This is a genomic window from uncultured Algibacter sp. (assembly GCF_947495925.1).
Classification (GTDB): domain Bacteria; phylum Bacteroidota; class Bacteroidia; order Flavobacteriales; family Flavobacteriaceae; genus Algibacter_E.
Genome location: NZ_CANMAU010000001.1, coordinates 1 through 230,686 on the forward strand (window position 1 = coordinate 1; position 230,686 = coordinate 230,686).

At 33.7% G+C, this 230,686-nt stretch carries 194 protein-coding genes and 1 tRNA gene (1 of these 195 cut by a window edge); 59 read left to right on the forward strand and 136 right to left on the reverse strand.

Annotation, left to right across the window (positions count from 1 at the left end; genetic code table 11):
- Positions 1-753: 753 nt before the first annotated feature.
- The 5 genes from Q0857_RS00005 to Q0857_RS00025 form a co-directional block, all read right to left on the reverse strand.
- Entirely contained in the window at positions 754-2,727 is a 1,974-nt protein-coding gene (locus tag Q0857_RS00005) for a putative porin (RefSeq protein ID WP_298530345.1), read from the reverse strand.
- Between the two features lie 98 nt (positions 2,728-2,825).
- Positions 2,826-4,214 (reverse strand): DUF4302 domain-containing protein, encoded by a 1,389-nt coding sequence (locus Q0857_RS00010; RefSeq protein WP_298530348.1) that lies wholly within the window; start codon positions 4,212-4,214, stop codon positions 2,826-2,828.
- 6 nt (positions 4,215-4,220) lie between these two features.
- Entirely contained in the window at positions 4,221-5,075 is an 855-nt protein-coding gene (locus Q0857_RS00015; RefSeq protein ID WP_298530351.1) for a putative zinc-binding metallopeptidase, read from the reverse strand.
- A gap of 25 nt (positions 5,076-5,100) precedes the next feature.
- Positions 5,101-6,600, reverse strand: coding sequence for a RagB/SusD family nutrient uptake outer membrane protein (locus tag Q0857_RS00020; RefSeq protein WP_298530354.1), 1,500 nt, complete (start codon positions 6,598-6,600; stop codon positions 5,101-5,103).
- A 10-nt stretch (positions 6,601-6,610) separates the two neighbouring features.
- Positions 6,611-9,976, reverse strand: a complete 3,366-nt coding sequence (locus tag Q0857_RS00025) for a SusC/RagA family TonB-linked outer membrane protein (RefSeq protein WP_298530356.1) — start codon at positions 9,974-9,976, stop codon at positions 6,611-6,613.
- Between the two features lie 496 nt (positions 9,977-10,472).
- Here Q0857_RS00025 and Q0857_RS00030 point away from each other — a divergent pair, with 496 nt between their 5' ends.
- The 8 genes from Q0857_RS00030 to Q0857_RS00065 all read left to right on the forward strand — a co-directional run bounded on the left by Q0857_RS00030 (position 10,473) and on the right by Q0857_RS00065 (position 21,519).
- Positions 10,473-11,072 carry a ribonuclease HII gene (locus tag Q0857_RS00030; RefSeq protein ID WP_298530358.1) on the forward strand — a complete coding sequence of 200 codons (600 nt, stop codon included), beginning with the start codon at positions 10,473-10,475 and terminating at the stop codon, positions 11,070-11,072.
- A 52-nt stretch (positions 11,073-11,124) separates the two neighbouring features.
- Positions 11,125-13,560 (forward strand): ribonuclease HII, encoded by a 2,436-nt coding sequence (locus Q0857_RS00035; RefSeq protein ID WP_298530362.1) that lies wholly within the window; start codon positions 11,125-11,127, stop codon positions 13,558-13,560.
- 115 nt (positions 13,561-13,675) lie between these two features.
- The gene (locus Q0857_RS00040) at positions 13,676-15,226 is read left to right on the forward strand and encodes an OmpA family protein (protein ID WP_298530364.1); all 1,551 of its coding nucleotides are present in this window, start codon (positions 13,676-13,678) and stop codon (positions 15,224-15,226) included.
- Between the two features lie 4 nt (positions 15,227-15,230).
- A complete protein-coding gene (locus tag Q0857_RS00045; protein ID WP_298530366.1) occupies positions 15,231-15,908 on the forward strand; it encodes a hypothetical protein in 678 nt (225 codons plus the stop codon).
- A gap of 116 nt (positions 15,909-16,024) precedes the next feature.
- On the forward strand, positions 16,025-17,074 hold the full coding sequence (locus Q0857_RS00050; protein ID WP_298530368.1) for a nucleoid-associated protein: 1,050 nt from the start codon (positions 16,025-16,027) through the stop codon (positions 17,072-17,074).
- Positions 17,075-17,454: 380 nt separating this feature from the next.
- A complete protein-coding gene (locus Q0857_RS00055) occupies positions 17,455-19,095 on the forward strand; it encodes a DUF1800 family protein (protein WP_298530371.1) in 1,641 nt (546 codons plus the stop codon).
- A 3-nt stretch (positions 19,096-19,098) separates the two neighbouring features.
- Positions 19,099-20,727, forward strand: a complete 1,629-nt coding sequence (locus Q0857_RS00060) for a DUF1501 domain-containing protein (protein ID WP_298530374.1) — start codon at positions 19,099-19,101, stop codon at positions 20,725-20,727.
- A gap of 36 nt (positions 20,728-20,763) precedes the next feature.
- Entirely contained in the window at positions 20,764-21,519 is a 756-nt protein-coding gene (locus Q0857_RS00065; RefSeq protein ID WP_298530377.1) for a DUF5050 domain-containing protein, read from the forward strand.
- Between the two features lie 10 nt (positions 21,520-21,529).
- On the opposite strand, the gene argS is transcribed toward Q0857_RS00065, so the two are convergent.
- Positions 21,530-23,308, reverse strand: a complete 1,779-nt coding sequence (argS, locus tag Q0857_RS00070) for an arginine--tRNA ligase (protein WP_298530379.1) — start codon at positions 23,306-23,308, stop codon at positions 21,530-21,532.
- Positions 23,309-23,728: 420 nt separating this feature from the next.
- Between argS and Q0857_RS00075 the strand changes: the two genes are divergently transcribed.
- Complete coding sequence (locus tag Q0857_RS00075; RefSeq protein ID WP_298530382.1) at positions 23,729-25,807, forward strand: tetratricopeptide repeat-containing sensor histidine kinase; 2,079 nt, start codon at positions 23,729-23,731, stop codon at positions 25,805-25,807.
- A gap of 18 nt (positions 25,808-25,825) precedes the next feature.
- Here Q0857_RS00075 and ctlX read toward each other — a convergent pair whose 3' ends face one another.
- The 37 genes from ctlX to rpsL form a co-directional block, all read right to left on the reverse strand.
- Positions 25,826-26,761 (reverse strand): citrulline utilization hydrolase CtlX, encoded by a 936-nt coding sequence (gene ctlX, locus Q0857_RS00080; protein WP_298530384.1) that lies wholly within the window; start codon positions 26,759-26,761, stop codon positions 25,826-25,828.
- A gap of 10 nt (positions 26,762-26,771) precedes the next feature.
- Positions 26,772-27,686, reverse strand: coding sequence for a dimethylarginine dimethylaminohydrolase family protein (locus Q0857_RS00085; RefSeq protein WP_298530386.1), 915 nt, complete (start codon positions 27,684-27,686; stop codon positions 26,772-26,774).
- Positions 27,687-27,826: 140 nt separating this feature from the next.
- Positions 27,827-29,113 carry a citrate synthase gene (locus Q0857_RS00090; protein ID WP_298530389.1) on the reverse strand — a complete coding sequence of 429 codons (1,287 nt, stop codon included), beginning with the start codon at positions 29,111-29,113 and terminating at the stop codon, positions 27,827-27,829.
- 177 nt (positions 29,114-29,290) lie between these two features.
- Positions 29,291-30,583 (reverse strand): phosphopyruvate hydratase, encoded by a 1,293-nt coding sequence (gene eno / locus Q0857_RS00095; protein ID WP_298530392.1) that lies wholly within the window; start codon positions 30,581-30,583, stop codon positions 29,291-29,293.
- A 156-nt stretch (positions 30,584-30,739) separates the two neighbouring features.
- Positions 30,740-31,843 carry a glutamine-hydrolyzing carbamoyl-phosphate synthase small subunit gene (gene carA, locus Q0857_RS00100; RefSeq protein ID WP_298530395.1) on the reverse strand — a complete coding sequence of 368 codons (1,104 nt, stop codon included), beginning with the start codon at positions 31,841-31,843 and terminating at the stop codon, positions 30,740-30,742.
- An 84-nt stretch (positions 31,844-31,927) separates the two neighbouring features.
- Positions 31,928-32,401 (reverse strand): 50S ribosomal protein L17, encoded by a 474-nt coding sequence (rplQ, locus tag Q0857_RS00105; RefSeq protein ID WP_298530398.1) that lies wholly within the window; start codon positions 32,399-32,401, stop codon positions 31,928-31,930.
- Positions 32,402-32,460: 59 nt separating this feature from the next.
- Positions 32,461-33,453 carry a DNA-directed RNA polymerase subunit alpha gene (locus Q0857_RS00110; RefSeq protein WP_298530400.1) on the reverse strand — a complete coding sequence of 331 codons (993 nt, stop codon included), beginning with the start codon at positions 33,451-33,453 and terminating at the stop codon, positions 32,461-32,463.
- Positions 33,454-33,548: 95 nt separating this feature from the next.
- On the reverse strand, positions 33,549-34,154 hold the full coding sequence (rpsD, locus tag Q0857_RS00115; RefSeq protein ID WP_298530402.1) for a 30S ribosomal protein S4: 606 nt from the start codon (positions 34,152-34,154) through the stop codon (positions 33,549-33,551).
- Between the two features lie 188 nt (positions 34,155-34,342).
- Complete coding sequence (rpsK, locus tag Q0857_RS00120) at positions 34,343-34,726, reverse strand: 30S ribosomal protein S11 (protein ID WP_136480151.1); 384 nt, start codon at positions 34,724-34,726, stop codon at positions 34,343-34,345.
- A gap of 107 nt (positions 34,727-34,833) precedes the next feature.
- Complete coding sequence (rpsM, locus tag Q0857_RS00125; protein WP_298530407.1) at positions 34,834-35,202, reverse strand: 30S ribosomal protein S13; 369 nt, start codon at positions 35,200-35,202, stop codon at positions 34,834-34,836.
- 2 nt (positions 35,203-35,204) lie between these two features.
- Complete coding sequence (gene ykgO / locus Q0857_RS00130) at positions 35,205-35,321, reverse strand: type B 50S ribosomal protein L36 (protein ID WP_013305171.1); 117 nt, start codon at positions 35,319-35,321, stop codon at positions 35,205-35,207.
- A 4-nt stretch (positions 35,322-35,325) separates the two neighbouring features.
- Positions 35,326-35,541, reverse strand: coding sequence for a translation initiation factor IF-1 (gene infA, locus Q0857_RS00135; RefSeq protein ID WP_028289261.1), 216 nt, complete (start codon positions 35,539-35,541; stop codon positions 35,326-35,328).
- 10 nt (positions 35,542-35,551) lie between these two features.
- Positions 35,552-36,907, reverse strand: coding sequence for a preprotein translocase subunit SecY (gene secY, locus Q0857_RS00140; RefSeq protein ID WP_298530424.1), 1,356 nt, complete (start codon positions 36,905-36,907; stop codon positions 35,552-35,554).
- A 14-nt stretch (positions 36,908-36,921) separates the two neighbouring features.
- A complete protein-coding gene (rplO, locus tag Q0857_RS00145) occupies positions 36,922-37,374 on the reverse strand; it encodes a 50S ribosomal protein L15 (RefSeq protein ID WP_298530427.1) in 453 nt (150 codons plus the stop codon).
- Positions 37,375-37,390: 16 nt separating this feature from the next.
- On the reverse strand, positions 37,391-37,570 hold the full coding sequence (gene rpmD, locus Q0857_RS00150) for a 50S ribosomal protein L30 (protein WP_019386285.1): 180 nt from the start codon (positions 37,568-37,570) through the stop codon (positions 37,391-37,393).
- An 11-nt stretch (positions 37,571-37,581) separates the two neighbouring features.
- Complete coding sequence (gene rpsE / locus Q0857_RS00155) at positions 37,582-38,106, reverse strand: 30S ribosomal protein S5 (protein WP_092847729.1); 525 nt, start codon at positions 38,104-38,106, stop codon at positions 37,582-37,584.
- A gap of 6 nt (positions 38,107-38,112) precedes the next feature.
- Positions 38,113-38,469: a 50S ribosomal protein L18 gene (rplR, locus tag Q0857_RS00160; RefSeq protein WP_298530431.1), complete on the reverse strand. Its 357-nt coding sequence runs from the start codon at positions 38,467-38,469 to the stop codon at positions 38,113-38,115.
- A 10-nt stretch (positions 38,470-38,479) separates the two neighbouring features.
- The gene (gene rplF / locus Q0857_RS00165) at positions 38,480-39,022 is read right to left on the reverse strand and encodes a 50S ribosomal protein L6 (RefSeq protein ID WP_298530434.1); all 543 of its coding nucleotides are present in this window, start codon (positions 39,020-39,022) and stop codon (positions 38,480-38,482) included.
- A gap of 18 nt (positions 39,023-39,040) precedes the next feature.
- Entirely contained in the window at positions 39,041-39,439 is a 399-nt protein-coding gene (rpsH, locus tag Q0857_RS00170) for a 30S ribosomal protein S8 (RefSeq protein ID WP_298530437.1), read from the reverse strand.
- A 68-nt stretch (positions 39,440-39,507) separates the two neighbouring features.
- Positions 39,508-39,777 carry a 30S ribosomal protein S14 gene (gene rpsN / locus Q0857_RS00175; protein WP_298530440.1) on the reverse strand — a complete coding sequence of 90 codons (270 nt, stop codon included), beginning with the start codon at positions 39,775-39,777 and terminating at the stop codon, positions 39,508-39,510.
- A 3-nt stretch (positions 39,778-39,780) separates the two neighbouring features.
- Complete coding sequence (rplE, locus tag Q0857_RS00180; RefSeq protein ID WP_298530442.1) at positions 39,781-40,332, reverse strand: 50S ribosomal protein L5; 552 nt, start codon at positions 40,330-40,332, stop codon at positions 39,781-39,783.
- Between the two features lie 2 nt (positions 40,333-40,334).
- Positions 40,335-40,646 carry a 50S ribosomal protein L24 gene (gene rplX, locus Q0857_RS00185; RefSeq protein ID WP_298530445.1) on the reverse strand — a complete coding sequence of 104 codons (312 nt, stop codon included), beginning with the start codon at positions 40,644-40,646 and terminating at the stop codon, positions 40,335-40,337.
- 15 nt (positions 40,647-40,661) lie between these two features.
- Complete coding sequence (rplN, locus tag Q0857_RS00190; protein WP_298530448.1) at positions 40,662-41,030, reverse strand: 50S ribosomal protein L14; 369 nt, start codon at positions 41,028-41,030, stop codon at positions 40,662-40,664.
- Between the two features lie 2 nt (positions 41,031-41,032).
- The gene (gene rpsQ, locus Q0857_RS00195) at positions 41,033-41,290 is read right to left on the reverse strand and encodes a 30S ribosomal protein S17 (protein WP_019386276.1); all 258 of its coding nucleotides are present in this window, start codon (positions 41,288-41,290) and stop codon (positions 41,033-41,035) included.
- A gap of 12 nt (positions 41,291-41,302) precedes the next feature.
- The gene (gene rpmC / locus Q0857_RS00200; RefSeq protein ID WP_298532135.1) at positions 41,303-41,494 is read right to left on the reverse strand and encodes a 50S ribosomal protein L29; all 192 of its coding nucleotides are present in this window, start codon (positions 41,492-41,494) and stop codon (positions 41,303-41,305) included.
- Positions 41,495-41,506: 12 nt separating this feature from the next.
- Positions 41,507-41,926 carry a 50S ribosomal protein L16 gene (gene rplP / locus Q0857_RS00205; protein WP_298530451.1) on the reverse strand — a complete coding sequence of 140 codons (420 nt, stop codon included), beginning with the start codon at positions 41,924-41,926 and terminating at the stop codon, positions 41,507-41,509.
- A 21-nt stretch (positions 41,927-41,947) separates the two neighbouring features.
- Positions 41,948-42,667: a 30S ribosomal protein S3 gene (rpsC, locus tag Q0857_RS00210; protein ID WP_092847748.1), complete on the reverse strand. Its 720-nt coding sequence runs from the start codon at positions 42,665-42,667 to the stop codon at positions 41,948-41,950.
- A 7-nt stretch (positions 42,668-42,674) separates the two neighbouring features.
- The gene (gene rplV / locus Q0857_RS00215; RefSeq protein ID WP_298530454.1) at positions 42,675-43,085 is read right to left on the reverse strand and encodes a 50S ribosomal protein L22; all 411 of its coding nucleotides are present in this window, start codon (positions 43,083-43,085) and stop codon (positions 42,675-42,677) included.
- A gap of 6 nt (positions 43,086-43,091) precedes the next feature.
- Positions 43,092-43,370, reverse strand: a complete 279-nt coding sequence (gene rpsS / locus Q0857_RS00220) for a 30S ribosomal protein S19 (protein WP_139001944.1) — start codon at positions 43,368-43,370, stop codon at positions 43,092-43,094.
- 3 nt (positions 43,371-43,373) lie between these two features.
- Positions 43,374-44,201, reverse strand: coding sequence for a 50S ribosomal protein L2 (gene rplB / locus Q0857_RS00225; RefSeq protein WP_298530461.1), 828 nt, complete (start codon positions 44,199-44,201; stop codon positions 43,374-43,376).
- Positions 44,202-44,211: 10 nt separating this feature from the next.
- Positions 44,212-44,502 carry a 50S ribosomal protein L23 gene (gene rplW, locus Q0857_RS00230; protein WP_019386269.1) on the reverse strand — a complete coding sequence of 97 codons (291 nt, stop codon included), beginning with the start codon at positions 44,500-44,502 and terminating at the stop codon, positions 44,212-44,214.
- Between the two features lie 7 nt (positions 44,503-44,509).
- Positions 44,510-45,139, reverse strand: coding sequence for a 50S ribosomal protein L4 (gene rplD, locus Q0857_RS00235; protein ID WP_298530464.1), 630 nt, complete (start codon positions 45,137-45,139; stop codon positions 44,510-44,512).
- Positions 45,139-45,756, reverse strand: coding sequence for a 50S ribosomal protein L3 (rplC, locus tag Q0857_RS00240; protein ID WP_298530467.1), 618 nt, complete (start codon positions 45,754-45,756; stop codon positions 45,139-45,141). The genes rplD and rplC overlap by 1 nt, the downstream gene beginning before the upstream one ends.
- Positions 45,757-45,898: 142 nt before the next feature.
- Positions 45,899-46,204, reverse strand: coding sequence for a 30S ribosomal protein S10 (gene rpsJ / locus Q0857_RS00245; protein ID WP_007650482.1), 306 nt, complete (start codon positions 46,202-46,204; stop codon positions 45,899-45,901).
- Positions 46,205-46,215: 11 nt separating this feature from the next.
- The gene (gene fusA, locus Q0857_RS00250; protein ID WP_298530471.1) at positions 46,216-48,342 is read right to left on the reverse strand and encodes an elongation factor G; all 2,127 of its coding nucleotides are present in this window, start codon (positions 48,340-48,342) and stop codon (positions 46,216-46,218) included.
- Between the two features lie 6 nt (positions 48,343-48,348).
- On the reverse strand, positions 48,349-48,825 hold the full coding sequence (rpsG, locus tag Q0857_RS00255; RefSeq protein ID WP_298530474.1) for a 30S ribosomal protein S7: 477 nt from the start codon (positions 48,823-48,825) through the stop codon (positions 48,349-48,351).
- 21 nt (positions 48,826-48,846) lie between these two features.
- Positions 48,847-49,221, reverse strand: a complete 375-nt coding sequence (gene rpsL, locus Q0857_RS00260; RefSeq protein WP_019386263.1) for a 30S ribosomal protein S12 — start codon at positions 49,219-49,221, stop codon at positions 48,847-48,849.
- Positions 49,222-49,465: 244 nt separating this feature from the next.
- Between rpsL and Q0857_RS00265 the strand changes: the two genes are divergently transcribed.
- The 4 genes from Q0857_RS00265 to rlmB all read left to right on the forward strand — a co-directional run bounded on the left by Q0857_RS00265 (position 49,466) and on the right by rlmB (position 56,756).
- The gene (locus Q0857_RS00265) at positions 49,466-51,094 is read left to right on the forward strand and encodes a hypothetical protein (protein ID WP_298530477.1); all 1,629 of its coding nucleotides are present in this window, start codon (positions 49,466-49,468) and stop codon (positions 51,092-51,094) included.
- 117 nt (positions 51,095-51,211) lie between these two features.
- On the forward strand, positions 51,212-54,289 hold the full coding sequence (locus Q0857_RS00270) for a SusC/RagA family TonB-linked outer membrane protein (RefSeq protein ID WP_298530480.1): 3,078 nt from the start codon (positions 51,212-51,214) through the stop codon (positions 54,287-54,289).
- 11 nt (positions 54,290-54,300) lie between these two features.
- Positions 54,301-55,866: a RagB/SusD family nutrient uptake outer membrane protein gene (locus tag Q0857_RS00275; protein ID WP_298530483.1), complete on the forward strand. Its 1,566-nt coding sequence runs from the start codon at positions 54,301-54,303 to the stop codon at positions 55,864-55,866.
- 155 nt (positions 55,867-56,021) lie between these two features.
- Complete coding sequence (gene rlmB / locus Q0857_RS00280) at positions 56,022-56,756, forward strand: 23S rRNA (guanosine(2251)-2'-O)-methyltransferase RlmB (protein ID WP_298530486.1); 735 nt, start codon at positions 56,022-56,024, stop codon at positions 56,754-56,756.
- Here the strand turns inward: rlmB and Q0857_RS00285 are convergent.
- On the reverse strand, positions 56,753-57,475 hold the full coding sequence (locus tag Q0857_RS00285; protein WP_298530489.1) for a rhomboid family intramembrane serine protease: 723 nt from the start codon (positions 57,473-57,475) through the stop codon (positions 56,753-56,755). The genes rlmB and Q0857_RS00285 overlap by 4 nt on opposite strands.
- A gap of 192 nt (positions 57,476-57,667) precedes the next feature.
- Here Q0857_RS00285 and Q0857_RS00290 point away from each other — a divergent pair, with 192 nt between their 5' ends.
- Positions 57,668-58,951, forward strand: a complete 1,284-nt coding sequence (locus Q0857_RS00290; RefSeq protein WP_298530491.1) for a replication-associated recombination protein A — start codon at positions 57,668-57,670, stop codon at positions 58,949-58,951.
- Positions 58,952-59,047: 96 nt separating this feature from the next.
- Here Q0857_RS00290 and Q0857_RS00295 read toward each other — a convergent pair whose 3' ends face one another.
- The 6 genes from Q0857_RS00295 to radC are packed head-to-tail and all read right to left on the reverse strand — an operon-like array spanning position 59,048 to position 64,615.
- Positions 59,048-59,941 (reverse strand): hypothetical protein, encoded by an 894-nt coding sequence (locus Q0857_RS00295; protein ID WP_298530494.1) that lies wholly within the window; start codon positions 59,939-59,941, stop codon positions 59,048-59,050.
- Positions 59,931-61,349: a DUF5723 family protein gene (locus tag Q0857_RS00300; protein ID WP_298530496.1), complete on the reverse strand. Its 1,419-nt coding sequence runs from the start codon at positions 61,347-61,349 to the stop codon at positions 59,931-59,933. The genes Q0857_RS00295 and Q0857_RS00300 overlap by 11 nt, the downstream gene beginning before the upstream one ends.
- On the reverse strand, positions 61,346-61,909 hold the full coding sequence (locus tag Q0857_RS00305) for a hypothetical protein (protein WP_298530498.1): 564 nt from the start codon (positions 61,907-61,909) through the stop codon (positions 61,346-61,348). Before Q0857_RS00305 ends, Q0857_RS00300 begins: the two co-directional genes overlap by 4 nt.
- A gap of 27 nt (positions 61,910-61,936) precedes the next feature.
- Positions 61,937-62,626, reverse strand: coding sequence for a YjjG family noncanonical pyrimidine nucleotidase (locus Q0857_RS00310; RefSeq protein ID WP_298530501.1), 690 nt, complete (start codon positions 62,624-62,626; stop codon positions 61,937-61,939).
- Complete coding sequence (locus Q0857_RS00315) at positions 62,616-63,917, reverse strand: polysaccharide deacetylase family protein (protein WP_298530503.1); 1,302 nt, start codon at positions 63,915-63,917, stop codon at positions 62,616-62,618. The genes Q0857_RS00310 and Q0857_RS00315 overlap by 11 nt, the downstream gene beginning before the upstream one ends.
- Positions 63,917-64,615: a DNA repair protein RadC gene (gene radC / locus Q0857_RS00320; protein WP_298530506.1), complete on the reverse strand. Its 699-nt coding sequence runs from the start codon at positions 64,613-64,615 to the stop codon at positions 63,917-63,919. Before radC ends, Q0857_RS00315 begins: the two co-directional genes overlap by 1 nt.
- Positions 64,616-64,660: 45 nt before the next feature.
- On the opposite strand from radC, the gene Q0857_RS00325 reads away from it, so the two are divergent.
- The gene (locus Q0857_RS00325; protein ID WP_298530509.1) at positions 64,661-65,254 is read left to right on the forward strand and encodes an FMN-binding negative transcriptional regulator; all 594 of its coding nucleotides are present in this window, start codon (positions 64,661-64,663) and stop codon (positions 65,252-65,254) included.
- A 34-nt stretch (positions 65,255-65,288) separates the two neighbouring features.
- Positions 65,289-67,724, forward strand: coding sequence for a mechanosensitive ion channel domain-containing protein (locus Q0857_RS00330; RefSeq protein ID WP_298530511.1), 2,436 nt, complete (start codon positions 65,289-65,291; stop codon positions 67,722-67,724).
- On the opposite strand, the gene murC is transcribed toward Q0857_RS00330, so the two are convergent.
- Together murC and Q0857_RS00340 are read right to left on the reverse strand one after the other, a co-directional pair.
- Entirely contained in the window at positions 67,721-69,076 is a 1,356-nt protein-coding gene (gene murC / locus Q0857_RS00335) for a Mur ligase family protein (RefSeq protein ID WP_298530513.1), read from the reverse strand. The genes Q0857_RS00330 and murC overlap by 4 nt on opposite strands.
- A 262-nt stretch (positions 69,077-69,338) precedes the next feature.
- Positions 69,339-70,289, reverse strand: a complete 951-nt coding sequence (locus Q0857_RS00340) for a tetratricopeptide repeat protein (RefSeq protein ID WP_298530515.1) — start codon at positions 70,287-70,289, stop codon at positions 69,339-69,341.
- Positions 70,290-70,525: 236 nt separating this feature from the next.
- On the opposite strand from Q0857_RS00340, the gene Q0857_RS00345 reads away from it, so the two are divergent.
- The 3 genes from Q0857_RS00345 to Q0857_RS00355 all read left to right on the forward strand — a co-directional run bounded on the left by Q0857_RS00345 (position 70,526) and on the right by Q0857_RS00355 (position 78,562).
- Positions 70,526-76,597, forward strand: coding sequence for an alpha-2-macroglobulin (locus tag Q0857_RS00345; RefSeq protein WP_298530518.1), 6,072 nt, complete (start codon positions 70,526-70,528; stop codon positions 76,595-76,597).
- Between the two features lie 64 nt (positions 76,598-76,661).
- Entirely contained in the window at positions 76,662-77,177 is a 516-nt protein-coding gene (locus tag Q0857_RS00350) for a hypothetical protein (RefSeq protein ID WP_298530521.1), read from the forward strand.
- Between the two features lie 2 nt (positions 77,178-77,179).
- A complete protein-coding gene (locus Q0857_RS00355; protein ID WP_298530525.1) occupies positions 77,180-78,562 on the forward strand; it encodes a M64 family metallopeptidase in 1,383 nt (460 codons plus the stop codon).
- On the opposite strand, the gene Q0857_RS00360 is transcribed toward Q0857_RS00355, so the two are convergent.
- The 4 genes from Q0857_RS00360 to Q0857_RS00375 form a co-directional block, all read right to left on the reverse strand.
- Positions 78,563-79,276: an SDR family oxidoreductase gene (locus Q0857_RS00360; RefSeq protein ID WP_298530528.1), complete on the reverse strand. Its 714-nt coding sequence runs from the start codon at positions 79,274-79,276 to the stop codon at positions 78,563-78,565.
- A 76-nt stretch (positions 79,277-79,352) separates the two neighbouring features.
- Positions 79,353-79,877: a DUF4136 domain-containing protein gene (locus Q0857_RS00365; protein ID WP_298530531.1), complete on the reverse strand. Its 525-nt coding sequence runs from the start codon at positions 79,875-79,877 to the stop codon at positions 79,353-79,355.
- Positions 79,878-80,005: 128 nt separating this feature from the next.
- On the reverse strand, positions 80,006-81,004 hold the full coding sequence (gene obgE, locus Q0857_RS00370) for a GTPase ObgE (protein WP_298530534.1): 999 nt from the start codon (positions 81,002-81,004) through the stop codon (positions 80,006-80,008).
- Positions 81,005-81,086: 82 nt separating this feature from the next.
- On the reverse strand, positions 81,087-82,196 hold the full coding sequence (locus tag Q0857_RS00375; protein WP_298530537.1) for an adenylate kinase: 1,110 nt from the start codon (positions 82,194-82,196) through the stop codon (positions 81,087-81,089).
- 139 nt (positions 82,197-82,335) lie between these two features.
- Between Q0857_RS00375 and Q0857_RS00380 the strand changes: the two genes are divergently transcribed.
- From Q0857_RS00380 to Q0857_RS00390, 3 genes are all read left to right on the forward strand, one after another.
- Positions 82,336-83,490 (forward strand): 5-(carboxyamino)imidazole ribonucleotide synthase, encoded by a 1,155-nt coding sequence (locus Q0857_RS00380; protein WP_298530539.1) that lies wholly within the window; start codon positions 82,336-82,338, stop codon positions 83,488-83,490.
- 2 nt (positions 83,491-83,492) lie between these two features.
- Positions 83,493-83,972: a 5-(carboxyamino)imidazole ribonucleotide mutase gene (purE, locus tag Q0857_RS00385; RefSeq protein ID WP_298530541.1), complete on the forward strand. Its 480-nt coding sequence runs from the start codon at positions 83,493-83,495 to the stop codon at positions 83,970-83,972.
- A gap of 151 nt (positions 83,973-84,123) precedes the next feature.
- Positions 84,124-86,160: a M3 family metallopeptidase gene (locus Q0857_RS00390; RefSeq protein WP_298530544.1), complete on the forward strand. Its 2,037-nt coding sequence runs from the start codon at positions 84,124-84,126 to the stop codon at positions 86,158-86,160.
- 8 nt (positions 86,161-86,168) lie between these two features.
- Here the strand turns inward: Q0857_RS00390 and Q0857_RS00395 are convergent, their stop codons facing one another.
- The gene (locus tag Q0857_RS00395; protein ID WP_298530546.1) at positions 86,169-87,098 is read right to left on the reverse strand and encodes an aldo/keto reductase; all 930 of its coding nucleotides are present in this window, start codon (positions 87,096-87,098) and stop codon (positions 86,169-86,171) included.
- 377 nt (positions 87,099-87,475) lie between these two features.
- Between Q0857_RS00395 and Q0857_RS00400 the strand changes: the two genes are divergently transcribed.
- Entirely contained in the window at positions 87,476-88,027 is a 552-nt protein-coding gene (locus Q0857_RS00400) for a sigma-70 family RNA polymerase sigma factor (protein WP_298530549.1), read from the forward strand.
- 242 nt (positions 88,028-88,269) lie between these two features.
- Here the strand turns inward: Q0857_RS00400 and Q0857_RS00405 are convergent, their stop codons facing one another.
- Positions 88,270-89,088, reverse strand: a complete 819-nt coding sequence (locus tag Q0857_RS00405; protein ID WP_298530552.1) for a hypothetical protein — start codon at positions 89,086-89,088, stop codon at positions 88,270-88,272.
- Between the two features lie 197 nt (positions 89,089-89,285).
- On the opposite strand from Q0857_RS00405, the gene gcvP reads away from it, so the two are divergent.
- The 4 genes from gcvP (at position 89,286) to Q0857_RS00425 (ending at position 94,699) form a co-directional block, all read left to right on the forward strand.
- Complete coding sequence (gcvP, locus tag Q0857_RS00410; protein WP_298530554.1) at positions 89,286-92,135, forward strand: aminomethyl-transferring glycine dehydrogenase; 2,850 nt, start codon at positions 89,286-89,288, stop codon at positions 92,133-92,135.
- A gap of 103 nt (positions 92,136-92,238) precedes the next feature.
- Positions 92,239-93,297 carry a 3-oxoacyl-ACP synthase III family protein gene (locus Q0857_RS00415; RefSeq protein ID WP_298530556.1) on the forward strand — a complete coding sequence of 353 codons (1,059 nt, stop codon included), beginning with the start codon at positions 92,239-92,241 and terminating at the stop codon, positions 93,295-93,297.
- Positions 93,298-93,300: 3 nt separating this feature from the next.
- On the forward strand, positions 93,301-93,822 hold the full coding sequence (locus Q0857_RS00420; protein ID WP_298530559.1) for a methyltransferase: 522 nt from the start codon (positions 93,301-93,303) through the stop codon (positions 93,820-93,822).
- Between the two features lie 25 nt (positions 93,823-93,847).
- Positions 93,848-94,699 carry a glycosyltransferase family 2 protein gene (locus tag Q0857_RS00425; RefSeq protein ID WP_298530562.1) on the forward strand — a complete coding sequence of 284 codons (852 nt, stop codon included), beginning with the start codon at positions 93,848-93,850 and terminating at the stop codon, positions 94,697-94,699.
- An 18-nt stretch (positions 94,700-94,717) separates the two neighbouring features.
- On the opposite strand, the gene Q0857_RS00430 is transcribed toward Q0857_RS00425, so the two are convergent.
- Together Q0857_RS00430 and pafA are read right to left on the reverse strand one after the other, a co-directional pair.
- Positions 94,718-95,533 carry a DNA/RNA non-specific endonuclease gene (locus tag Q0857_RS00430; RefSeq protein WP_298530565.1) on the reverse strand — a complete coding sequence of 272 codons (816 nt, stop codon included), beginning with the start codon at positions 95,531-95,533 and terminating at the stop codon, positions 94,718-94,720.
- A 1-nt stretch (position 95,534) separates the two neighbouring features.
- Positions 95,535-97,178 (reverse strand): alkaline phosphatase PafA, encoded by a 1,644-nt coding sequence (gene pafA, locus Q0857_RS00435; protein WP_298530568.1) that lies wholly within the window; start codon positions 97,176-97,178, stop codon positions 95,535-95,537.
- Between the two features lie 112 nt (positions 97,179-97,290).
- Between pafA and Q0857_RS00440 the strand changes: the two genes are divergently transcribed.
- The gene (locus tag Q0857_RS00440; protein ID WP_298530571.1) at positions 97,291-98,028 is read left to right on the forward strand and encodes an ABC transporter permease; all 738 of its coding nucleotides are present in this window, start codon (positions 97,291-97,293) and stop codon (positions 98,026-98,028) included.
- On the forward strand, positions 98,028-98,795 hold the full coding sequence (locus Q0857_RS00445) for an ABC transporter ATP-binding protein (RefSeq protein WP_298530574.1): 768 nt from the start codon (positions 98,028-98,030) through the stop codon (positions 98,793-98,795). Before Q0857_RS00440 ends, Q0857_RS00445 begins: the two co-directional genes overlap by 1 nt.
- 90 nt (positions 98,796-98,885) lie before the next feature.
- Here the strand turns inward: Q0857_RS00445 and Q0857_RS00450 are convergent, their stop codons facing one another.
- The 17 genes from Q0857_RS00450 to porU all read right to left on the reverse strand — a co-directional run bounded on the left by Q0857_RS00450 (position 98,886) and on the right by porU (position 123,484).
- The gene (locus Q0857_RS00450; RefSeq protein WP_298530577.1) at positions 98,886-100,175 is read right to left on the reverse strand and encodes an NTP/NDP exchange transporter; all 1,290 of its coding nucleotides are present in this window, start codon (positions 100,173-100,175) and stop codon (positions 98,886-98,888) included.
- A gap of 97 nt (positions 100,176-100,272) precedes the next feature.
- Entirely contained in the window at positions 100,273-101,091 is an 819-nt protein-coding gene (locus Q0857_RS00455; RefSeq protein WP_298530580.1) for an SDR family oxidoreductase, read from the reverse strand.
- 123 nt (positions 101,092-101,214) lie between these two features.
- The gene (locus Q0857_RS00460; protein ID WP_298530582.1) at positions 101,215-103,638 is read right to left on the reverse strand and encodes a glycoside hydrolase family 88 protein; all 2,424 of its coding nucleotides are present in this window, start codon (positions 103,636-103,638) and stop codon (positions 101,215-101,217) included.
- A gap of 86 nt (positions 103,639-103,724) precedes the next feature.
- Positions 103,725-104,432, reverse strand: a complete 708-nt coding sequence (locus Q0857_RS00465) for an SDR family oxidoreductase (RefSeq protein ID WP_298530585.1) — start codon at positions 104,430-104,432, stop codon at positions 103,725-103,727.
- Positions 104,433-104,444: 12 nt separating this feature from the next.
- Entirely contained in the window at positions 104,445-105,920 is a 1,476-nt protein-coding gene (locus Q0857_RS00470; protein WP_298530587.1) for a DUF389 domain-containing protein, read from the reverse strand.
- Between the two features lie 6 nt (positions 105,921-105,926).
- Positions 105,927-107,006 carry a mannose-1-phosphate guanylyltransferase gene (locus Q0857_RS00475; RefSeq protein ID WP_298530590.1) on the reverse strand — a complete coding sequence of 360 codons (1,080 nt, stop codon included), beginning with the start codon at positions 107,004-107,006 and terminating at the stop codon, positions 105,927-105,929.
- A 10-nt stretch (positions 107,007-107,016) separates the two neighbouring features.
- On the reverse strand, positions 107,017-107,610 hold the full coding sequence (locus tag Q0857_RS00480; RefSeq protein ID WP_298530593.1) for a SprT-like domain-containing protein: 594 nt from the start codon (positions 107,608-107,610) through the stop codon (positions 107,017-107,019).
- Between the two features lie 344 nt (positions 107,611-107,954).
- Positions 107,955-110,213, reverse strand: coding sequence for a DUF6851 domain-containing protein (locus Q0857_RS00485; RefSeq protein WP_298530596.1), 2,259 nt, complete (start codon positions 110,211-110,213; stop codon positions 107,955-107,957).
- A 137-nt stretch (positions 110,214-110,350) separates the two neighbouring features.
- Entirely contained in the window at positions 110,351-110,992 is a 642-nt protein-coding gene (locus Q0857_RS00490) for an HAD family phosphatase (protein WP_298530600.1), read from the reverse strand.
- A 3-nt stretch (positions 110,993-110,995) separates the two neighbouring features.
- Positions 110,996-113,023 (reverse strand): T9SS type B sorting domain-containing protein, encoded by a 2,028-nt coding sequence (locus Q0857_RS00495; protein ID WP_298530602.1) that lies wholly within the window; start codon positions 113,021-113,023, stop codon positions 110,996-110,998.
- A 138-nt stretch (positions 113,024-113,161) separates the two neighbouring features.
- Positions 113,162-113,845 carry an SDR family oxidoreductase gene (locus Q0857_RS00500; RefSeq protein ID WP_298530605.1) on the reverse strand — a complete coding sequence of 228 codons (684 nt, stop codon included), beginning with the start codon at positions 113,843-113,845 and terminating at the stop codon, positions 113,162-113,164.
- On the reverse strand, positions 113,838-114,782 hold the full coding sequence (locus tag Q0857_RS00505) for a M28 family peptidase (protein ID WP_298530608.1): 945 nt from the start codon (positions 114,780-114,782) through the stop codon (positions 113,838-113,840). The genes Q0857_RS00500 and Q0857_RS00505 overlap by 8 nt, the downstream gene beginning before the upstream one ends.
- A 154-nt stretch (positions 114,783-114,936) precedes the next feature.
- The gene (locus tag Q0857_RS00510; RefSeq protein WP_298530611.1) at positions 114,937-116,553 is read right to left on the reverse strand and encodes a pyruvate dehydrogenase complex dihydrolipoamide acetyltransferase; all 1,617 of its coding nucleotides are present in this window, start codon (positions 116,551-116,553) and stop codon (positions 114,937-114,939) included.
- 3 nt (positions 116,554-116,556) lie between these two features.
- Positions 116,557-117,555, reverse strand: a complete 999-nt coding sequence (gene pdhA / locus Q0857_RS00515; protein WP_298530614.1) for a pyruvate dehydrogenase (acetyl-transferring) E1 component subunit alpha — start codon at positions 117,553-117,555, stop codon at positions 116,557-116,559.
- 183 nt (positions 117,556-117,738) lie between these two features.
- On the reverse strand, positions 117,739-118,221 hold the full coding sequence (gene cdd, locus Q0857_RS00520; protein WP_298530617.1) for a cytidine deaminase: 483 nt from the start codon (positions 118,219-118,221) through the stop codon (positions 117,739-117,741).
- A 92-nt stretch (positions 118,222-118,313) separates the two neighbouring features.
- The gene (gene porV / locus Q0857_RS00525) at positions 118,314-119,564 is read right to left on the reverse strand and encodes a type IX secretion system outer membrane channel protein PorV (protein ID WP_298530619.1); all 1,251 of its coding nucleotides are present in this window, start codon (positions 119,562-119,564) and stop codon (positions 118,314-118,316) included.
- A gap of 35 nt (positions 119,565-119,599) precedes the next feature.
- On the reverse strand, positions 119,600-123,484 hold the full coding sequence (porU, locus tag Q0857_RS00530; protein WP_298530622.1) for a type IX secretion system sortase PorU: 3,885 nt from the start codon (positions 123,482-123,484) through the stop codon (positions 119,600-119,602).
- Between the two features lie 262 nt (positions 123,485-123,746).
- Here porU and gldJ point away from each other — a divergent pair, with 262 nt between their 5' ends.
- Together gldJ and murF are read left to right on the forward strand one after the other, a co-directional pair.
- Positions 123,747-125,417 carry a gliding motility lipoprotein GldJ gene (gene gldJ, locus Q0857_RS00535; protein WP_298530625.1) on the forward strand — a complete coding sequence of 557 codons (1,671 nt, stop codon included), beginning with the start codon at positions 123,747-123,749 and terminating at the stop codon, positions 125,415-125,417.
- A gap of 77 nt (positions 125,418-125,494) precedes the next feature.
- Positions 125,495-126,775 (forward strand): UDP-N-acetylmuramoyl-tripeptide--D-alanyl-D-alanine ligase, encoded by a 1,281-nt coding sequence (murF, locus tag Q0857_RS00540; RefSeq protein WP_298530628.1) that lies wholly within the window; start codon positions 125,495-125,497, stop codon positions 126,773-126,775.
- Between the two features lie 184 nt (positions 126,776-126,959).
- On the opposite strand, the gene Q0857_RS00545 is transcribed toward murF, so the two are convergent.
- The 9 genes from Q0857_RS00545 to Q0857_RS00585 all read right to left on the reverse strand — a co-directional run bounded on the left by Q0857_RS00545 (position 126,960) and on the right by Q0857_RS00585 (position 135,171).
- A complete protein-coding gene (locus tag Q0857_RS00545; RefSeq protein ID WP_298530631.1) occupies positions 126,960-127,730 on the reverse strand; it encodes a LuxR C-terminal-related transcriptional regulator in 771 nt (256 codons plus the stop codon).
- A gap of 111 nt (positions 127,731-127,841) precedes the next feature.
- Positions 127,842-127,916, reverse strand: a tRNA-Val gene (locus tag Q0857_RS00550).
- A 63-nt stretch (positions 127,917-127,979) separates the two neighbouring features.
- Positions 127,980-129,197 (reverse strand): folylpolyglutamate synthase/dihydrofolate synthase family protein, encoded by a 1,218-nt coding sequence (locus tag Q0857_RS00555; RefSeq protein WP_298530634.1) that lies wholly within the window; start codon positions 129,195-129,197, stop codon positions 127,980-127,982.
- Positions 129,198-129,200: 3 nt separating this feature from the next.
- Positions 129,201-130,049, reverse strand: coding sequence for an energy transducer TonB (locus Q0857_RS00560; RefSeq protein WP_298530637.1), 849 nt, complete (start codon positions 130,047-130,049; stop codon positions 129,201-129,203).
- 3 nt (positions 130,050-130,052) lie between these two features.
- Positions 130,053-130,445 (reverse strand): biopolymer transporter ExbD, encoded by a 393-nt coding sequence (locus Q0857_RS00565; protein ID WP_298530640.1) that lies wholly within the window; start codon positions 130,443-130,445, stop codon positions 130,053-130,055.
- Position 130,446: 1 nt separating this feature from the next.
- The gene (locus Q0857_RS00570; RefSeq protein ID WP_298530643.1) at positions 130,447-131,148 is read right to left on the reverse strand and encodes a MotA/TolQ/ExbB proton channel family protein; all 702 of its coding nucleotides are present in this window, start codon (positions 131,146-131,148) and stop codon (positions 130,447-130,449) included.
- A 104-nt stretch (positions 131,149-131,252) separates the two neighbouring features.
- Positions 131,253-132,644: a sodium:proton antiporter NhaD gene (gene nhaD / locus Q0857_RS00575; RefSeq protein ID WP_298530646.1), complete on the reverse strand. Its 1,392-nt coding sequence runs from the start codon at positions 132,642-132,644 to the stop codon at positions 131,253-131,255.
- A gap of 86 nt (positions 132,645-132,730) precedes the next feature.
- On the reverse strand, positions 132,731-133,957 hold the full coding sequence (locus Q0857_RS00580) for a Glu/Leu/Phe/Val dehydrogenase dimerization domain-containing protein (RefSeq protein WP_298530648.1): 1,227 nt from the start codon (positions 133,955-133,957) through the stop codon (positions 132,731-132,733).
- A 149-nt stretch (positions 133,958-134,106) separates the two neighbouring features.
- Positions 134,107-135,171 (reverse strand): anhydro-N-acetylmuramic acid kinase, encoded by a 1,065-nt coding sequence (locus Q0857_RS00585; RefSeq protein ID WP_298530650.1) that lies wholly within the window; start codon positions 135,169-135,171, stop codon positions 134,107-134,109.
- Positions 135,172-135,266: 95 nt separating this feature from the next.
- On the opposite strand from Q0857_RS00585, the gene Q0857_RS00590 reads away from it, so the two are divergent.
- Positions 135,267-136,409, forward strand: a complete 1,143-nt coding sequence (locus tag Q0857_RS00590) for an acyl-CoA dehydrogenase (RefSeq protein WP_298530651.1) — start codon at positions 135,267-135,269, stop codon at positions 136,407-136,409.
- On the opposite strand, the gene Q0857_RS00595 is transcribed toward Q0857_RS00590, so the two are convergent.
- Positions 136,406-137,647 (reverse strand): sodium:proton antiporter, encoded by a 1,242-nt coding sequence (locus tag Q0857_RS00595; protein WP_298530653.1) that lies wholly within the window; start codon positions 137,645-137,647, stop codon positions 136,406-136,408. The genes Q0857_RS00590 and Q0857_RS00595 overlap by 4 nt on opposite strands.
- A gap of 119 nt (positions 137,648-137,766) precedes the next feature.
- On the opposite strand from Q0857_RS00595, the gene Q0857_RS00600 reads away from it, so the two are divergent.
- From Q0857_RS00600 to Q0857_RS00650, 11 genes are all read left to right on the forward strand, one after another.
- Positions 137,767-138,102 (forward strand): arsenosugar biosynthesis-associated peroxidase-like protein, encoded by a 336-nt coding sequence (locus Q0857_RS00600; RefSeq protein ID WP_298530656.1) that lies wholly within the window; start codon positions 137,767-137,769, stop codon positions 138,100-138,102.
- A gap of 141 nt (positions 138,103-138,243) precedes the next feature.
- On the forward strand, positions 138,244-139,299 hold the full coding sequence (gene arsS / locus Q0857_RS00605) for an arsenosugar biosynthesis radical SAM (seleno)protein ArsS (protein WP_298530659.1): 1,056 nt from the start codon (positions 138,244-138,246) through the stop codon (positions 139,297-139,299).
- A 9-nt stretch (positions 139,300-139,308) separates the two neighbouring features.
- Positions 139,309-139,803: a rhodanese-like domain-containing protein gene (locus Q0857_RS00610; RefSeq protein WP_298530661.1), complete on the forward strand. Its 495-nt coding sequence runs from the start codon at positions 139,309-139,311 to the stop codon at positions 139,801-139,803.
- Positions 139,796-140,425: a TIGR04282 family arsenosugar biosynthesis glycosyltransferase gene (locus tag Q0857_RS00615; RefSeq protein ID WP_298530665.1), complete on the forward strand. Its 630-nt coding sequence runs from the start codon at positions 139,796-139,798 to the stop codon at positions 140,423-140,425. Before Q0857_RS00610 ends, Q0857_RS00615 begins: the two co-directional genes overlap by 8 nt.
- A 90-nt stretch (positions 140,426-140,515) precedes the next feature.
- Positions 140,516-141,241 (forward strand): T9SS type A sorting domain-containing protein, encoded by a 726-nt coding sequence (locus Q0857_RS00620; protein ID WP_298530668.1) that lies wholly within the window; start codon positions 140,516-140,518, stop codon positions 141,239-141,241.
- A 70-nt stretch (positions 141,242-141,311) separates the two neighbouring features.
- Positions 141,312-142,124, forward strand: a complete 813-nt coding sequence (locus Q0857_RS00625; RefSeq protein WP_298530671.1) for a purine-nucleoside phosphorylase — start codon at positions 141,312-141,314, stop codon at positions 142,122-142,124.
- A gap of 82 nt (positions 142,125-142,206) precedes the next feature.
- Complete coding sequence (gene arsM / locus Q0857_RS00630) at positions 142,207-143,175, forward strand: arsenosugar biosynthesis arsenite methyltransferase ArsM (RefSeq protein ID WP_298530673.1); 969 nt, start codon at positions 142,207-142,209, stop codon at positions 143,173-143,175.
- A 46-nt stretch (positions 143,176-143,221) separates the two neighbouring features.
- Positions 143,222-144,106 (forward strand): sterol desaturase family protein, encoded by an 885-nt coding sequence (locus Q0857_RS00635; protein WP_298530675.1) that lies wholly within the window; start codon positions 143,222-143,224, stop codon positions 144,104-144,106.
- Positions 144,107-144,113: 7 nt separating this feature from the next.
- Positions 144,114-144,983, forward strand: a complete 870-nt coding sequence (locus Q0857_RS00640; protein ID WP_298530677.1) for a DUF547 domain-containing protein — start codon at positions 144,114-144,116, stop codon at positions 144,981-144,983.
- Between the two features lie 4 nt (positions 144,984-144,987).
- Positions 144,988-145,785 carry a glycosyltransferase family 2 protein gene (locus Q0857_RS00645; RefSeq protein WP_298530680.1) on the forward strand — a complete coding sequence of 266 codons (798 nt, stop codon included), beginning with the start codon at positions 144,988-144,990 and terminating at the stop codon, positions 145,783-145,785.
- A gap of 74 nt (positions 145,786-145,859) precedes the next feature.
- Positions 145,860-147,383, forward strand: a complete 1,524-nt coding sequence (locus Q0857_RS00650; protein ID WP_298530683.1) for a carboxypeptidase-like regulatory domain-containing protein — start codon at positions 145,860-145,862, stop codon at positions 147,381-147,383.
- A 5-nt stretch (positions 147,384-147,388) separates the two neighbouring features.
- On the opposite strand, the gene Q0857_RS00655 is transcribed toward Q0857_RS00650, so the two are convergent.
- The 7 genes from Q0857_RS00655 to Q0857_RS00685 all read right to left on the reverse strand — a co-directional run bounded on the left by Q0857_RS00655 (position 147,389) and on the right by Q0857_RS00685 (position 154,171).
- On the reverse strand, positions 147,389-148,120 hold the full coding sequence (locus tag Q0857_RS00655; RefSeq protein ID WP_298530686.1) for a metallophosphoesterase family protein: 732 nt from the start codon (positions 148,118-148,120) through the stop codon (positions 147,389-147,391).
- A gap of 68 nt (positions 148,121-148,188) precedes the next feature.
- The gene (locus Q0857_RS00660) at positions 148,189-149,451 is read right to left on the reverse strand and encodes an outer membrane protein assembly factor (protein ID WP_298530689.1); all 1,263 of its coding nucleotides are present in this window, start codon (positions 149,449-149,451) and stop codon (positions 148,189-148,191) included.
- Complete coding sequence (locus Q0857_RS00665; protein WP_298530692.1) at positions 149,448-150,176, reverse strand: hypothetical protein; 729 nt, start codon at positions 150,174-150,176, stop codon at positions 149,448-149,450. The genes Q0857_RS00660 and Q0857_RS00665 overlap by 4 nt, the downstream gene beginning before the upstream one ends.
- Entirely contained in the window at positions 150,173-151,171 is a 999-nt protein-coding gene (locus Q0857_RS00670; RefSeq protein WP_298530695.1) for a glycoside hydrolase, read from the reverse strand. The genes Q0857_RS00665 and Q0857_RS00670 overlap by 4 nt, the downstream gene beginning before the upstream one ends.
- Before the next feature lie 35 nt (positions 151,172-151,206).
- Positions 151,207-152,136, reverse strand: a complete 930-nt coding sequence (locus Q0857_RS00675; RefSeq protein ID WP_367278039.1) for a hypothetical protein — start codon at positions 152,134-152,136, stop codon at positions 151,207-151,209.
- 32 nt (positions 152,137-152,168) lie between these two features.
- Positions 152,169-152,882, reverse strand: coding sequence for a DUF547 domain-containing protein (locus Q0857_RS00680; protein ID WP_298530698.1), 714 nt, complete (start codon positions 152,880-152,882; stop codon positions 152,169-152,171).
- A 434-nt stretch (positions 152,883-153,316) separates the two neighbouring features.
- Positions 153,317-154,171 (reverse strand): hypothetical protein, encoded by an 855-nt coding sequence (locus Q0857_RS00685; protein WP_298530700.1) that lies wholly within the window; start codon positions 154,169-154,171, stop codon positions 153,317-153,319.
- A gap of 186 nt (positions 154,172-154,357) precedes the next feature.
- Here Q0857_RS00685 and Q0857_RS00690 point away from each other — a divergent pair, with 186 nt between their 5' ends.
- The 6 genes from Q0857_RS00690 to Q0857_RS00715 all read left to right on the forward strand — a co-directional run bounded on the left by Q0857_RS00690 (position 154,358) and on the right by Q0857_RS00715 (position 161,449).
- Positions 154,358-155,665, forward strand: coding sequence for an FAD/NAD(P)-binding oxidoreductase (locus tag Q0857_RS00690; RefSeq protein ID WP_298530702.1), 1,308 nt, complete (start codon positions 154,358-154,360; stop codon positions 155,663-155,665).
- A 2-nt stretch (positions 155,666-155,667) separates the two neighbouring features.
- A complete protein-coding gene (locus tag Q0857_RS00695; protein ID WP_298530705.1) occupies positions 155,668-157,257 on the forward strand; it encodes a 4Fe-4S dicluster domain-containing protein in 1,590 nt (529 codons plus the stop codon).
- 5 nt (positions 157,258-157,262) lie between these two features.
- A complete protein-coding gene (locus tag Q0857_RS00700; RefSeq protein WP_298530707.1) occupies positions 157,263-157,745 on the forward strand; it encodes a hypothetical protein in 483 nt (160 codons plus the stop codon).
- Positions 157,742-158,434 carry a glycosyltransferase family 2 protein gene (locus Q0857_RS00705; RefSeq protein ID WP_298530710.1) on the forward strand — a complete coding sequence of 231 codons (693 nt, stop codon included), beginning with the start codon at positions 157,742-157,744 and terminating at the stop codon, positions 158,432-158,434. The genes Q0857_RS00700 and Q0857_RS00705 overlap by 4 nt, the downstream gene beginning before the upstream one ends.
- Positions 158,431-159,921: a glycosyltransferase gene (locus tag Q0857_RS00710; protein ID WP_298530713.1), complete on the forward strand. Its 1,491-nt coding sequence runs from the start codon at positions 158,431-158,433 to the stop codon at positions 159,919-159,921. The genes Q0857_RS00705 and Q0857_RS00710 overlap by 4 nt, the downstream gene beginning before the upstream one ends.
- Before the next feature lie 133 nt (positions 159,922-160,054).
- On the forward strand, positions 160,055-161,449 hold the full coding sequence (locus Q0857_RS00715) for a mannosyltransferase (RefSeq protein WP_298530716.1): 1,395 nt from the start codon (positions 160,055-160,057) through the stop codon (positions 161,447-161,449).
- A 22-nt stretch (positions 161,450-161,471) separates the two neighbouring features.
- On the opposite strand, the gene Q0857_RS00720 is transcribed toward Q0857_RS00715, so the two are convergent.
- The 10 genes from Q0857_RS00720 to Q0857_RS00765 all read right to left on the reverse strand — a co-directional run bounded on the left by Q0857_RS00720 (position 161,472) and on the right by Q0857_RS00765 (position 169,824).
- Positions 161,472-161,837, reverse strand: a complete 366-nt coding sequence (locus tag Q0857_RS00720; RefSeq protein ID WP_298530719.1) for a hypothetical protein — start codon at positions 161,835-161,837, stop codon at positions 161,472-161,474.
- A gap of 211 nt (positions 161,838-162,048) precedes the next feature.
- Entirely contained in the window at positions 162,049-162,360 is a 312-nt protein-coding gene (locus Q0857_RS00725; RefSeq protein WP_298530721.1) for a hypothetical protein, read from the reverse strand.
- Positions 162,361-162,578: 218 nt separating this feature from the next.
- Entirely contained in the window at positions 162,579-163,421 is an 843-nt protein-coding gene (locus Q0857_RS00730) for a pseudouridine synthase (RefSeq protein WP_298530724.1), read from the reverse strand.
- 108 nt (positions 163,422-163,529) lie between these two features.
- A complete protein-coding gene (locus Q0857_RS00735; RefSeq protein ID WP_298530727.1) occupies positions 163,530-164,432 on the reverse strand; it encodes a geranylgeranylglycerol-phosphate geranylgeranyltransferase in 903 nt (300 codons plus the stop codon).
- Positions 164,433-164,484: 52 nt separating this feature from the next.
- Complete coding sequence (locus Q0857_RS00740; protein WP_298530730.1) at positions 164,485-165,414, reverse strand: mevalonate kinase; 930 nt, start codon at positions 165,412-165,414, stop codon at positions 164,485-164,487.
- A gap of 27 nt (positions 165,415-165,441) precedes the next feature.
- Positions 165,442-166,521, reverse strand: a complete 1,080-nt coding sequence (mvaD, locus tag Q0857_RS00745) for a diphosphomevalonate decarboxylase (protein WP_298530733.1) — start codon at positions 166,519-166,521, stop codon at positions 165,442-165,444.
- Positions 166,522-166,524: 3 nt separating this feature from the next.
- Positions 166,525-167,061, reverse strand: coding sequence for a DUF1697 domain-containing protein (locus tag Q0857_RS00750; RefSeq protein WP_298530736.1), 537 nt, complete (start codon positions 167,059-167,061; stop codon positions 166,525-166,527).
- Positions 167,062-168,273: an NAD(P)/FAD-dependent oxidoreductase gene (locus Q0857_RS00755; protein ID WP_298530739.1), complete on the reverse strand. Its 1,212-nt coding sequence runs from the start codon at positions 168,271-168,273 to the stop codon at positions 167,062-167,064. It abuts the gene before it with no gap.
- Positions 168,270-168,956 (reverse strand): glycerophosphodiester phosphodiesterase family protein, encoded by a 687-nt coding sequence (locus Q0857_RS00760; protein ID WP_298530742.1) that lies wholly within the window; start codon positions 168,954-168,956, stop codon positions 168,270-168,272. Before Q0857_RS00760 ends, Q0857_RS00755 begins: the two co-directional genes overlap by 4 nt.
- A 4-nt stretch (positions 168,957-168,960) precedes the next feature.
- On the reverse strand, positions 168,961-169,824 hold the full coding sequence (locus Q0857_RS00765; RefSeq protein WP_298530745.1) for an acyl-CoA thioesterase II: 864 nt from the start codon (positions 169,822-169,824) through the stop codon (positions 168,961-168,963).
- Positions 169,825-169,954: 130 nt separating this feature from the next.
- Here Q0857_RS00765 and Q0857_RS00770 point away from each other — a divergent pair, with 130 nt between their 5' ends.
- Positions 169,955-170,773, forward strand: coding sequence for an SdiA-regulated domain-containing protein (locus tag Q0857_RS00770; RefSeq protein WP_298530747.1), 819 nt, complete (start codon positions 169,955-169,957; stop codon positions 170,771-170,773).
- Between the two features lie 7 nt (positions 170,774-170,780).
- Here Q0857_RS00770 and Q0857_RS00775 read toward each other — a convergent pair whose 3' ends face one another.
- From Q0857_RS00775 to msrB, 17 genes are all read right to left on the reverse strand, one after another.
- The gene (locus Q0857_RS00775) at positions 170,781-171,542 is read right to left on the reverse strand and encodes a LytTR family DNA-binding domain-containing protein (protein ID WP_298530749.1); all 762 of its coding nucleotides are present in this window, start codon (positions 171,540-171,542) and stop codon (positions 170,781-170,783) included.
- A gap of 5 nt (positions 171,543-171,547) precedes the next feature.
- On the reverse strand, positions 171,548-172,594 hold the full coding sequence (locus tag Q0857_RS00780; RefSeq protein WP_298530751.1) for a sensor histidine kinase: 1,047 nt from the start codon (positions 172,592-172,594) through the stop codon (positions 171,548-171,550).
- A 123-nt stretch (positions 172,595-172,717) separates the two neighbouring features.
- The gene (locus tag Q0857_RS00785; protein WP_298530755.1) at positions 172,718-173,134 is read right to left on the reverse strand and encodes a hypothetical protein; all 417 of its coding nucleotides are present in this window, start codon (positions 173,132-173,134) and stop codon (positions 172,718-172,720) included.
- A 30-nt stretch (positions 173,135-173,164) separates the two neighbouring features.
- On the reverse strand, positions 173,165-173,302 hold the full coding sequence (locus Q0857_RS00790; RefSeq protein ID WP_298530758.1) for a hypothetical protein: 138 nt from the start codon (positions 173,300-173,302) through the stop codon (positions 173,165-173,167).
- 199 nt (positions 173,303-173,501) lie between these two features.
- Positions 173,502-173,921 (reverse strand): hypothetical protein, encoded by a 420-nt coding sequence (locus Q0857_RS00795; protein ID WP_298530761.1) that lies wholly within the window; start codon positions 173,919-173,921, stop codon positions 173,502-173,504.
- Between the two features lie 76 nt (positions 173,922-173,997).
- Positions 173,998-174,585 carry an ion channel gene (locus Q0857_RS00800; protein ID WP_298530763.1) on the reverse strand — a complete coding sequence of 196 codons (588 nt, stop codon included), beginning with the start codon at positions 174,583-174,585 and terminating at the stop codon, positions 173,998-174,000.
- A gap of 78 nt (positions 174,586-174,663) precedes the next feature.
- Positions 174,664-177,780, reverse strand: a complete 3,117-nt coding sequence (locus Q0857_RS00805; protein ID WP_298530764.1) for an efflux RND transporter permease subunit — start codon at positions 177,778-177,780, stop codon at positions 174,664-174,666.
- 5 nt (positions 177,781-177,785) lie between these two features.
- On the reverse strand, positions 177,786-178,880 hold the full coding sequence (locus tag Q0857_RS00810) for an efflux RND transporter periplasmic adaptor subunit (RefSeq protein WP_298530767.1): 1,095 nt from the start codon (positions 178,878-178,880) through the stop codon (positions 177,786-177,788).
- Positions 178,881-178,896: 16 nt separating this feature from the next.
- Entirely contained in the window at positions 178,897-181,161 is a 2,265-nt protein-coding gene (locus tag Q0857_RS00815) for a TolC family protein (RefSeq protein ID WP_298530770.1), read from the reverse strand.
- Positions 181,162-181,329: 168 nt separating this feature from the next.
- Positions 181,330-185,028: a metallophosphoesterase gene (locus Q0857_RS00820; protein ID WP_298530773.1), complete on the reverse strand. Its 3,699-nt coding sequence runs from the start codon at positions 185,026-185,028 to the stop codon at positions 181,330-181,332.
- Between the two features lie 95 nt (positions 185,029-185,123).
- Positions 185,124-186,344 carry a bifunctional alpha/beta hydrolase/OsmC family protein gene (locus Q0857_RS00825; protein ID WP_298530776.1) on the reverse strand — a complete coding sequence of 407 codons (1,221 nt, stop codon included), beginning with the start codon at positions 186,342-186,344 and terminating at the stop codon, positions 185,124-185,126.
- Positions 186,341-186,856: a peptide-methionine (S)-S-oxide reductase gene (locus Q0857_RS00830; RefSeq protein WP_298530778.1), complete on the reverse strand. Its 516-nt coding sequence runs from the start codon at positions 186,854-186,856 to the stop codon at positions 186,341-186,343. The genes Q0857_RS00825 and Q0857_RS00830 overlap by 4 nt, the downstream gene beginning before the upstream one ends.
- The gene (locus tag Q0857_RS00835) at positions 186,856-188,418 is read right to left on the reverse strand and encodes a YdiU family protein (RefSeq protein WP_298530780.1); all 1,563 of its coding nucleotides are present in this window, start codon (positions 188,416-188,418) and stop codon (positions 186,856-186,858) included. The genes Q0857_RS00830 and Q0857_RS00835 overlap by 1 nt, the downstream gene beginning before the upstream one ends.
- Positions 188,415-188,669 (reverse strand): glutaredoxin domain-containing protein, encoded by a 255-nt coding sequence (locus Q0857_RS00840; protein WP_298530783.1) that lies wholly within the window; start codon positions 188,667-188,669, stop codon positions 188,415-188,417. The genes Q0857_RS00835 and Q0857_RS00840 overlap by 4 nt, the downstream gene beginning before the upstream one ends.
- Complete coding sequence (locus Q0857_RS00845; RefSeq protein WP_298530786.1) at positions 188,666-189,187, reverse strand: peroxiredoxin; 522 nt, start codon at positions 189,185-189,187, stop codon at positions 188,666-188,668. Before Q0857_RS00845 ends, Q0857_RS00840 begins: the two co-directional genes overlap by 4 nt.
- Before the next feature lie 6 nt (positions 189,188-189,193).
- Positions 189,194-189,730 (reverse strand): peptide-methionine (S)-S-oxide reductase MsrA, encoded by a 537-nt coding sequence (msrA, locus tag Q0857_RS00850; RefSeq protein WP_298530788.1) that lies wholly within the window; start codon positions 189,728-189,730, stop codon positions 189,194-189,196.
- Positions 189,723-190,184 (reverse strand): peptide-methionine (R)-S-oxide reductase MsrB, encoded by a 462-nt coding sequence (msrB, locus tag Q0857_RS00855; protein WP_298530789.1) that lies wholly within the window; start codon positions 190,182-190,184, stop codon positions 189,723-189,725. Before msrB ends, msrA begins: the two co-directional genes overlap by 8 nt.
- A 206-nt stretch (positions 190,185-190,390) precedes the next feature.
- Between msrB and Q0857_RS00860 the strand changes: the two genes are divergently transcribed.
- Positions 190,391-191,590 (forward strand): Pycsar system effector family protein, encoded by a 1,200-nt coding sequence (locus Q0857_RS00860; RefSeq protein ID WP_298530790.1) that lies wholly within the window; start codon positions 190,391-190,393, stop codon positions 191,588-191,590.
- Between the two features lies 1 nt (position 191,591).
- Here the strand turns inward: Q0857_RS00860 and Q0857_RS00865 are convergent, their stop codons facing one another.
- The 10 genes from Q0857_RS00865 to Q0857_RS00910 form a co-directional block, all read right to left on the reverse strand.
- Positions 191,592-193,964, reverse strand: a complete 2,373-nt coding sequence (locus tag Q0857_RS00865; protein WP_298532140.1) for a GAF domain-containing protein — start codon at positions 193,962-193,964, stop codon at positions 191,592-191,594.
- Between the two features lie 188 nt (positions 193,965-194,152).
- Positions 194,153-195,805, reverse strand: coding sequence for an alpha-amylase family glycosyl hydrolase (locus tag Q0857_RS00870; RefSeq protein WP_298530791.1), 1,653 nt, complete (start codon positions 195,803-195,805; stop codon positions 194,153-194,155).
- 3 nt (positions 195,806-195,808) lie between these two features.
- Positions 195,809-197,686: an alpha-amylase family glycosyl hydrolase gene (locus tag Q0857_RS00875; RefSeq protein WP_298530792.1), complete on the reverse strand. Its 1,878-nt coding sequence runs from the start codon at positions 197,684-197,686 to the stop codon at positions 195,809-195,811.
- Between the two features lie 3 nt (positions 197,687-197,689).
- Positions 197,690-198,661, reverse strand: a complete 972-nt coding sequence (locus Q0857_RS00880) for an alpha/beta hydrolase-fold protein (protein WP_298530793.1) — start codon at positions 198,659-198,661, stop codon at positions 197,690-197,692.
- A 2-nt stretch (positions 198,662-198,663) separates the two neighbouring features.
- Positions 198,664-200,640 (reverse strand): glycoside hydrolase family 13 protein, encoded by a 1,977-nt coding sequence (locus Q0857_RS00885; protein ID WP_298530794.1) that lies wholly within the window; start codon positions 200,638-200,640, stop codon positions 198,664-198,666.
- Between the two features lie 10 nt (positions 200,641-200,650).
- Positions 200,651-202,768 (reverse strand): glycoside hydrolase family 97 protein, encoded by a 2,118-nt coding sequence (locus Q0857_RS00890; protein WP_298530795.1) that lies wholly within the window; start codon positions 202,766-202,768, stop codon positions 200,651-200,653.
- Between the two features lie 27 nt (positions 202,769-202,795).
- Complete coding sequence (locus Q0857_RS00895; protein WP_298530797.1) at positions 202,796-205,105, reverse strand: glycoside hydrolase family 65 protein; 2,310 nt, start codon at positions 205,103-205,105, stop codon at positions 202,796-202,798.
- On the reverse strand, positions 205,077-205,775 hold the full coding sequence (gene pgmB, locus Q0857_RS00900; protein ID WP_298530799.1) for a beta-phosphoglucomutase: 699 nt from the start codon (positions 205,773-205,775) through the stop codon (positions 205,077-205,079). Before pgmB ends, Q0857_RS00895 begins: the two co-directional genes overlap by 29 nt.
- A gap of 4 nt (positions 205,776-205,779) precedes the next feature.
- Positions 205,780-207,141, reverse strand: a complete 1,362-nt coding sequence (locus Q0857_RS00905; RefSeq protein ID WP_298530800.1) for an MFS transporter — start codon at positions 207,139-207,141, stop codon at positions 205,780-205,782.
- Positions 207,142-207,317: 176 nt separating this feature from the next.
- Positions 207,318-208,391, reverse strand: coding sequence for a LacI family DNA-binding transcriptional regulator (locus Q0857_RS00910; RefSeq protein ID WP_298530801.1), 1,074 nt, complete (start codon positions 208,389-208,391; stop codon positions 207,318-207,320).
- Positions 208,392-208,731: 340 nt separating this feature from the next.
- On the opposite strand from Q0857_RS00910, the gene Q0857_RS00915 reads away from it, so the two are divergent.
- The 6 genes from Q0857_RS00915 to Q0857_RS00940 all read left to right on the forward strand — a co-directional run bounded on the left by Q0857_RS00915 (position 208,732) and on the right by Q0857_RS00940 (position 220,353).
- A complete protein-coding gene (locus Q0857_RS00915) occupies positions 208,732-211,725 on the forward strand; it encodes a TonB-dependent receptor (RefSeq protein ID WP_298530803.1) in 2,994 nt (997 codons plus the stop codon).
- Positions 211,726-211,735: 10 nt separating this feature from the next.
- Complete coding sequence (locus tag Q0857_RS00920; protein WP_298530805.1) at positions 211,736-213,358, forward strand: RagB/SusD family nutrient uptake outer membrane protein; 1,623 nt, start codon at positions 211,736-211,738, stop codon at positions 213,356-213,358.
- Between the two features lie 13 nt (positions 213,359-213,371).
- Positions 213,372-214,499, forward strand: coding sequence for a SusE domain-containing protein (locus tag Q0857_RS00925; protein ID WP_298530807.1), 1,128 nt, complete (start codon positions 213,372-213,374; stop codon positions 214,497-214,499).
- Positions 214,500-214,519: 20 nt separating this feature from the next.
- Positions 214,520-216,205 (forward strand): SusE domain-containing protein, encoded by a 1,686-nt coding sequence (locus Q0857_RS00930; RefSeq protein WP_298530809.1) that lies wholly within the window; start codon positions 214,520-214,522, stop codon positions 216,203-216,205.
- Positions 216,206-216,295: 90 nt separating this feature from the next.
- Positions 216,296-219,640 (forward strand): alpha-amylase family glycosyl hydrolase, encoded by a 3,345-nt coding sequence (locus Q0857_RS00935; protein WP_298530811.1) that lies wholly within the window; start codon positions 216,296-216,298, stop codon positions 219,638-219,640.
- Positions 219,640-220,353 carry a hypothetical protein gene (locus Q0857_RS00940; protein WP_298530813.1) on the forward strand — a complete coding sequence of 238 codons (714 nt, stop codon included), beginning with the start codon at positions 219,640-219,642 and terminating at the stop codon, positions 220,351-220,353. Before Q0857_RS00935 ends, Q0857_RS00940 begins: the two co-directional genes overlap by 1 nt.
- 99 nt (positions 220,354-220,452) lie before the next feature.
- On the opposite strand, the gene fsa is transcribed toward Q0857_RS00940, so the two are convergent.
- Positions 220,453-221,109 (reverse strand): fructose-6-phosphate aldolase, encoded by a 657-nt coding sequence (gene fsa / locus Q0857_RS00945; protein ID WP_298530816.1) that lies wholly within the window; start codon positions 221,107-221,109, stop codon positions 220,453-220,455.
- Positions 221,110-221,112: 3 nt separating this feature from the next.
- Positions 221,113-223,161 (reverse strand): transketolase, encoded by a 2,049-nt coding sequence (locus tag Q0857_RS00950; RefSeq protein WP_298530819.1) that lies wholly within the window; start codon positions 223,159-223,161, stop codon positions 221,113-221,115.
- Between the two features lie 310 nt (positions 223,162-223,471).
- On the opposite strand from Q0857_RS00950, the gene Q0857_RS00955 reads away from it, so the two are divergent.
- The gene (locus Q0857_RS00955; protein WP_298530821.1) at positions 223,472-224,470 is read left to right on the forward strand and encodes a glycosyltransferase family protein; all 999 of its coding nucleotides are present in this window, start codon (positions 223,472-223,474) and stop codon (positions 224,468-224,470) included.
- Between the two features lie 3 nt (positions 224,471-224,473).
- Positions 224,474-225,832, forward strand: coding sequence for a GH1 family beta-glucosidase (locus tag Q0857_RS00960; RefSeq protein WP_298530823.1), 1,359 nt, complete (start codon positions 224,474-224,476; stop codon positions 225,830-225,832).
- A gap of 17 nt (positions 225,833-225,849) precedes the next feature.
- Here the strand turns inward: Q0857_RS00960 and Q0857_RS00965 are convergent, their stop codons facing one another.
- The 3 genes from Q0857_RS00965 to Q0857_RS00975 form a co-directional block, all read right to left on the reverse strand.
- Entirely contained in the window at positions 225,850-227,484 is a 1,635-nt protein-coding gene (locus tag Q0857_RS00965) for a hypothetical protein (protein WP_298530825.1), read from the reverse strand.
- A gap of 446 nt (positions 227,485-227,930) precedes the next feature.
- Complete coding sequence (locus Q0857_RS00970) at positions 227,931-229,652, reverse strand: hypothetical protein (protein ID WP_298530828.1); 1,722 nt, start codon at positions 229,650-229,652, stop codon at positions 227,931-227,933.
- Between the two features lie 4 nt (positions 229,653-229,656).
- Positions 229,657-230,686, reverse strand: partial view of a mandelate racemase/muconate lactonizing enzyme family protein gene (locus tag Q0857_RS00975; protein WP_298530831.1) — the 3' portion only. 134 nt of this gene lie beyond the right edge of the window; only the last 1,030 of its 1,164 coding nucleotides appear in the window; its start codon lies off the right edge, out of view — the gene reads right to left on this strand; its stop codon occupies positions 229,657-229,659.

Here is a 230,686-nt window from a genome sequence, read left to right on the forward strand (position 1 = left end):
TTTTTTTCTTTGTTTGCTTAACTTGTTTCCTTGCTAAGCGGGTGCAAATATAAAACCCTTTTTTTATTCCACAATAGCTTTTTGATATTTTTTTTAAAAGTTTTTTCTAACTCTTTTTAAATCTCAAAATCAACTTCCTTATGAACTTTTACCTCAAACAACTACTGCCGTTTTTAGCGGCTGCAAACATACAACCCTTTTTTATTCTCACAATGACTTTTTTGAAATTTTTTAAAGTTTTTTTAACCTTATTTTTACACCTCAAAACTACTTATGAACCTATCGCTTTCTAAACAACTATACTGCCGTTTTTAGCGGCTGCAAATATACCACCATTCCCTCATACTAAACAAACTTTTTTTAAGCTTTTTTTGCCTTTTTTTTACCAAAACTTTTAACTCCCTAATAAACCGTAGTTTATCAATCCACTTTTTTTAATATAACTAAACTTAATAATACACTCATAATCTTTTTTGATACTTTAATACGAACCTATACCTATTATATACCAAACTAAACACTGAAACTTATTATAGAAGACTATCCCTCATATAAAGCGATTGAATATTTAATACCTTAATAGAAATACATAATCCCCACTTCCCAACAAACGGCCAAACCATCTCATAATAACTTAATTCATAATCCATATACATTAAGTATAGTATATAAATAGAACGTAACGAGGCCCAGACAAGACTTATAATCAATAATCCTAAACCCTATTTGAACGCCTTTAGAATAATTAAAACATTACATGAAAAAATTCCACACTAAACCAAACCGTATTATAGAATCTCTGTAGGGGTTATAGGGTGCAGAATAATAATTATAACCCGTAAAGGGAGAATTGAAATGTTCAAATTTTAAATACAACCGTGCTGTTCGCAGCTTTGCATTAATAAAAAAATCTAATCGCGGGAAGTCGCCAAACTGTCTATCCCTCTGGACATAAAATTCTGCCAATATAGGATTATAGGCATTCATGTAATACTTGGTGAAATAATTAAGCGTTATTCCTGTTTGTAAAAACAAGGCTTTTTTAAACACATGCGAAGAGAAATACAATGTATTACGTGTATTGAATTCTGGCACATTTAAAATAGTATCTTGATCTTTTACATTTTGGTATTCAATAGTATTGTTTAATGCAAATTTGCCAAACTTAATTTCGTTTTGAAAACGAACCCTTAAATAATTAATAGTTTTACTGTTTTGAAATGGTGCTACTTGTCCTGTGTTCTCATCTTCCTTAAAATAAACATAATTATCAATAGTGGAATAATCAACTGTAACTTTTGCTATCTTTTTAGATTCAATTTCAAAAGCTATTTGTTGAGTCTCTTCATTATTAAACTTATTCTGCCAATTATAATGAATATAATTACTTTGATATAATAAGGTATTGAAATTAGGCGCTTTTGAACTATGATTTATAGAGCCTTTTGCAGAAATATCATCAGTGATTTTAAACATTGCGTCTCCCTTGATATAATTACCATCAAAATCTCCAGATACATTAAGCCCAACATCTCCATTAAGTTCAAAACCTTTATAGTATTTATGATATTTTGCTCCTGCTGCGAATATATTTCCTTTAAGCCTATTGATTATGGTCTCGCCCTCAAGAATTACTAGTTTATTATAACCATAGTTGTAATTGTTATTGCTAACGTTAACTTGTAAATCTCCAATAATATTATTACTATAATTTAACCGAAATTGATTGTATAGATCTGTAATCTCAGATCTATCAAGTAAATTACTCCCGTTAAAAGAATCTCCAAATAGATCCGTCTGAGCTGTAACTTGGCTATAAGAAAATTGTTTATCACTATACGAAATGGTATGACCTACACTTAAATCATTATTTACTAATGAATCATTAGGGTTTAAAACCGCATAACTATGATCTAAATGAAATCGTTTCCCTTCAAGCAGACTCTCAGCATCTTCGAAATTCACTTCCAACAGGGATCGTTCAATGAATTCTGGATCGCCGCTCTCAAAATTTTCTACACTAAAGTCATCAAGTCCACCGTTTTCCTGATTCAATAAATCCTGAATAGTAATATGTCCTTTAACATTATACCTTTTATTTTTAGTTTGGTAGTTTGATGTAAATCTAAAATTACCAGTACTTGTAAGTATGTGTTGATATTTACCCAAAGAACGCAACCCTTTATAAGCTACTGAAAAATTATACTGGGGAGACATATTAGCCGTAAAAAAAGCATCTAATAATTGACCTTGTTCAAATGCAGTTCTTGCGAATAGCTCTGTAAACGGAGTTGGAACACGGTAATATTTAATATCTTCAACTTCCATGTAATTGAAGTGCCTCGCTCTTGCACCAAATTCTGGCATTAATCTGGTATTTTCAAAGTTATACGTTAATGTGTTATAGGTTTGCCCAAGATTTGAAAATGGAATCAATCCAAAATTATCCTTTCTTAAATAATTATGCTTGTAATCTTTGTATACCGTTAATGAGGTATCCACATAAGTCGTATCATTCTCATGAGATATTATAAGATAATCCTGAATTTTAGGCACCTCATCTTCTTCCCCTTCAGGTTTATTAGAAGACATTCTTTTAACAGGAGCAAGCGAATCGTTTTGTATAGTATTTTCATTGGATTCTCCCTCATTTAGAGTTACTTTATCTTGAGCATTAACATTGCTTATAAAACAAACCAAAAGTAAAACACAAACAAATCTTCCCATAACTGTTATAAAACCCCGCAAAGGTAAACACAAAATATGATAACGTTATAATTTGAAAAAATTATTTACATCACTTTTATTTAACTCTAAAAGCTTTATTAATTTAACCACAAGCCATAGGTTCTTAAGTTTGATTGGCTCAAACTTGTAAAGGTTCCTGAGGAATTTGGGTAAGATACAATATCACTAGAAAAAGTACCTTCATCTGTATAATACATACCCTCAACACTAGCCCAGAATTGCACAAAAGGAGATAACTGCTGGAACAATTCAAAACCGAGTTGATTTGTAACTCCTTCAAAGGTCAAAAATAGTTTATTATCTTCTGTTACCGGTTTTAACAAGTATATGGCTCTTTCAAGATTAGGATTACTAGGATTAGAAAAAAATACATCTACGCGAACATCGCCAGATGGGTCAGGTACTGCAAAATAGGCCAGTCCAGAATAGACCCAATCTGAACGACCGTCGGTTTGAGTAACATTAAACTCCATAGTCTCAATAAGATTGTTAAAGCCTGGTGACGTAAGAGGATTCACCCCATCTTCAATAAAAGAAATGAAAATTTGACGCCCCACCTTTCCTATACCATTTACATCATCTTTAAAAAATGACGGTGTATTACTCAAGTAAACGGTTGCTGTAGTACCATTAACTGAAGACACATAACTAGATGAATTTTCGTCATACAAAAATTCTTCGTAAACCTCTCCTTCATATTCAAATGCTGGACTAACAACAAATCCAGTTTCATTAAAATTTAATCCAAAATTATACTCAACTACATTACCATCTGACAATGTAATTTGTGGGTTAGCATATAACCTCAAGGCATCGTAATTAAAGTCAAAATTAGAAGTACCTGTACTGTTTTGAACTGTAAGCAACTGAAATACGGAAGAATCAATAGTTGGTAAAATATTTTGCCTTTGAGCAAGAGAAGCTTCAGCCTCCATTATACTTTCTGCTTCAAAACTTGCAAAACCTGTTGGCGAAAGCTCTAAGAAACTGGAATTTTTATTCCGTACGTCTCTAAAAACTAGATTCCCATTTTCATTTCCATAATATTGAAACACTGAAGTTCCTTTAAAACCAGTTCCAATTAAGCCATCAGTTGAAGGATCGCTAACCTTTTGAATATGGTTTCTTGTAGTAAAAACTAATTCGGTAGTTGTGCCAAGCCTGACCTCAAATGAAGATGATTCTATTGCGGTTTCTAAATCAAAATCTGAAGTCATATCCACGGTACCATTCGTATTAAACTTCAAATAAAATGTAAACCCACCAAACTCATCATTTTTAGTAAAATAGACGCCTCTATAACCTTGCGCTTCTGATGTCAATAAACTTAACACTTCTGAATTTCCTTGAGCAATCCGTTCTGCTGGCGAATCCTCAAAAAGTACTTGATTGTCATCATTATTACATGAGAAAAAACATAGAATTAATAAACTAATTGCAAAATATTTTCTATACATACTTTTCATAAGTTCTTATTTTACCAGTTCTACCATTCCTTTATAAGCCAACTCCTGTAATTCATAGATATCAATCCCAAAATTTGTACTATAGTAATCTGCAACCATCGCTTCTTTTTGTCTAATAATTGCTTTAGATTCTGGATTAAGAATACTATTTACAATCGCATCAAAACCTGTTTTGGAGTTAGTAAGCATTTCAGAAACCATTTCCACAAAATCCTCACTACCTTGGCTCGAAGCATATGCCGTTATATAACCTAGTTCCCTAGCTTCTTCATCAGTTCTATTAAACCAATTTGCATTATAATTCTGAGGATTAATTTGATTATATATGGGATCATACGGAATATTTTGATTTAGAATATGTCCGTATTCATGTTGTACTGTTTTTAAAGGCTCCTTAATACTATTAATATCACTAAAGTCTAAATAATCAATATTAAATAAAGTAATTTTAGTGCCAGCCTCGGCTATACCCAAAGTGATTGTTGGCGTGTTCGGGTTAAAATTAAAACTACCCACAAATGTAAATTGTCTGGGTGCAATATTTTTAATAAAATCCACACCACCAACCTCGGTATACGGCTCTACCCATGCTTTCTGTAAAGCAATAGCAACTGGGCGAACACTAGATTGTAAAGGTGGATGTAAAAACCTATCTATATCAGTATCATTTATATCCCATTTATACAATACTTCAATATTATAAGGTTCTACAAAATTTGAACGCAACCAAACGTCTAATCTATTTAATATTGGAGTACTTGTATCAATTTGACTTTCTCCTACACTATCACCACTATTGCTACATGACATAAAGCTCAAGACACTAACAATAGCTAGTATAATTCTCATATATTTTTTCATAACTCTATTTTTTTTTAAAAACATATTACCTTGGGTTTTCTGCTATTCCAAAAGATTGAGCTGCCTCCGGAATTTGAATTACTCGTCTTAAATCGTCCTTAGGCAATTTATAACTATTACCGAAGATATCTCGATGGTTAATTTCAATATTATGCCGCTTAACATCGAACCACCTCAACCCTTCATTATAAAATACAGTTCTTTTTATATCGAGTACTGCAGCTACCAAAGGAAGTGATGGGCTCGGTATATTATAATAAGGAGTATATTCAGTACCTGTTAATCCTTGATAAAAGTTGTTAATTGTATTTATGGATAATAAATCTGTTAAGGAATTATAATTCGTAGTTTTAACCTGAAGTGATATATTAATATCGTCGGTAGCTTTTTGTAATTCTCCCTTCATTGCATAGGCTTCCGCCCTGTTCAACAAAACTTCATCTGTTGATAAAAGAACAAAGGTCACAAAAGGAATACCAATACCTACCGCTTGGTTGGTTACTTTAAAATATTCTTGATATTTGGGTGTAAGATTGTTTTCTCCTCCACCTCGTGTAAATATATTATAGGCCCAAGATTTTCCAGTAATGTTTGCGCTGAATATCGTATTCACTAAATTTTGACTCAATTGATATTGAGCTACACCCTCCATTCGATTATAAATAGAAGCACATGAAACCAATAACAAATTTGCAGATTCCAAAGTAGAATTTGTGTACAGGCCTACTTGTTGCTGAAATGTTAGTCCGCTTCCTGTTATATTTGCTATATTTCTCAATTCATTTATCTCATTCGAACTTCCCAAAACCTTATTGCTATGTTCTATTACTTTATCCCAGTTTGCCGTTACTAAATAGAAGCGTGATGCAAAAGCACTCGCCGCACGTTTGGTAAAATGAAATGTAGGAACAGAATAATCATCCTCAATGAGGTTTATTCCTTCTTCTAAATCTCTTTTTATATTTTCGTAAACATTAGCAATAGTTCCCCTAGAATAGTCCCCTAATAAAACCGTTTCTGGTTTAGTAATATATGTTATGCCCAGATCTGAGCCTGCAGTTGTCGGATTATATGGTTTACAAAATATAGTTACAAGCATAAAATGTGCATACGCTCTGCACAACAAAGCCTCTCCCTTTAAACTATTTAACTCATCTCCCCCGCCTAACTCTTCAATTGAGGCTAACGCCTGATTTGCCTGGGCTATGGCTTCATAAGCCTCATTCCAATAATTGGTAGGTGTATCTTCGTCAATATCATTAATATCCTCCCAAAAGTACATGAGTTGGTTTACTCTAAACTCACTAGTTTGACTAAATCCCTTATCTCCCGCATTATCAGACATTGGTTCTAAAAACGGAACATAAGCCGCTTCAGGGTAGGCTCCTACCAATAATTCTGCAATTTTTTCAGGACTATCAATTGTTGTTCTATTATCGGGTGTTTCGTCTAAAACCTCATCACAAGAGGATATTAACAAAAACAAAAACGCCACTTTTAGTATGTTATATTTGATGTTTTTCATTGTACTTTTTTTAGAACCCAACATAGAGTGAAAATGTAAATAATCTTGAAATTGGATACGCTACACCTCCAGATCTAAAAAACTCGGGGTCTTGACCTCCTAGTTTAGAATCTGAATAAATCAAAAATGGGTTCGTTGTTTGTAAAGTCATTCTAAAATTAGAAAGTCCTAACTTTTTAATTGTTTGTTGATCTAAAGAATATCCCAAAGTTATATTCTTCATTCTAACAAATCCTCCGTCGGCAACACGTTCGGTTGAATAATTATACGCATTATAAGCTCGCTCCAAATTATTCTCTCCAAAAGATTGAATTACACTTTGCGAAGCTATAACTGGCACATTAGTAATATTCTCATCTCCAGGAGCAATCCATCTATTTACAAACTCTCTCGGAAATACATCTAAATCTGTATACTCGGAGGCAAACGATGGTGTAAGCCTTATTTTATTTCCCGCTGAAAATGAAATAAAGAAACTAAAATCCCAATTTTTATATTTAAAGTTATTTGATAATCCACCTGTTAAATTAGGGTCTGTGCCCCCCTCATAAACTAAATAATCTAAAACATTATCAGTGTCTTGAAAATCTATCAAATCATAAGGATTTGCTGGATCATAGTCTGGAAGCTCTGTTAGAAACTTTGGTAAACCAAACTCATTTAAACCTTCAAACTTATATGAAAACAAGGATCCTTTAGGAAAACCAACAGCATTTCCTCTTCCTGTTCCTGTAATTAAATCAAAAACATTAGCTTCTTGCTTTAAAGAGGTAACCTCCTGTTTAAAATGTGAAATATTAAACCCTGTTCTCCAGCTAAATTTATCCGTGTCAATATTTACAGTATTAATTTGAAACTCGATACCCTTTGTAGACATTTCTGAATTGTTACCTAATTTAATAGACTGCCCACCAATTCCTGTGGTTCGTATAAGATCAATTAAATCCTTACCCTTTCGAGAATACAGATCGAGATTCATCATAATTCTATTATTAAAGAATCCCATATCTAGCCCTAAGTTCAATTCTAGGGTTTTTTCCCAAGTTAATTCCGTATTCTGCAAATCCTCAATTTCAATAAGATTCTCTCTATCAGCAGAAAAAAGCCTATCTGTTATTTGATTTCTAAATACTGGTAAATTATTCGTAGCATTATCAGCCAATAAAGCCACTAACCCATAACTGGGTCTAAATGCCATACTGGATACTATATTCGATTTTTTTATAAAATCTTCCTTATCAACATTCCATTTCCCGCCCAAGGTATACGTTGGCAACCATCTTGAATCTTTAGATTTTCCAGCTCTATTTGAGCCCTCATAATTTCCTGTAACATTTAAAACGTATTTCTTATTATAATCATAAGTTACATTAGCGAAAAAAGACATCTCACGTTGGCGAGTTTCAAAAGAAGAAAAGTAATCATTGCCTTCTAAAATAGCCTTTTTTAGAATATCAGGATCAGTAAATACAGTTCCACCTCTAGAAAATTGATATCCGTATCCTGTATTAGAACTTCTACTTCGATCGGTATATCTGTATTCTTGTCCACCATAAATTCTCAAACCATGTATATCATTGTAGGTTTTATTAAAATCTATAGTGTTCCTGAAGGTATAAGTAGTTAATGTATTCTTACTAGTTGTTAAAATCCCTCCAACTGGCAACACTACTCTGGGCCTTGAATTTGGCTGATCGGGATCACTAAACAAAAACGTATTTGAATCTTGAACAATCGTTGTTTCATCGGCTCTATATGCAGCCGCTACGTTAGAATTTTCAGTTTGCGATTGTTCACCATTTGAAGTTACAAATCTTGCAGATCCTAAAAAGTTATAAGTTAAATTATCATTAATCTGATATTCCGCCTGCCCTTGAAATTTAATATCAGACACATTCAATTCTAGTGAATTATTCTCAATTTCTTCTAAAATATTAAAAGGAGCCCAATTATATCTTGAGTATTCCAAGTTCCCATCATTGTCTCTTGGTCTTAACGCTCTACTCGTATTAAGTGCATAACTAAACGGGTTAATATCAAAATCTCTAGTAAACGAGCCGCCTACAACATCTTCTTGTCTACTATTTGAACCAGGAGCCAATTGATTTCTTAATGAACCAATAAGTTGGGTTGTAATTTTTAATTTATTATTTGATAAATAATAAGTGTTCCTTAAGTTCCCTGTAAGTCGTCTCACCCGATCTGCAATTGTCCATCCAGGATCTGAGTAATATCCTATAGATGCATATGAAGTTGAATTATTACTTCCACTTGAAAAACTTAAAGTATGCGTTTGTGTTGGTGTTGCCCTAAACAGGGTATTAAACCAATCTGTATTGGCTAATTCGTACTGTTGAAGAAATTTTGCTCTTGCCTCGGGTGTGTTTCGCAGCTGAAATTGCCCAGTATTTGAGTCAAAATTATCAATAGCCCGATACATAATATTATAAATCCCACCATATCTGCCCTGAAAAGAGGTCGGTAAATCTAAAAACCCTTTAGATTCCATTTCTCTATATATAGAAACCGTTTCTTGGGAATTCAAAAGATCATAATTATTATACCTAGGAACATCCCTTACTGCTACTTCCACAGAGTAATTAACCGTTGGCTTTTGGTTTTTCTTACCTGTTTTTGTGGTAATTACCACAACCCCATTTAAAGCTCTCGCACCGTACAAGGCTGAAGCTGATGCATCTCTCAAAATTTCAAAACTTTCTACATCAGAAGGATTTAAACCTGCTACAGCCGAACTTAAAAGTGTGTTAGGGTCTCCAGAAACCAAATCTGATACAGATAAATTCACTATTTCTTCTTGAATAACCCCATCAATAATCCAAATTGGTTTGGTATCTCCTAAAATAGACGACGCCCCTCTTATGGTGATTCTAGGAGCCGCCCCAAAAGTTCCTGTCACATTTTGCACACTCACACCAGCAGCACGACCTTCAAGAGCTCTAGAAATATCTGCTACTCCATCCAACTTAATGTCTTTAGCTTTAATCGTTTGAGAAGCACCGGTAAAAAGCTCTCTTTCTACATTTTGATACCCAGTAATTATTACTGCTTCCAAATCTTCCAGATCTTCTCTCATCGTCAGGTTAATAGTTGTTTCAATACCAACAACTACTATTTGAGTTTTCATACCAATGAAACTGACTTTTAATTCTTCTCCCTCGGTGGCGAAGATGGCATAAACTCCATCAAAATCTGAAACAACTCCCCTGTTTGTACCATCAATCACAACGGTAACCCCTTCTAGAGGCAATCCGTTTTCATCAGAAATAGTACCAGAAATTTGATTTTGTTGAGCATTGATCAGTATAGTTATTGACATGAAAAGATATGTCAACAACCAAGTCAATTTCAATTTCATAGATTTTTTTTTGAATTAATCAATTGTAAATTTCTTAATAATTTCTTTAAGAAACAAAGAGATCTAGGAAACAACTAAACATTCAGTGAATTTAATGGATATTCTAATAAACATATTCTTCTTTAAAGCACTCCCTCAAAAGTCATTCAAATAAATAAAGCCGGCTATAACAGCAGGCTTTATTTTAAATATTTATTCATTTATCCTAAAGAGGAATGAATATTTATTATGAGTTAGTCCTTACAAACTTGCAATTTTTTTCATGGAAAAACAAAAATCATAACCAAAAAAAGAAGTAAACACGAAATTTAGCCTGTTGGTGTTTTACGGAATTATCAAAAACAATATCTTTATTATGACAAAATCATTAAAAAAAGTTAACGAAATTGTCAATTTTCAAAAGTCAATTGAAAATATGATAAAATGTCTAGGATCTTTTTTAGGTACACATAATAATTCATAGATCATATTATTATTTTATCAATATTTTAGCCTTATGTTATTAAAAAATCATTCAAGCTTTATTTTAGAATGTGGCACAGACGAGGCTGGCAGAGGGTGTTTAGCAGGTCCAGTTACTGCGGCTGCGGTTATACTACCAAAGGATTTTAGCAATGGTATTTTAAATGACTCCAAACAAATAAGCGAAAAAAAGCGTTTTGCTTTAAAACCTGTTATTGAGCTACAGGCCGTAAGCTTTGGAGTTGCCCATATATTTCAGGAAGAGATTGATAATATTAATATTTTAAATGCGTCCATTTTGGCTATGCACAAATCTATAGATAAGCTAGAACCAGCACCTGAGTTTATAATTGTGGACGGGAATAAATTCAAATGTTACAATAGCATCCCACATAAAACCATTGTGAAAGGAGATAGTAAATATCTAAGTATTGCGGCAGCTTCTGTTTTAGCCAAAACCTATCGTGATTTATACATGAATAAAATTCATGAAGAATTTCCAATGTATAATTGGAAACAAAATAAAGGTTACCCAACCAAAGAGCACAGAGCCGCTATACGCACCTATGGTATTACCAAATATCATCGAAAATCGTTCCGATTACTCCCAGAACAATTAAAGTTAGAATTATAAACTTTTAATGCATTAAAAAAAATACTAGGTTTGTAAAAAACTAAAGGTATTCATGAGATTTTTTTTCATTCCCCTACTACTTATATTAATTGTTAGTTGCGCTGATTCAAAAACAAAAAAAACAAAACTTCTTGATTTTGCACCCTCAAATGCCTCTATAATCATTAAAGCTTCAAATATTGAAAGCCTAAAAAGTGCAGTTAATAATAATGATTTTTTACAAAAATTTTCAAAAACTAATTCTTTTAAAACACTTCAGAATAAACTAACCAATTTATCTGTTTTAAAGCCATCTGAAGAATTATTGATGTGCTTTTCTCATGACGCTCAAGATAGTTTACAATTCTCAGTAATCACTCAATTTCATGATGAATTATTTCATACTGATTCCCTTACAGATTACAAAGAAGAAAGCCTACTTTATAATAAAAAAACGATTATTAAATCAACAATAAACGACAAGTCCATTTATAGCACCGTAATTGATAGTACATTTTTTGCGTCCTCATCTAAGTCCATTGTTGAAAACGTTTTTACTCCCTCTAAAAAATTTGTTACCCTAGATAAAGTATTTAATACAACCAGTAATGATAAAACGTTCTCAATTGGTTTGAGGCCGAATAGTGAGTTTGTTAAGTCTATGTTTATTGAAGATTCTATTGAGCTAAATAGCTTTACTGAATATATAGTAGCAGATGTTGAACTCAATCAAAATGAGATTTATTTTAATGGCATTACCAAAGCAGAAGATTCTACAAAAAGCTTAATCAATATTTTTAAAAACACCGTTCCTCAAGAAAATCAAGCTCATAAAATCGTACCTTCCAATAGTGATGGTTTTATGAGTTTCACATTCGATGACTTCGCCATCTTCCGAAATAATCTTGCAAAGTTTAGTATGCAAGACTCAATTTCAAATAATCGTTCTACATTATTTAATGATATCGTTGAAGTGGGTGTCGTTTATCAGGATGAAAAACGTGCAATAATTTTAAATTCTTTAGATATTATAGCAACAAACGATGCACTATTAAATGAAAAAACACCCATAGATACTTATAGAGCTGTCGACTTATTTAACTTTAGCGAGCCTGCTTTATTTGCTAAAACTTTTACACCATTAATTACGTACAACAAGGCTAAGCTATATTGCATGATCGATCACTTTTTTGTATTTGGTGATGATTTGGAATTAATGCAAAATATTATTGCCAGTTATCAAAACAAAACAACACTGGCTGATAAAGCCTATTTTAAATCGTCTACAGAAAAGTTAAGCGACGCATCTTCTCTACTTCAAATTATCAATGCTTCAAGCTTGAAAACTATTTTGAATAAGAACCTTAGGGAAGATACACGAATTAACCTAAATAGCTATAATGCTTCTGGTATTCAATTTATTTATGACAACAATTTTGCACATGTAAATGGCATCATTCAAAAGGTAAAAGGTAGGATTAAGGTTAACTCTGTTTCAGAGGAACTTAATATAAAGTTAAGTGCAGATATATTAACCAATCCACAATTCGTAACAAATCATATCACAAAACAAAAAGAGATTGTAGTTCAAGATGTTACTAATAACCTCTATCTAATTTCAAACAAAGGTAAAATACTTTGGAAAAAGCAACTACAAGGAGCCCTTCTAGGCAAGGTAGAACAAATTGACATGTATAAGAATGGTAGACTCCAACTTGCTTTCGCAACTAAAAATAGAGTATATGTTATTGACAGAAATGGTAAAGATGTTGCACCATTCCCATTAAAATTTAATGATGCTATTAGTCAACCTCTAGCTGTTTTTGATTACGAGAAACGTAAAAATTACAGATTAATGGTTACACAAGGAAACTCGGTTTTAATGTATAATACTAAAGGAGAAATTGTAAAAGGTTTTGGTTTTAAATCTGCGAACAATGCCATAATTAGTCAACCCAAACATTTTAGAATTGGCAGTAAAGATTATATCGTTCTCAAAACCGTCAACAAAATTTATATATTAGATCGAATAGGAAAAACACGAATTAAAACTAATTCAGCATATACCTTTTCATCTCAGCCCATATTTTTGTTTAAAAACACATTCACTACGACAACTAAAGAGGGTAATCTAATTTCTATTAATAACAAAGGAGATGTTTCTAAACAAAACTTAAACCTAGCAGAAAACCATTTTTTAGAAACAACAAGTAAAACTTTAGTAACACAAAGCGAAAACAAACTAGGAATAAAACATAAAACAATTGAATTGGATTTTGGAAATTACTCGAATCCAAAACTATTTTATATTAATGATAAAATCTATGTTTCTACCACAGATTTACAATCTCATAAAGTTTATCTATTCGATAGTCAATCTAAACTACTCCCCAACTTTCCTGTATACGGAAACTCGCCAATTGTTTTAGATAATATTAACAAGGATAACAATTTAGAATTTATCACAAAAGGAGAAAGTAATTCCATAATTTTATATCAAATGAATTAATCAGTCTTTGCCGTTTTTACCCTACTTAATTAAATATCATAAATTTAGGTCTACATTTTTGTAGGGGAAAAACTAATTTCTATCTTTAAGGCAGCTATTAATTAATTCTCAATAAATGAAATCCATTAGATGTGTGCGTAGCATCATTGCTTTTTGCATTGCTTCCTTATTGTTCCTAACCGTTTCTCATGCTCAGACTAAAAAATTAAAACGACCCAAAAACACTGTTGGAGTTTCAAGCGTAGATACCTTTGTATCTGAGTCTTTCGACATTTATGAAAAGGTCTATAAATATGATGGTTATGCTAAATCCAAAACACCACTTCAAGATGAAGATTTTGACTCTTTGGAATCGGCTCTAAGTGATTTGGAAGGATTAAGTGACAGCGCTCCTGATATTTTAGGTGATCTTGACGGACTGAGTGTTATTACACAAGGACGGGCAACATTAAGCATGAACAAAGCTAAAAAAGCCTTAAAGTATAGTATAACTACTGCTAAAGATTTGTTGCTTAATAAGAATAAAAATACAGGAGAACCTCAAAAAGAAAACTCTGAGTCTTCAACCTCAAAAAATGATATTAATAAAGATGAATCGACTTCACCGGTAATAACTGATAATGAACTTCCAGAAAATATTTCCGATGGCTTAGAAGCTTATAGTAAATATGACTTTGTACCAGGGGATAAAGTCTTGTTTTTTGATGATTTTTCGCAAGATTTTGTTGGTGATTTTCCAAGTAAATGGAATACTAATGCCTCCGGAGAAGTTGTAAAATTCAACAAAATAGATGGCAACTGGTTCGAATTTAAACCAGGTTATAATTTATATTATATTCCAGATGTAAAAGAACTTCCAGAAGATTATACCATAGAGTTTGATATCCTTACTCAAGGTATAAGCCAACAAACATCGTCTACAGCAAGATTGAATCTTTTTATAAGCGATAACGACAAATTTACCACAGGAACTGAGCATTATGTTTCGGCTTCAATACCTTTTGGCCAATTTGGGGTGTTTAATATTAGAATGTCAAATTACTTTAATCGTGGTGGTGGTGCTATTAATTCTGCTATTAAAGCAGATATTCGTAACGAAATAAAAAACCAACCACATATTGCAATTTCGGTAACAAAAAAACGATATCGCTTATGGGTTAACCAAACAAAATATGTGGATATTCCCAGATTTATAGAAGAACTCAACGTTTTAAACTATATTAAATTCCATATCAATAATTTTAAAGATGGAGAAGAACGGGTATTCATTAGGAATTTAAAAGTTGCTGAAGGCGGTGTTGATTTAAGACGAAAATTACTTAGTGAAGGAAAAATTTCAACCAATGGAATTTTATTTGATTCAGGGTCCGCTACTATACAACCGCAATCTTTAGGTATAGTCCGTCAGATATCTCAAGTTCTTGTTCAGGATGAGAGTATAAAATTAAATATTATTGGACATACTGATGCCGATGGATCGGACACAGCTAATTTAAAACTTTCAAAAGCTCGTGCAAAAGCTGTTAAAGAAGCTCTTATAAACATTTATAAAGTATCTGGTGATAGATTAGAAACCGATGGTAAAGGAGAAAGCGAACCTGTTGATGATAATAGCTCTGCTGCAGGTAAAGCACAAAATAGACGTGTAGAATTTATAAAAATATAAAATCATGAAAACAAAGTTTATAGTATTAGTACTTACTGTATTTATAAGTTTTTCTTCGAAAGCTCAAGATGTTTGTAATGCTTATTATCCTTTTGAGGAAGGTGCTAAATTTGAAATTACTAATTTCAATAAAAAAGGGAAAAAAGAAGGTTATGTAAGTTATGAAGTAACCAATGTTGACAATAATGTAGCCTCACTTGAAACGAAAATTTTTGATACCAAAGGAAAAGAAATAACTACGACTGGATATGATGTAACCTGCGAAGGAAACAGTATTTCTATTGATTTTAAGTCCTTAATGAGTCCTGAAATCTTCACGAAATACAAAGACATGGATGTTGATATGACAGGTACGAACGTTGAATTCCCAAAAGAATTAGAAGTTGGTAAAACTCTTAAAGATGCTAATATGCAAATGGCTATCAACATGAGTGGTATGAAAATGAATATGACTATTAATATGATAAACCGAAAAGTAGATGCTCAAGAGTCCATTACAACACCTGCAGGAACTTTTGATTGTTATGTTTTAAGTTACACCTCGGAGATGAAGATGGGCGTGAAATATACTTTTACAATTAAGGAATGGGTGGCAGAAGGTGTTGGTATGGTGAAAAACGAAACCTATAATAAAAAGGGAAATCTCATGAGCTATTCAGAGCTTACAAAATTTAGTAAATAAGGTAATTATAAGCAAGTCCTCAAATCTTGTGAGCGTCAAAGTTTTATGCTTTGGCGCTCTTTTTTTATAACAATTCCAAGTTAATTTAATAGTATTGCAATCTTAAAACATCATAAATGATTTCAAGAAAAAACGCCTCAATTTCTCAATTTATAATTCATAAAGTTGGAAATAAATTTAATGATACTAAAAATGCTTTTTCTAACAAAACTGTTGATTTTGACGAAGCCAGTTACGATTTAATGCTGCCTTTCTTGTTAAGACCATTTGGGAGTGTTGTACAAAGCTATCGTTTTAACCATCATGCAAATATTTCGCTAAATGAAATTAATAGTTATAGCACTCAATTGTTTGCAGATGAATCTGATTTTATTGATGTTTCTAAACATATTGTTACCCACTTATACGAACAATCAAGTTCGGCTAATATTAAAACAGGTGATGTATTGGTAGTCATGTTTGAAGGAATAGAATTTAGAGATATAACGACTAACGCAATTGGTATATTTAAAATTGAAAGCAAGGTAAATTTCTTCCAAACTTATCTAGAAAATAATAGTTATGATGTTCTGGTTCAAAAAGGTATCAGCTCAAAAAAGGTGGATAAAGGCTGCTTAATTTTAAATCAAACAGATGGCGAAGGACCCATAATTTTCAGTGTAGATAATAATAGTTATGATACGCAATATTGGATTAATCATTTCTTAAATATTAAATATGCCGATGATGCAAACAACCATACTCAGCAATACATTGAGTTATGCAAAGAATTTTCAACCGAAGTTTTAAAAACAAGTTATGGCGCACAAGAACAAAATACATTTCTAGCCCAGACTATTGATTTTTTTAAAGAAAATGAAGTCGTAAATGTGGAGCGCTTTAAAGATGAATTATTTGAGGAAGACAAACACAAACGTGAATTTGACAACTACAAAAAAGAGTTTGAAGGTGAGCAAAATTTAATTATTAGAAATCAGTTTGATGTTGCCGAAGCTGTAGTTAATAAAGAAAAACGTAAGATAAAAACCGATATTAAATTAGACACTCATATTCAAATAAAACTAGATATAGATGCTCCGGATGCCTCAGCCGAATACTTAGAGCGGGGTTATGATAATGAGAAAAAAATGCACTATTATAAAGTGTTCTTTAACGCTGAAGATTAAACAAAAGCTTTGATTTTGGTTAACAGCCTAAGCAAACTGAAGGAACTTTTATTCTGAAAAACAAAACCTTATTACAAGTATAACTTTTCCAACAAAGCACATTAAAATCTCTTAACTCACATTTTTTGAGATTTAATCATTCATTTATAAAATAAGAAATAAACGTGTTATTAGTTCTTGCTATAAACACACGAAAAAAAGGAAATTACAGCTTAAATAACCTTAAAAATCAATTTTTGGAATTTTCCAATAAAAAGAGATTATACAGGCAAAACACTCGATGAAATACCATTTTTTAAGACAAAAAACAATATTTCATCGAAAAACTCTTCCTTTAAGGAGCAAATAATCAATCTTTTTTTACTTTGTGAAAAAAAATTATGGCGTCCCTAAATCCGCTTTCTGGTAGTTTAGATTTAAGAAAATCAAAACACTTACTAAGACGAGCTACTTTTAATTATACTAAAGCACAATTAGAAGTGTTTACAGGCATGACAGCAGCTGGAGCCGTTAGTAGTTTAATCTCACAAACAGCAAATATATTACCAGAACCTTACGACCCTCTTCCTGTAGAAGCTCCTGATGGATTTTGGACTTCTGCACCGGAATTACCAAACTCTTTTGATGACCAGCCAAGAAAACGAGGCATAGTTACCGGCTGGTGGTGGTACAATGCCATGAATCAAATAAGTTTAAAACATAAATTATCGTTTTTTTTACATACATGCTTTACTGTTGGTAAAGACGATGGTGTTGGTGCATCCACATATTTTTTCGACTACGTACGGTTATTAGATTTCCATGCCTTCGGAAACATTAAAACCTTGGCAAAAAAAATCACTTTGGATAATGGTATGTTAGATTATTTGGACAATACCCAAAACAACAAAAACAATCCAAATGAAAATTATGCCAGAGAATATTTAGAACTCTTCACTATTCTGGAGGGCAAACAAATTGGCCAAGGAAATTATACAAACTATACCGAAATTGATATTCAACAAGCTGCAAAGGTATTTTCTGGGTTTAGAATACAAGAAGACCGAAGCATTCTTGATCCAGATACAGGAATCCCTATGGGTTACGTAAATTCGGATTTGCACGATACAGATAATAAAACATTTAGCGCTGCCTTTGGTAATCAAATAATTACAGGAAGAAATCTTGAAGCAGATATATTTGGTGAGTTAAGTGATTTTGTTGAAATGGTATTCGCTCAACCAGAAACTGCCAAATCGTATTGTAGAAAGTTATATCGATATTTTGTAAAAAGCACCTGGGACGAAGAAGTAGAAACAGATATTATTGCTCCATTGGCACAGCTATTAATTGACAATAATTATGAAATCTTGCCAGTTGTACAAACACTTCTTTCGAGTGAACATTTTTATGATAGTGATGATAGTGATGCCACAGATGAAATTATTGGCAGTATTATAAAAAGCCCTTTACAATTAGTCTCAGAGGTGTGTTCCGTATTTAATGTGTCATACCCTAATCCGAATACAGATGCCTTAAAATTTTATAATGACTTTTTCTATAAGTTTATTCATAACTCCTATTTTAGAGCAGCAGGTATGGATTTTTATAACCCTGAGGTTGTTGCCGGTTATCCTGCGTACTACCAAGAACCAAATTTTGATAGACACTGGTTCTCTTCAAATACGATTATTGGAAGGTATAGACTTATTGAAAGCTTGGTTGAAGGCAAAAACACTATAAATTCAGGAGATATGTACGCATCACTGGATACTGTTCTCTTTGTGAAAAATCAAATCTCCAATGCCTCAGACCCCAATTTACTAATATCTGAAATGGCCGATTTATTATATACTGAATCTATAGATACCGATAGAATAAATTATTTTAAAAGCTTTTTACTAGATCAAGGTTTTCCAGACTATTACTGGACAACTACATGGAACAGTTACTTAAGCAATAGTGATGATATTACGGTTAGAACTCGTTTAGATGCTCTTGTCATTGCCATGATTAATGCAGCTGAATTTCAATTAATGTAAGCTATGAAAAGAAGAAATTTTATAAAACTCTCGGCATCAGCTTCGGTCATTGGTTTAACACCTTTGCAAATACAAGCTGCACTAAAAACGTTTATGCCATATGTAGAATGTCCAGATATTTCAAATCGAAAACTGGTACTAATTAATTTGGCTGGAGGAAACGATGGCTTAAACACTGTAGTTCCATTAAACCAATACGATATATACAGTAATTTAAGACCGACCATAAAAGTTCCAATTTCAGGAACAAATAAATATATTAATTTAGATAGTTCTCTACCTGACAATCAACAAATAGGTCTAAACCCAGCACTTAAAGGATTTAAATCGTTGTATGATAAAGGTTGGCTTCGTGTTTTACAGTCTGTAGGCTATCCTTCTCAAAACAGAGGTCATTTTACTTCAACAGATTTATATCTAACAGGAAATGATGGAAATAGTCTTTTAAATGGAGAAGATACAGGCTGGATGGGGCGCTTTATGGAACATTACTATCCAGATTTAATTGTAGAAACCTATCCGCTTGCTATAGAAATAGGTTCGAATAAAACTTCATTAGGTTTTCACGCCGAAGAAGCACATGGCTTATCAATTAACCTTACAAGGCAAGACCCTGCAGGTTTTTATTCCATTTTAAATGGGTTAGCAGGTGCTCCGCCTATAAATTTCCCAGACTCAGATTACGGAGAACAGCTAAAGTTTTTAACCGATACGGATTCATTAACTAACACCTATGCACAATCTATTTCTAGCTCCTTTAACAAAGGCCGAAACGATGTGACTTATCCAGATTCTGATTTATCCAATCAGTTAAAAACAGTGGCAAGATTAATAAGTGGAGATTTAGGTACAAAAATTTACATGGTTCGTATTTCAGGTTTTGACACACATGATGCACAAGTACAAGGCCCTGGAGATGCCATAGGAAAACATTATAATTTATTATCAAGACTATCTGACAGCGTTGAAGCCTTTATAAACGACTTAGAAGGTCAAAATTTAGCCGACGATGTTGTAGGCCTTACTTTTTCGGAGTTCGGTCGAAAAGCTGCTGAAAACGGAAATTTTGGAACAGATCATGGCGAAATTGCTCCTATGTTTGTTTTTGGAAAAGCAGTTAAAGGAGGTGTTTCTGGAAACAACCCAGATCTTAAGGAAGCTACCAGTATGAATAACTACCAGCTAAAGACTGTTCAATATGACTATAGGCAGACCTTTGCTACACTTCTTCAAAATTTTCTTGGTGCTGATGATGCTGTGATTGACACCACATTTTTTAATCATACATCAAATGAAAGCTATAATAATTTAAAAATAGAGGAGTTAATAAAAGGAACGTACGATATTTCCACTGGTTGTGTACCAAGAAGGCCCGCTGCTTTAGATGAAAATAAACTATGGTTAGTATACCCAAATCCATTCAGAGATACGGTTAATATTGCAGGAGTAAGTACAGCTGATACTATTTCATATAGAATATATAATGCTGCTGGGAGGCTTTTAATTGAAAAAACCGATGCCTTAATTGATGGAAAGGTACGCTTAAACCTTTATAACTTAAGCAGTGGTATTTATTTTTTTGAAATTCTATCTGGAGCTAAAAAAGAAGTCCATAAGGTTGTCAAAATATAAATTCAGTTAAAATCTCTATGAGTAATTAAGAAGTTTATGAAAACTCTAAAAACATTTTTTGGTTTAATCGCATTTACAATTTTGATTTCTTCTTGTAATAGAAATTTACCAGAGGATTTCCTTTTTGGTAATTCTATTGAAAATGAGGACATAGAACAAAGATGGTGGATTTTAACGCATAAAAAGTATGAAAGCCCAGGAATATATCTTTATAACGAAACAACCTCGACTATTGAATTAGAACTTGAGTTACCCGAAAATTTAGAATCCCCTCATGCGCTGGCCTATGATGGAACATCTTTATGGGTTGGTGGAAATGGTGAAAACGAATCCATTTATGAGCTCAACCCTGAAACCGGAACCATTAGGTCCGAAATTAGAAACATAAGTACAGAAGGCATAGCTGTTCAAGATGAATATTTGTATTACTCCAATTTTAATAGCATTAACAAGATTGAAAAAAACGGCTCTCTTATTGAAGAAATACCAACAGACAACTCTACTTTAAATATTCCAGATATAGCAATTGATGGTAACAATCTATATTATTTACGCTATTCGGAAAATGAGTCTGTTATAAGACTAAATTTAAACAGTAAAATAGAACATACATTATCTGGGGTTGAAACAACAGGAACTTATTGTTTAGCCATTTTTAACAATGAAATAATCACTGTAACTGCGCTAAATGAAATAAATCATAATATCCTACGCACAGGTCAATCTATCTCAACCAATGCTACAGAAATAAAAGGGTGGATTACTGCCATAGCTCCTTATTTTGATAAATAATCATCAAGTATTACATTCTCTCTGGAACCTGAATACCTAGTACACTAAATGCACTTTTAATTGTTGCTGCCACTTTTTTGGAAAGTTGAATTCTAAAAGACTTTTCAATATCATTATCTGCTCCTAAAATAGATACATTTTGATAAAAAGAATTAAATGCTTTAACCAACTCATAGGTATAATTAGCAATTAAGGCAGGACTATGATTATCTGCTGCATTTTGCATAACCTCAGGAAATAATTGAATTTGCTTAAGCAACTCCTTTTCTTTAGCCTGAAGCACCAACCCTTCAAAACTTAAAGTTGTATTTAAATCTGCTTTTCTTAAAATAGATTGTATTCTCGCATAGGTATATTGAATAAACGGACCTGTGTTTCCTTGAAAATCTATCGATTCTTTTGGGTCAAATAAAATGCGTTTTTTGGGGTCTACTTTTAGAATATAATATTTTAACGCTCCCAAGCCAATTGTTCTGTAAAGCGCCTTTTTTTCTAATTCGGAATAGCCATCCAGTTTTCCTAATTCTTCAGAGATTTCTTCAGCTGTATTTGCCATATCATCAATCAAATCATCCGCATCCACAACTGTACCTTCTCTACTTTTCATTTTTCCACTAGGTAAATCAACCATACCATAACTTAAATGGTATAAGTTATCGGCCCAATCAAAACCAAGCTTTTTCAAAATTAAGAATAAGACTTGAAAATGATAATCTTGTTCGTTTCCAACGGTATATACCATACCTCCAACATCAGGGAAATCTTTTATACGTTGTATAGCAGTTCCAATATCCTGGGTCATATATACTGCAGTTCCGTCAGCTCGTTGAACTATTTTTTTATCCAATCCTTCATCTGTTAAATCACACCAAACAGATCCATCATTTTCTTTCTGGAATACACCAGATTTCAATCCTTCAGCAACAAATTCTTTACCTAACAAATAGGTATTACTCTCATAATACAGGGTATCAAAATCAACTCCCAAATTTTTATACGTTTCACCAAAACCTTCATATACCCAACTATTCATTTTTTCCCAAAGCTCTACAGTACTTTTATCTCCCGCTTCCCATTTTAAAAGCATTTTTTGGGCTGCAATTAATAAAGGAGCGTTCTTCTTAGCATCTTCTTCACTGCTTCCCGCCTCTATTAAATCTTGGATCTGCTTTTTATATTCTTGATCAAATTTCACATAGTAGTTCCCTACTAACTTATCTCCTTTTAAACCAGTACTTTCAGGAGTTTCACCATTCCCAAATAAATCCCAAGCCAACATACTCTTGCAAATATGTATGCCTCTATCATTAATAATTTGAGTTTTATAAACTTTCTTTCCAGAAGCTTTCAAAATTTCAGCAACACTATAACCTAAAAGGTTATTTCTTACATGACCCAAGTGTAATGGCTTGTTTGTGTTTGGTGAAGAATACTCAACCATAATCGCCTTATCTTCAGGGTTTGGCTTCAAAAAGCCATATGTCTCTTCATCTTTAATATCATTAAAGAATTCAATAAAATAGGAATCGTTTATTTCAATATTTAAAAACCCCTTAACTACATTAAAAGCTTTAACATCTTCCGCATGTTCTACCAAGTAATTACCAATCGTCTCACCTATTTGAACTGGATTCCCTTTTACAAAACGTAACATAGGAAAAACAACTAAAGTAATATCACCTGCAAATTCCTTTCTGGTTGCCTGAAATTCAACAGAATCAAGATCAATATTATATCCAGATTTTACAGCTTGTTTTACGTAATTTAATAGGGTTTCTTGCAGACTCATTTCTTAAAGTATTTTAAGGCTGCAAAGATAACAAGATTTTTAAGTTTTATAAGAATTTAGTAAAAAGCTTAAATCTATAATACTCCGTATTCTTTGAGATTACAAAACCATACAAAAAACATATAAAACAACCGTGTATTTCATCGAAAAATACACCTTTTTTCCATGATATTTACCGTTCATCTATTCATCGGTTTTTTTGTTAATTTCTCTATATCCTTTCGTCTAATTTTTTGGTATTAAAACCCGTAAATTAGATTTTAACCAGCCTTTTTCCAACTTTTGTGTGGTAATGCTATTAATTTCCATTTGTATGGAAAAAATAAACAAACTAACAGTCACAGCTTAACTAAGCCGTCTTACTTTCCCTCAAACTTAAGACTATTTCGCTTTTTTACGTTCGGTGATTTATTATGTTGTATGAGGAGAATAATTACTTATGTGATTGTATTATCTATGTCCTTTGGTTTTTCACAAACTAATGAGATAGACAGTCTTGCTTTAGAACTTGCTTTTCAAAGTCAAGATTCGCTTAAAATAGATACTTCGATAAAACTTATTGAATCGTTATATGAAATTAATGATTACGATAGGGCTATGAAATATATTCTTGCTATTGAAAAGCTTTCTAATACATTAGATTATAATCATGCAACAGCTAAAATAGCTTATTACAAAGCTTTAATTTACGCAAAAAAAGGAGACTATATTAATGCTGTAAGCGGTTATGAAAAGTCCAAAAAGCTTTTTGTTTCTCTAAAGGACACCTTAAGTATCGCAAGGGTTAATAATAGTATTGGGTTAATAGAAATAGAACGTGGCAACTACAAAAAAGGCCTAAAATACTCTATTAATGCCGTTAATGTACTGGAAAGAGGTCGTCTTAAAACTGAGCTTAATCTAGCCTACTCTAATCTAGCTAAAGCCTGCTATAACATTCAAGCTTTTGATGAGGCAACTGATTTTTATGAAAAAGCACTCCAAATACAAGAAGAGTTAAATGATTCTGAGGGTATTTACGAATCAAGCAGCAAATTAGCGGAGTTATATTCTAATAAAAAAGAGCACAGAAAAGCTATTGACTTTTATGAAAAAGTATTAGAAAGCAATATTTCGGTTAATGATTCCATCAAAGGTCGTATTTACACCAAATTAGGAAGTGAATATCTTCAGTTTAAAGATTATGATAAAGCCACAAAATATTTAGTTAAAGGCTATAATGTTAACACCAGAATAAAAAACAAAAGTGGTTTGCTAATGGCTTTAAATGGCTTAGGTGATTTAAATATTCAACAAGGCAGATTAAAAACAGCTGAGAAACAACTCAGAAAATCTGGAGAATTTGCAAAGCAATTGAACAACAAAAAGGAATTATTAAAACATTATAAGTTGATGAAATCTTTGGATTCCATTCGAAAGCGTTTTAATAGTGCCTTTACATGGCAGCGAAATTATTATGAATTACGTAATAGTTTGAAGCAGCAAGAGGTTTCTTTAAAACCCGATATGATTCTTCCAACAGAACCTGGGTTTGAATCACCTAGCATATCGGAAATAAAAAATGCAGAAGATAAAGCAATTATAACTCCTAATACGAACCCCTTAGAATCTACATCTACTAAACAGCTAAATAAATTCAAAATTATTTTTTATGGTTTATTAGCAGCACTTGCCATTGTATCTACGTTTTTAGTTTTAATTTATTTAAAACGAAATAACAATATAAAGTATATGCAAGAACTTGAGGAGAAAAACATCAAGATTGAATTGCAAAATGAAGCCTTCCTTGAACAAACTAAGCACTTAGAAAATGTTAATAATGTTAAGGATAAACTTTTTTCAATTGTTTCACATGATTTAAAAGATTCACTCTCTTCTATTAATGGTTTTATAGATCTTTTAAAAGATGGTTCCTTATCTAGAGAAGAATTTGATAATTTAATTCCTGAATTAAGCGAAAATGCAAATAACGCATCCTTATTATTATTTAACTTATTGAATTGGTCTAAATCTCAGATGCAGTCTTTAGAGCCTAAACCAAGTTTATTTGATATACAAGAAGTCTTTGAAAGTAAAGTAAGGTTAATTGAACAACGTGCTGAGAACAAAGGGATTTCCATAGTTGATCATTCCTTGAGGGATTTCGCCTATGCAGATAGAAGCATGTTTGAAATTGTAATACAAAACCTACTAGCAAATGCTCTGAAATTCTGTAAAGCAGGAGACACTTTAACTGTTTCAAATCACATTAGTAATGGAAGTTGTATTGTTAGTGTTGCAGATACTGGTATTGGCATATCTAAACAAAACTTAGATAAGTTATTCAAGAGTAGTTCCTTTACAACCATGGGTACCGATAACGAGAAAGGTACTGGTTTGGGGCTTTCAATTTGTAAAGAGTTAGTAGAATTGAATAATGGTAAAATTTGGGTTGAAAGTACACAAGGTGTTGGTAGTACTTTTTATGTACAGCTACCTAAATCAAGACCTTCCTCTTAATGATTCAAGTTTAAAGGTTTAAGATTTTGGCAAAAACACTTCCGCCATCATACATCTTGCACTTCCACCTCCACATGCTTCAATAGTCTCCAAAGGACTTGATAATATGTTAGTGTACCTTTTAATAGTTTCTATTTGCGACTTCGTTAACGAATTATAGGCTGCCTGACTCATTATTAAATAAAGTTCATCCTGAGTTCCTTTAACCTGCAGCATATTACCTGCAAAGGTATTCACTTGACTTTCTGTAATATCAATAATTTCCTTACCATCTTCAACCAAATACTTAATCACATTTTTGCGTTCCTTCTTATCATCAATACTACTCAGACAAATTATAGCAAAGTCTTCGCCCAAACACATCATGACGTTAGTATGATATATGGCCTTTCGTTCTCCATTAACAGTTTGATTTGACACAAACACTACAGGTGTATACTCAAAATCTTCACAAAACTCTATAAATAAATCTTCATCTGCGCGAGGGGAAATTGCACAATATGCTTTTCTATTAACTCGATCTAATATGACACTACCTGTCCCTTCTAAAAAAACATGCTCATCCTCCGCACTTGTATAGTCAACAATATTGTTAATTATAAAGCCTTTTTCTTCCAGAACATCCAATATATCTTCACGACGTTCTAATCGTCTGTTTTTAGCAAACATTGGGAACAAACCTACATCACCATTTTCATGAAAAGACACCCAGTTATTTGGAAATATAGAGTCTGGAGTATCTGTTTCTCTCGTATCCTCTACCACAATGACGTTTACACCAATAGCCTTTAATTTTTCTACATAATTATCAAACTCCTTTTGAGCTATAACATTAACCGTTTCAGGCATCATATTATCCAATACTTTCTGATAGTAGTTGTTAACAGCAGTTTGTTCATTCATCCTAAAATTCACTGGACGAACCATCAATATTGTATTTGTAGTTTGTTGCATACTTTTAAAATTAATCTCTTAATAAAGGCATTGTGGAGCAGCGTAATAAACCTTCTTGCTTAGCTATTTCCGAATAAGATACTTCTTCAACTGTAAATCCTTGCTCACGTAACCAATTATTTAATCTTGTAAAATTCTTTTCTGAAATAATAACATCCTCAGATATTGAAAAAACATTACTAAACATGGCGTACATTTCATCTTTTGAAATTTCAAAAACGTTTTCTTTACCAAAGAAACCGCATAACCAGTCATACTCCTTCTCAACCAAAAATCCATTTTTATGAATAATAGCTTTCCCTTTTCCAATAGGCTGAAAACAACAATCTAAGTGCAATGCATTCTCTTTTGGGTCGGTATTTGATTTCCTTAATTCGAATGATTTAACCGTTTTATCAGGAAACAACTCTTGAATAGCAATTACTGCGTCCATATTTGTTCGGGCTGTAATAAAATCTGCATAGTTATCTCCGGAATATGTTCCAATAAAAATGTAATCATTCCAAGGCATAACATCTCCTCCTTCTACATGACACTCTTCAGGCAAAATAACTCGTTTGTCCTTAGCAACTTGGTTCCATATATAATCAATGGCATGAACCTCCTCTTCTCTATGCGGTAGTATATTCGCCTCAATCATAATATCATCTATTACAAATGCAATATCTCTAGAGAAAATCTGGTTGCAATCTTTGATGATTTCTGGTCTGTAAACTTTAACATCATACTTCTCAAAAACTCGGGCAACAGATTCCATTTCGCGCAACATATCGGCTTCTTTAGGATAAGTACCTGCAAGAATATGCTCTATACTTTTGGGATCGTAGCAATTCTCAATTTTTGGAGTTGGTCCGTTCTTTTCTGCAGTTCCAAGGACCACAGCCCTTAAACGTGAGACTTCATTCTTTACATTTAAATTCAACATAAATACGCATTAAATGTTTTTAGTTATCGAAGCCAAAACTATGAATAATTATATTATTCTTATATAATATTCATATAAAAAAGAAAAGTTTCATGAAAACTTCATGAAACTTAACAATTCTTAAAAAATTATATCATTTATTATCTCTCCTCTACTGGAACAAACTTTCTTTCAGTTGCTCCAATATATATTTGTCTTGGCCTTCCAATTGGTTCTTTACGTAAACGCATTTCTCTCCATTGTGCAATCCAACCAGGTAAACGACCAACAGCAAACATCACCGTAAACATCTCTGTTGGAATTCCCATAGCTCTATAGATAATACCAGAATAAAAATCAACATTAGGATAAAGCTTTCTATCCACAAAATATGGATCTTCTAGAGCTTCCTTTTCTAACCCCTTAGCTACTTCTAAAATAGGATCATCAATTCCTAAATCATGTAATACCTGATCTGCAGCTTTCTTAATAATTTTAGCTCGTGGGTCGAAATTCTTGTATACACGATGACCAAAGCCCATTAATCTAAAAGGATCACTTTTATCTTTTGCTTTCGCCATATATTTTTTAGTATCGCCACCGTCAGCTTGAATAGCTTCTAACATTTCTAAAACGGCCTGATTTGCTCCACCATGAAGCGGACCCCATAATGCAGATATTCCAGCCGAAAGTGATGCAAATAAACCAGCATGAGATGAACCTACAATTCTTACTGTAGATGTTGAACAATTTTGCTCATGATCTGCGTGTAATATCAATAACTTGTCTAAAGCATCAACTAAAACAGGGTTTTGCACATAGCAGCTATTTGGTCTTGAAAACATCATCTTTAAAAGATTCTCAACATACCCTAAAGAGTTATCTCCATAATCTAAAGGTTGTCCTTGTTGCTTACGCATAGTCCATGCTACCAATACAGGCATTTTCCCAAGTATTCTAACAACAGACTTATACATATCTTCTTCAGAATCTACATTTACCGAAGATGGATTAAATGCTGTTAAAGCACTTGTTAAAGAAGAAATAACTCCCATTGGATGTGCAGCCTTAGGAAAAGCATCTAAAATCTTCTTAATATCTTCATCTACAGCTGACTCCGCTTTAATATCATCATGAAACTTATCATTCTGTTCTTTCGTAGGTAATTCTCCAAAGATTAGTAAATATGCTACTTCCAAAAAGTCAACTTTATCAGCAACATCCTCTATAGAATAACCACGATATCTTAAAATACCTTTTTCACCATCTAAAAACGTTATAGCACTTTCACAGGAACCCGTATTCTTAAACCCTGGGTCAACTGTAATAACACCATTTGTAGAAGCTCTTAATTTAGAAATATCAATTGCAACTTCATTTTCAGTCCCTTCAACTAAAGGAAACTCATACTTTTTACCATCAATCTCAATTGTAGCTGTATTTGCCATATGTTTTTTCGTGAATTTATGTTATTTTTTGCGGAACGCTAAATTACGAAATATCACCCTATTTTTAAAGATTATTCCGAATGATTTAATCAATTAATAGATTATCATAATTAATAGCAAATAAAAAAGCGATTATTAAAAAATAACCGCTTTTTTGTAATAAAACTTAATTAGTTTTTACTTTATCTTGAATGCGTTTTCTTGTGGAAAATAAGCAACATCTCCTAATTCTTCTTCAATACGAAGTAATTGATTGTATTTTGCCATACGGTCACTACGTGAAGCCGAACCTGTTTTAATTTGGCCACAGTTTAAAGCAACTGCTAAATCAGCAATAGTATTATCTTCAGTTTCTCCTGAACGATGCGACATTACAGATGTATAACCTGCATTTTTAGCCATATTTACCGCTGCAATGGTTTCAGTTAACGATCCTATTTGGTTTACTTTAATTAATATTGAGTTAGCAATACCTTCGTTAATACCTCTTGATAAACGCTCCACATTAGTAACAAATAAATCATCACCAACTAATTGTACTTTATCCCCAACTAACTCTGTTAGGTAAGACCAACCTTCCCAATCGTTTTCATCCATACCATCTTCAATAGAAATGATAGGATATTTTGATACTAATTCAGCTAAATATTCAGCCTGCTCTTTACTAGTTCTAACTACCCCAGAATCTCCTTCAAACTTCTTGTAATCGTATTTACCATCAACGAAAAACTCTGCAGAGGCACAATCTAAAGCGATCATAACTTCATCACCAAATTTATATCCAGCATTTCCAACAGCTTTCGCTATAGTATCTAAAGCATCTTCTGTTCCTCCTGCCAAGTTTGGAGCAAAGCCACCTTCATCACCTACAGCAGTACTTAAATCCCTGTCATGTAATACCTTTTTAAGGTTGTGGAAAATCTCAGTTCCCATTTGCATAGCATGAGTAAAAGTTTTTGCCTTTACTGGCATAATCATAAACTCTTGAAATGCAATTGGAGCATCAGAGTGAGAACCTCCATTAATGATATTCATCATTGGTACAGGAAGCGTATTAGCAGAAACTCCACCTACGTATCTGTATAAAGGCATATTCAATTCATTCGCTGCTGCTTTTGCAACTGCTAAAGAAACACCTAAAATAGCATTGGCTCCTAGTTTTGATTTATTTGGTGTTCCATCTAAATCAATCATTATTTTATCAATAAGATTTTGTTCGAAAACAGAAACCCCTAACAGCTCTTCAGCAATCGTCGTGTTTACATTCTCTACTGCTTTTAAAACAGCTTTGCCCATATAAGTATTTCCGCCATCACGTAATTCAACAGCTTCGTGTTCTCCTGTTGATGCTCCTGATGGTACAGCAGCTCTTCCTAATATGTTATTTTCAGTTACTACATCTACTTCAACTGTTGGATTCCCTCTTGAATCTAGAATTTGTCTTGCGTGAACGTTAATTATTACACTCATAATGGTTTATTTTAAATCTTTTAAATTACTTCAAATTTACGGCTAAATCTTGTCTTATCTTAAATGTTTCCTTAGAAATTAAAGAAATAACATCTATAACGTTTTAGTAAAAAAACCTCAATAATAGCCGTATATTAATGAAGTTTAAATAGGAAATTATTTCTTAATATTCTCGATAAACTGATCGAACAAATATGACGAATCGTGTGGTCCCGGACTTGCTTCTGGATGATATTGTACAGAAAAAACGTTTTTGTTTTTCATGGCTAATCCTGCAACAGTGTTATCATTTAAATGCACATGAGTCACTTCTAAATCCGGGTTTGCTTCGGCGTCTTCTCTATTTACAGCAAAACCATGATTTTGAGATGTAATTTCACCTTTTCCTGTAATCATATTTTTTACTGGGTGATTAATACCTCTATGCCCATTATGCATTTTATAGGTTGACACACCATTAGCACGTGCTATAACTTGATGTCCTAAACAAATACCAAATAGCGGTAGATTTCTTTTTATAATCTCTTTAGCCACTTCCTGGGCTTCAACCAGTGGTTCTGGATCTCCAGGCCCGTTTGATAAAAAGTACCCATCTGGGTTAAATGCTTCCAAATCTTCAAACTTAGAATTATATGGAAACACTTTTATATATGCATCTCTACTTGCAATATTTCTTAAGATATTTTTCTTAATACCTATATCCAAAGCAGCTACTTTATATGTCGCATTTTCATCACCAAAATAGTAAGGTTCTTTTGTGGATACTTTCGAAGCTAACTCCAAGCCTTTCATATTAGGTACTTCGGCTAGTTGTTTCTTTAAACCTTCAACATTATCAACATCTGTAGAGATCACAGCATTCATAGCTCCATGATCTCTTATATAACTTACTAAAGCACGAGTATCAACATCTGATATTGCTAATAGATTATTATTATCCAGAAATTCTTCTAAAGATGCGTCTGCATCGTCTCTCGAATAATCATAACTAAAATTTTTAACGATGAGTCCAGCAATTTTAATTGAATCAGATTCCACTTCGTCAGCATTGGTTCCATAGTTCCCAATATGTGCATTAGTAGCAACCATTAACTGCCCGAAATATGAAGGATCTGTAAATATTTCTTGGTAACCCGTCATACCAGTATTAAAACAAACTTCTCCAAAAGAAGTACCTTGTTTATTCCCGACTGCTTTACCGTAAAAAATAGTCCCATCTGCAAGTAATACGATGGCTTTTTGTCTTTTTTGATATTTCATTCTAAAAAAAAGTTTTACAAAATTGCATAAAAAAAAGGATAAACTAAAATAGTTTATCCTTAATATATTAAATGCTTATTAACATTATTCTTCTTCGTTTGATGCTTGAGTTTCAACTGGAGCAGCTACAGCAGGTTTAGTACCACCTCTTCTACTTCTTCTAGTTGTTTTCTTCTTAGCTTTCTCAGCGTTATAGATTTCGTTGTAATCAACTAATTCTATCATTGCCATATCAGCGTTATCACCTAAACGATTACCTAATTTAATAATTCTAGTATAACCTCCTGGTCTGTCACCAATTTTTACAGCAACATCTCTAAACAATTCAGTTACAGCATCTTTTTGTCTTAAACTAGCCATAACAATTCTTCTGTTGTGCGTTGTATCAACTTTAGACTTTGTAATCATAGGCTCCACAAATTGTTTTAAAGCTTTTGCCTTAGCAACAGTTGTATTAATACGCTTATGCTCAATTAATGAACATGCCATATTTGCCAACATTGCTTTTCTGTGAGCAGTTTTTCTACCTAAGTGGTTTACTTTTTTTCCGTGTCTCATGACCTTTGTTTTATCATCTTGCTACCAAACTCGTTTATCGAGGAGCAAAATATGATTAATTAATCTTTATCTAATTTATATTTACTTAAATCCATTCCGAAGTTTAAACCTTTAACATTAACCAGCTCTTCTAGCTCAGTTAAAGACTTTTTACCAAAGTTTCTGAATTTCATTAAATCATTTTTATTGAATGATACTAAGTCTCCTAAAGTATCAACTTCAGCAGCTTTTAAACAGTTAAGCGCACGAACAGATAAATCCATATCGATAAGCTTTGTTTTAAGCAACTGTCTCATATGAAGTGATTCTTCATCATAAGTTTCAGTTTGTGCAATTTCATCAGCTTCTAAAGTGATACGTTCATCAGAGAATAACATGAAATGATGAATAAGTGTTTTAGCGCCTTCTGTTAAAGCATCTTGAGGTGTAATAGATCCATCAGTAATGATTTCAAAAACTAATTTTTCGTAATCAGTCTTTTGCTCAACACGATAGTTCTCAATGCTATACTTAACATTTTTTATTGGAGTATATACTGAATCAGTAAAAATAGTTCCTATTGGCGCAGAAGCTTTTTTGTTTTCTTCAGCAGGAACGTATCCTCTACCTTTTTCAATAGTAATTTCCATATTAAAATTAACTTTAGGATCTAAGTTACAGATAACTAATTCTGTATTTAATACTTGGAATCCTGAAATAAATTTTTGAAAATCTCCAGCTGTAATTCTTTCTTGACCAGATATTGAAATAGAAATTGACTCATTATCTATATCTTCAATTTGTCTTTTAAAACGTACTTGCTTTAAGTTTAAGATGATTTCTGTTACATCCTCCACTACTCCAGCAATTGCCGAAAATTCATGATCTACACCTTCTATTCTAACCGATGTAATTGCAAATCCTTCTAAAGAAGATAACAAAACTCTTCTTAACGCATTACCTACTGTTAAACCGTAACCTGGTTCTAATGGTCTGAATTCGAATTTACCTTCGAAATCAGTAGAATCAATCATGATTACTTTGTCGGGCTTTTGAAAATTAAATACTGCCATATTGTTCTTCGTTTTAATTGTTATTTAGTTGCGCGGTCTATAAGTTTGAAGAAGACTAATAAACCCTTTGGCCAAATACCAATATGATTAATATATTATTTAGAGTATAATTCTACGATGAATTGTTCGTTTATGTTTTCTGGAATTTGAATTCTAGCAGGAACTGAAACATAAGTCCCTTGCTTAGTATCACTATTCCAAGTAATCCACTCATAAACAGTACTTGAGTTAGAAAGTGATCTTTCAATAGCCTCAAGTGATTTTGACTTTTCTCTTACAGCTACAACATCTCCAGCTTTTAAAGAATAAGAAGGAATGTTTACCAATTCCCCATTTACAGTAATGTGCCTGTGAGATACCAATTGTCTTGCACCACTTCTAGTTGGAGCAATTCCCATTCTGAATACCACGTTATCTAATCTAGACTCACATAATTGCAAAAGCACCTCACCAGTAATCCCTTGTGCCGCTCTTGCTTTTTTAAATAAACCTCTAAATTGACGCTCTAAGATACCATATGTATACTTAGCTTTTTGCTTCTCTTGAAGTTGAATTGCATATTCAGATTTTTTTCCACGTCTTCTGTTGTTACCATGTTGACCTGGAGGGTAATTTCTTTTTTCGAAAGATTTATCTTCTCCGAAGATAGCCTCGCCAAATTTACGAGCTATTTTAGTTTTAGGACCAGTATATCTTGCCATTTTAAATTTGTTTTGAGAGTGATTATGAATTAAGGTCTTAATCTTATCCTTCGATAATCGTTGATCTCTCGTTAATACTTGTTATTTTTTTCAGTTTGCAAATTTATACAAAAAATTAATACCATCTATATAACAGATGATATTAATTCTTGCTTTGCATTATTCTAATCGCGCTATCTTAAAGGCGATTAAACTCTTCTTCTTTTTGGTGGACGACATCCATTATGTGGTAATGGCGTAACATCAATAATTTCTGTTACTTCAATTCCCGCATTGTGAATAGAACGAATAGCAGATTCTCTACCATTTCCAGGCCCTTTAACATAAACCTTTACTTTTTTCAATCCAGCTTCTGATGCCACAGCTGCAGCATCTTCAGCAGCCAATTGAGCAGCGTAAGGCGTATTTTTCTTTGAACCTCTGAATCCCATCTTACCAGCAGAAGACCATGAAATTACGTCTCCTTTTTTATTAGTAAGCGAAATAATGATATTATTGAAAGAAGCTGTTACATGCGCCTCTCCAACAGAATCAACAATTACTTTACGTTTTTTTGTGCTTGTCTTTGCCATATTTTCTAGTGCTTAGTATTAGTGATAGTCGCTAGAATCCTAAACCGTAATTTCAAACAGATTCCTTCCAACGTCTAAAGACTAAAGACTAAATTAATTGTTATTAATTATGCTTTCTTCTTGTTAGCAACAGTTTTTCTTCTACCTTTTCTGGTTCTAGAGTTGTTTTTAGTACGTTGACCTCTTAATGGTAAACCAGATCTGTGACGAATTCCTCTGTAACATCCAATATCCATCAATCGCTTAATGTTTAATTGTGTTTCAGAACGTAATTCACCTTCGATAGTAAAAGCTCCTACAGCTTCACGAATTCCGCTAATCTCATCATCCGTCCAGTCTTGAACTTTAGTACTTTCATCAACTTTAGCTGTTGCTAAAATTTCTTGAGCTCTACTTCTACCTATTCCGTAGATATAAGTTAAAGAAATTACTCCTCTTTTGTTTTTTGGTATGTCTACACCTGCAATTCTTGCCATAATTACCCTTGTCTTTGTTTAAATCTAGGATTCTTTTTGTTTATCACGTAAAGTCTGCCTTTTCTACGCACAATTTTACAATCTGCGCTTCTTTTTTTAACTGATGCTCTTACTTTCATCTTGTTAGTATCTATAAGTTATTCGAGCCTTAGATAAATCATAAGGACTCATTTCTAATTTTACTTTATCCCCTGGTAATAATTTAATATAATGCATACGCATCTTACCCGAGATATGAGCAGTCACAATGTGACCATTTTCTAATTCAACACGAAACATAGCATTCGATAATGCCTCTATAATTGTTCCGTCTTGCTCTATTGCTGCTTGTTTTGCCATAGTATAATAATTAAGCTACTGCTTTTCTATTTTTACCTGTTTTCATCAAACCATCATAGTGTCTATTCAACAAATAAGAGTTTATTTGTTGCATAGTATCAATTGCAACTCCAACCATAATTAATAACGAAGTACCTCCGAAAAATAAGGCCCATCCTTGTTGTACTCCCATAAGCTTAACAATAAATGCTGGAAACACAGCAACTAGAGCTAAAAATATAGAACCTGGTAAGGTTATCTGAGACATTATTTTATCTAAATATTCAGAAGTTTCAGAACCTGGGCGAATACCTGGAATAAAACCACCACTACGTTTTAAATCGTCCGCCATTTTATTGGTAGGAACTGTTATTGCAGTATAGAAATATGTAAATACTATAATCAATAAAGCAAATGTAATGTTGTACCAAAACCCGAACATATCCGAATAATTGGTTTGCATCCAAGCTCCAGCTGCCGTTTCTTTTAAGAATGAAGATCCTCCAATCCAACTCGGCACAAACATAATAGCTTGAGCAAATATAATTGGCATAACTCCTGAAGCATTAAGCTTCAACGGAATGTATTGTCTTGACCCTGCCATGGCGCTTTTCTCATAACCACCAGTAGCAGTTCTTCTAGCATATTGTACAGCAATCTTTCTAACTCCCATTACTAACATAATAGAGGCTAAAATGATTACAAACCAGATTACAAATTCAATTAATACCATCATTAAACCACCATTTCCACCACCTTCTAATCTAGTAGCCGCATTTTGTAAAAATGCTTGAGGTAAAGTAGCAATAATACCAACCATAATTAATAAGGAAATTCCATTACCAATACCTTTATCGGTGATTTTCTCACCTAACCACATGGCAAAAATACATCCTGTTACTAAAATAGTTACTGATGAGAAATAGAATAAAAATCCTGTTCCTAATAAAAATGCACTTGAAGGAATACCCAATGCTGGTAAACTTGCCAAATATCCAGGAGCTTGTAATAAACAAATAGCTATTGTTAACCAACGCGTAATTTGATTTATTTTCTTTTGCCCACTAGCACCTTCTTTTTGAAGTTTTTGCAAGTAAGGAATAGCTATACCCATTAATTGTACAACAATAGAAGCAGAAATGTAAGGCATTATACCTAGAGCGAAAACCGAAGCATTAGCAAAGGCGCCACCTGTAAAGGCATTAAGCAAACCTAACAAACCACCGTCTGTCTTTTCTGCCAAGCCTCCTAATTGAGCCGCATCAATACCAGGTAAAACGACCTGCGCACCAAAACGGTAAACCAATAACAGACTCAAGGTTACTATGATTCTGTTTCTTAGTTCTTCTATTTTCCAAACATTCTTTATTGATTCTATAAATTTCATACTTATAATAAGTCTTATATCGTTACAGCTTCTCCACCTGCAGCTTCAATAGCAGCTTTTGCTGAAGCCGTAAATTTATGAGCAGATACTTTTAATTTTGCTTTTAATTCACCCCTACCTAAAATTTTAACTAGATCATTCTTTCCAGCTAAACGGTTAGTAAACAATATTTCAAAATCTACGGTATCTTTAATTTTCTTATCATCAACCAATTGTTGTAGAGTATCTAAATTGATACCTTGATACTCCACACGGTTGATATTTGTAAAACCAAACTTAGGTACACGTCTTTGTAGTGGCATTTGACCACCTTCAAATCCTAGCTTCTTAGAATAACCAGAACGAGACTTAGCTCCTTTGTGACCACGAGTTGCCGTACCACCTTTACCAGAACCTTGCCCTCTACCTATTCTTTTTCCTTGGCTTTTTACTGAACCTTCTGCAGGTTTTAAATTACTTAAATCCATTTTTCAGTTTATATTTTTAAGCTTCTTCAACAGAAACTAAATGTGAAACTTTAGCAACCATACCAAGAATATTTGGTGTAGCCTCATGCTCTTTTACTTGACCAATCTTTTTAAGACCTAGAGCTTCTAAAGTTCTTTTTTGTCTTTGCGTACGATTGATTGCGCTTTTAACTTTCTTTACTTTAATCTTTGCCATTTCTGTCTATATTAAGCGTTAAAAACTTGTTCAAGTGTAATACCTCTATCTCTAGCAATAGCATTCGCGTCTCTTAGCTGTAATAAAGCATCAAAAGTTGCTTTTACCACATTATGAGGGTTAGAAGATCCTTGAGATTTAGATAATACATCATGAACACCTACAGCCTCAAGAACAGTTCTTACAGCACCACCAGCAATTACACCTGTACCAGGAGCAGCAGGAATGATATTTACTCTAGCTCCACCATATTTACCTTTTTGCTCATGAGGTAAAGTTCCTTTAATAATAGGAATTCTAACAAGGTTTTTCTTAGCATCTTCAACAGCTTTTGCAATCGCACTAGCTACATCTTTAGATTTTCCTAAACCTTGTCCTACAACACCAGCTTCATCTCCAACCACAACGATTGCTGAGAAACCAAATGCTCTACCACCTTTAGTTACTTTTGTAACTCTTTGTACACCAACTAAACGATCTTTAAGATCTAACCCACCTGGTTTTACTAATTCTGCACTTTTATATTTTTTAAACATAATTTCTTAGAATTTTAGTCCTGCTTCTCTAGCTCCTTCCGCTAATTGTTTAACTCTACCGTGATATAAATAACCACCTCTATCGAAAGAGATTGTTTCTACACCAGCTTTTAAAGCTTTTTCAGCAAGTGCTTTACCTACTAATTTAGCTACTTCAGATTTAGTTGCTTTTCCAGCACTAATACCTTTATCTCTTGAAGATGCTGCACTGATAGTATTACCAGTAACGTCATCTACTAATTGAGCATAAATTTCTTTATTACTTCTATAAACAGCCAATCTTGGTCTTGCTTCTGTACCAGAAACAACCTTACGGATTCTGTTTTTTATTCTTAGTCTTCTATCGTTCTTTGTCAATGCCATAACTTAATTATTAAGCTGATTTACCTGCTTTTCTTCTTATTTCTTCACCAACAAACTTGATTCCTTTTCCTTTGTAAGGTTCAGGTTTTCTAAATCCGCGGATTTTCGCAGCTACTTGACCAACAAGTTGTTTATCGAATGATGTTAGTTTTACTAATGGATTTTTTCCCTTTTCTGAAACCGTTTCAACTTTTACTTCAGGAGCAATGTTTAAAACAATATTATGAGAAAAACCTAAGGCCAAATCTAATTTTTGTCCTTGGTTTGATGCTCTATAACCTACACCAACCAATTCTAATTCCTTAGTCCATCCTTTAGATACACCTTCAATCATATTGTGCATTAAAGATCTGTATAAACCATGTTTAGCTTTTTGATCTTTAGTATCAGAAGAACGAGTAACCCAAACGCTACCGTCTTCAACTTTAATTTCTATAGAATCGTAATTTTGCGTTAACTCTCCTAATTTTCCTTTTACAGTTACTACGTTATCTTTAACGTCAACTGTTACACCTTCTGGAATGGCTACTGGATTATTTCCTATTCTTGACATTTCTTTCTGGCTTTAAAATTAGTAAACGTAACATAAAACTTCTCCACCTACGTTATCCCTTTTAGCTTGTTTACCTGTCATAACTCCGTGAGAAGTTGAAACAATAGCAATACCAAGACCGTTAAGGATTCTAGGTAACTCATTAGCACCAGCATACTTACGTAGACCTGGTGTACTAATTCTTTGAAGTTTTTTAATTACTGGTTCTTTTGTTTCTTTATTGTACTTAAGAGCTATTTTAATAGTTCCTTGTACAGTAGAATCATCAAACTTGTAACTTAAAATATATCCTTGTTCGAATAATATTTTAGTAATGTCTTTTTTAAGATTAGAAGCAGGAATCTCAACCACTCTGTGGTTAGCACGCACTGCATTTCTAATTCTTGTCAAAAAATCCGCAATTGGATCTGAGTACATAATGAATTGATTTTGTGGTCTTGGTTTTCGAACTATTTCGAACCTTAAACCCGATTATTTAAATAATATTACCAACTAGCTTTCTTTACTCCAGGTATAAGACCTTGATTGGCCATTTCTCTGAAAGTTACACGAGAAATTCCAAACGTTCTCATATACCCCTTTGGTCTTCCCGTTAATTTACATCTATTATGCTGACGTATAGGTGATGCATTTTTAGGTAACTTCTGTAATGCTTCATAATCTCCAGCTTCTTTCAAAGCCTTACGTTTAGCTGCATATTTAGCTACTGTTTTAGATCTTTTTACCTCACGGGCTTTCATTGATTCTTTAGCCATAACTTAGTTCTTTTGAAAAGGTAATCCTAATTCAGTTAATAATGATTTTGCTTCTTTATCAGTATCGGCAGTAGTTACAAATGTAATATCCATTCCAGAAATTTTATTCACTTTATCAATGTTTATTTCTGGGAAAATAATTTGTTCAGTAACTCCTAAATTATAGTTACCTCTACCATCAAATCCTGTAGCTTTAATTCCGTTAAAATCTCTAACACGTGGTAGTGCTGAAGTTACTAAACGATCTAAAAACTCATACATTCTTTCTCCACGTAAAGTTACTTTTGCCCCAATTGGCATACCTTTACGTAATTTAAAAGATGCCACATCCTTTTTAGATAATGTAGATATCGCTTTTTGCCCAGATATAGTTGTTAACTCTTCTACAGCGTAGTCAATTAACTTCTTGTCTGCAACTGCTGCTCCAACACCTTTAGATATCACTATCTTACTAAGCTTAGGAACCTGCATTACATTACTATATCCAAATTCGTCTGTAAGAGCTGCAATTACTTTGCTTTTATACTCTTCTTTAAGTCTTGGTGAATATGCCATAACTATATTACTTCATTAGATTTTGTTGAAAATCTTACTTTTTTTCCATCCTCTATTCTATATCCAACTCTAGTTGTTTCTCCTTTTGAAGTTAACAATGATAAGTTAGAAATATGAATAGCTGCTTCTTTCTCTACGATTCCACCTTGAGGATTTTGTGCACTTGGTTTAGTATGTTTCTTCACCATGTTTACACCCTCAACAATCGCTTTGTTCTTTTCTATCAATACTTTTTGTACTTTACCTTCAGATCCTTTATGGTCTCCAGTAATAACTTTTACAGTATCTCCAGTTTTTATTTTAAGCTTTGTCATCTTAATTTTAATGTATTAAAGCACTTCTGGTGCTAATGATACAATCTTCATGAATTGCTTATCACGAAGTTCTCTAGCAACAGGACCAAAAACACGCGTACCTTTCATCTCACCTGTTGGGTTTAATAAAACACATGCATTATCATCAAATCTTATATAAGATCCGTCTGGTCTTCTTACTTCTTTCTTAGTGCGCACAACAACTGCCGTTGAAACCGCTCCTTTTTTAATGTTTCCATTAGGAGTGGCATCTTTTACAGAAACAACAATTTTGTCTCCTACAGAAGCGTATCTTCTTTTAGTTCCACCAAGAACTCGGATAGTTAAAACTTCCTTTGCTCCAGTGTTATCTGCTACTTTTAATCTTGATTCTTGTTGTACCATAATTATTTAGCTCTTTCTAAAATTTCCACTAATCTCCAACATTTAGATTTACTTAAAGGTCTTGTTTCCATGATCTTAACAGTATCTCCAATATTACAATCGTTTGTTTCGTCGTGTGCAACGTATTTCTTCGTTTTTAACACAAACTTACCATACATAGGGTGCTTTACTTTTTTAACCTCTGCAACAACAATTGATTTTTGCATTTTGTTACTAGTAACAACTCCTATACGTTCTTTTCTTAAATTTCTTGTTTCCATCTTTCAGCAGAATTATTGTAATTCTCTTTTAGTTAATTCAGTCGCAATTCTAGCTACAGTTCTTCTTACTGAACGTAATTGAATTGGATTTTCTAAAGGAGATATTGCATGAGCCAATTTTAGGTCTGAATAACTCTTTTTTGTTTCACCAAGTTTTTCTTGTAACTCAGCTACTGATAATTCTTTAATTTCTGATTGTTTCATCATCTTAAATTATTATGCTTCGTAATCGCGAGCAATTAAAAACTTAGTTTTTACAGGTAGTTTTTGTGCTGCTAAACGTAATGCTTCTTTTGCAACGTCTAATGGCACACCACCTATTTCAAATAAAACACGACCTGGTCTACATACAGCTACCCATAATTCTACAGCACCTTTACCTTTACCCATACGTACTTCAAGAGGCTTTTTTGTAATAGGCTTGTCTGGAAATATTTTAATCCAAAGTTGACCTTCTCTTTTCATGTAACGTGTAGCGGCAATACGAGCTGCTTCAATTTGACGAGCGGTAATAAACGTAGCGTCTAATGCTTTTATTCCAAAAGTACCATTTGAAAGTTGATGCCCTCTTCCAGAGAGACCTTTCATGCGTCCTTTTTGTTGTTTACGAAATTTTGTTCTTTTAGGCTGTAACATTTTTCTTTACTTTATAAAAAATTACTTTCTACGACGAGGTCCTTTGTTTCCACCTCTTCCGGCTCCACCTTTTCCTTGCTTCTTAGATAATCCAACAAGCGGAGAAAGTTCTCTTTTACCATATACTTCACCTTTCATGATCCATACTTTTACACCTAATCTACCATAAGTAGTATGTGCTTCAACTAAAGCATAATCAATATCGGCTCTAAAGGTTGATAAAGGAATACGTCCCTCTTTGTAGTGCTCAGAACGTGCCATTTCAGCACCATTTAAACGTCCACTAATTTGGATTTTAATTCCTTCAGCATTCATACGCATTGTAGCAGCGATAGCCATCTTAATTGCACGTCTGTATGAAATTCTGTTTTCAATTTGACGAGCAATACTAGATCCTACTAAAAATGCATCAAGTTCAGGTCTTTTAATCTCGAAGATGTTAATCTGAACTTCTTTTCCAGTAATTTTCTTAAGCTCTTCTTTTAACTTGTCTACCTCTTGACCGCCTTTTCCGATAATAATACCAGGTCTAGCCGTAGTGATAGTAACGGTTACAAGTTTTAAAGTTCTCTCGATGATTACTCTACTTACACTAGCTTTAGATAAACGCGCGTGAACGTATTTTCTAATCTTATCGTCTTCGGCAAGTTTATCACCATAATCGTTTCCTCCGTACCAGTTAGATTCCCATCCTCTGATAATTCCTAAGCGATTTCCGATTGGATTTGTCTTTTGTCCCATACTTTTATTAAGCTTGTGTGTTATTATTATTAGCTCCTACCACTAATGTTACATGGTTAGAACGTTTTCTAATTCGGTGTGCACGACCTTGAGGTGCTGGACGCAATCTTTTTAACATAGATCCGCTATCCACTTTTATCTCTTTTACAAATAATTCTGCAGATTCAACATCAGCATCTTCATTCTTAGATTGCCAGTTAGCGATAGCTGATAATAACAACTTCTCTAAACGACCAGATGCTTCTTTTTGGTTGAATTTCAAAATATTAAGTGCATTCTCTACCTTTTCGCCTCTTACTAAATCGGCTACTAAGCGCATTTTTCTTGGTGATGTAGGACAATTATTAAGTTTAGCAAAAGCAACTTGCTTTTTAGCTTCCTTAATAGCGTCTGCCATTTGTTTTTTACGACTTCCCATAGCTTACTACTTTTTACCTTTGTTTTTAGCACCTGCATGTCCACGGAATGAACGTGTTGGTGAAAATTCTCCTAACTTATGACCTACCATGTTTTCAGTAACATATACTGGTACAAATTGACGGCCATTGTGCACTGCTATAGTTTGCCCAACAAAATCAGGAGTAATCATACTGGCTCTAGACCAAGTTTTAATTACTGTCTTTTTGTTAGATTCAACATTTGCAGCTACTTTTCTCTCTAATTTATAATGAACGTAAGGTCCTTTTTTTAATGATCTTGCCATGTCTTATTTCTTTCTACGTTCTACAATATATTTATTACTTGCCTTAGTCTTAGAACGGGTCCTGAAACCTTTAGCCGGAATACCGTTTCTAGAACGAGGATGTCCACCTGCAGATTTACCTTCACCACCACCCATCGGATGATCAACTGGATTCATAACTACTGGTCTTGTACGTGGTCGTCTTCCTAACCATCTTGTTCTACCAGCCTTACCACCAACTAATAATTGATGATCTGAGTTAGACACAACACCAATTGTAGCCATACAGTTAGCAAGAATCAATCTTGTTTCTCCTGAAGGTAATTTAACTGTAGCAAACTTACCATCTCTTGCCATTAACTGAGCAAATGCACCAGCACTACGAGCCATAACAGCTCCTTGACCTGGACGCAACTCAATACAAGAAATAATTGTTCCTAATGGAATTTCACTTAATGGCATTGCGTTTCCAATTTCTGGAGCAACACCTTCTTTACCAGATACTACATTTTGCCCTACTTGAAGTCCATTTTGTGCAATAATGTATCTTTTCTCACCATCTTGATAATTCAATAAAGCAATAAAAGCTGTTCTGTTTGGATCGTATTGGATAGAAGCAACTTCACCAGGAATCCCTGCTTTGTCTCTTTTAAAATCGATAATACGATACTTTTTCTTATGACCTCCACCGATATAGCGCATGGTCATTTTTCCTTGACTGTTTCTACCACCAGACCTTTTGTTCGGAACGAGTAAACTCTTTTCCGGCTTATCAGTAGTAATGGCGTCATAACCATTTACTACTCTAAAACGCTGTCCTGGTGTGATTGGTTTTAATTTTCTTACTGACATTTTTGTCTAATTACATGTTACTGTATAAATCAATCATTTCACCTTCCGCCAGTTGTACAATTGCCTTTTTAACAGCATTTGTTTTACCATGTTGAATACCAGTTTTTGTAAACTTGGTACTACGATCTGGACGGACATTTATAGTACGAACTTTTTCAACAGAAACACCATAAGCAGCTTCCACCGCTTTTTTGATTTCTACCTTGTTCGCCTTTGTGTTCACCGCGAAAGTATAGCAGTTTCTTAACTCGCTATCTGCAGTCGCTTTTTCTGTGATTATAGGTTTAATTAAGATACTCATCTGTTTCTTATTTACTTAAGTTTGTTTCAATTCCTTCTAAAGCACCTTCTAAAAGTATTACTTGATTTGCATTTAAAATCTTGTAAGTACTTAATTCTGAAGAAGTTATAACCTCAGAGCCTTTTAAATTGCGCGATGACAAATATACGTTATTATTTGACCCACCCAACACAAACAGAGATTTTTTGTTTTCAAGCTCTAAAGCCTTTAAAACCGCTGTAAAGTTTTTTGTTTTTGGAGCGTCAAAATTAAAGTCTTCTAAAACCATAATTGACTTCTCTCCTGCTTTGATACTTAAGGCAGATTTACGTGCTAAACGCTTTAAGTTTTTATTAAGCTTGAAGTTGTAATTTCTTGGTCTTGGACCGAACATACGACCACCACCTTTAAATACACCAGACTTAATACTACCTGCTCTTGCTGTACCAGTTCCTTTTTGCTTTTTAATCTTACGCGTAGAACCAGAAATCTCCCCTCTCTCTTTAGATTTATGAGTTCCTTGCCTTTGGTTTGCTAAATATTGTTTAACATCCAAATAAACTGCGTGATTATTAGGCTCAATAGCAAACACATCTTTAGAAAGGTCTGCCTTTCTACCTGTGTCTTTTCCGTTTATATCTAAAACTGCTACTTTCATTATTTTCTAATAATTACATAAGCGTTTTTGTGACCAGGAACACATCCTTTAACCACAAGTAGATTCTTTTCAGTAACTACTTTTAAAACTCTTAAATTTTGAACTTTAACTGTATCTCCACCCATTCTTCCTGCCATTTTCATTCCTTTGAAAACACGCGCAGGATAAGATGCTGCTCCAATAGATCCTGGTGCTCTTAAACGGTTATGTTGACCGTGCGTAGCTTGACCTACACCACCGAAACCATGACGCTTTACAACACCTTGAAATCCTTTACCTTTAGATGTTCCTGCTACATCAACAAATTCTCCTTCGTTGAAGTGTTCTACAGTGATAGCATCTCCTAATTTGTACCCCTCATCAAAACCTTTGAATTCAACAACTTTGCGTTTTACAGAAGTACCCGCTTTTTTAGCATGACCTAAGTCTGCTTTAGTAGCGCTTTTCTCTGTCGCGTCATCGAAACCTAATTGAACAGCTGAATAACCATCAACTTCCTCAGTTCTGACTTGGGTAACTACGCATGGCCCAGCTTCAATTACTGTACAAGGAATATTCTTCCCGTTTTCATCAAAGATGCTGGTCATACCGATTTTTTTTCCAATTAACCCAGACATAATTATTTATTTAATTTATTACTATTTGCTATTTAAAATTCAAGGCCGAAATACATTTCAGCCTTGAATTGTATTTTTCCGTTTTTCCCGCGACCGCATCGGTGGGACATGTTTAAATTCCTCCTTTCGAAGGAAAGGCAAACTATACTTTAATCTCTACTTCAACACCACTTGGTAACTCTAGTTTCATCAAGGCATCAATAGTTTTTGATGATGACGAGTAGATATCCAATAATCTCTTGTAAGACGACAATTGAAACTGCTCTCTTGATTTCTTGTTTACGTGAGGAGAACGTAATACAGTGAAAATTTTCTTGTGTGTTGGTAATGGAATTGGCCCAGTTACCACAGCACCAGTACTTTTTACTGTTTTTACAATCTTATCAGCAGACTTATCTACCAAGTTATGATCGTAAGATTTTAATTTTATTCTGATTTTTTGACTCATTTTCTTAGATTTTAAGCTTCTACACCTTTAGCTGCTTTGATAACTTCTTCAGAAATATTTGAAGGCGTTTCAGCATAGTGAGAAAATTCCATTGTTGACGTTGCACGACCAGACGATAATGTTCTTAATGTTGTAACATATCCAAACATTTCAGATAATGGCACAGTAGCTTTAACTGTTTTTGCACCAGCTCTATCTCCCATATCACTTACTTGTCCACGACGTCTATTTAAATCACCTACAATATCACCCATATTTTCTTCAGGAGTAATTACCTCAAGTTTCATGATAGGTTCCATAATCACTGCTTTTGCAGCTTTTGCAGAGTTTTTAAATCCAAGTTTCGCAGCTAATTCAAAAGATAATTGATCAGAATCTACATCATGGTAAGATCCGTCTTTCAATGTTACTTTCATAGCATCAACTTCGTAACCTGCCAATGGTCCGTTAACCATTGCCATTTTAAATCCTTTTTCAATTGAAGGGATAAATTCTTTGGGAACGTTACCACCTTTAATTATAGATTCAAACTGAAGTCCTGTAGCACCTTCTTCAGCTGGCTCGATTGTAAATACAATATCAGCAAATTTACCACGACCACCAGATTGTTTTTTATAAACCTCTCTATGATCAGCAGCTTGAGTAATTGCTTCTTTGTACTCAACTTGTGGTTGACCTTGATTTACTTCAACCTTAAACTCACGTTTAAGACGGTCAACAATAATATCTAAGTGAAGCTCACCCATTCCAGAAATAATAGTCTGTCCTGAAGCTTCATCAGTTCTAGCAGTAAATGTCGGATCCTCTTCTGCTAATTTAGCTAAAGACATCCCTAATTTATCAACATCTGCTTTTGTTTTAGGCTCAACCGCTATACCAATTACTGGATCAGGGAAGTCCATAGATTCTAATACAATAGGATTCTTTTCATCAGACATAGTATCACCAGTCTTAATGTCTTTAAATCCAACAGCAGCACCTATATCTCCTGCTTCAATATAATCGATAGCATTTTGCTTATTAGAGTGCATTTGATAGATACGAGAAATACGTTCTTTTTTACCAGAACGGTTATTCAAGATGTAGGAACCAGCATCTAAACGACCCGAGTATGCTCTAAAGAATGCTAAACGACCTACAAAAGGATCTGTAGCAATTTTAAACGCTAAAGCCGAAAATGGATCTTTAACATCTGGCTTACGTATCGCTTCCTCTCCTGTTCTTGGATCGGTACCTACAATGTTATCTCTATCTGTAGGAGATGGTAAGTAACGACAAACAGCATCTAATAAAAATTGAACCCCTTTATTTTTAAATGCAGAACCACAAATCATTGGAATGATAGCCATATCCATTACAGCAGCTCTAAGCGCAGCATGCACTTCTTCTTCTGTAATAGAATCTTCATCTTCCATGAATTTTTCTAAAAGATTCTCATCGTAAGTTGCAACTTCTTCAATTAAAAGTGCACGATACTTACGCGCTTCTTCTTTCATATCTTCTGGAATATCGATCACATCAAAAGTCGCCCCTTGAGTTTCATCATGCCACACTATAGCACGATTCTTAACTAAATCAATAATCCCTTTAAAGTCCATCTCATCACCAATGTTTAAAACAATTGGCACAGCGTTAGACTTCAACATATCTTTTACCTGCTGACAAACACCTAAAAAGTTTGACCCTTGACGGTCCATTTTATTAACAAAACCGATACGAGGCACTTTATAGTTATCTGCAAGTCTCCAGTTAGTTTCAGATTGCGGCTCAACACCATCAACTGCACTAAACAAGAATACTAACCCGTCAAGCACACGTAAAGAACGATTTACCTCTACAGTAAAATCAACGTGCCCTGGAGTATCAATTATATTAAAGTGATACCCTTTAGTATCAGGAGTTGGTTGTCCATTTTCAATTGGAAACTTCCACTCACAGGTTGTAGCAGCAGAAGTAATTGTAATACCCCTTTCTTGCTCTTGCTCCATCCAGTCCATTGTAGCAGCACCATCATGCACTTCTCCAATTTTATGAGACACACCTGTATAATAAAGAATACGCTCTGTAGTAGTAGTTTTTCCTGCATCAATATGTGCAGCAATACCTATATTTCTAGTGAATTTTAAATCTCTTGCCATGTCCTATTAAAATCTAAAGTGAGAGAACGCTTTGTTTGCTTCAGCCATTTTATGAGTATCAACTCTTTTCTTAACAGCCGCTCCTTCTTCTTTAGCCGCAGCTAAAATTTCCGAAGCCAGACGTAAGGCCATAGATTTTTCATTACGTTTTCTAGAATAACCAATCAACCATTTCATAGCTGTTGATACTTTTCTATCCGGACGAATCTGCATTGGAATTTGGAATGTTGCACCACCAACACGACGACTACGTACTTCTACGTGAGGCATCACATTTGATAACGCATCTTTCCAGATCTCTAAAGCTGTTTTTTCTTCGTCTGTTTTTTTCGAATCTACAATATCAATTGCATCGTAGAATACTTTAAAAGCGATAGACTTCTTTCCATCCCACATCATCATGTTAACGAAACGAGTTACTAACTGATCGTTAAAACGTGGATCTGGTAAAAGCGGTCTCTTTTTTGCTGCTCTTTTTCTCATGTCTTCTTCTTAAAGTTTTAATTACTTTTTAGGGCGTTTAGCACCATACTTAGATCTACGTTGCGTTCTACCTGAAACACCTGCTGTGTCTAAAGCACCACGTACAATGTGATATCTAACTCCTGGCAAATCTTTTACCCTTCCACCTCTAACCAATACTATCGAGTGCTCTTGTAAATTATGTCCTTCACCACCGATGTATGCATTAACCTCGTTTCCGTTTGTTAAACGAACCCTTGCTACCTTACGCATTGCTGAGTTAGGTTTTTTAGGAGTTGTTGTGTAAACACGAGTACACACACCACGTCTTTGCGGACAAGAATCTAAAGCAGCCGATTTACTCTTCTTGGTTATTTTGGCTCTTCCTTTTCTTACTAATTGCGAAATTGTTGGCATATATATTAATATAAATTTTATTATCCTCTTCTAAGAGGGGTGCAAATGTAGAAATTAAAATTTGAAATTCAAACCCTAAATCATTAATTTTCAATAGAAAGTAAAAATTACTTCTACACCTATATTATAAGCTTAGATTTTCCGTTAGATTTACAGAAAAAATAGCTTTTAAAAATTGCAAAAACCTTCCCTTTTAATCCTAATAATATTTCTAAGTTTCCTTTCAAAAGGATTAGGTCAAACTTTGCATTTAAAAATTGACGGATATTCCAAAGGAGAAACCAAAATATTAGACTCCTTAAATTATTCAAAAAGCCATATTAACTTTATCTCTATACAATCAGAAATAGATTCTATTCAAAACACTCTCAGAACCATTGGCTATATAGAAAATAAGTTGCTCGCCATAAAAAAGAAAAACGACAGTAGCTTTCACGCCCAAATACACCTAAAAAAACAATTCAGCAGTATACATATATATTATAGTAAAACAGATATAAAAAAGGATCACTTAAATTTTATTTCTAAAGATGTTCAAGACAATTACTTTATTCTTAATATTTCTGATGTTGAAAACGCATTAACTTTTATTAATAATGAAATATCGCAAAACGGACAACCTTTCTCAAAATTGAAGCTCGACAATTTTAGAAAAGATGATAAATCTAATTTCTTAAAAGCCGATTTGATTCTTAGTAAGAATAACAACAAAAGAACAACCGATAAAATAGTTATTAAAGGTTATGAGAAGTTTCCGCGTTCATATTTAAGACACTATTTAAAAATTAAACGAAAGCAAGAATTTAATTTAGAAGCTATTAGAAAGAAAACGGCAGAACTCAATAGTTTAAATTTTGCCAATGAACTAAAATCTCCTGAAGTATTATTCACTAAAGATTCCACCACATTGTTTCTTTATCTTGAAAAATCAAAGAGTAATGCCTTTGATGGTTTTCTAGGTTTTGGTACAAATGAAGAAACTAATAAACTACAATTTGATGGTTATTTGAATTTAAATCTTATCAATAATTTAAATTTCGGAGAATCTTTCCACTTATTATATAAGAGTGATGAAAACGACCAACAAACATTTGAAGCCGATGTTTCACTGCCCTACCTATTTAAATCCCCCATAGGAGTTGATCTTCAATTACGCATCTTTAGAAGAGATTCATCATTTACAACTACAAATCAATCTGCAAAACTCCATTATCAAATTAATTCCAAACATAAGATTTTTGGTGGTGTTATTACCTCAGAATCAAACAATCTTTTATCCGAAGACATCGTATCATCAATAACAGACTATAAAACTCAATACTTTACATTTGCCTATCAATTTATAGAACCTCAAAATCGCAACATACTTTTTCCAATAAATTCCAGAGCTTTCATAGAAACAGGATTCGGAGAAAGAACGAGTGTTAGTTCTTCAGAACAACAAACACAACTATTATTGGATGCCAATAAAATCTTTAATCTTAATTTAAAGAATAGTTTCTTTTTTAGAGTGAATGGCGCTAGTTTGATTTCAGATTCATACTTTGAAAATGAATTATTGAGGTTTGGAGGAATTAATTCCATTAGGGGATTTGAAGAAAACAGTCTTTATGCGACACTCTATGGTGTTATTAATACAGAATATCGTTACCAAATTTCCAATTCTATTTATGTGCACACCATAATAGACGCGGCATACTTTGAAAACCAAATAATCAATTCTAATCAAAAACTCTTTGGTTATGGCTTTGGTTTTGGACTTTTAACCAAAGCAGGATTATTCCGATTCAATTATGCAAATGGCAAAAGTGAAGATGTTTCATTTAAGCTATCAAACTCAAAAGTTCATTTAAGTTTAACTTCAAAATTTTAGTTTTAGCTTACAATTTTTCAACGATTTTGCACAAATTGGTAAATTTTAACCATTATTTATTGTTTTATTAACTTTTTATTATGATTTTTGGCATTGACTAATTCAAATAATTATAAAATGAAAACAAAGTTTAGTGGAATTCTAACGCTACTACTAGCGTTTGTCGTGCAAATAACGTTTGCACAAGAAAAAACTATTTCAGGAACAGTTTCGGATGGATCAGGTTTACCATTGCCAGGAACTACTGTTTTAGTTAAGGGTACAACAAATGGTACCTCAACAGATTTTGATGGTAACTATTCTATTCAAGCTAATTCTGGAGATACTCTAGTTTATAGTTTTGTTGGTTATTCAACTCAGGAGGTTGTTGTTGGATCGTCAAGCACACTCAACGTAACATTGACTGAAGACGCGGAGTCCTTAGAGGAGGTTGTTATTACTGGTAGTGCATCAGGAAAATCAATTAAGGAATTAAGTTTTGCTTTAGGACAAGTGAACAATGAGCTTCTGGATAATGTTCCACAACCAAATGCAGGCCAAGCCCTTCAAGGTAAAATTTCAGGTGTTTCCGTTTCTCCTTCTGGTGGACAACCAGGTAGTGACGTGAACATCCAATTAAGAACAGCCAATTCATTAGCAACTGGTCAAAACCCTTTGATTATCTTAGATGGTGTTATCTTAGAGGGAGGCTTAGCAGATATCAATACGGAAGATATCGATCGTATTGAGGTTGCCAAAGGTGCAGCTGGAGCCTCATTATACGGGTCTAGAGCGGCAAATGGTGTGATCCAAATATTTTCTAAACGCGGTAAATATGGGGATAAAGTAAATGTTACATATAGATCTGAAATTGGTTGGAGAAATGTGAATGCTGAATATGATTTAGCAAACACGCATAAGTTCTTAATGCTTCCTGATGGTTCCGATTTTGATTTATCTACAGGCTCAAGACAACTTGATCCAGATGGATTTGCAGATAATCCTTATCCAGCAGGCAGTCCCTTGTATGATAATCAAGATAGAGTCTTTCAAACAGGTCAATTCAATTCGCATTTTGCCTCTGTGAATGGAGGTAGTGAAAGTGTGAGATATTTATTCTCTTATTCAAGACTGGATGATGAAGGAATTTTCAAGGAGGTTGATAATTACAGAAGAGACAACTTCAGATTAAACTTAGATAGTAAATTATCTGAAAAATTGAACTTAAAAACATCTCTTTTTTATGGTAACTCAAGAAGAGATGCTGGGATTAATTCTGGATCCACTGCGAATGTTCTTTTTGCTACCTTAATGTCAGAACCAATACATGATATGCTTGCTCCTAATGAAGAAGATGGCTCGCCTTACAATTATGACTTTGACACTATTGATGGGAATAACAGAAACCCACTTTATCAATTAGCTAATAATGACAGACAAGAAAGAAGAAATAGAGTTTTAGGTAATGTAGCTTTAGACTATAAAATTATGCCATGGCTAACCTTAAATGGTTCTTATTCTTATGATTACGAAAACAACGCCTTTGAAAACTATATACCAAAAGGTTATTTGTCTGACAGCCCTGATGGACAAGCTAAGGATATAGGTTTTATCCAAAGATCTAATTTCAACGGTCGTGCACAAAATATTAGGTTTAATGCATTATTCTCTCAAGCTTTTGGTGAGGATGACGCTTTTAATTTAAACTTTAGATTAAGTTACTTAAATGAAAGATATAATAGTTCATTTAATAATGCCGAAGGTTATAATTTAGCTGTCTCTGGTATTCGTTCATTAGACAATATCAAAGATAGACCAGCTTTAGCTTCAGAAGCTCAAACCATTATATCTGATAGTTATTTTGCCATTGCAGATATTGATTATAAAAAGAAATATATATTTAGTGGGGTTGTAAGACGTGAAGGATCTTCTTTATTCGGCCCCGACACTAGATGGGCGAATTATTTTAGAACGAGTTTTGCTTACAGGTTAACTGAAGATTTTGAAATCCCAGGTATTCAAGAATTAAAATTAAGAGCATCATATGGTACAGCTGGTATTAGACCAACTTATGAAATGAGATTTGAAACTTTTACATTAAGAAATGGAGCAGCAACTAAATCAACTATTGGTAATAATCAATTAAAACCTGCTAAAACAGGTGAACTAGAATTAGGTATTAATGTTGACTTCTTAGATCGTTTTAATTTTGAATTTAATTATGTGAGAGCAGTAACAGACGATCAAATTCTTAATGTTCCATTATCTGCAGCTACAGGCTTTGGTTCTCAGTGGAGAAATGCTGGAGAAATAGAAGGTACAACTCTTGAAGCTTCTTTAAACTATGATATTATTAGAAATGAGAATTTCTCATGGAATTTAGGAATCGTTTGGGATAAATCTAAACAAAAAATCACACGCCTAGATGTTCCTTCATACCTAACGGGACCAGGAACTCAGAACACAACTTTCTTTAGAGTAGAAGAAGGTCAAAACTTTGGTATTATGTATGGTACGGATTTTATTAGATCTTTATCAGATTTGCCAGCAGGTCTTAATCCTAGTGATTATGTCGTAAATGGTGAAGGTTATGTGGTTGATGCAGGAACTGGATCAACACCTGTTGCCCGAGTTGATGATGAAGGTAATGCCTTTTTCGTAATTGGTGATATTACTCCAGACTTTAGAATGGGTATAAACACCTCTCTGAAATATAAGAATTGGGCATTTTACTCCCTTTTCGACTGGAAACAAGGTGGTGATATTTATAATAGAACTAACCAATGGTTATATCGTGATACAAGGCATGCAGTTTCTGCAAATTCACAGACTCCAGCAGCCTTTTACGCAGGTCTTTACAATACTGGTAACCCAAGTTCTGGTTTTATAGAAGATGGTTCGTTTGTTAAACTTAGGGAACTTTCTCTTTATTACACGCTTAACGGTGACCAAATGGGTAACGTTGGTAAATTCATTGAGAGTGTTAGACTAGGTTTTATTGGTAGAAACCTAATCACTTGGTCAGACTATAGTGGTTTCGATCCGGAAATTACAAATCAAGCTGAAGCATCTAGATCGGACTTAACAAGTAGAGATACTAATGGTCTTGGTAATGACGCGAATACCCCTGGTGGTGACCCTAATGTATTTAAAGTGGATAACTTTCCTTATCCTACTACTAGATCGTATAGCTTTTCTGTGCAATTAAACTTTTAAAAAAAAACAAAATGAAAATATTAAAATTTAATAATATTGTATACATGAGTTTTGTACTTATGTTTATATCATGTGCTGATGACATGGATGCGGTTAAAAACCTTAACAATCCAGATAGACAGCAAGTAGTAGCTGTAGGTGCAGATTTAAATGCAGTTGTAGGTGGTGGTTACACAACCTGGTGGCAAGCTAATAATAGAGATACATACGCAGCTCTATGTGTTGCCGCTGATCATGGTACTGCTTCTTGGGGTAACTATGGAATGCGGTCTTTATCGTGGGAACCAAGAAACCCAATGCTTAACGCTGCTTCTTGGGCAGACGCCAATGTTGTGGAGCAGCCATGGCAAGGTAATTATGCTTCTATATCTTCTGCAAATGATGTTTTGGGTGCCATAAATAATGACGGTATTGAATGGATTGAAAACGATGTAGATAGAACACCTCAAGTTAAGGCCTCTGCTCATTTTTTAAGGGGTATAGCATACGGTTACTTAGGATTACTTTTTGAAAAAGGATTCATTGTTGATGAGAATACTGATATTTCGCAAAAATTGCCATTTGTTACTTATCAAGAATTAATTGCTCAAGCCGTAGCAGACTTAGATGCGGCAATAACTATAGCGTCAAGTAATGATTTTACGCTAACTGACAACTTTATCAATGGTATGACGCCTAATAGCGCTGGGTTAATCAAAATGTGTAATTCTTTTAAAGCTAGATTCATTGTTCAATCAGCAAGATTTATGGATGAAACTAATGCTATTGACTGGAACACGATAAAAACACTTACTCAAAATGGAATAACGGAAGACTTTGGACCAACAGGAGATAATGGTGTAATTTGGTGGAGTAATGTTTTTGTTTTTAGCGAATCGCCAAATGGTTTTGGAACTTTTGGAGGTAGATTAGACATGAGAGTAGTTAATTTGCTAGATCCTAGTCAACCAGAATTCTATCCAGCAACTGCAGGTGATGTTTTAGAGAACCCAGAAATGACTACCGATGATGCCAGAGTTGGAGAAGGCAAGGATTTTGAATTTAGAGAAAACATTGTCTTCTTTCCAGATAGAGGTCAGTTTCATTTCTCTCACTATATTAACATGCGTTATAAAAATGGTGATAATTTTTCTGATGGCGTAGATTCTAAACAACTCAAATCCTTTATGCTTGAAGACAATAGATTATTGTTAGCTGAAGCGCAAGCTAGATTAGATCAACTTGGAGATGCAGTTACTACTGTTAATGAAAGTTCTAGGGTAACTAGAGGTAATTTGCCTCCTTTAGCTGCAAGTGCATCTAAGACTGAAATCATGGACGCCATTTTTTACGAGCGTTATGTAGAACTATTCAATTCAGGTTGCGGAACTGGATTCTTTGATAGAAGAAGAACCAATCAATTACAAGTTGGAACTTTCAGACACTTCCCAGTACCTGCAACAGAATTACAGGTAATTGAAGAGGAATTATATACTTTTGGGGGTGTAAATGCTGATCCAACTGGGGTTGTTCCTCATTACGATATTAGTACTGTACCAGCAAGAACAGATGATTCAAATCTTCCTACTTTCAATTAAAAGAGTAGAAATTTACAATACTAAAAACCACTTTCTATAAGAAAGTGGTTTTTTTTATTTGATTAAATAAAACTCTAATCAATTATTAAGAGTAAAAAGTTAAACTATTTATCGGACAATCTTCTTCTTAAAATTGATTTACTACCTTTACCCCAATGGAAAATCAAACACAAATATTCGGAATAAGAGCCATTATTGAGGCCGTTAATTCAGGAAAAACCATAGATAAAGTATTTCTTCAAAAGGGGCTAAAAGGCGATCTATTTTCAGAACTTGAATCCTTGGTAAACAAAAAATCCATTAACAAGTCTTATGTGCCTATTGAAAAATTAAACCGCCTAACTAACAAAAATCACCAAGGGGCAGTTGCTCAAATATCTCCTATTGAATTTTTTGACATGGAGAATTTAGTTATGAATGTTATAGAATCTGGTAAAACGCCATTATTTCTACTATTAGATCAATTAAGCGATGTTAGAAATTTTGGTGCCATTATTAGAACTGCCGAATGCACAGGCGTTGATGGTATTATTGTGCAAAAAAAAGGTGGAGCTCCTGTTAATGGAGACACTATAAAAACAAGTGCCGGAGCAGTATTTAAAATTCCCATTTGCAAAGTTGACCACATAAAAGATGCTGTATTTTTCATGCAAGCATCAGGTATCAAAGTTATTTCTGCTACAGAAAAAACGACCAACACTATTTACGATGTGTCATTTACCGAGCCTTGCGCTATTGTTATGGGTTCTGAAGGCCGCGGAATTAACCCATCTATCATTAAAGTTTCGGATGCAAGAGCAAAACTCCCATTACTTGGTGAGATTGAATCTTTGAATGTATCTGTAGCTTGTGGTGCTTTTTTATATGAAGTGGTAAGGCAAAGGCGTTAATCTGATTTATTTTCTTTGTAGGTATAATTAACTACTGAAGACTCCTTGTCTTCCTCTATATTTTCTATAAAATTCCCATTTTCATCAAAATGTTTTAGGAACGGATCATCCTCTTCATTATAGTTTTCTTGTTCCCAAACATATTTCTTAGGTTTTGCAATTTCCTTTCTAAAAAACAAAGCGAATACCAACCCTGTAATTAATCCTGAAAGATGACCCTCCCAAGAAATTCCTTTTTCAATAGGTAATGTATACCAAATCATACTGCCATACATAAAAACCACTACAAGAGATAATGCAATAAGCCTATAATATTTAGCAAAAACACCCTTAAAAAAAGTGAAACTAACCAAAACATAAATAAGGCCACTAGCACCGATATGATACGATGGTCTGCCAATACACCATGTAAAAAAACCAGAAAACAGAATACCAAGCAAGATAACTTTCCAGGCAATAGGCCTGTAAAAATAAAACAATGCCATTGAGAGCACTAATAATGGCATCGTATTATGATAAATATGCTCTATATCACCATGAAAAAAGGGACTTACCATAATTCCTCTTAGGCCTTCTAATGTATGAGGGTAAATTCCGTATTTACCAAAGTTATAACCAAAACGCACTTCAAACCAAAATACCAACCAAATAATAAGCACAAAGAAAACAGGGTAAGCCACCACTCCTGTTGAAAACCTAAATTGACTGCTATTATCCATTAAATTAAATATAACAAATTCTTAACCAACATAAACTTAAATGCTAAATTGTCAGACATTGAGGGTAAGTGATAAAATAGCTTGTTTGAAATCCTTTTATTTTTCACGAAAAGAAATAGTACTAGAAGGAGTACCATATTTTTCTGAAATGTAGCCCTAAAAACTTAAATAAATTACATTAATTTTACAGTTATGAATGCCAATGAACCTTTAGCCGAACGCCTTAGACCAAAAAACCTGAAAGACTATGTCAGTCAGAATCATTTGATAGGTAAAAATGGTTCATTAACCCAACATATTCAGCATGGCTTAATTCCATCAATGATATTCTGGGGTCCTCCAGGAACTGGTAAAACTACTTTGGCTAATATTATAGCAACAGAGTCTCAACGTCCTTTTTATTCCTTAAGTGCTATAAATTCAGGGGTAAAAGATATTAGAGACGTTATTGAAAAAGCCAAACAAAGTGGTGGCTTATTTACCACCAAAAACCCTATTTTGTTTATAGATGAGATTCATAGATTTAGTAAATCTCAACAGGATTCACTTTTACAAGCGGTGGAAAAAGGTTGGATTACTTTAATAGGAGCCACCACTGAAAACCCAAGTTTTGAAGTTATACCGGCTCTTTTATCGCGCTGTCAAGTCTACATACTCAATGCTTTTAATAAACAAGATCTAGAAACCCTATTAAAAAGAGCAATCACCACTGATGACCTACTGTCCAGAAAAAAAATCACTCTCAAGGAAACTGCTGCATTACTAAAAATATCAGGAGGAGATGCCAGAAAATTGCTTAACATATTCGAACTCATTGTCAACACCTTTGATAGTGAAGTAATTGAAATTACGAATGCAGTTGTACTTCAAAAAGTTCAGAATAATACCGTTCGTTATGACAAAACAGGAGACCAACATTATGATATTATTTCTGCATTTATAAAATCTATTCGTGGTAGCGATCCTAATGGAGCCGTTTATTGGTTGGCACGCATGATAGAAGGCGGCGAAGATGTTAAATTTATAGCCCGCAGATTGTTAATCTCGGCGAGCGAAGATATAGGTAATGCAAACCCTACGGCCTTAGTAATTGCTAATAACACGTTTCAAGCAGTTTCCACAATTGGATATCCAGAATCAAGAATTATACTGAGTCAATGTGCAACATATTTGGCTTGCTCACCTAAAAGCAATGCCTCTTATATGGCTATTGGTAATGCACAAAAATTAGTTCGAGAAACTGGAGATTTAAGTGTGCCTCTTGAAATACGAAATGCCCCCACTAAACTCATGAAAGAACTAGGGTATGGTGACAATTATAAATATGCTCATAACTACAACAACAATTTTGCAGATCAGGAATTTCTACCAGATGAAATAAAAAACACAAAGTTTTATGAGCCAGGAAACAATTCTAGAGAAAATGCACACCGAGAGTTTTTAAAGCAACGTTGGAAAGACAAATATAATTACTGAACGTTTAATCTCTTACCTTCAATTTATTTCAGATTTGAATTAGCCGAGAATATCTAAAACACTACTCTAACTACAAAACAATATCTTAAATCAGCCTTAAAACTTAATATTTAAAGTTTTTTGTTTTAACACATTGTTTTCATAATACTCAACCACCCAATCATCACCTATCTTAAAAACTACAGCACTTTTACCTTCTACTAAAAACACATTTTCAAGGTTTGTTTTTTTTACTTTATAAACCACCTTTGGTGAACTATCAACTAGCTGATATCCATTTTCAATTTTTTGAGCATACAGCACACTATCTAAGACTTTCTTCGAATTTTCCTCCACGGTTTCATTAACAGGCTTTGGAGTTTCTTTAGCTACCACAGCCGTTGTTGCCACAACCGCAGGAACAGCTAATGAAGCATTAGATGAATTCTCACTAACTTTACTAGCTCCAACCTCTTTTTCACTTTCCAATTCTTGAATCTGTTGTTTTAATTGCTTGATTTCCTCTGACTCACTTTTTACAACTGCCGTAGCACCTAAGCCTATGACACCATCATCTGGTCTATACGAATAATTAACAGTTTCAAAAGACTTAAAAGCTTCACGCAGCGCTTTATTATAAGCTATTTTAAATTCTTTTTCCCTACTTATTCCTAGTACCGACTCATAAACTAGCTTACCATTACAATCCTTAAGTACAACTTTTAACTTAGTTGTAAACATGCTTGAATCCTTAATAACATCAGAATCTAATGCTAAACACCTATTAAAATTCAAATCTTCGGGATAATCAGTTCCTTCCATAATAGCTTCAAAACCGTACTTCTCAAATAGAAATTGAGTTAGGGAATTCAATTGATATTGATCATTCTCTTTCAAAAAATCATACTTATTAGGAACAATCACATATTTATAATTGTTAATACTTTTTTGAGCAAAGACAGAAGAGATTAGAATACATGTAATTAGTGAAGAAAAAAATTTAGTTCTCATTTTTTTTAAAAATATAGTTAAACCCTAGTTGTAAAGATACTCCTTCTGCATCATATATGTTTTTATATTGGATAAAATTATCTGCCATTGCATAAAAATTCATTCTTCCAATATGCGCTGACAACCCAATGCCCAAATTATAAAAAGAGTATGAATCTATAGTGTAAGTTGCTTTTAATCTTAATCCTTTAAACAGATATCTATAATAATAAGTTGTTAATGCTAATTGGGGTCGTCTTGGTCTATTAACAGCATATAATTGAACCCCTGTAGCGTTTAAATAACCTAACTCCTCCTTGATGCAATTACAGTCCTCTTCTTTTTTTTCGCCGAACGCATAGTTTAAGGATGCATTCAGCTTAATTGGCCTCCAGGTTGTATAGCTTTTATTAGTAACGTCAATATTAAATAACTCTTCAAAGTCCTCTTCAATTTCACTCCAATAATCATCTGCCGTTTCACTACCGTTAGATTCTGGAAAAATTGGATTAATTCCTTCAAATACATAATCCCCTTTGAGTTCATGATTTTCAACATCTTTACTGTGGTGAATAAAACCAATATCTAACAAACTACCATCTACTGTCCATTGTTTGGTTATGTTATAACTAAACCCAACATCAAACCCTAATCCAAGGTTACCTCCAAATAATACCCGGTTAGCAATTGTTTTTATTGCGCCCTCCGAATCTGAATTTTGATCATCATCTAAACTAGCTATTCCTGACGTTCTCAGTTTAAGGTTTAAATCAAAAATATGATCATAAACATTATCATTGCCAGGCACAGTAACAAACCTGCCTTTATTTCTAGTTGAATTTACATTAACTATACTTGAATAAATTTTTCCTCTAAAGCCGTAATTAAGTTTGCTGTTTACTTTCTTATTATAACCCATATGAAAAACAGATATAACTTCAGCACTTAGGCTAAAATCACTCAAATCGAACACCTTATTTATATTATTCTGATTACCTTCTAGAGCTAAAATGGCATAATCTTGCGGAAAATAATTAATCATATCTAATTCCTGATACAACCCAAAACTGAGATATTCATTTTTTTCATAGCTACTTCCAAAGGCAAACCCTGCGGAAAACAGATCCAATTGTTGATTAAAACTTATATAATCATTATCATTCATGCTATTAACTGCATTACGAAGTTTGGTGTTGAAATTAACACCATCATTGGCAAAAACATCATATACCGTTGCCCCAGTAGTTCCACCATTAACATGAATATGAGATAGTAGTGGCACCCCAATATAGCCTTTATTACCAACCTTACCCCCAGGATTAAGTATTAAAGATTGAGGGATTTCTAAAAACCCATAAACGATTTGTTTGTTCTGAGAAAAAGAAACAAACCATAATAAAAATAGTATTAAAGTGCTTCTAATTTTCATAATGCATCTTCAATTTCAAAATAAAAAACAGCTTTTGATTTTAATTGAATGGAGCCAGGGGTATCCTCATTTATAGTAGGCCCGGGTAATAACCTGTAAGTAAATAAAATGAAACTCGTGTTTTTAAGAGCTTGGAGGGAATCATCTTCAAATGTTTCAATATGTGATGAAAGTACATCTTCTCCTGTTTGAGAAGCCTCTTGAATAACTGTAAATGTATGTTGCAATTGATTGGCTACATCGAGCATATCTACACGTAATTCAAATCTTCTATTTATAGAATTTATAGTTTCAAAATCAAACTCCGCCTTAACTAAATTATCTAAAATAAAATCATCATCAAAAAATTCAATGAAAACAAAGTCTTGAATAATTTCAATTTCGACACCCGAGTCCAAAAATGATGGAGCTGGTTCGTCAAAAAACACCAGACTTGATTCTATTACTGGAGTAAACACATAGTCCCTAGCTTGTTCAAAGTCCACATCTTTAGCACAAGAACCGAATATTATTAAAATATACAAAACATAGATTATCTTACTCAGGGCTTTTCTTATCATAAAGAATCTTTAAATATTTTATGAAGATTACAAATAAAATTTCAATTTAGTGAGCTCATTTATTTGTTTGACATCTTTATCAATTCCAATACCTTTAGCATCAAAAAGAATGACATCCATTCCTATGTTTTTAGCACCTAAAATATCAGCTTCATAACTATCTCCAATCATAACGCTTTCATTTACGTTTGCGTATGCGCTTTCTATAGCATAATTAAATATCTTAGGATTAGGTTTTTTAACACCAACCATTTCAGAATTAGTTACTGTTTTAAAATACTTAATAATATTTGACAGAACTAATTTTTTATGTTGCACCTCATCAAAACCATTCGTAATGATATGCAAATTATAGTTCAAACTCAAATAATCAAGAACATCGCACGTATTATCAAACAAATAATTAAAGGAGGTTAAGTGATTTATATAATCATCTGAAAGCTTATAAATTATATGTTCATCTATTTTAAAATCAATAGCTTGAAACGTTTCATTGAGTCGAACAAATCGTAACTCTTCTTTTCCTATTTGTTCTTCCCTATAAAGTTTCCAATATTTAAGATTAATAGGTTCGTAGTGAGAAATAAACTCTTGTAGAGGTATTTCTAAATTATTTATTTTAAAAATCTTTTCAAAAGCTAGAGCAGAATTTTTATCGAAATCCCAAAGTGTATGATCTAAGTCAAAAAAAACATCTTTTATATTTTTAAGCTTCATTAGCAGAATCTATAATTATATTAAATAATTCTTTAAACCCCTTCCATCTAACATCATCGTTGAAAGTGTAATTATGAAAAAGAGGAATAAAAGTACCATTAACTTTTTTAACCGCCTCTATTATTTCATTCATAACTTTCTTCTTATCAAGAAGTGATTTGTGCATTAATAAGGCATTATCCATAACCTGATATGGAAATACCACTAATGGAGTTTGCACCTCATAATCTAAATCGTAAAACAAAAAAGGTGTACATGATCCAGCTCTAAATCCAATCTGATTTACATAACCCATGGTATAATCTTCCTGAATTTCTAATGAAATAAGGTTTCTATACGAATCTGGTAAATTAAGCTTTGAGAAAGACTGTCGTGAGGCTCTTAAATTCGTATTCAATATGTCTTCAATTTTAATTTTCTCTTTTTTTAGAATAGCCTCGTCTTCAATCGCAAGAAAAGAAATTTTAAGACCTACTTTACAATAGTCTGCAACATGCTTAATAAGTGAAACATACTTTTTCTTATTCGGGTTTATGCCTTTATCATAAGTAGAATAATCTCCAATTAAAAAAAACAAAAGAAATTTAAACTTAGACACTTTCTGCCTATTTATAATATATTTAAATGTATCATCTGGGTCATGTTTAAAGCCAAGCAAGACCGCAAACCTAAAATACAAGTTTTTAATTCTCAATCTAAATAAATCAAGAAATATACCTCCAAAAGACCGCATCAATCCCTTCAACTTATAATTATACGGGCTTGGTACATCAATAATAGGAACAACGTTGTATTGTCTTTGAGGGAATTCAAACTCTGGAAATTGTTTTTGTAACGCTTCTTTAAACTTGTAAGCCCAAATATCAACAACAGGTTGTTTCAAAAAGCCTTCTTTAAAAGCTGAGCTTTCTTTTGCTGTAAAACGTCCATATTCATCCTTTACATGAGGCATATATTCCTCATATCTAGATAACATATAGAATGCTGCAGAAAAAATATCAAAAGGCATAGAGCTCTTTTCTCCAACATAAAAGAAACACTTAGTCTCATCCCATTTATGAACGTTAATCTCTACATCACTTAAACCTTGCTCAAACAATATGTCGTGACTTTTTATAAAAAACTCATTCCCTAGTTGTTGTTTAGCGTATGACATTTTCAAGCCATCATGTGCTATAAATTCTTCAATTTTAGCAGTAAAACCAACCTTTACACCAAGTACTCTGGTACAAATATGTTTGAAAATATAATTTAATCTAGGTGATTTTTTATGTGTATAAACTAAAAGCATTACAATAGGATTTTATCAGCAAAACTAAAATATGCTTTCTCGGTTATAATTAAATGATCAAGTACTTTTATGTCCATACTTATAGCAGCCACTTTAAGCTTTTGAGTAATTTGCTTATCGGCTTCACTGGGCTTTAATGTTCCTGAAGGGTGATTATGCACAAGGATTAAACCCGTAGCCCCAACTTCTAAAGCCATTTTTAAAACCAATCTAACATCAACAAGTGTTCCTGTTATGCCTCCTTTGCTAAGCTGATTTTTCTGAAGCACCTTGTTTGAATTATTCAAATAAATAATCCAAAATTCTTCATGTTGTAAATCACCGAGAACGGGGTGCATCATCTCAAAAACTGAACTACTGGAAGTAATTTTCGTTTTCTCCAAAACATCTTCTGCCCTTCTCCTCCTTCCTAACTCCAAAGCAGCCACAATACTTATAGCCTTTGCCTCTCCTATTCCCTTAAACCCCATAAGCTGTTTAACAGAACGTTTACCTAATTCATTGAGGTTGTTATTTGTACTTACCAAAATACGCTTACATAAAGCCACAGCGCTTTCTTCTTTATTACCAGAACCGATTAAAATCGCAACTAATTCGGCATCACTTAATACCGCTTTCCCTTTATGTAGTAATTTTTCTCTAGGTTGATCATCTTGACTCCAATTTTTAATTGAAAAGGACTCTGGTTTTTCTTGCATTTGATAAATATAAATATTGTAATTTTCACAAACAATAGAAAAGTTTTGAAATATCCACCTAAATACCATCAGTCAGATAACATAACTCAAATAATTGAAGTTATAAAGGCATATCCTTTAGCTACCATTATTTCGACTAAGAACAATGTCCCCTTTATAACCCATCTCCCTCTAATCTATAATGAAGAAGGGAAACTTATTGGACACATTGATAAACACAACCCACAAACTCAACTATTAAATAATAACGAACCCATTACGGTTGTTTTTTCTGGACCAGATAGTTATATTTCACCTAGCCTATTTGAAAAAAGTCGATTACCAACATGGAATTATATTAAAGTACATTTAAAAGGTAGCGTAAAAACGATTAAAAACAAGTCACTCTTAAAACAGTCTTTAATTGACATGACTGCATTTTTGGAAGGGCCAGAAAACAAATTCATCTTGAATAGTGACAACTCAAGCATGGCAAAATATATAGAATATATTAGTATGTTTGAAATAACTATAATGAATTGGGAAGGGAAATTTAAATTGTCACAAGATAAACCTAAAAAAGATATAATCGTAGCTAAAGAAGCCCTTATTGCAAATAACCAAAAAGATATTGAACCATTTCTTAAAAACCTTATATAGTCTATACTTGTTACTAACTTATATTCAAATCAATATGATAAAAGCATTTTCAAGAATATTTTTAGCCTCTTTTTTGATTTTATCCCAATTTGTCTGTATTGCTCAAAGCGGTGAAACAAAACTCTTTACTGATTCGACAACAGTAACAAAGCCAAAAGCTATACCTGTATTAGAGGTTGTTAGAGAAATACAAATTGCGAATGAGAACTTAAAGAATTTTGAAACCCGAATAAAGCCTAAAAAATCAATTAAAAAAATTGATTCTCTTTTTCCTTTTCAAAAAACACTAATCGCTACAAAACAAAAAGAGGCCAAATTATTTTTAAAGGCAAACCCTAACAAACAAAAAATAAATAACCTACTTAATAAATGGTATCGATTTAATGATTACTTAAATGTCTGGCAAACCTCAGTAAATGATAATATTCAGCGCAATGCAAGAATTCTTAAAGATGCCCAATATTATGAGGAGACATGGAAACTTACCTATGAAAAAGCCAAAACAGAAGGTGTACCAAAGGAAATTATAAAAGACATAGGTGCTACTTGGCAAAGTTTTAAAAAAGTTAAAACCGCTTTCAATACTGAAAACAATAAATACCTCAGTCTTGAATCGAAAATAAATTATCAGATATCTATAACGAATAACATTATAGACGAATTAGAAAACTTAAAAAGTTCCGAAATCTATGGTATCTTTTATCGTAGACATGCCCCAATTTGGAAAACCTCTATGGATAAAACTAAAATTGAACTTCCTACAGGAAGCGAAGAATCAGGTCTTATTAAGTTTAAAAACACTATTGATTTTTTTAAAACATTTGAACACTTAATCTATTTATACATTGTTATAGTACTTCTAATTATTGCATTATTTCGATATCTAAAAAAAGGAATTGATTTATATAAATATGATGAAAGTAACGCATTCTTAAAAAAATCGTTGGAGCTCATTTATCATAACACTTGGGTATCTATAACCTATGTCTGTTTAATAATTGCTAAGTTTTATTTCACGAATGCACCTCAGTTACTCGACAATATAATCTCTTTGCTCATACTAATTCTTACCGTTCCAATTGTATATAAAAGCCTGGCAGGGAAATTTAGAAATATTATATATGTAATCATCTTTTTTTATGTTTTTAATTCTATTAAAACTTATGTTTGGTTTGAGTCTTATCAGTATCGTGCCTATTTAATAGTTGGTGCGCTTCTTGTAATACTAACCCTTTTTCATTTTACTAGACCATACATCCATACAAGGAAGCTACCGTTTAAAAAAATGGGGGTGTTTTTTGTAAGACTTACTCCTCTTATTTATGTTCTTGGTATTACCTCGATAGTTTCAAACATCTTAGGATACACAAACCTTGCTGATATTTCATTAAAATTTTGCACGCATGGTAGTGCCATTTCTATTGTGTTTTATGCTACACTAAGAATTTTGGAGGGCAGTGCTTTAGCGCTAGTACATAGGCATTTTGGACCAAAGAATCGTATCAATACAACGCAGAAAGATATTATTGAAAAGAAAATTTTAAAAGTCATTCAATATGGTGTCTTCATTCTTTGGGTACTTTTCTTTCTTAATATACTAGATCAGTTTAGTACCATTATTGATTTTTTTGACAATTTTCTGACTGAACCATACATTATAGGTAGCATCTCATTTACCATAGGTGATATTTTATCTTTTCTATTCATTCTAACAGGTTCTTTTTTAGCAACCAGTTTCATAAGCTTTATAATAGACGGCGATGAAGGTGCATTACAATTTTTAAAACTCCCAAAAGGTGTCCCGAGTGCCATTTCATTAGTATTACGATATTTAATATTAGCCTTTGGGATTGTTTTTGCTTTATCCTCATTAGGTATAGATTTGAGTAAATTTAATTTAATGGCTGGAGCACTAGGACTTGGTATTGGATTTGGATTACAAAACATAATTTCAAACTTTGTTTCTGGTATTATTTTAATTTTTGAAAGACCCATATTACCAGGTGACACTATAGAAGTAAATAATTTATTAGGAAACGTAAACAAAATAGGTGTACGCTCTTCAAGCATTAGTACTTTTGATGGTGCCGATGTTGTGGTTCCTAATAATAATCTAGTGTCTAATGACTTGATTAACTGGACGCTTTCAAACAACATTAAGCGTGTTGAAATTTTGGTAGGAACTACTTATGACTCAGACCCCAATAAAGTATTAGAAATTTTACTCAATTGTGCCAAAGAATACAAAGAAACTATGGCTGACCCTGGCCCAGTAGCCTTATTTAGTGATTTTGGTAGTAGTTCTTTAAATTTCAGATTACGTTTTTGGGTGCATTTTGAAGTTGGTCTTCAAGCTAAAAGTGATGTTTCTATTGCCGTGTATAACAAGTTCAAAGAACACGGCATAGATATACCGTTCCCTCAACAGGATATTTATATTAAAGACACTCGTAAGAGTAAAGAAGACTAGTTAATTAAATTTTTAACCTCATCGAAGTCCAATCCTCCATAATTACCAGAACTCATTAAAAGCAAAGCTTTGTTATCAAAGCTTTGTTTGAAAAGAAAATCCTTAAAATCATCAGGGTTTGTATAAATAATTAAATCGTCCCGCTCAAATGCATCTGCTATTTGCTCGTGTGTAACTTCTTCTAATTTCTTAATTTCAACGGCATGCGGAGAATAAAAAACAACAGCCACATCGGCAGCATCTAACGCCCCTTTGTATTCTTTTAAAAATTGCGCATTTAAACTGCTATATGTGTGCAATTCTAAACAGGCTACCAAAGTTCTGTTCTCATATTGCTCTTTAACCGCCTGAGTAGTGGCTTCTACCTTACTTGGTGAGTGAGCAAAATCTTTATAAGCAACACCCGTTTTGCCTTCTGCAATTTTCTCTAAACGTTTACTTGCACCTTTAAATGTTGAGATAGCTTCAAAAAAATCATCTTCGTCAATGCCCATATGTTGGCAAATCCACTTGGCACCCGCTAAATTATTCAGGTTATGTTTCCCAAACACTTCAATAGGTAGAGGTCCTTCAGGAGATTCAATTAAAGTCTGCCCATCTTCAACAGTATATTCTGGTGTTCCATACGCAATTTTTCGAATCGTATTTTCGCTAGTCTCAACCACACGCTTCACCTCAAGATCTTCTTCATTATAATTAATACTTCCCCCCTTTACAATAGAGTCTACAAAAATGCTAAATTGCTCTACATAGTTCTCATAAGTGGGAAACACGTTAATATGATCCCAAGCAATACCACTCAACAATGCAATATTGGGTTTATATAAATGGAATTTTGGGCGTCTATCAATTGGAGAACTTAAGTACTCATCACCTTCTAAAACGATAAAATCATTATCTTCAGTTAGCTTTACCATAACATCAAAACCTTCTAACTGAGCGCCCACCATATAATCTACGTCCCTATCATGATAATGCATTACATGGAGAATCATTGAGGTAATTGTTGTTTTTCCATGACTTCCTCCAATAACAACTCTTGTTTTATGCTTTGACTGCTCATACAAGAACTCTGGATAACTGTAAATTTTAAGACCAAGTTCCTGCGCTTTAAGTAACTCTGGATTATCTTCTTTTGCATGCATTCCTAATACAATAGCATCTAAACTCTCAGTGATTTTTTCTGGAAACCATCCAAAATTTTTAGGCAACAGCCCTTTAGCAGCTAATCTGGATTTTGATGGTTCAAAAATGGTATCGTCACTTCCGGTTACTTGATACCCTTTATTATGTAAAGCCAAAGCTAAATTATGCATTGCTGCACCACCAATAGCAATAAAATGTACATTCATGAATTATAATCTTTATATACGCTTTCGGCTTCTTTTTAAAGCCTCTTTTAAGAATAAGTAAATATATGAATTGAACGGATAAAGATGATGACAATATCTCAAGTTTTTGCGTTAGGGATTGAAACGAAAATCCTTTTTTGTATATATAAATCCGCATGAGACCTTTACTCCTAAAATGCACACTCGCAGAATAAGCTAACTAAAACTTTATAACAAAAAAGATTGTATTGCAAAGCCCGACCCTTGTGGTAACGCTTAAATATCATAAAGCTAAAATTTCCACCTTTTGTTTTTTAAATAGTTTAATGCTAGGAAGCTCAGTAATAGCTAAGTTAATATACTTCAAAGCCTGTGCTTTATATTTTCTATGTGTCTGTATTTGAGCCAACCTGTAATAAGCCCAAGCCTTTGGAACACCATCTTCGGCAGAATAGTTTTTAATATAAATATGTAAACACTTTTCACCTTTATGAAGTTCTACATTATACTCCGCAGCCACCTTACCTATTTGATAATGCAAAGCGTTACGTTGATGCTTTTTGTTGGCAGATTCAATATTTTTTATGGCTTCTTTAGGCTTATTTTCACTTTCGTAAAGTTTGGTAAGCTTGTCATAACAAGTTAAAGACCCGCCTTCTGTAATCGCCATTTTATAATACTTCTCAGCTAACTCTGGTTCATCATCATACTCATAAATATAACCTTTAGCTAAATAGCCATCAACCTTTGACAAATTCTCCAACTCTTGAGCATACTTCATAGATTTTTTCATACTCCCTCCAACAAAACTAGGTAATTCCATATACAGCTCTACCAAAGCCCAACGTGTATCAATATGGTTTTTATCTAATTCTGCTGCTTTTTCAAAAGAATACTTGATGTCCCCAATAAATCCAATCGCTTTTAATTTGTTTTCCAAGGCTTTCATACCTAAAACACCTCCATATTTATAATGGTAATTCGCATTGTTGTCATCAGCTTTCACTAATAATTCATAAACATCTATAGCTTTGTCCCATTTTTTTTGATGCCCATAGGCGTCACCTAATAACTCTATAGCTTTTAAGTTATCTGGATTTTTATTTATGAATTCGGACAGAAAAACTTCGGCTTTTCCATATTGTTTATTTTCAAAAAGGGATTCAACACCATCAAAACTGGTTTGACAAAACACTAAAAATGGGCATAGAAAAAGAAAGATTATTTTTTTCATAACATTAAAGTTGGTGGTGCAAAAATAAACTTTCATTTTTTTTTAAAATCAATCATTGATAGTTTATTTGAAATGCTATTTTATATACTATAATTATTTCACACACAACAATGGTACCTTATTATACCCCTATTTAATTGATAAAATAACTAACTTCACTCAATCAAACATATGGTTTACTCAGTTGTGATTTTTTGGCATCCCTTTTGAAAGTAATTTAGAGACAAACTTAAACTATGAAACGCACAATATTATTAATGATTATACTTCTTGCTCACTTTTCCCAAGCCCAAAATCCTTGTTATGATGACTTATGGAGTAAAGTTGAGCAATTTGAAATTAAAGGCTTACCAACTTCCGCTTTAAAAATTGTTGAGTCTATTAAAAAACAAGCTATAAAAGATAAAAACTCGCCACAACTTATTAAAACCATGCTATTTAAAAGCAAGTATGCCTTGGTTTTAGAAGAAGATGCACAACTTAAAATTATAAATGATTTTAAGAAACAAATTGAGCTTAGTACGTTTCCAACAAAAAATGTTTTAGAAAGTGTTTTAGCGAATTTATATTGGCAATATTTCCAACAAAACCGATGGAAGTTTTACAATCGTACTAAAACTTCTGAAAAAGTAGATAATAAGGATTTTAGAACTTGGGATTTACAAACACTTTTTGATGAAATTCATTTGCATTACCAAAAGTCTTTAGCAAACGGATTACTTTTACAATTAGAACCTTTAGAAAAATTTAATGTATTACTTAATGAGCAAAAAAACTCTAAAATTTACAGACCAACTTTATTTGATTTTTTAAATCATACCGCTTTAGAGTTTTATAAAACTAATGAAACACATATTACTAAACCAGCCTATAAATTTGAGATTAATGATCCTGATTTTTTGGCTGATCCAGAAAGCTTTTCAATATTAAGAATAGAATCAAAAGATTCGATGTCTTTACAACTTAATGCCCTTAAAATTTATCAAAATTTAATTCAATTTCATTTAAAAGATGAATCTTTTTTGGCTTTGGCTGATGTGAATATTAAGCGTTTGCAATTTGTAAATCGGCATGCCTCTTTTAATGACAAACAAAACATTCTTCTAAAAGCTTTAAAAAGTGAAAAGGAACGATTAAAAACACACGAAGTTTCTGCGTTATACAATTTTGAAATTGCATCGGTTTACTATAATCAAAGCAAACAATATCAACCCACAACAAAAGAGGAATACCGTTGGAAAGTAAAAGAAGCTATCGACATCTGCAATCAAGTTATTGCAAAATTTCCAAAAAGTAAAGGTGCAGAGAAATGTAACATTTTGAAAGTGCAAATTGAACAACAAACACTTCAAATTACCACTGAAGAGTTTCTACCAATTCAGCAGGATGCAAGGTTATTGGTTGAGTATAAAAATATAGAAACGCTCCAATTTAACATTCATAAGCTTTCTGAAAAACAGTTTAAAAAGTTTAATAAAATCTACCAAAGAGAAGAACAACGTACGTTTATTTCAGGCTTATATGCTCAAAAATCTTGGAGTACTCCTTTAAGAAACGAAAAGGATTATCAAACACATACTACAGAAGTACTTCTACCAAAACTCAATAACGGAAGGTATTTAATAGTAGCTACTACCAATATGAACGATTCCAGCACTTTTGCGTTTTCAAAAATTCAAGTTACCAATATGGCTCTTGTAGAAACAGACACTGAAGATTACAAAGTTTTTCAGGTTATAAACAGAAATAATGGTGCTCCTATAGCCAACACATCTGTTAAACTAACATGCACCAATAGGAATAACCAAAACAACATATCTAAAAATTACACTACGAATACTCTAGGGGAAATAAGGCTAGAAAAGACTAATGAATGGTATAGAAATATAAATCTTGAAGTTAAGACAAATGCAGACAAGGCCTATTTTGGTGATTTCTACTTGAACCGTTTTTACAGCGATACTGAAGAAACTGTTAACTATAAGTCATTTTTATTTACAGACCGTAGTATTTACAGACCCGGACAAACAGTTTACTTCAAAGGCATTGCTATTCAAACTGAAAAAGCTAAATCCAAAATTGTTGCTAACGAAAAAGTATATGCTGTTTTATATAACATCAATAATGAAGAAATAAAAGAACTTGAATTAATAACAAATGAATTTGGATCAGTTTCTGGTGAATTCATTTTACCAAATTCTGGTTTAAATGGACAATACCGTATTGAATTTGACGCAGAATCAGGGGATAAAGATTTATTCTCGGAACACTATTTCTCTGTTGAAGAATACAAACGCCCTAAATTTAAATCTAAATTCAACCCGATTACAAACACCTATAAAATTAATGATTCCATAACGCTGAAAGGAAACGCAATAGCCTATGCGGGAAGTAATATTTCTTATGCCAAAGTGATATATCGTGTACATCGTAAAGTTGAATATCCAGAGTGGTATTTTTGGTATCGCCCTTGGTCCAACTCTAACCCTCAAGAAATCACTCATGGACAAAGTATAACAAACGACAAAGGTGAATTTGAAATCACGTTCAAAGCGATTCCAGATCAAAATATAGATAAAAACAGCTTACCTATATTCCATTACGAAGTAACTGCTGATGTCACCGACCTAAACGGAGAAACTAGAAGCACTACAACAATAGTTAATGTTGGCTATCATGCGCTTTCTGCTAAGATGAGTATAAATGAGCGTATTGATAAAACTAAAAAAAAACATTTCATTACGGTTGATACTAAAAACCTAAACGGTGAGTTTGTGCCTGCTAAGGGAACCATAAAAATCTATAAACTAAAATCACCTGAACGTGTTTTAAGAACACGTCCATGGCCTGCTCCAGATTATCAAGATATTTCTGAAAAAGATTTTAAAACTTTATTCCCTCATGATACCCATAGCGACAAAAACCCGGAAGGAAGAGGGAAACTTATTTTAGAAAAGCCTTTTAACACAGAAACATCTAAAAACATCAAACTTGGTAAAATAAAAAAGTGGAAATCTGGCACCTATCTTATTACTTTAGAAAGTAAAGATAAATTTGACCAACTTGTAAAGGATGAAATAAAAACAACTGTATTTAGTGATGCAGATAAAGTGCCCTCCGATAATAAATTGTTTACTATTTCAACTGATAAACCCTCTTATACTATTGGTAATGTTGCTAAACTGACTTTAGGGTCTTCGGCTGAAAATATAACTGTAACCCTCTCCATTGAGAAAAACAAAAGAATTGTTAAAACAGAAACTATTGTCTTAAAAGGAAATAAGCAGGTTATAAACATACCTGTGCAGCCAAATGATTTAGGTGGATTCGCTATACACTATAGCTATGCAGCTTTTAATAGTTACCAATCAGGCACGCTAAATATTTCGGTCCCATACCCAAAAACTAATTTAAATATTGAAACTTTAACTTTTAGAGATAAACTACAACCGGGAACTGATGAAACTTGGCAATTTAAAATTAAAGGTCCTCAAGGTGAAAAAGTAAGTGCCGAACTATTAGCAAGTATGTACGATGCCTCCTTAGATCAATTTAAATCCCATCAATGGAGCTTCAACCCAGTTCAAACTTTTATATATTCTTCTCAAAGTCGTAATGCAGCACACCAAAGTTTTGGAACACAAAAGTTTAGAGTTTATAATAAGCATTCAAGGTTAAGCTATCCACATCAATATTATGATCAATGGAATTGGTTTGGATTTAATTTTGGAAGGCAAGACATTATGATTAGAGGGTACTCCAGCATACCAAGAACGCAAAGTGACAGAGTTGCAGGTGTTCCAATTATGGAAATGGATAGGGAAGTTGAAGAAAGTGTAGTACTTAATGTCGAAGACGACTTAGACGAAGTTGTCGTAATTGGTTATGGGACTATGAAGAAAAAAGAATTGACTGGAAGCGCTGTAACTGTTACCGAAGACGCAATTAATTCTCAAGAAAAACTGGAATTCGACAATATCAAAATTCGTGAAAACCTTAAAGAAACCGCCTTTTTCTTTCCAAACTTAAAAACAGATAATGAGGGTAATGTAAGTTTCAGTTTTACAACACCTGAAGCTTTAACCCAATGGAAGTTGCAGTTATTAGCACACACCAAAACTTTAGAAAGTGCTACTCTAAATTTAACTACGGTAACTCAAAAAGAATTGATGGTTATACCCAACGCACCACGATTTTTAAGAGAAGGTGATCAAATTACAATTAGTACAAAAATTGCAAATTTAACAGATAAACAATTATCTGGTGACGCTATTTTGCTTTTATCAGATGCTATTTCAGGAAATACTATTGACACAAATCTTGGTAATTCTGAAAACAACAAAACGTTTTCTATTGATGCAAAAGGCAATACTCAAGTATCTTGGAGTTTATCAATTCCTGAAGATGTTCAAGCCGTTCAGTATAAAATAATTGCCAAATCTGGAGAATATAGTGATGGTGAGCAAAATGCTTTACCAGTTTTAAGTAATCGCATGTTAGTTACAGAAACATTACCTATGTGGATTAAAAGCGATGAAACTAAAACCTTCACTTTAGATAAGCTAAAAAACAATAGCTCAACAACTTTAAAACACCACAAGTTAACCTTGGAAATGACTTCCAATCCAGCTTGGTATGCAGTACAGGCACTGCCCTATTTAATAGAATATCCTCACGAATGCAATGAGCAAACATTTTCAAGGTATTATGCCAATGCTTTAGCAAGTCATATAGCAAATTCAAACCCCAGAATTCAAGAGGTATTTAATCAATGGAAATCTCAAGACGCTTTAGTAAGTAATCTTGAAAAAAATGAAGAATTAAAATCTATTCTTATTCAAGAAACACCATGGCTTCGTGATGCTGAAAGCGAAACTGAACAGAAAAGACGTATGGCTTTATTATTCGATTTGAATAAAATGAATAACGAATTACAATCGGCCATTAACAAGCTTAAAAATAACCAAATGAGTTCTGGAGCATGGTCTTGGTTTAAAGGTGGGCGCGAAAACAGATATATTACACAACATATTATTACTGGTTTTGGGCATTTAAAACGGCTTAATGTTGTTTCAGATCAAAATTCAAAAATGACTGAAAACGCTATCAAATATCTTGATTCAAAATTTATAAAAGAATACAAAGACATTAGAAAATATAATAAAGACGTTGATTTAAACAAAGACCATTTAAGCTATACACAATTGCATTATTTATACATGCGAAGCTTTTTTACAGAGGTGAAAAAATCAAAAGAAGTAGAAGGTATTATTAAATATTATCAAACTCAAATTCAGACCTATTGGTTAAGTCGCTCCTTATATTCTAAAGGATTGATGGCTCTGATATCTCATAGAAACAAGGATTCTAAAACGGCTTCAAAAATTATAAAATCGTTAAAAGAAACGAGCATCACTTCAGAAGAATTAGGCATGTACTGGAAAGCTAATGCCAATTCGTGGTATTGGTATCAGGCTCCAATTGAAACACAAGCTTTATTAATTGAAGCGTTTGGAGAAATAGAAAACGACACCGAAACAATTGACAACCTTAAAATTTGGCTACTCAAAAATAAACAAACTAACCGATGGAAAACAACTAAAGCAACTACCGAGGCTGTGTATGCTTTATTATTACAAGGCAGCGATTGGTTGAGCATAAATGATATGGTTGAAGTATTTTTAGGCGGACAAAAAATAGAACCTAAAAAACTAGAAAATATAAAGGTAGAAGCTGGAACAGGTTATTATAAAACGTCTTGGAATATTTCTGAAATTAAACCAGAAATGGGAGAAGTAAAACTCACAAAAAAAGGAAATGGTATAGCTTGGGGAAGTTTATACTGGCAGTATTTTGAAGATTTGGACAACATTACTTCTGCTAAAACTCCTTTAAGCTTAAAGAAAAAGTTATTCCTTAAAAGGAATACTGATACTGGCGAAGAAATTTCAGAAATCACATCAGGCACCAATTTAAGGGTCGGTGATTTAGTGCGAGTTCGGATAGAATTAAAAAGTGACAGAAATATGGAATTCATTCATATGAAAGATATGCGCGCCTCTGGACTTGAGCCTGTAAATGTTTTATCCAAATACAAGTGGCAAGATGGTTTAGGTTATTATGAAAGTACTAAAGATGCTTCAACAAACTTCTTTTTTGATTATCTACCAAAAGGCGTTTATGTTTTTGAGTACGACTTAAGAATTAATAACGCTGGTAATATGAGTAATGGTATTACTACGATTCAAAGTATGTACGCTCCCGAATTTAGTAGCCATAGTGAAGGTATTAGGATTAAGGTGCAGTAATTATGAAAATTTAAATTATTAACTTTACAAAGTTATTATTTATTGCACCTAAATCGTAATCTCATTGAAAAAATACGCTATACAAAAAAGCCTTATTAATTTAACTACATTAATTTCTTTTGTAATTATTTGTCCGTCTTATTCTTGTAGCAGTACAAAGAACCCCGCGGAGAATAAACAAACGGTTGAAAATACTCCAAAAATTATTTTTTTAAATTACAGCATAAAGCATGAAAACAATGGCCATGTGTTGGTAAAGCTTATTAATACAATTAAGACTGATGGTAAACTAAAAAAAACAATCAACGCATATAATCAAGAAGGTATTCCTGGTGATTTAAAATGTAATCAACTCAATAAAAAACAAAAACCTTTACAAAGTGTTTTAATAAAAAACCCACTATCAAAAGACTTTGAATATGTCGATGACTTTAAAGAATTTAAAATTGCCCATGTAGAGTTAGATAGTACTGAGTTTTCGGTTAGATTGCAGTTACTGCCAGACACCAAATACGTATCTATTACTAATTATCAACAGAAACCGTCCGACAAACCCCTTATTTTAACCCAAGTCAATTAATTATGAAGTTTACTTTACTTGTCTTTTTAACGTTCCAAATAGTTTCCGCTCAAGTTTTCGATAAAGAAAATATTAAAGTATCTGGAGATGATAACAAACGTATTAATCTTGTCATATTAAGCGAAGGCTATCAGGCCACAGAGTTCTCTAAATTTATTGAAGATGCAACGATTTTCTCGAATGCTTTGTTTAGTCAATCTCCCTTCAAAGAATATGCAGATTATTTCAATGTTTATGCTTTAAAAGTCCCTTCTGTTGAAAGTGGAACAGATCACCCAGCTACAGCTACAGATGTAACAGAACCTGTCTTTCCTCAAGCCAGTACAGATACTTATTTCGACTCTTCGTTTGACTCTTCAGGAGTCCACAGATTGCTTTACACATATAACTCTTCTGCTATTTATAGTGTTTTAGCCAATAATATACCTGAATATGATCAAGCCATTATTTTGGTAAACACTTCCGAATATGGAGGGGGAGGTGGCGCATACGCGGTGGCTTCTACTGGAAATTATGCTGATGAATTAGCTATTCATGAATTAGGACACTCCCTCTTTGATTTAAACGATGAATACTATCCAGGAGATACTCGCGCAAGGGAATCAATCAATATGACTCAAGAAACAAGTCCTAGTGCCGTCCGATGGAAAAACTGGATAAACGATAACGGTGTTGGGGTTTACCCATACGGAAGTATTGGTTCTGCTGCGACTTGGAATAGACCTCATCAAAGATGTAAAATGCGCTATTTAGGCGATCCTTTTTGTTCTGTTTGTAAAGAAGGAATTATAGAAAAAATACATAGTTTGGTTTCCCCCATTAACTCCTTTATCCCAGATAACACTACCATAGAAACACCAACTTTCCCTCTTGATTTTGAACTTGATTTAATTAAAACCATTCCAAATACTTTAGAAAACAGTTGGACATTAAATACTCAAGAGATAGCCAACAATGTAGACAATGTTTCTTTAGTTGAAAATGATTTATTAGAAGGTACAAACATTTTAACAACAAGTATTGAAGATAAAACTACAGCGCTTAGGATAGACAATCATTACAACATTCATATTTATACAATAACATGGACCATCAATTATGACGTTCTAAGTGTACTTGATATTGAAAGTGAAGTTAACAATTTCTTTATATCTCTATACCCCAACCCATCAAACACCGTTGTTAACTTAAAAGTTGAAAGCGACTATAACGAAAATATAAAAGTAGATATCGTTGCTCTAGACGGTAAAAAACTAAAATCAGTTTCTCTTTTAAATTTTCAAACGAATCAAATTGATATTAGTGATTTGAGCACAGGAGTTTATTTAACAAATATTTATTCAGGAAACAGATTAATTTCTAGTGAACGTTTAGTTAAAAACTAATTACTTACTAGGAGGGGTTGTTGGTCTTACCTCAATTTTACTTGGTAAAGTTCTAGGGTTCATTTTCAACAAATCGACAACTAATTCACCAATATCTTCAATTTGAATTTTCCAAGCATCTTTTTCATCTGGAACATTCCCATTAAAATATGTTGATACAGAACCAGGCATAATTGTACTCACCTTAACCCCATACTGTCTTAAATCTAACATAACTGATTGTGTAAACCCAGTAAGTCCAAATTTACTTGCATTGTAAGCTGATCCCTTTGCAAAGAAATTTGTTCCTGCTAAACTAGAAATAGTGATGAAATATCCTTTGGTTTGTTTTAAGGCTTCAACGGCTGCCTTAATAGTATAGAATACACCTGTTAGATTCGTATCAATGGTATCTTGCCATTGCTTAACAGATAAATCTTCAATACTTGCAAAATAACCTAAGCCAGCATTAGCAATTACAATATCGAGGTGTTTAAAACGTTCTAACACAAGTTCTACTCCTCTTTGTTGGCTTTCATAATTACGAACATCAACAGTAATTCCTATAGCTTTTCCAGCAAAACCCAACCCATTCAATTTCGAAGCAGTTTCATTAGCGCTGTCTTCGCTTCTACTAGTAACAGCAACGTTAACACCTTGTTCTAATAAAGACTTTGCAATACCATAACCAATACCTTTTGATCCTCCTGTGATTAATGCAACTTTACCATTCATAGTTTCTGTTTTTAGTAAAACTACAAAATGATCTAATTATATTAGTATACATTACACTAGCATTTTAAAAATATAGTTATTTATCTTGCTCTGGAGGATACTGAGATAGCACTTTACCTACTATGGCATTAATCATATTATTTCTTATTTCTGGTGTAGCATCAGGGTTAAAACTAGATTCGCTAATTGCTTGCCAAAAGAGTTGTTTCTTACCATGATCCACAAAATCAATCGTTATTTCTCTATTAACATTTCCTTGACCTACCGGAATTCCTACTGATACGCCTCCGCCCATATTACCGCTTGTGCCACCCATTCCTATACCAACCGTACTTTTGGGAGCTTCTTGATATGATCTGCTTTTTATATCAATGAAAAAATCTGGAGTTTTAGAGATACTATATCCTTTTTCAGCCATTTTAGCATCTAGTGCGTCTAACAATCTATTCGTATCCAGTTCGCTTAAACCAGTATTCATATCAGCAAAGTACTGGTAAGTCTTATAGTTTTCAAAATTGGTTGTTCTGTCATAATCATAATTAACACGGATAGGTGCGCATGATACCAGAACTAACAATACAATAATAGAAAGCAAACGCATAGGTTATGGTTTTTGATAAAAATAATCAAAAATTATTCCATAATAAATAGGAAACTCCATTTAGTAAAAGTCTATAACATTTGAATATAGTTATTATATAGTAACCATCAATCTTGACAAAACAACGCCTAATTATTTAGCATGTTCCAAAGCGTGTCTTTAAGCTCGGTAATACCTTGCTGTGCAACTGAAGAAATAAAATGATAAGGAATTGGTAATTCTTTATCTAGTTCTTTTTTAAGTTCTGCCTTAAGCTCATCGTCTAGCATATCACATTTAGAAATGGCTATGATACGTTCTTTATCAAGCATTTCAGGATTATATCGACGTAATTCATCTAATAAAACATCGTATTGCTTTTTAATATCATCTGCATCCGCAGGAATTAAAAAAAGTAAGATTGAATTACGCTCAATATGTCTCAAAAAATAATGACCTAGCCCTTTTCCCTCGGCTGCACCTTCAATAATTCCAGGAATATCAGCCATTACAAAAGTTTGAAAATCACGATATTCAACTATACCCAAATTAGGCTTAAGGGTTGTAAATTCATAATCGGCAATTTTAGGTTTTGCCGAAGTAACTACTGAAAGTAAAGTTGATTTCCCTGCATTAGGAAAGCCTACCAATCCAACATCGGCAAGTACCTTCAATTCCATCGTAACGTACTTTTCTTCTAAAGGAATTCCAGGCTGCGCATAACGTGGTGTTTGATTTGTTGAAGATTTGAAATGCCAATTTCCTAGACCGCCTTTTCCCCCTTGAGCTAAAACTATTTCTTCTCCATCTTCGGTGATTTCGAATAAAACATTATTAGTTTCTGTATCCCTAATTACAGTTCCTAATGGCACATCAATATAAACATCGTCTCCATCTGCCCCAAAGCTTCTACCACTACTACCATGTTCTCCATGGCCTGCCCTAACATGTTTTTTAAATTTCAAATGAAGTAGTGTCCAAAGGTTAGCTTTTCCTCTTACTATAACATGACCTCCTCGACCACCATCCCCTCCATCGGGTCCGCCTTTAGTGATATACTTTTCACGATGTAAATGCGCAGAACCTTTACCTCCGTTTCCGGAGCATACATACATTTTTACATAATCTACGAAATTCCCCTCAGTCATAATTATTGTTTATTTGTTTTTTGTAGAATTGCTTAGTCGTGTTTAACCTCTATCTAAACAACTAAACGAATAAACGTTTCAATTAAAGACTATCAATTACAGTACTTAATCGCTCTGTGATATCCTCTATACTACCAACGCCATTAACACCGAAATACTTACCTTGAGCAGAATAAAAATCCTTTAAAACAGCCGTTTTATCGTAATATTCTTTGATTCGGTTTCTTATAATTGATTCATCGGCATCATCAGCTCTTCCACTCGTTTTCCCTCTTCCTAAAAGACGCTCAACTAAAATCTCATCTTCTACTTCTAGAGCAATCATAGCATTAATTTGAGAATCTTTACTATCCATTAGTTTGTCCAAAGCATCAGCCTGAGCATTTGTTCTGGGAAAGCCATCAAAAATAAATCCATTAGCATCAGCATTCTTTTCTACCTCAGCATTTAACATGTCTATAGTTACTTGATCTGGAACTAATTCGCCTTTATCCATATATGATTTAGCTAACATTCCCAGTGCCGTTGCATTCTTAATGTTGTATCTAAAAACATCACCTGTTGAAATATGTACTAAATTATATTTCGTTTTTAAAAATTCCGCTTGCGTTCCTTTCCCTGCTCCTGGAGGGCCAAATAGCACTAAATTTGTCATGTGTTGTGTTTCTTTTATTTGATATACTTCTGGTATATTACGTCCCAGCCCATCATAATCTAAGCCGTAACCTACAATGAATTTGTTTGGAATTTCAATACCAACATAATGTAATTTAAAATCTTTTTTATAAGCTTCAGGTTTGTAAAACAGTGTTGCTATTTTAAGCGATTTTACTTTTTCATTCTTAAAAATCCTGTGTACTTCCGCTAATGTATTACCCGAATCTATGATATCCTCTAAAATCACTACTGTACGCCCTGTTAAATCTTGAGTTAATCCAATAAGTCTTTGAATATCTTCGGTTGATTTTACACCTTCATAAGAAGCTAACTTGATAAATGTTACCTCACAAGGCTTAGGATATTTTTTAACGAAATCGCTAACCACCATAAAAGACCCATTCAAAATACCAACAAAAACGGGTATTTCATCTCCAATATCTTGAGCAATTTCTAATGCCAAACCTTCCATAGCATCATCTATTTGCTTTGCAGAAATAAAAGGTTTAAAATATTTGTCGTGTAGCTTTATCACCGGTAATAAATTTTGGCAGCTGCAAAGATAATCAATAGATTAACGAATTACCATTTTTTGATTTATGAATTAGGAACTAATTTAAGATTTAAGTGTATTTTTGCCTATCCTTATTTTGCTTTAGAAAAAAAACAGATAGATGAATTACTTTTCTTCAAATTTTAAACTTGGTATACTTGGTGGTGGCCAATTAGGTAAAATGTTACTTTACAATACACGTAAATTTGACATTTATACCGCCGTTTTAGATTCCAGTGAAGAAGCTCCTTGTAAAATAGCGAGTGACGAATTCCACTTGGGAGATTTAATGAATTATGATGTCGTTTACAATTTTGGGAAACAGGTTGATGTTTTAACTATTGAAATAGAAAATGTAAATGTAGATGCCCTTGAAGATCTAGAAAAAGAGGGGGTAAAAGTATATCCAGCATCAAAAACACTAAGAACTATTCAGAATAAAGCGAAACAGAAGTTGTTTTATATAGATCATAATTTACCAACGGCTCCGTTCACAAGGTTCGCTTATCTTTCGGAAATTGAAGATGCCATAAAGAATGGTAGTTTAGAGTTACCTTTTGTTTGGAAAGCAGCACAATTTGGTTATGATGGTAATGGCGTGAAAATCGTTAAAAAGCTATCCGATTTAGAAAACTTGCCCAAAGGAGAATGTATTGCCGAAAATTTAATCCCATTTAAAAACGAATTAGCCGTTATTGTAGCAAGAAACCCATCTGGTGAAACAAAAACCTATCCAGTAGTAGAAATGGAATTTCACCCGGAAGCTAACCAAGTAGAGTATGTGATTTGTCCGGCTAGGATTTCTAATGAACTTGCTAAAAAAGCTATGAATATAGCCTTAAAAGTTTCAAAATCATTTGAACATGTTGGCCTTTTGGCTGTAGAAATGTTTCAAACTCAAAACGACGAAATACTTATCAACGAGGTAGCACCAAGACCACATAATTCAGGCCACCAAACTATTGAAGCTAGCTATACATCGCAGTTTGAACAGCATATTAGAGCTATTTTAGATTTACCTTTAGGGAGAACTGATAATAAAGTTGGAGGTGTAATGGTAAACTTAGTAGGGGCCGAAGGCTTTACAGGAAACGTGGTTTATAAAAATATAGAAAACATCATGAAAATGGATGGAGTTACCCCTCACATATATGGAAAAAAACAAACTAGACCTTTCCGCAAAATGGGACATGTAACCATAGTAAATGAAGATTTAGGTGAAGCAAGAAGAATTGCCCAAGAGGTAAAACATAATATAAAAGTAATAAGCGAATAGTTATGAGTAAAGTTGGTGTAATTATGGGAAGCAAAAGTGATCTTCCTGTTATGCAAGATGCCATAGACATCTTAAAAGGTTTTGACGTAGAAGTAGAAGTAGATATTGTTTCGGCACATCGTACGCCAGAAAAATTGTTTGATTATGGAAAAAACGCACATACACGCGGATTCTCAGTAGTTATTGCAGGTGCTGGTGGAGCGGCACATTTGCCTGGAATGATTGCCTCCTTATCGCCTTTACCAATAATTGGTGTACCTGTAAAAAGCAGCAATTCCATTGATGGCTGGGATTCTATTCTCTCTATTTTACAAATGCCAGGTGGTGTTCCAGTTGCTACTGTTGCTTTAAATGGCGCTAAAAACGCTGGTATTTTGGCAGCTCAAATTATAGGCTCAAGCGATAAATGTGTCTTAGATAAAGTCATAGCCTACAAAGAAGGCCTTAAAATAAAAGTAAATGAATCTGCAAAAGATTTATAATGAAAAAAGCCCCGAAAATAAATTCAAGGCTTTTCAGCTATTAACAAATAATTCTATTGAGTTAGTCACTCAGCAATTTGCTGCCGCAAAAGTATAAAAAAATCTATTATGCATACATAGCAAATTAGATTTTAACATATTCTCTGACAAAATGATAAAAAAAGAACTCGTTACTCCGTTTAATACTAAGTATAATACGCCTCCTTTCTCAAATATTGAAAACAGCGACTATCTACCTACGTTTAAAGAAGCCATTAAATTAGCCAAACAAGAAATTAATGCTATCATCATTAATGAGGACTCACCAACGTTTAAAAATACTATTGAAGCGTTAGATTTTTCTGGAGAGCAATTAGACCGAATTTCAAGTATCTTTTTTAATCTAAACTCAGCTGAAACGAATGAAACCATACAAAAGATAGCACAAGAAATTTCGCCGTTACTATCAGAATTTAGTAATGACATTACATTAAATGAGGACTTATTTAAACGGGTTAAAATTGTTTATGATTCTAAAAACACGTTAGATTTAACCACTGAACAACGAACATTACTTGAAAAAAAATATAAAGGGTTTTCAAGGAACGGCGCTAATTTACCTGAAGATGAAAAATCGCAACTCAGGGAAATTGACAAAAAACTAAGTCAGCTTAAATTAAAGTTTGGCGAAAATGTTTTGGCAGAAACTAACAAATTTGAAATGTTAATTACTGATGAAAGCGATTTATCGGGATTACCAGAAGGCACCAAAGAAGCAGCAAAACAATTAGCAGAATCAAAAAACAAAACTGGTTGGTTATTTACATTAGACTACCCTAGCTATATTCCTTTTGTTACTTATGCAGACAATCGGGAATTGCGAAAAAAACTCACACTTGCCGCAGGGAGTAAATCTTTTAAAGGTGATGATTTAGATAACCAAAACAACGTACTCGAAATTGCAAAACTAAGGCATGAACGTGCCAACCTTTTGGGTTATAAAACACACGCACATTTTGTTCTAGAAGAACGCATGGCTGAAACTCCAGAAAAAGTTCAATCCTTTTTAAATGAACTCTTAGAAAATGCAAAACCAGCAGCCGAAAAAGAATTTAATAACCTAGAAGTATTTGCTAAAGAATTAGAGGACATAAACAGGTTAGAAAAATGGGATGGTTCTTATTATTCGGAAAAATTGAAACAAAAGTTATTCAGTTTAGACGACGAATTATTGAAACCATACTTCAAACTAGAAAATGTTATAAATGGAGCTTTTATAGTCGCCAACAAATTATTTGATTTAAATTTTGAAGAGATTCAAGATATCGATAAATATCATGATGACGTTTTAACCTATAAAGTCACAAACACTAATGGCGATTTAGTTTCTATTTTTTATGCTGATTTTTTTCCAAGACCGGGAAAACGAAATGGAGCTTGGATGACATCGTACAAACCGCAATACATACAAGACAATAAAAATAGCAGACCACATATTTCAATCGTTTGTAATTTCACGAAACCAACTAAAAGCAAACCCTCTTTATTAACATTTAATGAAGTTGCAACCCTATTTCACGAATTTGGTCATGCGCTTCATGGCATGCTTGCAAATACAACGTACCCTAGTTTATCTGGAACAAGTGTATATTGGGATTTTGTGGAGCTACCGAGTCAAATTCTTGAAAATTGGTGTTATGAAAAAGAAGCTTTAGAATTATTTGCTACACATTATGAAACTGGTGAAGTCATACCCATGGATTTGATTGAAAAAATCAAAGAGTCCGCTACTTTTCACGAAGGTATGCAAACGCTACGTCAAATTAGTTTTGGATTATTAGATATGAGTTGGCACGGTCAAAACCCTTCTCGTATTAAGGATGTTAAAACTCATGAATCTAATGTTTTCAAAAATGTTTCTCTTTATCCTGAAACAAAAGAAACTTGCATGAGTACAGCATTTTCTCATATATTTCAAGGTGGTTATTCCTCAGGCTATTATAGCTATAAATGGGCTGAAGTGTTAGATGCTGATGCTTTTGAATATTTTAAAGAAGAAGGCATATTCGATAAAAATGTTGCAACTAAATTTATGGAAAACGTACTAAGTCAAGGTGGAACAGATAACCCAATGACCCTTTATAAACGTTTTAGAGGACAAGAGCCAAAACCTGAGGCTTTATTAAAACGAGCTGGGTTATTAAAATAAACACCTCGTTATAATGTTTTAATGTAATCATACATTTTTTCTCGCATTTTACTATCAGGTATTTCACCATACCCAGCCATCATATTATCAATCATATGATGAGGTTTGGATGTTCCAGGGATTACACATGTTACCAATTCGTTCGATAAAATAAACTTTAAAAAGAATTGTCCCCAACTATTAATGTCACATTCTTTAGCCCAATCGGGTAGTTCCTTCCCCTTAGTAATCCCAAATAATCTTCCGCTTTCAAATGGTCGATTAACCAAAACCGCTGTATTATTATTTTTCGCAACATTAAATAATGATTTTTCGGCATGCCTTGATCTAATAGAATAATTGAATTGAACAAAGTCTGGTTTCTCAGACTTAATTATTTTTTCAAGTTGGGAGTGGGAAGAATCCAAATAATGTGTAATACCCCAATATTTAATATTGCCTTTTTCTTTCCAATCCTTAAGTGTTTTTACATGAGTCTTCCAATCAACCAGATTATGAATTTGCATTAAATCAATTTGATTCCGCTTCATAGCTTTAAAGGAATTTCTCATCTGTTCGATTCCTGCTTCTTTACCACTTGTCCATACTTTAGTCGCATAGAAATAATTATTTTGATACTTAAAACTATTTGTCAAATCACCAACCACACTTTCTGAAGTCCCATACATTGGAGAAGAATCTATAACTGTACCTCCCAAATCGTACATTTTACTCAAAACTTCTGTTAAAATATCTCTATCCAATTTAGCATTCCCAACATCAAAAGTTTGCCATGTTCCAAGGCCAATGCTTGCCAAGAATTCATTACCAGATGGAATTTTTCTTTTTAAAATTTCTCTTTTTAAATTAATAGATGAAATCAAAGGCATCAAAAATAAACCCAGCCCAGAAAGCCCTATAAGCTCCAAAACTTCTCTTCGTTTGTAATTATCTATCATAATTTATTGCATGTATTATTAACACTTATTTATTTAACTACACTTTTTCATATTGACCTCGAACAATTTCACAATAGTGAAGACAATTAAAGCAATGTCCGAAATTCATATTCAAAGCATTTAATCAGTTAAATAACTAGCCTATATCATTTTTATACTCCAGTAAATTACAAATCAATAAAATATTGATAATTCGTTTTTACGTAACCTACTCATATTCATGCAAATGAATACTATTTAAAAGTAGCTATTTCTTTAATTCAAATTATCTATGTTTTAAAAATTATGATAACTTTAGCATATAGAAAGGTGCTACTAGAATTAACTATAAATTCATTTTTTTAACCTATTTTTGGTATTCAAAAAATTGCTAAATAATGTCTAACCATCAAATCAACCCAAACAAGTGGATTGACTCGTATTCAGATTACTTGTTTAATTACACCATTTCAAGGGTAAGTGACAGAGAAATTGCTCAAGATTTGGTTCAAGATACTTTTCTGGCTGGTTTAAAATCCATGAAAAATTTTAAAGGTGAAGCTAGCGAACGTACTTGGCTTATTTCTATTTTGAAGCGAAAAATTATAGACCATTATCGCAAAATAAATTCGAATAAAGGAAAAGCGGAAGTTAGAATTAACTATAAGGATTCTGAAAGCGAAGGTGATTGGTTGGAAGAACGTGTTGCAGATCCTTTTGACAAAACTGCCGAAGACACCCTACAAAATGCAGAATTAGGAGATGCCATTCATAATTGCCTAGGCAAATTACCTCAAAAACAGGCTAATGTTTTTAAAATGAAAACAATACTTGGTCATGAAACGGAAGCGATTTGTAATGAACTAAATATTACTGCGTCTAACCTTTGGGTAATCATTCATAGAGCACGAACTGCTATGGCTGATTGCTTAAAAGAAAATTGGTTTTAATTATGAGTAATATAAAGTTTGTAATTCCTTGCAATGAAGCAAATCATGTTTGTGACAAAACACAATATAAGGATGCCACACTATGGGAAAAGATAAAACTGAATATCCATTTAATATACTGCAGAGCTTGTAGAGAATATACCAAAAACAACACTAAGCTTACAAAAGTTTTGAAAAGGTCTGACACTGACTGCCTCGATCCTGAATGCAAAGAAGCGATGAAAAAAGATTTCGAGAAAGCTCTAAATGAGTATAAGCAATAATACAAGCCAAAATATGGGTAGCGCTTCCACCCAAAAAGAACTATAATATTTGCCTTGTTCAACTCTAGAAAAAATTACGAAGCCCCCTGTGAGTATCGTTATTAAAAGTAACGTAATAATACTAGAACTTATTAAATCGTCTTTAAAAAACTCCAGAGCAGAACATATCAACAACATGAATATACCCAAAGTTTTAGTTTGATTTACCCCTATACTTTGAGGTATTGTTTTCAACTTTGAATCATCAAATTTTAAATCCCTTATTTCAAAAGGAATCATTAAAACTAGCACGTATAAAAAACGCTGTGTACCCAGTAAAAGTACATCCGTACTTAACTCATATTCAATATTAATTAATGGAATAAATACCGTTGCTCCTGACCAAACTAAGGCAATAACATAAACTTTTACACCATTAATATTTCTAAGAGTATATTGCCCCTTTTTAAAAAATGGAATTGCATAAAAGAACGTTACCACTGCAAAAAAAACTATAACCCATAGTGTTTTTATTTGGAGTTGATAAGCATAAAAGCACATAAACAAAAAGCATACAAAAGATAAAACCTGAATTAGTCTAAGCCACTTGGCCAGCCGCCTATGGCGAAACTTTGCAATTCCAAAATACTTAACAAAATTATACCCTGTAATAGTAGCATAAAACATAAAATATAAAACTACCTCATCGTATTTTAAACCTAATTCCAATAGTGTAATCCAAGTTAATGCATATACTGCCAAGGCTACATGAATACTACTATTGATATAAAAATTAAATAGACTTTTTAGAATCCTCACGCCGCAAAAGTAATTATATCATTTTACTACCTCAGGTTGTTTTGGATATAACCACCATAAAATCATTATTAAAAATTCAAAATAAATCCACATTTATGTTAATAAAGCCTTAAAATGGTTAAAAACTTTCCACATAGTGCAATACAACAACATTTTTATTACTTAATTTTGCGAATTACTTAATAAAAAAAATGCTAATGAATACAAATGCTTTTGCACTGCGTCACATAGGCCCAAAGGAAGAAGATCAAAACCTTATGTTAAATGCCCTAGGCCTTGACTCATTAGATCAATTAATTTATGAAACTATTCCTGATGATATTAAATTAAAGTCTGCCCTTAACTTAGACGAACCTATGACAGAGCATGAGTATTTATTACATATTCATGATCTATCTAAACTCAATAAAGCGCGCAAAACATATATAGGCTTAGGTTATCACCCAACGGTTATGCCAGCAGTAATCCAACGCAATATACTAGAAAACCCAGGTTGGTATACAGCCTACACGCCTTATCAAGCTGAAATAGCTCAAGGAAGACTAGAAGCTCTGTTAAATTTTCAAACTATGGTTATTGATTTAACAGGTATGGAAATTGCAAATGCATCTTTACTCGATGAAAGTACGGCAGCGGCTGAAGCTATGAGTTTATTATTTGCGGTTCGTGAAAGGGATCAAAAGAAAGCAGGGATAAATAAGTTTTTTGTTTCGAAAAATATTCTACCCCAAACACTTTCTTTACTTCAAACTAGAGCTATTCCAATAGGAATTGAATTGGTAATTGGAAACGAAGATACTTTTGATTTTTCCTCTGATTTCTTTGGAGCCATATTACAGTATCCTGGTAAAAATGGACAGATTACAGATATCAAATTATTTATTAATCAAGCCAATAATGCCCGAATTAAAGTTGCTGTAGCGGCTGACATTCTTAGTTTAGTAAAACTAGAGGCCCCAGGCCATTTTGGAGCTGATGTGGTAGTAGGCACCACTCAACGTTTTGGCATCCCTATGGGATATGGAGGACCTCATGCTGCGTATTTTGCAACTAAAGAAGCTTATAAGCGGGACTTACCTGGACGTATAATCGGGGTAACTAAAGATGCTAATGGTAATCGTGCTCTGCGAATGGCTTTACAAACCAGAGAGCAACATATTAAAAGAGCTAAAGCCACTTCAAACATTTGTACAGCTCAAGTACTTTTAGCTGTTATGGCAAGCATGTACGCCGTTTATCATGGTCCTAAAGGATTAGAGTTCATTGCAAATAAAATCCATAATAAGGCAGTCACATTAGCCAATGCTTTAGAGGCGTTGGGTTACAACCAAATGAATGACTCTTATTTTGATACCTTAAGAATAAAAACAAAAACTAAAAAAATAAAAAGAATAGCCTCTGAGAAAAAGGTTAACCTTTATTACCCAAGTAAAAATACTGTTGCTATCTCAATTAACGAAACCACGTCCATAAGAGATATTAACTACTTAATCTCTGTTTTTGCGGAAGCGGCTGGGAAAGAAACAATTGTAATCTCTTCGACTGAGCATCACAACAATATTTCAGATTCTCTGAAGAGAACTTCTGAATTTTTAACAGAGCCCGTTTTTAATACACACCATTCTGAAACAGAATTAATGCGCTATATTAAACTTTTAGAACGTAAAGATTTAGCATTAAATCATTCTATGATTTCTCTTGGATCTTGTACCATGAAATTAAATGCAGCGTCAGAAATGCTTCCTTTAAGTTGGTTTAAATGGGGAAATATCCATCCATTTGCACCATTAAAACAAGCTAAAGGGTATTTAACAATCTTAAAGGAGCTTGAAGATCAATTAACCGAAATTACGGGTTTTGCAGCTACTTCATTACAGCCCAATTCTGGTGCTCAAGGTGAATTTGCTGGACTAATGGTTATAAAGGCCTACCATGAGTCTAGAGGTGACCATCATAGAAATATATGTTTAATCCCTTCTTCTGCTCATGGAACAAATCCTGCCAGTGCTGTTATGGCAGGAATGAAGGTTGTTGTAACTAAATCCACTGCCCAGGGAAATATTGATGTTGATGATTTAAGAGAAAAAGCAGAATTACATGCAGAAAATTTATCTGCTTTAATGGTAACCTACCCTTCTACACACGGTGTTTATGAATCTGCAATTAAAGAAGTCACTAAAATCATTCACGATAATGGTGGGCAAGTTTATATGGATGGTGCTAATATGAACGCTCAAGTAGGATTAACCAATCCAGGAAATATTGGAGCAGATGTTTGCCACTTAAACCTGCATAAAACTTTTGCCATTCCTCATGGAGGAGGTGGTCCTGGTGTTGGTCCTATCTGCGTTGCTAAACAATTAGTCCCGTTTTTACCTGGAAACCCTATTATTAAAACTGGAGGAGACCAAGCGATTACAGCTATTTCAGCAGCACCTTTTGGTTCTGCACTAGCCTGTTTAATTTCCTATGGCTATATAAAAATGCTTGGTACAGAGGGACTCACTAAATCCACAAAAATAGCTATATTAAATGCTAATTATATTAAACATCGCTTAGAGGGAAGTTTTGATACATTGTATTCTGGTGAACGTGGTCGTGCTGCACATGAAATGATAGTAGATTGCAGGCCTTTCAAAGCTAACGGCATTGAAGTTACCGATATTGCGAAACGACTTATGGATTATGGCTTTCATGCGCCAACAGTATCGTTTCCAGTTGCTGGAACTTTAATGATTGAACCTACAGAAAGTGAAAGTAAAGCGGAGATTGACAGGTTCTGCGATGCAATGATTTCAATTAAAAAAGAAATTGATGCTGTTTCAAAGGACGATTCAAATAACGTTTTAAAAAATGCACCGCATACTTTAGCAATGATTACTGCTGATGAATGGCTTTTACCGTATTCGCGTAAGGTAGCGGCCTTCCCTTTGGATTATGTTCGTGAAAATAAATTTTGGCCTAGTGTAAGACGTGTAGATGACGCATACGGTGATCGAAATTTAATATGTTCATGTACTCCTATTGAAGCTTACGCCGAGGCTTAAAAATAGTAGTTGAACATCGTAAAATGAAACTAAATAGATTTTAGCTTTGATTTAAAGATTTTATATTGCTTGTAACCTAATCAATAAAGGCATTTTTTTATTTATGAATATAAAAATAACAGGGACAGGAAGCTACATTCCTTCTGAAATTGAGAAAAATGAAGATTTTCATAATCATGAATTTTTAAATAGCGATGGCTCAACGATTAACGCACCTGCAGAAGTTATTGTCAAAAAATTTAAAGCCATTACAGGAATAGCTGAAAGACGTTATGCAAAAAATCATCTTACTACTTCAGACATAGCTTCCTTTGCTGCTGAAAAAGCCATTGAAAAAGCCAATATAAATCGCGAAGATTTAGATTATATTATTGTTGCGCATAATTACGGAGACGTAAGACATGAGAGCAAACAAAGTGATACCGTACCTAGTATTGCATCAAGAGTAAAACACCTTTTGCAAATTAAAAACCCAAAATGCGTTGGCTATGACGTTCTTTTTGGTTGCCCCGGGTGGATAGAAGGTGTTATTCAAGCTAATGCATTTATAAAATCGGGCATAGCCAAGAAATGCTTAGTTATAGGTGCAGAAACGCTTTCTCGCGTAATTGATCCGCATGACAGAGATTCCATGATATATAGTGATGGAGCTGGAGCCGTAGTTCTTGAATCTACAAATGATGAAGGGGGTATCATAACACATGATTCAGCGACTTTTGCATTAGACGAAGCACATTTTATATACTTCGGCGAAACGAATAATTCAGACATAAAAGAAGACAGAAGATACATTAAAATGTATGGTCGTAAAATTTACGAATTCGCCCTTACAAATGTGCCAATGGCAATGAAATCTTGTTTAGATTCTAGTGGATATCACATTAAGGATGTAAAGAAAATACTTATTCATCAGGCGAATGAGAAAATGGACGAGGCTATTGTGAAACGTTTTTATGAACTTTTCAATCAAGAACCTCCAGAAGGTATTATGCCTATGTCTATTGGGAAACTAGGGAATTCTAGTGTTGCTACAGTCCCGACTTTATACGATATGATTTTAAACAATTCCCTTGAAAATCAAGAAATAAATAAAGGGGACATTATCATTTTTGCTAGTGTAGGTGCTGGCATGAATATTAATGCTTTTATTTATAAGCAGTAATCCATGTACGAAAAAACATTTCCCAATAAACGCTTTAATCATACCTTAGAGTTTTTAGAAAAGCATGTTTCACATGAAAAACCCATATTAGACTTAGGAGTTGTAAATCCGTTTACGAAAATTATGCTAGAGCAAGGCTATAAGGTTGAAAACACCAAAGGAGAAGATTTAGATACAGACGTATCGACTATTCAAAACTCGAAGGCGCAGGTAGTTACTGCTTTTGAGATTTTTGAACATTTACTATCTCCTTTTACTGTTTTAAAATCCATTAAAGCAGATAAATTAGTAGCTAGCGTACCTCTTAAACTCTGGTTTTCAAAAGCCTACAGGAGCAATACTGATATGCTAGACAGACATTATCATGAATTTGAAGATTGGCAATTTGATTGGCTATTAGAGAAGGCTGGCTGGAAAATCATTGATTGCCAAAAATGGACTAACCCAACAAAAAAAATAGGTATTCGTCCTATTTTGCGTTGGTTTACCCCTAGATACTACATAGTATACGCAGAAAGAGTTTAACTTTGAATATTAACTTCTTTTTACTTTGAACTTCTATATTGTCATTCCCGCGCATAACGAATCTGATTCCATAGGGTTGACTCTTTACTCTTTAGTCAATCAAAACCTTCTACCAAAAAAGGTGGTTATTGTGGATGATAATTCAACAGATAACACATCTGCAATTGTTAATAGTTATGCTGAGAAGTATGATTTTATTCATTTAATAAATCTAAAATCTTCTGATGAGCACCTCCCAGGTTCAAAAATCATAAATGCTTTTTACAAGGGTTTTGAAACCTTAGACTCGAACTATGACGTGATCTGTAAGTTCGATGCCGATTTAATCTTTCCTAATGATTATCTAGAATGTTTATCTAATCATTTTGGTAAAAACGAAAAACTTGGTTTGGCTGCTGGCTTTTGTTATATTGAAAAAAACGACCATTGGATATTAGAGAATTTAACACGGAAAGACCATATTCGAGGGGCACTTAAGGCTTATAAAAAAGAATGCTTTCTTGAAATTGGTAAACTTAAAACCTCAATGGGTTGGGACACAGTAGATGAACTTCTTGCCAAATACAATGGATGGGATATTCTTACCGATGAATCTTTACATGTAAAGCACCTCAAACCAACAGGTATTAGTTATAATAAAGCATCTAAACATTTACAGGGAGAAGCCATGTACAAAATGCGCTATGGATTTAAAATAACCTTGATTTCAGCATTAAAATTAGCTTACAAAAAAAAGAGTTTTAATCAGTTTAAAAACTATATGTCTGGGTACTTCAAAGCAAAAAAAGATCATCTTCCTTTTTTAGTTTCCAAAGCCGAAGGAGAATTTATCAGAAACCTACGCTGGAAAGGTATATTGGGTAAATTTAAAGCTTAAATCCTTTATTAAATTTAACTATCCTTTATTAAAATTCCAATCTTTGTAATCAATAGAAGCTTCTAATACATTCTCAAGTCCATCTTCTAATTCAGGAAAAAAGTCTATACCTGTTATTTTTTCTATATCATCAACACTCACGACAAATTCGTAAAGCGGTTTATTTGAATTTTCGTGAGGCATTAAAAAAGCAATTATCTTTATACGACCAGAATTATTGTCTAGAATAATTTTGTAAAAAGAATTTGGAACAGACACGTGTTCATCACCAATACTATCCATTTCACCAGCTAACACACCACCTGTAATAATAAATACTCCATCATATTTTCTGGCCCAGTAACGTACTTTTTGTTCTAAAGTGTTCCATATACCCGCATTAAACTGATGCTCTTGAGGTGAAATATTACTCGTTAAAAACGTTTCATCGTGTGCTTCCTTGGTGTATTTCCTGTCTCCTGCAGGACATAAATGCCCGCGATCAAATCCAGAGTTTTTATAATTGCGCCAATGTGCAGCTCCGGTTTCAACAGCATGATCAATTTCAAAATAGGGTCTTTTATGGTTGATATTTGAAAGATGCGATTTCTTTAGCTCATAAGCTACCCATTCTGCCTGCTCATGAGTTTCACTATAAGATAACGAATATCCTTCATGATGAACGACATACCCGGTTGTAGTAGATGGCAAAAAGTATTTGTTCGTATTTTTCTTAACCTCCCTTCCGGTTTCAACAACTTCTGCTTTTATTTCTTCATCTAAAATATACTCATAAAAATAAACACCAAAAAGAATGAGTCCCCCAGCAATATAATATAATGTTCGCTTTTTCATATTAATCAAATACAAACTCTAAAGGTTTCCCAGTTGAAACATTAGGGAAGCTAATTCCTAATAAAGCAGACATAGTTGGTGCAATATCCGTAATTACTGTTTTTTGAAAAGTCTGACCATGCTTAATGCCTTTACCAAAAAACAAAAGCGGAACATGGGTATCATAATTGAACCCTGAACCATGGGTGGTCCCAGTTTTCCTATAAAAAATGTACCCTGGAAAAGGAATCGTTAGTATATCACCTGAACGCTTTTGATTATATCCATTTTGCAATAGATGTTCAACACCTGCAGGAAAAGAATTATTACTAAGTGCAGTTGCCGTATAAGCTTTATATATCTCTTTATAACTAATAATTTCGTTTACTATTTCTTGCTGAACAGTGGACAATTCTAACCCCTTATCTCTAATCTTTGTTCTATTCAAAAATATTTGGTCATTACTAATGTTTTTTATCAGATCTGTAGCTTTAAACTTTTCTAAAATGAAAGCATTTAACTTTTCTTTGAATTCTTTATATTTTATGTACCCTGAAGGAATCTTTAAGCTTTGCAAATAATGAGGCACATCCACTACGCCATGATCAGCTGTCAAAAAAACGGTATAATCTCCTTTACCAACTTTCATGTCAAGAACATTAAACAATCGTTCTAAATCCTTATCTAATCTAATATAAACATCTTCAATTTCTTTGGAATTAACCCCAAAGTCGTGTCCAACTTTATCTGTACTAGAGTAGCTAATCGTCAAAATATCAGTTATATCATCTTTCCCTAATTCTTCTCCATCAATAGCTGCTAAACTAAAATCTGTTGTCAAATTATTACCATAAGGCGAATCCGCAATAATTTTAAAATTGCCATTAGACTCTTTAAGTTCATTTAAATCGTAAGGAAATATAGGTTGATTTTTACCCTTAAAAACTCGTTCATAGTTATTTTCATCACTACCACTTTCTGTGTATGTGTTTATGTCATAAAATGTATCCCAAACTTTAAAATAAGACTCTGCAGCATCTGAAGAATTGAAATCTTGGACCCATTGAGGCAGTTTATTCATATAAAAAGTACTACTAATCCAGTTCCCTTTTCCGTTATGCTCATAATCAAACCAATATGCCCCATTTGCCGTATGTCCTGCAGGTAAAATAGCTCCTCTGTGTTTAATGGAAATACCTATGGTTTTACCTCTCATTTGAGTAAATAGTCTATTTTCATCTGGGAAAGTTGTGGCAACCATTCTTACTGGTGACTTTTTTCCATCAATACTCGTTGTACCTAATGGATCTACAGTATTATCTTCTACGCAGTTAACGGATCTATTCAATACTTTATCAAACCAATCATTTGCTATAACACCATGATTTTTAGGTGTAGTTCCTGTAAAAACAGAAGCATGTCCAGGCCCTGTGTAAGTAGGGATATAGTTAAAATGATTGTTTTTACAATTAAATCCCTCAGAAATCATACGCTTAAACCCTCCCTCTCCATATTTATTAATAAACCGTGTTAAATAATCATAACGCATCTGGTCAACAACAATCCCAACAACAAGTTTTGGTCTTTTATTTAACTCACTCCTACGTTGAGCAAAACTTGCATTTACAAGTAAAAAAATGAATAAAGCGTAAAGAATATATTTCATTTTACCAATTGATTTATATGCTTCAAAAATACATATATAATACCATCATAATTGAAAATTAAAGTTAAATACCTCCAAGTTTTTTTTACTTTAGCAACATTAATATTTGTCTATGACATACCTAAGTAATATTGGAGCCTATTTTTTAATGATTGCCGAAATGTTTCGCAAACCAACGAAATGGTCCGTCATGAAGCAACTCATCTTAAAAGATATTGATGACTTAATTATTGGTTCCCTTGGTATTGTTTCATTTATTTCATTTTTTGTTGGAGGTGTTGTTACTATTCAAACCGCTTTAAATGTAGACAGTCCTTTAATTCCGAAATACCTGGTAGGATTTGCTACAAGACAATCTATAGTTTTAGAGTTCGCTCCAACTTTTATGTCTATAATTATGGCAGGTAAGGTGGGATCTTTTATAACATCAAGTATTGGTACCATGCGTGTTACGGAGCAGATTGATGCTTTGGAAGTCATGGGAATTAACTCATTAAATTATTTAGTATTCCCAAAGTTTATTGCTCTTATGCTATATCCTTTTGTAATATCAATAGCCATGTTTTTAGGAATTCTAGGTGGTATGGCAGCCTGTGTTTATGGTGGGTTTAGTTCCCTTGAAGATTATATTGTAGGCATTCAAACTGATTTTATTCCGTTCCATATAACGTATGCCTTTATTAAAACTATAGTTTTTGCATTTCTTTTAGCCACGATTCCATCCTTTCATGGATATTATATGAAAGGGGGAGCTCTTGAGGTGGGAAAAGCGAGTACCACATCATTTGTTTGGACTAGTGTTTTAATTATTCTTTTAAATTATTTGCTAACTCAAATGTTATTAAGCTAATGATTGAAGTTAAAAATTTACAAAAATCATTTGGAGAATCTCATATTTTAAAGGGAATCACGACATCTTTTAATAAGGGTAAAACAAATCTTATTATTGGACAAAGCGGATCTGGTAAAACCGTTTTTTTAAAATGCTTACTAGGGCTTTTTGATTATGAATCGGGTTCAATTTCTTATGATGGAAAAATATTTTCTCAGCTTTCTGAGGATGAAAAAAGAAATTTACGCGCAGAAATTGGCATGGTTTTTCAAGGTAGTGCTTTATTTGATTCCATGACTATTGCTGAAAATGTTATGTTTCCTCTCCGTATGTTTACCAAGCAAAGTAAAAGTGAAATGTCTGAGCGAGTCGATTTTGTTTTAAATCGTGTAAATCTAGAAAATGCGCATGATAAAATGCCCAGTGAAGCTTCAGGAGGAATGCAAAAACGTGTTGCCATTGCTCGTGCTATAGTAAACAATCCTAAATATTTATTTTGTGACGAACCAAATTCTGGTCTAGATCCAAAAACAGCTATTGTAATTGATAATTTAATTCAAGAAATTACCGAGGAATATCAGATAACTACAGTGATTAACTCACATGATATGAATTCGGTGATGGAGATAGGAGAAAAAATAGTTTTTCTTAAAGATGGTCTTAAAGCCTGGGAGGGCTCAAATAAAACAATTTTTAAAACAGATAATGAAGTCGTTACAGATTTTGTTTATTCTTCAAATCTTTTCAAGAAAGTGCGTAAAATGTATTTAGAAGAAAACGGGTAAAAGCCGAATTGTTTCTTTTATAGATAAGTTGAAAATGCGCCATAACAATTTGGCGTTTATTCAATTTATCATTTAAAATATGTCCGGTTTTTAAAATGAATTAATTGAATTATCCTCAGATTTTTTACGGTTGTAAAGCTTGCCCACATAAATAGCTACTCCACCCCAAATAGCCGCTACAGTAGCCCCAATAATTCCAACAGCAGTGAGACCTAAACCAATTCCTTCGGTTAAACCTGTAAAAATCCAAGCAGTAAGCGTATCACCTCCTCTATAAACAACCACATCAATAACGGGTTTTGCTTTAAACCTCGTCTCTTTATCAACCTCTGTAAAAAGCATTTCTCGCCCTGGTTTTGTAATCGCGTAATTGCCCGCCCTTCGACTAACCTGAAGGGCTAATAATACTAATAGTATTGGAGCAAAAGCCAAAACTAGCAAGCCTATACAAATAATTAAAGGCATTAAAGCTAGGGTATAACCCATACCTAGCTTTTTAACAATTCTCGATGTAGCAAAAAAAGCAATGCAAAATGTTAAGACATTTACAATCCAATCTATGCTTCCTAAAATTTGAGTTCGAGTTGCCCGATCATATTCTGAAAGCAAATTCTTTTGTTCAAAATACACAAACGTACTTATCATTGTATAAAGGAGAATAAATATGCCTATAGCAAGAAGATAAGGGTTGGTGATGAAGGCCTTAAATCCAGCGAACGGATTACCACCTATTTTAAACTTACTGATATCTATATTCGCATCCAGATGCTTCAATTCCCTCTCCTTAAGCTTTGAAAGATGTAATATTATAGGAACAGGAATTATAAGTAGCACTGATGCTACCAAAACTAGGCTGTCTGTCCCAGAAATCCCCGCAAATAACGCTGGAACTAAAGGGCCTATTAAAGCACCTGCACTTGCACCCGTTGCAATAGTAGCAAAAAGACGCCTCGCTTGATCTTTATTAAATAAATCGGACATAAAGCTCCAAAACACAGAAAGGTGAAACATCCCAAATACACTTATCCAAATGTAAAAGGATTTGTCTATAAGTATTCTATCTGAAACCGTTTTCATGAAGACATAGAAAAGAACAAAGGATACTGCAAAAAACATATAAACACTTGGTACCAAAAGCTTAAATTTAATTCTAGAAACGGCAATACCATAGAGTGCCACAACTCCAGTACTTATGAAAAAATTAAGTGTCCATAATTGACTAACTTCAGAATCTGACCAATCGCTTGCCATAGCATCTCTTACGGGTCTAAGAATATAATAGGCTATCATTAAAACAAATACAAACAAAAATGATAAGGTTGTAGACTTAATTTCATGAGCTTCAATTTCTGTAGCTCTTTTTAACAACTTTTCTATCATTTTTCTAAAATTTAGACTTATTATAAATGGCAATTTTTAATGCACATTAAAAACCTACCATAAAAGTTTAGATCTGTTTAAATGTGATTTATACTATTTACCATGGCATAACCTTGCCGTCATTATTTATAAAAGTACCGCTATCCTTAATAGTAAGCTTTGAAATTGTTTCAGACATAATAGCTATAGCTTCTGTTACTGATAACTTTCCATTTGGGTTCATATCTGTCAACACACCTCCTGGGTTTATTGATACAACAATAATTTTACGATCTTCCAACCTTGCAGATAAATTTCTAGTTAACATATTTAAACCCGCTTTGCTTATACGGTAAGCATCTAAAGGACTACTTCTTTTTTGGTATGTAATGCTACCTGCTCCTGATGACAACTGTATTAACTTAGCCCCATCTTTTAAATAAGGTGCAATTGCCTGTGCAAATAATGCGGCTCCCATTGTGTTTACTCTAAAATTAGTTTCAATACCTTTTGCTGTCCAATTACCAAAATCTTCTTCAATGGTTACACCGGCATTACTAATAGCTACATCAATTTTGATATCTTCAGCCTTTAGTTTAGTAGCTAAGCTCTTCATATCAAATTCGCTTGTTACATCCAGTTTTTGTATTATTAGATGTTTCTTATATTCTTTCTTTAATTCAATGAGAGCCGTCGACTTCTCAGGTTTACGCGCGGTAGCAATAACTTGATAACCTTTTTTTAAAAAGTGTTTAACCCAGCCAAGACCCTGTCCTCTATTCGACCCGGTTATTATTGCCGTTTTAGCCCCTCTTTTAATTTCTACAGTTAACGGTTCTAACGTAGGATTTGCAAAAGCATTAAAAGTACTTAAGCACAAAATAATCGCTGTACTTATAAAAAAAGGCCTGTAGTTTTTGTAAATAAATTTTAACATAATGTTTTATTAAAATAGTTGATAACAATTAAATTTTACTTAATAACACCTATTAAGCTAAGGACAAATTAGCTAACTAAAAGCTTGTGATGATTACTCTAAAATTCTCAAACTTCAAGAAAGTTATTCTGGCTCTTCTAAAATAACCCCTTGTACATCTGAACTATAATCAACATAACTATGCCAAGGTCCGTTAAGCCATAACAATACTTTGTAACCTTCATCTGTCACAATAATGGGTCGAATATTTCGGTAATTAGAATTTGATGTAATAGCCTTCCATTTAATAGTATTTATATCGTCATTAGAGGTTATAGTAGCTTCATAAATTTCATGAACACCACCCAAATCTTCACCAGTAGAAGGGTTTACATCTGTAGAAATATAAACTTTTGTTGGATTATCTGGATCAAAAGCCATTAAGCCTGTATAACTACTCTCAACCTTGTATAAATATTTTCCAGCATAAGCTATCTCTCTATCGTTCCATTTTTCACCATCCCAAGATGCAATTCTGTATCTATGATCTTTATCATTTAAATATAGTGAATAACCAACATGAGGATTATCATTGGCGTCTTTTGCCATTGCACAGGTCCATGCACTATTAGGCACACTCTCATTTATGATAGACTTCTCTTTAGTACCACTTCCTGAATACAATTTTTCTCCTTCAGATGCCCTCAAAGACCCTTTTGAGATGTCTTTAATTTTGGTTCCATCTACCTTATAAAACGCATTATTCTTATACTCTACATAAAACAGATTATTTCCATAATTACGGGGGTGTCCATCAGTATAAGAAACCCCAATTGTGTTTTCATCTATTTGAGAGTATCGTGCATAAGGTCTTTGACGCCCTCCTATATCACTAGTAATGAAATGGGTAGAATTACCCCAGGTTTTACCATAATCTTCAGATGTTATAAATGAAGGATTAAACGTTAGACCGCTTCTAAAAAAATTATATAACCTATTTTCATTCTTCAAATAATAAAGATTAGTATAGGTCACTCCTCTTGTATCATTATATTCATGATGGTATTGTTTTGGTATTCCCCACTTTAAATAATCATTTGACGTTGAAATATTATAATGATGTATCTTTTCATCACCATGCTTTGCCCAAACTGCTAGTACACTTTTATCTGGTCTTTGATATAATGCGGGTACATCATGATCATCTCTTTGAAATTTTTCATGTAAAACTAAGGCACTATCATTCTTTTCATTTTCAAGGTCATAAACCCCCAAACGCACGTCTCCACTTTGTCCGCTTAATCCTGAAATAAGTAATTTCCCATTACTAATAATAGCACGAGGATCTTGATACCAGCACCAGCCACCATCTTTCATGAATGTTTGATGTTGCGTATCTCTTGCTAAAGGATAAAACTTATTAAGATATTTATAAAGTTCTGAGCCCGCTGCTAAAAACGCACCAATCCCGTAAACTTCTGAGTAGTCCTTAAAACTCAACCCTGGTGCTGCACCAATTGGTTGAACATAGCCTAGCATACCATCTTCATTAACACACTCTTCTAATGCTTTCCACGCTCTAAATAAAACAGGCTCATAAGTTTCTTTATCTAATAACCCATTATTTATACCCCAAGCAATTCCATAAGTGAAAAAAGAAGAGCCACTAGTTTCAATATTGGGGTATGTATTTAAATCACCTAATAATCCTGCTGACCAAGTACCATCTGGTCTTTGACTGCTTTTTATAGTTTCGGCAATTTGCTTAAAAATGGTTTCATAAAAAGGCTTATGCTCCCAATTTTTCGGCATATCAGGAATCATAAGTGCTAAACCTCCAAAAACCCATCCATTGCCCCTAGCCCAGAATAGTTTTTCACCATTTTTTTCTATTCTCTTAAGATAGGACTTATCCCTAAAAAATAAATGATTTTCTTCATCCCATAATTCATTATATGTTTTTAAATATTGAGTATGCATGTACTCCAAATAAATACTGTCTTTTGTTACTTTAGAAAGACCAGCCCAAACAGGTGGTGCCATAAAAAGAGCGTCACACCAATCCCAATGATAATTATCGGCTTTATCACTTTCTATTATAGAATCAAACCTATTTTCTATTGGTTTTATGGAGACAAATCTTCTCAATCTATGATGATTCTTGAGATTCAAATACAATTGTCCAACGGCATGATCATCTGCATGATACATACGCTTATAAAGTTTCCAATTATTTTTTTCACCTAAACTAGCAAGCCAATTAATATATTTGGGATAATGAGACACTTCACTCAACTGAAACATACCTACATAAAGGGCTGCATTAGTCCATTCTAATTCATGGTGCTTATCTCTGTTATGCCAACTTTTGCGTTCTTCCTTAACAGGCAACGCTCTATATTTACCCATTTCCTCAAAAGTATCTATTTGCCAATTAGCAACTTTCTCAGTAAGTTTCAGCACCTCTTTTGCCAATGGCGCCTTAATAGATTTTTCAGAAGTACAACTAATTAATGTACATTGACTTATTAAAAAAACAAATACTACAGTAGTTTTACTGAAATTCATAATTAAATATTAACATGCTTTAAACAATGTAAACCATCGTAAAGTTAGATTTTATTTTTCAGATAAAAAATTAACAAAACAGCTTTCTACCAAGGTAGTTCCTCTCCATTTTCAGACAAGAACTTTCCGTTATCTTTTAAGGTTAATTTCTCAATTACAATTCCAAGTTTAAAAATAGCTTCATCTATAGTTAATGTGGCCTCTTCACCACCCATATCCGTTTTTACCCAACCTGGGCTTAATGCTAAAACAATTATTTTTTTAGATTGAACCTTATTTGCTAACCGTCTACTGAAACTATTTAGAGCAGCTTTACTCATGGCATATGCATCTAGTCCTATTTCAGGATTTATATTAAGTGCTATTGATCCTAAACCAGAGGATATATTGATTAATTTCCCATGTGGTTTTATAAGTGGTAAAATTATTTGTGAAAAAAGAGCAACACCAATGGTATTCGTTTTAAAAATATCCTCAAAGGTATTAGAAGACCAACTTCCTAGATTTTGTTCAATACAGATACCAGCATTATTAATTACTATATCAAATTTTAAACTTTCAACCTTTTTAGAAAAATGAGTTAGAGAGGTTTCTTTAGAAACGTCTAATATTTCAATTTGTAAATTATCTTTATGTAATTTAAAAAGTGAATTTAGGTATAAACTTTTATCAATATTTCTTATACACGCTATGACTTGACACCCTTTATTAAGATAATAATTAACGAAGCCCAAACCTAAACCCCGATTTGCACCAGTAACCAAAATCTTAAGATCAAGTTCTTGAGATATCATACATTCGTTCTTCTAATTCAATCGATTTACAACTAAGGTATCTAAGTTTAGTTTTTGTTTAAATAGTTTTTCTAACACCTCAGTATTCTTCTTTCTTTCTTTCTCTTTTGTTTTAGACTTATCCCATTTCACATAAAAAACGGAGATTGTATCTTTTTTAGAAAAATTAGTAGAAACAACGTTGGCATATGAAATCTCTTCCAAGGTCTCATAAACAATTTTAACCTCTTTAGTCAGTTCATCAAATGACGAATAACTTTTATCTATTTTTGAAAGCCGTCTAACCTTTTTTTGCAAATAACTAATTTGCTGCGTCTGAGATAGCAAGTCCAAAGAATCACGTGTTCTTAACTCTTCCATATAACGCATATTATCAAGGTTCTTACTTTTATTTTGGTTGACAATTAATTCTGTATTATTTAGAGAACGATAGTCTTTTAGCCTACTTCTTAATAGACTAATTGAGGTCTCAGGAATTTCGTCTAAACCAAAAGTATTTAATTCTATGGTAGATATTTCATCATCGCCATAAATATAAGATGCGTTTTTTTTAATAAACTCAGAATGCGGTAATTCAGAAAGTTCTTTTTTTATAAAAGCTGCAGCATCTCTTTGAAAATTACTTTCATCTAAAACAATTAAAAAAGTCCAAATAGCAGGTATCATAACTACTATTGCCAAAATGGTTGCTACTCTCGAAATAAGTAAACGCTTTTTTGAATTTGCGTACTTACGCATTGGAAACCTAAGTAGTTTTAGTACCAAAAATGTGGCCAGGGCTATGAAAATTGTATTTATTGTAAACAAATACATAGCCTGTCCAAAATAAATAAAATTACCTTTTGCTAATCCATAACCGGCAGTACACAAAGGTGGCATCAATGCTGTCGCAATAGCAACTCCAAATATTACTGACGCAATAGTTCCTTTTTTAGTACGTGCAATTATTAAAGCTAAACCTCCAAAAAAGGCAATTAAAACATCTCGAATATCAGGTCTTACTCTACCTAAAAGTTCGGAAGTATCCTCGCTTAAAGGAAATAACCAAAAAAACATAAAGGCTGTTATTAAACTCAAAACTATCATAGTAGCTAAGTTTATTAAGGATTTTTTCAGTGTATCAATATCATTAATAGCTATTGAAAGGCCTACACCTAAAATTGGTCCCATCAATGGAGAGATTAACATTGCCCCAATTACAACCGCTGTAGAGTTAGCATTTAATCCTATGGAAGCCACAAATATTGAGCATACCAAAATCCAAGCAGTTGCCCCCTTAAAAGAAATATCTCCCTTTATCGCTTGAATTGTAGCATCCCTATCTGTATCATCTCTAAAATCTAATAGTTCCTTAAGAAATTGTACAACGCTCTGGAATAATCCATGAGCATCTTTTTGTACAGCTTTTTTAGAAGCTTCTACTGTTTTTGTTTTCCCAGATTCGGAAGACTCTTCCTCAGAAAAATTAAATTTACTTTCTTCATTCATAATTATTTATCCATACTGTTCTCCATATTTGTTCTTTACACTTTGAAGAACCTTTTTTATATCCTGCTCTTTGGTTTTAGGAAAGATAAGCAAAACTTCATCTTTATCCACAATTATATAATCTTTCAACCCATCTATAACAACAATCTTATCGTTTTTAGTTCGAATCATATTTCCCGATGAATCCTCCGCTAGAGTTCTAGCGTTTACTACTGCATTGTCAGTTTCATCTTTATCAAGTTTGTCATAAAGACTTCCCCAGGTCCCAAGGTCATTCCAATCGAATTCTGCTGTAATAACATAAACATTTTTAGAGGTTTCCATAATCGCATAATCAACCGAAATATTCTCAGCTTTAGGGTAATTCTCTTTGATAAATTCAGCTTCTAAACTAGTATTATATGAAGGTATTCCTAATTCAAAAAGCTCAAAGAGCTCTGGCTGATTCTTTTGAAAAGCATGAACAACACTTTTTACACTCCACATGAAAATCCCAGCATTCCATAAAAAATTACCTTGATTTATAAATTCTTTTGCGGTTTCATAATTTGGTTTTTCCCTAAACTGATTAACTGATTTTATATCTTTATTTGAAGACTTGTCAAACTCGATATAACCATACCCCGTATTTGGAAAGGTAGGCTGAATACCTAAAGTCATTAAAGCATCATTTTGAGAACAGAAATCGAAGGCTTGCTGTACATTTTTAGAGAAGGTTTGCTCGTCTTCAATCCAATGATCACTTGGTGCTACAATCATAACCGCATCTTCATTCTCTTTTTGAATTTTTAAAGACGCATATAAAATACATGGTGCTGTATTACGCATTGCAGGCTCTAAAACCACTTGTCTCTGAGTCACTTCGGGAAGTTGCTCTAAAACTAAATCATTATAACGCTCATTAGTTAAAATAAATATATTTTCTTTTGGAATGAGCTTAGATAATCGCTGAAATGTTTTTTGAATAAGAGTATCTCCAGTTCCCAGCATATCATGAAACTGTTTTGGAAAATCTTGTGTGCTTATTGGCCAAAACCTAGATCCTACTCCCCCAGCCATTAATATGGCATAATAATTTTTATTCATTTCGTTTATTTTACATCAATTCTACTTCTGCATTAGGATTAAATAAATACACTTTCCCAGAATTCAACTCAACGCACTCATATCGTTTTACTCGTTTTTTGCCCATTTTAAAGACCTTACCATTATATAATTTGAAATGGTTCCCTAACGGTACCTCAAAAATAAATGTTTTATCGTTAGGTTCATCAAATTGTTTCAAAGCTAAGGCTAGTTTAATATCTGTATCGCTACTTGCTTTGGGGTTCTTAAAATGACTGGCTAGTAGGGGCAATAATTCAATTGAGAATATATCGGGATTTAAAAAAGGTAGCATTAAACGTTGAAATGTGCGCTTCCATTCTATACCATGCGGTTTAATAAACTTTCCATAAACTTTATAAGCTTCGTAATGAGCCACCTCATGAATTAGTGTTATCAAAAACCTATATGGGTTTAAGTTAGAATTGATGGTTATTTGATGCTTCCCATTTGGCAAACGTATATAATCTCCATGACGAGTTTTCCGCTCTTTTTTAATTTTTATGGTTAGATTATCATCCTCCAAAAGTTTTAAAACTTGAGATAATGCGTTTTTTGGAATATAATCTTTGAGCCTAATGCACATGTTGAGCAAAAATAATAATTTAACTGGACTTAAGTTATGCGAATAATAGATGTTCCTACGCTATTTCAATATCCTTTATACCCCTTGGGTAAAAAGTTTTCATGCAAATTAATAAAATACAATAAGAGCGCTTCCTTGATATGGGAAAGAGCAAACTCTACTTGGGGTTTCGTCTCATCATATTCAAAATCAACCACTTTTTCTTTTGTACATGAGCTAAATAATAATAAAAAAACTGCCTCTCATAATTGTATTTGTAAGTTGATTTCTTAAATACAACAAAACTAATAGCTATTGAAATATGGAAAAGACGCTTTCTAGAAGTAAAACAAGATAATTAAAAGTCAATTTTTGATAATTATAAGTTTAGATACATTATCAACTTTTAATATGTAGACACCTGACCTTAAGTTTTGAGAAAATTCTATTCGATATTTCTCATTGAATGCATCTTTTTCAGGTATTGTCTTTTTAATAAACCTACCATTTAAGTCAAATATTTCCACAACGTTTATAACCTCACTGGTTTTTATAAAAACTTCCTGATTAATAACAGGGTTAGGAAATATATTAATGGAAGCATCTGATACTGATTCTTTTGAAAAATAAGGTAAAGCAAAATTATATGCATCAACCCCTATTTTCTCACCAATTATACGACCTGGTAGGTCATCTGCAGGCGGATGAATTCCTCCCCAGACTCTTGACAAACTAGTTTGATCGGAAGCGTCTCTGTAGGTGGCCCATTGTAAAGTTACATCCATAGACGGCCCTTTCTCAAACACCAAAAACTCATCCTTTTTAGCGACAAACTCTCCCATACCTCCAGGAAAAAACTCATCTCCTGTGATCAATGTCATAACTTCGGCTGCTGCCCTCGAAAAAGTTGAATGCCCCGATACATAGCCAGCAAAAGGTGGTGTTACAAAAGAGGGTCTTTGATAAGGCCACCATTTACTTGCCAAAATCCAGCCAACGCCAGCTACATCAGTCTCTGCTGAAGTTATAAAATCGTGCCCTTTCCAAGCATATAGCTTTATCTTTCCTACATTTTCGTTATCAATTCCACTTAAAGGGTCTCCTTCTTTAATTTGTTCTATAAATCCATCTATCAATGGAATGCCTCCAACATGAAAATTTGGCAAACCTTCATTAGTACTCTGTCCCAACTCGGCCATATATCTGATAGCCGAAATGGGTCTAACATAATCGTACCATCCCTTTATACTCCATGCAGCAATGGCCGCATCGTGCATTGCGCCACCTAAAATAAAATAAGACTTTACATCCCATTCTAATGAATCTAAAACCTCTCCATTACCGTTAAATTTCTTTTTAAATAGAGGGTGATCACTTACGTAATTAAGGATAGTAAACCAATGACCTGGTGGTGTTTCGGAATCAGGTCCATCTGCCCAAAACTCTGCCAAAACCCGAGCATAATCAGCTCTAGGAACCATTTGAATATCATATGGATTTCCAGTAATGGGATTCATTTCATGACCTTTACTAATGTCTCCTCCTTCTAATAAATTATAAAACTGATCGTAATCTGCAAATGATTCTGGTATAGAAGCTATATCAATATTACCTATAGATCTTGGAGAGATATCCCACATTACACCATCCTTTGGATCTAACTGAGAACTCCAAATAGAGACTAACGAAAAATTCCATTTATATATCTCATTTAAATTGGATGCCTCTGTAACATCCAATTGGGGAGGTGCTCCTGGATCTAGGTAAACATCATATGCCGTTTGCTCTCTTTCTAAAACCGTCTTGTCCTCTTGAGACAACGAAAAAGGAAATACACTTCCCCACTCGGCACCTAAAAATGCGGGAATAGAAGCCGTAATTTCGTTTCCACTTTGATCAATAAATGTCCTAAAACTTAAAGGTTGCCATCTATTGGGATCAACAATCTCGGTGTCTGTAGATTCAACCGTCAAGCGTAATGGTGGATTAACTGGAATATAGTACCTGTTATTATATAAAGAGGCTTCATTTGATTGATCTTCTTTTCCATAATCCAAAATAGTCTGAGCAATATAATTCCCTAAAGCCTCAGGACTTCCCGAAGAATAATCAACAGAAGAAAAGTTAATATCATAACCTAACTCATCCATTAATAAATCAAATTCTTGAAGACTCTCTTCAGCCCCTGGAGAATTTTTAAACCGTTCAGATAAAACCCTGTAGGCAGCGTAACTCAAAGTAGCTAACTGCGCTTCTTTTTTATCTTCTGTAGTTGAGAAAGGATTTAACACATTATTAATACCATTAAGTGTATTACCTATAAGGTATGGCTTTGCATTGTCATCATATAAAGCCCAACTATCATATAAAGCCACAGCTGTGTGAAATAGGTTTCTAGCGTGTACTGTGGGTCTAGCAAAATCATTGCGAATAGCCTCTAACAGAACTTCATTCCATAATCTTGCCACAGAATAGTTTCCAGGAGTATCCTTTACACCTTGAATAAAACTAGAATGATTATGATTAAACGTACTATTATCATAACGTTTTGTTTTATTCTTCTTTTGAGCAATTAAGAAAGTGCTAAATAAAAAACAAATAAATAATGTTGAAATTGACCTCATGTGATTCTCGCCGTACATTTTTATCCAAGAATTTCTAAATATAATAAAAATCAACGTCTATAGCTTGAAGGATGAACATCATATCAAAACTTGACTAGAAGACACAGAAGTATGAACTTCTATGACTAGAAATAGAATTAAATATTAATCATTTGTAGCAATTCATTCATATGACTAAATGTTTTGCTAGCATGTTCTTTCAATTCGTCTTTATAATCATGTTCGGTATACCCATAAACATCAAAGCCTCCTCTTTTAGCTCCCATGACACCAGAAACGCTATCTTCAATTACTAAACATTCCTCTGGCTTAAATCCCATTGTTTTGGCAGCCCATAAATAAATATCTGGCTCTGGTTTCCACTTTTGTATTGCATAGCAACTAAAAATGTTACCCTCAAAAAAAGGCAGTAAACCAGTAACTTCTAGATTCAATCTAATTTTATTTTCGGGACCACTAGATGCCACACAAAATGGAATATCTAAACTCTCTAAAACATCTCTAATACCAGTAATGGGTTGGATTTTTTCTCGAAAAGCTTCGAACGTATTGATGCGATAATCTGATTCGAAATTAATTGGTAATGGCTCTCCTATTCGGGCTGAAATTAAATTCATACAAAGGTTTAGTGCCTTTCCCTTTAAGGTAATTAAAGATTCTTTAAAGTCCATATTAGCCCCTAAATCATTGGCCATATCCACTAAAACTCCTATTGCTATAGATTCGCTATCTATTAGTACGCCATCGCAATCAAATATGATGCATTTGTATTTTTTCATTATTTATCTTTTTAATGTAAAATGCCCTTTAACCCTTCTCGTAGAATTCAAATTTGCCACAAACCAATAATCAGAGGGTAATAATTTTACTCCATTAAATGTCCCATTCCAGCCATTAGAACTTGCTGAAAACTGCTTAAGTAGCTTTCCGTATCTATCGTAAACAAATATCATAGCATTAGGAAATTTTTGTAAGCCTTCAATTCTCCAAATGTCATTAACTCCATCCCCATTGGGAGTAAAAAATCTAGGGTAATCTAATATAAAAACATCCTCTATTACCGTATTTAAGCATTTTTTATCTCTAAAATAAACCTTATACTCTCCCCCTGCCAAATTATAAAATACATTAGAATCTTGATAATTAATACCATCTAAAGAATACTCTAATAAGCTACCCATTTTAGATATTATTTCTATAGAATTTGCCCCAGATACTTCGGTAACTTTAACATCATTTATTTCAGGAAATTGATCATATTTCAATTCAAAGTCAAAACTATTTTCGCAAACCGAACCATTAATATCGCTGGTTACATAAACAGCATACGTTCCTTTTTCTGAAATTGAAACTTCAAAGGTATCGGATATTAGACTACCATCTTCATAAGTCCATGAGTAGGTTAAGAAACTTGAGTCTAACCTCAAATTTAATGACTGTTGAGACTCACATATTGAATAAGACTCTTGAAGTTCAATGTTAGGTTTGGAAATAGAAAGTGAAATCAAATTACTTTCCGTACAGTTCTCCGTAGATTGAAATTTAATTTTATATAAGTCACTACTTTCCATATCAGATGGCAGTGTAACTTTAATATTTCCACTAATATCAGTTGAAACCGAAGCGAGCAACGTACCATTACTAAAACTTCCATTACTATCGCTTAAAAATACTGAAAACTCGGTGTTCATTTCAAACTCTCCAAGTAAATTATACGTGAAGTCAATGGAACTCCCTGAACAAAGCGTACCTAAGATTGGACTTTCGATAGTAATTCCTTTTAAAATATTATCATAGACCGAAGCATAGATTTCGTTATTTTTAGAATAAACAACTACCACATCATTAAACGCTTGATTTATTTCTAAATTATGACTTCTGCCTTCTGCGACCAGTACAGGCATTCCGAAAGTCTCTCCCTGATCATAACTAACATTAAATAGCAATTCCCCATTAGAATTTTTATAACCATCAATCAAGGTCCCTTTATTATCTGCCACTAAAGTGCGGCCAGTTTCACTTCCATCATTCGCACCTAGATTAAGCTCCTCTGATTCACCCGAGTTGACATCAATTTTATATCCTGTAGTATTAGTAGTTGCTCCTCCCCCTCCCACAAAAATAAAATCACCACACGGTCCTTCACTAAGAGCATAACTTGAAAAAAAAACTGAAGGGAAATTTTGAAAATTTATGGAAGAAAAAGTTATACCCGAATCCTCACTTTTAAACAAAAACAATCTTGGATCATCGGCAGGAACATAAACAATTCCATTAGAATCCGTTCTTACATCGGCATAAACGTAACCGTCAAATTGTTTTGTTATAAACGCCCCTTCACCATAATTATCATTAAAATAAACGACTTTACCAAGCCTGTCAATTATATAGATCATGTTGTCATAAGTTGCCATATGCACTGCATCCCCTTCACCACTACCTAGAACCCTTGGATCACTATACGTAATCCCTCCATCGGTACTCTTTGAAAATTGTACAGAATTACCTCTTAGCCATGCAATAAAAACATCCCCCCTTTGATTAATTGCTATTTCTGCTTCACCATAAGTATTTGAAACCAAAACGCTGGGAGAAAAACTTTGTCCTCTATTTGAACTTTTAGAAACCTTAATTCCGGAAGATCTACTTTGATATACAATATAAATCTCTCCTTTAGAGTTAACAGCAATATTTCGACTCGTATTTGCCTCTCCAATACTATTATCAACAGACGAGTTATCACTTATCTTTACATCCTGATATAAAGGGGTTTGGGCAAATGCATAAAACTGATAAAAGCTAATAACCAAAAGAACTATTACCCTTTTCTTTGTTATTAGATAACAACCAAACACTTTATATGAAATTAAACACCAAATAATAATACCCTCTTTAAATTTTATTCTCTAAACGTCAAAAACAAGCTTTCTCTTTGTTTTTATTTCTTTTTAAGGTGTAGAATTAGAAACCTGCAATAGCTTTCCGTTATAATATTTATTTCCATTAAGCGAAAAATCAAAAACGTATTGCGCCATTTCTAAAGCTGTAGTTGGCGCTTCGTATCCAGGGAAAGCCTCTTCTAACATTTCAGTCTGTACGGCACCTAAAGCCAATACATTAAACGACATCCCAGAATCTTTATATTCCTCAGCTAACAACTCCGTTAACGTAATAACGGCAGCTTTACTAGAACTATAAGCTGCTAAACCTGGAAACTTCATACTGCCTTGTACACCACCCATTGAGCTAATAGTTACAACATGACTGCTACTTTTCATAAATGGCAACACTATTCTTGTTAGTTCAGCTACTCCGTAAACATTGGTTTTGTAAACGCTCTCAAAATCCGATATAGACGTTTCAGCAAATAGTTTATTTAAAAGCATTCCTGCATTATTAATTAACACATCCACATGCTTCCATTCCAATATTACAAAATTTTCAACTTTCTTATAAGCCTCTTGACTACTCAAATCAAAAGGAAAACATGTCACATTTTCTAAATTTAAACTTTGAATTGGCTTTTCATTTCTTGAAAGCGCTAGAACATTATGTCCAGCTTTAGCAAACAATTGAACTAATTCAAAACCAATACCTCTACTTGTTCCGGTAATAATTATGTTTTTACTCATTGTTCATCATAATTTCTTTAGTAGTCGTATTTGTCATTGTTTCTATTGCAGGAATCAATTTATTAATCAAACTTGCCATAAACTGATAATCTAATTTATCCACCTCATCATCAACATGATGATAATAGTCAAAATTAGACATATCACATGAAGAAATTGTTTGGCAAGGCACTTTAAATTCTTGATAGAACGGGTAATTATCTGAACGCTTAAACAAACTATATTTTATCGCCACTTCTGACTTTCCTATTACATTTGATTTGGTATAAGCATTTATCCTTTCAGCCATATTAGACATATCAAAACCGGTTACAAATGCTTCGTAATCTCGATCTTTAAAAGGCACGCCTATCATTTCAAAATTAACCATGGTATATAAGTTCAAATTTTCCGCCTTAAGGCGTTTAGCTAAATGTTTAGATCCCAAAAGCCCTTTTTCTTCTGCAGAGAACAATGAAAATATTATGCTTCTTTTATTATTTTTTTTAATTGAAAAATATTTAGCCAAAGCAATTACCGCACTGGTTCCTGCTGCATTATCATTTGCTCCATTGGCAATCGAATCACCATCAACAGTTTTTCCATAACCAATATGATCGTAATGAGCTCCTATGACAACAAACTCATTTTTGAGTTTTGCATCACTCCCTTCAATAAACCCAACAACATTGAACGCATCCAAACTATCAACTTTAAAATTATCCCGATATGTTTCAAAATATGGTTTTATTTTATTTTTCTTAAAAATAGTCTCAATATATACGGCTGCTTTTTCAATTCCTTCGCTCCCCGTATCTCTTCCTGCTAGATCATCAGAAGCTAAATAAGCTACTGTGCTTTTTACATCGTCTGGGGTAATTGTAATCAATTTGGATTTTTCTTGGCCGCCACAACTAAAAACAAGAAGCAAAGCCACTACATATATTATTCTATTCATAAGAAAATTTATTAAAGTTTAAAGATAAAAAACTCTTTACAACGATTCTACTTTTATGCCTATTTATACGAGAAGATCGCCTGTTTCTCTTTTAAACAAAAAAACCTGTTTCAAATAATATGAAACAGGCCTATATATTAAAAAAATAAACTTTTTAAACTAACATCGTCACTGGGTTTTCAATGTATCCCTTTAAGGTTTGAAGGAATTGAGCTCCTGTAGCTCCGTCAACCGTTCTATGGTCGCAGGCTAATGATAATTTCATAGTGTGTCCTACAACTATTTGACCATTCTTAACAACTGGCTTTTCAACAATATTTCCAACAGAAAGAATTGCCGAATTTGGTTGATTGATGATAGAGGTAAATGTATCAATACCAAACATACCTAAGTTAGATACCGTAAAGGTACTTCCTTGCATTTCATCCGGTGTAAGTTTTTTGTTTCTAGCTTTTCCTGCTAACTCTTTAACAGCAGCTCCAATTTGCGGTAAGGTTTGCTCATTTGCAAAGCGCACCACTGGCACAACCAATCCATCAGGAACTGCTACTGCAACACCTATATGCACATGGTTATTCAAACGCATTTTATCAGCAAACCATTGTGAATTCACTTGAGGATGTTGCTTCAAGGCTAAAGCACAAGCCTTAACTACAATATCGTTATAAGAAATCTTGGTATCAGGAATGGAATTAAACTGAGTACGGAATGCCATGGCATTTTCCATATCAAACTCAACACTTAAATAATAGTGAGGAGCAGAAAACTTAGAATTCGTTAAAGCCTTTGCTATTGCTTTACGCATTTGCGAATTATCTACATCATCAAAATCTTCCTGACCTGATGGCACAAATTTTCCAACGGAAGCCGCAGATACTGCTGGCTCATAATTCTCTATATCCCGCTTAATAATACGTCCATTTTCACCAGAACCCTGAACTTTAATTAAATTAATACCTTTTTCTTCTGCCAATTTTTTAGCTAAAGGAGACACATACACTCGCCCATTAGCGGTCACTGGTGTAGGAGCTGGTGCGCTGGTTTTAGATGCTACAACCGGAGCTGCTTTTGGAGTCTCTTTTTTAGCTTCTACTTTTGATGCTTCCTCCTTTTTAGCTGGTGTCGAAGATGAAAAGTTAGCAGACACTCCAGAAATATCTGTTCCTGCAGGTCCAATAATAGCAAGTAACTCATCAACCTTTGCAGATTCACCTTCCTGTAATCCTATTTCTAATAAAGTTCCTGATTGGAATGATTCAAATTCCATAGTTGCCTTATCTGTTTCTATTTCAGCTAAAATATCACCTTCTTCTACAACATCACCTACTTTTTTCAACCATGTTGCCACAGTTCCTTCTTCCATGGTATCACTTAGACGTGGCATAGTAACCACAATAACACCTTCAGGCAATTCAACAGCTTCGCTTGATGAATTGTCAGCTTCTACAGTCTCAGTAACTTCGGCTTTCGTTTCTTCAGCTTCAGCAGGAGCAGAACTCCCTCCGCCACTTAATATTCCTGAAATATCTTCTCCATCATCTCCTATAATAGCTAAAAGTTCATCAACTTTAGTTGTTTCTCCTTCTTGTACACCAATATGAAGTAAAGTTCCTTCGTTGAAGGATTCAAATTCCATTGTTGCTTTATCTGTTTCAATTTCAGCCAGTATATCGCCTTCTTCAATTTTATCTCCTACTTTCTTTAGCCAAGCCGCAACAGTACCTTCTTCCATGGTATCGCTTAAACGCGGCATATTTACTACTATTGCCATAGCTTATAATTTGTGTTGAATAAATGGATAATCTTCTTGCTCGTATACCATATCATAAAGTTGTTGCTTCTCTGGATAAGGTGATTCATCTGCAAATTTTTCACACTCTAATACTCTAGCTTTAACACGTTTGTCAATAACTTTTATGTCATCTTCAGTTGCATACTTCTTATCTAAAAGCACATCCTTAACTTGAGTAATAGGGTCAATTTTTTTGTACTCTTCTACTTCATCTTTAGTTCTATAGTGTTGGGCGTCGCTCATTGAGTGTCCTCTATACCTATACGTTTTAAGCTCTAAAAATGTAGGACCTCCTCCTTTTCTCGCTCTCTGAATAGCTTCATCAAAAGCTTCAGCAACTTTAATTGGATTCATTCCGTCAACGGGCGCACAAGGCATATCATAGCCCAACCCTAATTTGTATATATCTTCATGATTTGCTGTTCTTTCAACAGACGTTCCCATGGCGTAACCATTATTTTCACAAACAAATACGACTGGTAAATTCCAAAGCATAGCCAAGTTAAAGGTTTCGTGAAGAGAACCCTGTCTAGCAGCACCATCACCAAAACAGCATAAAGTTACACCATCTTCACCATGATATTTATCTCCAAAAGCAATTCCTGCTCCTAAAGGAATTTGACCACCAACAATACCGTGCCCACCGTAAAAGCGAAATTCTTTAGAAAATATATGCATAGAACCTCCCATTCCACCAGAAGTTCCAGTTGCTTTTCCATAAAGTTCAGCCATAACACGTTTTGGATCAACACCCATACCAATAGGCTGAACGTGGTTACGATATGCAGTTATCATTTTATCTTTAGTCAAATCCATAGCATGTAAAGCACCTGCCAATACAGCTTCTTGACCATTATATAAGTGAAGAAATCCTCTTACTTTTTGTTGAATGTAAACAGCAGCAAGTTTGTCTTCAAACTTTCTCCAGAATAACATGTCCTCATACCACTTGAGGTAAACCTCTTTCGTTATTTTTTGCATCGAATAATGTTAAATTATTAATTAGCGGATTACAAAAGTAATACTTTGTCAGTTACTGAAAAAACTCAATCTTATTAAACTAGAAAAAATGTGAAAAAACAGACTCTAATTCCCTCCAATTATTTATTTAATAATTTTAAGAATACATTCTTAGATATCTGAAAAACATCATAAGAAAAAATGCTATAATTCTGATTTATCGAATATGAAAGGGAGTAAGTTTGAAAGTGAGTTAGACTTAGCAACATTTCCAATTTCACCCATAAAAAAAATCTCAATAGGTGATTCCTGTTTAAGTTCGTATTCAGAAATAGCTTGCCTACAAGCTCCACAGGGAGGTATAGGTTTGTCTGTTTGTTTATTTAAAGATGCCGCCGATATAGCGATTTGAAGAATTTTAGCATTTGGATATTGAGAACCAGCATAAAAAACTGCTGTTCTTTCAGCACATAAACCTGATGGGTATGATGCATTTTCTTGATTATTTCCGATAACGATCTCATTATTGTCTAACAACAAGGCAGCACCTACTTGAAATTTGGAATATGGTGCATAGGCTTTTTTTCTTGCTTCTACAGCATGCTCCATTAAATTAATAGTAGCTTTGGGAAGCGTATCTAAAGACTCGTAAATATAAAGTACCGTTTCCTTCTTAATTTCTTTCATAACTACCGATCTTGTAAAGTTAAAAAAACGATTAGAAACAAAAAACTATTGCGAATGCAATAGTTTTTAATATTATTCTGCATCAATAAGGACTAGTACTCAACATATTCGCCAGCACCAATATTAAACGTTAATGAAAAACGCAAGGTTCCTTCTAAAGGACTCTGTACTTTTGACGTTGAAAATAAATAGGATAAATCTATATTTACAACATTAGCCTTAAAACCTGCTCCTAAAGCAAGAAATTTTCTTGCCCCCTTTTCTTCAGCCTCATTAAAATATCCAGCTCTAAAAGCAAACGAATCTTGATACATATATTCAGCTCCTAACGCCCATGTAACTTCTTTCATCTCTTCTTCAAAACCACCAGGAGCATCGCCAAAAGACTGAAACATTCCAGATAAGAAACTTACATCATTCGACTTACCTTTGTATATAATTCCATTCTCTGCAGAGATAGCCTCTCCTAATTCATCAACCTCTGGATCATACATTCCGCTGCCATTATTATCTGTATACTCATATAATGTTCCTAAAATCGGAGGCGTAGGCACTAATAGTTTAGTAAACTCAGCAGTTACAGCCAATTTATTATAATCATCAAATATAAAATCGAAACCACCACCTAAACGCAAGTTCGTAGGTTGAAAATTCTCTACGCCACCTTCATCATACTTAAATTTTGGTCCAATATTTTGAATAGCAAATCCACCTCTCCATCGTCCGTTAAAATCTGCATAGGCTTCTTCTTCACTTTGATAATATCCTGAAATATCAACCCCAAAAGTACTTGCGGCCGCGGCGTCAACATCTCCAACATTAAGCTTTAAATCTGACCTTAAATAACGCATACCAACTGACATAGCAAACTGATCACTTAAACGCAACGCATAAGAGAGGTCCAGAGCAAACTCATTTGGCCTTTGAACAAGGGGAGTCGCATTTTCGTCTGGAACAAACTCAATATCTCCTAAAGAAAAATATCTTAAACTTCCCGCAAATGCACTTTTCTCATCTATTCTATTAAAATAAGTTAAGCCACCTAAAAATATATCATTAACCAACTTACTTAAATAAGGTGTATAGGTAACTCCAACCCCCGACTTGGTTTCAGAAAACACATATTTTGATGAATTCCATTGTTGAGAAAACGCATCTACCGAAGTTGCAACTCCCATATCTCCCATACCAGCCGCACGAGCATCAGAAGCAATTAATAAAAACGGCACTCCCGTAGTGATAACTCTTGAATCATTCGGGTTTGGTATTATGGTTGTTGGGTTTTGAGCTTCAATCTTTATTATAACAGCAAAAGCTAAAAGTAGCAGTATTCGATTCTTCATGAATTAGTTTTTAATTTAGCAAATATAATTTTTTATTACAGTATTACAAGTTTCTCTATCTTTTCAACAGTTTTATTTAAGGCACTAGAATGAACTTTAAGTTTATATATATAAACGCCTTTCCCAATTTTTTCACCAAAATCATCTCTCCCATCCCATATAATATCTCTTGAAAGCGAGCTGGTCGATTTAATACCTCCAATGGTTTGTCCATTCAAAGTTCTAACCAATTTACCTGAAACAGTAAATATTTGTATAGAAACGTCCAAAGGAATTGAACTATTGTGATTAAACCAAAATTCTGTATAATTAACAAACGGATTTGGATAATTAAGAACGTTATTAATCACTAAATCTTGATTTTCATTAAATACTACAAACTGGATCTCTGAGGTAGAAGAATTATTATATACATCCCAAGCTTTTAAGGTTAAAGTGTGCAAGCCAGCTTCTAGATCCCGCAATGGAAAACTAATAGTTCCTTTTGAATAATCATCAATTTCCGTTTCGTAATAGTCATTTAAAATAATTGGATTTTTCTCATCACCATCAATAATAGCAACAATATCATGTCCTACCCCACTTGCTGTATTTATACCATTAATATCTTCAAGCTTAGCTAATAATGTTGGAGATTCATTGGTAATACCTCCTGAAACAAAATTTTCATCGTTCATATATATAGTTACCACTGGACCAATATTATCTTCCTCTGCATTCTCATTAATTCCACCTATTCTAATTGTGTTTACAACCGCTCCTGATTTATCTTGAGATAATTCTTCATTTTTAGAATAAAAACTCACCTTTCCAAAACCCACTGGAATTCCTATATCCTTTGGAACAACAAAATCAAATTCAAATTGTCCATTCTCTACTGAAGCCTGCCCCCTAAATATAATTTCTCCTAATGTATTAAAATCCATTAAAACGAGCTCACCATTTAATCGTGTACCATCATTAGCCAAAGTACTTCTCTCTATATATTTATCGTAAATGGTAGTTGAAAGCGTTCCATTGTAATTTGGCAGTAAATTACCTGAAGCATCTGTTACTTCTCCGGCTAGCTTTACATAACTCAATGCTTTCAAAGTATCAGTAGCCTGGGTAATTGGAGTGTCATTAATTTTGGTTAGCTTAATATTGGGTTGAGAAAAGGCTAATTTCATAGCCGGATCTCCAATAAAAAATATTAAACGCCTTTGGGCTGAATTTGCGACCATAGGATCTGACTTTGCTAACCTAAGAGCCTCGGCCATAGTCGGATACTCGTTACTCACTATATCATTGTCATTATTATAAGAAAACAAATACTGCCCCAAAACTCTATTAAAAGACACTGCAAAACTCACAAATATTTGACGTGTAGTAGTTATTAAACCAATAGCTCCTGTTTGTTTATTCCAATAAGTAAACTCGCCCGCTGTTGGTCTAAAAGGATTATCAAATCTTGTAAACTCACAGGTTACGGTTACAAAGCAATTAAGTTTACATACATTTCTAAAATCATTAATATCTGGCTTTAATAAAATACGTTCTTCTGCTAGACCGTCTTCGCCTCCATGACCAAAATAGTTCAATACTAAAGCACCTTTATCTACAGCATTAGATATTTCTGTATTAACTGCAGGATATCTATCTCCTCCAGCAGATGATTGCTGTTCAAAAGAATCTGAATGAATTTTTATTACATTAATAAAAGGTTTTTTATCATTAACCAAATTACCCACTTCATCCGTTGTACCCTGCAATATACCTTCCCAATCTTTATCTACATCATCAGATACAACAACAAAATTGTTCCGCCAACTTCCAAAAGCTTCTTTTATATAATAGGATTCGATCTTATCAACCATTTCTTTGGCGCGCTGTGGCGTATCAGCTAAAATTCTACCGACAGCTATATCCAATTTATCTGCAGATACCATGGTACCTTCATTAAAATCCATCATACCATAAAAGTCATCAGAAACATACGAAGTCGCTAAACTAAAACTGTTATAAGAATACCAAGATGGAACAATATTAGTATTGTTTGGAATTCTATCTTTATAATCATAAGAACCATCTCCGAATAAGCACAAATATTTCAATCTCTTCTCAGGAGTACTTGCATTATCATAAACATATTTTACCATATTACGAATAGCTCCGACATCCTGGTTACCTGAACTAAATTCATTATATATTTCGTTTAACCCCAAAACTTTAACATTTAAACCGTATTGAGTTCTATTAATATTGGCCAATCGACCTGCTTGATTAAGCATATTGTTAGGTACTACTATAATGTAATCTACATCTTGAAAATTTCCTTCCGAATTTTTAAAAATACTCCCTTTTATATTTTGGTTACTTAATGAGGTATTGGAATCTGAACTTGGATTAAAAAAATCGGAAGACGACAAAGCCACATAATGTTTTAAAACTCCTAAGGTCGATTTAAAACTAAAACTAGCATTCCCATCAGTATTCTGAATATTTGAAACATTATATAAATCGGTAACATCCCAAACTTCTGATAATTGAGAAGCGTTACTAATAGTATACTCACCAATTCCACTAGATGAAATAACATCGTTTTTTTTAAATTGAAATTGCTTGTTGTCAAAATTAAGAGCTCTTGTTGCCTCTACCGACACAAAATCTAAATATCCTATCGTACTTGGATTACCTTGATTATTAAAATCAAGTTGAACACTAACTTTTGATGAGTTAACACTAATATCGCCATTAAACTGAGCTCCACTTCCAAAAGTTGGAGAAGATACTCCTGCCAAGTTAAATGTTGTAATATTAGCTCCATTTACATTCACTCCCATAGTACTAGATGAAGTGGAAGCCGCAGCGACAACAACATTTAAACGTACAGGCTCTGATGTGACTAAGTCAGGAAAATCAAAAACAAACTCCTTTTTATTATCAATATCAAATTTATCTCCAAACCAACGCCTACCTAAAGACACTAAATTATAGGTGTCAATTTCATGGTACTGATAATCATCAAAAGAATCAATAACAACATCGGCAATCCCATTAGGTTCTGAGAATGGTTGAATACGTTTTCCATTACCAGAGCTTATGTTTATGTAATAATATGTTTTGTCGGTATAACAATTAATATGCGTTCTACTATCTTCACTATAACCTTTAGGACCACGAGCATAAAACAATATGTAATCTTCATTATTAAAAACACCATCTTCTTCTCCTACAAACTTTATGGCGTTTTCTGGAACATCATAAGGGTACGGAACCGAATTAGCGTAAGGAATCATGCTTCCTCCATGACCATACAATTTTATATTTCTCGGATTTACACTGTTAACATTAACACCTAATTTCTGTAAAAAATCTTTAGATAATTTAAACACGCCTGTAGTATCAACATAAAACCGATACCACTCTCCATCATTTAAAACCGAATTAGAAATAACTTTTGAGGTAGCATAACCTTTACCTGTCCTAGATGCTTTTTTAAAATTTACGCCTCGCTTATAATTAATTTGAAATCCCGTTACTTTTTTATAGCTCTCAATACCCGTTCTTATAATAGGCACCAATTGAAAGTGCACATATTTCTTATCTCTAGCACTAACATTTACAAGACTATATTTTAATTCATTAGGAATACTTGAAATATTCAAATCCTTTAAATCTATTTCAGAAATAGGCTCATAAATTACATTTGTTAATGAAATAGATGTCTCTATAACTTCCCCTTCTCCTTGCCATTGATCAACAAAAAGCAGTTCATCATCATTATAAGTAAAATGTTCTTTATCGAAAGATGGCACTTCAATTGAAAAGTCGGCACCAAAAAGTTTTTGCGTACCCTCCCAATTAATAGTATACTTTTTTTGTTGCGCAAATAAGTTTACTGAAGTTATCAGTAATAAAAACAAAATTTCCTTTTTCATTGCTAGAATAACGATATTAGCGACTTGTTATTATTTAAAAAACAACAATTTTAAAAACTAGGTCAAAAATACAATAATAAAATAGTTATGCCTACGTTTATTACATATCAAAACAACGTTGAATTGGACAAAAACATCGTTGTAATAACCCAAAAACAGGATGAAATACACTTTTTTTGGTTAAAATGTAAAAAACAGCTTGCCTTATTCGGTTTAATTCTTATATTGCAGCACCAAAAATATTATTAGCTTACTTAAAATTATGGATATGAAAAAAGTAATATCAATAAAAGTTCTATTGATTTTAGCGCTAGCAGTAGTTTCTACTAGCTGTAAAAAATCCTCAAGTTCAAAAAACAGCTCCAGAGCTACAGGATGGGAAATCAATTCTAGAGATGGTGGTTTTCAATACAACACCGACTTTAAAGAACAAGAAACCGCACCCGGTTTAGTTTTTGTTGAAGGAGGAACGTTTACAAAAGGACGTGTGCAGGACGATGTTATGCATGATTGGAATAATAGCCCCAACCAACAGCACGTTCAATCATTCTACATGGATGAGTCTGAGGTAACAAACTTAATGTATGTTGAATATCTTGACTACATGAAGAAACTTTACCCACCAGATGATGACCTATATAAAGAAATTTATAAAGGAATTTTACCTGACACTCTTGTTTGGAGAAATCGTCTTGGTTTTAATGAAGTTATGACCGACAACTATTTAAGACATCCAGCATACGCTGAATATCCAGTAGTTGGAGTAAGTTGGATTCAAGCTGTTGAATATGCCAATTGGCGTACAGATCGTGTTAATGAATTGAATTTACAGAGAAATGGATATCGAGATATTAATGTCTCTGAGATGGATCCTGAAAATTACTTCAACACAAGTAGATACCAAGTAGACCCAAGTGCATATGACACAGGAGATACTGATGGTAGAAGAAACAGAAATGTTAAAGTTGATGAAGATGGTAATGAAACTGGCGTTTATGCTTCTATGGAAACGGGAGTAATTGGACCAAAATACCGACTACCAACTGAAACAGAATGGGAATATGCTGCTTTAGGTCTGAGTGAATTAAGAAGTTACAATCTATATCGTGGACGTAAAAAATATCCATGGGACGGACAATATACACGTTCTGACAAACGTAAAATTAAAGGTGACCAATTAGCCAACTTTAAACAAGGTAAAGGTGATTATGGTGGTATAGCTGGATGGTCTGATGATGGAGCCGATATTACAAACGCTGTAAAGTCATACGAACCAAACGACTATGGATTATATGATATGGCAGGAAATGTTGCTGAATGGGTAGCAGATGTTTACAGACCAATTATTGATGATGAATTTAATGATTTCAATTATTACCGTGGAAATGTATACACTAAAAACGCTATTAATGAAGATGGCACTGTAAAAGTTGTTACTTCTGATGATATTGTTTACGATACTTTGTCTAATGGTAAAGTTATTGCCAGAAATTTACCTGGTGAAATTGCTGAAATTCCTATTGATGAAAACGAAACATACTTAAGAACTAATTTCGATAAAAGTAACGCTGTTAACTTTAGAGATGGAGATAAACGTTCTTCTAGATACTTTGAGAGCTTTAACGATGATGAAACAGTAGACGGCTCTGATTCAGACACTAGAAAAATGTATAACTCTCCGAAGCATTCTATTTCAAGAGATTCTTTAGGAAATATCGTAAGAGAATACGATAAACGAAATAATAGAACGTCTTTAATAAATGATGAAGTTAGAGTATACAAAGGAGGGTCATGGAAAGACAGAGAATACTGGTTAGATCCTGCTCAAAGACGTTATTTCCCTCAAGATATGGCAACCGACTATATTGGTTTTAGATGTGCCATGTCTAGAGTTGGCTCAAAAAGCAAGACTAAAAACAAAAGCAAAAACTAATAGCTTTTAATAGATATGTAAAAAAGTCCTAACTGAGTTAGGACTTTTTTTATACTTTTATTTAAAAATAATTTCCATTGAAAATAGATCAGATACACCATCTTTTTTTATCCTGTAATTCCGTATGTACAGACACAAGAGCTATTAAAGAAAATGATATGTTTTTCGCCCTAAAAGGCGACAATTTTAACGGTAATTCATTTACTGAAAAAGCATTAGAATCAGGGGCAAAATATGCAATCATTGATGAAGCAAATTTTAAAATATCGGAAAGGACTATTTTAGTTAAAAACGTACTAAAAACATTGCAGGAACTTGCTGCATATCATAGATCATACTTAAATATTCCAATTATTGCGTTGACTGGTAGTAATGGAAAAACAACCACTAAGGAACTCATCAATGCCGTATTATCGCAGAAGCATAAAACAACAGCTACTTTAGGAAATTTAAATAATCATATTGGGGTACCCCTTACTTTGTTATCAATGACGCCAACTACCGAAATAGGCATTGTTGAAATGGGGGCCAATCATCAAAAAGAAATAGAGTTTTTGTGTGATATTGCAAAGCCAGACTTTGGATACATAACCAACTTTGGAAAAGCGCATTTAGAAGGTTTTGGAGGTATAGAAGGTGTTATAAAAGGAAAAAGTGAAATGTATGAATACCTAATTCCAAACGATAAAACCGTATTTATAAATAGCTTAGACCAAATTCAAGTTCAACGAACAAAACATGCTCATAATATTTTCTCTTTTGGAAATTTAAATACAGATAATGTAAAAGTAAATTTTGTTAAGGCTGCCCCCTTTGTAAAGTGCGTTTACAATAATATAGAAATTAAAAGTCAACTCATTGGGGATTACAATTTTAATAATATCGCTTCAGCTATAGCAATGGGGATTTACTTTAAGGTTGCTAATTCTAAGATAAAATCATCCATAGAGAATTATAGGCCTTCAAATAACCGTTCTCAAATTATTGAAAAGGGAAGTTCCAAAATTATTCTAGATGCTTATAATGCAAACCCAACAAGCATGAATGCAGCTCTATTAAACTTCGAAAAACAACAGGGGCAAAAACTAGCTATTTTAGGAGATATGTTTGAGCTTGGAAAGGAAGCTGCTCAAGAACATCAAAACATTGCGGACCTTGCGATTTCTTTAAATATAGACCAGATTATATTTGTTGGTGAACATTTCCATAAAACCAAACTTACCAATGAAAAAGCAAAAAAGTTTAAAACTTATGAAGACTTAAAAAACGATAGTGATCTTTATAAAATAAAGCAAAATACCATTTTAATAAAAGGCTCTCGAGGGATGGCTTTGGAGCGCATATTGGAAGAGTTATAATTTCAAATAAAAAGTGCCTGTTTAAATTAATAAACAGACACTTTCTAATAAATTCTCCCTAAGAACTAATTAATAGCACTGTAAAGATGCAAGAATTTAGTGCTCCATGCAATACTCAAATTGAGTATTTTATTTTTTTTTCGACAAAATACACCACTTATAAGATAACAGGTGTTTCTAATTCCTAAAAAAGGTTCTTATTAATTTTTAACATACCCACCAATTCTCCCGTTGAGGATATGTTTAGTTTCCTTAATATATTTCTTCGGTGCGTATCTACAGTGTTAGAACTTATATTTAGTTTTTCTCCAATAACCTTACTAGAATGATTCAAAACTAAAAGCCTTATAATATCTCGCTCACGATTGCTAATGCCTGCAGACAGAAGCTTTTGCGAAAAATTATTGAAGTAAACCGTTTCGTATTCATCATTAATATTCAATAATTTTGCTGAAGCGCAAACCTGCATTTCAATTTCTCCTGATAATACTGTATAATGTGCAAGACCTATCACAGGTTTATCATCCCCATCAAATTCAAGTGGTGTTGTATTCTGAACTATATTTACATATTCATCCTGAGAATTTTTAAACCTATAATTCCATGTGTAACTCATTCTGCCTCTATCTTCAGTATTAATTTCATTTAAAGTAAAATTCATCAGTTCATTTAAGGCTTGCAACCATAATTCTAGATCATCTGGATGCATTCTACTCCAAAAATAGCGCATCCCCTTAGTTTTCATTTCACTTCCTTCCAGCCCTATACATGCCTTAAAATTTTTACTTATATACTCAAATGACAAATCTTGGGTGTTCGTAATGCAAAAGAATGTTGAACTATATGGCAAATAAGTATCTAGCTCAATTATCTTCTCAATATGTTTTTCAAGAGCGGGCCGATTATGAGATTTAAATATTTCCTTATAAGCTTCTTTAATGCGCGTATTCGTCATTTACCAAAGGTTTTTTTAAAAATAACAAAAATCAAGTAAATAAAGCCTAAGCCCTTAACTTTAAAGCATAAAAAAACCTGATGCATAACATCAGGTTTTCTTTTAATTCTGTGGGCGACAAGGGATTCGAACCCCTGACCCCTTGGGTGTAAACCAAGTGCTCTGAACCAACTGAGCTAGTCGCCCTATTATTAGGAGGTGCAAATATAACCTAGTTTTTAAAACTGCAAAAGCTTTTTTAAAAAAAAATCAAATTAATTCAGCAACAACAAAAGTGCTTCCTCCAATAAAAATAAAATCATTAGATCCTGCTTTAGCAATAGCAGATTTATAAGCTTCATTTACAGAATTATAAGCTTTACCTTTTAGGTTATACTTTTCAAATTCATTCTTCAACGTTTCAGCATCCAACCCTCTTGGAATGTCTGGGCTACAAAAATAATATTTTGCTTTTTTCGGCAATAAATTCGCAATTGAGCTCAAATCCTTATCATTTACGACTCCAAAAACGATGTGAAGCAAATCAAATTTTTCATCCGCCAATTGTTTCATAACATGAATTAAACCTTCCTTATTATGCCCCGTATCACAAACAATCTTTGGGTTTTGATTTAAGACTTGCCAACGCCCTAGTAAACCTGTATTACCCACAACTCTATTTAAACCATTAATCAATTGTTCTTCAGAAACATTATAGTCTTTTTTCCTAAGTTCCTTTATGGATTCAACAACTGTTTTTATATTTTTAGATTGGTAACTACCCGTTAAATCAGATTTATAATCTTCCACTACTTCCTTATCCGCGAAAACTATTTCAGCTTCGTTTTTCTTGGCCAATTCCAAAAACACTGGTTTCGTTTCGGATTGAGTCTCACCTATAACTACAGGAACACTTGGTTTTATAATCCCCCCTTTCTCGAAAGCAATAGCTTCAAGCGTATTTCCTAAAAATTGAGTATGATCTAAACCTATGTTCGTAATTACACAAACTTCAGGTATAATAATATTAGTCGAATCTAAACGCCCTCCCATACCAACTTCAATAACTGCTATATCAACCTTTTGCCTCGAGAAATAATCAAATGCCATGCCTACCGTCATTTCAAAAAAGGACAATTTATTCGTTTCAAAAAAAGCTTTATTTGTTTGGATAAAATCTACTACAAATTCCTTATTAACTTCCTCTCCGTTAATTTTAATTCGCTCTCTAAAATCCTTTAGATGTGGAGACGTATATAAACCAACCTTATAACCCGCCTCCTGTAAAACAGAAGCCAGCATATGACTTGTAGATCCCTTTCCATTCGTGCCAGCCACATGTATGGACTTAAAACCTTTCTCAGGGTTACCCAAATTATCTGCTAAAATTAAGGTGTTTGATAAATCTTTTTTAAAGGCTGTACTGCCTTGATTTTGATACATTGGAAGCTGAGAAAACATCCAATTTAGTGTATCTTGATACGTCATGTATTATTCACTTATTTTGAAATTCACACTAACAAAACCTATCTGTCGTGATGGCGCTTTAGAATCGGAAGGCCATTTATGGGATAATGCTATTTTCTTTGCTGGATCTAATAAACATTGTGCTGTGTTAGTAGTTCCTTTAACACCGGGAACGGCTTCAATTACATTTCCTTTTCGATTAACAACAATACGCACGATGACCATTCCAGACTCATTACAATTTTGTGTAAGCCTTTTAAACGAAGCACCTCCCCTTCCATTCAATCCGTAACCAACACCTCCACTTCCAGAACCCTGCCCACCAAAATAACTTGCAGCATATGGATTACCATCTAACTGGCCTTTATCACCAGCTTGATTATCATTACCCTCGCTACCTATTTCAGTTCCTTCAGATTTACTTACTCCACCTATCAAAGCATCCAACTTTTTTTTCTTCTCTTCCTGCTCTCGCTTTTCTTTTGCAACTCTATCCGCTTCCGCTTTTGCCTTAGCATCTGCAATGGCTTTGGCTTTCGCTTCGGCTTCTTTTTGCTTCTTAATGGCAATAGCTTCAGAATTATCCTCGGTAAGAACTTCTTCTTTGGTTTCAGATGATTTTGAAGGCTCTGACTTTGAAACATCAGGTTGCGGAAGCTCTTCAATTTTTATTGGCTCAGACTTAACAGGTTTTAAAGGCTGTACTTTTCCTCTACCAACTGCCGAATTCCCGAAATTTACAGCTACACCATATTCCTCTGGTGGATCCATATAAGTTGTTCCAACCACAAACAATAAAAGCAACAATATTATAGCAATTAATGTTGTTAATTTTGCTGAATTGCGTTCATGTTTGGTTCTTAAATACTTCATTCTTTATTTAGGTTTTACTGCAAGTATAACCTTAAACTTATTTCTATTCGCAATGTCCATAACCTTAACCACATTCTCAACAGGCACAGATTTTTCCGCTCTTAAAACTATTGTTGGTTTATCTTTTGAAGACAGTGCAGCTAATAACTCATTTTCTAAAACACTCTCACCAACGCGTTTTTGATCAATATAATAAGTCAAATCTTTTTTAATACTGACAGCAACAGATTTCTTATTCTCAGTTTTTCCACTAGCTTTTGGCAATAAAATATCTATAGCATTTGTAGTAACCAAGGTTGAAGCAATCATAAAAAATATAAGTAATAAGAAAACAATATCTGTCATTGACGACATATTGAATTCTGGAGTAACTTTATTTCTACCTCTAAAATTCATATTAAGTAGGCTCGTTTAGGTGATCTAAAAACTCTAAAGAATTAGCTTCCATTTGATACACCACTTTATCGGTTTTAACAACCAAATGATTATAGGCCATATAAGCAACAATTCCAACAATTAAACCAGCAACTGTAGTAGTCATTGCCGTATATAAACCACTCGCTAACACATCCATCTGGATTGTTCCTCCTGCATTTGCTAATTCGAAAATAGCCAAAATCATTCCTATTACAGTTCCCAAAAACCCAATCATTGGTGCTGCCCCAGAAATTGTAGCAAGAATACTCACGTTTTTTTCAAGACCGTAAATCTCCAATCGCCCAGCATTTTCTATAGCTGTATTAATATCTGCCAAAGGTTTTCCAATTCTAGAAATCCCTTTACCTATTAATCTGGATACTGGTGAATTGACCTGAGCACATAACATTTGAGCCGAATCAATTTTACCATTACTAACATGGTCTTTTATTTGATTCATAAAATTAGCATCAACATTCGATGCTGCTTTAATGGCAAATATGCGTTCAAAATAAATATAAATAGCCCCTACGAGAAGTAAAAACAAAACAGCAATGATGACTTGACCTGCAAGCCCTCCACTACTAATTAATTCTATAATTGAAAGTGTTTTTTCAACTGATTCTTCATCAGTAATAACCTCCGCTCCGTCTTGAGCGTCTTGTATTAATGTACTTAGCATATAATATTAAATGTATTGAATTGTATAACGTGCCTTTTACATTTAAAGTATAGTTATTTATATTCAACATCTATACTTTTTATGAATTTCAAAAATATATACTTTTAAATCAGACCTCTTATTACCATAAAGGCTGCTGAACCAACTAAGAAACCAATTAAAGCAAGCCAAGATATTTTTTTAAGATACCAGAAAAAATCAATTTTCTCCATCCCCATAGCAACAACGCCTGCAGCAGAACCAATAATTAACATACTACCTCCTGTTCCTGCCGAAAATGCTATAAAATGCCATAACTGGTCATCTAGAGCTGCACTAAACATACCAAGACTTGCAGCAACTAATGGTACATTATCAATCACCGCAGATCCAACTCCTAGCAATAACACTACTAAGTCTGATACTTTGGCACCAACTACTTCCGTTCCTATCATCGGAACACCTTCTTTTAACGATAAGGCAAATCCGTATAAAGTACCTAAAGACTCTAAAGCAGCTACAGCCATTAAAATTCCTAAGAAGAATAATATACTAGGCAACTCAATTTTAGATAACGAATGATGAACAGGGCTATGATGTGCATGCGCATCACTTTCCGCAGAATCATGGTCTGTCATACTGAATTTTGAACTACTATAAATCTCTGCAAATGTTGCCACAACACCTAAAGACAGCATCATACCTACATATGGAGGCAAGTGCGTAACAACTTTAAAAATTGGAACAAACACTATAGCTCCTAACCCCAAATACAACATAGTTGCACTAAATTTACTCTTTGGCTTATCCTCAACAACTTCAACATCCAAATCCCCTTTAAACACAGGCAAAAATGTAGCTATAAATGTTGGTACGACCATACACAAAAGTGAAGGTAAAAACAAAAAACCAAATAACTTTCCAGTTGAAACTTTATTACCAATCCAAAGCATTGTTGTTGTTACATCTCCAATAGGAGACCAAGCTCCGCCCGCATTTGCCGCAATAATTATTAAACCAGCATACCAGATACGAATGTTTCTATCTTTCACTATTTTTTGCAATATAGAAATCAGAACAATAGTAGCCGTTAAATTATCAATTATAGCTGATAAAATAAATGCAAGAACACCAAAAATCCATAATATCTTGCTCTTCTTTTTAGTCCTTATAAAACCTTTGATAGTAGAAAAACCATCAAAATAATCAATAATCTCAACAATAGTCATGGCTCCTAACAAAAACACCAATATTTCGGAAGTTTTACCTAAATGGTGCAATAAAGTTTCCTCCATTAAATGCATCTTATCCTCATGACCGAGCAACCCAAAACCATCTATCAATGCATGTTCTCCAGAATCAAACCAATGAGGAAAACTCTCCAAACCTAATGCTATTAAGGCCCAACAAATAGCCATCATGACTAATGCGGGAATTAACTTATCAATTTTTATACTGTGCTCCAACGTAATAGCTAAGTAACCTATTACAAATACCAAAATAATTGCTGCTTCCATAAATTAAGTGTTAAAAAAAAGTTGTTAAATAATTAATTGTTAATGTAATCTAAATTGGTACTTGTTTGTTTTGGTTTTTTCTGGCACTAAATTAACTGTTTTAGCGCAATTTCAAATGCCGAAGCACTTATTTCTGTCTTTGATTGATCAATTTTATATATTTTCTCAATTGCTTTCTGTATTGTTTTTGAAATATCATTAAAAATAGCTTCATCTGTCATTTGCACTTTGCGCTCCATAAAATACGCAAAAACTCGAGCCATTCCACAATTTGATATAAAATCGGGTATTAAGCTCACTTTATAATCTGTGTGCTCCATAATTGGCCCGAAGAAAATCTCTTTATCCGCAAAAGGCACATTAGCACCGCAGGATACAACTTCTAATCCGCTATCTATCATTTCATTAATTTGATGTATAGTTATTAACCTAGATGCCGCGCATGGAGCAAAAACCTCAGTTTTTAAAGCCCATATGGCTTTGTTTATTTCCTCAAACGGAATTAAATCCTGTGCCACTAAAGTATTACCTTTTTTGGCCAAAAACAACTGTTGGATCTCTTCAAAAGAAAAACCCGATTCATTAATTAAACCACCAGCAATATCAATAATTCCAACAATTTTCGCTCCCATTTGAGCTAAATAGAATGCCGCAGCGGCGCCAACATTCCCAAAACCCTGAACAACGGTTCGCTTACCTTTTACAGATCCGCCATAAATATTATAATACTGTTTTACAGCTTCAGCGACTCCATAACCGGTAATCATATCTGCAATGGTGTATTTTCTAGAAACATCGGGTGAATAACGCGGATTTTCAATAACCTTTATAACACCTTGACGCAGTTGACCAATCCTATTTATTTTATCGGCCTCAGTAGGTTTAAAATGACCGTTAAAAACACCTTCCTGAGGATGCCACACACCACTTTGCTCTGTAATAGGAATAACTTCGTGTGTTTCGTCAACATTCATATCGCCTCCCGTACCATAATAACTCTTTAAAAGCGGTGAAACAGCGGCATACCATCGTTGCAATACTCCCTTTTTTCTAGGATCTTTAGGATCAAAATTAATTCCCGACTTGGCACCTCCGATAGCAGGACCTGAAACCGTAAATTTAATTTCCATGGTTTTAGCCAACGACAATACCTCGTTCATATCAAGCCCTTTCCGCATTCTTGTACCTCCACCAGATGCCCCTCCACGTAGGGAATTAATAACCACCCAACCTTCAGCCTCTGTTTCAGAGTCTTTCCAATTAAAAATAATTTCAGGTGCTTTATTTTCGTACTTTTTTAATAATTCTTTCATTTCTATATCTAAATTGATTCATAAAATAGCCTATCTGTGTTCTGTATATCTAAACCAAACGTAGCTAAAGCTGAGTCATAAGAAAAATGTTAAATTATTGTTGTAACAAATATAAAAAACTAAAAAACCAATGAGAATAAAAAACTATTTTATGGTAAAAACACCCTTCCAGAGCTATGATTTTCAGTAGCTCCTGTCACACTTTTAAGACAATTCACCTCTTCTCGAAGTTTTAAAACTCCCAAAAAGCCAAAAATTAGAGCCTCTTTAAACTCAATAATATCTTTTGATGGAATTATTACCATACTATCGGTATACTCTCTTACCCGATCTATCAAAAAGGAATTGTAGGCACCACCTCCTGTAATCAAAATAGATGACGAGACATTCGAATTTATTTGATTAGCTAATTGCATAGCAACATGTTCTACAAAAGTCCGGAGTACATCTTTAACATCTAATTCGAATGACTCAATTAACGGAAACACATTAACATTTACCCATTCTAAACCTAATGATTTAGGATGAGGCTCTTTATAGAATGAAAGCTTATTCAACGCCTCCAATAATTCATCATTTAAATGGCCCTTTGAAGCATTTACTCCTTCCGCATCATAGTCTAACCCAAGTTTTTTAGCATAATAATTTAACACAATATTCATTGGGCAAATATCATAAGCAACCCGCACCCCATCAATGTCCATAGAGATATTAGCAAACCCACCCAGATTAATGCAATAGTCATACTCCGAAAACAAAAGCTTATCCCCAATAGGCACTAACGGCGCACCTTGCCCATTAAATTCAACATCTTGAACTCTAAAATCGCACACCACCTTTTCATCTAGAAAACTGGCTAACTCAGATCTATTACCTATTTGGTACGTCAATCTTCTTTCTGGTTGATGAAGTGCAGTGTGGCCATGAGAACAAACCGCATCAATACCATCAATTTTATGCTTTTTTAAAAAGGTGTTTATAGCATCACCAAGATAAGCGGTGTAATCCATATCTATATTTCGTAACTCTTCCATGGAATCACTAACCAAACCTTCCAGTTTCAGCTTCCAAGAGTCAACATAATCCATCGTTTCAGCATTAAGTATTTCGAAACGCCAGTCTCCATTAAAATAAAACTTGGCCTGAACCAAATCTATTCCGTCTAGTGATGTACCTGACATCACTCCAACAACATGATATTCTTTTTTATCCATAGGGACGTAAAAATAATAATCTGAATTAAATAATTCGCACTAAAATCTTATATTTGTAAATATTTTTTATCAAAACAATAAAATAATTACGAATTATGAATTTTAGCCTCACTGAAGAACATATTATGATTCGAGATGCCGCTCGTGATTTTGCGAAAACAGAATTATTGCCGGGAGTTATAGAGCGAGACGATAAACAAGAATTTCCCAACGAACTTGTAAAAAAAATGGGCGATTTAGGTTTTTTAGGTATCATGGTAGACCCTAAATACGGTGGAAGTGGTATGGACGCTATTTCATATGTTCTTATAATGGAAGAGCTTTCAAAAATTGACGCTTCTGCATCAGTCATTGTTTCGGTAAATAACTCATTAGTTTGCTATGGTTTGGAAACTTATGGCACTGAAGAACAAAAGGAAAAATACCTGACCAAATTAGCAACAGGAGAGTTTGTTGGTGCTTTTTGTTTGAGCGAACCCGAAGCAGGCAGCGATGCTACCTCCCAGAAAACAACAGCAATAGACAAAGGAAGCCACTATATCCTAAATGGCACTAAAAATTGGATTACAAATGGAGGAAGAGCTGATGTATATATTGTAATTGCACAAACTGATAGAGATAAAGGATCGCATGGAATTAATGCGTTTATAGTTGAAAAAGACACTAAAGGTTTTCATATTGGCCCTAAAGAAGACAAACTTGGTATTAGAGGAAGTGACACACACACTTTACAATTTAATGACGTAAAAGTTCCTAAAAAAAATAGAATTGGGGTTAACGGATCTGGATTTCGATTTGCCATGAAAACCCTTTCGGGTGGACGTATTGGTATTGCCGCTCAGGCCTTAGGCATTGCATCTGGTGCTTATGAGTTAGCGCGTAAATACTCGAAAGAACGTAAAGCTTTTGGTACTGAGATTTGCAATCATCAAGCTATTGCTTTTAAACTTGCAGATATGGCTACTGATATTGAGGCCGCCAGACATTTGGTTATGAAAGCAGCCTGGGAAAAAGACCAAGGAAAAAATTATGATTATTCTAGCGCTATGGCAAAACTGTATGCTTCAAAAGTGGCCATGGAACACACCGTAGAGGCTGTTCAAATTCACGGTGGCAATGGTTTTGTAAAAGAATACCATGTAGAACGCTTAATGCGAGATGCTAAAATCACACAGATTTACGAAGGCACCTCAGAAATTCAAAAGATAGTTATCTCAAGAAGCTTACTAAGAGATTAGATTTTAACCCTTTGAACTAATTTACCAACAGTTAAGCCTTGTACTAAAATAGAGAATACAACAACTACATAAGTAATCACTAAAAATAAATCGCGATGCATAGCTTCGGTTAAACCGAGCGCCAGTGCTATAGATATACCACCACGCAATCCACCCCATGTCATGATCAAATTGGTTCTTGGCACGAAATCTAATTTTTTCTTAAAAAAGTTAATAGGTAGCAGCAACGAGGCATATCTGCAAATAAGCACTGCTGGTATTGCTAATAACCCAGCTAATAGATATTTACCCTCAAAGGATAATACTAGAATTTCCATTCCTATCAAAACAAAAAGAATATTGTTCAGTAAAATATCTATCAACTCCCAAAATTTATCCACATAACTCTCTGTTATTTTTGACATAGCACTACCTCTAATCGTATCATTACCAATTATTAAACCAGCAGTAACCATAGCCAACGGTGCCGATAAATGATAATGGTGTGCAATTACAGTCCCTCCCATTACAGCTGCTAAAGTAATTATCACCTCGATATCATAATCATCTATTGAGCGCATGAGTCTATAAGTTATCCAACCTAAAACTCCACCTAAAATAATACCTCCTAAAACTTCTTGACCAAATAATTTAACAACATCAAAAGCTTCAATATCACCATTACCTAAGGAGGCTATCTGAAAAATAGTTAAAAACACAACTACTCCTACACCATCATTAAATAGTGACTCTCCAACAATTTTTGCCTCTAAATTTTTAGGCACACCAGCCTTTTTCAAAATTCCTAAAACCGCAATAGGATCGGTAGGCGAAATTAACGCTCCAAACAACAAGCAATGCACAAAACTTACATCTAAACCAACAAACTTTAGCACATAAAACATTAATATTCCCACAAGAAAAGTAGATACCAATACCCCAAAAGTAGAGAACACTAAAACTGGCCAACGTTGTACTTTTAATTGCTGAAAATTAGTATGCAATGCCCCCGCAAAAAGCAAAAAGCTCAACATAACATCCAACAGAACTTCTTTAAAATCAATATGTCTGATAATATAACGCTCAGCATCTAAAAGTGTAGAATCCACAAAACTAAGTGCGAAAACACCAAAGGTGAAAACAATAGTAATTAGCATTAATCCAATACTATTTGGCAATTTCAAAAAGCGTACATTCAGGTATCCAAAACAAGCCGAAAGAAATATTATCACTGTAATTATCACAAAATAGTCATCCATAGCGTTTTCTTTTTACAAAAAAATAAAACTATAAAATCTTTATGAATAAATTGTGTTAAGTCTCAGGATTTATATCGACTTAAGTTTTTACATTTATATCTTTAGACAAAATTAATTTTATGCAAAAGACATATTACGACCCTGCCGACTTAAAGAAGTTTGGAAAAATAAGTGAATGGAATCAAGAATTAGGAGATAAATTCTTCGAATACTACGGAAAAGTTTTTGAAGATGGTGCTCTAACAGCAAGAGAAAAAGCACTTATAGCTTTAGCGGTATCACACACAGAACAATGCCCGTATTGCATTGATGCCTACACCAAAGACACCCTACAACGGGGTGTTACTAAAGAAGAAATGATGGAAGCCATACATGTAGGTGCAGCCATAAAAAGTGGCGCAACCTTGGTCCATGGTGTTCAAATGATGAACAAAGTCAATAAATTAGATGGTTAATATTTAAGCGTTACCGCAAGGCTTGTACCCTATATTACGCGTCCAGACTCGTACTTCGCCATGGGCTTTTTATTGCAATCCCTAACGCACATAACGAAACTATTTTAACCAAATTGACTGATAACGAACAACACATAATTAATGGCAACAAAGTCACTACATAAACGCGAAAGCGACTTAGCTAATAGTAATAGACAATTAGAAATTCTATCTAATGGTATTTTTCAGAATGGCGAATTGCCAACCTTTAAAAACAAAATTGCCGAGACCAATCAGTTTCCTTTAAAAGCTAAAAAATTAGAAATCCTTCAAATTAATGTAGGATACATGTGTAATCAAGTTTGCGAACATTGCCACGTTGATGCAGGGCCTGATCGAAAAGAAATCATGACCAGAGACACCATGCAACAATGCTTGGAAGTTATTAAAAATACAGGTGCAAATACTTTAGACTTAACAGGAGGCGCTCCTGAAATGAATCCAAATTTCAGATGGTTTGTTGAAGAAGCTGCTAAAGCAGGTATTAAAGATTTTATAGTTCGTTCTAACTTAACCATAATAAGAGCTAACAAAAATTATTATGATTTACCTGAGTTTTTCAAAAAACACAATGTTCATGTTGTAAGTTCTATGCCTCATTGGACTCGCGGGAAAACGGACAAACAAAGAGGCGACGGTGTTTTCGATAAATCCATAAGAGCATTACAAGATTTGAATGCTATTGGCTATGGCATGCCCGAAAGTGGCTTAAAGTTAGACCTAGTATATAACCCCTCGGGGGCCTTTTTACCAGGAGACCAAATGGCTATGGAGAAAGATTTTAAAAAGGCTTTAAAAGAAGATTTTGACATTCAGTTTCATAATTTATTTGCTATTACTAATCTACCCATTTCAAGGTTTCTAGATTATTTAATAGCCTCTGAAAATTATGAAGATTATATGTACAGCCTCGTTGAGGCTTATAATCCTGCAGCGGTTGAAAACGTCATGTGTACCAATACATTATCTGTAAGTTGGGATGGCTACCTATACGATTGTGATTTCAATCAAATGCTTGGATTACCGGTAAACAGTAAGGATAAACACATTTCAACATTTAACGAAGAGTTACTTGAAGGACGGGATATTGTTATTTCTCAACATTGTTATGGTTGCACTGCTGGTGCTGGAAGTAGTTGTCAAGGTAGCGTTGCATAAAAATCTATTATGAAAAATATTGTTGCTTCCACTTTTTTCATGTTTTCAACATTTGGATATGCTCAAAAAAAACTATCCAAATTACTCAAGCAAGAAAATACTGAAAGTATACCCTATATAATTGTTGATTCTTTAGCAAACAAGGAATCAACATACGTTTTATTAGACTCTAGAGAAAAACAAGAATATGAAACCAGTCATATCAAAGATGCTATATTCGTAGGGTATGATTTCTTTAATTTAGATAGTATCACAAAACAATTACCAGACAGAAATACCGATATTATAGTTTACTGCTCATTAGGTATTCGATCTGAGGATATTGCTGAACAATTAAAAAAAGTAGGATATGTAAATGTTATGAATTTATACGGTGGTATTTTTGAATGGAAAAACAACGATTTACCAGTTTACAATATGTCTGAAAAAGAAACAGATAGCATCCATACTTTTTCAAAAGCATGGAGTAAGTGGTTAAAAAAAGGCGTAAAAGTATATGAATAAAGAATTAGTTATTGTTTTTGTAAAAAACATAAAACTAGGTAAGGTTAAAACCAGACTTGCCAAAACCATAGGTAACCAAGGTGCTTTTGAGGTGTACAGCGAATTGGTTAAAGTTACCGAAAATGCCACTAAAAATCTCACAGCAGACTTGCGTATTTATTTTTCTGATGCGGTTGTAGAGACCAAATGGCAAAACACACTTAAAACAGTTCAACAGGGTGCTAATTTAGGAGAACGTATGCTTAATGCTTTTAAAAGTGGATTTAATGATGGTTATGAACGTATCGTTTTAATTGGTTCTGATTTACCCGATATTACAGAAAAACACATTAATGAAGGCTTAGAAAAGCTTAAGAAAACTAGTATAGTTTTTGGACCTGCTGAAGATGGCGGCTATTACTTAGTTGGATTGAGCAAGTCACAGTTTTTTATTTTTGAGAACAAGCCTTGGAGTCAACCTCATTTGCTACAAGAAACAATTACCGAATTAGATAACAAGAATATAAAATTTGATACTCTTACTACTTTAAATGATATCGATACTTGGAAAGATTTAGTTACTTCTACTTTTTACAAACAGAATACAATACTACAAGAAAAGATTAACTCGCTTAGCAATTAATTGAGACCTCTTGAAATTAATTTAAAAATTGTACGACAAAGCTAACATATAAGTTTATTTCTCTATTTATTATACTTTAAACATAAAACAATGAAAAAAACAATACTTTCCTTATTACTTTTTACTATTTACAATTTTGGCGCAGCACAATGTACAACGAACGCCTCAAATTTTGGAAATAATACGGTAGAGGCTTACGAAATATCAGGTGATGTCTCTGTAACATTAAACTCAAATAATACGATTACACTCGACTTAGGCTCTAATTTTGAAACAGGAGGTGGACCAGATATTAGAGCTTATTTAGTAAACTCCGACGGCTTATCGGATAATGATCTAAAAAGCACCAAAATAGCGGATTTAGAGCATATAGAATTTGGGCTAGTAGGTTGTTCGGGATGCAACCCCGTTATTCCTGAGGATGGTGCTAAATCATTTACAGTACCTATTCCAAATGGCGCTAACATTGAGAACTATAACAGAGTATTCTTTTATTGTTTACAATTTGATGCTTTCTGGGATTTTGGAAATTTCACTCCCTACTCTTCTTCAAATTGTAATATCTTAAGTGTTGAAGACTTAAAACTAAGTGCGATTACAATATATCCTAATCCCGCGAAAAACTTTATTAATCTTAAAGGTTTCCCTAACAATGAGGTTAAAATAGAGATAGCGGATATTCTCGGGAAAATAGCATTTTCATATACGGGTTTATCAAATCAAGAAATAAATATATCTCATCTTAAATCTGGTATTTATATTCTATCTGTGTTTACTGAAACAGGAAGAACTTCTAAAAAGCTTGTGATTGAATAGATATAATTAATTTCAAACGTATATTTTTGATTGAATTAACACTTTCAAAAAACACAGAATTAAATATTACATGATTAAATATATTGAAGAAACAGTAAATTACCTAGTAGACAAAGGTTTTGATAGTCCTGAAATTGGAATTATCCTCGGCACTGGATTAGGGCAACTGATTAATGAAGTAAACATTATTAAAGAAGTTAGTTATAACCATATTCCAAATTTCCCAACGGCAACTGTTGAATTTCATAAAGGGAAGCTCATTTATGGAGAATTAGAAGGTAAAAAAGTAATTGTTATGCAAGGACGCTTTCATCTGTATGAAGGTTACACACTTCAGGATGTTACTTACCCGGTTCGAGTAATGGAAAAACTAGGAATAGAAACGTTATTAGTATCCAATGCTGCTGGAGCTATAAACCTTAACTTTAAAAAAGGTGAGCTCATGCTTATTGATGATCACATTAACCTTCAAGGTGGTTCTCCTCTAGCATTTAAGGGTGTGGAGCTTTTAGGAGAGCGTTTTACAGATATGAGTGCGCCTTATGATGCCAAACTTAATTCTAAATTTGAAACTATAGCGCAAGCAAATCAAATCAAACTTCATAAAGGTGTATATGCTAGTGTTGTTGGTCCGCAATTAGAGACCAAAGCAGAATACCGCATGTTAAAAATTATTGGCGCTGATGCAGTTGGCATGAGTACGGTGCCTGAAATAATTGTTGCAAATCATTTAAATTTAAAAGTAGCTGCCGTATCCGTTTTAACCGATGAATGTGACCCAGATAACCTAGAGTCGATTAATATAGAAGACATTATTGAAAATGCTGTAAAAGCAGAACCCCATATGATTGTACTTTTTAAAGAACTATTTAAAACAATATAATAAGATAAGTGTAATAATAGTTACACTTAAATGTTGATAACCTATATATTTTTACATCAACGAACAAATTAAAAACCTATTTATGAGTTATTTAGAAACCACCCACGATGTATATAAAGAAGCAGCATTAACACCAGATGTTGGCCTATGCTGTACAACAAATCCTATTTGGGAATTGCCTGGGTTGAAAATCCCGAAAATCATGCAGGAAATGAACTATGGTTGTGGATCTACTGTGCATGCACGCGATTTAACCAATAACCCCAAAATGCTTTATGTTGGTGTGGGAGGAGGTATGGAATTACTGCAGTTCGCTTATTTCAACAGACAAAAAGGAGGTACTGTTGGTGTTGATGTCGTTGATGAAATGCTGGAAGCATCACGTAAAAACTTCATGGAGGCTGAAGCTCAAAACTCTTGGTTTAAAAGCGATTTTATAGACCTCAAAAAGGGGGACGCTATGAATTTACCCGTTGAAGATAACAGCATAGATGTAGCAGCCCAGAATTGTTTATTTAATATTTTTAAAGCAGATGATTTAAAACGTGCTATTAACGAAATGTATAGAGTTTTAAAACCTCATGGTCGTTTAGTTATGAGTGATCCTACATGTGAACAACCTATGAATGATACATTAAGAAATGATGAACGCTTACGTGCATTATGCTTGAGCGGTAGTTTACCAGTAGCGGAGTATGTTAAGGCTTTAACTGATGCTGGTTTTGGAACTATTGAAATCAGAGCCAGAAAACCTTATAGAATTTTAGATCCGAAAAACTACCCTACAGATGAATTAATCTACATTGAATCTATTGAAGTAGCAGCCATAAAAGATCCCATGCCAGAAGATGGCCCATGTGTTTTTACCGGTAAGGCAGCTATTTATTTTGGTGGAGAGGATTATTTCGATGATAAAAAAGGGCATGTCTTACTAAAAAACCAACCCTTAGCCATCTGCGACAAAACAGCTGGGGCTTTATCTAGTTTAAATAGAGAAGATATATTTATTAGTGAATCTACTTATCATTATGATGGTGGAGGTTGCTGTTAGGCAAAAAATCACCATGCAATTATTATCACTTGAGGGGAAATAATTTATGGAGAAGTACATAAACATCATAAAAAACTCCTATTCTGGATATTGGAACTATCTCAAAAATGAGATTTTTTTCCAAAACTATTGGGACAATTATTTTTATGGATTAATTGTTATTTCACTTCTGGTATGGGGGCTTGAATTTTTGTTTCCTTGGAGAAAAAATCAATCTCTTTTTAGAAAAAATTTCTGGTTGGATACGTTTTACATGTTTTTCAATTTCTTCTTGCTAAACCTCATCATACTAGTAGCTCTCTCAAATAGCGCATCGCAATTTTTGGACGATGGGTTATCACTTATAAATCTTTCTATTTCAGACTTTCAGATACTTGACGTAAATCAACTTCCAAAATGGCTAGGCTTATCCATATTTTTCCTGGTTTCAGATTTTGTACAATGGAATACTCATAGGCTATTGCACAGAATACCTTGGCTATGGAACTTTCATAAAGTTCATCATTCGGTCAAAGAAATGGGGTTCGCAGCTCACCTGCGCTATCACTGGATGGAACCCGTTGTCTATAAATCTTTGCTTTACATACCTATTGCCATAATTGGCGGTTATACTTCTAAAGACATTGCAATAGTATACTTTTTCACTATTATTATTGGGCATATAAACCACGCCAATTTGGGATGGAATTATGGTGTTTTTAAGTATATACTCAACAATCCTAAAATGCATATATGGCATCATGCTAAAACCTTGCCAGAACACGTTAGTTTTGGCGTAAATTATGGACTAACACTTAGCGTATGGGATTACATTTTTAAAACAAATTACATTCCATATAGTGGAAAAGATATTGAATTAGGGTTTAAGGGTGATGAATCTTTTCCTGAAACTTTTATTGATCAGGAATTATACCCATGGAAGAAAAATTGAATTTTTAATGAAACACCTACAATTTCTCATTATTATTGTTTTAATCACAGCTTGTTCTGGATCTAAAAGTGTTGTGAATAAAAACCCTAACTCACATTCTCGTAAAACAACAGAACCTGTTGCCCCATTAACAAACAAACCTATAGCACTTAAAAACACCCAGAACACACCAAAATCTGAGACAACAGATGTGTTAGTTAAGAAATCTGAAACTACTCCTAATAGCACTCCCGAAGCACTCAATCATGATTTATGGAATGAACTATTAAAGAAACACGTTACAAATGAGGGAAATGTGAGCTACGTTGGATTTATGGAAGACAGAAAAATGCTATCTAATTACATTTCCTATTTAGGTGAAAACCTCCCGGATCACACTTGGGATGTAAATAAGACATTTGCTTACTGGATAAACACTTATAATGCTATGACCATAGATTTAATTTTGCGTCATTATCCAATCCAAAGTATAAAAGACATAAAAAAACCTTGGGACCAACGCTATTGGAAACTGGGTAAGAAATGGTATAATTTAAACGAAATTGAACACGATATTTTAAGGAAAATGAATGAACCCCGAATTCATTTTGCCATAGTTTGTGCCTCATACTCTTGTCCTAAATTACAAAACGAAGCTTTTACAAGTTTAAATTTAAATCAACAACTTACCAAAGCAACTCAAGAATTTTTGAGTGACTCTTCTAAAAACAATATTTCAGAAAACAGTTTAGAACTATCAAAAATATTTCAATGGTTTGCAAAAGATTTTAAGCAAAATGGCAGTTTAATTGATTTCTTAAATCAATATTCAGAGGTAAATATTTCGGTGAATGCGAAAAAACACTTTAATGAATACGACTGGAGTTTAAACCATTAAATACATGAGGCATACCATTTCCATAATCATTCCTGTATTAAATGAAGAAGCACATATTGGCAGATTACTTGAGCACTTGTTAGCTAATTCATTGTCAAAAAATGTTTCGGAAATTATTGTGGTAGATGGCGGTAGTAGAGACCAAACCTTAAGCATTATCGATTCGTTTTCCAGTGTTCATAATTCAAGTTCAAAAAGGGCATTTCATTTTATTGATTCTCGAGTTAAAAATAAAGAAACGACGAGCTCTAAAAACTTAAAAACAAACATCATTTCCCTTAATTCTAAAAAAGGGAGGGCCAAACAAATGAACTGGGGAGCCAAACATGCTAAAGGTGATATTTTGTATTTTTTACATGCTGACTCTTTCCCCCCCAAACGTTTTGACCAACTTATTATTAATGAAATAGAAAGAGGTAATGAAGCAGGATGTTTCAGAATGCAATTTAATAGTAATCATTGGTGGTTAAAACTAGCGAGTTGGTTCACACAATTTAATTGGAGACCTTGCAGAGGGGGTGACCAAAGCCAGTTTATTAGCAAAACATTATTTGAAACTATTAGTGGTTTTGATGAAAACTATTTCATTTATGAAGACAACATTTTGATTAACCATTTATACGCAAGAAAACAATACGTTGTTATTAATAAAAAAATAAAGACTTCGGCCAGAATGTATGAAAAACATGGCATTTGGAGAGTCCAATTCTTTTATTGGTGTATCTACATAAAAAAATGGCTCGGTGCCGATGCCAATAAACTTCATTGCTATTACAACAAATATATAAATGTTAAAAAATAATAAAATACACTAAAGGAAAACTTAAATGTTACAAAAACGTCCATGAATCGTTTACTTTTATATAAACCTATTTCATGAGACACATTTATTTTACTTGCTTATTCATTTCTATTTCCATTTTTATAAATGCCCAAGAATCAATTAATGCTAAATTATTAGATTCTATTTCTAAAACACCTATTCCCTTTGCAACTATATCCCTAAACGATAATTCTGGAGTTATTAGTAATTCTAATGGCGACTTCTCAATCTACTTAAGTAAAAAAGCATCAAATACCGATTCTTTAAAGATCAGATGTTTGGGCTATGAAACCAAACAACTTTCAATCCATAAATTTAAGGATAGCATTATTCTTTTAAACCAAAAAAATATAGAACTTGAAGAGGTATTAGTCTCTAACAAAAATTACTCAATCGAAGAAATTATTGAAAAAATTAATGAAAATTTAAAGAGCAATTACGACCAAAATTATATTAAAAGCAAACTGTTTTACCGTGCATCTTATTTTACTAATATTACAAAGAGTGAGGTAGATATTAAAAAAACTACGATTCCAGAATTCAACCAACAATTTGTTGATAGTATACTGGCTGCAATGCCAAAAAACTCGGATGATTATACTGAAATACTAGCAGATATCTACGGAAAATCGGGAGAGGAACATGCCCAAAAACTTGACATAATTAAAGCTTCGCATCTATATGATAAGAGTAAAGAAGTCTCTTTTGAATCTTATGAGGAAAAGTTTAATACTATTGTTAAAAAACATGTAAAACGAGACTCATACTTCAAGATTAAGTCAGGGTTATTTGGCACCAAAGAAGAAATGGACTCGACTTATTACGACAATATTGGTAAGGACGAAAAAGCGCAACATACAGATGCTATAATTGAAGAGCAAAAGAAGCGTGAAAAAGAACGAAAAGAGAATTTCTTAAAGTACAGAAAATCGTCAATTTCAAATCTTCAACGGAATAGTTTTATTTTTGAAGACAGCGATTTTAATTTCCTAACAAAATCAAATCGGTATGACTTTAAACTTGAAGATTACTCCTTTTTAAATGATAATTTTGTTTATAAAATTAGCTTTAAACCAAAGCGTAAAGAGGATTTTAAAGGAACTATTTATGTAAATACGGATGATTTTGCGATTGTTAGATTGGATTATGAAAATGTAAAACCTTTAAAGAATTTTAATCTATTAGGTCTTTCTTACAGGCATTTCTTAAAAAGAGGGACACTTATTTACAGTAAAAACGACACTGACAAATATGTTTTAAAATATGCCGATAAAGAAGATGGTACTAAATTTGGCATTAAACGTCCCTTAAAAATTATTGAAAAAAACAAACACACTAAAGGACGTAGAAAACAAAACGAATTATCTTCAGACATCCATTTTGTATTATCAAATACCGAAAAAAGTGAATTAGTCGTATTTGAAAACGAACCAATCTCCGAATCTAATTACGATGCTTTTACAGAAGAGCCCAAAGTAAAACCCATTTATTTACCGTCTTATGATCCAAGTTTCTGGGAGGGATATAATGTTATTGAGCCCAATCAAGCTATTAAAGATTTTAAAAGTATTGAATAATTCTCTTAATCTTTATTACGCCCTTTCTCGTTTGGGTATAAAGTTGGTAAACTATCACTTTGAAAAACAGCTTTTGTATTAATATCCACCGCAGATAACTTGCCCTTAAAGGCAGCCCCGGTATCAATATTCCAAACGTTTATCGCATTCATTGGCAAATCATGCCCAAAATTGGTAGTGGGTGTATGCCCTATAAAAACTTCTTTGTAATGCATAAGTCGTTTTGGATAAATCAATGAATCCTTAGAAATACCTTTATCCATAGTTAAAGCCATTTCCCAAAGGGTCCTATCAAAGTACAAGGTTTTTTCATAAACCTCTTTCTTCACCCCATGCATAGAGGTAAAACCTGCATGCAGAAATAGTCTATTCTCATCATCTAAATGATATAATACCATGTTTTCAAAAAATGTTAAGTGTTTCTCCTTATCTTCTTCTGAAAAACCTTGATAACTCTCAATAGTTTCTTTTCCACCATGCATATACCATGTCATATCAACATGTTCAGACCGTAACCAATCTTCACACCAAACATCATGATTCCCCTTTATAAAAACACAACTTATTTTTTCTGAAAGTTCAATTAAAAACTGAATAACTTGAGCAGAATCAGACCATCCATCAACATAATCTCCAACAAATAAAAGCTTGTCTTCCTCGGTAATTTCAATTTTATTCAACACCTGTAATAAGGCTTTCAATCCACCATGAATATCTCCAATAGCAATAACTCTCATAATCCAATAATTTTAGGCAAAACTAATGGTTTATAATTAAAATATAGGTTTGAAAAGTTAAGTTAAGATTAAAAATATTGACCGATTCCAAAAACAAATCCTTGGCTAGCATCTTTAGAAATACCATATCCATAATCAATTCTAAAAATAGCATTATATATCTTTTTATGAATAAATCGAACCCCCACTCCCGGATATACTTTTATATTATCACTATCTGTAAAATTTGAAAGTGGTCCTCCTGGATTTCGCCATGATCCCGCATCTATAAAAGCATTGCCCTGTAAAACAAACCAATCCTTTTCAATAAGTGTTTGTCGATACTCGGTATTAAGCACTATAGAACCTGTACCTCTATCAATGACATTGCCGACACCGCGAATATTTACATTATTATCTACTGAAAAAGGTGCAAACGGGGTTTTATCATTGGAAGCTAACCCAAAACGTAATCTGTTCGCCCAATTTCCTCTCTGACCAACGCGTTTGAAGAGAAAAAAATCATTCCAACCTACAAAAAAGTCGGGTAGAACATCATCCATTGACGTTACGTATTGGAAGTTAAATTGGCTTTTAAAACCCGAAACATACTGATAATAATAGTCTAGTCTATTAAATTCATAAATAGCTTTAACTAACCATTTATGAACTTTTAATGCTTGTGGTACGCTGGGGTTGGTAGCACCAAATTGGTATTCATACTGTTCGGTGAAGTAGTTCAAACCTAACTCTATTCTGTTATCAAAATCAAATTCATACAGGCCTAAAACCTCAAACGAATCATTATTATATTTATAATTTGATGATGTATTATCGAAGAAAACTGGCTCAAGCGTTGTAAGGTCCTGACGATTAACTGCAAGACCCAATTTATTAGAAAACAGATATGGTGCCCTAAAGTTTATCGCATAAGAACTATAGATATCCTTTTGATAAAAACCACCAAAAATAATATTTCTCCCAAGTGCATTGAACTCATAAAGACCCAACCTATAAGCGAATTCATCATTGTTGGTAGTGTACACGTTAAGAGATGGAATAAGCGTAAAGTTTTCTTCAATATGATAAAACACATTATACCTGTTATCAACTGAAGGGAATACTTGATAATAAGCATGAGATACAGATGGCAAACGTTTTAGTCTTAAAATATCTTGTTCAATCTCAACATAATCCAAAACACTTCCTGCTCTAACCGAAGATATTTTTTTTACAAATGATGTCTTTATTCTCTTATTGCCTTGAACCTTTAAATCATCGACCAACATATCTTGGCCAAACAAATTGCAAATAGAAAGCAAAATAACTAAAGCAAAAATATTTTTTTTCATTGCACTTCAAAAGGTTTTTGAACAACCCAATTTACCCAATTATCAGAACTTACATCCATTAAAGTAAAATTATATTCTTCCTTTGGAAATAAATCTGGAGGAGTTTGCGTAGTTACGTTTAAAACCAAATTATCCGTTTTATAATATTGAAATTGGTTTTCATAAGTATAAGTTCCTGAAAGCAAACTATTGTTCCTATCTGAAACTACTTGAAAATATATTGCATTATCACCAACAGGGTTATCTTCCCAATTAAAAATTGGCATCCCAAAAGACGTTTTATCTATAGTAACTGCATTATTCCAAACTGTTGGTTTTGTTACTTGTTTTGATCTAATAGGGTTAGAAATTTTCACTTCATTATCTAACTCAAACGTAACAATAATCCATTTTTCATTTTCATCAATTAGTTCATATTTTCCTAAATATCCATTAAAAAAAGGTTCGTTCTGGATAAAAACTTGATTATAATTTGAATACTCATCTGAATCTATGTTACTCGTTGCAGTTTGATATAAGCGAATGTTACTAGCTCCTGCTTCAGGATAATAAAATGTCAGAATGTTACCTGTAGAATAATCACTCGCGGCACAAGCTATTACGGCCCCCTTCTCTATGACTCGTCCTTGAATATATGTATTAAGAGTTTGTTCAATCTCCTCGTAATTATCATTGTTACAAGACATTATAAACACACAAATAGCAAATATTATAACACTTTTCACCTCAATTTATATTGTTCCCTAATTAAATTCTCAACGGGCTTATTTTGTGGCGTAAACCTGGAATCCTCTTTTCCTCCAGCATTTTCATGATCATGAAACCATTTCCATACAAAACCTCCTGCGAACCAATCCTCCTGCCAGCAGCTATTAAATAACGCAAGAGTTGCATTAGTTTGCGCTTCAAGGTTCACCTGAGTCATACTTCTATCACTCCTCCAAGGTGCTTTACCAGAATAATCAACACTTCGATACCCAAATTCAGTAAATAAAATAGGCTTTTTATAATGTTCTGATAAAGAAACCATTTCTTTATGATAAGGTCTCCAACTTTCTAAACACTCCTTGAGCGTTGGTGTTTTACTTTCGCTAACAGGAAAATAGGCATCTATCCCTATATAATCTAAACTAGCTATGAAAGGCGTGCGCTTATACTCATCCCAATTTGCTGCATATGTTAGCTTTCCATTATAAATCTTTTTAATTTGCACTATTAAACTTTGCCAAAATTCAGGTCTGTTACTAATAAACTTTTCTAATTCGGTACCAATGCAAAAAATGGCGACATCCATTTCTTGAGCTAACTCAGCATATGTCAATATAAATTTTGAATATGACGACTCAAGAACTTTCCAATCTTTCTCATTTTTCATCTCAATAAACCCTGTAAACTCACCATGCCACACCCAGATTTGAGGTTTTAACATAACTCTTATATCATGCTTTTGTAACTCTTTAATATACTGTCTTGCTCCAGCCTTTGTTTCCCCAAACCATTGTCTTTCTGTGTTAAAAACAATATTTGGATTAGACAAGTCTTTAATAAAACCAAAAGGCATTACAGCCGCATAATTAGCATTCAAATCAACAACGGGTTTTATATGATTTGAACTGACAGACTCTCTAGAAGCTACAAAACTTACCCCATTGATTTTAAGGGTTTGCGCCGCACAGGATTGAAAACACGCTAATACTAAAATTAAAAGTTTGATCCTCATACCATTTTATCAAACCCTAATTTAACTATTTATCATTAAAATAAAGCACGTAAACCTAAACTAAAAGTTTCCCCTAGGCCTTGGAAATTATTACCTCTTACAAATTTTCCATAAGATGCTTCTATGTTTAGAACCTTTGTAATTTGGTATTTTCCTCCAAATCCAAGCTGTGTGTAATTTTGTTCAAAATTATTTCCTAAATCAATTAAAAATGCTTGCTGACCGTTGACAAATATGGTTGATTTTGATGATGGGAAGTAACTTAAGAATGCACTCAATGGCAAAAACAAGCTGTTGTTTGCAAACCGTTCAGTAACATTTGAGGTATTAAAATCTGCATCAACACTTTTTTCTCCAAAATTAAACCCGAAATCTGCTTCTGTAAAAATCTGCCATTTTCCTCCTCCAAAGGTATTATCATAGAAAAATTTTGTTTCCCAAAATGTGCTTCTTTTATCTAAATAAGCAGGGTCATTATTTTCTCCAACAAAACCTTCATCCTTAAACACTGGAAAATAAATTGATGATGTAAATGAAAACGTAGGAATGCTTTTAAAAGGTTGTACTCTTATAGAAGGTGCTAGCGTAGTTAAACCACTTCTAGAATTCACTAAATCATTTTCAAATTTGAAAACGTCTAATGTTTTTGCACCGTTAAAGGTATTGGAACGCACTTGAAAAATAAATCCAATATTTATTCTTGAGTTTTTGCTTATCCCCGTATAGATCTCTGTAGTATTGGTGAAGAATGTTTCTCTAGGTATAGAAACTGAACTCCCCCCATCATCTGTACGTTTTGTTTGGGTATAAACACTATTAAAAAACTTAATATCCCATTGCCCTTTTTGCAATAATTTAGAAGGTGTATAAGTTTGAATATTGCTCTTTTGAGTCTCTGGTTCCTCTTGTGAATACACATTTATTGACAAGACTGAAATAAATAAAACTATAATTAACTTATTCATTTTTATTTTTTTTTGATTTGTTGCTTTAATACTTATTGTTTATTCACTTTCCAATCATATGGAAAGTACTTTAATTTAAAATTGTTTGGGATTTTATCTGTTCTGTACGTATTAATAAAATCAATTTCACTTTTGCCATTCATGGTGAAATCTTCCTTATACCACTCCATGATTTGTGATGCCTCAATACGTTTTTTCTTTTCGTTAACTTTTAAAAAAGAACCGTTCAAAGCTATTTTAGTTTGTTTATCTAATTGATTATTCAAGGAGTTAGGTAAATAAGCCTGACTTATTAATGGCGGGCATCCTAAAGCACCACATACTAAAACAAAATGAAATCTAGCATCATTAAACTGACCCCTAAGGAGTTTATGCTCTATATCATTTAAAGTTATTTCCTTACCTGCCAAACTATATGTTGTTGCGTCAAAAAAACCAGAAACATCAAGAGGCGAACTAGTTGGATAATTATTTATAATACCTTTTATTACTGAAAGGTTGTAAGCGTTTATCCAAAAGGCTTGATAATTGTTTGCATCACCCTTCACTACAGATATTTCCTTTGCCTGCATTAAAAGATTATCTAGTTCAGATTGGTTTTTGTTAATATTAAGGTAGTCTACTTTACCCTCTACAACATGCTTTTTAAAAAAGACGTCTGCTTGATTAAAAAAAGTACTTAAATCTTGTGCTTGAAGCGTCACAATATTTAACAATAGAACGCATATAATAACTATTTTTTTCATCTGTTTTTCTTATAAGTTTGTAAATAAATATCATTTTTTCTGATAGCTAAGTCTTAGCAATTTCATCAAACTTTCAAAAAAAACAAACTTTTTTCACGTCTATCCATCAGGTTGTTCCTTACATAATTGAATCAAATTTAAACTTATTCTAAATTAAACCATTCAACTTAAGCTATCATTGAAGACTATTTTCATACGTTATAGCTTCAAATCATCTATGAAAAAATAAAAACGAAATAGTTATTAGCAAAAACTGATTATGCTATATGAGAACAAGCTTAAAGCGCATCTAAATTTGGCCACTACCTTTTAAGATACCCAAACTTATTAAGATTGGCTTTGGAAGATAAGCAATCAAAAAAAATAAGAAAATATTTGCTTACCCCTTAAAAACTAAGTCTTTTCATGCAAAACCTTAAACAATGTAACTTTGATTATAAAAATAAAGCTCGGAGACCGAAATTTAGCGAATAACCTAGACCTTGAGAATAAGCACCTTTAACTATATCCCTAAATAAAATTTCGAAGTTCATCACTTTTGAAATTTGATATTTAGCTCCTCCTCCAAGGGCAATAAAACGGTTTTCAGAACCACCAAAACGCCTCTGATATTGTATAAACCCAAGTAAAGAGATATCCGGTGCTGGAAAAAAACTAAGGTAAACAATTGGTTCTAAAACAAAGGTGTTATTAAAAAAACTATCATCATCACCAAAATTATACTCTGTCCTTAATTCCGAAAAAAATTGCCAATTCTCATTCGAAAAAGTATAGTCATATAAGAATCGGTTTTCAAACATAAATGCCGTTTGACTTAAAAAAATTCCATCTTCAACTTCATTATCAAGAAAGGGAAAACGCAAAGCAGATTGAATGGTAAAATTAGTTTTTCTAACAATCGGATTAAACCTTACAACAGGAGCGAAACTAGTGATACCAGCCCGAGATGTTGCTGATTGACTAAATTGTAAAACATCTAGAAAACCTCTACCTCCAATTGTACTTGATTGTACTTCTAAAATCAAACCAAAATTCCAATTATCGTTACGGGACATACCTGTAAAAGCACCTATACTTGATGTAAAATAGTTTTCTCTCGGGAAACTACTTGCCTCATCTGTATTATCTGTTTGTGTATACAAATTGTTATCCCATGTAACATCCCATTGCCCTTTACTCAATAATTTAGATGGAGTAAACGTCTGTATATTAATATCATAACCTCTTATTTGAGAAAAACTTATTTGAAAAAAAACTACAGTAACTACTATTAAAATTAAATTTCTCATAAAAACTCTCAATATTTTGCTCAAAGTTATTGTTTATTTCTTCACAATCATAAAAAAACGTTTTTCCTGTCTACCTATAGTGCCGTTCCTTACAAAGGATATTAAATTTAAACTTATTCTAAATTAAATCAGTTAATTTAAGTTATTACCTTTAGCTTCGACCCAATACCACATAACATCCAAAATATGCAAGAACACATCGTTATTATAGGAAATGGAATCTCGGGCGTAACTGCGGCCAGACACATACGTAAATTGTCGGATAAAAAAATCACGATAGTATCGGCAGAGACAGATTATTTCTTTTCTCGTACCGCTTTAATGTATATATATATGGGACATATGAAGTTTGAACATACACAACCTTATGAAAATTGGTTTTGGAAAAAAAATAGAATCGATTTAAAAAAAGGTTATGTAAATACTATTGACGTACAAAACAAAACACTTCATTTCTCAGCTGGAGACAGCCTTTCTTTTGATAAACTTATTATAGCCACAGGGAGCAAACCCAATAAATTTGGATGGCCTGGGCAAGATTTAGAAGGCGTTATGGGTATGTATCATAAACAGGATTTAGAAAATTTAGAAAAATATGCTCCTAATAAACAAGCATGTAAGCGAGCTGTTATTGTAGGTGGTGGTTTAATAGGCATTGAACTTGCAGAAATGCTTAACTCTCGAAATATCCCAGTCACCTTTTTAGTTAGAGAAGATAGTTTTTGGAATGGCGTTTTACCTGATGGTGAAAGTAGTATGATTAATAGACATATTAAAAACCACCATATTGATTTGCGCTTAGGTAATAACTTAAAAGAAATTGTATCAGACGAAAATGGAAAAGTCAAATCAATTATCATTGAGGAAACTGGAGAAGAAATACCTTGCGATGTGGTAGGGCTAACGGCAGGTGTTTCCCCTAATATTGATTTCATAAAAAACTCTGGTATTGAAACGGGCAGAGGTGTTAAAGTGAATCGATTTTTAGAAACCAACATCCCAGATATTTATGCTATAGGAGATTGTGCCGAACAACATGAAGCTATTGGACAACGTAGATCTATTGAGGCGGTTTGGTACACGGGAAGAATGATGGGAGAAACACTAGCCCAAACCATATGCGGAAACAGAATTGAATACAAACCAGGACATTGGTTTAACTCAGCCAAGTTCTTAGATATTGAATATCAAACTTACGGATGGGTTCACGGGAAGAAGAGTAAACCAGAGAATGAAGTTCATTTTCACTGGAAACATGAAGATGATACTAAATGTATTACTATAGCCTACCACAAAGATACTAATGAATTTTTAGGAATCAACACCTTTGGCATTAGAATGCGCCATGATATTTTCGATACGTGGCTTAACGAAAAAAGAGACATTGATTACGTAACTAATAATTTATCTATGGCCAATTTCGATCCTGAATTCTACAGTCATTATGAAGCCGACATCCTATCAGCTTACAACAAACAACTTCAAATTGTATAACAATGAGTAACAAAATAAACCATAGCTTGTCTATTGCAAAACCTGATGCTACCGACATTTCAACAAAACAAAAACTAGCATTGACCACAGGAATAATAGGATTATTCATTCTAGTTCTAGCTTTATTCAACACTAACTTTCCAAATAAAGGTCTTTTCTTAACTTTAGCTTTAGGGTTAATTTCTATTGGCACCATTATTTATTCTAGAGATGCTTATTTAACTAAATTGGAAGGCATTAAAAACGATGGCGTTTGGTTTAAATCTATATCTTCTAGAGGTGTCTGGGGTTGGATTGTTGGTATTATTCTGACTACCTTCTACATTGTTCTTTATTTCTTCCCAAAGTATTTGGGTTTAGGTAGTAATGGAGCTGAAAACACAGGTTTAATAAGCTTGTTTGACCCCTTAAGCAATTTATTAAGCAGAAGAGCTGCAAGCCAATGGTTTGTTTATGGAACACTTTACACGGTTGCCATTTTAGCCTTTGGTTATAAATTCATCCTTAAATACCGACATAATAGGTACCAACAATTACGCACCATTTCTGTAATGTTTTTTCAACTAGGTTTTGCCTTTCTGATTCCAGAATTCATGTATGTTATGAATAATGACTTGCCCTACTACGATTTAAAATCTATGTGGCCTCTTAATTATTACATCTTTGATGAATGGTCTGTTAAAGGTTTTCTATCCAATGGTAATATCGGATTAGGGCTTATCTTGTTTGGCATTATTACCATCTTTGTAATCTCGCCCATTTTAACTTATAAATTTGGAAAGCGATGGTACTGCTCTTGGGTATGTGGTTGTGGAGGGTTAGCGGAAACTGCAGGTGATTCTTTCAGACAACTTTCATCTAAAAAAATGTCTGCTTGGAAATTAGAACGCTGGTTGATTCATACCGTTTTGGTGTTTTCAGTAATCATGACTACTGCTATGATTTACACGTATTTAGGTTATGATAAAAATAACTTCTGGCTTACAAGAGGTTTGTTTACAGCTTTAGTTATAGGGTTTCTAACCTTGGTCTTTGCAGGTGTTCTATTCTTTAAAAAACAAGAACTCGGTAAAGACGCAAAATATGGAGCTATCGGTTTCTTTGTAGTTATCGCAGCTTTACTCATTATGCATTTTACTGGTACTATAGATAATGTTTTTTACATAAAAAGCAACTCGTTAAGATCGGCATACGGCCTTTATATTGGCTCTATTTTTTCAGGAGTTATTGGCACTGGTTTTTATCCCATTTTAGGAAGTAGATCATGGTGCAGGTTTGGATGCCCTATGGCGGCCATATTAGGATTTCAGCAGCGTTTGTTTTCCAAATTTAGAATTACCACAAACGGCGGACAATGCATTTCTTGTGGTAACTGCTCGAACAGTTGTGAAATGGGTATTGATGTTAGAGCCTACGCACAAAAAGGTGAAAATATTGTGCGTTCAAGTTGTGTGGGTTGTGGTATTTGTTCAGCCGTGTGCCCTAGAGGTGTGTTGAAACTAGAAAATGACAACATGGAAGGGCGTATCAACCCAACCGAAATTTTATTAGGAAATGATGTTGATTTAATGGATTTAGTTAACAAAAAATAATCTTTGTGAAACACATTTTTATAACAGTAACTTTAATTAGCAGTTTTATTTCAACTACTCACGCCCAGAAAACATATCAGAAAAACTATGACAATAACAATCATTTAATTTCTGAAGGTTGGCTTGAAAATAATCAGAAAGTAGACTACTGGCATTTTTATTACCCAAACGGAAAAGTGAGAAAAGAAGGGCATTTTTCTTCTGGTATAGCTGCGGAATATTGGCGATTTTATTCTGATAGTGGTGGCTTAAAAATGGAAGGGCATTTTGAAAACGGTAAGAAAAGTTATTGGTGGCTTTTCTACGATAATATGGAAAAAATAAATCATAAATGCCAGCTTAAAAATAACCAGAAAAATGGTTATTGTCTGATATACAATAATGAAAAACTAATTGCCGCCTCCAAATATAAAGCGGGTAAAAAATTAAAGGAATGGACTACCTTTGCTTCATTTAAAAGTGAAAATAAATTAAGTGATTTACAATGACCAAAATAAAAGTCATTATACCTGCTTACAATGAAGCAGATTCTATAACTCATGTAATTAATGATATTCCCGCCATAGTGGATGAAATTATTGTAGTTAGCAATAACTCTACTGATAATACAGATATCAATGCAAAAAATGCGGGAGCTACTGTTTTGGTTGAGACTAAAAAGGGTTATGGTTACGCATGCTTAAAAGGCATGCAATACGTAGCAAATCAAGTTAATAAACCCGATATTATCACTTTTATTGATGGTGATTATAGTGATTACCCTGAAGAATTATCTAAAATTGTTACCCCAATAATTGAAGATAATATTGATTTAGTAATAGGAGCAAGAGTAAAAGAGTTAAGAGAAGAAGGGGCAATGACTATTCCTCAAATATTTGGAAATTGGCTTGCAACAACCTTAATGCGGTTTTTTTTTAGAGCTAAATTTACAGACCTAGGGCCTTTTAGAGCTATTAAATATGATAAGTTACTGGCTCTTAATATGGAGGATAAAACTTATGGCTGGACTGTAGAGATGCAATTGAAAGCTTTAAAGCAAAATTACACGTACACGGAAGTACCTGTTAACTATAGGAATAGAATTGGAGTTTCGAAGGTGTCAGGTACAATAAAAGGTGCTATATTTGCAGGCGCTAAAATTTTAGGCTGGATTTTTAAATATAGCGTTAAAAAATGATTCTAGAGACAACCATAATCGTTATTTATAGCATATCGCTATTGCTTATTTTCTTATATGCTTTAGCACAATTAAATTTGCTATTTAATTATCTTTCCTCTAAAAAAGGAAAAAGTCAATGTGAAAAATTTGACTTTTCAAATTCTGAAGAAATTCCGTATATCACCATACAACTTCCCGTTTATAACGAGATGTATGTTATGGAGCGCTTGCTTGATAATATAGCTAAAATTGATTATCCCAAAGATAAACTTGAAATTCAAGTGCTGGACGACTCTACTGATGAGACTGTAGAAAGTACACGTCTACATATTGAAAAACTTCAAACTACCGGTTTAGATATTAAGCAAATAACAAGAACAGACCGAAAAGGTTTTAAAGCAGGTGCCTTAAAAGAAGGCTTAGAAGTAGCAAAAGGTGAAATCATAGCTATTTTTGATTCAGATTTTTTACCAAAATCGGACTGGTTAAAACGAACAGTTCCTTATTTTAAAGATGCCTCAATTGGTGTTGTACAAACGCGCTGGGGACATATCAATAGAAATTATTCCATACTTACAAGAATACAGGCTTTTGCGCTAGATGCGCATTTCACATTAGAACAAACGGGTAGAAATAGCAAGGGGCATTTCATTAATTTTAATGGGACTGCAGGTTTATGGAGGAAACAATGTATTCTAGACGCTGGAAACTGGGAAGGCGATACACTTACAGAAGATTTAGATTTAAGTTACCGTGCGCAGCTTAAAAACTGGAAATTCAAATATCTTGAAGATGTTGAAACACCAGCCGAACTTCCTATAGTTATAAGTGCTGCTCGTTCTCAACAATTTAGATGGAATAAAGGAGGAGCCGAGAATTTTAAAAAAATGCTAGGTCGCGTTCTTAGTAGTCAGAATATATCTCCTAAAACTAAAGTACATGGTATTCTGCACCTGCTTAATAGCACTATGTTTTTAAATGTACTGATAGTAGGCGTCTTAAGTATTCCTATGCTTTATATAAAAAATGAATATGCTCATTTAAGACCATACTTTTATGTTATGAGTTTCTTTGTTATGAGTACCATCATATTTTTTGTGTGCTATTGGTTTATGTTTAAGAATATTTATGGCGGCGGATTTAAAAATTTCATACGGTACATCGGTATGTTCTTTGTATTTTTCTCAATTGCCATGGGCTTTTCTCTTCATAACTCCATTGCTGTTTTAGAAGGCCATTTAGGAAAGAAAAGTGAATTTGTGCGTACGCCAAAGTTTAATATTAGTAAGTATAAAGATAACTGGAAGAACAATAAGTATATGAAAAGAACCGTATCAGTTCATGTTGTTTTTGAAGGCTTACTCATGCTTTATTTTGCTTTCGGGATGTATAGTGCATTTATTGTGGGTAACCAAGGTGGTGATTTTGGGTTATTTCCTTTCCATTTAATGTTGTTTATTGGTTTTGGATATGTGTTCTTTAAATCTTTAGCTTCGAAGGTTTAAACAGACCTAAGAGATAGATTTAAACATACTCCTAGCATATTTCCCTATTGCATTATTTGTTTAAGTAAATAGTCTTAGCATAACCAAGAAAGGTTTAGTTCAAAAAAGCAACAAACTATATTATATTTAATTCATGCTTTTAAACCCAAGTTTTTTTAAACTCCATAAAGCGCCAATATTTATGGCCCTATTGAGTTTAATATTATATTGGTTATTTGCTTACCATTTGATAAGGACAGATTACATCATGTTAGTCTCTCTATATGTGGGTTTATTTATTCTTTTTTACCAGATTTTTAAGCATTTAAGAAACAACTTTAAAGCCTTAACCTATTTAGCCTTTGGGTTTCGAGCCATTTTTATTTTAGCTATACCAAACCTATCTCAAGATTTTTATCGCTTTATTTGGGATGGCCGGATGATTTTTGAGGGCTTTAATCCTTATTTATATACGGTTGAATCTTTTATTAGTCAAGGTAAATATCCAGTAGACGAGGCTTTAGCTTTAAGGCAAGGTATGGGAGCTTTAAACGCTAGCCATTTTACTAATTACCCACCAATTAACCAGCTATGTTTTTTTATTGCTGCTTTAATTTCGGGGCAAAGTATTCTTGGGTCGGCTATAATTATGCGTTTACTTATTATTGCGGCCGATTTTGGCACACTCCACTTTGGAAAAAAACTGCTTGAAAAGTTAAACATTTCTATTTACAATATATTCTGGTATATTTTAAACCCTTTCATTATTATTGAACTTACAGGAAATTTACATTTTGAAGGGGTTATGATTTTCTTTTTAGTTTGGAGTTTATATTTGTTGCATATAAGTAAATGGGCTTGGACGGGAGTTATTTTAGCCTTATCGATCTCAGTTAAGCTTATACCTCTCATCTTTTTACCTTTATTCTATCAGTGTTTTATAAAAGCAAATAACAATCGAAACGGGGTTTCAACCACACACAACTTCGCAAGGCTTATTGGGTTTTATACCATTGTAATTACCACTACAATTTTACTCTTCTCTCCATTTTATTCTTCCAATTTTATATCTAATTATTCAAAAACTGTGGCGCTTTGGTTTCAGAATTTTGAATTCAACGCCAGCTTGTATTATATAGCACGAGGCATTGGCTATATGTTTAGAGGATATAACGAAATAGCAATCATTGGCAAAATAACTCCAATAATTGTTATTCTATTCGTACTCTGTTTAACTTTTTTTAGAAGAAATACAACTACAGAACAACTGATAACCGCTATGTTACTGGTACTATCTTTTTATTATTTCACTACTACAACTGTGCATCCTTGGTATATCGCTACACTTTTAATTTTGTCTGTATTCACCAAATATAAATTCCCTTTAGTATGGAGTTTTGTTATTATATTAAGTTACTTAGCCTACATTAATTTAAATAAAGCAGACAAGACTGAAAACCTTTGGGTGATTGCCATAGAATACATGATAGTTTACGGCGTATTTATTTGGGAACTATTCATAAAAAAAGCTCCCAAATTGGAAGCTTAGTTTAATACCTTAATATTTATATCTAACTCTTTTCTAAATCCGTAATAGTATTTTTATCATCGCTAGTGTCTTCAGTAAAATTATCATCTTTATTAAAAGTGATTTTAAAAAGACTCCCTTTTAATGCATCCGATTTAAGATCATATTTTTTAAGAGCAGCCTCCTCAATATGATGAAATGTAAATGAAACTACCTTTCCATTTTTAGCCTTTTTCTCAAAAGCGTAACCATCTCCATCCATACCCATATAAGTGGCATATACAATTAACCCGTTTTGGTATTCAACAGATTCAATAGTCTTATCGACATTTTCCTCAACCTTAAAGCTAGAAAAAGTTAAGGTCATTAATCCAAATACACCTAGTACAATTAGTTTTTTCGTGTTCATGTTATTGATGTTTAATATTCATAGTATGTTATCATTGGGAAATATTCAAAAACTATACCACTATAAAATGGTTGATTTTTACTACTTAAAGATACACTTTAATTATAAAACCTAGCTTGGGATTTAAAAAAATAAAAGCTGTAACTCGATATAACACCTTCAAAACCCTTTGTTTCTAAACCTTTAAACTCTCTCCCCCTAAATGAGGGTATTAATTATTATCATCCAGATCTTCTGGATTTTTCAAAGTCTGAGTAGTATCTTCAGTAAAATTACCAAAACTTTCCATGTCGTAATTCTTCATAGTTAGAGCCAACTTGGTACTTACTTTTACTAAATACATGGTATCTTGAGTAGTAACCTCAACGGCTTCAATTATTTCATCATGGTTGTTTCTAAAAGATATAATCTGCCTTTCATCATAACCATCTGGATAGCGTTCAACTAATAAAGTCAAAATCTCTGGTGTCAACTTTTTGAAATCAACGATGACGTGCTTTAAGTTATCATTCCTATTTTTCATAAAGCAAATGTTTTAAGTACAATAGGGTGTCACAGTCAAAAGATACGAAAAAAAATTAAAAAACTAAACAGTAACACCGTGGATAACAATTGATTATCGTTTTATTACGAATAATAAAGACAGTTTATAGAACCTCTTCCTATATTAAATCAATAAAAAAATAATTCTAATTATAAATATACCAAGCAATAATATTTTTTTGAAAGATTTAAAACGACTTACAACATTTTAAGTGTATTTAACTCTTGCTCTGTTAAATGTTTCCAATGTCCACGAGGAATATCTTTTTTTGTTAAGTGACCAATAGCAACACAATCTAAGCTTACAATATCGTATTTGAAGTATTCAAAAATAGTTCTAATAATGGTATTACCAGTATTCTTTATTTTTAAACCAATCTCTTTTTTAGATGCCCCATCAATATAGCTTATCTCCTCTACTTCAATTAATTTGCCTTCAACTTTAAAACCGCCTTGAATCTTTTTCAAATCTTCAAGTTTTAAGTTTTTATCTAATTCAATATGAAATAGTCGAGCCACCCCATTTTTAGAATTTGTAAACTTAGCAGCAACAATATCGTCATTTGTAAAAAGTAATAAGCCTTTAGAGTTTCGCCCTAAACGTCCTATAGGTTTTATTCTAGAATTGGATGCATTTGCAACTAAATCCATGACCGTTCGACCTTTACCTTCACTTGTTGTAGTAGCAAAACCTTTAGGTTTATTAAGTAATACGTAGGCCTTTTTTTCTGGGCTGATTCTTGCACCATCATAACGCACCTCATCTCCTGGTTTTACCTTAAAACCCATTTCTGTTATAATCTTGCCATTAACCGAAACTAAACCTGTAGCAATATGCACATCGGCCTCTCTTCTAGAGCACATTCCAGCATTAGCAACGTATTTGTTCAGCCTAATTTCATCTAGGCTTCCTGATTTTTTAGATGCTGAAGTATTTTTTTTGATAGGTGCATTTCCTCTTACGTCTTTTTTAAAACGCTTACTTCCATTACCACGTCCTGCTGGCTTTCCTTTTCCTTTACCCCCTTGTTGTCTATTCATGACTTCTAATTTTATGCAAAGATATACTTAAAATTACGATTGTTTATTTAAGATTGTTGTTTTGTTGTATCGGTGTTAGTAATTACAGTAAAAGCCCAAACTATTATTTTAGATGCGATTTAAAATAACACCCACATCGATTAATAGAATACTAAAAACTCCCGAAAGAATGATGAATTTTAGAATATTATGTAAGATTAAATAATGTGTTTTGGTTTTTGACATCCATAACAGAAACAGAAATACCGCCAATAAAAACAAACTTAAATAGAAGAAAAAATACATGTACCCTATCTCAAAAGAAGACAACAACAAATAAGCCGGAATTAACGTTAAAACCGCCAAAGTTGTAAGCATAAGTTTGGATGTTTTTTCACCGTAGGCTACTGGAATAGTAACATACCCCTGCGCTATATCTCCTTTAATGTTCTCTAAGTCTTTAGTCAATTCTCGCATTGAAATCATTAAAAACAGGAAAATGGCATGTACAAAAATGACGGTTTCGAAATTCTTGTAATACATAAAAATGGCGAAGAATGGTGTAATGGTAAGAATTGCTGAAGTTAAATTCCCTATGAATGGCAATCGCTTCAATTTATGCGAGTAAAACCAAATACCAAAGATGTAAATGGAAAAAAATAATACTGCTCTAAACGATACATAACTTGCCAGAATTACGGCAATGAAGTTTAAAACAAAATAAAAGGAAAGCTTTGTATTTTGACTTACTAATCTATCCAACCTAGACTTAATTGGGCGATTAATTAAGTCTTTTTCTGAATCGTAAAAATTATTAATAATATATCCTCCTGCAATGGTTGCTGCCGATGCTAATACCAGCATAAACAAATTTAAATCGAATAATACTGCCCGCAAAGGTAAATCGTATGCTAATATATAGATAGCCGTTAAGTACTGGGCTATTATAATAATTAGGATATTATAGCCACGAACCACGGAAAACATACTAAAAAACTTTAGTAGAATGTGTTTCTGAGTTCTTGATAACATCTAATAAAAATTTGATAATATCCTGAGAAACCTCAGGATGACCGTATAGAATTTAGAAATTATAGACAACTTCCAATTTATAATCGGATAAAGATTGCTTTGCTTTTTGAATATCTTCAGTAAACCCTAAAATATATCCGCCTCCACCAGAACCACAAAGTTTTAAGTAATACTCATTAGTTTCAATACCTTTTTTCCAAAGTTCATGAAATTGCAGAGGAATCATAGGTTTAAAATTATTCAAAACAACTTTAGACAACTGTTTGGTGTTTTTAAATAATGATTTTATGTCTCCTTTTAAGAAATCGTCAACACAGGCATCAGTATGTTTTATAAACTGCGTTTTTAGCATTTTACGAAACCCTTCTTGTTTCATGTTGTCCATAAACAAACTAACCATTGGAGCTGTTTCTCCAATAATTCCACTATCAATTAAAAATACAGCACCATTCCCTTCAACCTGTTGAGCAGGAATACCGGTTGCCTCAATATTATCTTTAGAATTGATTAAAATTGGGATACTTAAATAACTATTTAAAGGATCTAAGCCAGAAGATTTCCCGTGGAAAAAAGACTCCATAGCAGAAAAAATGGCTTTTAATTTTAGCAATTTATCTCTTGTCAAGTTTTCAAGAACCGTAATTTTATCAAAGGCATACTTATCATAAATAGCGGCTACTAAAGCGCCACTACTTCCAACACCATAACCTTGGGGTATTGAAGAATCGAAATACATTCCCGAATTTACATCTTCTAATAAACGTTCGTTATCAAAACGAACCTCAGCATCATCAATACTTTGAATATGCTCAGCAAATCTTTTTAAACTTCTATTCGAACTTAAAGCTTCTTTAGAAGGGTTTTCATCCTTTTTTAAAGCTCCATTATAAAAACTATAAGGAATTGACAACCCTTTAGAATCTTTAATAATTCCATATTCTCCAAAGAGTAGAATTTTTGAATAAAATAGAGGTCCTTTCATAAACAACTTTGATTCGGTTATGCAAATTTACGACTGTTTCGCCCCAAATCCAATTTTATCGTTAATATACTGACCTTTTTGACAAAATGCAACTAATTCATTCTGAATGAATTCCATAACAACACTCTTTTCTCTTTCGGGATAAAGTACATGAACATTAGCTCCCGCATCTAAGGTAAAACATACTTTAGAGCCTGATAATCTCCTGAAAGCCCATATTTTATTAATAATTTCTAGGGTGTTTGGTTTCATTAAAATAAAATACGGCATGCTAGTCATCATCATAGCATGCAGTGTTAAAGCTTCACTCTCCACTAAGGCCACAAAAGCATCCAAATCGCCATCTTTTAAAATAGAAACCATTGCCGAAAGGTTTGTATTGGCCTGTTTAAAACGTTCGGCAGCAAAAGGGTGGCCATGCATTAAATTATGACCAACAGTACTACTCACTTGTTTTTCTCCTTTATCCACCAACAATATGGTATCTTGGTAATTTTGAAAATCTTGGTGTACTTCATACGGATATTTTACACCAAAGAGGTCTGAACTTCCCTCAATATCAACATGTTTACCCCATAAAACTAAATCACCTTCTAAACTTCTACAAGCACTTCCAGAACCTAAGCGAGCTAAAAACGATGCTTTCTGAATAAAATCTTCTTGAGATATATCACCAATCAATTCCTTCTCAATGCTCATTAGGCACAAAGCTAAAGCGCTCATGCCCGAAGCGGAAGAAGCAATACCAGAGCTGTGTGGAAAAGTATTTACTGTTTCAATTTTAAACTGATAATCCTTCAAAAAAGGCAAATATGCTTCAACTCGCTTAAAAAAGGTTTCAATCTTTGGCTTAAAATCATCTTTCTTTTCACCATCCAAAAACACTTCAAAAGAATAACCGCTATCACTTTCTAGCTCTGAAAAACTTAATGATGTAGTAGTCTTACAATTATTAAGTGTAAAGCTTATAGAAGGATTCTCAGGTATTTGATCTTGCTTTTTACCCCAATACTTTACCAATGCAATGTTACTTGGTGAAGACCATGTAAAACTGCCGTTCTTAATACTTTTAGGATATGGTTGAGGAATAAAATCTTGTATTATCATGTGCTAATTATCAGTTAACAAAGATAACAACTTTACCATTGTTTTGTAATTCCTTGCGGTAGCTGTTACTTTCAATTTTCGTTCAAAAAAGTTATTACTCATTTTAGCTTTTCCATAACCTGTTGCGCAGTAAAAATAAACACAATTATCAGTTATATGAAATTCTTCATTCGGATATGATATTTTAAAAACCTCGTCTACAATTGCTTTCTCAGGCACATCAAATAACATCATAAAATAACTTTTCTCCTTTTTTTCTTCTGAAAAAGGGCAATCGTCAAAATTCTGTTTTAACTTCTCTGGTGTCTTAACTATTACAGGCACTTCGAAACCAAAGTGATTCTTAATTTCATTATGAATTTTAAGCTCAAGACTTTCAATAGCCCCCTCTTTAGATTGGAAAATGACATTGCCACTTTGAATATAAGTTTTAACGTTATTCAATCCTGTTTTAGACAGTAACACCCTGAGTTCTTCCATTGGGATTTTCTTTTGTCCACTTACATTAATACCTCGTAAAAGGGCAATATATGTTTTCATTTATTTTGAAATATTTTGAGCGGCGATATAGGCGCCAGTCCAAGCATTTTGAAAATTAAACCCTCCAGTAACCGCATCGATATTTAAAACCTCTCCGGCAAAATAAAGATTCTCTACACGCTTACTTTCAAAAGTCTTAAAATTAATCTCCTTTAGGCTTATTCCTCCCGCTGTAACAAACTCTTCTTTAAAGGTGCTTTTTCCATCAACTTGAAAAACAGCCTGGGTTAGCTGGCCACATAAACATTCTAACTGTTCCTTATTCAAATCTGCCCACCGCGTTTCTTCATTTAAGTTGGAAGCCAAAACCAGTTTATACCATAAACGTTTGGGCAAGTCAAACTGTGTGGTTTTAAAAACTGTTTTTTTTGCTAAATCTTGCTTCAGCTCTTTTAAGGTTTCTAGGCAATCTTCAACACTTCGCTTAATGAAATTTATTTCTATTTGAAATTTATAATCTCTTATCGCGAACTCCAAGGCTCCAAAAGCCGATAGTTTTAATATAGACGGAGCACTCATTCCCCAATGGGTAATAAGAAGCGGACCTTCGCTCCATAAATCGCTATCTAACACTTTAACTTCAACATCTTGAGCAACAACTCCAGGAATGTTTTTTATGCGGTTGTCTTCAATATTGAATGTAAACAACGACGGCACTGGTTGAGAAATCGTATGTCCTAAATCTTCTAAAAGGTTCCATATTTTAGGGTTACTCCCAGTAGCCATTAAAACCTTGTGAGACAAAAACTGACCTTGAGATGTCTCAATTTGAAATTGACCTTTTTCGTTTTCTATAGATTTTACTGAATGATTATATAATATTTCAACCCCGTGCTTTTTAGCTTCACTTAAAAAGCAATCGATAATAGTTTGGGATGAATTTGAGACTGGAAACATTCTGCCATCTTCTTCAATCTTCAGTGCCACGCCTCGTTTTTCAAACCAATCAATAGTATCACCGGTCATAAACTGATGAAAGGGCCCTAGTAATTCTTTCTTTCCTCTTGGATAATTTTGAATGAGTTCTGAAGGAATAAATTCAGCATGAGTAACATTACACCGTCCACCACCTGAGACCTTGACTTTTCCTAAACCTTCTTTACCGCGCTCAAGAATAGTTACCTTTAAGTTTGCATTATTTTCAGCAATATTTATTGCCGCAAAAAAGCCAGCTGCTCCACCACCAATAACGATGACGTCTTTTTGCATCATATTCTATCTGGATAATCTGAAATTATAGCATCTACACCATAAGACCTAACACGAGCCAAAGGATTTAAATTATTTACGGTAAAAGCAAACACTTTAAAATCTTCTTTCAATTCTGCTACAATCTCTTCAGTTAGCATGGTATAATCTAAATGAATAGAAACAGCATTAATACTCTTGGCAAAAGCTACCGCTCTAACTAAATTATTATCTGTTATAACACCTAAAGGAATTTTATCGTTTATTTTATATACGGTTTCCAATAATTCTTCTTGAAAACTTGAGACCAAAATGTTGTCATAGTCCCACCCTTTTTTATCTACATAAAATGTAATAATTCTGGCCGCCTCTTTGGCAGTATCCTGCCCTTTTAAATCTATATTAAGTAAACACCTATTATCTATTAAAATTAAAACCTCTGCAAGGGTGGGTATTTTATAAGTCCCTTTAGTTTTTAAATTCTTAAGTGCTCTAAGAGGGTGTTTAGCAACTTCGCCTGTTCCATTCGTAATTCTATCAACCGTAAAATCATGAAAAACCACTAATTCACCAGAAGCGCATCTGTGCACATCTATTTCTATACCATCAACTTTTAAGCCCATAGCTTTCTTAATGGATTCTAATGTATTTTCCGTTACATGGCCCTTAGCTCCCCTATGACCAATTTTTAAAATTTCGTTACTCATATTTTTAATTTATTGGACGCATTAATCCTTCTTGTGCTACCGAGGCTATTAATTTACCCTCACGTGTAAAAATATTTCCTCTTGCAAACCCCCTTGCTCCTGAAGCACTTGGCGACTCCATAGAAAACAATAACCAATCTGAAAAATCAAATTCTCTAAAAAACCACATGGAATGATCGAGACTCGCTGTAAGCGTATTTGTCCAATCCGCTATTTCCGCATGTGGGTTTAAGGCTGAAACCAAAAGGTTATAATCTGATATATATGTTAATATTTGTTGTTTGGTTGACAAATTTAAATCTTTTATATTTCCTTTTAACTTAAACCAAACATCACTGTATGGTGGTAAGTTCTGTCTATCAAAAGGATTCACTATCTCTGTTGGCTTAAACTCAATTGGGCGCTCAATTTCAAAAAATGCTTTGATGTTTTTTGGTAAAAAATCTCCCCATTTCTTCAACATATCTGTCCAACTTAATAAATCTTCAGGTGGCTTTAAGTTAGACTTCATTTCTATTTGATGATTATATCCATCCTCAACTTTATGAAATGATGCTGCCAAAATAAATATCGTACTATCATTTTGATTTGCAGTCACCCTTCTTACAGAAAAACTTCCTCCGTCTCTAATAATACTAACCGTATATGTAATGGGTGTACTAAGGTTACCTGCTTCTAAAAAATAGGCATGTAAGGAATGTAGTATCCTCTGATTTGTAACTGTGCGGCTAGCCGCATTCACTGCCTGTGCCAATACTTGCCCTCCAAACACCACTGGACTACCAACAGTTTTACTAACTCCATCAAACTTACAATCATCTACTTTCTCAAGTATTAAAAGATTTAATAAATCATTAACCGTAGTCATATATTATTCTTTCTTTTGTAATTGTATTATCGAAATAAGTTCAAATTAGTTATAAAAATTTTATAACTTCAAATTCTAAATCGAGCTATCAAGATATTAACTTCTCATAACAAAGATAAACAGACTATTTATGACTTTTACAATGAAATCCATATTCATTTTGGTGTTACTCCTTTTATCCTGTAACACAGGCAGCTTAGATATAATTGCCGAAATAGATAATGATGTAGATGAATCTTCGGCATTAGAGATTGTAAAAGGTTCAGATCTATTATGGACTATTGAAGACGCTGGAAACAAAAATTATTTATTTGGATTAAACCAAGAAGGTAAAGTCCAGAAAAAAATAAAAATTTCGAATGCTAAAAACATTGACTGGGAGGACTTAACCTCAGATGATTCCGGAAATATTTACATAGGAGATTTTGGAAATAATAGTAAAAAACGAGATAAATTCACAATTTACAAGGTCAAGGTAGATACGCTTACTACCAATAAAACTACGGCTAAAAAAATCCATTTTAAAATACCCAAAAATTTAAAATCTGAAGATTTTGAAAGTTTTTTTTTACTTAATAATACCTTTTATATTTTTAGTAAAAACCAGAAAAAAAGTTTATTATTAAAAGTTCCTAATAAAATTGGTTCGCATAAAGCAAAATTAATAACAAAATTCAAATTAGATGGCAAGCAAACAAAGGTAACAGCTGCAGCTATTAGCCCTAATAAAAAAGTTATTGTATTATTAAATCATGATAAACTTTGGAAAATCACCAATTTTAAATCTGAAAACTTTTTTAAGGGTGATATTGAAAGATTAGATTTTAATCATAACTCTCAAAAAGAAGGGATCTGTTTTAAAGACAAGAATACCGTTTATATTTCTGACGAACGAAGTAAAGCAAAAGATAGTTACATTTATTCATATAAACTAAACGATAATAAATAAAATTTAACTACCTATTCATCCAGTTCTTAACTTCTGAAGCTTTCGCTTTACTTATAACAATTCGTTCAGAAGATGGAGGGTTAACGTTCATTATAAGTTTCCCGTTAAAATAAAACTTAATGTTTGTTACGGCATTTCTATTAACAATAAACTGTCTATTAATACGGTGAAATAATTCTGGGTTCAATTCACTTTCTATATCCTCTAGCTTTTTATCTATTACGTATGATTTATTTGTAAAAGTTAATGCTTTAACTATTCCGGTTTCAATATAAAAATAAGCTATATCATCTGCTTTAATTGGTAGTAATTCGTCCCTATGATGAACCAGATATGTCGTTTTATATGACTTTGTTTTAGTTTGAATTAACTGCATAATCCCTTCCAACTGGTTGTTATTTGCTGAACTCTTAACAGATCTGGTTTTAAACTTATTAATCGCCTCGGCTAATTCTTCTTCATTAATTGGTTTAAGCAGATAATCAACACTATTAACTTTAAATGCCTTAATAGCGTATTGATCATATGCCGTTGTAAAAACAACAGGGGTTTTAAGGGCTACTTGGTCAAATATTTCAAACGAAATACCATCGGCAAGATGTATGTCCATAAATATCAAATCGGCTTCCGTCTCTTCAGAAAAATAAGCAACAGAAGATTTTACAGAATCCAAAACCCCGAGTATTTCAATATCAGGATCAACACTTCTTATTAAGTACGTTAGATTTTCACCTGCAGGTATTTCATCTTCAACAATGACTACTTTCATAAGCTTTATTTTAGTGGTAGTTTAACTTTAAATACCTCGTTGGCATTACTAATAATAATATTTGTCTTCATAAGTATTTCATAGCGCTTATCTAAATTCGACAACCCATTTCCAGTACTATCTACAAAAGTAGTTCTGGGTTTAATGCGGTTTTCAACAGCTACAAATCCTTCGTCTATATACACTTTAACCAGTAGAGGATTTGATTCTGAAATTTCGCTATGTTTCACAGCATTTTCAACTAATAATTGTAAGGCTAATGATGGAAGTTTTTTATTCAAAAACTCATCATCAATATTAATATTAATCTCAAATCTACTTCTATATCTTGTTTTAATCAGAAAAATATAACTATCCAAAAACTTCAATTCATCCTTTAAAGTTACTAAGTCCTCACTCCCGCTTTGTAAAATATAGCGGTACATAAAAGATAATTTATTCACGAAGGTCGTGGCTTGCTTATTATCTCGAACTAATGAATTAAGTGAGTTTAATGAATTAAATAAAAAGTGAGGGTTTATTTGATTTTTCAAAGCGTCCAATTCATTTTTCAAACTTTGTTGTTTAAGAAGTTCCTTTTCGGCCAAATCAACTCTATGCGCCATTCTCAACCTTATTATTCTGGAAATAAAAACGACAATAATCATAATTACGGCATATACCATATGCAAAATGGTGTCGGCCAAATCAGTAATTGCTTTTCCGGTAACGATTTCGTCTAAAAAAATAAAAGAATGAACTGCAATTACAAACATTATTAAATTAGCCAAAATCCTCAACAGACTTCTAGAAACCATACTGAGATTAGAATAAAGTACTTTCCAATTGGTATTGATTTGAAGTAACAACCAAGAGTATATCGATATAAAAAACAGTCTGAGTAGTATATCTTTTACGGTAACTTCCGGAAAGGAATCCGTCCAACTTTCACCTACTAATTCATAAAGAGCAAGTATTCTAGGTAAATTGATTAAAAATGAAATCAACAGGGCTACCCCCAAAATCATGGACTGCTTTGCACTCTTAAACTCAAAAATTTTATTCTTCACCATGTTTTTTTGTAGATACTATGCTAAGATAATTAATAGGTTTTATTAAACAAGAAAAGAGGCTGTCTTACCCTGAAGACAGCCTCTCAAAAATTGCTATTAATCACTTTTCAGGGCAAAAGGTTCTTAATTCTCTACTTCGTAAAGTTCTATGTCTTCAATTCTTAATGTTCTTTGATTAATTATCTCACCAAACACTTCACCAAACATGACTTTCTCCTCATATTCCAACTGCTCTTTAGGCTCTAGTCCTTTAACAGGGTTAAAATCCATTGGTAAATACGCTCTAGCATCAAAACCCAACTCTACATCTTCTTCCATCTCAAAAACTTCAATATCTCTAACTCTTAATATCTCATTTCCATAAGGATCTTTAATCTTTTCTAAATTGTTATACTCAAAAAAATCATCAATATGCTTAGCATACAGTTTTTCGCTTTTTGAAGCACTTTCGTTTAACAATTTCGTATCCCTTTTCACTCCTGCAGATGTTAATAATAAAACGAATATACCTGCTGCCAACGTCATCATTATTGTTTTCATAATTTTGTTTTTTTTAATTACACGTCTAGTTTAGATGAATAATATAGACTCCTCATTGTAATCATTAAGTGTGTAAACCTCTCTTGATTCTAATGAAGTTATTTCCTCGATACCTTTCCAGTTTATGATGAATCGTAACCCATCAAACATTTTTTTTAATACTTCCATGACCTTCTATATTAATATGACTTTCTCTTTAATTTCTGGTACAAATATATATGCAACCTTATTGCCCATATGAAAGAACATGAATGAAGCAACCAAACCTTGACATGAAACAACCTTATAAAGGAATGAAATAAAAAATCCTGTTACCCAAAAGACAAAATCTTCTGACAACAGGATTAAAAACAGAGTTCAAAATAAGTTATTCTTTTTCTAACTTATCTAGCTTCGCATTAACGCTATACACTATTTTATGTATATTTTCAAGGTGCATAACATATTCCTTTTTACTTAGAATACCCTTAACTTCGGCATTCATTTTAGTAATATTTTCTGAAAACTTAGTTCTAACTTCTTCATTAGTGTTTCCCTGATCCTTGTCGTTAAGCCTTATCATTTTTGACACATACTTAAGAACGACATCCGTATACCGGTTTTGCTTTTCTTCAGAAAGGTTCATGGCTTCTACACCAGAATGAAACTCCATTTGAAGATTATCATATTCGTCAGGCGTATAGATTTTTACTTTGTTTTTCTCTCTTTCCTTTTGTTTTTCGGTTAAATTTTGTGCATTCACATTTGCAATAAAAAGTAGGCAGATTACAAGGAGTAATTTTTTCATAATTTTATTTGGTTTTTTATTAATGTACTAAAATAAGACATTCCAGTTTTAACTATAATTTTTTGTTAAGCTTTTATTATTTCCTTCTGTAAAAAATGTATTTTTCAATGACCAGCGTCGTCACTATTACAATGTAAAACTGACCTAATACACCAACTAAAATAGCCGCTTTTTGGGCAATTGCCGTTACAGGAACAATATCCCCATAACCAATAGACAGTAAAGTAATATAACTATAATATAAAAGTGAATCGGCCTTGTTTGAAAAAGCAGTACCATGCACCATTAAACCTTTAAAAGAATCTGGAGTTGCAATTTCGATGCTGACAAACACAAAAAAAGCTATTAATCCAATCGATAAATACCCACTCATTAATCCAATAATAACATTTTTACTTACCGACTTAGTCTTTAATACTTGTTTTATAATTTCAACAGAAACTATAATATAAAAAAGGAAATAAATTCCAAATCTCATAAAAGACATCAAATTATTCTCTGAGCGCTTTACAAAATTGGCTCCATAAATAACAATTAGAATTAAAAAAAGAACCGAAAAAAACTGTGCTAACCTTTTCTTTTTTGATATCAGTAAAATTCCAAAAAAGAGGTTTGTTATAAACAAAGCAGGCATTACAACATCATCAAATAGGTCTACCGGCATAATTAGCGACCCAAAAAGTATGGCTATTTGACTGAAAAAAAATAACTCATACCTAATTTTATGTAGCTTAGATAACATCTAATCTTTAAGAAGTTCATCGTTAAACTTATAATCTTTATAAGTCACCCTAAACAATATACTATAAAACGACGGAATAAAAAGCAAGGTTATAACCGTACCGAATAATAAACCTACCATAATACTAACAGCCATACCTTCCCACATTTCTCCTCCACTTAAATACAAAGGTATTAAGCCAAGTACTGTGGTAAATGTGGCCAACAAAATAGGTCTAAATCGTTGTAAACAAGCTGCAATAATAGCATCTTGAATGGGTCTTTTTAATTCCGTTTCTTCTATCTGAATACGATCAATCAATACAATGGCATTATTAATCACAATACCTGCAAGTGAAATAACCCCTAAAAACGGCATAAACCCAAAAGGTTCTTGAAAAATTAATAATCCAATTACAACTCCAATAATACCTAAAGGGATTGTTGAAGCCACCATAACTGTTTTCCTTACTGAGTTAAACTGTATAATTAATAGTAGTATAATTATAAAACCTGATAGCGGAAGATAGCCCAAAACAGCACCCATATTTTCTGCTGTATTTTCAGCATCACCACCAAATTTATAGGTATACCCCTCCGGCCAAGTTTTAGAAGCCTCAACCAGATAAGGTGTCATTTCTTTCATTATAGCGGATGCATTACCATTTTCATTCAACTCACTACTTACATTTATGGTTCTATCAATATCCAGACGTTTTATTTTAGCATATTGCCATTGTGGATCAATTGTTGCAACTTGTAAAAGCGGGACACTTTTTCCAGAACTTTGAGCAAATATATTTAGGGTTTCAATAGAAGCTAAGGTTTGCTGTTGGCTTTCTGTACTTCGCATTAAAATGGGGATAGACTTATCATCCTCCCTATACTCACCAGTCTGAAAACCATCTAAAGCAGTTTGAAGCGAAGTAGCAATATCTGCACTTGAGACTCCTGCTAATTGCGCTTTACTTTGATCGATATTTACAACAAACTTCTTCGTTTTTGGTCCCCAGTCATCTTTAACATTTTTAGTTCCAAAAACTTTGGTTAATTTCTGCTTGGTTTCTTCTGATAATTCAGACAAAACATCCGGATCATCACCAGAAATCTTTATTTCAATTGGAGTCCCTCCTCCTCCCGAACCTAAAAGTCCAACTTTCACATCTGCATTTGGAAAATTATTAAAGCAATACGTATCTAATTTCTCAACTATTTCATTATTGTAAATAAAGTCTGAGGTATTTACAAGCATGTGCGCATAACTTGGATCGGGTTCATCTGGAGTATAACCTAAATCATACGATTCTGGTCCTTCTCCAATATAAGAAGACCAATCAGAAATACCATTTGGTCTGTCTTCACTAACCAATAACTCGGCTTCCATATAGGACTCTATTTCTCTAATTAAAGACTGTGTCGCTTCAACCCTGGTTCCTTGTGGCAAATTAATATCTATTGTAATCATATTCCTGTCACTATCTGGAAAGAAAATAAATGGAATGTATCCAAACCCATAAAGCGATAGAAAAAAGAAGCCGACTATAGCAATTAAAACCATACGCTTGTAAGCCAAGGCAAAAAGAATTAAATCCTTATAATAAACCTTTAACTTATTAATAATATTATCAATAAAACTAGGTTCCTTGTCTTGTTTAGGAGTTATTTTTAAAAATAAAAAGCACAATAGCGTAATAACAGTTAATGCTAAAATCCAAGAGGATAACAATGCAATAGATATCACTACAAAAATAGGTCCTACAATATCACCCATTGTAGATTCAGCGAGGTAAAACGCCAAGAATGCTGCTGATGTTGTTAGTGTTGAAATTAATAGCGGTGTAAAGAGTTCTGAGCAGGCATCAATTGCTGCTTTTTTGGCCTCAATACCCTTTTCCATTTTAACCATAACTGTTTCGGCTACAACAATAGCATTATCTACCATCATCCCAAGTGCCATAATCAATGCCGCTAAAGTTACCTGATTCAAGCCCATTCCAATAACCCCCATAACCATAAGCGTCATTATAGTCACCATAGGAATTAAACTCGCAATTATACCACCTGTTCTTAAGCCTAAGAATACGAGCATAACAATTAATACAATAACAATGGATTGAATAAGATTTACAATAAAATCACTAATCTTAACATCGATATAAGTATCTAGAGACGATAATCTTTTAAGTTCTAAGCCAACGGGCAACTTCCTTTCCCAAGTCTCCAATACCTCATTAATATCGGTACCTAATTGGATAACGTTCGCACCTTCTTTAAGGCTAACATGCATCGAAATAGCAGTTTGACCATTAACAGTAACGACTTGTTTTGGTGGATCAATATAACCTTTTACCACTGTGGTTATATCTCCTAAATAAACTTGTTGAGCGCCATCTTCTCCTACAGGGACTAGCATCTTTTTAATATCCTCTACAGAATTAAAATTCCCCGTAGGTTCTAGTATAACACGTTCGTCTTCTAAATTTATTTCCCCTCCAGAACTTAAAATATTTGTCGATGCTATGATATTTTGCAGTTTGGATGATGACAGTCCGTACTCCTTCAATCTGGTATTATCAAACTCCACAAAAATACGCTCATCCTGAACCCCTCCTAATTCCACCTTAGCAGCAAGTTCAAGCTTAATAAGATCGTCCTTAATATCATCAACATATTCCTTGGCTTCAGCATACGAAAAGCCATCTGTAACAAGGCCCACGGCTATACCAAAAACCTCACCAATACCATCGTCATCAAGATCTGGAACAACTCCCGAAGGCAATCCTTCAATTTTATCTAACTTTCGTCTTAATCTATCCCATACTGCCTGAAGATCTTCCGGCTTCACTTCATCTTTCAATTCTACTGTAACTACAGATAAACCAGAACGCGAAGTACTTGTTACTTCCTTAAGTTCGGGTAATTCTTGGGCTACTTTTTCAACCTTATCTGTCACTAGTTGCTCAACACGTTCTGGGCTAGACCCAGGAAAAGAAGACACTATATTTGCAACCCTTACTGTATATGGTGGCATACTATCTCTAGACAAACCGGTATACATGAATAACCCCATGATAATTATGGTTGCCAAGACCGTAAACGTAATACGGTTTCTATTAATTGAAAACGCCGTTAAATTCATGTAGCTTAATTTAGTTTTACTTCCTGTCCGTTAAGTAATGTTTGTAGACCAGCCGTTGCTACCCTCTGCCCTATTTTGAGCCCTTCGACTACCTCAAATCCTTCCGGAGTTAGGTTTCCAATTTTAATAGCCTGTTTTTTAACATTGCCTGTCTCGCCTTCTCCTTGCACGATAAAAACAAACCTTCCATTTCCATCTTCTCCAACAGAGCTTGCAGGCACAACCAATATATCATCTGCGATAGTTTTATCAACAAACTCAAATAACACGTTAGCCGCCATACCACTTTTTATTCTTTCATCTGAATCTGTTACCATAACTGTTATTGGATAGGTTGATGTGCTTCTATCGAGCGCCGGAGCTACTTCTGTAATAACAGCGTTAAATTTTTCTCCTTTTAATGCTGAAAAACTCACCTTCACTTTCATATCTTTTTTAACTGCATTAATTACAGATTCGGGAAGACCTAGTGAAATCTCTATCGCCGTTCCAGCGTTTAAAACTCCAATAGGTTCGCCAGGAGTAACATTTTCATCAACTTCTGCAGACACAGATGCAATGGCGCCGTCTTCCGGGGCATATAAGTAACCAAACTGTATTTGATCTTTTTGAATAGCAACACTTCGTTTTGAAGACTCAAAACTAGCTACAGCTGTACGATATGAGTTCTTAGCATCCTCATAATCACTTAATGATGAACTTCCTTTTTCATATAGTTTCTTAACTCTATTCAAATTCAATTTAGCTGTATTCATCTGCGATTCAGAGCTATTCATCTGCTCAATAGAAGACTCATAGTTTAAACGCGCAGACACATTATCCAAACGTCCTAAAAGCTCTCCTTTTTTCACTTGCTGACCTAATTTCATATTTAGTTCAGTAATAATTCCAGTGCTTCTAAAACTAAGATTTACCACTTTCTCTGTTTTGGCTGTACCGCTAAAAGAACGGACTTTATCACCTCCTAAATAGGCGACTTTTTCAAATTTAACCGGTCTAACAGGAGCTTCCTCTTCCTTTTCCTTTTTTCCGCAACTGATTAGGAACAGTAGAATTAGTATTCCAATGACACCATAGTTTTGCTTTAACTTAATCTTCATCTCTTTAAACCTTAAATTAATTATTACTACTGAATTCTAAAAAACGATTAATAAACTCTTGCTTTTCCTCTTCCGTTTCCAACAAAAAGAACATGCCAATATAGCGCTCCAACTGCATCGTTCTCAATAAATAATTATAGTTAGCAGTAGAACTTGCCAGTTGAGCTTCCAAATAATTTATTTGTGCGTCAAGCAACTGAACAATATTCACGGCCCCATTAGCATATGAAGTTTGCGTTAATTCTAAAGCCTCTTTTGCAGTTTCTTCTGCTAATTTAGATAAGTGAATATTAGCTATTTGATTTACTAATTCTAGAACGGCATCATTTATATTTCGTTCAACACTTAGCTTTACATTATCTTGAAAAACATTAATTTGATCTTTTTGAATAGTCGCAATTTGCTTATTAATATTTTGTCTGTTTTGATCGAAAATAGGCAATTTCAAACTTAAGCCAACATTATAATACCCTAAAGGCGGCTCTTGTATGAAAACTGGAAATTCTGTACCTGTCCCAGACCTTCCTAACTCATAGTTGTACTGCCCTTGTAAGGCTAAAGTTGGCAAAAGCCTCCCAGCCCCATAAAGTTTTTCACTTCTCAACGCAGCCTCCAAATTATAATCTAATGCTTTCAACTCTGGCGCATTGTTTATCGCTTCCTGAACTAAAAAATCCACAAAAGGCTTTTTCAATGTAGGATCATCTATAAAGGCTCCCAGCTGTTCATAATTATATGATTCGAAAATCCCTTTACTAAGTTCTGCTTCCTCAACATCAATTGGAGTATCAACTGGATTGTTCAAGATCTGGTTTAATTCAAAAAATGACTGATTCAATTGATTTCTAGCTTCAATTAATTCTTGAGTATTTTGGGCCATTTCACTTCTAAATCTTAAAACATCGGACTTTCCAGCTTGTCCAGCTTCAAAATTCTCCTGAGCAATTTTTAAATTGTACTTTGTTAAATCTAAATTCTGACTTCTTATAGAAACATTTGTCTTAAGAATCAAAGTTTGAAAATAAATACTTGACGCTTGAAATACAGTATTTAAAGCTTCACTATTATAATTTTCTTGTTGTGCTTTTTGTAATGCTTTTTGTATGGTAATATTAGCACCAGCTTCATTTGAAAATACAGTTTGTGTTAGATTTACATTTGCATTAGCTAATAGCTCAGGATTTCTTCCCGCTGCTGTCTCTGCAAATTCAGGGTCCGTATATGCCCCTGCTGCTCCTACTGATAGATTAGGCAAATAATTACTTTTGGCCGTTCTAACGTCCTCATCACTTAATAAAACATCTTGCCTAAAAGTTTCCAATTCCAAATTTTCAGCAATGGCTTCCTTCATCACTTCAATCAAATTGTACTTTTTACCAGAAGATTTTGTGTTAGGGTCTCCAATTAAATTTGTAGTTGCAATAAGACTATATTTTAAAGGAATACCAATTTTCTCGGCCGTGATATAATTTATAGATAAGTTTTCATCAACATCAACTTTTACTGGTAATTTAGACAAATCCTCACCTAAAACAGCACTCTCTACAGTTAATGCAATACGCCTAAAATACTGATTCAACTCCGACTGATCATGATTTGAGGCCATAATACCATTCTCTACATCCTTAATTGTTGTTGCCGTAATAGAGGGTATTCTTTTTTCAATTAAAACATCAGCCAATTGCTTAATTTCATCATTAGTTAAGTAAAACCCTCCTGCCAAATAAATGCCATCATAGCCGTCAATCCTTTCAATAATATCGGAGAGCGTATTGAATGGAATAAGGGTTACAATAATATTAAGTTCTTCTTCAATATCATCAAATGTTTCCCTTAATGGCTGATTTTTCAAGAAACCGTCCTCTATTAAAACACCTATATTTTTTGAGTTTGCAATTTCATTTAAAGTTTTTAAATCATTCTTGTAAGACTGTGGTGTAATGATGGCAGTAAAGTTCTTTATATTGGTAGAAGCTAATTCATCATCAAAATTATCTAGAATTTCACGACTTGCAGAACCAAATAGAATTGTTGGCTTCGGAAAATCCTTCTGCCTAGCCACAACTCTATTGTTGGTTACACCAAATGAAAGAATAATATCTATGTCTCCTTTTAATAATATGTTATAATTTTGTTCTGCTTTTAAAAGATCAAAATCATTAATCAAGACGCTAGAATCTGCAAAATTAATATCTGCATCTTCCCCTACAACTGCTGTTATTTCTTTTTTAAGGCCATCAAGCAAATTTTCAATCTCACCTGTATCCTTCTCAAGTAACATACCGATTTTGTATTCGGGTTTGGTTTGTGCTGTTATCGTTAGTGACAGTAGGAATATGAATAAGAAAAAGAAGTTTTTCAACATTTTCATTTTTAGAATATTATTAAGTAAAAATACTTCTTATTGCGTTACTAACAAAAGGTAAGTTAATATAAAAAAATAGAACAATTAAAAGCCAAAACCTAATTTAAAAGCCAATCTCAGCCCGTCATCACTATGAAAAGCAGATAAATTAAAAGTCATTAAATCTACAGCATTAATAAAAACACCTCCGCCTACAGAGGTATTCCAACGACCGGTATTGTAACTTGGATCCAACACTAAATTATCATCCACCCATACACGTCCATAATCAAACCCACCGTAAAATCCGATATAAAGAGGTACTAGCGCTGTTTTTACCTTACTCAAATTTAGACGCAAATCTGAACTTTGAGCAAAAGCGCTTTTCCCTGTGAAACGTTCATTTCTATATCCTCTTAAACCATTATTCGCCCCAATGTTTGCGGCTTGATAAAACTCAAAATTATCTCCAAAATTAACATGACCCTTCAACTTCGTTGCTAAGACTAACTGCCCATTAGGAACCAATTTATAATCAAAACCTAATTCGGGAATAACGTAAGCAAACCCTTTAGATTCATTAATATTATTTTTGTAACCTGTCTTGAATGAGAATAACATCCCTAAAGTTGGAAAAGCTTTATTATCTTTATTTTCATACTTATACCAAGCGCTAATCCCATAAAAATCATCCTTAAACCCCACATTATCCCCTAAAAAGGCATCGTTAATAAATCGTCCTTCTGTTTCCTCTACTTCAATTGACTCATAAGACAAACCCAGTACAAAACTACCTCCAATCTGTCCTCTCCAAACCAAACTTGGTATAAAACTAAGAGTTTGTAGTTTTACACGATTGTAATCTAAATCGACGTCTATGCCGTCATTATCATCTGCTTCATAATTTGGTGTTGAATTACCATAACCAAAAAAGTTTATTGCGTAATTTGGACTTGTAAATCTACCATCCAATCTTAAATTAACACTGCCAAACACATTTGCAAATTCCCCTCTATATCCAAAATCAAACCCATTAGTAGCAAAATAATACGAAGCCGCAATAGTATGTTGCGAACTAAAGGGGTTTCGCTCAAAACCATAATTAGTCAACCTATTAATAAAACCAATTCTAAAACCATCGTCTGGATTTGCTCCCAATGCTGGCATAAATTGATTTGTACTATTCTTTAATTTTTTATAATCGTAGATGTTCGTTTCATAATCATCAGTTAACTTTTGTTTGCCTTTATTCGTTACAAACTCATTTTCTTTACTCTTTTGATCGTAAATCGTGAGTTTCTCTCCGGTTTTAACCTTATAAATATCCCTATTCTGACCACCAATAAGCCGAACCTTAATGAGTTTATTTCCATTTCCAAAAACTTCAAATCGATCGTCATCATCTAACCCATAAATCCAAATTTCCTTTGTTTCGGATATATTATAAATACGTTCATGAATTTTATCAGCTTTTACTCCTTTTTTTATTCTGTAAGCGGTAACTTTTGTTTGTCCATCATTTAGACGTTCAACATCAAACCAATCATCTTTATGCGTCCCTTTTATTACAGCGCATTTATTAATATGATAATAATAAGTATCAGAAATTTTTTGAAGGTTAGAACGTCTACCTTTCAGCTTTTTCTTGATTTCATTTACAGTATTTTGATTGATCTCAGGAGGGAAATCTAAAAATGCCTCATTAATAACCTGATCTGTTAAATTATTTACTATTCTATCCACTTGTGTGTCCCACACGCTTTTACTTGACTCATTAATTAAAGCCATATCAAGTGGGTAAGGTGACATGTTAAACCATTTTGGTTTTTTTAATTCCTCTTCATAACTCTTCAAGCCTTTGGCCGCAGGTAAAATTGCAGTAACCACACTCAAAAGAGCTCCATCATCCATAATAGCAAAGGCTTGATCTCTATCTCGTGGCACTGGCCTATAAACCTTCTTCCCTTTTTCTATAAATTCAGCCCAGCGCCATTGATCTTCATGCCTATCCCAATCACCAATTAGCATATCAAACAGTCTAGCCCTTATATATGATGCTTCATCAACTACAAAGTCCTCATCTTTTGCTAATTTTTTTAATAAATCATCTGTACTAATAAGTTTATTTGAAAATCCAAAACTCGCTTTATCGCCATGCCCTGAAGACGCTCGTTCCTCAATCATATACAATTCATCACCAAACTCCGTTGCAAAATGCCCTAGTGCATTTTGCTTTGGCACGTAATACAATACAGGATTAGTATGATAAACTCCTACGGCATCAGACATTTTGCCAATTGTAAATGGTGCATAGGGTTGTGACCCAGCAAATACATCGAGTAGTAAATTTTCAGTAATAGTATTATCAAACTGCCCTTCAATATATTGATCCTTAAATGCAACGGCTTGCAAATACTGAACGGCATTTTTTCGAAGTGCCCGCATAACATATTCACGCCCTTGCTTATCTTTTAATCTTAGTGACTTTGACTGATGACCTCCTCCTTTTCTAACAGGCCTCAAACCCCCAAATAACGTGTCAAGATCAACAGTTGGCGCCATAACTCCTGCCCCGTAATCATCTCGATATCTATCACCCCAAAGCCATTTATAAACCCCTGTTTTATTAACTTCCTTTTCGGTATAAATAGATGCAACCTTATTATTTGGAAAAGATTTCGGGTAGGTAGTGAATACTTTTTTACGATCTTCAGGAAAGATCTCTGTTTGAAAGACAACTTTATTATTAGAATAAAACCGAACAAATGAAGACCCGTCTTTAAAAACATCTAATCTTGCATAACCCTGAGCTCCATAAGAAAATTTACCTCCGCCTACATTGCGTGTTGGATTTGATTTAGAGCCTGCTCCACTCACTATTTGAGGTAAATTATCTTCGACAAGATATTGCAAGTTATGATCGTGGCCTGAAACAAAAATAGTTTTATCATTTTCTTGAGCAAGTGTTATAATACGTTTTCTGAACTGATTGTAACGCATATTTTGATCGTCAACAGTAATTACTCCACCTGTTTTCCTCACAATATTTTTTACTGTGCCTAAAATAGGGAGTGGAGACATATGACTTTTGAAAGAATACTGCCCCCCATGAGAACCATTAGTAAATATAGGGTGATGAATAGCAACTAAGGTTGTTTTACCTCGTGCCTTTTTTATTTCCCCCTCAAACTCATCAAAAAACCTCTCTCTTGTTTTTATTTCACATTCATCATTAATGGCAGGGTGCTTATCCCAATTTGTCATATACCACTCAGAATCAACAATAATAAGAACTATTTTATCAGAAATAGTAACACGTTCAATTGGACAACCGTTTTCTGGTAAAAAAGTGTTTTTTCCTAAAGCCTTTTCTATATATTCTTCTTGTCGCTTTAAGCCTTTTAATCCATCACTATACCAATCGTGGTTTCCCGGAATAAAAACAGCGTCACCTTTATAATCTTTTACGGCTTCAGTTTGAATATCAAGTTGGTATTCTGCAAAAGCACGTCCTTCATCTCTCTTTTTAGGCATCCCTTTAGGATAGATATTATCTCCCAGAAAAATTACTTTACTATTTTCTGATGCACTTTGTAATTCAGACTTAAAAGCCTTCATAGCATCTGAAGAAGTTCCTATTGGGGAATTACCGGCATCACCAATTAAATAAAAAGAATGTGCTATTTCCTTATCGGGAAATTTTATTCCTATATGCTCTTCATTAACATATTGCGCCTCGTAAGTTGCGCAAGCCGTTAAAACTACTAAAATGGCAATAATGAGACAATATTTAAAAAACTTCATGCTTGGTTTACGCTTTATTGATACTCCAGAATGCATCAAACAATATATAGATATAAAAATAAAAGAAAAATTGCAATATAACTATGTTAATCAGATCAATCTATAACTTGTGTTTCTATTATAGTATCTGATATTAAAGTTCTATGTACCGGGCATTTAGACGCTATTTCCTTTAACTTAGCTTTTTGTACATCATCTAAATCACCAACAAACTTTAATCGTTTTTGTAAATAATCCATTCTTTTGGGTTCTGCCAGATCAAGCATTAAATCATCACTATGTTTTTTCGAATAGGTAATATGGGCATACACTTCTTTTAAATCCCACTTTTTACGTTCTGCATACATTTTAAGTGTCATGACAGTACAGGCTGCAAGTCCCGCACTTAAATAATCATAAGGCGAGGGCCCAAAATCATCACCACCAACACTATTTGGCTCATCAGCAATAAAACTGTGCTTTTTAGTTTGAATAGTTGTTGTAAAATTATCTTCAATTAAATCTAAATGAGCCACTAATTGTTCCCCAGCTGTATCCAACATACTATTTTCTTCTTGTTGAAAATAGCGCTGAACCCAGGCCCCAATCATATTACCAACATAAATACTATCTTTAGGATTCGTCAATAAATGATCTGCATTATCTAAACTTACAAAACTTTTAGGGTGATGTGCGTCATGGTATAATTTATGCGCATTTTCAATACCAACTATTCGGTCAAATGGCGCATGCATTATTAAAAGAGGCTTTCTCAAGTTTTTTGTAATTTCTGGTAAATCTGTTTTACCAAAATCTTCAACAAACTCTTCGTTAATTTTAAAAGGCCGACCACCAATACTCACTTCTACCTCACCTTTCTCCTTTACCTCATCAATACCATGAGAAAACAGGTGAGTTACGTGACTTACCGTTGCTGGTGCACCAACTGTGGCCACTGCTTTAACATTTTCTAATTTTGAAGCAGCAACTATCACAGCCGCTCCGCCAAGAGAATGCCCAACTAATAATGTTGGCGCTTGATAATACTCTTTTAAATAATCACTAACAGCTAGTAAGTCCTTAACATTCGCAGAAAAATAACTTTCAGAAAATTCACCTTCACTTTTCCCTAAACCTGTAAAATCAAAGCGCACCACACCAAAACCATACGTTGTTAGAGACCTGCTTATGTGCTTTACTGCTCCTAAGGTACTGCTACATGTAAAACAGTGTGCAAAAATCGCATAATGTTTTGGTTTTTGATCAGCAGGTAACTCCAAAAAAGCTTGTAATTTGAGCCCTTTTTCATTTTGAATACTAAGTTTTAAACTACTCATTTTTTTAAGTGTTTTAATTTTTTCTTGTCGGTGTATATTGAAAACTGCATTAACAATTGGTCTAGTTTCGGATTAATAAAATTTTCACAAAAAGGTTTCTTAGGGTTTTTAAAGTAATAGTTTTGAATTTGTTCCCTTGAGGCTCTAAAACTATTAAACATCAACACCCGTGTAATTAATTTGTTCTTAAGTTGAAGTTGAAACGATGCTAGAATTTCTTTCGATTCTCGTTCTTGCTCCTCTGAAAACACATAGACCGCTGAACGGTATTTAGTTCTCATGGAATGATTAGATTCACTTTTATGGGTATGTAAATGAATCTCTATCAATATTTTAAGAGAAATATCTTCAGAATCAAAATGCACGATAACAGCTTCAGAAAACGAGCTATTATCCCCTATTGAAGCAACAAACCCTTGCTCAACTTTAGAAACACCAATCAAAGAATGAAATACAGCCTCTGTACACCAATGACACCCTCCTCCAAATGCTATTTTCTGAATTGTTTCCACTACGAGCTACACGACAACATAGAACACCCCACTTTATGTCGTGCCCAATCTGGTCGTTTGGCAAACCATTTTTGATATTCAAGCTGTTCTTCGTAAGGGTGTTTTAACAGTTGAAATAGTTCGTCAATCAATTTATAATTACCCTCATCTGCATCATCAATTGCTAACTGAGCCATGTAATTTCGTAAAACATACTTAGGGTTAACCTTATTCATTTTTGCCTTTCTCTTAGAATCGGACAACGATTCCCTATTTAACCTTTGGGCATATTTTTCAAACCAGTCAACCCAGCGTTTTTCTATGTTTCCAGTAAGCTCATCGGGTTTATAAAACGCGTCTTGAATCACTCTCAATCCGCCTAAAACATCCTTCTTTTTGAAATCACTCAAATTCCTAAAGAAAATGGTCATATCTGTTTCAGTAAAATGTAAAACATCTTCTAATTCCAAAATAAAGTCCTTGTCATTATCTTCTTTAATTTCCAGTCCTAATTTAGAACGAACCATATCTAATCTACCTGCATCAAAATCAATTTTGTATTGATTTAAAATAGCCTCTAAAGGTTCTGGATCTTCAATTAATGGATAAATCGCGTTTGCCAATTGAAGTAAATTCCATAGACCAATATTAGGTTGATTTCCATAGCGGTATCGTTTATTTTGTCTATCTGTTGTATTTGGTGTCCAGCCAAAATCGTAACCTTCTAGCCATCCATACGGACCATAGTCAATAGTTAAGCCTAGAATAGACATATTATCGGTATTCATGACACCATGCACAAAACCAACCCTCTGCCAATGAATAATCATCTTCAACGTGCGACTAGTTACTTCTTTAAAAAACTGAATATATGTCTCTTTTGATGGTGTGCCTAATTCTGAAAAATGATGTTTAATAGTATAATCGACTAATATTTTTAAACGGTCATGATCTTGTCTGGCCGCAAATATCTGGTAATTTCCAAATCGCAAAAAAGATTCAGCTGCCCTGCACACTATAGCTCCTTTTTCATAGGCTGAATTGCCATCGTACATAACATCTCGCAACACTTTATCTCCTGATAATGCTAAAGACAAGGCTCTAGTGGTTGGCACGCCTAAATGAAACATAGCCTCACTACATAAATACTCTCTAATTGAAGACCTTAAAACAGCCAAACCATCGGCGGTTCTGGAATAAGGTGTTTCTCCGGCTCCCTTTAATTGTAATGCCCAATTCTGATTATTATGCTCTACTTCAAATAAATTGATTGCACGACCATCTCCTAACTGCCCAGCCCAATTACCAAATTGATGCCCGCCATAACACATGGCATAAGGCTTTGTATCTGGTATCACATTATTTCCAGTAAAAACTTTTAAAAACGTTTCACTTTTAATATCTGCTTCTGAAAGACCTATATTTTCTAAGATTTCAGAAGACACATGAAGTAACTCTGGTTTCGTAGTTTCCCTAGGCGATATAAAAGAATAACATGCTTCAGTAACCTGACGTCTTGTGTTCTCAAGAATAGGATCTGCTGGTAATTCTTTATTAAACTTATCTTTTATATTTATCTTCATATTAACTTTTCAATCCACTTTTTTAAAGAGGCATCAGATGGGTTTCTTAATTTCTTATCCCCTATAGTTATAGTAGGAAAATTGAGTTTTCTGTTTTCATATAGATTTCTTAGAGTTTCCGAAGCAACTTCATCTAATTCAACATCAAGAAACTTATAATTCAGGTTCAAATCATCTAAATACTTTTTATAGTAGCTCGTTTTATGGCACCTTTCGATGCCATAAAGATTAATTCTTGATTTCAAAATCACATCGTTTTAAGAAGCTCAATGGCTGCATCCGGATTCAAGTGAAAATCTGAAAACACAACATTATCGTACTTATCAATAAATAAGAACCAAGGTGTTCCTCCTGTTTGATAATTTTTCATAATATTAGAAATAGATTCTCCATCATCTCCAGCGTCATAACCAAAGGGAATCTTTAAATCATATTTCTTTTGAGTCTCTCCTAGTTTTTCAAAGGTATTTTCATGATGCCCTTCAAATACAGTTTGCACTGCTAAAAAAGCAACATTATTATTAGTTTCTAATGCTTCAACCATTTTTTTTAAATTGGGCAAACCTTTACTATGGCAACCAGGACACCAACTCTGAAAACAAAAAACGACCTTGAACTTTCCTTTATAATCCGAGAGCTTTATAGGTTTAGTTTTATTTCCAAAAACATCAATCCAGTTAACAACATCAAATTCTGGTGCTTTAAAAACATTAACATGATCTAACTGATTAGCCATATAATTATCCCTTTCTTTAAATTTAATTTTCATCTCTAATCACTTCAACTTATCTGCATGAAGCTTACGTAATTTGGCCAACTTTGGAGTGATTACGAAACTACAGTAGCCTTGCGCTTGATTATTCCTGTAATAATCTTGATGTTCTTTTTCTGCTTCATAAAACACATCTAAAGCTTTTATTTCTGTAACAACTGGGTTTTCATAATAAGACGCAACCTCCTTCAAAACAACCTCCGCAATTGCCTTTTGCTTATTGTTATGATAATAAATCACCGACCGATATTGCGTACCCCTATCCGCTCCTTGCCTATTTAAAGTTGTAGGATCGTGCGTGGTCATAAAAATTATTAGAATTTCTTCATACGAAATCACATCCGCATCAAAAGTAACCTGAACCACTTCCGCATGCCCTGTAAGTCCCGAACAAATTTCGCGATATGTTGGATGCCCAGGCGCATTTCCCCCTGAATACCCGGAAACACCCAATTCTACACCTTTCACTTCTTGAAATACAGCTTCTGTACACCAAAAACATCCACCTCCCATAGTGGCTAGTTGCAAATTTTTATTCATTTTCGACCTCCTTAGTTTCTAATTTCATCGATTCTGAATTAATGCAATACCTTAACCCACTTGGCTCTGGCCCATCTGGAAACACATGTCCCAAATGCCCATCACAGGTATTACACATCACCTCAACACGCACCATTCCAAAGGTGGTATCTCGTTCATATTTAATAGCATTTTCTTTAATAGGCTGGGTAAAACTAGGCCAACCGGTACCAGAACTAAATTTAATAGTAGAATCGAACAACGGTGTATTACAACACACACAATTATACTTGCCTTCGTCATAAATTGAACAAAGCACTCCACTATGAGGCCTTTCTGTACCCTTAAGCCTGGTAATTCTATATTGCTCTGGAGTTAATAAAGCCTTCCATTGGCTTTCTGATTTTTTCACCCGTTGGTCTGGAGTTGGATTTCCATTTACGGAAAAACTAATGACTTCTTTCCAAGTTAGCATAAAATGTTTCCTTTCTTTTTTTAGTTAATTATTATATGCTTTTGAATATAAAGGTAGTCGAAATTACATTCAAAAAATTACATTCCTTAATAGTTTGCACATTTTGATAGCATTTATGAAATTTTCGACCAATTAAACCGTTAACCTAATTCAAAACCTAAATCCTTAAAGTTTTAGTATTTTTACTTTATAAACAATGTTAACTCATGGAAAAGCTTATTGTTGAGGCCGAAAAATTCACAACTAAATTACTAAACGAGGAGTTAGACGCTTCTTTTCTATACCACAATTTAACGCATACACAGCGTGTTGTAGAAAAAGCACAGTTGTTGGCTGAACAATCAAATTTAACTGAGGTTGAAAAAAATCACGTTACACTTGCGTCATGGCTTCATGATACAGGTTACACAAAGGACATAAAAAACCATGAAGAAGAAAGCGTTAAAATTGCCAAAACATTTTTAAAAGAGCAAGAATGTCCTGAAAAGGATATCGAAATTATCTGTGATCTTATTTTAGCAACCAAAATGGAGTACACTCCTAAAAGTAAGTTAGAGAAAATAATAAGAGATGCAGACTGCTCGCATATAGGAAGCAAAACGTATCTTGAAGTATCAGAACTTCTAAAAAAAGAATGGGAATTAACTTGTAACAAACACTTAACAGAGGCTGAGTGGCTTGATGAAAATATAGCATTCTTATCCACCAAACATCGTTTTAACACAACAGAAGCCGCTTTAAATTGGGACAAACGAAAAGGTAAAAACATTTCTGAATTATTAAAAGCCAAGAAAAAATTAGACGCCGAAAACAGAAAGGCAAATCAGAAAAAAGACGCTTTAAGCTTTAAAAAAAATAAGGTGGAATTACCAGAGCGTGGTATAGAAACTATGTTTAGAGTAACACTAAAAAACCACATGGAACTTAGTAATATTGCTGATACAAAAGCCAATATTTTACTTTCTGTTAATGCTATTATAATATCTATGGTTTTATCTAATTTGGTTTCAAAATTGGATAATGCATCCAATGCCTATCTTATTATACCAACTGTAATTTTTGTACTATTCACCGTGGTATCAATGATATTATCCATTCTTGCAACTAGACCAAATATTACCAGTGGAAAGTTTACAAAAGATGATGTGGCAAATAAAAAGGTTAATTTATTATTCTTTGGTAATTTTCATAAAATGAGCCTTAATGACTTCGAATGGGCCATGAGTGAGATGATGCAAGATAGAGACTACCTATATTCCTCAATGAAAAAAGATCTATATTTCCTAGGTTTGGTTTTAGATAGAAAATATAAAATACTTAGAATTACCTACTCAGTGTTCATGGTTGGTATAATTATAAGTGTTTTAGCTTTTGCAATTGCTTTCCAAAGTGTTGAGATTGGATAGATTACACTTTAATTTCCTTCATTAAATCATCATAAGTATAGAAATCTTTATCATCTTCAGTTTTGTGATAAAGCACACTTACACGAATAGCTTTAAGTCCTGTAACAGCCTGTAAATCCTGTAACTCTACAATCTCAATATCAGTATCTAAATAATGTTTAGATTGCAAAAATTTAATGTATCCTAAATACTCTCTTTCATCGTGTTTTTGCGAATAAACTATAGTAATCTTACCTTTCTCGGTTACTCTTTTCTTAGTACCCTTAATAAAAGCTTTATCTACACGTTTTTTAACAATTTCATACCGTGCATTATATGTACCATCAACATCAAACTGTTTTTCATCCATTCTGAAACTAATAGATAGAGGTTGATTAAAAACTAAAATCATGGAGGCTACATCAAGTTGTATCGGAAATTCAGATTGCTTTTGATAATAAGCATTTTCCATTTCACACATGACCTGAAGCTGCCATAACCTTAAGTTGTATAAGAATATTGGATTAAAGCTATCTTCTTTAGTAATAGATTCTCCAATATACATGTTATGCTCAACACCATCCGTTTTGAAACGTTCAAAAAAGTGAGGGTACATAGCCTGAGCATCAACTTGTTTTTCATCTAAAAGCGACGCCATTTCTCTATTTATTTTAGCTATGGTATCATCGTAGTCCTTTCTATGTAAATAAAAGGTATTCCCTTTTTTGTCGATGCGTTCAAAATACGCATCAATTTCGTCTTTTAAGGCATAAGACGATCTCACATGCTTAAACACTGGTTCGATATCTTCTTCTAAAAACGACGAAATTTGTTGTTCACTATCTACTTGAAAATTCTTATTTATATCTTCTAAGTAATCATTTATCTGATAAACAAGTTGTTCAAATATGGGCAAATCGTTTATTTGTGAAGCTTTTTCAAATAACGTTCTAGCTGCACTTAACTGCAGTGTTAAATCTAGTTTTGTAGCTCTATTTCTGGCCTCTGAAGACCCTTTAATGTCAATCTGCCCATATAGTGGATAAATGTCATCGAATGCTATTTTCTTAAAACTAGGTTTTTCTCCATTAAGACCTGCTTTTATAAAATTTTTAGCTTCTTTAGCAAAACGCCATTTAACACTTGGGTGTACCGCAGTACATTCCTGCTGTATTATAGCTTCAATTAAATTTTCCTCTTCGCTTTTAGAACGTTGCACTGCCGACACAATAAACGGCATAACATCTATTAATTTATTAGCATTTATACTATTAAGCACCTTTGCCTGATTTGAAACAATTTCAATAATCCCCATCAATCCATTTTCATCAGCTATAGGGGCAAAAATAGCACTCTTAATACCTTGATTATACAAACTTTTTATATGGGGCGCACATGCATTTCCTTCTAAATACACTCGATCCACATCAGATACTGAAAAATATTTATTTTCGGTTAATAACCTTTTATAAGACCATTTGCACAAAGCATCTCCGCAGGTTTTACTCTCCAATTCTCCGAGAAGGAAACTTTGCATTCCTGCACCGTACACCCGTTCAAAAACGTCCTCATCTTCATTATATATAGAAAAACCAACCTTAATGTCGTTGATACCAAAAAGAGATCTAAAAATATCATGGAATTCTCCCATGAAATCTTCATCCTTTCTCTTTTCCTCTCCTATAAGGGTGGTTTTAATATTTGATATGGATTGATCGTCCGTTACATCAAAAATATTTGATATTACAAAACCTTTGAAATCGTAACTGTTGGGAGGGAATTTTTCTTTCCAAAGTTCAATGTTTTCAAAATTATCAAGCAACTCATCATAATCGGCTTGAGTAATTTCTTTAGCATTTTCTTTAGGAACTATTTCACAAAAATCCGCATTATATAGTATTTTGTAAAACCTTAAAATACCATTTTCATCAGGAATTTCATAATAAAAAGGTCTTTTAAAACTTAAATTAAAACCATAACAAAAATTCAAGATAATGGTACAGGCTATGATATAAACATCATCCTGAGGCATGTTCTTCATCTGTAATTCAAATCCATCACCAGCAGTTTTAAGAATAGAATTAAAACGCTCTGAAGAATTAAATGTAAAATTGTGAAAAGGGACGGAAGCTGTTTTTATCTCATTCTTCGTTAAAAGAGGACTAAATGAATCCTGTAAAATACTTTTTATCTCGTGCTTTCTAGTCTCAAGAATAGAAATCTCGCTAAATCCATCACGTAATTCTGGGTATTTCTCAGCAATTTGCAGAACATATTTTGCTCTATTAACTGCAAATTCATCATCACTTTTAGCTAAAGCTTCATACTTCTCTAAAAGTTTATTAAAGCTTATTTTAAGCTCTAACGGCGAATCAATGTTATCATTAATATCCATCATATGACTATCCTTAAAATACAAATTTACAAATTATTGATTTAGTCGGTATTAATAAGACTTCATAACAACCAAAATGTTACAAAAAGCAACCCATATTTCGAAGGTTATTTTTCAAGAAAAAAGTCTACTTAACCTAGTACGAGTTTATTCGCCCGTTATTTCAAAAAAATAAGTGAAGTGTATTCTTAAAAAGTTTCTAACAGCAGTATATTATAAGGAGAATCTATCGTTGCTGTTCCTTTCTCAACAGTAGTATTTACATCTGAATATGCATCACGAATTTGATCACCATTTTTAAATACCTGAGACACATCTATTGTTTTTACACCCGCTGGTAAATTTAAACCCACAAGTACCTCATCCTTAAAATTATCCTTAGAATACCTCCGAACAAACACATAAGGGATGTTTGAAACCAATTTATGAGATCCAGCCCCTATTGCGGGATGACTCGCCCTAAACCTGCCTAGTTTCTGCCAATGTCTTAAGATACTTTGTGTTTTTTCTTCATTTTGAATGTCACTCCAGTTCATAAAAGAACGCAATGTGGCATCACCTACTGTATTTTCAATAACCAAAGAACGAGCAGATTCATCGCCATAATATACTTGAGAAGTTCCTGGACATAGTAACAATTTAGTTGCCGTCTCAAAAGACTTTTCTCTTTTAGCATCAAAAGGTTGCCCATCATCATGAGAACTTAAATAATTTAAAACACCGTATCCTTTTAAATCTGAATTTAATATATATGAATATTTTGCAAATAACTCTTCGGTTTGTAATTGCGCCGCATTCCACTTCATTTCAAAATTGATAAGTCCATTAAAAGCGTTATCAAAATAGTTGACTTTTTTATCTCCAAAATCAAATGCTTTAGAAGCAGAGATTCCGTAATTATAGACTTCACCTACTAAATAGAAATTGTTATCATCAAGAACTTTTTCGGGATTACTTTTTTTAAATTCAGTAAATGCAAAATCACATTCTTTTTTAAATTCTTGCCATACATTTTCTTCTACATGCTTAACCGTATCCACTCGATAGCCGTCAATTCCAAATTCTGTTATATAATCAGTAAGCCATTTCATGATGTAAAAACGAGGTGCTCGCGGATGCCTTGTTCTCTTGAAAAAAGCATCTAGCTCTACTATTTCTTGTTTATATCTGCCCTCAGATTTCCACTTATTAATAAGTTGTTCAGGTAATTCTACCACATCATTACTTTCTGTTTTAATATCTGGAAGGTTTTTTACCAAGGTACAGGTAATAGTATTTTCATAAGTTTTATAATCGCATTGGGGCGTTGTGCGAACCCATTCATTTGGCCATGCAGTATCTTTGGGCGTCACTGGGCCTGTATGGTTTATTACTGCATCTAACAAGATTCTAATTCCATGTTTGTGGGCAATTTCAACTAACTCAGCCAAATCCTCTTTTGTTCCAAAATTTGGATCTATCGCAGTCCAATCTCTTGTCCAATACCCGTGAAATCCATATGTTAAACCCGTTCCCTCGTCTGTACCGCCATGATTTTGCTCTACAATTGGTGTCATCCAAATGGCATTGATTCCTAAATATGTAAAGTAACCTTCTTTTATTTTCTGAGCAACACCCTTAATATCACCTCCTTTAAACCCCCGAAGCTTTCCTGTTTTATTATTTCTTTCGAAATTAACATCATTGGAAGCATCTCCATTATTAAACCTATCTGTTAACAAGAAATAAATGTTCGCACCTTCCCAAACAAAAGGCACCTTGGACTTTTCTATTGAATTTTCTTTTTTATTCTCACAGTTAAAAAAAACCATGCATATTAATAGAACCAATACGTACTTCATGACTTATTGAATTTTTAAGATAAAAGACTCTAGTACTCCTAATTTTAATCTGATCGTTCCGGTTCCTTTTTCAATTTGCAAATTGCCGTTAAAATCATGATATAATTGGTCTACAACTTTAAATGATTTATTTCCTAACGCCCATTTTCTAATGACGTTCTCGGGGATTTTTAACTCAAGCTCATATCCTTTTTCATCATCAAAATTTGAAACGATTATGAGGCGTTCTTTATCACTCCAGCGAACAAACGACAATACTTTATCGTTATAATTTTCAGTATGCTCTCGATTGTATTCATGAATATCTTGATAGTCTCCGACTAAAGCAGAACTATTTAAAGAGAAATTTAATAATCGCTTATAAAAATCTCTCAAAGCTTTCTCGCTGTCTGTTAACTGACCGCCATCAAATTGTTTGTTATTTACCCAACGTTGATAAGCAGGGATACCTACATAATCAAAAATAGATGTTCTGGTTGGCGCACCAAATCCAGCATCTTCAGAACCATCTTCACCAACTTCCTGTCCAAAATACACCATAGTTGGAGATGTTGAAGAAGTTGCAGAAACCACCATAGCAGGTTTTCCTTTGTCCGCATTTCCAGCAAAACCTGGGCTCGCCAAACGTTGCTCATCATGGTTTTCTAAAAAATGTAGCATGTGATGCTCGATATCCTTTAAATCGTCAAGAATTGGCGGGATATTGTCAGTTTTACCTTTGCCTTGCATTACACTTTTAATGGTATCGTATAGCTGCACCTTATCATACAGATAATCCATTTTTCCTTTTCTGATATAATCTCGGTAGAGTGATGGATTGTAAACTTCAGCTAATAAAAAAGCTTCAGGATTCTGCATTTTAATAGATGAGTTCATAAAACTCCAAAACTCAACAGGTACCATTTCTGCCATATCGTAACGAAAACCATCAATACCCATATCCAACCAATACAAGGCAATATCTCTAAATTTAATCCAAGAATTAGGAACCTTTTTGTCCTTCCAAAATTTAAAGTGGTTCTTGTAATTTTCATTTTGAAATCTTTCCGGAAGTTCATCAAAACCCTTTTTCCCATCAGGAGACACCCCATAATTCACTTTTACAGTTTCGTACCAATCATTCATATCAGGTTGAGACAACCTAGAACCATTCCCCGTCCATTTTGCTGGTTGTTCAGGAAAAACGTCATCTTGAAGAATAGCCTGTTCTCCTCCTAGAGGTAAATAGCCGTCTTTCCAAACTGGAACTTTAAAAGCCTCCTCTGGGTTGTAATAAAAGTTATTATTTACATGATATGCGAGAGAAACATCATCCTCTTCACCAAAATCTTTCACCCCTTTTGGCTTAGAAATACTTTTATAATTCCTAGCCACATGATTTGGCACAATATCGATAATCACTTTTAACCCAATTCTATGCGTTCGTTTTATAAGTGCTTGAAATTCTACTAACCTGTTATCGACATTCACCGCCAAATCCGGGTTCACATTGTAATAATCTTTAACAGCATATGGAGAACCGGCACGCCCCTTCACTACATCTGGGTCATCATTTGAAATACCATATTTAGTATAATCATTTATAACAGCATGATGAAGAATACCTGTATACCAAATATGACTAACTCCCAAGTCTTTTATTTCTTTTAAAGCTGTCTCGGTAAAATCATTGAATTTCCCAACACCATTTTCCTCAATGGTTCCCCAAGCTTTATTTATTGTATTTGTATTTCCAAACAATCGCGTAAATACCTGATAAACTACCATTTTCTTCTTAGTTGTTTTAACGCCTTCTGAAGTTCTTACAACCACCTTTTTTTCTTCTTCACAACTAAGACCAACGACCATTAATACAATAAAAATGTGTTTTATTAATTTCATTTATTATTCTTTCAATAAGAAAACTAAAGGAATACCTAACCGCTTATTCCAAGCATTTTCAGAATGATTAGTTCCTTCAAATTTCAAGTTTTTAAAACGATCCTCATGATAACCTTTTGAAATCATAATTTCGTCAACTTTTGGTGCATATTGTGGGTAATAAGCATCAAGAGTTTCTGTACCATAGTCAAAATAGATTTTATGGGTTTTACTCTGTGGCAGGTTAGTCTCCATATATTTAAAAATAGCCCATGGAAGCGGGTTATCTTCAACCGGGCCAGCTCCAGGCCAGTGCGTTGAAATACATGCTGCACCACTAAACACTTCCGGGTATTCACAAATGGCATACATACTCATTAAGCCTCCCATACTTGACCCCATAACAAAGGTGTTTTTTTTATTTTTATAAACCGAAAATTCGGTATCTACTATAGGTTTTAATTCTTCAACTAAGAATTTTAAATAATTATCACCATTAAGTTTATTCCCTTCTTTAATATGATTCTTTTGTTGATTAATTTTGGTTTTTTCTGCTTCAGACAGACAATTGAAAGCTTTTTGTGGAAATAAATCTTGCCATCTTTCCGCCTTTATATTATGAATAGCCACAACAATAAAATCAACTGTTTCACCTTTATGCATCAATTTTGAAGACCATTCATCGACCTTCCATTCTTGCTTATTCCAAGTGGATGTAGAGTCAAATAACATTTGACCGTCATGCATGTACAAAACTGCATACTTTTTCTCATTTGAATAATTTTCTGGTAACCAAACATCAACAGGTCTGGACGTAACATATTTCGACGGCAAACTATCAAATCGCATTAATTTACCATTAGACAACCGTGCTTCTGGATAATTTTTAAAAAGCTTTTTATCTTCTACCTTTATCTCTTGAGAAATTGTTTTATGCGATTCATTTTTGCAAGCAATGAACACCATAAAAACACAAATTAACAGCAACTGTTTCATACTTATATTTTAGTAGTTAAAATTGTGCTTCCTTTTTCTTTAAGAGTGATATTATCTCCCCAAAAAAATTGATAATCCGTAATAATGTTTTTAATCGCTTTTCCTTTTAAACCCATTTCTTCAAACCTGTTTAAATCTATTTCGATCGGCTCTTCATTTTTATTAATTATATGAACCACAGTTTCGTCTTCAGAAACTCTAAACAGAACATAAACACCATTTATAGGAGCAAAATGAATCGTTTTCCCGTTATGAATAGCCTTACTTTGCTTTCTGTAATTCAGTACCTTTTTAAGGTATAACTGCATGTCTTTTTGATTATCCTGTAATCCTTCACCTGTAAACGCATTAATAGCATCGCCTTCCCAACCTCCAGGAAAATCTGTACGAATTAGTCCATGGTCTCCAGGTTTATCAAAGTCGTGCATTAAAATTTCTGTTCCATAATAAATTTGTGGAATTCTAGGTAAAGTCAATATATAACCCAAAGCCATTTTTGTATTTACCACATCTCCTTTTAGTTGTGTAAAAATCCGACTCATATCATGATTATCAGGAAAAACCATGATATCTTTTGGTTTTACATAAGTGAAATCGTTTGCCAAAGCTCTATAAATTTCAATTAAGCCGGTACCCCAAGTTTCATCTTCATTAAGTCCGCTTACTATTTTTTCTTGGATCGCAAAATCCATCGGAGATTTCAAGTTTGAATTATAACCATCTTTATTAGGGTTTCCTTGTTGCCAATAGGCAATTAATAGGGGGTTACTTGTCCATTCTTCTCCAACAATACTAAAATTCGGATATTCATTCATAATTTCACCAGCCCAACGACTCATAAAATCTTTATCTGGGTATGGATAAGTATCCTGACGAATACCTCCCAGATCGGCAGTTTCAATCCACCAAATACTATTTTGAATGGTGTATTTAGCCATAAACGGATTTCGTTGATTTAAATCTGGCATTGCCGAAACAAACCAGCCTTCACTCATATTCTTTTTATCAATTTCAGAGGCATATATATCTTGATTTGTGGTACGTCTGTGATTTGTAGTGATACTTTTGCTTCCATCCCAATTATCAATATTATCTTCATAATGTGCCTGATGATTTATCCAGTCTTTAAAAGGCAAATCCTTTATCCACCAATGCTCAACTCCACAGTGGTTTGCGACTTGATCCATAATAAGCTTCATGCCTTTTTTAGACATTTTAAAAGATAAACTTTTGTAATCCTCTATGGTTCCAAAACGCGGGTCAATTTCATAAAAGTCGGTCATAGCATACCCATGATATGATCCTTGAGGCATATCATTGGTAAGCAGCGGACAAGGCCATATTGCTGTAAACCCTAAATCTTCAATATAATTTAAATGATTAATGATTCCTTCAATATCCCCTCCATGACGGGCATAGTTATCAGACCTATCAATGGTTTTCTCATTAAGAGTTTCAACAACATCGTTTCCAGGATTACCATTTGCGAATCTATCAGGAGTTATTAAATAAATAGCATCACTGCTATCAAAACCAATGTAATCTTCGGCTGGCTTTACTCGTGATTTCAATTCATAAGTTTGGACTAAGTTGTCCTCTGCTTCCTTTTTAAAAATGATATTAAATTTTCCTGCTTTCGTAGTTCCTTCTATTTTTAAATCTATAAATAAGTAATTTGGACTATCTGCTTTATTTACCTTTACTATGGATACTCCAGCATAGGAAATTTCAGGAGTTCTTTCAGAAATTTTGGGATGATGCACTAAAAGCTGAAGTGTTTGGTTTTTAAAACCTACCCACCAATTTAGAGGTTCAACACGGTTAATATCGTTTTCCTCTACTATAGCTGATGCACTTTCAGATTCAGCCTGATTCATATCACTTTGTTTTTTACAAGATAAATTTAAAGCAAATACGAAAATTATCCCAACCAAAATAGATTGCTTTACTTCTTTTTGATTTCCTAAACAAACTCTCATAGCAATTGTTTTATTTAATTTCCTTTATACTAATAGCATACCCACCACCAGAGGCTGATGTTAAGTTTAGTTTGGACTTACTTGTCACTTTTTTTGTCTTTATGGTATAGGCTTGAGGATTGGTTTTATAATGTGCATCCTTGGCATCGGCATAAATAGTAGCCGTATATTTTTTACCTTTTTCGAGAAAATCTAATTTTATATTGGATGTTCTTGATGTAGTTCCATTAACATTACCAACAAACCAATTATTTTCACCTTTTTCCTTTCGAGCAACAGTAATGTAATCCCCAGGTTCTGCTTCTAAATACAAACTTTCATCCCAATCGATTGCCACATCTTTAATAAACTGAAAAGCATCTAAGAATTGCTCGTAATGCTCAGGCAAATCGGCTGCCATTTGTAACGGACTATACATAGTAACATATAATGCCAATTGATTGGCAAGGGTACTATTTACATGTGAGTTGTTATCAGGATTTAACTTACTAATATCCATTTCAAAAATCCCTGGTGTATAATCCATTGGACCTCCAATTAACCTTGTAAACGGTAATACTGTAACATGATTTGGCTTTGAACCACCAAAAGCCTGAAACTCTGTTCCTCTTGCCGATTCGTTTCCAATTAAATTAGGGTAGGTTCTACAAATTCCTGTTGGTCTAACAGCTTCATGCGCATTAACCATAACCTCATATTCAGCTGCTTTTTCAATAGCATATTGGTAATGATTGACTATCCATTGACTATAATGATGTTCGCCTCTTGGTAAAATATTACCAACATAACCACTTTTTACGGCGTCGTACCCATGGTCTTTCATAAATTGATAAGCCTTATCCATATGGCGCTCGTAATTTCTGGTAGAGCCAGAAGTTTCATGATGCATTATCATTTTTACGCCTTTTGATTTGGCATATTCATGAATAGCTTCAACATCAAAATCAGGATATGGCGTAACAAAATCAAACACATAATCTTTTGATTTTCCGAACCAATCTTCCCAGCCTTCATTCCAACCTTCAACTAAAACCCCATCAAAACCATGTTCTGAAGCAAAATCGATATAACGCTTTACTTTGGTATTGTTAGCAGAATGTTTAGCACTTGGTTTTACTTTGGAAAAGTCTGTTACTCCCAATTGAACCGAAGGCACATCATCTGTATACGCCCAAGAACCTTTTCCTGTAATCATCTCCCACCAAACCCCAATATATTTAACAGGCTTTATCCAAGATGTATCTTCTATAACGCAAGGTTCGTTTAGATTTAAAGTCATTTTTGATGCTAGAATATCACGAGCATCATCACTTACCATAATAGTTCTCCATGGCGAATTGCAAGGTGCTTGCATATACCCTTTATCTCCATTGACATCTGGGGTTAACCAAGATTCAAAAACCATAGTCTTATCATCTAAATTAAGATGCATACATGAATAATTGATTAATGCGGCTTCATGTAAATTAATGAATAAGCCTTCATCTGTTTTCATCATTAAAGCCGTCTGTACACCCGTTTTTGAAAACTGTTCCTGAGACGCGTTATCGCTATATGCCTTATCAAAATTTTGACTTATTTCGGATAATTTCGATTTAGTATAATCGTATTCTTGAGTATCATAATCTCCTGGGATCCAAAAAGCCGTATGGTCTCCCGTCATAGCAAACTGCGATTTCTCATCTTTAATAACAAAATACACCAAATTCTCTTGGGAAGGGAATTCATATCGAAACCCTAAACCTTCATTAAACAGTCTAAAACGAATTAACATTATTCTATCTGTTTCTTCTTGTTTTAAACTAACTGCCAACTCATTATAATGATTTCTAATTTCTTTTTCCTCACCCCAAACTGGAATCCAGGTCTCATCAAAAGTTAAATTCTCAGTACTTAAAATTGTGAAGTCATTCAATAAAGATTTTTCATCGTGTTTTAATTCTAAACCTAAATGACTTTCCTTAATAACTTCCTGATTTTTATAGGACAATTGATAGGTAGGCATGCCATTGTTTTTCAATGAAAAACTCATGATTAATTCCCCATCGGGAGAAATCAATTCTTGTGCACGTATAAAGCTAAAAAGCGACAGGTATACCGCTAAACTTAATATATATTGAAATTTCATCTTTCTAATTTTTATATTAAATAGTTTTTAAATCACCGCTTTGAGTTCCTTATTTTTAAGCATTAATGCTTTATTATTTACAAGAATTTCAAAATCATTACCGCTTATCATTTCAAAAATCACCTCCTCTTGCGTGATGCTAATCTTTAAAATATGATTTCTAAAGTTCACCTTAAATGAAAAGCCATTCCATTGTTTAGGAATTTTTGGTGTAAAAGAGAGTTTATTATCTGTAACACGCATACCTCCAAAACCTTCAACAATACTCATCCAAGTTCCTGCCATCGAAGTAATATGTAAACCTTCATGTACTTCATGATTATAATCATCTAGGTCTAGCCTTGAAGTACGCAAATAGAACGTATAAGCTTGCTCCATTCTATTTAATTTTGCTGCCTGAATACTATGAACACAAGGCGACAAAGAGCTTTCATGCACTGTAAAAGGCTCATAAAAATCAAAATGACGTTCTAATTCTTCGTTTGAAAATTGGTCCTCAAAAAGATAAAACCCTTGAAGAATATCAGCTTGTTTAATATAGGGAGAACGCAAAATTCTATCCCAACTCCATTTTTGATTTATTGGTCTTTCTGATTTTAATAAATTTTCAACCGAAATTAATTCTTTATCTAAAAAGCCATCTTGTTGTAAATACACCTGATTCTTTTCGGAATAAGGGAAATACATATTATCAGCAACGGCTTTCCAAAGCGCTAGTTCTTTTTTAGAAAGCTTCACTTTTTTAGCTATTCTAGAAAAATCTGAAGCAAAATCAGACTCCACTTTTTCGATTTGCTCCAACGTATAATTGATACACCATTTAGCCAAATAGTTCGTATACCAATTGTTATTAACGTTGTTCTCATATTCATTAGGACCAGTTACACCAAGGATAACATATTGGTTTTTATCAGATGAAAACGTGGCACGCTCTTGCCAAAAACGGGCAATTCCAATTAAAACTTCTAGTCCCTTTTCTGGGACATAACTATAATCTCCGGTATATCTACAATAGTTATAAATAGCAAAAGCGACAGCTCCATTTCTATGAATTTCTTCAAAAGTAATTTCCCATTCGTTATGGCATTCTTCACCATTCATGGTCACCATAGGGAATAAAGCTGCTCCATTTTTAAAGCCCAATTTTTGAGCATTTTCAATAGCTTTATCTAAATGATTATAACGGTATTCTAAAAGTGTTCTTGCTACTTTCTGGTCTTTTGTTGCCATGTAAAACGGTATGCAATAAGCTTCTGTATCCCAGTAAGTGCTTCCTCCATATTTTTCACCTGTAAAACCTTTTGGCCCAATATTTAGTCTAGAATCTTTACCTAAATAAGTTTGGTTTAATTGAAAAATATTAAAACGAATACCTTGTTGCGCTTTTACATCTCCATCAATGGTAATATCAGCCATATCCCAAATTTTAGCCCACGCTTGTTTTTGGTCATTAAGCAACAAATTGAAGCCTTTTTTGAGTGCCGTCTTTAGCACTTTTTTTGATGCTGCTACTAATTGTTTTTTATCATGATTAGTATCTACAACATAGCCTCCATACTTTTCTATAGTATAGCTTTCGCCTTTCTTTACAGGATGCGCATAACTAAAAGAAGCATAGGTGGCATCGGCTTTTATATGAGGTTCGATTAATACTGTTTTGCCATTTATAAAAACTTTAGATTCCATAAATGTACAGATATGAAAATCTGTTTTCATAGTCTTAGCTTCAATAAAAGCCTGATGATTTTTGTGTCTTACATTTAAAGTATCCCAAAATTTATCATCCCAATTAGTATCTTCATTGGTAATTCCAGAATCCAAATAAGGTTGAAAAATAATTTCAGCATCATTATTCAGTGGTACGACCTTGTATTGAATAGCACCTAATTCATCTAAATCTAAGCTTAAAAAACGCTTTGCAGAAACCTCAACTTGAATACCATTTTGGAGCGTTGCTTTAAAATATCTAGACAACCAACCCTCCTGCATGTTAAGCTCTCGTTTAAAACCGTCTACGGATTTACAAGTACATAAATCTAATGATTCACCATTTACTAAAACGTTAATTCCTATCCAATTTGGTGCGTTCAATACTTTGGCAAAGTATTCCGGATAGCCGTTTTTCCACCAACCCACTCTAGTTTTATCAGGATAGTAAACCCCTGCAATATAACTTCCTTGAAACGTATCTCCTGAATACTGTTCTTCAAAATTGGCACGTTGCCCCATGGCTCCGTTTCCTAAGCTAAATAAGCTTTCGGAAGACTTTACTTGTTTTGCATCAAAACCTTCCTCTATGATAGACCAATTATTTGGTTTTATATAATCTTGATTCATTATTCTTCAATATTTTTTCTGAAATAACTTTTGTAAAGAAATCTTCTGGTATTTCAGTTAAATTGTTAAAATTAAAATCGGCTTCATGAAGTGTTTTCGCATCTCCAATCCCGATTGAAATCATATTTGCGATATTTGCGGCTTCTACGCCAGCAATAGCATCTTCAAAAACAATACAATTTTCTGGTTTTAAATGGAGTTTTTCTGCACCAATTAAAAACACTTCAGGGTCTGGTTTGGCTTTAGAAACGCTATTTCCATCCACAATACCTGCAAATCTTTCAAATAGATTGACTTGTTCTAAAATTAATGGTGCATTCTTACTTGCTGAACCTAACACATAGGCTATCCCTAAATCGTCCAAAACATTTAGAAGCTTGCTTGCTCCTGGCAAAATTTCCTCAGGACCCATTTTTGTTATATAACCTAAGTAATCTTTATTTTTACTGATTAAAAGGTCTTCCTTTTTTTCTTCCGAAAGTTTTACATTTCCAATATCAAGCAGAATTTCTAAAGACCGCACGCGACTTACGCCTTTAAGTAATTCGTTATGCGTTTCGGTAAACTCGAAACCTAAATTATCAGCAAGGTTTTTCCATGCCAAAAAATGATACTTTGCGGTGTCTACTATAACCCCGTCTAAATCGAATATAACTCCTATATTATTCATTAAATTATGATTGAATTACATCGTCAACATCTTTCACTTTGAATACTAAAGATGCAGCGATTAAAAAACTAACCCCACTCATTACCAATGCAAATATGGCTTCGTTACCATAAGCATATTTTACAAGTGGGCCGCCAATTAAAGCATTGATTATTTGTGGAATTACAATGAAGAAATTAAAAATCCCCATATAAACACCCATTTTTTTGGGTGAAATAGAGCCGGCCAAAATAGCATATGGCATTGCCAAAATACTTGCCCAAGCAATTCCGATACCAATCATGGAAAGGATAAGCCAATTCTTATCTGGCATAACGTAAATAGACAATAAGCCTAAACCACCTATAATAAGTGATATAGAATGTGTTTTTTTACGCCCAATTTTCTTTGCTATATGTGGCAATGCAAAAGCATAAAACGCAGAAACGAGATTATATACTCCAAAAAGAATACCTACCCAATCACCGGCATCTTGATAACTAGAACTACTACTATCTGCGTGTGATAAGCCAAAAGTATGCTGAGCTATCGCAGGTGTTGCAAACACCCACATCCCAAAAAGACCAAACCAAGAAAAGAATTGCACCCAACTTAATTGACGCATGGTTTCTGGCATTTTCTTAAAATCTTCAAAAATATCCAGTAGGCTTGATTTTTCTTCTTCGCCTTCTTTTTTTATCACTTCAGAATGGGCTTGCTCATCCTCAAAACTTGCTAATTCGTCAGGAGAATATTCTTTAGTGGTTGTAACCGTTACTAAAATGGAAACTATTAAAATAATGGCTCCAATAATAAAAGATAACACCAAATTAAACGGAACGGTACCCTGAATAGTTTCATTAGATACACCGAACCAATTAGCTAATGCATACGGAAGCCACGACCCTATGACAGCTCCAAAACCAATAAGTGCAGTTTGCACACTAAATCCTAATGTTCTTTGGTCTGTTCTAAGATTATCACCAACTAAAGCTCTAAACGGTTCCATAGCAACATTAAAGGAAGCATCCATAATCATTAACATTCCCGCCCCAACCCAAAGTGCTGGAAGGAACGCAATAAAAATATCGGCTTGTGGCATAAGCACTAAACCAATAGAAGCCAATATTGCTCCCACAAGAAAATATGGTTTACGCCTCCCGAATTTGCTCCAGGTTTTATCACTATAATGTCCTATAATTGGCTGAACAATCAACCCCATTAAAGGTGCAATTATCCAGAACCAGGAAAGTTCATGAACATCAGCTCCAAAAATTTGAAGTATTCTGCTTGCGTTGGCATTTTGAAGGGCAAACCCCATTTGGATTCCCAGAAACCCGAAACTCATGTTCCAAATTTGCCAGAAACTTAATATACGCTTTTCCATTAAATAGTACTTTTAAATTAATACTATTTGATAAGCGACTATATACCTTTTAGCATATAACTAAATAGGTATTACTTATCAAAACTTATTGTGAGAAGTGAAAATATAAGTTTTGATTTCGAATCAAAGATATAAAAGAATTTTAATATTCCTAATTGTAAAATTCTGCTACGAAACTATTTAGTAGAATCTCTTTCAATAATTTCGGTCTCAATCACCATCTTTATAAAATCACGTTTTTGCTCGTTATTAGTAAAGTATTGCTCACTTTCAGCGTCCTCAGCTTCCAATCTATCAATCAATAAATTTGCAGATTGCTCACCAATTTTTTGCCCATGCTGACTTACTGTTGTTAGACTAGGTGTAGCATGTTTTGAGAGCACCCCATCAGTAAACCCAATAACTTGAATATCTTCGGGAATACTCAAGCCTATCTTTCTAGCCACCTTCATTGCTGTAACTGCATAAAGTTCATTTACAGCAAAAACCCCATCAATATTTGGGTTTGATTTAAAAAAGTGCGCTATTTCAGTTTCTAAAATCTCTAAATGATTCTCAACATCCAAGCTATCATCTATCTTAAGAATTAAGTTTGAATCGGGCACATATTTATGGGATTCTAAAGCTTCAAGATACCCTTGTGTTCTTAGTCTACCAACACTAACATAATCCATGGTAGTAATAAGGGCAATATTCTTGCATGTCTTTTCAATAAGCATTTCAACGGCTTTCACCGCACCTTTAAAATCATCAACAATTACCTTATCACAATCAACTTCGCTCACAACTCTGTCAAACATTACAATAGGAATACCTTGATTAATAGTCGCATTGAAATGATGGTAATCTTGCTTTAGTAGTGTTTCTTTAGAAATGGAAAGAATAAACCCATCAATACTACCATTGGCCAACAGTTCCATATTGATAATCTCTTTTGTAAAGGACTCATTGGAAAGACCAACAATTACGTTATACCCACGCCTATTAGCTACACGCTCTATACCCCTTATAACTGTTGAGAAAAAATGATGTACAATTTCAGGAATTAATATTCCAATAGTCTTAGTTTTTCTATTCTTCAAACTAAGTGCAATATTGTTAGGCCTGTAATTATATAGCTTAGCAAAGGCCTGTATTTTTTGCGTCGTATCTTCACTAATTTCTTTACTGTTGCTTAAAGCCTTAGAAACTGTGGATATCGACACATCTAATTCCCTTGCAATTTGCTTTAAAGTAATTTTTCTTTTCATTTATAAAGACCTAATAATTTCAGTTAGTACTTCTAATAAACTGTTAATCTTCTATTGCGAAGAACAGTACGCGTAAAACTGGAGTTTAAAGATGGTTAAGTTACTTCAAAAAACCACAATTTCAAACTGTTTAAAAAAGAAACTACAATATTCCAGTACGATTTTAAAATGCGTTTTTTTCAAAATATAAACAAAAAACCGAAAAGTTGTCAACACGAAAACGTTTTCGCTAAGAATTTCGTAATATGAAATTACTTGTTTACAATTTCTTTACATAAGTTTGACCCGAGGAGTGAAAATATAAAGAACTAATTAAAACATTTTAAATTAAACTAATTATATGAAAACAACTACTAAAAGTATTCTGTTTTTTATGCTGGCTCTGCCGGTCTTTATGTTTGGTCAAACAAGCATTAAAGGAACAGTTACTGAACAAGGCACATCTATTCCGTTGCCAGGGGTTAACGTTATTGTAAAAGAAACAACTAACGGCACGGCAACAGATTTTGATGGAAACTATGTCATTGAAGCCAATGAAGGCGATGTTTTAGTTTTTTCTTATGTTGGTTACCAACAAATAGAAATAACGTATACAGGACAAAGTTCATTAAACGTTGAACTAACTGAAGATACTGCTCAACTTGATGAGATTGTTATTATTGGTTATGGTTCTACAACTAAAAAGGATGCCACCGGCTCTGTAGAATCTATTACACAAGAAGACTTTACTAAAGGTAACATTGTTACTGCTGAAAATTTAATTAGTGGTCGTGTTTCTGGTGTTACCGTAAATACTAGTGGAGCTCCAGGTTCTGGAACTCAAATTCGAATTCGAGGTGGATCATCCATTAATGGGTCAAATGATCCTTTAATTATTATTGATGGCTTACCAATTTCTAATGATGGAGTAACTGGATCTAGAGGTGTTTTAGCCTCTATCAATCCAAACGATATTGACTCGTTCTCTGTTTTAAAAGATGCTTCTGCAACTGCTATTTATGGCTCTAGAGCATCAAACGGGGTTATTATTATTGTGACCAAAAAAGGTAAGTCTAGTTTTAGTGCCACTTTTGATGCTCAGGTAAGTTTTGGTAGCTTAACTGACGATATTGACGTATTTAACGGAGATGAGTATAGAGCACTGATTGCATCTCAACCTCTTGAACCTGGAACAACCCTTGATCCTGATAACGTCTTGCTGAATTTCAGACGTCCTGACGGTACAATTGATGATACAATTAGCACGGATTGGCAGGATCAAATTTTTAGAAATACAGTCTCTACACAATATAACGCCTCTATGCAAGGCGCCTTATTTAATGCAGTACCTGCAAGATTTTCTTTTGGTTATACCGACCAACAAGGTGCTTTAAAAACCTCAGAGTTTAACAGAAGAAATTTAAGTCTGGCCTTAAACCCTTCTATGTTAGACGATCATTTAAAAATTAGCCTTAATGCAAATTTAGCATTTGAAGACAACAGATTTGCTGATGCTGGTCAAATTGGAGCGGCAATGAGATACGATCCAACAAAACCCATATACGACCCATCTTCACCTTTTGGAGGATATTACCAACATATCATCGACAGAGAAAACAACATTGTTGCGAATGGAACAACTAATCCATTCGCCTCACTTATGCAGCGTAATAATACTGGGGATGCTAACAGGTTTTATGGTAATTTAAATTTTGACTATAAATTCCATTTTTTACCAGAATTAAAAGCTGTTGTTAATTTAGGTATTGATGAAACGAAATCTAAAGGTTATGATATTTCAGATAGGTTAGTACCTACAACAGATACAGATCAATTATTTAAAGGGTCTTATAAAGAGAACAATCAAAAAAGGACAAATGCTTTGTTAGATGGTTACCTAAACTATAAAAAAGACTTTGACACCTTTACTGGTGAACTTACCGCTGGTTATTCATATCAGAAATTCGAAAATAATGGCATCAATGGTAGGAACACTCGTGATCCGTTAAGCGTTGATGATGTTTATGCCGATCCTGATGTTGTATTGATAGGATTTTTTGCAAGAGCCAATGCAACTTTCTTAGACAAGTATTTGGTAACATTCACTTACAGACGTGATGGAACTTCTCGATTTAGCAAAGACAATCAGTGGGGTAACTTTCCTGCTGCAGCCGTTGCATGGAATATGAGCGAAGAAGATTTCTTAAAAGATTCCAATACGATTTCTAACCTGAAGCTTAGAGCAAGTTATGGTATCACCGGACAACAATCTATTTCCCAAAAAGACATTTTTCTTAACAGATATAGAGCTGGTAGAGCAGATTCGCAATATCAATTTGGCAATAATGTAATTTCATCACTAATTGCCTCAGAGATTAATCCAGATTTAAAATGGGAGGAAACTACAACCTTCGAAGTTGGTGTTGATTACGGGTTATTTGATAACAAACTATCAGGATCTTTAAACTACTTCAATAAAAATTCTGACGATCTTTTATTTGAAGCCGCTGTTGCAGATGGTACTAACTTTTCTAATAGTGTGATTCAAAACATTGGAAAACTTAATATTCAAGGTGTTGAATTCGCCTTGAATGCTGATGTTATTAAAAAAGAAGATTTAACGCTTAACTTTAATTTTAATGCCACATTCTTGAAGAGAGAGATGAAGGAATTAGCTCTTGGACAAGATGTTAGAACTGGTGGTATCGCGGGAGGAACTGGAAACAACATTCAGATTCATCGTCAAGGTGAGGCACCAAACTCTTTCTATGTATTCAAGCAATTATATGATAATTCTGGAAACCCTATTGAAGGCGCTTATGCCGATTTAAATGGAGACAACGTTATCAATGACGAGGATCGTTATGTTAAAGAAAATCCTGGAGCTAACGCTAACTTCGGATTTCAATCGAGCTTATATTATAAAAATTTCGATTTTGCCTTTAACTTAAGAGCCAATTTAGGAAACTATGTTTACAACAATGTGAAATCTTCAAAAGCACAATACGAATTACTACAAGATAATGCTGTTTTAGGTAATATTCCTAAATCTGTACTCGAAACACAATTCAAAAGAACTGCAGATGTGATTATATCTGATATTTACGTTGAAAACGCATCATTCTTAAGAATGGATAACCTTACGCTAGGTTATACGTTTAGCGATATTACTAAAAGCTTAAGTAGTATTAGAATATGGGGAGGTGTTCAAAACGTATTCACTATTACAAACTACAGTGGTTTAGATCCTGAAGTTACAGATAACGATTCTGATTTAACGTTAACTCAAGGTATTGACAACGTTGTATATCCAAGACCAAGAACGGTTCTTGTTGGAGCTAACTTTAAATTTTAAAAAATTAACTATGAAAGCAAAATTTAATATACAAAAAACACTTGGTTTCATCTATCTTTTAGTAATGGTATCATTATCATCATGTACTGATGATTTAAATATCACACCAAAAGATGACCAAACCATTTTAAGCGAAGACTTATTTAAAGATGAGTCGTCATACAAACGAGTACTGGGTGGTATTTATGCTAACCTTGCCCTAACTGGAACCGATGGTGCAGAAAGCTCAAACTTAAAGAATATTGATGCAGGTACCAGTCAATTTGGTCGTGTATTACTTTATACACAAACACTCGCGGCAGATCAAATGATCTGGTCTTATGAAAACGATCCAGGTACCAGAGAAATTCAAAGAAACATTTGGACTGCTCAAAACCCTTTATTATTAGGAATGTTCAGTAGAGCTCACCTATCAGTAGCATTAGCAAATAACTTTTTAAGAGAAACGACTGATGAAGCTTTAGACAGCCGAGGTGTTTCCGAATCAACAAGAAATGATATTGTTGCTTATAGAGCTGAAGCTAGGTTAATGCGAGCAATGGCCTTCTACTATTTGATGGATCTATTTGGAAAAGCAAACTTTACTGATGAAAACACTCCCTTGAATTCTCAGCCAGAGGTTTATGAAAGAAGCCAATTATTTTCTTTTATAGAGTCTGAATTAAAGGATATTGACGCTGATTTAATCTCTTCAAGGCAAAATGAATACGGAAGAGCAGATAAATCTGTAGCATATATGATTTTAGCAAAAATCTATTTAAATGCTGAAGTTTATCTGCAAGATGATAATTCTGCTGATAAAGATAGATATGATGATTGTATTAGCTATTGTGAAAAAATTATTGGAGGCGGCTATATTTTAGCTTCTAACTACTTGCACAACTTTATGGCAGATAACAATACAAATTCTGCTGTAAATGAAATTATCTTTCCAATTGTTTCGGATGGTGTAACCACTCAAAACTATGGCCCAACAACCGTTATGATTAATGGATCTGTGGGGAGCTTAGAAATAAATGGAGCTGAAGTTGGAGTTGGAGATAGCGGCTGGGGTGGCGCCCTAAGAGTTAGAAAACAGTTTGCAGAACTGTGGGGAGCTGCATTTGACAGCGATGATCGTAACACAATTATTAGTGGAGAACGAAATATTGACATTGATGATATTTCGAACAAAGATTCAGGCTATATTATCCAAAAGTATTCTAACGCTACTTCAACAGGAGATTTTGGTGCGGACAAAACATTTGTAGATACCGATTTCCCTTTATACAGATTAGCCGATGTATACCTAATGTATGCCGAGGCTCATTTAAGAGGTGGAGGCGGTTCTTTATCAACGGCTGTTGATTATATAAATGCCTTAAGAACAAGAGCCAATAACCCTAACACAATATCTTCTGGGGATTTAGCCTTAGATTTCATTCTTGATGAGCGTTCAAGGGAGTTGCACTGGGAAGCGCACAGAAGACAAGATTTAATTAGATATAAAAGATATACCGGAGGAAATTATAACTGGGCTTGGAAAGGAAACGGAAGTAACGGCATAGCCATTCCTAGCGATTTCGATGTATACCCAATTCCTGAAAGCAGTATAGCAGCAAACCCTAACCTTACTCAAAACGATGGGTACTAAAACAAGATAAACAATGAAATATTTGAAAAACATATCAATTTTAATGCTAACGGTATGCTTATTTGTGCTCGTTAGTTCCTGTGACGATGATTCTGACAAGTTTGTTGCTAACGAAACATCGCCTGTGCAATTGTCAGAGTTGACAATATCGGAAATAGAACTGGACCCTGTTAACACTAACAATCCTGCAGTAACCTTTAATTGGTCTAGGGCCGACTATGGGCAACCTGCGGCCGTTAGATACAATGTTGAAATTTCATTTGACGCCGATTTTACAAATACGGTAATCGCCACAACCATTAGTGGAAACAATACAGCAACCTTATCTGTAGGAGAACTAAATTCTGCCGCGGGTTCTGTGGGGGCTCCTGCTTTCGACTGGAGTACTATATACGCAAGAATAACTTCCTCTCTTGGAACTCAGGACGGTTTACCAGTAGATTCAAACAGTATTAGTTTCATGGTTTATCCTTACTTTAATTATCCATTTGATGATTACTATTTAGTAGGGAATGGCACTGCTCCAGGTTGGAATAACAATGACAATAACCCAGCTTTGTTTAGAGATAGTGATAACCCAAGCTTATATTACTATACTGCATATTTCAGTAATGATGATGGCGATTATGGTAATGGAAGGTGGAAAGTTCTGGAAGAAAGAGGTTTATGGCAACCACAGTGGGGTGTTACAGATGATGAAGGTAGCGATGATCCTAAAACCAGTGGTGAAATAGCGGGTAACCCAGGAACTCAAGGAAGTGATCCAGGTCGTTTTGGAGTTGCAGCAAGCGGTTACTACGAATTTACTTTTAATATTTCTACTAAGAAATATACTACCGAAGCTTATGATGCTTCTGGAGCTACAGAGTTTACAAGCATGAGTATTCAAGGTGCTGCCTCTGAAACTACTGCCATGACACAGTCAACTTTTGATGCACACATCTGGAATATTCCTAGTATAAGATTAGTACCTGGAGAATTACAATTTCTGACTAACACGGGTTCAACTTGGGGAAGTTCTACTGCATTTTCTGGAGTTGCTCAAGAAGGCGGAAGTATTCCTGTTGTAGTGGAAGATGATTACGAAGTCTGGTTTAACACATTATCTGGTCGTTATATCATGATTCCGTTGAATTTATAATCAAAATAAAGAAAATTAAAATGAATACATTTATAAAAAAATTAAGCTTTCTTTTTCTTTCACTAGCTTTAGTATTTACGGCCTGTGAAAATGAAGAAACGTTAAATCTAACGTCTCCTGACCCTGCATTAACATTGCAACAACCAGGTATTAGCACCGTATTTTTAAATTTCTCCTTACCAGATAATCCAGCATTTACTATTTCTTGGAATGACGATCTTACTGAAGGTGGGACTTATAATATTGAAATGGATACAGCATCTGATTTTGGAGCAGCCAGTACTATTGGAACTTCAGAAACAAATAGTTTTACTATGACTGTATCTGAATTTAATAATGCCATTGTTAATACAGGTGTAGAAACGTTTAAAGACATCCCTGTTTACATGAGGGTTTTAGCTAACGGAACGGTTTCGAATAGTATATTAATGCTTGCAACAACCTATCCGGTTAATGCTCCTGTAATTACTACCCCTACTGATGGTTCTTCTTTTGTGCTTTCAATTGACAATAATAATGATCTTGCAACATCTGTAACGTGGACAGATCCAATATTGGATTCATCATTAGATATGGATATAGAATATGTTGTTGAAACCGCTTTAGCTGGTACTGATTTTGCCTTACCTATTGAAGCTGGAAACATAAGAAACCTAAGTACTATTGATTTAACACATGCTCAATTAAATGCAGCTGCCATTCAAAGTGGTATTGAACCTGATACAACAGGTGATCTTGACATGAGATTAGCAGCAACCATTACAGACATATCAACAGGTAGTGTATTAGAACGAATCTCTGATCCAATTAAAATCACTGTGTCTACCTATATGACGTCTTTAGACTTATCTACACCATGGGGCGTTGTAGGATCAGGTGCAAATGATTGGGGAGCAACTCCTGATTTGCCATTCTTTACAACGGAAACTGAAGGCGTATTAGCGGCTTATGTAAACCTTATTGATGGTGAAATTAAATTCAGACAAAATAATAGTTGGGATGCACCAAATATTAATTACGGAGATAATGGCGCTGATGGCACCTTAGAAGAGGGCGGAGCAAACATTCCTGTAACCGCAGGTTCTTACAAAATCACTATGGACTTGAACACATTAACATACACTATTGAACCTTTCTCTTTAGGTATTGTTGGAGGTGCCTATAATGATTGGGGAGCAACACCTGATTTCATGTTAGATTATGATCAATATTCAGATGTATTTAGAGGTATTGTAACCCTAATTGACGGTGAGATGAAGTTTAGAATGAATAACGATTGGGGAACCAATTGGGGAGATGATGGAGTTGATGGAACTTTAGATGAAGGTGGCGCTAATATTGTAGTAACTGCTGGAATATACATTGCTACTGTTAACTTAAATGATATGACTTATACATTAGAACCAATAGACTATGTTTGGGGACTAGTAGGAGGCGCATATAACGAATGGGGAGCAACTCCAGATGCTCAATTTAATAGGGATTGGTCTAGGCCTTTTGATGATATTTGGATTTTAAATGATGTAACGCTTATTGATGGTGAATACAAATTTAGAGCCAATAATGATTGGGATGTAAATTATGGTGATGACGGCGGAGATGGTATTCTTGACTCAGGTGGAGCTAATTTAGTTACAACGGCTGGAACGTATTCATTTGTTCTTGATTTTACTGACCCAACAAAACCTACCTATACCAAAAAATAGAATTAATAGCATTAAAAAAGGCTGATATCCATCAGCCTTTTTTTCCTTATACACCTATTTGCTTTGCTTAATTCATCAAAAATAATAGTCATGAAAAAATTAATACTTTTTACTTTTATCTTATTTGGACTCTCGATGGCCGCGCAAGTCACGATCTCTCCAAAGGCATTTGAAGTAACTGATGAAATTACAATTACTGTAGATATTAATAGTACGGCTTCAGATTGTAACCAATTAGATTCACCGAATAAAGTTTATTTACATTCAGGCATTGGAGATGATTCAAATGCGTTTGGCTACAGCGTGGTTGGTAATTGGGGACAAGATGATGGCATTGGACTCATGACTAGTAATGGCGACGGAACCTATAGTATCATCTTAACACCGTCAAGCTACTACAATATGACCACAGAACAACAAAATACAGCTACCCAACTTGGGCTAGTATTTAGAAATGAATCAGGAAATCAAGAGCTTAAAGATAATGGATGTAATGATTTCTTTGTTGACTTAGGGTCATTTCAATTATTTTTAAACGCACCTAACGTAGCGTCTACGGTTTTAAACGCAGGAGAAGCGCTATCCATTGAAGCCACGGCTAGTTTAACTGCCGATTTCACCTTGCTTGCTAACAATATTGTTGTGGACACTAAAACGCAAACCACAACTTATACTAACGATTATACGGTAAATGAAACTACAGCATTTGAATTAAGAATATCCAATGGTGTTAGCAGCGACACTAAATCCTTTCAAGCTATTGTAAAGCCCACTGTCACTGAATCTCCTGTACCAAGCGGACTATTAGACGGCATTAATATTAACCCGGCAAATAACTCGGAAGTTACTCTGGTTTTATATGCACCTGGGAAAGATTTTGTTCATGTTATTGGCGACTTCAACAATTGGACGATTGATGACACGTTTTTAATGAAAAAGGACAGTGATAAAGACCGCTTTTGGATTGAACTCAACGGCCTTACACCACAAACAGATCATATGTATCAATATGTAGTTGATGCTAGTATTTACACGGCTGACCCCTATTCACCTGTAGTACTAACCGAATCAAACGATCAATACATTGATGAGATTACGTACCCAAACTTGCCTGCATATCCTACAGGAAAAACAAATCATTCTGTTACTTTACTTCGTACGGGAGACGCGCCTTATAATTGGCAAGTGCCTAATTTTGTTAGTCCAGATAAAAATGATCTAGTTGTATATGAATTACTAATCAGAGATTTTGATAAATTACATAGTTTTGAAGCGGTAAAAAGCAGATTAGATTACCTACAGGACCTAGGTATTAATGCCATAGAATTTATGCCACTTAATGAATTTGACGGCAATGAAAGTTGGGGTTACAACCCATCTTTCCATATGGCATTAGACAAATATTATGGGACACAAAATGCTTTTAAAGCTCTGATTGACGAATGCCACCTGCGTGGTATGGCGGTTATTGTAGATGTCGTTTTCAATCACGCTTCAGGTCAAAATCCATATTATAGATTATGGAATACTAATAATGGCGACTATGGAGGAACAGCATCAGCAGACAGTCCGTTTTTTAATCAAGAAGCCACCCACAGTTACAGTGTCTTTAACGATTTCAATCACAGCAGCCAAGCTACACGAGATTATGTAAAACGTGTGTCACAGTTCTGGATTGACGAATATAATATTGATGGTTACCGCTGGGATCTCACTAAAGGTTTTACTCAAAACTGTACACCAAATAATGAAAGCTGTACTGGATCTTACCAACAGGACCGTGTAGATGTTTTAAAACTATATGCAGATGACCAATGGGATATCAAAGACAACTTTTACGTGATTTTTGAACATTTAGGTGGAATTACCGAGGAAAAAGAATGGGCTAACTATAGAGCTAATGAAGGGAAAGGCATTATGCTTTGGAACATTTTAAATCATGAATATAGTAATGCAACCGCTAAAGATCCTGCTTCTAATTTTAAAAATATTTCATATAAAGAAAAAGGATTTGACCAAGCATCCTCCTCCATTGGATACATGGAGAGCCATGACGAGGAACGCATTATGTATAATAATATAACATCTACTGAATCCAATGGAGATTACAAGATTAGTGAATTACCAACAAGCTTACAACGCACAGAAACTGCAGGTGCATTTTTCTTTACCGTTCCTGGACCAAAAATGATTTGGCAATTTGGTGAGTTGGGTTATGACATATCCATTAATGAAGGTGGCAGAACAGGAAACAAGCCCATATTATGGGAGTACTATGATGACCCAGACCGAAAAGCGTTATATGATACGTGGTCTGAATTAATTCGCCTAAAATTAGAGCAGCCCATTTTTAAAACCACTGACTTCACAATGAGTACAGGTGCTTCCAATGGGTTAAAAACAATTCACTTAAACTTAGCGAACGCTGCTGGTGAAAATATAAAACACATTACAGTTATTGGGAATTTCGGACTTACTGCTCAGAATATTAATCCTGAATTCCAACAAACAGGCACTTGGTATAATCTTCTTGGACGCAACACCCCCTTGAACGTAACAAACACTAAAACCCCTATTAATTTAGAACCAGGCACTTTTATTATTTACGGTGACAAACCTTTTATTAATCCTGAAGACCTAGATAGTGATGGCGTATTAAATGCCAACGACCAATGTCCAAACACGCCTTTTGGAGCTACTGTTGATGCAAATGGTTGTGAAATTTTCAGTCTTCCAAAAAACAATTTTAGAATTCAAATATCAGGAGAGACCTGCCGAAATAGTACCAACGGGATAATTGGTATCATGGCTCTAGAAACTTTAGATTATAGCGTCAAGATTAATGGTAATGATAATAGAGATTTTACTAACAATTTAATAATAGAAAACTTAGAAGCTGGGAACTACGAATTATGTTTCACGGTTAAGGATGAAGCAGATTTTGAAATGTGCTTTAATGTTGCTGTGACCCAACCTGAAAATTTATCAGTATTCTCTAAGGTGAGCAGCAGCAAAAATCAAGTTGCGCTGAATATGTATGGCAGTAGCTCCTATAGCGTTACTATTAACGGCGTAACCCGTCAAACGTCGGAATCAAATATTAATTTAGATTTACAGCCTGGAGAAAACACCATTCGTGTTAGCACTAATAAAGATTGTCAAGGCACTTACGAAGAAACCATTTTCTACGGCGGTGAAATGATGGCATATCCTAACCCCATAAAAAACAATAATATTCTCAATATATATTTAGGAGATCTAAACAATACTGCAGGTACCATAGAAATATATTCCGTACTTGGAAAACTCATTTACACAGAAAGTACAAACAGTAACCAGATAAGAATAAGTACAGATAGTTTTAGCAAAGGTTTATACCTTGTTAACGTAACTAGTGGTACAATTCAAAAGAGCTTTAAAATAATTAAGAACTAATGAAAAAGTCATTTAAATATTTAGCGGTAGGGTTGATCCTTAGTTTTTACTCAAGTTGCAGTAGCAGTGGTGACAGTCCTGCTCCTCCAGATCCACCAATTGAAGTTACACCGCCCAATTCGGCAACCTTAGTTTTTCCACAGGAAAATTCTGAATGTACGGAAGGGTCTAATTTAACAAGTACTGAAAGTACTATTCTATTCAATTGGAATGATGCCGACCATGCTACAAGTTATAAAATTTATGTAAAAAATTTAGAAACTCAGACCATGGCAAATTACACCTCAGATGTTTCTGAAAAAAGCGTCACACTATTAAGAGGGACACCTTATTCATGGTACGTTGTTTCAGAAAACTCAGGAACCGAAACCGCTGATAGTGCTACTTGGAAATTCTATAATGCTGGAGAAGCAGCCTCATCTTACGCTCCTTTCCCTGCCGAATTAAATAGTCCTATTTACGATCAAATGTTTGATGCGGCAACAGTAAATGTAACTTTAGAATGGACGGGAGAAGATGTGGATAATGACATTAAAGAATTTACCATATTGTTGGGAACAGATACAAATCCATCGACAGTAGTTAGCACAACAAATAATAATAGCATAACCGTAACTGTTGCCTCTGGAAATAGTTATTACTGGCGGATTATCACGACAGACGAGGAAAATAACTCATCAGAATCTCAGATATTCAAATTTAATATAGAATAAAAATTAGTTTAGTTTGTAGTTAATTGCAAAAAGCTTCTCAATTCAAGATAGCGTACTTGAAAAAGAGAAGCTTTTTTATGTTATAATCTAACCTAGGCTTTAACTATTTCCTTTTTTGTAATCTGCTAAAAATTTAGCTAAGCCAATATCAGTTAAAGGATGTTTCAATAAGCCCTTAATAGACGACAATGGGCCAGTCATCACATCACTACCTAATTTCGCACAATCAATAACATGCATGGTGTGACGCACAGATGCTGCTAAAATTTGAGTTTCAAATCCATAGTTATCATAAATCTGTCTAATTTCGGCAATAAGGTTTAATCCATCTGTAGAAATATCATCTAATCGTCCAATAAATGGAGACACATAAGTAGCACCTGCTTTTGCTGCTAATAAAGCCTGCCCTGCAGAAAACACCAACGTAACGTTAGTTTTTATTCCTTTATCTGAAAAATATTTGCACGCTTTAATACCATCAGCAATTAAAGGCAGCTTAACAACAATCTGAGGGTTTAAAGCCGCTAAAGCCTCACCTTCTTTAACCATACCTTCAAAATCTGTAGAAATCACCTCCGCGCTAACATCGCCTTCAACTATATCACAAATCTTTTTATAATGTGCTATAATATTAGCTTCACCTGTAATACCTTCTTTTGCCATTAAAGATGGGTTTGTTGTTACACCATCTAAAACACCTAAAGATTGGCCTTCTGCAATATCATCAAGGTTTGCTGTATCTATAAAAAATTTCATTTATTATTTTATTAAAACGTTACTATTTAAATATTCCATTACGTTTTGGCTTACTTTTTCTCCTGTAAAACCAAACTTATCATCTAACACTTTAGCTGGAGCTGAGTACCCGAAGTGATCTACACCAAATACTTTTCCGTTTTGACCAACTAAACCTTCTAAATTCACAGGCAAACCAGCCGTTAAACCATACAATGGTTTGTTGGTAGGAATAATGCTTTCTTGATATGCCTTAGATTGTTGTCTAAATACACCTTCAGATATAATAGAAGCAATATTTACTTTTAATCCTTCTTGGCTTTCAAGGATATGAGCAGCTTCAACTAAGGTCGAAACTTCCGATCCGTTTGCTATAAGAACAACATCTGGATTTTCAACTTCTTTCACTAAGTAACCCCCTTTTTCAGCTGCTAAGGCCTCTTCATATCTTGATTCACCTTGAGGCTCGATATCTTTTATGCCTTGTCTAGATAATATTAAACCAGATGGTGTATTTGTATTTTCTAAAGCCATTTTCCAAGCCACACTAGTTTCAGCTGAATCTGCGGGACGCATTGCTAAGAAACTATTTTTACCGCTATGATTTTTAAGCTTTTCTAGTAATCTAATTTGTGCTTCTTGTTCAATAGGTTGATGCGTTGGCCCATCTTCCCCTACTCTAAAGGCATCATGTGTCCAAACATATTTCACACCTAACTCTTGAATGCCACTTAATCGTATCGCTGGCTTCATGTAATCTGAAAACACAAAGAATGTAGCTACCACAGGAATAACCCCGCCATGAAGCGCTATACCATTCGCTATACAAGCCATAGTTAATTCAGCAACCCCAGCTTGTAAAAATGAACCGCTAAAATCACCTTTCTGTAGTGCTGATGATTTCTTTAAAAACCCATCTGTTTTATCACTATTCGATAAATCTGCCGAAGACACAATCATGTTTTCCACATTTTCAGCCAAATAACCTAAAACATTTGATGAAGCTACACGTGTAGCTAAACCTGGTTTATGCGCTATTGACGAAAAATCTAGTTCTGGAAGTTCTCCTGACAAGAAAAAGTCTAACTTCGCTGCTAATGCTGAATTTTCTTTTCTCCAAGCATTAATCTCTGCTTTCTTTTCAGAAGCCTTTGCTGTTTTCGAAGCTACTAAATCTTTATAAAAGTTACTTACGTCACTATAAATATCAAATGGGTTGTCAATATCAGCCCCCAAGTTTAATAACGTCTTTTCGTAATCTGCACCTGTTGCTCCTATTGGTTGACCATGTAATTCACAATAGCCTTCAAACATACTCCCATCAGCAGTCACACAGCCTTTACCCATTATAGTTTTACCAATAATTAAGGTTGGTTTTTCAGTCTCGCTATTAGCATCTGTTAATGCTTTTCTAATCTCATCATGGTTGTGAGCATCAATCGTAACAACTTTCCATCCCCAAGCTTCATACTTAGCAGCAGTATCTTCACTTGTTACCTCATCTGTAGAAGTAGACAACTGAATGTCGTTAGAGTCAAAAAACATAATGAAATTACTCAAGCCTAAATGCCCTGCAATTCTACCTGCTCCTTGAGAAATTTCTTCTTGAATTCCTCCGTCAGAAATAAAACCATAGACTTTATGATTCATCCAATCTCCAAAACGCGCTTGTAAAAACTTAGCTGCTATTGCCGCTCCAACCCCCATAGTATGCCCTTGACCAAGAGGTCCAGACGTATTCTCTATTCCTCTAGCAACATCAACTTCTGGGTGACCAGGAGTAATTGAACCCCATTGCCTGAAGTTGGCAATATCGTCTTTCGCATAATTTCCTAAAAGATAATACTGCGCATACATTAAAGTAGATAAATGACCCGCATCCATAAAGAAACGATCTCTAAATGCCCACGTCATATCAGACGGATCATAATTAAAAAACTCTGAATATAAGATGTGCATAAAATCTGCACCTCCCATAGGGCCACCGGGGTGACCTGATTTTGCCTTTTCTACCATAGCAACAGCTAATGCTCTTATATTATCTGCCGCTTGTAAATTAATGTCTTTGTTCATTTTTTTAATTATGATTATTATTTAATGGACTTTAAATAAGCTCTCTAAAGGATAAATTACTTCTAAAAAGCATACATTTTGCAAATATATAATCTTTAACTTGTTAGGACTTATAAAAGTTAAAATTATTTAATAACACCTGTTAACATCTATAGATCTAGACTAAACAAGTTCATTACATTTTTTACAACATAACACTGATTAATTAATAATAACACTCTCTTAACTATAACGTAAAATGTGAACGACCTAACGAATCCTTTAAATTGTTAATCTTACACATTCTAAAATTGGAAACAGTATTACCACTATGAAAATACTTTACGCCATTCAGGGTACTGGTAATGGACATTTAAGTAGAGCTAGAGATATTATCCCTATTTTAAAAAAGAAGAATATTGATTTAGATATTCTTATTAGTGGAACTCAGGCAGATATTGATATTCCTTATCCCATAACCTACCAATTTAAAGGACTTAGTTTCATATTTGGCAAAAAGGGGGGAATTGATATGTGGAAGACTTATTTGAGGGCAAACACCCAACGTTTACAAAAAGAAATAAATAATCTTCCAATAGAAACCTACGATTTAGTAATTAATGATTTTGAACCAGTCTCTGCATGGGCGTGCAAACTAAAGAACAAACCTTGCATCAGTTTAAGCCATCAAGCTGCTGTGCTCGCCTCGAAATCACCCAGACCAAATAAAAAAGACCCCTTTGGAAAATTTGTTTTGGAAAAATACGCCCCTACCACCAAACAATATGGTTTTCATTTTAACAGCTATCAGGATAATATTTTTACTCCTGTCATTAGGCACGACATAAGGTCAATGTCATGTAAAACAAAAGGTTATTATACAGTTTATTTACCCGCCTATGGTGATGAAAAAATTTTAAAAATACTTATATCGATTAAAAATGTGAATTGGGAGGTATTTTCTAAGCATAATAAAAAAATAATTAAAAGAGAAAACGTCATTATACAGCCTATACAAAACCAGAGTTTTATTAACAGCATGGCGAATAGTAGTGGCGTACTTTGTGGTGCTGGGTTTGAAACTCCTGCCGAAGCTCTATATATGAAAAAAAAACTATTAGTTGTCCCGATGAAAGGCCAATATGAGCAACAATGTAATGCCGCCGCTTTAAAAGAGATGGGGGTTACCGTAATTAAATCGTTCAAAAAGAAACACATCAATAAAATACTAAATTGGATCGAAGAAGACCATATTGTTGATGTTAATTACCCAGACCAAACCGAATCCATTATCAACCAACTACTTCGGGAAAATTTAGTTTCCAGTTAAAACATGTCGCTACATACTGATTTCAATTTAACTAGCCTTGATTTTGGATCTGACTTTATTTGGGGTGTTTCTACAGCCGCTTACCAAATAGAAGGCGCTCATGATTTAAACGAGAAAGGGATATCTATTTGGGATAATTTCACTTGCAAAAAAGGAACTATTTACCGTAACCAAAATGGTAATGTTGCTACAGACTTTTATCACCATTATAAAGAGGATATCCTGCTTATGAAGTCCATGAATATCCCAAACTTTAGATTCTCTATTTCATGGTCAAGAATCATTCCCAATGGTACTGGGACTATAAATATGAAAGGCATTGAATTTTACAATAACGTTATTAACTTTTGTTTAGAATGTGATATTACCCCATGGGTAACTTTATATCATTGGGACTTACCTCTTGCCTTAGAAAATGAAGGTGGTTGGACGAATAGAAACATTATTGGATGGTTTAAAAACTATACCGAAGTATGTGCACGTCATTTTGGCGACCGTGTTAAACACTGGATGGTTCTAAACGAACCGATAGTGTTCACAGGAGCTGGATACTTTTTAGGCGTTCATGCTCCTGGAAAAAAGGGATTAAAAAACTTTTTACCCACCGTACACCATGCTGTGCTTTGTCAATCCATTGGCGGACGAACATTACGTCAATTAGTCCCAGATAGTACTATTGGCACAACGTTTTCCTGCTCACAAACAACACCCTATAAAAACACCAAGAAGCATATTTTAGCTGCTCAAAAAGCAGACACCTTATTAAATAGACTTTTTATAGAGCCGGTTTTGGGTCTGGGTTATCCTGTAAAAAGAGTCCCTATCTTAAATCGTTTAAAAAAATATATTAGGCCTGGTGATGAATTATTAATGGCATTTGATTTCGATTTTATTGGCATTCAGAATTATACGCGTGAAGTAGTAAAACATCATTATTTTGTACCATATATAAAAGCGCAAATAGTAAAAGCTTCTAAACGTAAGGTTAATCGAACTTTAATGGATTGGGAAGTTTACCCTCCTAGTATCTACAACATGATTAAACAATTTAATAGATATCAAAACATCCCAAAATTGATTATCACTGAAAACGGCGCATCCTTTGAAGACCAAATTACAAACAATGAAGTTAACGACCAGAAACGACTTAATTACTATAAATCATATTTGAATGAAGTTTATAAAGCAAAGAAAGAAGGCTTAAAAATTGATGGTTACTTTGCCTGGACCTTTACCGATAACTTTGAATGGGCTGAAGGCTATAGAACAAGATTTGGATTAGTTTATGTCAATTTTAAAAATCAAAAACGCATAATGAAATCTTCCGGAAAATGGTTTAAATCATTTCTAAGGCAAGCCTAACCGCAAATGATTATGAATTATTTTTTCTTTTTCTTCTTTTTATGCAGAAGGTTTTGAATCCCTTTTTTTGGAACTATATATGTAAAACCTTCGATTAAACCATGAATAATGTAATTTATAGGTGATCTATATATATTTCTTTTATAAGAATAGGTAGCGGTACTGTATTTTTTATCTCCTGGCATATTACTTGGATGAATGGCCGCATTTGCAATTGCAGACTCAAATGCTTTTCGCTTAGGCTTGTCATTATCTTGTTCTTTTAAGACTTCCAAACTCAAATCTTTGTAATCAAAAACCAAATGATTTCTAGACCATACGTTATCTGCCTCCATATTATACTGAATACGCTGTATATCCCCAGTTAACATTTTCACACCAATAAGAGGCTTTAAAGTACTATTAAAATCTGAAAATTTCATATTAGTTACACCTACATCAACCTTAAATGTTTGTTTTTTGTAAGGTGCTTGCAAATCTAGACTTAAGACAGCTTTGTTCTCTAAAGTAGCATTTATACTGGCCTCAAGAGCCACTACTTCTTCTTGTCGTTTCGTTTTATTAGTTATACCTGTAATTTTTCCATTAATATCTCCAATTATAATATACCCAGTTTCAGGTTTGTTTAGTCCGAGTTCACCATAAGCCACAGACGAATTATATATGCTAATAGAGTCTAATTCTAAATCAATAGGAATTGCATTAATCATGCCCTGAAACATAGGCTTAGTAGTGTCTTTTAACCTTGGTAAATTCTTGTTTCTTTGAAGTTTTATCTGCAAACCCTCAATAGTGACAGATTCAGCATCAATATCCAATTCAGTATAAAACTCACTTGAAGGTTCTAGTTGATGAACCCCAATTTCTTTCGCTTCAAATTCAATAATATCATTTTGAAAACCAATTTCTCTGCTTACGGCTACCCAATTTTTGTTAAATCCTAATTCAACGTCATTTAACAGCACTTGCTTTTCTTTCAGGTCGTATTTGAATCGACCTAAATTCATATATGTATATTCGTTTAATTGTATATTAACACCTTCAATATTAACTCTAATATCTCCCAATTGAAATGGAATAAGATGATTAAATTGCATGGCATCAGTTTCAATCTCTGTAGCGAAAATATCAACGCTTTCAACTGCTCCTAGCTCCTCTTTTGTTTTAGCATCTAAAAAAACCAAAGAACCCTTTTTCAGACTAAAACTAGTTAAATTAGCTCGAGACAGAATATCTCCAAACATAGCTTGTAAACCTTTACCGCCTTTATTTCGTGTTGAATCTTGAGTAACCTCAACTTTAAAAACAGGTTTATTAAATGCTATTTCACGAATATCTAATCGTTTACCAAACAATAACTCCATCCATTGCAAACCATTTAATGTTGCAAAATCTACATCACCGGTAACAACAGACCCTCCTTTATACTGAAGAGGCTCAATCTTAACCTCCTTAAGAGTAACTCCTGTAAAGAAGTTATCTAAGTCAAAATCTTCATAAACTATATTATAAGCACGCTCGGGGTTTTTATTAATTCTGTTTTCAAAATTTATTTCAAGCCAAACTTCTAATCCTTTAGAAACAATAACAAATAACACACCTAATACTATAAAAACCTTAAAGATTTTTCGTGTAGTAATACTTACATTCATTAAAACCGACTTTATTTAATTAAAAAGCAGAGAAATCGCTTAAGTTAAAGATACTATATATTTAAGCAGCATACAATAAAAACAAAAAAGTCGAAGATCTATCTTCGACTTTCCTTTTATGAAGCGCGGGCGGGGAGACTCGAACTCCCACACCTCGCGGTACTAGATCCTAAGTTTGTATATATACCAAAGAAACATAAATATTCTTATTTTCAATGTTTTATATTTTACCTCTTTTTATTAAAAGTCATTTAATATCAGTTGATTTCAACATTTGTTGTTCTCAAAAGAGGGAATAAACCCTTATCGAATTGAAGAGCCCGTATCGGTATACAAAGAAGTTTTCAACAATCTAAAATGGAGTTTTTTTGCCTCAGAACATTTAATAAAACAAAGCTCAAAATGAGATATTGACTAAGCAGTCATATTATTTTCACACTAAATTTTTACGTGCCTAATGCTTTCTTAGCTTTGGTAAAAGACCTAAAAGCTAAATAAGCAATAACAGTTAAAGCTATTGAAAATAAAAACATTAAACTTTTATGTTCTGTATTTAAAAAAGCTAAAACAGCTATTGCCAAAGCAATAATAAAAACAGTAATTGCAATCATTTTAAGAGGCATTAAAGATGCTGTTGACGCTTTTTGAGCTTCAAATTCCTGTTTTAAACTTAAAGCTCTTGCCCAACCTTGATTTTCTTTTTTACTCAAAAATTCGAAAGCTAATAACATGACAAACGGAACTATTATACCAGACATCATATCTGTTATACGTTTATTTTCGGCTATCCAAAGCACAACAGGTTCGAAAAAATTATAATCAGTTAAAAAACCACCATTAGATAAGGCAAACTTAATAATGTAGGCCGAAATAAATCCAGTTATAGTAGTTATCCATATAGCCCTTAAACCTATTTTCTTTGAAAATAAGCCCCAAATTGATGGTAATATTAATGGAATATAAAGTAACGTATTAATATCTATAATGAAATCTGTATAACCGTACAAAGGAATTAGCAAAGCTCCTGCAACAACTATTCCCCCTAAAATTATGGTAACTCCTCTACCTACATTCACTATGTTTTTCTCGCTAACAGTATTTCCTTTTATTCTTTGATATATTTCTGTAAATGATCCTGCAAATACGTTAAGTCTAGTTGTAGCCATACTAGCTGTAGCCGATGCCATTGCAGCAATCATTAAACCTATCATTCCTACTGGTAATACTTCTTGGCAAGCCAAAATATAGGCTTGTTCTGTATCCACATTTGGTTTAATAACTCTATATACTAATGGAGGAATCATCCAGAACACAGGACTAATAATATATAGTCCTCCTATCAAATAAGCTACTTTTTTAGCATCTTTAGCTTTTGGCACACATACATAACGTTGCACAAAAGCCCATTCACCTCCCATAGCAACAAAGTTAATAGTTACCCAGCCTATCATAAACCACCAAGAGTATTCTTCAACTACTGGAGAAAGAAATCCTTCGGGAGCCCTTTCTATAAAAGCACTGATTCCCCCAACTTCACCAAAAATTAACGGAATAACAAAAATCACCGAAACCGAAAGAATTATAAACTGTAAAACATCTGTAACCAGAACAGCCCATAATCCTCCTGAAAAGGCAATGATAACAACTATAATACAAACTATGATTGATGTTATGGTTACGGATAAATATCCTGTGGTAGGATCTGCTAAAAGATGCCCTTCCGATAGTGGCATAAGTGCACACACAACTTTTGAAAGTGCATAAATGGAGCCTCCTGTAACAAACATCACTAAAAGCCCTTTTACCCATGTGTAAAATTGTACTATGGAAGCTCCATATCTGGCATGAAGAAACTCAGATGCAGAATTTACCCCAGCTTTACGCCAAACCCCAGCAATCCATCGCCCTACAAGTAAAGCTGCAATACCATAACAAAGGTTAATAACAATCGCAACAACACCATATTTGTAGGCTATACCTCCCCAAATCACGAATGTTCCGGCAGAAAAGCAGGTCATAAAAGCAGATAAGCCTGAAACCCACCAAGGCGACTTACCACCGGCAGCGAACATATCCTTAGAACTTTTCATTTTCCCAGAAAACACCATGCCTGCAACAACGATTCCAATAGCATACAATATTATTACTATGTAATCTATTTTGTTCATATCATTATTTCTTAAGAAGTGAAATTGTATATTCTGTAGGCTCTACGCCCAAGCCTGGTTTGTCTGATATACTATATAAACCATGCTTCACTTCTATACCTTCTGTTATTAAATGTTTATTTCTATCAAAGATTGTATGTTGGTATTCATGGGACTTAATATTCTCTAGAGCAGAACTCGCTTGTAAACTAGCTGCCAAGAAAATACCTGAACCAATCGTTGCGTGTGGAATTATACTTAAATTATGAGACTGAGCAGCTAAACCTATTCTCATAAATTGTGTCATACCAACATGCCCCATTTCTGGTTGGACGATATGAACTGCATCAGCATCAATTCGTGCTTGTGCATCATAAACGGTTCTCCATTCTTCCCCTACTGCAACTGGTGTTTTAACTGTACGGGCAATATGCGAAAGTCCTTTTATATCTTCTGTAGCTACTGGGGCTTCTGCAAACCATAATTTATATGGTTCCATTTCAGCAATTTTTGAAATAGCTTCTGCCGATGTTTGATTCCAATGCATATCACAGGCTATTTTTACCGAATCCCCTAATGCCGTTCTAAGAGCTTCCATTTCTTGATTTAGATTATCTGCTGCTTGTGGGGTGGCAAATTTAAAGCTATGAAATCCTTTGTTCTTCCAAGACAATGCCAATTGAACTCTTTTTTCTAATGTTGGTTCTGGCAAACCCGAAACATAAGCTGGTATTTCTTTTCTTCTTTGGCCTCCTAAAAGTTTAGATATTGGTAAACCCGCTATTTTTCCACAGATGTCCCATAAAGCAATATCTATTGCTGCCAATGCATCGTGATAATAACCGCCACTATATTTCCTGAAACGCATCATATTATATATGTCTTCATAAATAACGGAAACATCAAAAGGGTCTTTATCCTCAACAAAATCAGACATAAAATCGTTAATTAGTGCCATTGTTGCTTCCGGAGCAATGAGACCATAGGTTTCTCCCCATCCAACTACTCCAGAATGCGTTTCTATACGCACAATAATCGTTCTATCTACAGTTGCG

Bases quoted from the DNA above. Each gene is read 5' to 3' on its own strand.
- Q0857_RS00005 (WP_298530345.1), bottom strand. From the start codon at position 2,727: ATGGGAAGATTTGTTTGTGTTTTACTTTTGGTTTGTTTTATAAGCAAT.
- Q0857_RS00010 (WP_298530348.1), bottom strand. From the start codon at position 4,214: ATGAAAAGTATGTATAGAAAATATTTTGCAATTAGTTTATTAATTCTA.
- Q0857_RS00015 (WP_298530351.1), bottom strand. From the start codon at position 5,075: ATGAAAAAATATATGAGAATTATACTAGCTATTGTTAGTGTCTTGAGC.
- Q0857_RS00020 (WP_298530354.1), bottom strand. From the start codon at position 6,600: ATGAAAAACATCAAATATAACATACTAAAAGTGGCGTTTTTGTTTTTG.
- Q0857_RS00025 (WP_298530356.1), bottom strand. From the start codon at position 9,976: ATGAAATTGAAATTGACTTGGTTGTTGACATATCTTTTCATGTCAATA.
- Q0857_RS00030 (WP_298530358.1), top strand. From the start codon at position 10,473: ATGTTATTAAAAAATCATTCAAGCTTTATTTTAGAATGTGGCACAGAC.
- Q0857_RS00035 (WP_298530362.1), top strand. From the start codon at position 11,125: ATGAGATTTTTTTTCATTCCCCTACTACTTATATTAATTGTTAGTTGC.
- Q0857_RS00040 (WP_298530364.1), top strand. From the start codon at position 13,676: ATGAAATCCATTAGATGTGTGCGTAGCATCATTGCTTTTTGCATTGCT.
- Q0857_RS00045 (WP_298530366.1), top strand. From the start codon at position 15,231: ATGAAAACAAAGTTTATAGTATTAGTACTTACTGTATTTATAAGTTTT.
- Q0857_RS00050 (WP_298530368.1), top strand. From the start codon at position 16,025: ATGATTTCAAGAAAAAACGCCTCAATTTCTCAATTTATAATTCATAAA.
- Q0857_RS00055 (WP_298530371.1), top strand. From the start codon at position 17,455: ATGGCGTCCCTAAATCCGCTTTCTGGTAGTTTAGATTTAAGAAAATCA.
- Q0857_RS00060 (WP_298530374.1), top strand. From the start codon at position 19,099: ATGAAAAGAAGAAATTTTATAAAACTCTCGGCATCAGCTTCGGTCATT.
- Q0857_RS00065 (WP_298530377.1), top strand. From the start codon at position 20,764: ATGAAAACTCTAAAAACATTTTTTGGTTTAATCGCATTTACAATTTTG.
- argS (WP_298530379.1), bottom strand. From the start codon at position 23,308: ATGAGTCTGCAAGAAACCCTATTAAATTACGTAAAACAAGCTGTAAAA.
- Q0857_RS00075 (WP_298530382.1), top strand. From the start codon at position 23,729: ATGAGGAGAATAATTACTTATGTGATTGTATTATCTATGTCCTTTGGT.
- ctlX (WP_298530384.1), bottom strand. From the start codon at position 26,761: ATGCAACAAACTACAAATACAATATTGATGGTTCGTCCAGTGAATTTT.
- Q0857_RS00085 (WP_298530386.1), bottom strand. From the start codon at position 27,686: ATGTTGAATTTAAATGTAAAGAATGAAGTCTCACGTTTAAGGGCTGTG.
- Q0857_RS00090 (WP_298530389.1), bottom strand. From the start codon at position 29,113: ATGGCAAATACAGCTACAATTGAGATTGATGGTAAAAAGTATGAGTTT.
- eno (WP_298530392.1), bottom strand. From the start codon at position 30,583: ATGAGTGTAATAATTAACGTTCACGCAAGACAAATTCTAGATTCAAGA.
- carA (WP_298530395.1), bottom strand. From the start codon at position 31,843: ATGAAATATCAAAAAAGACAAAAAGCCATCGTATTACTTGCAGATGGG.
- rplQ (WP_298530398.1), bottom strand. From the start codon at position 32,401: ATGAGACACGGAAAAAAAGTAAACCACTTAGGTAGAAAAACTGCTCAC.
- Q0857_RS00110 (WP_298530400.1), bottom strand. From the start codon at position 33,453: ATGGCAGTATTTAATTTTCAAAAGCCCGACAAAGTAATCATGATTGAT.
- rpsD (WP_298530402.1), bottom strand. From the start codon at position 34,154: ATGGCAAGATATACTGGTCCTAAAACTAAAATAGCTCGTAAATTTGGC.
- rpsK (WP_136480151.1), bottom strand. From the start codon at position 34,726: ATGGCAAAGACAAGCACAAAAAAACGTAAAGTAATTGTTGATTCTGTT.
- rpsM (WP_298530407.1), bottom strand. From the start codon at position 35,202: ATGGCAAGAATTGCAGGTGTAGACATACCAAAAAACAAAAGAGGAGTA.
- ykgO (WP_013305171.1), bottom strand. From the start codon at position 35,321: ATGAAAGTAAGAGCATCAGTTAAAAAAAGAAGCGCAGATTGTAAAATT.
- infA (WP_028289261.1), bottom strand. From the start codon at position 35,541: ATGGCAAAACAAGCAGCAATAGAGCAAGACGGAACAATTATAGAGGCA.
- secY (WP_298530424.1), bottom strand. From the start codon at position 36,907: ATGAAATTTATAGAATCAATAAAGAATGTTTGGAAAATAGAAGAACTA.
- rplO (WP_298530427.1), bottom strand. From the start codon at position 37,374: ATGGATTTAAGTAATTTAAAACCTGCAGAAGGTTCAGTAAAAAGCCAA.
- rpmD (WP_019386285.1), bottom strand. From the start codon at position 37,570: ATGGCAAAGATTAAAGTAAAGAAAGTTAAAAGCGCAATCAATCGTACG.
- rpsE (WP_092847729.1), bottom strand. From the start codon at position 38,106: ATGTTTAAAAAATATAAAAGTGCAGAATTAGTAAAACCAGGTGGGTTA.
- rplR (WP_298530431.1), bottom strand. From the start codon at position 38,469: ATGGCATTGACAAAGAACGATAGAAGACTAAGAATAAAAAACAGAATC.
- rplF (WP_298530434.1), bottom strand. From the start codon at position 39,022: ATGTCAAGAATAGGAAATAATCCAGTAGCCATTCCAGAAGGTGTAACA.
- rpsH (WP_298530437.1), bottom strand. From the start codon at position 39,439: ATGTACTCAGATCCAATTGCGGATTTTTTGACAAGAATTAGAAATGCA.
- rpsN (WP_298530440.1), bottom strand. From the start codon at position 39,777: ATGGCTAAAGAATCAATGAAAGCCCGTGAGGTAAAAAGATCTAAAACA.
- rplE (WP_298530442.1), bottom strand. From the start codon at position 40,332: ATGGCATATTCACCAAGACTTAAAGAAGAGTATAAAAGCAAAGTAATT.
- rplX (WP_298530445.1), bottom strand. From the start codon at position 40,646: ATGACAAAGCTTAAAATAAAAACTGGAGATACTGTAAAAGTTATTACT.
- rplN (WP_298530448.1), bottom strand. From the start codon at position 41,030: ATGGTACAACAAGAATCAAGATTAAAAGTAGCAGATAACACTGGAGCA.
- rpsQ (WP_019386276.1), bottom strand. From the start codon at position 41,290: ATGGAAACAAGAAATTTAAGAAAAGAACGTATAGGAGTTGTTACTAGT.
- rpmC (WP_298532135.1), bottom strand. From the start codon at position 41,494: ATGAAACAATCAGAAATTAAAGAATTATCAGTAGCTGAGTTACAAGAA.
- rplP (WP_298530451.1), bottom strand. From the start codon at position 41,926: ATGTTACAGCCTAAAAGAACAAAATTTCGTAAACAACAAAAAGGACGC.
- rpsC (WP_092847748.1), bottom strand. From the start codon at position 42,667: ATGGGACAAAAGACAAATCCAATCGGAAATCGCTTAGGAATTATCAGA.
- rplV (WP_298530454.1), bottom strand. From the start codon at position 43,085: ATGGGAAGTCGTAAAAAACAAATGGCAGACGCTATTAAGGAAGCTAAA.
- rpsS (WP_139001944.1), bottom strand. From the start codon at position 43,370: ATGGCAAGATCATTAAAAAAAGGACCTTACGTTCATTATAAATTAGAG.
- rplB (WP_298530461.1), bottom strand. From the start codon at position 44,201: ATGTCAGTAAGAAAATTAAAACCAATCACACCAGGACAGCGTTTTAGA.
- rplW (WP_019386269.1), bottom strand. From the start codon at position 44,502: ATGAGTATCTTAATTAAACCTATAATCACAGAAAAAGCGACTGCAGAT.
- rplD (WP_298530464.1), bottom strand. From the start codon at position 45,139: ATGAAAGTAGCAGTTTTAGATATAAACGGAAAAGACACAGGTAGAAAG.
- rplC (WP_298530467.1), bottom strand. From the start codon at position 45,756: ATGTCTGGGTTAATTGGAAAAAAAATCGGTATGACCAGCATCTTTGAT.
- rpsJ (WP_007650482.1), bottom strand. From the start codon at position 46,204: ATGAGTCAAAAAATCAGAATAAAATTAAAATCTTACGATCATAACTTG.
- fusA (WP_298530471.1), bottom strand. From the start codon at position 48,342: ATGGCAAGAGATTTAAAATTCACTAGAAATATAGGTATTGCTGCACAT.
- rpsG (WP_298530474.1), bottom strand. From the start codon at position 48,825: ATGAGAAAAAGAGCAGCAAAAAAGAGACCGCTTTTACCAGATCCACGT.
- rpsL (WP_019386263.1), bottom strand. From the start codon at position 49,221: ATGCCAACAATTTCGCAATTAGTAAGAAAAGGAAGAGCCAAAATAACC.
- Q0857_RS00270 (WP_298530480.1), top strand. From the start codon at position 51,212: ATGAAAACAAAGTTTAGTGGAATTCTAACGCTACTACTAGCGTTTGTC.
- Q0857_RS00275 (WP_298530483.1), top strand. From the start codon at position 54,301: ATGAAAATATTAAAATTTAATAATATTGTATACATGAGTTTTGTACTT.
- rlmB (WP_298530486.1), top strand. From the start codon at position 56,022: ATGGAAAATCAAACACAAATATTCGGAATAAGAGCCATTATTGAGGCC.
- Q0857_RS00285 (WP_298530489.1), bottom strand. From the start codon at position 57,475: ATGGATAATAGCAGTCAATTTAGGTTTTCAACAGGAGTGGTGGCTTAC.
- Q0857_RS00290 (WP_298530491.1), top strand. From the start codon at position 57,668: ATGAATGCCAATGAACCTTTAGCCGAACGCCTTAGACCAAAAAACCTG.
- Q0857_RS00295 (WP_298530494.1), bottom strand. From the start codon at position 59,941: ATGAGAACTAAATTTTTTTCTTCACTAATTACATGTATTCTAATCTCT.
- Q0857_RS00300 (WP_298530496.1), bottom strand. From the start codon at position 61,349: ATGAAAATTAGAAGCACTTTAATACTATTTTTATTATGGTTTGTTTCT.
- Q0857_RS00305 (WP_298530498.1), bottom strand. From the start codon at position 61,909: ATGATAAGAAAAGCCCTGAGTAAGATAATCTATGTTTTGTATATTTTA.
- Q0857_RS00310 (WP_298530501.1), bottom strand. From the start codon at position 62,626: ATGAAGCTTAAAAATATAAAAGATGTTTTTTTTGACTTAGATCATACA.
- Q0857_RS00315 (WP_298530503.1), bottom strand. From the start codon at position 63,917: ATGCTTTTAGTTTATACACATAAAAAATCACCTAGATTAAATTATATT.
- radC (WP_298530506.1), bottom strand. From the start codon at position 64,615: ATGCAAGAAAAACCAGAGTCCTTTTCAATTAAAAATTGGAGTCAAGAT.
- Q0857_RS00330 (WP_298530511.1), top strand. From the start codon at position 65,289: ATGATAAAAGCATTTTCAAGAATATTTTTAGCCTCTTTTTTGATTTTA.
- murC (WP_298530513.1), bottom strand. From the start codon at position 69,076: ATGAATGTACATTTTATTGCTATTGGTGGTGCAGCAATGCATAATTTA.
- Q0857_RS00340 (WP_298530515.1), bottom strand. From the start codon at position 70,289: ATGAAAAAAATAATCTTTCTTTTTCTATGCCCATTTTTAGTGTTTTGT.
- Q0857_RS00345 (WP_298530518.1), top strand. From the start codon at position 70,526: ATGAAACGCACAATATTATTAATGATTATACTTCTTGCTCACTTTTCC.
- Q0857_RS00355 (WP_298530525.1), top strand. From the start codon at position 77,180: ATGAAGTTTACTTTACTTGTCTTTTTAACGTTCCAAATAGTTTCCGCT.
- Q0857_RS00360 (WP_298530528.1), bottom strand. From the start codon at position 79,276: ATGAATGGTAAAGTTGCATTAATCACAGGAGGATCAAAAGGTATTGGT.
- Q0857_RS00365 (WP_298530531.1), bottom strand. From the start codon at position 79,877: ATGCGTTTGCTTTCTATTATTGTATTGTTAGTTCTGGTATCATGCGCA.
- obgE (WP_298530534.1), bottom strand. From the start codon at position 81,004: ATGACTGAGGGGAATTTCGTAGATTATGTAAAAATGTATGTATGCTCC.
- Q0857_RS00380 (WP_298530539.1), top strand. From the start codon at position 82,336: ATGAATTACTTTTCTTCAAATTTTAAACTTGGTATACTTGGTGGTGGC.
- purE (WP_298530541.1), top strand. From the start codon at position 83,493: ATGAGTAAAGTTGGTGTAATTATGGGAAGCAAAAGTGATCTTCCTGTT.
- Q0857_RS00390 (WP_298530544.1), top strand. From the start codon at position 84,124: ATGATAAAAAAAGAACTCGTTACTCCGTTTAATACTAAGTATAATACG.
- Q0857_RS00395 (WP_298530546.1), bottom strand. From the start codon at position 87,098: ATGATAGATAATTACAAACGAAGAGAAGTTTTGGAGCTTATAGGGCTT.
- Q0857_RS00400 (WP_298530549.1), top strand. From the start codon at position 87,476: ATGTCTAACCATCAAATCAACCCAAACAAGTGGATTGACTCGTATTCA.
- gcvP (WP_298530554.1), top strand. From the start codon at position 89,286: ATGAATACAAATGCTTTTGCACTGCGTCACATAGGCCCAAAGGAAGAA.
- Q0857_RS00415 (WP_298530556.1), top strand. From the start codon at position 92,239: ATGAATATAAAAATAACAGGGACAGGAAGCTACATTCCTTCTGAAATT.
- Q0857_RS00420 (WP_298530559.1), top strand. From the start codon at position 93,301: ATGTACGAAAAAACATTTCCCAATAAACGCTTTAATCATACCTTAGAG.
- Q0857_RS00430 (WP_298530565.1), bottom strand. From the start codon at position 95,533: ATGAAAAAGCGAACATTATATTATATTGCTGGGGGACTCATTCTTTTT.
- pafA (WP_298530568.1), bottom strand. From the start codon at position 97,178: ATGAAATATATTCTTTACGCTTTATTCATTTTTTTACTTGTAAATGCA.
- Q0857_RS00440 (WP_298530571.1), top strand. From the start codon at position 97,291: ATGACATACCTAAGTAATATTGGAGCCTATTTTTTAATGATTGCCGAA.
- Q0857_RS00445 (WP_298530574.1), top strand. From the start codon at position 98,028: ATGATTGAAGTTAAAAATTTACAAAAATCATTTGGAGAATCTCATATT.
- Q0857_RS00450 (WP_298530577.1), bottom strand. From the start codon at position 100,175: ATGATAGAAAAGTTGTTAAAAAGAGCTACAGAAATTGAAGCTCATGAA.
- Q0857_RS00455 (WP_298530580.1), bottom strand. From the start codon at position 101,091: ATGTTAAAATTTATTTACAAAAACTACAGGCCTTTTTTTATAAGTACA.
- Q0857_RS00460 (WP_298530582.1), bottom strand. From the start codon at position 103,638: ATGAATTTCAGTAAAACTACTGTAGTATTTGTTTTTTTAATAAGTCAA.
- Q0857_RS00465 (WP_298530585.1), bottom strand. From the start codon at position 104,432: ATGATATCTCAAGAACTTGATCTTAAGATTTTGGTTACTGGTGCAAAT.
- Q0857_RS00470 (WP_298530587.1), bottom strand. From the start codon at position 105,920: ATGAATGAAGAAAGTAAATTTAATTTTTCTGAGGAAGAGTCTTCCGAA.
- Q0857_RS00475 (WP_298530590.1), bottom strand. From the start codon at position 107,006: ATGAATAAAAATTATTATGCCATATTAATGGCTGGGGGAGTAGGATCT.
- Q0857_RS00480 (WP_298530593.1), bottom strand. From the start codon at position 107,610: ATGTGCATTAGGCTCAAAGATTATATTCCAAAAAACGCATTATCTCAA.
- Q0857_RS00485 (WP_298530596.1), bottom strand. From the start codon at position 110,213: ATGAGGTCAATTTCAACATTATTTATTTGTTTTTTATTTAGCACTTTC.
- Q0857_RS00490 (WP_298530600.1), bottom strand. From the start codon at position 110,992: ATGAAAAAATACAAATGCATCATATTTGATTGCGATGGCGTACTAATA.
- Q0857_RS00500 (WP_298530605.1), bottom strand. From the start codon at position 113,845: ATGAGTAAAAACATAATTATTACCGGAACAAGTAGAGGTATTGGTTTT.
- Q0857_RS00505 (WP_298530608.1), bottom strand. From the start codon at position 114,782: ATGAATAGAATAATATATGTAGTGGCTTTGCTTCTTGTTTTTAGTTGT.
- Q0857_RS00510 (WP_298530611.1), bottom strand. From the start codon at position 116,553: ATGGCAATAGTAGTAAATATGCCGCGTTTAAGCGATACCATGGAAGAA.
- pdhA (WP_298530614.1), bottom strand. From the start codon at position 117,555: ATGCAAAAAATAACGAAAGAGGTTTACCTCAAGTGGTATGAGGACATG.
- cdd (WP_298530617.1), bottom strand. From the start codon at position 118,221: ATGAAAGAAATTAAGAAGGAAACGGTACTTTATATTTACGAGTCTTTA.
- porV (WP_298530619.1), bottom strand. From the start codon at position 119,564: ATGAAGAATCGAATACTGCTACTTTTAGCTTTTGCTGTTATAATAAAG.
- porU (WP_298530622.1), bottom strand. From the start codon at position 123,484: ATGAAAAAGGAAATTTTGTTTTTATTACTGATAACTTCAGTAAACTTA.
- gldJ (WP_298530625.1), top strand. From the start codon at position 123,747: ATGGATATGAAAAAAGTAATATCAATAAAAGTTCTATTGATTTTAGCG.
- Q0857_RS00545 (WP_298530631.1), bottom strand. From the start codon at position 127,730: ATGACGAATACGCGCATTAAAGAAGCTTATAAGGAAATATTTAAATCT.
- Q0857_RS00555 (WP_298530634.1), bottom strand. From the start codon at position 129,197: ATGACGTATCAAGATACACTAAATTGGATGTTTTCTCAGCTTCCAATG.
- Q0857_RS00560 (WP_298530637.1), bottom strand. From the start codon at position 130,049: ATGAAGTATTTAAGAACCAAACATGAACGCAATTCAGCAAAATTAACA.
- Q0857_RS00565 (WP_298530640.1), bottom strand. From the start codon at position 130,445: ATGAATTTTAGAGGTAGAAATAAAGTTACTCCAGAATTCAATATGTCG.
- Q0857_RS00570 (WP_298530643.1), bottom strand. From the start codon at position 131,148: ATGCTAAGTACATTAATACAAGACGCTCAAGACGGAGCGGAGGTTATT.
- nhaD (WP_298530646.1), bottom strand. From the start codon at position 132,644: ATGGAAGCAGCAATTATTTTGGTATTTGTAATAGGTTACTTAGCTATT.
- Q0857_RS00580 (WP_298530648.1), bottom strand. From the start codon at position 133,957: ATGAAAGAATTATTAAAAAAGTACGAAAATAAAGCACCTGAAATTATT.
- Q0857_RS00585 (WP_298530650.1), bottom strand. From the start codon at position 135,171: ATGGATAAAAAAGAATATCATGTTGTTGGAGTGATGTCAGGTACATCA.
- Q0857_RS00590 (WP_298530651.1), top strand. From the start codon at position 135,267: ATGAATTTTAGCCTCACTGAAGAACATATTATGATTCGAGATGCCGCT.
- Q0857_RS00595 (WP_298530653.1), bottom strand. From the start codon at position 137,647: ATGGATGACTATTTTGTGATAATTACAGTGATAATATTTCTTTCGGCT.
- Q0857_RS00600 (WP_298530656.1), top strand. From the start codon at position 137,767: ATGCAAAAGACATATTACGACCCTGCCGACTTAAAGAAGTTTGGAAAA.
- arsS (WP_298530659.1), top strand. From the start codon at position 138,244: ATGGCAACAAAGTCACTACATAAACGCGAAAGCGACTTAGCTAATAGT.
- Q0857_RS00610 (WP_298530661.1), top strand. From the start codon at position 139,309: ATGAAAAATATTGTTGCTTCCACTTTTTTCATGTTTTCAACATTTGGA.
- Q0857_RS00615 (WP_298530665.1), top strand. From the start codon at position 139,796: ATGAATAAAGAATTAGTTATTGTTTTTGTAAAAAACATAAAACTAGGT.
- Q0857_RS00620 (WP_298530668.1), top strand. From the start codon at position 140,516: ATGAAAAAAACAATACTTTCCTTATTACTTTTTACTATTTACAATTTT.
- Q0857_RS00625 (WP_298530671.1), top strand. From the start codon at position 141,312: ATGATTAAATATATTGAAGAAACAGTAAATTACCTAGTAGACAAAGGT.
- arsM (WP_298530673.1), top strand. From the start codon at position 142,207: ATGAGTTATTTAGAAACCACCCACGATGTATATAAAGAAGCAGCATTA.
- Q0857_RS00635 (WP_298530675.1), top strand. From the start codon at position 143,222: ATGGAGAAGTACATAAACATCATAAAAAACTCCTATTCTGGATATTGG.
- Q0857_RS00640 (WP_298530677.1), top strand. From the start codon at position 144,114: ATGAAACACCTACAATTTCTCATTATTATTGTTTTAATCACAGCTTGT.
- Q0857_RS00645 (WP_298530680.1), top strand. From the start codon at position 144,988: ATGAGGCATACCATTTCCATAATCATTCCTGTATTAAATGAAGAAGCA.
- Q0857_RS00650 (WP_298530683.1), top strand. From the start codon at position 145,860: ATGAGACACATTTATTTTACTTGCTTATTCATTTCTATTTCCATTTTT.
- Q0857_RS00655 (WP_298530686.1), bottom strand. From the start codon at position 148,120: ATGAGAGTTATTGCTATTGGAGATATTCATGGTGGATTGAAAGCCTTA.
- Q0857_RS00660 (WP_298530689.1), bottom strand. From the start codon at position 149,451: ATGAAAAAAAATATTTTTGCTTTAGTTATTTTGCTTTCTATTTGCAAT.
- Q0857_RS00670 (WP_298530695.1), bottom strand. From the start codon at position 151,171: ATGAGGATCAAACTTTTAATTTTAGTATTAGCGTGTTTTCAATCCTGT.
- Q0857_RS00675 (WP_367278039.1), bottom strand. From the start codon at position 152,136: ATGAATAAGTTAATTATAGTTTTATTTATTTCAGTCTTGTCAATAAAT.
- Q0857_RS00680 (WP_298530698.1), bottom strand. From the start codon at position 152,882: ATGAAAAAAATAGTTATTATATGCGTTCTATTGTTAAATATTGTGACG.
- Q0857_RS00685 (WP_298530700.1), bottom strand. From the start codon at position 154,171: ATGAGAAATTTAATTTTAATAGTAGTTACTGTAGTTTTTTTTCAAATA.
- Q0857_RS00690 (WP_298530702.1), top strand. From the start codon at position 154,358: ATGCAAGAACACATCGTTATTATAGGAAATGGAATCTCGGGCGTAACT.
- Q0857_RS00695 (WP_298530705.1), top strand. From the start codon at position 155,668: ATGAGTAACAAAATAAACCATAGCTTGTCTATTGCAAAACCTGATGCT.
- Q0857_RS00705 (WP_298530710.1), top strand. From the start codon at position 157,742: ATGACCAAAATAAAAGTCATTATACCTGCTTACAATGAAGCAGATTCT.
- Q0857_RS00710 (WP_298530713.1), top strand. From the start codon at position 158,431: ATGATTCTAGAGACAACCATAATCGTTATTTATAGCATATCGCTATTG.
- Q0857_RS00715 (WP_298530716.1), top strand. From the start codon at position 160,055: ATGCTTTTAAACCCAAGTTTTTTTAAACTCCATAAAGCGCCAATATTT.
- Q0857_RS00720 (WP_298530719.1), bottom strand. From the start codon at position 161,837: ATGAACACGAAAAAACTAATTGTACTAGGTGTATTTGGATTAATGACC.
- Q0857_RS00725 (WP_298530721.1), bottom strand. From the start codon at position 162,360: ATGAAAAATAGGAATGATAACTTAAAGCACGTCATCGTTGATTTCAAA.
- Q0857_RS00730 (WP_298530724.1), bottom strand. From the start codon at position 163,421: ATGAATAGACAACAAGGGGGTAAAGGAAAAGGAAAGCCAGCAGGACGT.
- Q0857_RS00735 (WP_298530727.1), bottom strand. From the start codon at position 164,432: ATGTTATCAAGAACTCAGAAACACATTCTACTAAAGTTTTTTAGTATG.
- Q0857_RS00740 (WP_298530730.1), bottom strand. From the start codon at position 165,414: ATGAAAGGACCTCTATTTTATTCAAAAATTCTACTCTTTGGAGAATAT.
- mvaD (WP_298530733.1), bottom strand. From the start codon at position 166,521: ATGATAATACAAGATTTTATTCCTCAACCATATCCTAAAAGTATTAAG.
- Q0857_RS00750 (WP_298530736.1), bottom strand. From the start codon at position 167,061: ATGAAAACATATATTGCCCTTTTACGAGGTATTAATGTAAGTGGACAA.
- Q0857_RS00755 (WP_298530739.1), bottom strand. From the start codon at position 168,273: ATGATGCAAAAAGACGTCATCGTTATTGGTGGTGGAGCAGCTGGCTTT.
- Q0857_RS00760 (WP_298530742.1), bottom strand. From the start codon at position 168,956: ATGAGTAACGAAATTTTAAAAATTGGTCATAGGGGAGCTAAGGGCCAT.
- Q0857_RS00765 (WP_298530745.1), bottom strand. From the start codon at position 169,824: ATGACTACGGTTAATGATTTATTAAATCTTTTAATACTTGAGAAAGTA.
- Q0857_RS00770 (WP_298530747.1), top strand. From the start codon at position 169,955: ATGACTTTTACAATGAAATCCATATTCATTTTGGTGTTACTCCTTTTA.
- Q0857_RS00775 (WP_298530749.1), bottom strand. From the start codon at position 171,542: ATGAAAGTAGTCATTGTTGAAGATGAAATACCTGCAGGTGAAAATCTA.
- Q0857_RS00780 (WP_298530751.1), bottom strand. From the start codon at position 172,594: ATGGTGAAGAATAAAATTTTTGAGTTTAAGAGTGCAAAGCAGTCCATG.
- Q0857_RS00785 (WP_298530755.1), bottom strand. From the start codon at position 173,134: ATGAAAACAATAATGATGACGTTGGCAGCAGGTATATTCGTTTTATTA.
- Q0857_RS00790 (WP_298530758.1), bottom strand. From the start codon at position 173,302: ATGGAAGTATTAAAAAAAATGTTTGATGGGTTACGATTCATCATAAAC.
- Q0857_RS00795 (WP_298530761.1), bottom strand. From the start codon at position 173,921: ATGAAAAAATTACTCCTTGTAATCTGCCTACTTTTTATTGCAAATGTG.
- Q0857_RS00800 (WP_298530763.1), bottom strand. From the start codon at position 174,585: ATGCCGGTAGACCTATTTGATGATGTTGTAATGCCTGCTTTGTTTATA.
- Q0857_RS00805 (WP_298530764.1), bottom strand. From the start codon at position 177,780: ATGAATTTAACGGCGTTTTCAATTAATAGAAACCGTATTACGTTTACG.
- Q0857_RS00810 (WP_298530767.1), bottom strand. From the start codon at position 178,880: ATGAAGATTAAGTTAAAGCAAAACTATGGTGTCATTGGAATACTAATT.
- Q0857_RS00815 (WP_298530770.1), bottom strand. From the start codon at position 181,161: ATGTTACTTGAGAAGGATACAGGTGAGATTGAAAATTTGCTTGATGGC.
- Q0857_RS00820 (WP_298530773.1), bottom strand. From the start codon at position 185,028: ATGAAGTTTTTTAAATATTGTCTCATTATTGCCATTTTAGTAGTTTTA.
- Q0857_RS00825 (WP_298530776.1), bottom strand. From the start codon at position 186,344: ATGAGTAGTTTAAAACTTAGTATTCAAAATGAAAAAGGGCTCAAATTA.
- Q0857_RS00835 (WP_298530780.1), bottom strand. From the start codon at position 188,418: ATGAAGATAAATATAAAAGATAAGTTTAATAAAGAATTACCAGCAGAT.
- Q0857_RS00845 (WP_298530786.1), bottom strand. From the start codon at position 189,187: ATGAAAATTAAATTTAAAGAAAGGGATAATTATATGGCTAATCAGTTA.
- msrA (WP_298530788.1), bottom strand. From the start codon at position 189,730: ATGAATAAAAATTTGCAACTAGCCACTATGGGAGGTGGATGTTTTTGG.
- msrB (WP_298530789.1), bottom strand. From the start codon at position 190,184: ATGCTAACTTGGAAAGAAGTCATTAGTTTTTCCGTAAATGGAAATCCA.
- Q0857_RS00860 (WP_298530790.1), top strand. From the start codon at position 190,391: ATGGAAAAGCTTATTGTTGAGGCCGAAAAATTCACAACTAAATTACTA.
- Q0857_RS00865 (WP_298532140.1), bottom strand. From the start codon at position 193,964: ATGGATATTAATGATAACATTGATTCGCCGTTAGAGCTTAAAATAAGC.
- Q0857_RS00870 (WP_298530791.1), bottom strand. From the start codon at position 195,805: ATGAAGTACGTATTGGTTCTATTAATATGCATGGTTTTTTTTAACTGT.
- Q0857_RS00875 (WP_298530792.1), bottom strand. From the start codon at position 197,686: ATGAAATTAATAAAACACATTTTTATTGTATTAATGGTCGTTGGTCTT.
- Q0857_RS00880 (WP_298530793.1), bottom strand. From the start codon at position 198,661: ATGAAACAGTTGCTGTTAATTTGTGTTTTTATGGTGTTCATTGCTTGC.
- Q0857_RS00885 (WP_298530794.1), bottom strand. From the start codon at position 200,640: ATGAGAGTTTGTTTAGGAAATCAAAAAGAAGTAAAGCAATCTATTTTG.
- Q0857_RS00890 (WP_298530795.1), bottom strand. From the start codon at position 202,768: ATGAAATTTCAATATATATTAAGTTTAGCGGTATACCTGTCGCTTTTT.
- Q0857_RS00895 (WP_298530797.1), bottom strand. From the start codon at position 205,105: ATGAATCAAGATTATATAAAACCAAATAATTGGTCTATCATAGAGGAA.
- pgmB (WP_298530799.1), bottom strand. From the start codon at position 205,775: ATGAATAATATAGGAGTTATATTCGATTTAGACGGGGTTATAGTAGAC.
- Q0857_RS00905 (WP_298530800.1), bottom strand. From the start codon at position 207,141: ATGGAAAAGCGTATATTAAGTTTCTGGCAAATTTGGAACATGAGTTTC.
- Q0857_RS00910 (WP_298530801.1), bottom strand. From the start codon at position 208,391: ATGAAAAGAAAAATTACTTTAAAGCAAATTGCAAGGGAATTAGATGTG.
- Q0857_RS00915 (WP_298530803.1), top strand. From the start codon at position 208,732: ATGAAAACAACTACTAAAAGTATTCTGTTTTTTATGCTGGCTCTGCCG.
- Q0857_RS00920 (WP_298530805.1), top strand. From the start codon at position 211,736: ATGAAAGCAAAATTTAATATACAAAAAACACTTGGTTTCATCTATCTT.
- Q0857_RS00925 (WP_298530807.1), top strand. From the start codon at position 213,372: ATGAAATATTTGAAAAACATATCAATTTTAATGCTAACGGTATGCTTA.
- Q0857_RS00930 (WP_298530809.1), top strand. From the start codon at position 214,520: ATGAATACATTTATAAAAAAATTAAGCTTTCTTTTTCTTTCACTAGCT.
- Q0857_RS00935 (WP_298530811.1), top strand. From the start codon at position 216,296: ATGAAAAAATTAATACTTTTTACTTTTATCTTATTTGGACTCTCGATG.
- Q0857_RS00940 (WP_298530813.1), top strand. From the start codon at position 219,640: ATGAAAAAGTCATTTAAATATTTAGCGGTAGGGTTGATCCTTAGTTTT.
- fsa (WP_298530816.1), bottom strand. From the start codon at position 221,109: ATGAAATTTTTTATAGATACAGCAAACCTTGATGATATTGCAGAAGGC.
- Q0857_RS00950 (WP_298530819.1), bottom strand. From the start codon at position 223,161: ATGAACAAAGACATTAATTTACAAGCGGCAGATAATATAAGAGCATTA.
- Q0857_RS00955 (WP_298530821.1), top strand. From the start codon at position 223,472: ATGAAAATACTTTACGCCATTCAGGGTACTGGTAATGGACATTTAAGT.
- Q0857_RS00960 (WP_298530823.1), top strand. From the start codon at position 224,474: ATGTCGCTACATACTGATTTCAATTTAACTAGCCTTGATTTTGGATCT.
- Q0857_RS00965 (WP_298530825.1), bottom strand. From the start codon at position 227,484: ATGAATGTAAGTATTACTACACGAAAAATCTTTAAGGTTTTTATAGTA.
- Q0857_RS00970 (WP_298530828.1), bottom strand. From the start codon at position 229,652: ATGAACAAAATAGATTACATAGTAATAATATTGTATGCTATTGGAATC.